The 183,942-nt window shown below is 58.1% G+C and carries 156 protein-coding genes, 3 pseudogenes and 1 riboswitch (1 of these 160 running past the window's edge); of the genes and pseudogenes, 108 read left to right on the top strand and 51 right to left on the bottom strand.

Annotated features, from left to right (window positions below; translation table 11 throughout):
- A partial coding sequence (locus tag GJT30_14890) for a chemotaxis protein CheW (protein MSM40899.1) occupies positions 1–435 on the top strand: 435 nt, incomplete at its 5' end.
- 122 nt (positions 436–557) lie between these two features.
- Here the strand turns inward: GJT30_14890 and GJT30_14885 are convergent.
- A complete protein-coding gene (locus GJT30_14885; GenBank protein ID MSM40898.1) occupies positions 558–788 on the bottom strand; it encodes a hypothetical protein in 231 nt (76 codons plus the stop codon).
- Between GJT30_14885 and GJT30_14880 the strand changes: the two genes are divergently transcribed.
- The 9 genes from GJT30_14880 (at position 787) to GJT30_14840 (ending at position 12,127) form a co-directional block, all read left to right on the top strand.
- Positions 787–2,955, top strand: a complete 2,169-nt coding sequence (locus GJT30_14880) for a PAS domain S-box protein (protein ID MSM40897.1) — start codon at positions 787–789, stop codon at positions 2,953–2,955. The two genes, GJT30_14885 and GJT30_14880, sit on opposite strands and share 2 nt — an antisense overlap.
- A gap of 707 nt (positions 2,956–3,662) precedes the next feature.
- Positions 3,663–4,526: a chemotaxis protein CheR gene (locus GJT30_14875; protein ID MSM40896.1), complete on the top strand. Its 864-nt coding sequence runs from the start codon at positions 3,663–3,665 to the stop codon at positions 4,524–4,526.
- A 193-nt stretch (positions 4,527–4,719) separates the two neighbouring features.
- Positions 4,720–5,787, top strand: coding sequence for a chemotaxis-specific protein-glutamate methyltransferase CheB (cheB, locus tag GJT30_14870; protein ID MSM40895.1), 1,068 nt, complete (start codon positions 4,720–4,722; stop codon positions 5,785–5,787).
- Between the two features lie 57 nt (positions 5,788–5,844).
- A complete protein-coding gene (locus GJT30_14865; protein MSM40894.1) occupies positions 5,845–7,086 on the top strand; it encodes an EAL domain-containing protein in 1,242 nt (413 codons plus the stop codon).
- A 123-nt stretch (positions 7,087–7,209) separates the two neighbouring features.
- Complete coding sequence (gene kdsB, locus GJT30_14860; protein MSM40893.1) at positions 7,210–7,968, top strand: 3-deoxy-manno-octulosonate cytidylyltransferase; 759 nt, start codon at positions 7,210–7,212, stop codon at positions 7,966–7,968.
- A 96-nt stretch (positions 7,969–8,064) separates the two neighbouring features.
- Positions 8,065–9,669, top strand: coding sequence for a CTP synthase (locus GJT30_14855; GenBank protein MSM40892.1), 1,605 nt, complete (start codon positions 8,065–8,067; stop codon positions 9,667–9,669).
- A gap of 11 nt (positions 9,670–9,680) precedes the next feature.
- Positions 9,681–10,508: a 3-deoxy-8-phosphooctulonate synthase gene (gene kdsA / locus GJT30_14850; protein ID MSM40891.1), complete on the top strand. Its 828-nt coding sequence runs from the start codon at positions 9,681–9,683 to the stop codon at positions 10,506–10,508.
- A 61-nt stretch (positions 10,509–10,569) separates the two neighbouring features.
- On the top strand, positions 10,570–11,535 hold the full coding sequence (locus GJT30_14845; GenBank protein ID MSM40890.1) for a KpsF/GutQ family sugar-phosphate isomerase: 966 nt from the start codon (positions 10,570–10,572) through the stop codon (positions 11,533–11,535).
- Positions 11,536–11,608: 73 nt separating this feature from the next.
- Positions 11,609–12,127 (top strand): HAD-IIIA family hydrolase, encoded by a 519-nt coding sequence (locus GJT30_14840; GenBank protein ID MSM40889.1) that lies wholly within the window; start codon positions 11,609–11,611, stop codon positions 12,125–12,127.
- An 81-nt stretch (positions 12,128–12,208) separates the two neighbouring features.
- Here the strand turns inward: GJT30_14840 and GJT30_14835 are convergent, their stop codons facing one another.
- Together GJT30_14835 and GJT30_14830 are read right to left on the bottom strand one after the other, a co-directional pair.
- A complete protein-coding gene (locus GJT30_14835; protein MSM40888.1) occupies positions 12,209–12,619 on the bottom strand; it encodes a response regulator in 411 nt (136 codons plus the stop codon).
- 113 nt (positions 12,620–12,732) lie between these two features.
- Positions 12,733–13,653, bottom strand: coding sequence for an NAD(P)H-binding protein (locus tag GJT30_14830; GenBank protein MSM40887.1), 921 nt, complete (start codon positions 13,651–13,653; stop codon positions 12,733–12,735).
- Between the two features lie 219 nt (positions 13,654–13,872).
- On the opposite strand from GJT30_14830, the gene lptC reads away from it, so the two are divergent.
- The 12 genes from lptC (at position 13,873) to GJT30_14770 (ending at position 23,835) form a co-directional block, all read left to right on the top strand.
- A complete protein-coding gene (gene lptC / locus GJT30_14825; protein MSM40886.1) occupies positions 13,873–14,448 on the top strand; it encodes an LPS export ABC transporter periplasmic protein LptC in 576 nt (191 codons plus the stop codon).
- Positions 14,445–14,963, top strand: coding sequence for a lipopolysaccharide transport periplasmic protein LptA (gene lptA, locus GJT30_14820; GenBank protein ID MSM40885.1), 519 nt, complete (start codon positions 14,445–14,447; stop codon positions 14,961–14,963). Before lptC ends, lptA begins: the two co-directional genes overlap by 4 nt.
- A complete protein-coding gene (lptB, locus tag GJT30_14815; protein MSM40884.1) occupies positions 14,944–15,684 on the top strand; it encodes an LPS export ABC transporter ATP-binding protein in 741 nt (246 codons plus the stop codon). Before lptA ends, lptB begins: the two co-directional genes overlap by 20 nt.
- An 11-nt stretch (positions 15,685–15,695) precedes the next feature.
- A complete protein-coding gene (rpoN, locus tag GJT30_14810; GenBank protein ID MSM40883.1) occupies positions 15,696–17,150 on the top strand; it encodes an RNA polymerase factor sigma-54 in 1,455 nt (484 codons plus the stop codon).
- A gap of 93 nt (positions 17,151–17,243) precedes the next feature.
- Positions 17,244–17,783, top strand: coding sequence for a ribosome-associated translation inhibitor RaiA (gene raiA, locus GJT30_14805; protein MSM40882.1), 540 nt, complete (start codon positions 17,244–17,246; stop codon positions 17,781–17,783).
- A gap of 40 nt (positions 17,784–17,823) precedes the next feature.
- Complete coding sequence (locus GJT30_14800; GenBank protein MSM40881.1) at positions 17,824–18,285, top strand: PTS sugar transporter subunit IIA; 462 nt, start codon at positions 17,824–17,826, stop codon at positions 18,283–18,285.
- On the top strand, positions 18,282–19,241 hold the full coding sequence (locus GJT30_14795; protein MSM40880.1) for an HPr kinase/phosphorylase: 960 nt from the start codon (positions 18,282–18,284) through the stop codon (positions 19,239–19,241). The genes GJT30_14800 and GJT30_14795 overlap by 4 nt, the downstream gene beginning before the upstream one ends.
- 1 nt (position 19,242) lies before the next feature.
- Positions 19,243–20,100, top strand: a complete 858-nt coding sequence (gene rapZ / locus GJT30_14790; protein ID MSM40879.1) for an RNase adapter RapZ — start codon at positions 19,243–19,245, stop codon at positions 20,098–20,100.
- Between the two features lie 4 nt (positions 20,101–20,104).
- Positions 20,105–20,497: a PTS sugar transporter gene (locus tag GJT30_14785; protein MSM40878.1), complete on the top strand. Its 393-nt coding sequence runs from the start codon at positions 20,105–20,107 to the stop codon at positions 20,495–20,497.
- A gap of 27 nt (positions 20,498–20,524) precedes the next feature.
- Positions 20,525–20,791 carry an HPr family phosphocarrier protein gene (locus tag GJT30_14780; protein MSM40877.1) on the top strand — a complete coding sequence of 89 codons (267 nt, stop codon included), beginning with the start codon at positions 20,525–20,527 and terminating at the stop codon, positions 20,789–20,791.
- Entirely contained in the window at positions 20,772–22,535 is a 1,764-nt protein-coding gene (gene ptsP, locus GJT30_14775; protein ID MSM40876.1) for a phosphoenolpyruvate--protein phosphotransferase, read from the top strand. The genes GJT30_14780 and ptsP overlap by 20 nt, the downstream gene beginning before the upstream one ends.
- A 130-nt stretch (positions 22,536–22,665) precedes the next feature.
- Positions 22,666–23,835 carry a methionine adenosyltransferase gene (locus GJT30_14770; protein ID MSM40875.1) on the top strand — a complete coding sequence of 390 codons (1,170 nt, stop codon included), beginning with the start codon at positions 22,666–22,668 and terminating at the stop codon, positions 23,833–23,835.
- A gap of 108 nt (positions 23,836–23,943) precedes the next feature.
- On the opposite strand, the gene GJT30_14765 is transcribed toward GJT30_14770, so the two are convergent.
- Complete coding sequence (locus GJT30_14765) at positions 23,944–24,663, bottom strand: response regulator (protein ID MSM40874.1); 720 nt, start codon at positions 24,661–24,663, stop codon at positions 23,944–23,946.
- 16 nt (positions 24,664–24,679) lie between these two features.
- Complete coding sequence (locus GJT30_14760; protein ID MSM40873.1) at positions 24,680–25,615, bottom strand: sensor histidine kinase; 936 nt, start codon at positions 25,613–25,615, stop codon at positions 24,680–24,682.
- A 169-nt stretch (positions 25,616–25,784) separates the two neighbouring features.
- On the opposite strand from GJT30_14760, the gene GJT30_14755 reads away from it, so the two are divergent.
- The 3 genes from GJT30_14755 (at position 25,785) to GJT30_14745 (ending at position 29,497) form a co-directional block, all read left to right on the top strand.
- Entirely contained in the window at positions 25,785–26,870 is a 1,086-nt protein-coding gene (locus GJT30_14755; GenBank protein ID MSM40872.1) for a nitronate monooxygenase, read from the top strand.
- Between the two features lie 200 nt (positions 26,871–27,070).
- Positions 27,071–27,985: a metalloregulator ArsR/SmtB family transcription factor gene (locus tag GJT30_14750; GenBank protein MSM40871.1), complete on the top strand. Its 915-nt coding sequence runs from the start codon at positions 27,071–27,073 to the stop codon at positions 27,983–27,985.
- Positions 27,986–28,102: 117 nt separating this feature from the next.
- Positions 28,103–29,497, top strand: coding sequence for an adenosylhomocysteinase (locus tag GJT30_14745; protein ID MSM40870.1), 1,395 nt, complete (start codon positions 28,103–28,105; stop codon positions 29,495–29,497).
- 100 nt (positions 29,498–29,597) lie between these two features.
- On the opposite strand, the gene GJT30_14740 is transcribed toward GJT30_14745, so the two are convergent.
- On the bottom strand, positions 29,598–29,759 hold the full coding sequence (locus GJT30_14740; protein ID MSM40869.1) for a hypothetical protein: 162 nt from the start codon (positions 29,757–29,759) through the stop codon (positions 29,598–29,600).
- Between the two features lie 230 nt (positions 29,760–29,989).
- On the opposite strand from GJT30_14740, the gene GJT30_14735 reads away from it, so the two are divergent.
- Entirely contained in the window at positions 29,990–30,472 is a 483-nt protein-coding gene (locus tag GJT30_14735) for a redoxin domain-containing protein (GenBank protein ID MSM40868.1), read from the top strand.
- 22 nt (positions 30,473–30,494) lie between these two features.
- On the top strand, positions 30,495–31,442 hold the full coding sequence (locus GJT30_14730; protein ID MSM40867.1) for a homocysteine S-methyltransferase family protein: 948 nt from the start codon (positions 30,495–30,497) through the stop codon (positions 31,440–31,442).
- Positions 31,443–31,620: 178 nt separating this feature from the next.
- Here GJT30_14730 and pfkA read toward each other — a convergent pair whose 3' ends face one another.
- The 3 genes from pfkA to glgP are packed head-to-tail and all read right to left on the bottom strand — an operon-like array spanning position 31,621 to position 36,445.
- Positions 31,621–32,580: a 6-phosphofructokinase gene (gene pfkA / locus GJT30_14725; protein MSM40866.1), complete on the bottom strand. Its 960-nt coding sequence runs from the start codon at positions 32,578–32,580 to the stop codon at positions 31,621–31,623.
- Positions 32,577–33,908, bottom strand: a complete 1,332-nt coding sequence (locus tag GJT30_14720; protein ID MSM40865.1) for an AAA family ATPase — start codon at positions 33,906–33,908, stop codon at positions 32,577–32,579. Before GJT30_14720 ends, pfkA begins: the two co-directional genes overlap by 4 nt.
- A 14-nt stretch (positions 33,909–33,922) precedes the next feature.
- The gene (gene glgP, locus GJT30_14715; GenBank protein ID MSM40864.1) at positions 33,923–36,445 is read right to left on the bottom strand and encodes a glycogen/starch/alpha-glucan family phosphorylase; all 2,523 of its coding nucleotides are present in this window, start codon (positions 36,443–36,445) and stop codon (positions 33,923–33,925) included.
- A 228-nt stretch (positions 36,446–36,673) separates the two neighbouring features.
- Here glgP and GJT30_14710 point away from each other — a divergent pair, with 228 nt between their 5' ends.
- The 6 genes from GJT30_14710 to GJT30_14685 all read left to right on the top strand — a co-directional run bounded on the left by GJT30_14710 (position 36,674) and on the right by GJT30_14685 (position 43,731).
- Entirely contained in the window at positions 36,674–37,531 is an 858-nt protein-coding gene (locus GJT30_14710) for an NAD(+) kinase (protein MSM40863.1), read from the top strand.
- A 26-nt stretch (positions 37,532–37,557) separates the two neighbouring features.
- Positions 37,558–39,228 carry a DNA repair protein RecN gene (gene recN / locus GJT30_14705; protein ID MSM40862.1) on the top strand — a complete coding sequence of 557 codons (1,671 nt, stop codon included), beginning with the start codon at positions 37,558–37,560 and terminating at the stop codon, positions 39,226–39,228.
- On the top strand, positions 39,218–39,667 hold the full coding sequence (locus GJT30_14700) for an N-acetyltransferase (protein ID MSM40861.1): 450 nt from the start codon (positions 39,218–39,220) through the stop codon (positions 39,665–39,667). Before recN ends, GJT30_14700 begins: the two co-directional genes overlap by 11 nt.
- A gap of 891 nt (positions 39,668–40,558) precedes the next feature.
- Complete coding sequence (locus GJT30_14695; protein ID MSM40860.1) at positions 40,559–41,332, top strand: helix-turn-helix domain-containing protein; 774 nt, start codon at positions 40,559–40,561, stop codon at positions 41,330–41,332.
- A gap of 113 nt (positions 41,333–41,445) precedes the next feature.
- Positions 41,446–41,754, top strand: a complete 309-nt coding sequence (locus GJT30_14690) for a DUF485 domain-containing protein (GenBank protein ID MSM40859.1) — start codon at positions 41,446–41,448, stop codon at positions 41,752–41,754.
- An 18-nt stretch (positions 41,755–41,772) separates the two neighbouring features.
- Positions 41,773–43,731 (top strand): sodium/solute symporter, encoded by a 1,959-nt coding sequence (locus GJT30_14685; protein MSM40858.1) that lies wholly within the window; start codon positions 41,773–41,775, stop codon positions 43,729–43,731.
- Between the two features lie 139 nt (positions 43,732–43,870).
- Here GJT30_14685 and GJT30_14680 read toward each other — a convergent pair whose 3' ends face one another.
- Together GJT30_14680 and GJT30_14675 are read right to left on the bottom strand one after the other, a co-directional pair.
- The gene (locus GJT30_14680) at positions 43,871–44,791 is read right to left on the bottom strand and encodes an FRG domain-containing protein (GenBank protein MSM40857.1); all 921 of its coding nucleotides are present in this window, start codon (positions 44,789–44,791) and stop codon (positions 43,871–43,873) included.
- A gap of 260 nt (positions 44,792–45,051) precedes the next feature.
- Positions 45,052–45,228 (bottom strand): annotated as a pseudogene (locus GJT30_14675) (SAM-dependent methyltransferase).
- Positions 45,229–45,373: 145 nt separating this feature from the next.
- Here GJT30_14675 and GJT30_14670 point away from each other — a divergent pair.
- Positions 45,374–45,664, top strand: a complete 291-nt coding sequence (locus tag GJT30_14670) for a type II toxin-antitoxin system RelE/ParE family toxin (protein MSM40856.1) — start codon at positions 45,374–45,376, stop codon at positions 45,662–45,664.
- A gap of 9 nt (positions 45,665–45,673) precedes the next feature.
- A complete protein-coding gene (locus GJT30_14665; GenBank protein MSM40855.1) occupies positions 45,674–45,967 on the top strand; it encodes a putative addiction module antidote protein in 294 nt (97 codons plus the stop codon).
- A gap of 308 nt (positions 45,968–46,275) precedes the next feature.
- Here GJT30_14665 and rsgA read toward each other — a convergent pair whose 3' ends face one another.
- Entirely contained in the window at positions 46,276–47,352 is a 1,077-nt protein-coding gene (gene rsgA, locus GJT30_14660) for a ribosome small subunit-dependent GTPase A (protein MSM40854.1), read from the bottom strand.
- Positions 47,343–48,947 carry a PASTA domain-containing protein gene (locus GJT30_14655; protein ID MSM40853.1) on the bottom strand — a complete coding sequence of 535 codons (1,605 nt, stop codon included), beginning with the start codon at positions 48,945–48,947 and terminating at the stop codon, positions 47,343–47,345. The genes rsgA and GJT30_14655 overlap by 10 nt, the downstream gene beginning before the upstream one ends.
- A gap of 264 nt (positions 48,948–49,211) precedes the next feature.
- Between GJT30_14655 and GJT30_14650 the strand changes: the two genes are divergently transcribed.
- The 6 genes from GJT30_14650 (at position 49,212) to GJT30_14625 (ending at position 53,779) form a co-directional block, all read left to right on the top strand.
- A complete protein-coding gene (locus tag GJT30_14650; GenBank protein MSM40852.1) occupies positions 49,212–50,549 on the top strand; it encodes a TldD/PmbA family protein in 1,338 nt (445 codons plus the stop codon).
- 122 nt (positions 50,550–50,671) lie between these two features.
- Positions 50,672–51,172 (top strand): NosL family protein, encoded by a 501-nt coding sequence (locus GJT30_14645; protein MSM40851.1) that lies wholly within the window; start codon positions 50,672–50,674, stop codon positions 51,170–51,172.
- Positions 51,173–51,180: 8 nt separating this feature from the next.
- Positions 51,181–51,654 carry a nitrous oxide reductase accessory protein NosL gene (locus GJT30_14640; GenBank protein ID MSM40850.1) on the top strand — a complete coding sequence of 158 codons (474 nt, stop codon included), beginning with the start codon at positions 51,181–51,183 and terminating at the stop codon, positions 51,652–51,654.
- Complete coding sequence (locus GJT30_14635; protein MSM40849.1) at positions 51,654–51,968, top strand: hypothetical protein; 315 nt, start codon at positions 51,654–51,656, stop codon at positions 51,966–51,968. The genes GJT30_14640 and GJT30_14635 overlap by 1 nt, the downstream gene beginning before the upstream one ends.
- Positions 51,961–53,088: an FtsX-like permease family protein gene (locus GJT30_14630; GenBank protein ID MSM40848.1), complete on the top strand. Its 1,128-nt coding sequence runs from the start codon at positions 51,961–51,963 to the stop codon at positions 53,086–53,088. The genes GJT30_14635 and GJT30_14630 overlap by 8 nt, the downstream gene beginning before the upstream one ends.
- 10 nt (positions 53,089–53,098) lie before the next feature.
- On the top strand, positions 53,099–53,779 hold the full coding sequence (locus GJT30_14625; protein MSM40847.1) for an ATP-binding cassette domain-containing protein: 681 nt from the start codon (positions 53,099–53,101) through the stop codon (positions 53,777–53,779).
- 32 nt (positions 53,780–53,811) lie between these two features.
- Here GJT30_14625 and GJT30_14620 read toward each other — a convergent pair whose 3' ends face one another.
- The 6 genes from GJT30_14620 to GJT30_14595 form a co-directional block, all read right to left on the bottom strand.
- Entirely contained in the window at positions 53,812–54,351 is a 540-nt protein-coding gene (locus GJT30_14620; protein ID MSM40846.1) for a redoxin domain-containing protein, read from the bottom strand.
- Between the two features lie 18 nt (positions 54,352–54,369).
- Positions 54,370–57,654 carry a CusA/CzcA family heavy metal efflux RND transporter gene (locus GJT30_14615; GenBank protein ID MSM40845.1) on the bottom strand — a complete coding sequence of 1,095 codons (3,285 nt, stop codon included), beginning with the start codon at positions 57,652–57,654 and terminating at the stop codon, positions 54,370–54,372.
- Entirely contained in the window at positions 57,647–59,389 is a 1,743-nt protein-coding gene (locus tag GJT30_14610) for an efflux RND transporter periplasmic adaptor subunit (GenBank protein MSM40844.1), read from the bottom strand. Before GJT30_14610 ends, GJT30_14615 begins: the two co-directional genes overlap by 8 nt.
- A complete protein-coding gene (locus GJT30_14605; protein MSM40843.1) occupies positions 59,386–60,102 on the bottom strand; it encodes a hypothetical protein in 717 nt (238 codons plus the stop codon). Before GJT30_14605 ends, GJT30_14610 begins: the two co-directional genes overlap by 4 nt.
- Positions 60,103–60,284: 182 nt before the next feature.
- A complete protein-coding gene (locus GJT30_14600; GenBank protein MSM40842.1) occupies positions 60,285–62,828 on the bottom strand; it encodes a multicopper oxidase domain-containing protein in 2,544 nt (847 codons plus the stop codon).
- Between the two features lie 124 nt (positions 62,829–62,952).
- Positions 62,953–63,678 (bottom strand): PEP-CTERM sorting domain-containing protein, encoded by a 726-nt coding sequence (locus GJT30_14595; GenBank protein ID MSM40841.1) that lies wholly within the window; start codon positions 63,676–63,678, stop codon positions 62,953–62,955.
- A 479-nt stretch (positions 63,679–64,157) separates the two neighbouring features.
- Between GJT30_14595 and ltaE the strand changes: the two genes are divergently transcribed.
- From ltaE to GJT30_14580, 3 genes are all read left to right on the top strand, one after another.
- Positions 64,158–65,204, top strand: a complete 1,047-nt coding sequence (gene ltaE, locus GJT30_14590; protein ID MSM40840.1) for a low-specificity L-threonine aldolase — start codon at positions 64,158–64,160, stop codon at positions 65,202–65,204.
- Positions 65,205–65,410: 206 nt separating this feature from the next.
- Positions 65,411–67,255 carry an ATP-dependent zinc metalloprotease FtsH gene (gene hflB, locus GJT30_14585; GenBank protein ID MSM40839.1) on the top strand — a complete coding sequence of 615 codons (1,845 nt, stop codon included), beginning with the start codon at positions 65,411–65,413 and terminating at the stop codon, positions 67,253–67,255.
- 140 nt (positions 67,256–67,395) lie between these two features.
- On the top strand, positions 67,396–67,833 hold the full coding sequence (locus tag GJT30_14580; protein ID MSM40838.1) for a hypothetical protein: 438 nt from the start codon (positions 67,396–67,398) through the stop codon (positions 67,831–67,833).
- 166 nt (positions 67,834–67,999) lie between these two features.
- Here GJT30_14580 and speA read toward each other — a convergent pair whose 3' ends face one another.
- The 4 genes from speA to GJT30_14560 form a co-directional block, all read right to left on the bottom strand.
- Positions 68,000–69,907 (bottom strand): arginine decarboxylase, encoded by a 1,908-nt coding sequence (speA, locus tag GJT30_14575; GenBank protein MSM40837.1) that lies wholly within the window; start codon positions 69,905–69,907, stop codon positions 68,000–68,002.
- Between the two features lie 357 nt (positions 69,908–70,264).
- On the bottom strand, positions 70,265–71,413 hold the full coding sequence (gene nspC, locus GJT30_14570) for a carboxynorspermidine decarboxylase (protein MSM40836.1): 1,149 nt from the start codon (positions 71,411–71,413) through the stop codon (positions 70,265–70,267).
- Positions 71,414–71,438: 25 nt separating this feature from the next.
- Positions 71,439–71,897, bottom strand: a complete 459-nt coding sequence (locus tag GJT30_14565) for a hypothetical protein (protein ID MSM40835.1) — start codon at positions 71,895–71,897, stop codon at positions 71,439–71,441.
- Positions 71,898–71,924: 27 nt separating this feature from the next.
- The gene (locus GJT30_14560) at positions 71,925–73,118 is read right to left on the bottom strand and encodes a saccharopine dehydrogenase family protein (GenBank protein ID MSM40834.1); all 1,194 of its coding nucleotides are present in this window, start codon (positions 73,116–73,118) and stop codon (positions 71,925–71,927) included.
- 196 nt (positions 73,119–73,314) lie between these two features.
- Between GJT30_14560 and proC the strand changes: the two genes are divergently transcribed.
- Together proC and GJT30_14550 are read left to right on the top strand one after the other, a co-directional pair.
- The gene (gene proC / locus GJT30_14555) at positions 73,315–74,130 is read left to right on the top strand and encodes a pyrroline-5-carboxylate reductase (protein ID MSM40833.1); all 816 of its coding nucleotides are present in this window, start codon (positions 73,315–73,317) and stop codon (positions 74,128–74,130) included.
- An 18-nt stretch (positions 74,131–74,148) separates the two neighbouring features.
- Complete coding sequence (locus GJT30_14550) at positions 74,149–74,337, top strand: hypothetical protein (protein ID MSM40832.1); 189 nt, start codon at positions 74,149–74,151, stop codon at positions 74,335–74,337.
- A gap of 3 nt (positions 74,338–74,340) precedes the next feature.
- Here the strand turns inward: GJT30_14550 and GJT30_14545 are convergent, their stop codons facing one another.
- Genes GJT30_14545 through GJT30_14535 form a run of 3 tightly spaced genes read right to left on the bottom strand, consistent with a single transcriptional unit; the run spans position 74,341 to position 78,064 of the window.
- Positions 74,341–75,132, bottom strand: a complete 792-nt coding sequence (locus tag GJT30_14545) for a polysaccharide deacetylase family protein (protein MSM40831.1) — start codon at positions 75,130–75,132, stop codon at positions 74,341–74,343.
- Positions 75,129–76,571, bottom strand: a complete 1,443-nt coding sequence (locus tag GJT30_14540; GenBank protein ID MSM40830.1) for an insulinase family protein — start codon at positions 76,569–76,571, stop codon at positions 75,129–75,131. Before GJT30_14540 ends, GJT30_14545 begins: the two co-directional genes overlap by 4 nt.
- Positions 76,568–78,064, bottom strand: a complete 1,497-nt coding sequence (locus GJT30_14535) for an insulinase family protein (GenBank protein MSM40829.1) — start codon at positions 78,062–78,064, stop codon at positions 76,568–76,570. The genes GJT30_14540 and GJT30_14535 overlap by 4 nt, the downstream gene beginning before the upstream one ends.
- 276 nt (positions 78,065–78,340) lie before the next feature.
- On the opposite strand from GJT30_14535, the gene GJT30_14530 reads away from it, so the two are divergent.
- The 33 genes from GJT30_14530 (at position 78,341) to GJT30_14370 (ending at position 113,437) form a co-directional block, all read left to right on the top strand.
- The gene (locus GJT30_14530; GenBank protein ID MSM40828.1) at positions 78,341–79,309 is read left to right on the top strand and encodes an octaprenyl diphosphate synthase; all 969 of its coding nucleotides are present in this window, start codon (positions 78,341–78,343) and stop codon (positions 79,307–79,309) included.
- Between the two features lie 160 nt (positions 79,310–79,469).
- Positions 79,470–79,712: a hypothetical protein gene (locus tag GJT30_14525; GenBank protein ID MSM40827.1), complete on the top strand. Its 243-nt coding sequence runs from the start codon at positions 79,470–79,472 to the stop codon at positions 79,710–79,712.
- 218 nt (positions 79,713–79,930) lie between these two features.
- The gene (locus tag GJT30_14520) at positions 79,931–80,449 is read left to right on the top strand and encodes a redoxin domain-containing protein (GenBank protein MSM40826.1); all 519 of its coding nucleotides are present in this window, start codon (positions 79,931–79,933) and stop codon (positions 80,447–80,449) included.
- A gap of 23 nt (positions 80,450–80,472) precedes the next feature.
- A complete protein-coding gene (locus tag GJT30_14515) occupies positions 80,473–81,198 on the top strand; it encodes a cytochrome c biogenesis protein CcdA (GenBank protein MSM40825.1) in 726 nt (241 codons plus the stop codon).
- A 5-nt stretch (positions 81,199–81,203) separates the two neighbouring features.
- A complete protein-coding gene (locus GJT30_14510) occupies positions 81,204–81,614 on the top strand; it encodes a VOC family protein (GenBank protein MSM40824.1) in 411 nt (136 codons plus the stop codon).
- Positions 81,615–82,012: 398 nt separating this feature from the next.
- Positions 82,013–82,789, top strand: coding sequence for a prepilin peptidase (locus GJT30_14505; protein ID MSM40823.1), 777 nt, complete (start codon positions 82,013–82,015; stop codon positions 82,787–82,789).
- A 7-nt stretch (positions 82,790–82,796) separates the two neighbouring features.
- A complete protein-coding gene (locus GJT30_14500; GenBank protein ID MSM40822.1) occupies positions 82,797–84,389 on the top strand; it encodes a HAMP domain-containing protein in 1,593 nt (530 codons plus the stop codon).
- On the top strand, positions 84,370–85,776 hold the full coding sequence (locus GJT30_14495; protein ID MSM40821.1) for a response regulator: 1,407 nt from the start codon (positions 84,370–84,372) through the stop codon (positions 85,774–85,776). The genes GJT30_14500 and GJT30_14495 overlap by 20 nt, the downstream gene beginning before the upstream one ends.
- A gap of 212 nt (positions 85,777–85,988) precedes the next feature.
- On the top strand, positions 85,989–86,798 hold the full coding sequence (locus GJT30_14490) for a thioredoxin fold domain-containing protein (GenBank protein MSM40820.1): 810 nt from the start codon (positions 85,989–85,991) through the stop codon (positions 86,796–86,798).
- Between the two features lie 16 nt (positions 86,799–86,814).
- Positions 86,815–87,111 carry a hypothetical protein gene (locus GJT30_14485; GenBank protein MSM40819.1) on the top strand — a complete coding sequence of 99 codons (297 nt, stop codon included), beginning with the start codon at positions 86,815–86,817 and terminating at the stop codon, positions 87,109–87,111.
- Positions 87,108–92,915, top strand: coding sequence for a pilus assembly protein PilY (locus GJT30_14480; protein MSM40818.1), 5,808 nt, complete (start codon positions 87,108–87,110; stop codon positions 92,913–92,915). The genes GJT30_14485 and GJT30_14480 overlap by 4 nt, the downstream gene beginning before the upstream one ends.
- 34 nt (positions 92,916–92,949) lie before the next feature.
- Positions 92,950–93,468: a prepilin-type N-terminal cleavage/methylation domain-containing protein gene (locus tag GJT30_14475; protein MSM40817.1), complete on the top strand. Its 519-nt coding sequence runs from the start codon at positions 92,950–92,952 to the stop codon at positions 93,466–93,468.
- A complete protein-coding gene (locus GJT30_14470) occupies positions 93,446–93,859 on the top strand; it encodes a prepilin-type N-terminal cleavage/methylation domain-containing protein (protein MSM40816.1) in 414 nt (137 codons plus the stop codon). The genes GJT30_14475 and GJT30_14470 overlap by 23 nt, the downstream gene beginning before the upstream one ends.
- Before the next feature lie 17 nt (positions 93,860–93,876).
- Complete coding sequence (locus tag GJT30_14465) at positions 93,877–95,121, top strand: prepilin-type N-terminal cleavage/methylation domain-containing protein (GenBank protein MSM40815.1); 1,245 nt, start codon at positions 93,877–93,879, stop codon at positions 95,119–95,121.
- A 10-nt stretch (positions 95,122–95,131) separates the two neighbouring features.
- Positions 95,132–95,752, top strand: coding sequence for a hypothetical protein (locus GJT30_14460; GenBank protein ID MSM40814.1), 621 nt, complete (start codon positions 95,132–95,134; stop codon positions 95,750–95,752).
- 290 nt (positions 95,753–96,042) lie between these two features.
- Entirely contained in the window at positions 96,043–96,243 is a 201-nt protein-coding gene (locus GJT30_14455; GenBank protein ID MSM40813.1) for a helix-turn-helix domain-containing protein, read from the top strand.
- A 21-nt stretch (positions 96,244–96,264) separates the two neighbouring features.
- Positions 96,265–97,323 (top strand): type IV pilus assembly protein PilM, encoded by a 1,059-nt coding sequence (gene pilM / locus GJT30_14450; GenBank protein ID MSM40812.1) that lies wholly within the window; start codon positions 96,265–96,267, stop codon positions 97,321–97,323.
- Positions 97,317–97,862: a fimbrial protein gene (locus GJT30_14445; GenBank protein MSM40811.1), complete on the top strand. Its 546-nt coding sequence runs from the start codon at positions 97,317–97,319 to the stop codon at positions 97,860–97,862. The genes pilM and GJT30_14445 overlap by 7 nt, the downstream gene beginning before the upstream one ends.
- A gap of 56 nt (positions 97,863–97,918) precedes the next feature.
- Positions 97,919–98,524, top strand: coding sequence for a type 4a pilus biogenesis protein PilO (gene pilO, locus GJT30_14440; protein ID MSM40810.1), 606 nt, complete (start codon positions 97,919–97,921; stop codon positions 98,522–98,524).
- Positions 98,505–99,116, top strand: coding sequence for a pilus assembly protein PilP (locus GJT30_14435; protein ID MSM40809.1), 612 nt, complete (start codon positions 98,505–98,507; stop codon positions 99,114–99,116). Before pilO ends, GJT30_14435 begins: the two co-directional genes overlap by 20 nt.
- The gene (pilQ, locus tag GJT30_14430) at positions 99,113–101,893 is read left to right on the top strand and encodes a type IV pilus secretin PilQ (protein MSM40808.1); all 2,781 of its coding nucleotides are present in this window, start codon (positions 99,113–99,115) and stop codon (positions 101,891–101,893) included. Before GJT30_14435 ends, pilQ begins: the two co-directional genes overlap by 4 nt.
- 92 nt (positions 101,894–101,985) lie before the next feature.
- Positions 101,986–103,167: a chorismate synthase gene (gene aroC, locus GJT30_14425; protein MSM40807.1), complete on the top strand. Its 1,182-nt coding sequence runs from the start codon at positions 101,986–101,988 to the stop codon at positions 103,165–103,167.
- Positions 103,167–103,679: an AAA family ATPase gene (locus tag GJT30_14420; protein ID MSM40806.1), complete on the top strand. Its 513-nt coding sequence runs from the start codon at positions 103,167–103,169 to the stop codon at positions 103,677–103,679. Before aroC ends, GJT30_14420 begins: the two co-directional genes overlap by 1 nt.
- A gap of 5 nt (positions 103,680–103,684) precedes the next feature.
- On the top strand, positions 103,685–104,791 hold the full coding sequence (locus GJT30_14415) for a 3-dehydroquinate synthase (GenBank protein ID MSM40805.1): 1,107 nt from the start codon (positions 103,685–103,687) through the stop codon (positions 104,789–104,791).
- 1 nt (position 104,792) lies between these two features.
- Positions 104,793–105,854 carry a hypothetical protein gene (locus GJT30_14410; GenBank protein ID MSM40804.1) on the top strand — a complete coding sequence of 354 codons (1,062 nt, stop codon included), beginning with the start codon at positions 104,793–104,795 and terminating at the stop codon, positions 105,852–105,854.
- Entirely contained in the window at positions 105,833–106,198 is a 366-nt protein-coding gene (locus GJT30_14405; protein MSM40803.1) for a roadblock/LC7 domain-containing protein, read from the top strand. The genes GJT30_14410 and GJT30_14405 overlap by 22 nt, the downstream gene beginning before the upstream one ends.
- Positions 106,199–106,206: 8 nt before the next feature.
- Positions 106,207–106,647 (top strand): type II 3-dehydroquinate dehydratase, encoded by a 441-nt coding sequence (gene aroQ, locus GJT30_14400; GenBank protein ID MSM40802.1) that lies wholly within the window; start codon positions 106,207–106,209, stop codon positions 106,645–106,647.
- A 13-nt stretch (positions 106,648–106,660) separates the two neighbouring features.
- Positions 106,661–107,728: a M24 family metallopeptidase gene (locus tag GJT30_14395; protein ID MSM40801.1), complete on the top strand. Its 1,068-nt coding sequence runs from the start codon at positions 106,661–106,663 to the stop codon at positions 107,726–107,728.
- 61 nt (positions 107,729–107,789) lie between these two features.
- Positions 107,790–108,251 carry an acetyl-CoA carboxylase biotin carboxyl carrier protein gene (gene accB, locus GJT30_14390; protein MSM40800.1) on the top strand — a complete coding sequence of 154 codons (462 nt, stop codon included), beginning with the start codon at positions 107,790–107,792 and terminating at the stop codon, positions 108,249–108,251.
- Between the two features lie 102 nt (positions 108,252–108,353).
- On the top strand, positions 108,354–109,694 hold the full coding sequence (accC, locus tag GJT30_14385) for an acetyl-CoA carboxylase biotin carboxylase subunit (protein ID MSM40799.1): 1,341 nt from the start codon (positions 108,354–108,356) through the stop codon (positions 109,692–109,694).
- A 4-nt stretch (positions 109,695–109,698) separates the two neighbouring features.
- Entirely contained in the window at positions 109,699–110,085 is a 387-nt protein-coding gene (gcvH, locus tag GJT30_14380) for a glycine cleavage system protein GcvH (GenBank protein ID MSM40798.1), read from the top strand.
- Between the two features lie 114 nt (positions 110,086–110,199).
- A complete protein-coding gene (locus GJT30_14375; protein ID MSM40797.1) occupies positions 110,200–111,033 on the top strand; it encodes a futalosine synthase in 834 nt (277 codons plus the stop codon).
- Positions 111,034–111,049: 16 nt separating this feature from the next.
- Complete coding sequence (locus GJT30_14370; protein MSM40796.1) at positions 111,050–113,437, top strand: EAL domain-containing protein; 2,388 nt, start codon at positions 111,050–111,052, stop codon at positions 113,435–113,437.
- Positions 113,438–113,446: 9 nt separating this feature from the next.
- Here the strand turns inward: GJT30_14370 and GJT30_14365 are convergent, their stop codons facing one another.
- Entirely contained in the window at positions 113,447–113,896 is a 450-nt protein-coding gene (locus GJT30_14365; protein MSM40795.1) for an NUDIX domain-containing protein, read from the bottom strand.
- Between the two features lie 101 nt (positions 113,897–113,997).
- Positions 113,998–114,288 carry a hypothetical protein gene (locus GJT30_14360; protein MSM40794.1) on the bottom strand — a complete coding sequence of 97 codons (291 nt, stop codon included), beginning with the start codon at positions 114,286–114,288 and terminating at the stop codon, positions 113,998–114,000.
- Between the two features lie 226 nt (positions 114,289–114,514).
- On the opposite strand from GJT30_14360, the gene GJT30_14355 reads away from it, so the two are divergent.
- The 3 genes from GJT30_14355 to nifS all read left to right on the top strand — a co-directional run bounded on the left by GJT30_14355 (position 114,515) and on the right by nifS (position 118,078).
- Entirely contained in the window at positions 114,515–115,936 is a 1,422-nt protein-coding gene (locus tag GJT30_14355) for a phosphoglucomutase/phosphomannomutase family protein (GenBank protein ID MSM40793.1), read from the top strand.
- Positions 115,937–116,054: 118 nt separating this feature from the next.
- Positions 116,055–116,912 carry a Fe-S cluster assembly protein NifU gene (gene nifU / locus GJT30_14350; GenBank protein MSM40792.1) on the top strand — a complete coding sequence of 286 codons (858 nt, stop codon included), beginning with the start codon at positions 116,055–116,057 and terminating at the stop codon, positions 116,910–116,912.
- A complete protein-coding gene (gene nifS / locus GJT30_14345; protein MSM40791.1) occupies positions 116,909–118,078 on the top strand; it encodes a cysteine desulfurase NifS in 1,170 nt (389 codons plus the stop codon). Before nifU ends, nifS begins: the two co-directional genes overlap by 4 nt.
- Before the next feature lie 110 nt (positions 118,079–118,188).
- On the opposite strand, the gene GJT30_14340 is transcribed toward nifS, so the two are convergent.
- The 15 genes and pseudogenes from GJT30_14340 to GJT30_14270 all read right to left on the bottom strand — a co-directional run bounded on the left by GJT30_14340 (position 118,189) and on the right by GJT30_14270 (position 139,664).
- Positions 118,189–122,976, bottom strand: a complete 4,788-nt coding sequence (locus GJT30_14340; protein MSM40790.1) for a CxxxxCH/CxxCH domain-containing protein — start codon at positions 122,974–122,976, stop codon at positions 118,189–118,191.
- Positions 122,977–123,006: 30 nt separating this feature from the next.
- Positions 123,007–123,543, bottom strand: a complete 537-nt coding sequence (locus GJT30_14335) for a hypothetical protein (protein ID MSM40789.1) — start codon at positions 123,541–123,543, stop codon at positions 123,007–123,009.
- 33 nt (positions 123,544–123,576) lie between these two features.
- Positions 123,577–126,345, bottom strand: coding sequence for a hypothetical protein (locus GJT30_14330; protein MSM40788.1), 2,769 nt, complete (start codon positions 126,343–126,345; stop codon positions 123,577–123,579).
- 44 nt (positions 126,346–126,389) lie between these two features.
- A complete protein-coding gene (locus tag GJT30_14325; GenBank protein ID MSM40787.1) occupies positions 126,390–127,397 on the bottom strand; it encodes a CxxxxCH/CxxCH domain-containing protein in 1,008 nt (335 codons plus the stop codon).
- A gap of 89 nt (positions 127,398–127,486) precedes the next feature.
- Positions 127,487–127,963 (bottom strand): cytochrome C, encoded by a 477-nt coding sequence (locus GJT30_14320; protein ID MSM40786.1) that lies wholly within the window; start codon positions 127,961–127,963, stop codon positions 127,487–127,489.
- The gene (locus GJT30_14315) at positions 127,960–129,255 is read right to left on the bottom strand and encodes a hypothetical protein (GenBank protein MSM40785.1); all 1,296 of its coding nucleotides are present in this window, start codon (positions 129,253–129,255) and stop codon (positions 127,960–127,962) included. The genes GJT30_14320 and GJT30_14315 overlap by 4 nt, the downstream gene beginning before the upstream one ends.
- A 192-nt stretch (positions 129,256–129,447) precedes the next feature.
- Positions 129,448–129,523, bottom strand: a riboswitch (cyclic di-GMP riboswitch).
- A gap of 96 nt (positions 129,524–129,619) precedes the next feature.
- Complete coding sequence (locus tag GJT30_14310; GenBank protein MSM40784.1) at positions 129,620–130,054, bottom strand: CBS domain-containing protein; 435 nt, start codon at positions 130,052–130,054, stop codon at positions 129,620–129,622.
- A gap of 39 nt (positions 130,055–130,093) precedes the next feature.
- A complete protein-coding gene (locus GJT30_14305; protein ID MSM40783.1) occupies positions 130,094–130,798 on the bottom strand; it encodes an ATP-binding cassette domain-containing protein in 705 nt (234 codons plus the stop codon).
- Positions 130,791–131,510, bottom strand: a complete 720-nt coding sequence (locus tag GJT30_14300) for an ATP-binding cassette domain-containing protein (protein MSM40782.1) — start codon at positions 131,508–131,510, stop codon at positions 130,791–130,793. Before GJT30_14300 ends, GJT30_14305 begins: the two co-directional genes overlap by 8 nt.
- Before the next feature lie 85 nt (positions 131,511–131,595).
- The gene (locus tag GJT30_14295) at positions 131,596–132,663 is read right to left on the bottom strand and encodes a branched-chain amino acid ABC transporter permease (protein ID MSM40781.1); all 1,068 of its coding nucleotides are present in this window, start codon (positions 132,661–132,663) and stop codon (positions 131,596–131,598) included.
- A gap of 14 nt (positions 132,664–132,677) precedes the next feature.
- Positions 132,678–133,142 (bottom strand): annotated as a pseudogene (locus tag GJT30_14290) (branched-chain amino acid ABC transporter permease).
- 699 nt (positions 133,143–133,841) lie between these two features.
- A pseudogene (locus tag GJT30_14285) lies at positions 133,842–134,222 on the bottom strand (branched-chain amino acid ABC transporter permease).
- 102 nt (positions 134,223–134,324) lie between these two features.
- Positions 134,325–135,479 carry an ABC transporter substrate-binding protein gene (locus tag GJT30_14280; GenBank protein ID MSM40780.1) on the bottom strand — a complete coding sequence of 385 codons (1,155 nt, stop codon included), beginning with the start codon at positions 135,477–135,479 and terminating at the stop codon, positions 134,325–134,327.
- A gap of 278 nt (positions 135,480–135,757) precedes the next feature.
- Entirely contained in the window at positions 135,758–137,131 is a 1,374-nt protein-coding gene (locus tag GJT30_14275; GenBank protein ID MSM40779.1) for a response regulator, read from the bottom strand.
- A complete protein-coding gene (locus tag GJT30_14270) occupies positions 137,109–139,664 on the bottom strand; it encodes a HAMP domain-containing protein (GenBank protein ID MSM40778.1) in 2,556 nt (851 codons plus the stop codon). The genes GJT30_14275 and GJT30_14270 overlap by 23 nt, the downstream gene beginning before the upstream one ends.
- Before the next feature lie 189 nt (positions 139,665–139,853).
- Here GJT30_14270 and GJT30_14265 point away from each other — a divergent pair, with 189 nt between their 5' ends.
- The 6 genes from GJT30_14265 (at position 139,854) to GJT30_14240 (ending at position 145,628) form a co-directional block, all read left to right on the top strand.
- A complete protein-coding gene (locus GJT30_14265) occupies positions 139,854–141,692 on the top strand; it encodes a 3-octaprenyl-4-hydroxybenzoate carboxy-lyase (GenBank protein ID MSM40777.1) in 1,839 nt (612 codons plus the stop codon).
- 47 nt (positions 141,693–141,739) lie between these two features.
- Positions 141,740–142,354, top strand: a complete 615-nt coding sequence (locus GJT30_14260) for a carbonic anhydrase (GenBank protein ID MSM40776.1) — start codon at positions 141,740–141,742, stop codon at positions 142,352–142,354.
- A gap of 57 nt (positions 142,355–142,411) precedes the next feature.
- Positions 142,412–142,906, top strand: coding sequence for a transcription elongation factor GreB (gene greB, locus GJT30_14255; protein ID MSM40775.1), 495 nt, complete (start codon positions 142,412–142,414; stop codon positions 142,904–142,906).
- A gap of 61 nt (positions 142,907–142,967) precedes the next feature.
- On the top strand, positions 142,968–144,335 hold the full coding sequence (locus GJT30_14250; protein MSM40774.1) for a hypothetical protein: 1,368 nt from the start codon (positions 142,968–142,970) through the stop codon (positions 144,333–144,335).
- Between the two features lie 9 nt (positions 144,336–144,344).
- Positions 144,345–144,890: a hypothetical protein gene (locus tag GJT30_14245; GenBank protein MSM40773.1), complete on the top strand. Its 546-nt coding sequence runs from the start codon at positions 144,345–144,347 to the stop codon at positions 144,888–144,890.
- 219 nt (positions 144,891–145,109) lie between these two features.
- The gene (locus GJT30_14240) at positions 145,110–145,628 is read left to right on the top strand and encodes a hypothetical protein (GenBank protein MSM40772.1); all 519 of its coding nucleotides are present in this window, start codon (positions 145,110–145,112) and stop codon (positions 145,626–145,628) included.
- Between the two features lie 301 nt (positions 145,629–145,929).
- On the opposite strand, the gene GJT30_14235 is transcribed toward GJT30_14240, so the two are convergent.
- The 5 genes from GJT30_14235 to GJT30_14215 all read right to left on the bottom strand — a co-directional run bounded on the left by GJT30_14235 (position 145,930) and on the right by GJT30_14215 (position 149,863).
- A complete protein-coding gene (locus GJT30_14235; GenBank protein ID MSM40771.1) occupies positions 145,930–146,325 on the bottom strand; it encodes a PIN domain-containing protein in 396 nt (131 codons plus the stop codon).
- Positions 146,318–146,527, bottom strand: coding sequence for a DUF2191 domain-containing protein (locus tag GJT30_14230; GenBank protein ID MSM40770.1), 210 nt, complete (start codon positions 146,525–146,527; stop codon positions 146,318–146,320). Before GJT30_14230 ends, GJT30_14235 begins: the two co-directional genes overlap by 8 nt.
- 249 nt (positions 146,528–146,776) lie before the next feature.
- Entirely contained in the window at positions 146,777–148,021 is a 1,245-nt protein-coding gene (locus tag GJT30_14225) for an MFS transporter (protein MSM40769.1), read from the bottom strand.
- 36 nt (positions 148,022–148,057) lie between these two features.
- The gene (locus GJT30_14220) at positions 148,058–149,443 is read right to left on the bottom strand and encodes a YchF/TatD family DNA exonuclease (GenBank protein ID MSM40768.1); all 1,386 of its coding nucleotides are present in this window, start codon (positions 149,441–149,443) and stop codon (positions 148,058–148,060) included.
- A gap of 33 nt (positions 149,444–149,476) precedes the next feature.
- The gene (locus GJT30_14215) at positions 149,477–149,863 is read right to left on the bottom strand and encodes a response regulator (protein ID MSM40767.1); all 387 of its coding nucleotides are present in this window, start codon (positions 149,861–149,863) and stop codon (positions 149,477–149,479) included.
- Between the two features lie 155 nt (positions 149,864–150,018).
- Between GJT30_14215 and dnaE the strand changes: the two genes are divergently transcribed.
- The 7 genes from dnaE to recD all read left to right on the top strand — a co-directional run bounded on the left by dnaE (position 150,019) and on the right by recD (position 165,804).
- Positions 150,019–153,492 carry a DNA polymerase III subunit alpha gene (gene dnaE, locus GJT30_14210; protein MSM40766.1) on the top strand — a complete coding sequence of 1,158 codons (3,474 nt, stop codon included), beginning with the start codon at positions 150,019–150,021 and terminating at the stop codon, positions 153,490–153,492.
- Positions 153,493–153,666: 174 nt separating this feature from the next.
- Positions 153,667–154,626 (top strand): acetyl-CoA carboxylase carboxyltransferase subunit alpha, encoded by a 960-nt coding sequence (locus GJT30_14205; GenBank protein MSM40765.1) that lies wholly within the window; start codon positions 153,667–153,669, stop codon positions 154,624–154,626.
- Positions 154,627–154,891: 265 nt separating this feature from the next.
- On the top strand, positions 154,892–155,719 hold the full coding sequence (locus tag GJT30_14200) for a pseudouridine synthase (protein MSM40764.1): 828 nt from the start codon (positions 154,892–154,894) through the stop codon (positions 155,717–155,719).
- Positions 155,720–155,895: 176 nt separating this feature from the next.
- Positions 155,896–156,792 (top strand): sel1 repeat family protein, encoded by an 897-nt coding sequence (locus GJT30_14195; GenBank protein ID MSM40763.1) that lies wholly within the window; start codon positions 155,896–155,898, stop codon positions 156,790–156,792.
- Positions 156,793–157,068: 276 nt separating this feature from the next.
- Positions 157,069–160,323: an exodeoxyribonuclease V subunit gamma gene (gene recC / locus GJT30_14190; GenBank protein MSM40762.1), complete on the top strand. Its 3,255-nt coding sequence runs from the start codon at positions 157,069–157,071 to the stop codon at positions 160,321–160,323.
- Complete coding sequence (recB, locus tag GJT30_14185; GenBank protein ID MSM40761.1) at positions 160,260–163,883, top strand: exodeoxyribonuclease V subunit beta; 3,624 nt, start codon at positions 160,260–160,262, stop codon at positions 163,881–163,883. The genes recC and recB overlap by 64 nt, the downstream gene beginning before the upstream one ends.
- Positions 163,873–165,804, top strand: coding sequence for an exodeoxyribonuclease V subunit alpha (recD, locus tag GJT30_14180; GenBank protein ID MSM40760.1), 1,932 nt, complete (start codon positions 163,873–163,875; stop codon positions 165,802–165,804). Before recB ends, recD begins: the two co-directional genes overlap by 11 nt.
- 114 nt (positions 165,805–165,918) lie before the next feature.
- On the opposite strand, the gene GJT30_14175 is transcribed toward recD, so the two are convergent.
- From GJT30_14175 to GJT30_14165, 3 genes are all read right to left on the bottom strand, one after another.
- On the bottom strand, positions 165,919–167,124 hold the full coding sequence (locus tag GJT30_14175; GenBank protein ID MSM40759.1) for a porin: 1,206 nt from the start codon (positions 167,122–167,124) through the stop codon (positions 165,919–165,921).
- 56 nt (positions 167,125–167,180) lie between these two features.
- Positions 167,181–168,554, bottom strand: coding sequence for a hypothetical protein (locus GJT30_14170; protein MSM40758.1), 1,374 nt, complete (start codon positions 168,552–168,554; stop codon positions 167,181–167,183).
- Positions 168,555–168,840: 286 nt separating this feature from the next.
- A complete protein-coding gene (locus tag GJT30_14165) occupies positions 168,841–169,989 on the bottom strand; it encodes a hypothetical protein (GenBank protein ID MSM40757.1) in 1,149 nt (382 codons plus the stop codon).
- A gap of 1,060 nt (positions 169,990–171,049) precedes the next feature.
- Here GJT30_14165 and GJT30_14160 point away from each other — a divergent pair.
- The 13 genes from GJT30_14160 to GJT30_14100 form a co-directional block, all read left to right on the top strand.
- A complete protein-coding gene (locus GJT30_14160) occupies positions 171,050–171,586 on the top strand; it encodes a chemotaxis protein CheX (GenBank protein ID MSM40756.1) in 537 nt (178 codons plus the stop codon).
- An 11-nt stretch (positions 171,587–171,597) separates the two neighbouring features.
- Positions 171,598–173,373, top strand: a complete 1,776-nt coding sequence (locus GJT30_14155; GenBank protein ID MSM40755.1) for a hypothetical protein — start codon at positions 171,598–171,600, stop codon at positions 173,371–173,373.
- 52 nt (positions 173,374–173,425) lie between these two features.
- Positions 173,426–173,881 (top strand): hypothetical protein, encoded by a 456-nt coding sequence (locus GJT30_14150; GenBank protein ID MSM40754.1) that lies wholly within the window; start codon positions 173,426–173,428, stop codon positions 173,879–173,881.
- A gap of 14 nt (positions 173,882–173,895) precedes the next feature.
- Complete coding sequence (locus tag GJT30_14145) at positions 173,896–174,210, top strand: hypothetical protein (protein MSM40753.1); 315 nt, start codon at positions 173,896–173,898, stop codon at positions 174,208–174,210.
- 18 nt (positions 174,211–174,228) lie between these two features.
- Positions 174,229–174,864 carry a hypothetical protein gene (locus tag GJT30_14140; protein MSM40752.1) on the top strand — a complete coding sequence of 212 codons (636 nt, stop codon included), beginning with the start codon at positions 174,229–174,231 and terminating at the stop codon, positions 174,862–174,864.
- A 359-nt stretch (positions 174,865–175,223) separates the two neighbouring features.
- Positions 175,224–175,364, top strand: coding sequence for a hypothetical protein (locus GJT30_14135; protein ID MSM40751.1), 141 nt, complete (start codon positions 175,224–175,226; stop codon positions 175,362–175,364).
- A gap of 156 nt (positions 175,365–175,520) precedes the next feature.
- Positions 175,521–176,258 (top strand): hypothetical protein, encoded by a 738-nt coding sequence (locus GJT30_14130; GenBank protein ID MSM40750.1) that lies wholly within the window; start codon positions 175,521–175,523, stop codon positions 176,256–176,258.
- 134 nt (positions 176,259–176,392) lie between these two features.
- Complete coding sequence (locus GJT30_14125; GenBank protein ID MSM40749.1) at positions 176,393–176,932, top strand: hypothetical protein; 540 nt, start codon at positions 176,393–176,395, stop codon at positions 176,930–176,932.
- 171 nt (positions 176,933–177,103) lie between these two features.
- A complete protein-coding gene (locus tag GJT30_14120; GenBank protein MSM40748.1) occupies positions 177,104–177,883 on the top strand; it encodes a hypothetical protein in 780 nt (259 codons plus the stop codon).
- A gap of 130 nt (positions 177,884–178,013) precedes the next feature.
- The gene (locus GJT30_14115) at positions 178,014–179,204 is read left to right on the top strand and encodes a molybdopterin-dependent oxidoreductase (GenBank protein MSM40747.1); all 1,191 of its coding nucleotides are present in this window, start codon (positions 178,014–178,016) and stop codon (positions 179,202–179,204) included.
- Between the two features lie 9 nt (positions 179,205–179,213).
- The gene (locus GJT30_14110) at positions 179,214–179,552 is read left to right on the top strand and encodes a cytochrome c (protein MSM40746.1); all 339 of its coding nucleotides are present in this window, start codon (positions 179,214–179,216) and stop codon (positions 179,550–179,552) included.
- Positions 179,549–180,043, top strand: a complete 495-nt coding sequence (locus GJT30_14105; protein MSM40745.1) for a cytochrome P460 — start codon at positions 179,549–179,551, stop codon at positions 180,041–180,043. Before GJT30_14110 ends, GJT30_14105 begins: the two co-directional genes overlap by 4 nt.
- Before the next feature lie 543 nt (positions 180,044–180,586).
- Positions 180,587–183,942, top strand: the start of a protein-coding gene (locus GJT30_14100; GenBank protein MSM40744.1) for a hypothetical protein. 5,476 nt of this gene lie beyond the right edge of the window; only the first 3,356 of its 8,832 coding nucleotides appear in the window; its start codon is at positions 180,587–180,589; its stop codon lies beyond the right edge, outside the window.

The raw sequence follows: 183,942 nt of genomic DNA, 5'->3' as shown, positions 1-183,942 counted from the left end.
TTTGCGGTTGATGTTGCCAAGGTTCGCGAGATCCTGGATTTCAGCACGGTGACAAAGGTGCCGCAGACGCCTGATTTCATGCGCGGGGTTATCAACCTGCGGGGGAGCGTGGTGCCGGTGGTTGACATGCGGCTGAAATTCGGGATGACGGCAACGGCGAAGACGGTGAACACCTGCATCATCGTAATGGAGATTATGCTGGATAACGAGACAGCCGTGGTGGGGGCTCTGGCCGATTCGGTGCAGGAAGTGCTGGAGCTGGAGCCGGAGAATATCGAGCCAGCGCCGCGGATCGGAACCAAGCTCAACACGGATTTCCTGGTGGGGATGGGGAAGCACAATGAGAGCTTCATCATGATCCTGAACATCGACAAGGTCTTTACCCTGGATGAGCTTTCGGCTGTCAAGGAGGGGGGGGAACAGCGAGCCGCATAAGGTCTGGGCAGATCAAAAACATATGGGTACATTGATCTGATGCGGTTCCACTGTTGACAAAAATAAATGGGTTCATTTCTGAGCAGAAGCTTCACAGTTGCCCACTGTGAAGCTTCTGTCGTTTAGGCCATGGCTTTCATGCCCGGAGAATTTGGACGGAAGTATCCTTTCATGTCGATTGACGCGGTATTTTGAAGGGTTGCCTGCAGTGTGTATCTGCGTACAATAGAAAAAGCGGTTTCTTTGATCATGGATTTGGTTTTCCCCGTAGTCAGGCCTGGCAAACAATAATCCTTGCCTTGCCCTGGCAGGGGCATGCGGATGCAGACAAACTGAAGATCTGAGGTTTTCATGGGTACAGACCTGTCTGATTTGATTCTCAGTGTAGCCACAGAAGGGTTTTGGGATTGGGACCTGAAGGCCGATATTGCCTACTTGAGCCCGCGTTATTGCGAACTGACCGGTTACTCTGCCGAAGAGACGGTTTTTGATAGCGCTTTTTTCAAGAGCATCATCCATCCTGATGATCGCGAGCAGGTTTTTGCCATCATGCAAGAGCACCTGCAGGGAGTGCGGGATATTTCGCTGATAGAGTATCGGATGGTAGCTCGGGATGGAAAGGTCAGGTGGATAGAAGGCAGAGGTAAAATTGTTGCCTATGATGAGGATGGCGCTCCGTGTCGCATGGTAGGGACTATCGTCGATGTTTCGGAGCGAAAGAAGAACGAAGAAGCCCTGCGTAAAGGTCAGGAAGAGTTGAGAGTGCTCTTCAAGATCCTTCCTGTCGGGATATCCATCGTGGATATGGACCGCAGAATCCTGGAGATGAATCCTGCCTTGGAGCGTATTCTCGGTATCGATATGGAGCAATTGGCCAGCGGAAACTACCTGGGGTGGCGGTATCTCCGCAGTGATGGAACGCCCATGCCGTATGATGAGATCCCGAGTGTTCGTGCAATCCGCGAGCAACGCGATGTGCTGGATGTGGAAATGGGCATCATCAAGGAGAACGGGGCTATCCGGTGGGTTTCGGTAAGTGCAGCACCGCTTGTCGGCTCGGGTGCAGTCATATCAACTGTTGATGTGACCGAACGCAAAATTCTTACAGAAAAGCTGCGTGAAAGCGAGGAGTTGTATCGCGGCATTTTTGCGGTCGAGTCCGATGCAATCCTGCTGGTCGAGGTTGAGACTGGCCGGGTCATCGATTCAAATACCGCGGCATTGCAGCTCTATGGCTACAGCCAGGAAGAGTTTATGCAACTGGAAGTGTCACGGTTGTCCGCAGAGTCCCGTAAAAGCCTGGAGGCAATAGCAGCACACACGACCCAGGTTTCTCTCCGTTGGCATTGCAGGAAAGATGGCACGGTCTTTCCGGTGGAGATATCCGGGAGCTATCTTGCATTTCGCGGACGGAACATCCATGTGGCTGCGATTCGGGATATTAGTGAGCGAATACATGCGGATGAAGAGATCCAGAAACTTTCAACGGCCATAGAACAGAGCCCCATGGCGATTGTCATCACCGATTTGGCAGGGAATATTGAATTCGTGAACCCTCGGTTTAGCGAATTGACCGGATACAGCCGCGAGGAAGCACTGTTTCAGAATCCTCGCATCCTGAAGTCGGGCATCACACCGGCAGATGTTTACACGGACCTGTGGAACACCGTTCAGAACGGTGGAGTGTGGCAGGGTGAATTTCAGAACAGGAAGAAGGACGGCACACTCTATTGGGAAAGTGCGACCATCACTCCCATCAGGAAGCCGGACGGGACCATATCGAACTATCTCGCGATCAAGGAAGATATCACAGAGCTGAAGCAGGCCAGATTGGAGATGCTGCAGTACCAGTCGAAGCTGCAGGACATGGCATCGGAATTGTTGCTCGCTGAAGAACGGGAGCGATGGCAGATTGCCAACATGCTTCACGACCAGATTGGCCAGACCCTGGCACTTTCCGTGATCAGGCTTGGTGAACTCAAGTCGCTGCTGGTCGGTTCTGGCAAGGCTGGGCAGATTGTCGATGAGTTGCGAAATCTCATCGGTGACGCGGTCTCTGCGACCCGCTCACTTACCTTCGAGATCAGTCCTCCTGCCCTCTATCAGATAGGGCTGGAGGCTGCCATTGCCTCTCTCGCCGAAACATACCGGACCAAACATGGGTTGTCAGTTGATTTTGTGGGGTGCACAGAACCGGTTACATTGCCATTGGAGGCGAATGTTCTGCTCTACCAGTCAATTCGGGAACTTCTGATGAACATCCTCAAGCATGCTGGGGCGAAGTGTGCACGCATAACATGCCGGACAACCGGGAACAGCTATTCGATTTCCCTTGAGGATGATGGCAAAGGCTTGCCGCCGTCAGTCCGTGATGGCAAAGCAGCCGGATATGGCATTTTCAGCATTCGGGAACGGTTGCAGCACCTAAATGGCTCGATGGTGACGGAGTCCGGGACACTAGGGGGGCTTCGGGTCATACTGACTGTTCCACGATGGGTTGAGGGGGATCACGGGGTGTAATCCCGCTTCCGGCAAAATCTTATGATTTATCCGGGTTTGTCTGCGCTTGGTGCGGAACTTCCTGCAGTAGCGTATTTTGCCCGTGCGACGACTTTGTCTGTCGCGATTCAAATGAAAAAATACTAAAGATGTCGGGTGGCGTGACGATGGAGAATTGTGCACATTCATGTGTTGAGGTAAATTTAGGCAGTCTAAAGCGTGAAAGCTGCCGGCAGTATTGCTGTTGTGGGAGGGTGTGCGGATTTGAACCCGACCAGGGAGAAGAAAATGGCGGCAGAGGAAGGATGCGTAGTTGCTGAGAACATGTGCGGGTTGAGCAACAGCAGGCCTTGTCCGTTGGTAATTGAGCCGGATCGGGAGTGCTATTGTGTTAACCCGGGGAGCAGCAGTCTGCAGCCGGCACTGTTCTACTGCCGTGAACACTACGAGGAATGCACCATATATATCCGGGTGCATGGCCATGCTGAATCAAAGAGGAAGAGAAAACGCCGATGAGTTTACAATGTTACTGAAGAGCGTCGCCCTGGGCGGCGTTTTTTTTTTGCACGTCTCGAAAATGGGTTAGGTGTAAGGATCATCTGCAGTCGCCAGTGCAGAAAAGGCCACGGCTTTCGTCTCAATTATCGATGTTGCATGCCGATAAAATAGATATGTAATCATGTCGAATAATTTATATCTCACGAATATTCTGGGGAGGATGCCGTACCATGGATGAAAGTCAAAATCTCCATGAACGCTCGACTTCGATGTCGAACAAGGATTTTCAGCGTCTCAGCCAGTTCATCTACAAACAATGTGGCATCAAGATGACTACGGCAAAAAAGACCATGCTTGAGGCGCGCTTGAACAAACGCCTGCGCATGCTGCAGATGTATTCCTTTACCGACTACTGCGATTATCTGTTCAGCCAGAGCGGCATGGAAAGCGAACTGGTGCAGATGATCGACGTGGTTACCACCAACAAGACCGACTTTTTCCGCGAACCCGATCATTTTGAATATCTGGTGCAACAGGTCATCCCGCAGTGGGAACGCCGGCATGGTAACCGGGGGCGCAAGCTCTCCGTCTGGAGTGCGGGTTGCTCGACAGGGGAGGAGCCATATACCCTGGCCATGATCTTGAGCGATTACGCCGAAGAGAATCCCGGGTTCGCCTTCAACATCCTGGCGACGGACATATCAACGAGGGTTCTGGAAAAGGCGCGGCAGGCCATTTACGAAGAGGATCGGGTTGATCCGGTTCCCATGGCCATGAAAAAGAAATATCTCCTCCGCAGCAAGGATCGGAGCAATCCCCTAGTTCGGGTTAACCCGACTTTGCGCGAGAAGATCCATTTCAGGCGCCTCAATTTCATGGACGACGAATTCGGGATGCGTGAACCTCTCGATATCATCTTCTGTCGTAATGTGATCATCTATTTCGACCGACCGACTCAGGAGCAGGTTCTCAATCATTTCTACCGCCTGATGGCGCCGGGAGCTTATATTTTCATGGGCCATTCCGAGACGTTGAATGGTCTCGACGTCCCGCTGGTTTCGGTACACCCCACGGTCTACCGAAAAGTGCAGTGACCTCTCGGCCTTGTTGCATTTCGCGGAGAGGGCTGGCATGGGAAGGAGTGAGAGGTGAAGGTTTTGCAGCGGGCTCTTTCCGAAACGGTCGGCGGTTCTTCGCCGGCTCCTTGACGAATGAGCACGGGTGTGTAAGTTGTATCGTACGTAGCTAAGCTTCCGGTTCCCAAGAGAACGTTGAGAGGTACGTGCTATGAAAAAACTGATCAGGGTTCTCGTTGTCGATGATTCAGCGGTCGTGCGCCAGACCCTGGCGGAAATCCTCAATTCTGATCCGCATATCGAGGTCATGGCTACTGCTTCGGACCCGTTTGTGGCTGCAGAGCGGATTCGCGAGGAAGTGCCTGACGTCATTACGCTTGATGTGGAGATGCCGCGCATGGACGGCATCACCTTCCTGCAGAAGATCATGAGCCAGCATCCCATTCCGGTGGTGATGTGTTCAAGTCTTACAGATCAGGGCTCCGAGACGGCCCTCAAGGCGTTGGAGTGTGGCGCAGTTGAGATCATTACCAAACCGCGGCTCGGAACCAAGCAGTTTCTGGAGGAATCCAGGGTAAGGATCTGCGATGCTGTGAGAGCTGCGGCACAAGCCAGGCTTTCCAGTGTGACTCGACGTCCTCGTGAGGTGCAGCCCAAATTGTCTGCAGATGTCATCCTGGAAAAGCCGACGAACCGGGCCATGATCCAGACGACCGAGAAGGTGGTCGTGGTGGGGGCCTCGACCGGAGGGACCGAAGCGCTCCGGGTCTTTCTGGAATCAATGCCTGCCGACTGTCCGGGGATCGTCATTGTGCAGCACATGCCCGAAGGTTTCACACGCACCTTTTCTCAACGTCTCGATAGCCTCTGCCGCCTGTCGGTAAAAGAGGCGGAGAACAACGATACGGTTGTCCGCGGCAGGGCCCTGATCGCTCCCGGCAACCAGCATCTGTTGTTGAAGCGCAGTGGCGCCCGCTATTATGTCGAGATAAAGGAAGGCCCGCTGGTATCCCGCCATCGCCCGTCAGTGGATGTGCTGTTTCGTTCGGCAGCGCGATATGCGGGGAAAAATGCCGTTGGTGTCATCATGACCGGCATGGGTGACGATGGTGCCAAGGGGATGCTGGAGATGAAGGAAGCTGGTGCTCTGAATATCGCCCAGGACGAAGCGACCTCGATAGTGTTCGGAATGCCGAATGAAGCGATCAAGCTGGGGGGGGTCGATTTCATCAAGCCCCTGGATGCCATTTCCCGCGAGGTGTTACGGATTTGTTCGTAGGGGTGGTGAGCGTTATGAAGCGCAGGATGTCTCCGACCTGTGGTTACGAGGCGCGGTATGGGTGAAGAAAAATTCTTTCTCGGACGACAACCGATCCTCGACCGCAGCCAGAACATCGTGGCATTCGAACTCCTCTTCCGCTCGGCGGAAAAGGCCTATGCCGATTTCACCAATCAGACCCATGCCAGCGCCAGCGTTATCCTCAATGCCTTGACCGATTTCGGGATCGATAATGTGGTCGGGCGCCATAAAGGTTTCTTCAACGTCAACACCGACATGCTGATGAGCGACACCCTCGAACTCCTGCCCAAGGATCATGTGGTCATCGAGCTCCTGGAAAATCTCGAGATCAACGAGCAGGTCATTACGCGCTGCAATGAACTCAAAGAGAAGGGTTTCACCCTGGCAGCGGACGACCACACCTATTCCCCGGAATACGAGCCTCTCTACAAGATCATCGATATCATCAAGGTGGACATCCTGGAACGGCCGCTCGACCAGTTGCCGGCCATGCTCGGGCAATTGGGGCGCTGGCGCTTCACCTTCCTGGCGGAGAAAGTGGAGACCCGCGAGCAGTACGATGCCTGTGCCGCCATGGGATTTGAACTCTTCCAGGGGTACTATTTCTCCCGGCCGGTTGTCCTTAAGCAGAACCGGATCGATGCCGGGCGTACCACCCTGCTGAAACTCCTCAATCAGTTGCAGTTGGAAGCCGAACTGGCGGATATAGAAAATTCATTCCGGGAGAGCCCGTACCTGATCTATGGACTCCTGCGGCTGGTCAATTCGGTGGCGTTCGGAGTCAGGGAGAAAGTCCGATCGGTACGTCATGCCATCATGGTCCTGGGACGGCAGCAGCTCAAGCGCTGGGTGGTGCTTGCACTTTATGCGGGCCAGGATGCCCCGGCCATGGGGAGCCCTCTTCTGGAGCTAGCTTCGGTCAGGGGCCGTCTCATGGAAGTTATGGTCAGACAGATGACCCTGTATACCAAAGACCGGGATAGTGGCGATCGGGCGTTCATCACCGGTGTCCTCTCCCTGGTCGATGTCCTTTTCAGTACCGCCCTGGAAGAGGTGATTTCCACCTTGAACCTGACTGAAGACATCCGAACCGCGCTGCTCTACCGCGAAGGGTTCCTGGGGACCCTCCTGCAGATCGCCGAATTGATGGAAAAAGCCGATTTCAATGCTGCCGAAGAGCTGCTCAGTCAGGTCCAGCTCTCAACGGGCCAGTTGGCCGAGGCGCAGCTCGAAACCATTGCCTGGTCCAAGGGCCTGGCGGAATATGCCCCGCGTTGATTACCTCCTTGACACACTTCCTCCTTTTAGTGTAGCTTTATTCGTCCCACCCCATGAAGGGACGGCCGCATAGAAACGCCCACAGGGCGCTTTCAGGCCACTCCACCGCAAGGTCCCAAGGTCATGAAGATCACTGCGGTTATCCCCGCCAGGTATTCCTCAACCAGGTTCGAAGGCAAGGCGCTTGCCGATATTCTTGGCAAGCCGATGGTACAGCATGTCTACGAAAGGACCATCCAGGCCAAACTGGTCGGGTCGGTGATCGTGGCAACCGATGACGAGCGCATCGCCTCTGCCGTAAGGTCTTTCGGGGGGCATGCGGAGATGACCTCCCGCGACCACGAAACCGGCACGGATCGCCTTGCCGAGGTTGCCGCGCGGCTTGATAGCGATATCATCGTCAATGTCCAGGGGGATGAGCCTCTCATCGAACCGGCCATGATCGATGAGGCCATTGCACCGCTCATAAAGGATCCGTCGATCGTCATGGGGACCCTGAAATCCAGGATCAAAAACCTGCACGATTTTCTTTCCCCCAATGTGGTCAAGGTGGTGACTGATTGGGAGGGGTATGCGCTCTATTTTTCCCGCTCTCCCGTGCCCAACTTCCGGGATAAGTGGAACGATCTGAAGGACGAGGTGTTTGCCTCGGGGAAACTGCTCTGTTACAAGCACGTCGGTCTGTACGTCTATTCGCGGGAATTCTTGCTCAGGTTTGCCAAGATGCCCCCCACGTTCCTGGAGCAGGCGGAAAAGCTGGAGCAGTTGCGGGTTCTGGAAAATGGATGCCGGATCAGGGTCGTGGAGACCGCCCATGAATCCATCGGGGTGGATACGCCGTCAGATCTTGACAAAGTGTTGGAGAGGTTGAAAAAGAACTGAATTGTTTCGATATTGGACCGCTTGCATGCCGAGGTGTTGCACTGAACGTGGAGTCAACAGGTCGGCACTAGAGCGGTTCAATGTTGAGGAGCTGCCATGAAGACCAAATTCATTTTTGTTACCGGAGGAGTGGTCTCCTCCATCGGCAAGGGGCTTGCTTCTGCATCGCTGGGAGCTCTTCTGGAGGCTCGTGGCCTTCGTGTGACCCTGCAGAAGCTCGATCCGTACATCAACGTCGATCCCGGAACCATGTCGCCGTTCCAGCACGGCGAGGTGTTCGTCACGGATGATGGCGCCGAGACTGATCTGGACCTCGGACATTACGAACGCTACACCTCAGCCAAGCTCTCCAAGAAGAGCAATTTCACCACCGGCCAGGTCTACTATTCAGTGATCGAGAAGGAGCGCCGGGGGGATTATCTCGGCGGCACCGTCCAGGTCATTCCCCACATTACCGACGAGATCAAGCACAAGATCATCGAGAATGCCAAGGGGCACGATGTGGCCATCGTCGAAGTAGGGGGGACCGTGGGCGACATCGAATCGCTCCCCTTCCTGGAGGCGATCCGCCAGTTTCGCCATGACCGGGGGGCGGGCAACACCCTCTATCTCCATGTAACCCTGGTCCCCTATATCCGGACTGCCGGCGAGCTGAAGTCGAAACCGACCCAGCATTCAGTGAAGGAGCTGCAGGAGATCGGCATCCAGCCCGATATCCTGATCTGCCGCTGCGAACAGGAACTCCCCAAGGAGTTGAAGGCCAAGATCGCCCTTTTCTGTAACGTGGACGAGAAGGCCGTCATTACCTCTGCCGATGCCGAGCACATCTATGCCGTGCCCCTGGCCCTGCACCGTGAAGGGCTCGATGAGCAGGTGGTGGACAAGCTCAATATCTGGACCAAATCGCCGGATCTCACTCCGTGGCAGGAGGTTGTGGAAAAGCTGCGCAACCCTGCCCATGGAGAGGTGCGGATTGCCATTGTCGGCAAGTACGTGAACCTGGCCGATTCCTACAAATCGCTCAACGAGGCGCTGGTACACGGCGGCATCGCCAACGACTGCCGGGTGCGTCTCACCTTTGTCGATGCGGAAAAGATCGAGCAGGAAGGGGTGGACGGTCTGCTGGACGATGCGGACGGCATTCTGGTTCCCGGCGGTTTCGGCGAACGGGGAACGGAAGGGAAGATCATGGCCATCGAATACGCCCGGACGCGGCGGGTCCCCTTTTTCGGGATCTGCCTGGGGATGCAGATGGCAGTGGTGGAGTTTGCCCGCAACGTCTGCGGGCTTACCGATGCCTTTTCCAGTGAATTCAAGGTAGATTGCGGCAATCCGGTCATTCACCTCATGGAGGAGCAGAAAGGGGTATCCCGAAAGGGCGGAACCATGCGTCTCGGTGCCTATCCCTGTTCGCTGGCCAAGGGGACCTTTGCCCAGAAGGCATACGGTGCTGCCGATATCCTGGAACGGCATCGCCATCGTTACGAATTCAACAACGCGTTCCGTGACCGTTTGACCGGCAACGGGTTGGTCCTGTCCGGCATCTATCCCGAGGTAGACCTGGTGGAGGTGGTGGAGATTGCCGACCATCCCTGGTTCCTCGGCTGTCAGTTCCACCCTGAATTCAAGTCCAAACCGCTCAATCCGCATCCGCTCTTCCGCGCCTTTATTGCAGCGGCGCTCTCGAACAGAAAGGGCTGAAGGGGAGATCAATGACCAGGGAAATCGTTACGGGAAATGTGCGGATGGGCGGCAATCGGCCGCTCGTTCTCATTGCAGGCCCTTGTGTGATCGAGAACGAGTTGAACACCCTCCGCACTGCAGAGCGGTTGATGACCATCTGCAATGCCGTCTCCATGCCGCTCGTGTTCAAGGCATCCTATGACAAGGCAAACCGGACGTCGGTGGGCTCATTTCGCGGTACCGGTCTGAAAGAGGGGCTGCGGATCCTGGCCAAGGTCAGGGAGTCGCTGGAGGTGCCGGTACTCTCCGATATCCACTCCATAGAGCAGATACCCGCTGCGGCCGAGGTGCTGGATGTGCTGCAGATCCCGGCATTTCTCTGCCGTCAGACCGACCTGCTGGTGGCTGCGGCAAAGACCGGCAGGGTGATCAATATCAAGAAAGGGCAGTTCCTCGCCCCCTGGGATATGGAGAACGTGGTGGGGAAGGCCCAGTCCACCGGCAATGAACAGATCGTCCTCACGGAACGCGGGGTCACCTTTGGTTACAACAACCTGGTGGTCGATATGCGGAGCCTGCCGATCATGCGGGGTACCGGCTGCCCGGTAGTCTTCGATGCCACCCACAGCGTGCAGCTTCCCGGCGGCCAGGGAGGTTCTTCCGGCGGCCAGCGGGAATTCGTGGAGTATCTTTCCCGCGCTGCCGTTGCCACGGGTGTCGACGGGGTTTTCATGGAGGTTCATGAGAATCCCGACAAGGCGCTCTGCGATGGTCCCAATTCACTGAAACTCGACGACCTTGCCGATCTCCTGAAGCAGTTGAAGGCGATCGACCATATCGTAAAGCATGAGAAATGATGCGTGCGGCAGGGACTGCCCGCGTTTTCCGCACTCTTAGGCAGGAATGACTGGATATACCATGATAGTTCAGGAAGCAAAACGGGTCATACAGGTTGAGGCCGACGCCCTCAAGGCACTGGCGGAACGGATAGACGGCGAGTTTGAACGGGCCGTCGAGATGATACTGTCGTCCCGGGGTCGGGTGGTTGTCTCCGGCATGGGGAAATCGGGGTTGGTCGGCCAGAAGATAGCTTCCACCATGGCGTCCACCGGGACCCCGGCATTTTTCCTCCACCCCGCCGAAGGGATTCATGGCGACCTGGGCATGATCATGAAGGGGGATGTGGTGATCGGTGTCTCCAACAGCGGCGAGACCGAGGAGCTCTTGCGCATCCTTCCGGTGATCAAGCGGTTGGGAGCCCGGCTCATCGCCATGACCGGCAACCCTGTATCGACCCTCGGGCGAGCCGGCGATATCGTCCTGGACATCTCCGTAAAAGAGGAGGCCTGCCCCCTGGGGCTGGCTCCCACTGCATCCACCACCGCCACCCTGGCCATGGGGGACGCTCTGGCAGTTGCTCTGCTCGTTCAGCGCGGATTCAGCGCCGAAGATTTCGCGCTGTTCCATCCCGGCGGTTCTCTGGGAAAAAAACTGCTCCTCACGGTGGCCGATTTCATGCACAGTGGCGATGCCATGCCTCTGGTCAGCGAAGAGACACCCATGCGCGAGGCGCTCTTCGTCATCACTGCCAAAAAACTGGGAGCATCGGGTGTCGTGGATGCCAAGGGGAGATTGGTGGGGGTCATTACCGATGGCGACCTGCGGCGTGCCCTGGAGCGGGGGAGCGACATCATCAATCAGCCGGCCGGCGCTCTCATGACCCGCAATCCCAAGCGCATCAAGGGTATGGAACTTGCCGCCAAGGCCCTGCAGCAGATGGAGGAGTTCTCCATTACCTCCCTTTTCGTCTTCGAAGACGACACCTCTGATATTCCGATCGGTATCATCCACCTGCACGATCTTCTCAAGGCAGGACTGGCCTGAGCAGCTTAATCCCATTCAAGGAGGACGGCCCTGATGCTGCCGCGTCGCGACAGATGCCCGGGCCTCTTTTCAGATGAACGATCGACTCAAGGAGATTAAACTTCTGCTGCTCGATGTGGACGGTGTGCTGACCGACGGCCGCATCATCTATGATGCCAACGGTGTCGAGTCCAAGTTCTTCAATGTCAAGGATGGCCACGGTATCAAGATGGTCCAGCGGGCAGGGATCGAGGTGGGGATCGTCTCGGGCCGCCAGTCCCAGGTGGTTGCCAACCGCGCAGCCGAACTGGGGATCGACCTGGTCTATCAGAAGGCCCTGGACAAGCTGACACCCTATCTGGAAATCCTCCGTCAGAAGGGGCTTACGGACGCAAACGTGGCATTTGTCGGCGACGATATCATCGACATCCCGGTCCTGCGCCGGGTCGGTTTCGCTGCCGCGCCTGCGGATGCGCTGGATTATGTGCAGGAAGAGGTCCATTTCGTGACGCGGAACAGGGGTGGCTGGGGGGCGGTTCGCGAGGTCTGCGACTTGCTCCTCAAGGGGATCGGCGCCTGGGAGAGCGTGACGGCGCGCTATTACGGCGGGTAAAGAAGAAAAGAACGGTTGTGACGCTGCAGACGGCACTCTCTGGTAGAGAACGAGAACGACTGGCTCCCGTTTGGAAGCAGGCTAGCTGCTCTGGCAGTGTTGTTCGATGATTCTCACGAGTTCCTTGCTGTCGATCGGTTTGGTGAGATATGCCCTCGCTCCCAGTTCAAAGCAACGCTCCACTTCCCGTTCAAGGCGTGAAGAGCTGACAACGATGACCGGGATATCATGGGTGCGCAGGTTTGAGTGGGCCACCTCAAGAAAGTCCAGTCCATCAACCAGGGGCATCCTGATGTCCAGAAGGATCAGGTCGGGTTTGTTTCGGACCTGAGCCCCGGGGTGTGTGGTTTCATCCCCGAACAGATACCGGAGCGCCTGTTCTCCCTCGTGGACGACACTGACGTTGTTCTGGTCGAGTTTGGACAGAATGCGGCGGGTGAGGAATTCGTCATCGGGGTTGTCTTCTATCAGGAGGATTTTCAACTCGTTCATCGCACGCCCCTCCGGGCTGACTCGTGCCGTAACCTGGCACGAATGGTGATCTGCTTTCCCCGCTACGGGGGTGGTTGCTACCTTGCCTGCTGCTGCAGGTACATACGCAGTCCTTACAGGTGGTTTCCTCCTTTGGCCGGTGGTGTCTGCCAATTATCGGGCCTGCAGGAGGGGAGCCCCTCTGCCAGCGTCGGATAGAGGAGCGCTATCCCCAGGTGTTCCAGCATCCGACGATTATCCATCCGCCTGCTTTCGCTGAAGTAGGAGTACAGGAGCGGCGGCATGAGTCGTGCCGCTTCTTCCCTGTTCACCTGGGGAGGACGGGGAATACCGAGAAGGTCTGCAACGGCATTGAAGTATTGGGTCATGGTTCCATGCTCGCCGTCGCTGACATTGATGATGTCGCCATCCACCCCCTTGGCGGCGGCAGCGATACAGACCCTGGCAAGATCCTCCGCATGAATGCGGTTCGTTGAAGGCGCTTCATGCGCATTGAGCAGTGGCGTGCCGTTCATCAGGTGCATCACCGGCAACCTGCCCGGACCATAGATACCGGTAACTCTCAGGATTATGACCGGGACCCGTTCCTTTTTCCCCCACTCCGCAAGAAACGTTTCTGCATCGAATCGGCGCTTTGCCCGCGAAGTCTGCGGGTTGGGTGGTGTCTCCTCGGTAACGGTCATTTCCCCGCAATCGCCATACACTCCGCTGGTACTGAGGTAAATGACCCGTGCCGGTTTCGCATCCGGTGAAATGGCGGCACACCAGTTTCTCAGCCGCGTATCCCTGAACCCACCGCCGGGCGGGGGGGCAAAATAATAGACGATTGCACCTGCAGTCGGCAGGTTGATGAGTGATTCCGGTTCATCCAGATTCCCCAGAACAGGAGATATTCCAGGCTGTTGTAAGCGATCGGCATTTTCGGCAGTGCGAACGAATCCGGATACGTGGCAGCCGGTGGCGAGCAGGTGTCTGGCCACGCGTATGCCGACATCGCCGCAACCGACGATGAAAACCTTTTCTGCAGAGTTCATGAGACCCTCGGGAAGGCAGTTGTGAAACTTCGCCATCATAGCGGATTTCTACAGGTTTTGGTAGGAAAAACATCCGGTGTGCTGAGCCCCGATTGTGTCATGCTGTCCGGATAACAGCGCAATATACTGTTGCTAGTTCAATCTCTGTGCCAATGTTACGCCAAGGGATGACAATCCGCTTTACAGTCCCACTGTCCGGTGTTATACTTCCGACGAATTATGCGGACAGCGGGTAAAATCAGGCTGCTTTTGGCACTGGTGATAATGGCGGCCATTATCGTGCTGGCGGTTGTTATTCATCGGCACCTTCCGGCGCGGAGGCAGCCAGCTTCAGCCCCCCTTTCGTCAGGACGATCAGCGGACCTGGCGCTGCAAGGAATCCGTTTTACCGAGACCCGTAACGGTAACACCAAATGGATACTTCTGGCCAACCGGGCTGATTATGATACGGAACAGAGCCTGGTGCATCTGGTTGGGGTAAAATTGAACCTGCTTGCCGGCGGGCCGGCCGGAGATATCCACCTGACCGCTGCACAGGCCGAATACAATAGTGCCACCAAGGATGTTCTGTTGCGTGGAGGGGTCAAGGCAACGAGCAGCTCAGGCATGGAATTCACCACTGCCAGCGTCCGTTTTCTTGCAGCGCAAGAACTGTTGACCACCGATGATTCGGTGAAATACTCCGACGGCAGTATCATGGTGGAAGGAAAAGGGATGGAATACCGGGTGGCAAGTGCCAGGCTGCGGGTAAAGAACGACGTGACGGCGCATGTCAATAATGGTATGCACCGGTGAAATGGCATAGCCTATTTCTGCAGATCGTGGTCCTGGTGTCGCTGCTCTGCCGTCCCGGTCATGCCGAGTCCCCGGCTCAGCCTGCAGTCCGTGGCGATAAACCGATCCAGATCAAGGCCGATGAGCTTTCCACGGACAATGCACAGAAAACGGCAACCTTTTCCGGCAATGTCACGGCCCGACAGGGCGACATCACCATTTACAGCGACCGGCTGATTGTCCATTATGGGACGAAAGAGCGGGAGGTCACCAAGGTGGAGGCGCTGGGCAAGGTACGGATCGTCCAGGGCAACCGGATTGGCCAGTCGGGTCGGGCGCTTTACGACAATCAGAGCGGCACCATCCTCCTAGAGGATAATCCCCGGGTGAACCAAGGTGAAGATATGGTGACCGGCAAGACGATCACCTTTTACGTTAATGAGCAGAAGAGCGTGGTAACCGGCGGTTCAGAGGGACGGGTTCAGGCAGTCATCCATCCCAAAGGTGCGGGAAGCAATGTCGGCACCAGCCCCTGAGCGAAAACTCTTTGCCCGCGGCCTCATGAAGAGTTTTGGCAACAGGGGTGTCGTAAAAGGGATTGGGCTCGAGGTCACCTCCGGTCAGGTGGTTGGTCTCCTGGGGCCGAACGGTGCCGGTAAAACCACCACATTCTACATGGTGGTGGGGCTCTGCCGTCCGGACAGCGGGCAGGTCCTGCTCGACGAAGAGGATCTGACTGCCATGCCGATGCACCAGCGGGCTCGCCGGGGAATCAGCTATCTCCCCCAGGAGCCTTCGGTCTTTCGCAAACTCACGGTGCGGCAGAATCTCCTGGCAGTTCTGGAGATGATGAATCTGTCGCGGGGGGAGCGCGAAGAGCGTACCGATACTCTCATGGCCGATCTCGGCATCAGTCACATTGCCCAGAGTTACGGTTACGCCCTATCGGGTGGCGAGAGGCGGCGAGTCGAGATTGCCAGGGCATTGGCAACCGGTCCGGCGTTCATCCTTCTGGACGAACCCTTTGCCGGCATCGACCCCATTGCCGTGATGGATATCCAGGGGATCATTGCCGACCTTCGGGGCAGAGGGATCGGTATCCTGATTTCGGATCACAATGTTCGTGAAACCCTTGGTGTGTGTGATGTCGCCTATATTGTCAACGCCGGTGAGGTGCTGGAGTTCGGCGACCCGCAGCAGATCGCAGAGAGTAAAAAGGCCCGCGAGATTTATCTCGGTGATTCCTTCAGACTGTAAAACGAGGCACTATGGCCATTGAGATGCGCCAACAGATGAAGATGGTTCAGCAACTGGTGATGACGCCCCAGTTGCAGCAGGCTATCAAGCTCCTCCAGCTTTCCCGGATTGAGCTCCAGGATGTGATCCGTCAGGAGCTGGAAGAAAACCCCGTGCTCGACGAATCCGCCGAACAGGAAGAGATCCGTGAGACAGATCAGTTCGAACTGCAGGAAAAGGAAGAGATCCCGGTAACGGGCGAGGCGGTTGAATTCAAGGAAGTGGCCGCCGGTGAAGAGACCATCAAGGAGATGGACTGGGATTCCTACCTTGAGGGCTACAACTACAGTGCCGGCGAGCAGTATTACGACGACGACGATGACCGCCCCTCCTATGAAAACATCCTCACCAAAAAAGGGACTCTCTCCGATCATCTGATCTGGCAACTCAATCTCAACCGGTTTACCGACGAAGAGCGCCTGATCGGCGTCGAGCTCATCGGCAATATCGATGAGGATGGCTATCTCCGCTCGCCGACTGCCGATATCGCGCAGATCTGCAACGTGGATGAAGAGGCTGTCGTCAGTGTACTGGCCCGGATTCAGGATTTCGACCCGGCCGGTGTTGCCGCCCGCGACCTGCGGGAATGCCTGCTCCTGCAGGTCCGTAACCTGGGGATGGACGGCAGTGTGGTGGAAGCGGTCCTGACCTCCCACCTCAAGGATCTCGAGAACCGCAAGTACAAGCAGATTGCCAAGGCAGTGGGTGTCGAGGTCAATGACATCCTGCTCGCCGCCAGGATCATTGCCGGCCTCGACCCCAAGCCGGGTCGTCTCTATGGCCAGGAAGAGGTACAGTACATCTCCCCTGACATCTTTGTCTCCAAGGTGGGGGAGGAATACGTGGTCCTGCTCAATGAAGAGGGGATGCCCAATCTCCGCATCAACCCGCTGTACAGCAACGAAACCAAGGCAGAGCGCAACCAGTCGGGCAAGGTCGAGGAGTACCTGAGCGAGAAGATGCGCTCGGCATTGTGGTTGATCAAGAGTATCCATCAACGGCAACGGACCATCTACAAGACCTCAAAGAGCATCGTCAAGTTCCAGCGTGAATTCCTGGACAAGGGGATCGCCTATCTCAAACCCTTGGTTCTGCGTGACGTTGCCGAGGATATCGGCATGCATGAGTCGACCATCAGCAGGGTCACCACCAACAAATACATGCAGACGCCCCAGGGGTTGTTCGAGTTGAAATACTTCTTCAATAGCGGCATTTCCACCACTGACGGTGATTTCATCGCCTCGGAGAGTGTCAAGAACAAGATCAAGGAGATCCTGGAAAACGAGGATCCGAAAAAGCCGTACAGCGATCAGAAACTTGCGGAACTGCTCTCCGCCCACCAGATCAACATAGCCCGTCGGACCGTGACCAAATACCGCGAGATGCTCCGGATCGGCTCATCATCGGAACGCAAGCGGCTCTTCTGAAACCGGCATTTCCGGCCCTGCGGGGATGCGGTTCAAGACCGCGGACCATTGTGGGCCGTCAGCACATGAACCATACATAGAGGAGGAATACTCATGCAGATTGCAACTACTTTCAGGCACATGGAACCGAGTGATGCGCTCAAAAGCTACGCCGAAGAAAAGCTCGAGCGGATCAAGAAATACATAGACGAGCCGATCGTGGCCCAAGTCTATCTGACCGTGGAAAAGATCCGTCACATCGTCGAGATATCCATCAATGCCAAAGGAGTGACCACCAAGGCCTCTGAGGCGACCAACGACATGTATGCAGCCATTGATGCGGTCATCGACAAAATCGAGCGGCAGCTCCGCCGTTACAAGGAGCGTCTCAAGGCGCACAAGCCTGCCGATGCCCCCGAGCGCCAGGTGCAGAAAAAGATCATCGGAGCCGAGGAACTTGAACAGAGCAAGGAGCCGGTGGTCATCAAGACTAAAACCGTTTCCATAAAGCCGATGTCGGTGGATGAGGCGGTCATGCAGATGGATCTCATGCACAAGGACTTTCTGGTTTTCACAGACGCGGGTTCCGACAGCATCAACGTTATCTATCGCCGCCGTGACGGCAACTATGGTCTGATTGAAACTGCACAATGACAACGGGCTTCGGCCTCTTCTCCTGAACCGGGGTTGACAGATGAAGGGTGCACTCGTGTTGAAGCCTGCTGACGTCATCATGGACCTGCAGGCCACGAAGGGAGAAGAGGCCCTTGCCGAACTTGCCGACAGGCTGGTGCAGGGATCTCCTGCAGTTTCCCGTGAAGTGCTGCTGCAACTGCTCCATGATCGCGAAGGACTGGGAAGTACCGGTATCGGTGACGGGATTGCCATTCCGCACTGCAAACTGCCTGAACTCAAAGAGCCGGTGCTGCTTTTTGGGCGCAGTTTCAACGGGGTTGATTTTCGAGCCATTGACGGCCGTCCCGTGCATCTTTTCTTTCTGCTGGCAGCCCCAGAGGGGGCTGCCGGCATCCATCTCAAGCTGCTTGCCCGGCTTTCCCGTCTCCTCAAGGACTCGGCTGTCCGTGAGAGGCTCATGACGGCCGGGACGCCGGATGAGATCACCGCAATTGTCGTAGAGCGGGACAGCATCGCGTGAGCACTATCAGCCTCTCCATAGAAGACCTTCTCAATGATGACGAATACGGGCTCGAGCTGCGCCTGATATCTGGTGAGCAAGGGCTTTGCCATCGTCTCTACAGCTCCCGCATTCAGAAGCCCGGACTCGCACTTACCGGCTATACCGAACATCTCCACCCCGATCGTCTCCAGGTGCTCGGCAATACCGAAATCTCATACATGCTGCAGATCCCCGAGCAGCACGCCCAGGACAACGTCGCCAAGCTCTGTTCGTTCCCCATATCCTGTTTTATCGTTACCAAGGGGCTCGAACCCCCGGAAATGCTCCGTCGCGAGACTGAAAAGGCCGGTATCCCGCTGCTGGTGACGCCGCGCCAGTCGTCGACCTTCATTTCGCTCATTACCAAGTTTTTGGAGGAGCGGCTGCTCCCCACGACCCATGTGCACGGGGTGCTGGTGGATGTGCTCGGGGTGGGGGTCCTGCTGCTGGGGAAAAGCGGTATCGGCAAGAGCGAATGCGCCCTCGACCTGGTCATCCGTGGCCATCGGCTGGTGGCCGATGACGTGGTCTTCATCAAGAAGAAGATGCCGGCTGCGCTGGTGGGCCAGGCTGCCGAAGCGATCCAGCACCACATGGAGATCAGGGGGCTCGGCATCATCAACATCAAGGACCTGTTCGGGGTTTCCTCCATTCGCGAGAAAAAAATTATCGACATGGTCCTGGAACTGGTGGAATGGAACCCGGCCCAGGAGTACGACCGCCTGGGCATCGACGAACAGGTGCACACCATCCTGGGGATCGGCCTGCCTCACCTGATCATCCCGGTTCGCCCCGGACGCAACCTGACCTCGATCATCGAGGTAGCTGCCCGGAACTATCTCCTCAAGGGGATGGGGTACCACTCGGCAAAGGAGTTTCACGAGAAGCTTCTCTCCCGGCTGGATGTGCGGCCCATTGGCGATGAGGTGGAGTGAGATGCGGATCGTCGTAATCACCGGTCTCTCCGGTTCGGGAAAGTCGACTGCCGTAAGGGCCCTTGAGGATGAAGGATTCTTCTGCATCGACAACCTGCCGGTTACGCTGATTCACACCTTTATCGAACTGGTTGACCGGTCCAAGGACCAGGTTCGCGACGTGGCCATGGTCATGGACATCCGCGGACGCGATTTTCTCAAGGGGGGTGAGGATGTCCTGCGGGAGGTCCAGCTCTCGGGGCACCGGCTTGAGGTCCTCTTTTTCGATACCACCGACGAAGTTCTGATCCGGCGCTTTTCCGAGACCCGCCGGCGTCATCCCGCCCTGGCTGGTGCTTCGGTTGCCGAAGCGATCCGTTACGAGCGGGAATGCCTGGCCGGACTCAGGCGTATTGCCACGCGGGTCTTCGATACCTCGGAGCTCAATGTCCATCAGCTGAAAGAGATGGTTCTCTCCTACATCCGGGGAGAAGAAGGGAACCGGCGACTGACCGTCCACCTCCAGTCCTTTGGCTACCGCTTCGGCATCCCCATGGATTCGGACCTGGTCGTCGACGTCCGTTTCCTGCCCAACCCCTTCTTTGTCGAGACGCTCAAGAAATTTTCCGGTCTCAACCGGAAGGTGAAGGGTTTCGTTCTGGAACAGCCGGTTACCAAAGAGTTTCTGGACAGGTACCGGGAGCTCCTGGATGTGCTCATCCCTGGGTACCAGCGGGAAGGGAAATCGTATCTGACCATCTCGGTCGGTTGTACCGGGGGCCGCCATCGGTCGGTTGCCATAGTAGAGGAGCTGAAATCCTATTTCAGCGGCAAAAACGTTGAACTGAAAATAACGCATCGCGATATGGAAAAGGGATGAGAACATGATCGGACTCGTATTGGTGACCCATGCAGGGCTTGCCCGCGAACTGCTGGCAGCTGCTGAGATGATTGTCGGTCCGGTTGAAATGGCCGAGACGGTTGGCATTCAGACTGGCGATCCGGTGGATAGCATCAGGACGGGCATAGATGAAGCCATCAGGAAGGTAAACAGCGAAGGGGTCATCATCATGACCGACATGTTCGGCGGGACACCGTCCAACATGAGTCTCTCCTTTCTGGAAGATAATCGGATCGAGGTCATGACCGGGGTCAATCTCCCCATGCTCATCAAATTCTTCAGTGATCGCGGCAAGGTGGGCATCTCCGAACTGGCGGCACAACTCAAGGCGTGTGGTCGGGAGAGCATCTCCGTGGCCGGCGACTACCTCAGGTAATCCACTTCAGGAGAACAGCCCTATACCATGCTGGAACAGCACTTCACCATCGTCAACAAACTCGGGCTGCATGCCCGTGCTTCTGCACTGTTCGTTAAGACTGCCATCCAGTTTTCATCCGAGGTGAAGGTGGCCCGGGAAGACGTGGAAGTGAACGGCAAGAGCATCATGGGGATCATGATGCTGGCCGCTGCCAAGGGGAGCGTGATTCGGCTTCATGTCGAGGGGGCCGACGAAGTCGCTGCAATGGCGGCTTTGGGGGAGCTGATCGAAAATGGATTCGGTGAGGAGTAACAACCGGGAGTTGCAGGGGGTAGGGGCGTCGCCCGGCGTTGCCATTGGCAGGGCCAGGCTCACTGACCGGAGCCGTGTGGCGGTGCATGAGGAATACCTCCAGCAGCCGGAAATCCCCTCTGAGATCGAGCGTTTCATGGCTGCCCTCGGCCAGGCACGGGGCGAGCTGCGGGCGCTCAAAGAGCAGATGGCCGGTCAGCACGGACCAGAGCACCTCTACGTTATCGATACCCACCTGATGATGCTCGATGACAGCATGCTGCAGCGCGAGACCGTCGCACTCATCGAGACGGAAGCGATCAACGCCGAATGGGCGCTGAAAAAGACCATCCTCAAATTCCGCGAATTCTTTGCCGCCATCGAAGACGACTATCTCCGCGAGCGGGGGAGCGACATCGAGATCGTCGGCGAGCGCGTTCTGCGCAAGCTGGTGGGGAAGATCCACGAACCGCTCACCGCCGTTCCCGAAATGGCCCTGGTTGTGGCTCACGACCTTTCGCCGGCAGACATCCTCCAGATCGACAAGAGCAAGGTGATCGGGTTCGTCACCGACCTGGGGGGGAAGACCTCCCATTCGGCCATCCTGGCCAGGGCGCTGGAGATCCCGGCAGTGGTGGGCCTGGAGCGGATTACCCAGGAGGTGGCCGACGGCGAGCACATGATCATCGACGGTTCTGCCGGCGTGGTGATCATCAATCCGGACGAAGCGACCTTCCGCGAGTACCTCAAGCGTAAACTGCACTACGAATACATCGAGCGGGAGCTGGCAAAACTCCGTGACCTGCCGGCAGTCACCCTTGACGGCTACCGAGTCTGCCTCAAGGGTAACATGGAGTTCATCGAGGAGATCGCCTCGCTGAAAGGACATGGCGGGGAAGGAATCGGCCTCTACCGTACCGAGATGCTCTTCATGGGGCGCGACCAGCTTCCCGACGAAGAGGAACAGTTTGCCTGCTATTCGGAAGTCGTCACGGCAATGGCGCCGCACCCGGTCACCATCCGCACCCTCGATGTAGGAGGGGACAAATTCGTCCCCGATCTCAATCTCGCCGACGAGCTCAACCCTGCCCTGGGCCTTCGGGCTATCCGGCTTTCCCTGCGCCAGCCAGAAACCTTCATGCCGCAGCTACGTGCCATCCTCCGCGCCAGCGCCCTGGGCAAGGTCAGGATCTTCTTCCCGATGATTTCCGGAGTGGGGGAGATCAGGCAGGCCAAGCAGCTCCTGGAGGCTGCCAAGCAGGAACTCCGTCAGACAGGGATCCCTTTTGACGAGGATATCGAGATCGGCATCATGATCGAGATCCCGTCGGCGGTGGTCATTGCCGACCTCTTGGCGCGCGAGGTCGATTTCTTCAGCGTCGGCACCAACGACCTGATCCAGTATTCGCTGGCAATAGACAGGACCAACGAGCATCTGGCGCATCTTTATGAACCGCTCCACCCCGCTGTCCTCCGCTCGTTGAAGCAGGTGGTCGACGCTGCCCATGCTGCCGGCATAGATGCCTGCATGTGCGGCGAGATGGCGGGCGAGCCGGATTATCTGCCCATTCTCCTTGGCCTCGGTTTCGACGAGCTCTCCATGAACGGCATTTCCATCCCGCGGGTGAAAAGGATCCTTCGCCGCTGTAACAGGACCGACGCGGAACAGCTCGTACAACGGGCCCTTTCCCTGAGTACTGCCGAAGAGATCGGAAGCTTCCTCAAGGCTGAAATCACGGCCCATTACGCGGACAGCTTCGACTGACCTCTCCTGCCTCCGGGCGGCACTACCGCACGTTTTCACCCTTGACAATCTCCCGCGATAAACGCTATAAAGTACAGTCTTTCCCAGACATTTCCCGTACAGTACACATAGCAAGGAGGAGTTCCACATGATGGAGATGGACGATTATATCTTTACGTCAGAATCGGTTTCCGAAGGGCACCCCGACAAGGTTGCCGACCAGGTTTCCGATGCGATCCTTGACGCAATCCTCTCCCAGGACCCCAAGTCCAGGGTAGCCTGCGAGACCCTGGTGACCACCGGCATGGCGGTCATTGCCGGCGAAATCACCACCTCCGCCGTGGTGGACTACCCGAAGGTGGTCCGCGAGACCATCAAGGAGATCGGTTACAACGACTCTGCCATGGGATTCGACTGGGAGACCTGCGCCGTCCTCGTTTCCATCGACAAGCAGTCGCCGGACATCTCCCAGGGGGTAACCGAGGGTGAGGGGCTCTTCAAGGAGCAGGGGGCCGGCGATCAGGGTCTGATGTTCGGCTATGCCTGTGACGAAACACCCGAACTGATGCCGATGACCATCCTCTTGTCGCACAAGCTGGTCAAGAAGCTGGCCGATGTGCGCAAGTCCGGTCTGCTGAATTTCCTCCGCCCCGATTCCAAGTCCCAGGTCTCCATCCAGTATCAGGACGGCAGGCCGGCCTATGTGGACACGGTGGTCATCTCGTCGCAGCACACCCCTGAAGTGACTTACGATGTCATCAAGGAAGGGATCATCGAAGAGGTGGTCAAGAAGGTCATCCCGGCCAACATGATCACCGATAAGACCCGTTACCTCATCAACCCGACCGGCCGTTTCGTTGTCGGCGGTCCCATGGGCGACTGCGGCCTCACCGGCCGCAAGATCATCGTGGACAGCTATGGCGGCCATGGCGCCCACGGCGGTGGCGCATTCTCCGGCAAGGACCCCTCCAAGGTCGACCGTTCCGCTGCCTACATGGGGCGTTACGTTGCCAAGAACCTGGTGGCATCCGGCATCTGCGAGAAGTGCGAGATCCAGGTCGCCTATGCCATCGGCGTTGCCGAGCCGGTCTCCATCCTGGTCGACACTGCAGGCACCGGCAAGATCCCGGCGAAACGGATTGCCGAGATCGTCCGCGAGGTGTTCGACATGCGCCCCCGCGCCATCATCGAGCAGCTGAACCTTTTGCGCCCCATCTACAAGAAGACCGCCGCCTACGGCCATTTTGGCCGCGAACTGCCGGAATTCACCTGGGAGCGGACCGACAAGGCAGCGATCATCAGGGAAAAGGCAGGCATCTGACAGACATTGAATCGCATCGCGTCATTCTGAACGGAAACGGCCGGAAGGGTTCCCCCCTCCGGCCGTTTCCGTTTCTGTCCGTACGCCTCACAGCCGGCTGTTTTTGTCTCATGTGTGACGGGTTACGGCGCTCCTGGTGAACCGGTACCCCACCCCCCGCACGGTCTGGAAAAAGACCGGATTTGCCGGGTCGGGCTCGAAATACTTGCGCAACCTGACAATGAAATTGTCAAGCGTCCTGGTTTCCGTGTCCGAACTGTAGCCCCAGACCCGCTCCAAAAGCTCCTTCCTGGTGACCGCTTCCCCTTCCTTCTGGAAGAAGAGGGAGAGCATCCGCACCTCCAGATCGGTGAGATCGATCTCTCCCTGTGCGGTGCGGGCATGGTAGGAGAGCAGGAACACCTCGTTATCGCCGAAACGGTAGGCCTCCTCGATCGGTTCGGGTCGGTACCAGGCCGAGCGGCGCAGCATCCCCTTCACCCGCAGCAGGAATTCCGAGAGCGAGAACGGCTTGGTCAGATAATCGTCGGCGCCGCTCTCCAGGCCGATGATCCGGTCTTCTTCGTCGGTCCGTGCGGTCAGGATCAGGATCGGCACGCGGGAATCCTGCCCCCTGATGGCCCGGCAGACGGCGAACCCGTCCATGCCCGGAAGCATGACGTCGAGGATGACCAGGGAGAAGCGGTCGAACCGCAGTCGCTCAAGGGCTTCTTCGCCGCTCTCCACGTGGCTCACGCGGAAATCGTCCTGCTCCAGGTTGAAGCAAATGCCGCGAGCCAGGTTGATCTCGTCTTCCACCAGCAGGATGTGTGGTTGTTCTTCGGCCATACGCCCCTCTTCGTTGCTAAGTCGCCAGCGGCAGGGAGATGGTAAACGTGCATCCCTTTCCCGGGCCGTCGCTTGCCGCGGCTATCTTGCCGCCGTGCTCGGAGACCACCGACTTGACGATGTAGAGTCCGAGCCCGGTGCCGCGGATATTCTCGCCGGGTCGGCGAACCCGGTAAAACATGCGGAAGATCTTGTGCAGGTGCTCGGTATCGAGCCCCATGCCGTTGTCCCTGAAACTCAGGACACACTGCCGTCCTTCGCGCTTGAGCGTGACCCTGATCTCGGGAGAGGCGGGAGAATAGAGGACTGCGTTCTCGAACAGGTTGCGGAGCGCCGTTTCCATGCCGTCCGTATCCACTGCCACCTTCAAACCCTCCTCCAGGTCGGTGATGAGGCTCCCCCCTTCGGGAAGCTTGGCCTGCTTCCGTTCCAGATAAGTGGCGACAAAGGCGGAGAAATCGATTACCGGGAACTGGGCAGGCCGACGGCGGTCCTCCAGGCGGGCCGCCATCAGCAGGTTGTTGATCAGGTTGTGCAGCCGGTCGGTATCCGACAGCATGGTGTCGAGAAAACGTTCCAGTTTGTCGGGAGGAGGGTTTCTGAGCCTGATGGTTTCCAGGTGCAGCTGGATGGAGGCGAGCGGCGACTTCAATTCATGGGTGACCTGGGAGATGAAGTTCTTCTGCTGCCGGTAGAGGTTGGACTGACGCCGCCAGACCATGAACAACACGTAGACGCCGGCCAGGATCACCACCAGCAGCACCAGGCCTTCGGCCAGCACTATCCAGTCGAGCCGTCCGGCCAGTTCGGGCCGGTAGCGTTCGGCCAGGTCGCGGAATTCCTTGTGGCGGCCGATGAACCAGTAGATCCAGAAGACCACCACCAGCACCCAGACCAGCTGGATACCGATAAAGGCGATAAGCGGATGAAAGAGTTTTTTTATCCAGCGCATGGGTTTTGTGTACCACCATCCCTGTCAATGTGCAAGGACGACTGCATGCAGCCCGTCTTGTGCGCACCCTGCATAGTGTAAACATATTTTACATTTCTATTACATCACTGTCTGCCCGGTTTCTGTTACCTTAAGACATGCCAGCAGCTATGGGGAAAGGGAGCAGACCATGCAGCCACTCAAGATCGGGAAACACGAAGTAAAATATCCAGTCATTCAGGGCGGCATGGGGGTCAGGATCTCCGGCGGTTCGCTGGCCGGCCACGTGGCGCGCTGCGGTGGCGTCGGCCTGGTGGCGGCAGCGGGGATCGCCCTGGGGAGCAACCGCTATGATGGAATCAATTATCTGCAGGCAGACCCGCAGGCCCTGAAGGACGAACTGGCCAAGGCCTATGAGATCGCGCCGGACGGCATCGTCGGCGTGAACGTCATGGTGGCCCTGTCCGACTTCGAGGCCCTTGTCAGGGCTTCCATCGAAGGGGGCGCCAAGGTGATCGTCTGCGGCGCCGGCCTCCCCTTGAGTCTGCCGGGGCTCACCGCCCATGCCCCCGATGTTGCGTTGGTTCCCATTGTTTCCTCGGTCAAGGCTGCCCAGCTGATCGCCAAGAAATGGGAAAAAGGGTTCGCGCGCCTGCCCGACGCCGTGGTTGTCGAAGATCCCGATACGGCCGGCGGCCACCTGGGAGAGAAGATGGAGAACATCGGTACCGGCCAGTACGACCAGTACGCCACGGTGCGCGGTGTGAGAGATTTTTTCATCGCTGAATACGGGGTGCATGTGCCGGTGATCGCTGCCGGTGGCGTCTGGGACCGGGCAGACCTGCTCCATGCCCTGGCCGAGGGGGCCGATGGCGTGCAGATGGCCAGCCGCTTCGTTGCCACCGAGGAGTGCGATGCCTCTCCCGAATTCAAGCAGGCATACCTGGACTGCCGCCAGGAGGATATCGGCCTGATCATGAGCCCGGCAGGACTGCCGGGGCGGGCCATCCTGCGCAACCAGGAGGAGATCGTCCTCTACGACCAGTTGAACCATACCTTCTGCGATAACGGCTGCCTGAAAAAGTGCTCCTACAAGGAGTCGGGCGAACGGTTCTGCATCGTCAAGTCGCTGGACCGGGCGCAGAAGGGCGATGTCGTTTCGGGCCTGGTCTTCTGCGGCACCAATGCCTGGAAGGCGGACCGGATCACCACCGTTCAGGAGATCTTTGACGAGCTGTTCGCCACCGGTGTTCAGGAAGAGGCCGAAGCGGCCTGATCTCCCGGCAGGGAGACTCCAGTAGATCCCCAACCTTTAACGAGGCGGCGAGCCATTCGCCGCCTCGTTTTGCATTCCGCATTGTCCCATCCCCCTGTCGTTACCCTCAAAATTTTTGCATGAAATCCGGTTGACCCTGCCAGTTGGATCTGGTATATCAAGAAAAGTTGATATAATTAAATCGTGAAACGTGATGTGCTATGCTCGATGTCCTCAAAGCCCTTGCCGACCCCTGCCGATTGCGTCTCGTGGCAGTGCTTTTGCGGGGCGAATTTACCGTCCAGGAGCTTACCGCCATCCTCGGCATGGGGCAGTCGCGGATCTCCCGGCACCTGAAGATCCTGACCGAGGCAGGGGTGCTGTCGGTGAAGCGCCAGGGGACCTGGAGCTACTACCGGGCCGGCGGAGAATCCTCTTTCTTTGCTGCCATCCGTAACGCCATCGAACAGGGGACAGGGTCGCTGCCCGAGCGGGGCAGGGACCTGGCTGCGGTCGCTTCGGTGCTTGAGGAGCGCCGCCGCAAAAGCCAGGAGTTTTTCGACCGCCATGCCCGCCAGTGGGACGACCTCGCCCGGACCCTGCTGCCGGTCCCCGAGTATCGGGAGCGGCTCCTGGCCCTGGTACCGGAGGGGGTAACCGTGGTGGAGATCGGTCTCGGCACTGGCGGCCTGCTGCCGGCCCTGGCTGCCAGAGCTAAGCGGGTTATCGGCGTCGACCACTCGCCAGCCATGCTGGAGGAGGCCAGGCGCAGGCTGGCAGCGGCGGGTCTCGGCGGGATCGAGCTCCGCCTGGGGGAGATGACCCATCTCCCTTTGCCGAATAACGCGGCAGAGTGCGCCGTGCTCAACATGGTGCTGCACCATGCAGCAGACCCGCAGGCGGTACTGGCCGAGATCAGACGCGTGCTCGCCCCCGGCGGCTCTTTGCTCCTGGTCGATCTTGCCCGGCATGAGCGGGAATGGGTGCGGGAGCAACTGGCCGACCAGTGGCTGGGGTTTGAGGAGGATGAACTTGCAGCATGGCTCTCGGCGGCCGGTTTTCCCCATGTCCGATGTGAGCGTATCGAAGGGATGAAGGGACACGAGGCTGTCCTGGTGGTAAGAGCGGCAGATTGAATTCTCGTTTTTGCTTGTTACCTGGAAAGTAGGGTGCAACCCGATCCGTCATTTACCGGTTTTCGGTCGAGGAGACAATGTCACGAAGGATCAACATCTAACAAAAAGGAGAAACACATGTCACAAGACTTTATCGTAGCAGACCTTTCCCTGGCCGAGTGGGGGAAAAAGGAGATCAGGATTGCCGAGACCGAGATGCCGGGGCTCATGGCCATTCGCGATGAGTATGCTGGCCAGCAGCCGCTGAAGGGCGCCCGCATCACCGGCTCACTGCACATGACCATCCAGACCGCCGTGCTGATCGAGACCCTAAAAGCCCTTGGTGCCGAGGTGCGCTGGGCATCCTGCAACATCTTCTCTACCCAGGACCATGCCGCGGCTGCCATTGCCGCCGGCGGCACCGCGGTCTTCGCCGTCAAGGGGGAGTCCCTTGAGCAGTACTGGGACTACACCCACCGGATCTTCGAGTGGCCCGACGGCGGCTTCTCCAACATGATCCTGGACGACGGCGGTGATGCGACGCTCTTGCTTCACCTCGGCACCAGGGCGGAAAAGGACAAGAGCGTCCTGAACAACCCCGGTTCGGAGGAGGAAACGATCCTCTTTGCCGCCATCCGGAAGAAGCTGGAGAGCGATCCCACCTGGTACTCGACCCGCATCGCCCAGATCAAGGGGGTGACCGAGGAGACTACTACCGGCGTGCACCGTCTCTACCAGATGCACGAGCGGGGGGATCTGGCTTTCCCGGCCATCAACGTCAACGATTCGGTGACCAAGTCCAAGTTCGACAATCTCTACGGCTGCCGCGAGTCGCTGGTGGACGGCATCAAGCGGGCTACCGACGTGATGGTGGCGGGCAAGGTCGCCCTGGTCTGCGGCTACGGCGATGTGGGGAAGGGCTCGGCCCAGGCGCTGCGTGCCCTGTCGGCCCAGGTCTGGGTGACCGAGATCGACCCGATCTGTGCCCTGCAGGCCGCCATGGAAGGGTACCGCGTCGTTACCATGGAGTACGCGGCCGACAAGGCCGACATCTTCGTTACCTGTACCGGCAACTACCACGTCATCACCCATGATCACCTGGTTCGGATGAAGGACCAGGCCATTGTCTGCAACATCGGTCATTTCGACAACGAGATCGACGTGGCGAGCATCGAGCAGTACCAGTGGGAGGAGATCAAGCCCCAGGTGGACCATGTGGTCATGCCGAGCGGCAACCGGATCATCCTATTGGCCAAGGGGCGGCTGGTGAACCTGGGGTGCGCCACCGGGCACCCCTCCTACGTCATGTCCTCATCGTTCGCCAACCAGACCATCGCCCAGATCGAGATCTTCTGCAATCCGGGCAGATACCCGGTCGGCGTCTATACCCTCCCCAAGCACCTGGACGAGAAGGTGGCGCGTCTGCAGCTGAAGAAACTGAATGCGGTGCTCTCCACCCTCACCAAAGAGCAGGCCGATTACATCGGCGTGCCGGTGGAAGGTCCGTACAAGGCTGAACACTACCGTTATTGAGCCGATCCACTGTCTGCCAATGAAAAAGCCGCCCTGCCGGGCGGCTTCAGTGCGAGTCAAAGGCCGGGGAGGGAGTTTCCCTTCCCCGGCGCTCCGCTTGTTATAAATCTTCTCCCTCGTCTCCTGCCATGCTGTCAACGTGGGTCATGTGACCACCCTTTTTGGCCCCCAGCCAGACACTGAGAAACATGACCGCCGACACCAGCATCGTCATCATCATACTGAACTTGATACCGTAAAATTCCCATCCTACGCTTGTCATGGTATTCACCTCCAATCAATGCTGTAGAAAATCTCGGGGACTCCTGGCTCAGTCCGCTTTTCTCTGTTCTCAGTATAGCACCGTCATGTAAAAATGTATGCGAAAAATTGCATATATGGTGAGTAATATGAAAGCGCTCTCAGACGAGCAATGCCGGTCTGGAGAAATTCATTGTCATCGGGCACGGGTGCTGTATCCTATCATCAGGACACTGCGAGGGGAGGTACGGTATGACGATCTACGATTTCACGGTGACCACCATCGACGGGCAGCCGCAGAGCCTTGGCGACTATCGCGGGCAGGTGCTGCTGATCGTCAATGTCGCCAGCAAGTGCGGCTTCACCCCCCAGTATGCCGGTCTGGAACGGCTGTTCCGGAGCTACCGGGAGCGGGGATTTGCGGTGCTCGGCTTCCCCTGCGACCAGTTCGGCCACCAGGAACCGGGGGACGAAGCAGAGATCAAGAGTTTCTGCTCCCTGACCTATGAGGTCAGTTTTCCCCTGTTTGCCAAGATCGAGGTGAACGGCGCCGGTGCGCACCCGCTCTACCGCTACCTGACGGCGGAGCGCAAAGGGCTGTTCGGCAGCGAGGCGATCAAGTGGAATTTCACCAAATTCCTGGTGAGCGGCAAGGGTGAGGTGCTGAAGCGCTACGCGCCGACTGATACGCCCGAGCGGATCGAAAAGGATCTGCCGGCGTTATTGGAAGGATAAACATGCCACAAAGGGAGCTACGATGAGCCGCATCCCGTTTCCGACATTTCTGGACCGGTTTCCCTGCATCCTCGGCGAGGGGGCAGTAATCGAGCGGCTGCGCCGCGATCCCGTGCTTGAACTCGATCCCTTGCTGGTAAATGCCGCCTTTCTCTATGATGGCCCGAAAGGGGCGGCACAGGAGGCCATCTGCCGCGAGTACCTGGAGATCGGCAAGCGAAGCGGGCTGCCGCTACTCCTCTCCACCCCGACCTGGCGGGCAAGCAGGGAACGGATCGAAGCTGCCGGCTATGCCGACCGGGACGTCAATGGCGACAACTTTCGCTTCCTTGCCGCGGTGCGGGACAGCTACGGTGACTATGGGGAAAAGATTGCGATCTGCGGCCTGATGAGCTGCCGCGGCAATGCCTACGCCCCGGAAGAGGCCCTGACCGTTACAGCGGCGCGGGAGTTTCACGCCTGGCAGGCAGACCGGCTGGCCGCAGCCGGGGTGGACTCTCTTCTTGCCGCCACCCTGCCTGCCCTCAGCGAGGCGCAGGGGCTCGCTGTCGCCATGGCCGCGACCGGCACGCCGTATCTCGTCAGTTTCGTCGTCCGCCCCGAAGGGACCCTCCTGGACGGCACCCCGCTGAAAGAGGCGATTGCGACTATCGATGCCGCGGTTTCGCCCCGGCCCCTGGCCTATCTGGTCAACTGCACCCATTCCACCATCTTCAGGGCAGCGCTTCTGCACGAGGCCAATGCATCGCCCCTGGTGCGGGAACGGATCATCGGCCTGTTGGCCAACACGGCCGCACTCACCCCCGAGGAGCTGGACGACTGTGCATGTCTTGTGGAGGAGGCGCCGGAGATCTTCGGCAAGGGAGTGGCAGCGCTTTACCGGGATCTCGGCATGAAGATCCTTGGTGGGTGCTGCGGCACCGACGGCCGTCATATCGGCTGCCTGGCGGACGAGCTGTGTCGGGCCTAGCAGGTTGTTGAAAACCAGCCATATCGCCGCCGTCCTCGAAAGCCGCCTTGTGCGGCGTAGCGCTGTTTATGCCCACGGGTACTACGCCTCCGCAGGGCTTTCTGCGGGTGCGACGATCTGACTGTTTTTGAACAACCTGAGTTTTTAGCTGCGCTGAAACTTCGTTTTCAGCAACCTGCTAGATGCCCAGGACCTCTGCCAGCCGCAATACCTCGTCCTGCGGGCGCTTTTCACCTTTTACCACGTCATCGATGGGGGTGGAGAGCACCGAATTGCAGGAAAGCCCGACCATGACGCCACGCTGGCCGTTTGCCAGGAATTCGACGGCGTTCTTTCCGAACCGGCTTGCCAGCAGCCGGTCGAAGACCGTCGGGGCACCGCCGCGCTGGTAGTGCCCGAGCACGGTGACGCGGGTCTCGAAGCCGATGGCGTCCTTGATGGTAGCGGCAATCTCGTCGCCGTGACCGGCCCCTTCCGCAAGGATGATGATGGCGTTGTCGCGCCCCTCTTCGTAGCGTGCCCGCAGCTGCTGGCAGATCTCGGCGAGGTCGGTCTCCCGTTCGGGCACCAGGGCATACTCCGCGCCGGAGGCAATGGCGGCGATGCTGGCAAGATAGCCTGAATTGCGCCCCATCACCTCGATGACAAAGGCGCGGGCATGGGAGCTGGCCGTATCCTTGATGCAGTCGACGGCGTAAATGATGTTGTTGAGGGCAGAGTCCACCCCCAGGGCCATGTCGGTGTAGGGGATGTCGTTGTCGATGCTGGCAGGAACGCCGACCACCGGCATGCCGAGGCGATGGAGGGCCTGGGCGCCCTTGAGCGAACCGTCACCGCCGATGACCACCAGGCCGTCGATCTTGAGATCGGCAAGGATTCCCATTGCTTTTTTCTGCCCCTCGGGGGTGCGGAACTCTTCTGAGCGGGCAGACTGAAGGAACGTGCCGCCACGGTGGAGGATGCCGGAGACCGCCTTGGTATCGAGGGGGATGCAGTCTCCCTTCATCAGCCCCAGATAACCCTTGCGAAATCCCACCACTTCCATGTTCATCCGGAGCGCCGTCCGGACTGCAGCCCGTATACAGGCGTTCATCCCCGAACAGTCGCCGCCGCTGGTCAAGATGCCGATCTTCTTCATTCGGTTTCTCCTTCACGCTGTTTCTGCAGTTGTCGCAGATATGCCATGCGTTCCTTGATGGTCTTTTCGTAGCCATGCCCCTGGGGGGCATAGAAGGTCCGCCCCTGCAGCTTTTCCGGTAGATACTCCTGGCTGGCGTACCCTTCGGCAAAGTCGTGGGCGTATTTGTACCCCTTGTGGTAACCGAGTTCCTTCATCAGCCTGGTGGGGGCGTTGCGGATCTGCAGCGGGACCGGCAGGGCGCCGCTCGCTCTCACCTCTGCAAGTGCCGCGTTGATCCCGGCATAGGAAGCGTTGGACTTGGGCGCGGTTGCTAGGTAGGTCGTTGCCTGGGCCATGATGATCCTCCCTTCGGGCATGCCGACCAGCTGGAATCCCTGCAGGGCCGACACCGCTACCTGGAGGGCGCGGGGATCGGCATTGCCGATATCCTCGCTGGCGAGAATGACCATCCTGCGGAGGATGAAGATCGGGTCCTCGCCCGCCTCGATCATCCGCGCCAGCCAGTAGAGAGCGGCATCAGGGTCGGAACCTCGCATCGACTTGATGAAGGCGGAGATGACGTTGTAATGCTCTTCGCCGGCCTGGTCATAGAGGAGTGCCTTTTTCTGCAACGCCTCCCTGGCGGTTTCCAGGACGATGTGGCCATCCCTGGCGAGCCGGGAAGCGGTCTCAAGGGTATTGAGGGCGATCCGGGCATCTCCTCCTGACTGCTGGGCGATGAAGGCGAGGGCGTCGTCGTCGCAGGCGAGGCCGAGCGAGCCGAGGCCGCGTTCGGCATCGGCGAGGGCGTGGCGGAGGATGCCGAGGGCGTCGTCGTCGCTCAGCGGGTTCAGGACCAGCACCTTGCAGCGGGAGAGGAGCGGTGCCACCACCTCGAAGGAGGGGTTTTCGGTGGTGGCGCCGATGATGGTGAAGATCCCTCTCTCCACGTAGGGGAGAAAGGCGTCCTGCTGGGCCTTGTTAAAGCGATGGATCTCGTCGACAAAGAGGATGGTCCGCTTGCCGTGGTACTTCCGCTCGTCCTCGGCCTCTTTCAGGACTTCGCGGATCTCCTTGACGCCGGTGAGGATGGCGGAGAAGAAGATGAAGTGAGCCTTGGTGGCGTTGGCGATGACCTGTGCCAGGGTGGTCTTGCCCGAACCGGGCGGTCCCCAGAGGATCAGCGAGGGAACCTGGTCGTCCTCGATCAGGCTGCGCAGCATCCTGCCCGGCCCCAGCAAATGCTCCTGCCCCACGTATTCGTCGAGGGCGCGGGGGCGCATCCGCTCGGCCAGCGGGGCGTTCTGTCGTGAATCTCGTGTTGCGGCGTCGGCAAAAAGGTCCATGGGAGTCGGGTGAACTAATGTTTTTCCAGGCAGATTCCTTCGTGGAGGCAATGCTGCACCGTTGCCTCCACCTCCAGGGTGGTGACGTCCCAGATCTCTTCGGCATACTCTGCTATGGTCCGGTCGCTGGAGAATTTGCCCATGCCGGCGCAGTTGAGGATCGACTGCCGTGCCCAGGCAGCCTGGTCGCGGTAGAGTTCGCTCACCCGCTCCTGGCAGGCGATGTAGGACTCATAGTCACACAGGACCATGTAGTAATCCCCCTGGTTGAGCAGGGTATCGACGATCGGCCGGAAGAGCTCCGGGGCCTGGGGGGAGAAAAACCCCTCGGCGATCATGTCCAGCACCTTTTTCAGTTCCGGGTTGTGGCTGTAATAGTCCCGCGGGTTGTAGCCGCGCCGGCGGATGGCCCCGACTTCGTCGGCGGTGAGCCCGAAGATGAACATGTTCTCCGGCCCGACCTCTTCCCGCATCTCGATGTTGGCACCGTCCAGGGTGCCGATGGTGAGGGCGCCGTTCAGGGCGAACTTCATGTTGCCGGTGCCGGACGCCTCGGTCCCGGCGGTGGAAATCTGCTGGGAGAGATCGGAGGCCGGGAAGATCTTCTCTGCCAGGGAGACGCTGTAATTGGCCAGGAACACCACCTTGAGCCGGTTGCGGACATCCGGGTCATCGTTCACCACATTGCCCACGGCATTGATCAGGTTGATGATCAGCTTGGCGATGAAATAGGAGGGGGCCGCCTTGCCGCTGAAGATGACGGTCCGGGGCACCACGTCCCGGTCGGGGTTCTCCTTGATCCGGTTGTACAGCGTAATGACATGAAGGACGTTCAGAAGCTGCCGCTTGTACTCGTGGATCCGTTTCACCTGGCAGTCGAAGAGGGAATCCACATCTACCGAGATCCGGTTGTGATGGGCGATGCACCTGGCCAGCTTTTCCTTGTTGGCCCGCTTCACCTGCTGCCAGCGTGCCACAAAGACCGGATCTTCGGCAAGAGGAACCAGGTTTTTCATCTCAAAAAGATCGGTGATCCACCCTTCGCCGATATATTCGCTGATCAGGGCGGAGAGGGGAGTATTGGACTTCTTCAGCCAGCGTCGCTGGGTGATGCCGTTGGTCTTGTTGTTGAACCGTTCAGGGTACATCTCGTAGAAATCCTTGAAGAGGGCGTTCTTCAGGATCTCGCTGTGCAGCGCCGCCACGCCGTTGACCGAGTGGCTGGCAACGATGCAGAGATGGGCCGTGCGGACCTTCCGTTCCCAGTTTTCCTCGATGATCGACATCCTTGCCGCGCGGTCGTTGTCGCCGGGGAAGCGTTTGCGCACCTCTTCCAGAAAGCGGTTGTTGATCTCGTAAATGATCATCAGGTGGCGCGGCAGGATCTGCTCGAAGAACCAGACCGGCCATTTTTCCAGGGCTTCGGGAAGGATGGTGTGGTTGGTGTAGGCGAAGATCTTGCTGGTGATATTCCAGGCATCGTCCCAGTCCAGTTTTTCCAGGTCGATGAGAACCCGCATCAATTCCGGCACTGCCAGCGACGGGTGGGTGTCGTTCAGCTGGATTGCCACCTTTTCCGGCAGGAGCTTCATGTCCTTGTGCATCTTCTTGAAGCGGTAGAGTACATCGTGGACCGTGGCCGAGGCAAGGAAGTATTCCTGCTTGAAGCGGAGTTCCTTTCCTTCAAGGACGTTGTCGGCCGGGTAGAGGACCTTGGAGATGTTTTCCGAGAGCATCTTCTTTTCCACGGCGCGGATGTAGTTCCCCTCGTTGAAGAACTTGAGATCGAATTCGCGGCTGGACTTGGCGCTCCAGAGCCGCATGGTGTTCACCGTGTTGTTCCGGTAGCCGGGGATCGGGGTGTCATAGGCCATGGCCATGACATCTTCGGTATCGACCCAGTTGTGGACCGTGCGTCCGTGACGATCGGTGGTGGTGATCACCTTGCCGTAGAATTTGACCGGATGGAGGTGCTCCTGGCGGTCCATTTCCCAGGGATTACGGTAGCGGAGCCAGTTGTCGGGGAGCTCCATCTGTGCGCCGTCCACGATCTTCTGGCGGAAGATGCCGTATTCGTAGCGGATGCCGTAGCCATAGGCCGGGATGCTCATGGTGGCCATGGAGTCGAGGAAACAGGCTGCCAGGCGTCCCAGGCCGCCGTTGCCGAGCCCGGCATCCTGCTCGTCGTCGATGATCTCTTCGAAATTGTACCCCAGCGAGGTCATGGCCTCCCGGAACTCGTCGTAGATCCCCAGGTTGATCAGGCTGTTCTCCAGGGTCCGCCCCATCAGGAATTCCATGGAGATGTAGTAGACCCGCTTCTGGTCGCTGTTGTAGTAGGCCTGCTGGGTGTCGAGCCAGCGTTCCACCATCCGGTCGCGTACCGCGTAGGCCAGGGCATTGTAGATGTCGTAGCGGCTTGCCGAATACTTGTCCTTGCCCAGGTTGTATTCCAGGTGTTCGAGAAAGGCCTTGATGACCAGCATCATGCTGTCCAGTTCGGCGGTCTCCATCTGTCCTTCAGGTAGGTAATCCATGCAGGCCCTCTGTGAGTTGGCGGTTTTCAATTGCGGAAGTCTGAATCATCACTCATTATAGCGGCAATCACCGGAATTTCCATTGGACAGAAAAAATGAACTGTGCTAGTTAGTTTCCGTCCGGAAAGGGTTCTTTTCCGCCCTGGCGGTGTCAAGCTTCGCGCAGTGCCTGCCGGGGCGAACAATTCAGTTGCTCTTCAGCCGCACCGCCACGATAGGAGCGCATCCATGAAACGGGTTGCCATTGTCGCCAAGATGCACGATCCGCGCTGCCAGGTGGTTGCCGGGGAGCTGGTAACCTGGCTGAAGGCGCGCGGGGTGCCGACGCTGGTGGAGGCCCACCTGGCCCATCATCTCGGCCTCCCCGACGGCATCGAGAAGGATGCCATAGCGGAACAGGCCGATCTGGTGGTCGTGCTGGGGGGGGACGGTACCCTCATTTCGGCAGCCCGCCTCATCGGCGGTCGCAACATCCCGATCCTGGGGGTCAACCTGGGGAGTCTCGGCTTCCTCACCGAGATCACCCTGGACGAGCTCTACCCGATCGTCGAAGACTGTCTGCAGGGAGAGTACAGCGTTTCGGAACGGATGATGCTCGACTCCACCGTGCTGCGTAGCGGCGAGGAGATCGCCCGCCATCAGGTGCTCAACGACATCGTCATCAACAAGGGGGCCCTGGCGCGGATCATCGACCTGGAGACCCTGGTCAACAGCCACCATCTCACCACCTTCAAGGCCGATGGTCTGATCATATCCACCCCCACCGGTTCCACCGGCTATTCGCTCTCCGCGGGCGGACCGATCATCCATCCTGCCATGAACTGCCTGGTGATCACCCCGATCTGCCCCCACACACTCACCAACCGGCCCATCGTGGTTGCCGACGACGCCCTGATCAACATCACCGTCAAGTCTCTGGAGGACGAGGATATATTTCTTACCCTCGACGGCCAGGTTGGGGTAGAATTGAAAAGCGGCGACATGATCATGGTCCGCCGGGCCCAGCACTGTTCGCGGCTGGTCAGTTCCAAGACCAGGGACTTTTTCGAGGTGTTGCGGACAAAGCTGAAATGGGGCGAACGGTAAAATTCCCTGCATATAATTGATTGCCTATGCTGACCGACCTGAACATCAAGAATATCGCCATCATCGACACCCTGCACGTGGCTTTCGGTCCGGGGCTCAATCTCCTCACCGGCGAGACCGGCGCCGGCAAGTCGATCATCGTCGATGCCGTGTCGCTCCTCATGGGGGGGCGTGCCAGCAGCGAGCTGATCCGGTCCGGTGCCGAAGAGGCAACGGTGGAGGCGGTGTTCGATCTTAACGGCCGGCCGGAGCTGCAGGCATTCCTTGCCGAAAACGGGATCGAAGGGGACGGCGAACTCCTGGTGAAACGGGTCGTGGCCAAGACCGGCAAGAACCGGATCTTTCTCAACGGCGGTCTGGCAACCCTCGGCGTCCTGACCGAGGTCGCCCGCCGCTGCATCAACATCTACGGCCAGCACGAGGCCCAGACCCTGCTGAAACCGGACAACCACCTGCTCCTCTTCGACGATTTCGCCGGATGCACCGCTCTCCGCCAGGAGTACGGGAACCTGTACGCCCGCTATCGCCAGACAGAGCGGGAACTGGCCGAGCTGGACGAGGGGGAGAGGGAACGGGAGCGGCGGATCGACCTGTTGAGCTTCCAGTCGACGGAGATCGCCGATGCCCGGCTGCAGGCCGGCGAAGAAGAGGAACTGGAGCGGGAGCGGCAGCTGTTAGTCCATGCCGAGCGCCTGATGGGCGCTGCCCAGGGGGCCTATGAACTGCTCTATGGCGGAGACGCGCCGCTTCTGGGGCTTTTGAAGGGGGCGGCATCCGGGATCGGCGATGTGACGGCGCTGGACCCCCGGCTTGCCCCGGTCAGGGAGTCCCTGGAAGGTGCCTATCTCCAGCTGGAGGACACGGCGCTGACGCTGCGTGACTATGCCGGCCGCATCGAGGCGGACCCTGCCCGACTGCAGCAGCTTGACGACCGGCTCGACCTCATCGGCAGGCTGCAAAAGAAATATGCACCGACCGTCGAGGAGCTTCTTGCTTTCAAAGAGGCGATCGACAACGAACTGGCCCAGCTCGGCTCCGTTGCTGCCGCACGGGGCGAGCTGGAGTCCCGGCTGGCGGAACTCGGCCGGTGCATGGCCGAGCAGGGGAAGCTGCTTTCCGCTGCCCGGCAAGAGGCGGCCGGCACCCTCGGCAAGGCAATGGCGCGAGAGATGGCGGATCTTGCCATGCCACATGCCATCTTTGCCGTATCGTTTGAAGAGCTGAACGAGCCGCGCTCGACGGGTCTGGAGCGGGTCGAGTTTCTCTTTTCCCCCAATCCGGGGGAGCCGCCACGACCCTTGGCCCGCATCGCCTCGGGTGGAGAGCTGTCACGGCTCATGCTGGCCTTGAAGCAGCTTCATCCCGAGAGCGACGTCCCGACCCTGGTCTTCGACGAGGTCGATACCGGCATCGGCGGGGCCACCTCGGCCCTGGTGGGGCAGAAGCTCAAGCGGGTTGCCGCGGGCCAGCAGGTCCTCTGCATCACCCATCTCCCCCAGGTTGCAGCCTTTGCCGACCGCCATTACCGTGTCGGCAAGGGACAGGACGAGGGGCGCACGGTCACCAGGGTAGCACTGCTCTCAGCCGAGCAACGGATCGCCGAGATAGCACGGATGCTCGGCGGAGTCACCATCACCGACACGACCCGAGAGCATGCACGGGAATTGATAGAGGAGGCACAGCGCCATGCTTCGTAAAGCACAGATCAAGGATGTCAAACCGATCCAGAAACTGCTCACCCATTTTGCCAGCAGGGGGGACATGCTCTCCCGCTCGCTTTCCGAACTCTACGAAGCGATCCGCGACTTTTTCGTCATCGAGGAGGATGGCCAGATACTCGGCACGGCGGCGCTGCATATCGTCTGGGACGATCTTGCCGAGGTCCGTTCCGTAGCTGTTGCGGAAGAGGCGGGAGGGAAGGGGATCGGCAGTCAGGTGGTGCAGGCGTGTATCGACGAGGCCCGCGCCCTGGGGCTGAAGCGGGTCTTCTGTCTCACCTACAAGCCGGATTTCTTTGCACGCTTTGGTTTCCGCATCGTGGACAAATCCGAACTCCCCCACAAGGTCTGGGGCGATTGCGTCAAGTGCGTCAAGTTTCCCGACTGCGACGAGATCGCCATGATCATGGATCTCTGACCCCGTATGTCCACCGTGTATCCTGACGGCGCCCACTTCCGCCTGCTCTCCTCCCCTTCACGAACCTTCCTGATGCGGCTACTATCCTGCCGTTCCATCGTGCCCCCCCACTTTTTCCCGCAATGAAATATCCCAGTATATGGAGAATTAACTGGATGATGCGACGTTGTTCAAATATTTTTGTCAATAATATTCGACGTGTTACGAACTGAAATTTTTTTTATATTTTATGTTGCGTACTAAATATAAAGTTGTTATATTTTCTTCACGCTGCTTCCCGGGTGATCACGCATTTCACTGCTCGGGCGATATTCACGCAGGTACTCGACGGGCTGGCCATGAACAGGAAAATACTCTACAGCTCCATCATTCTGGCTTCGTTTTTCCTGGTTTTCCTGGGGATGCGCAATCCGTTTCTCTCAGGGGGGGGGGCTCCAAAACAGCGTCCCCGCGCCGTACTAGAAAGCATATCGAAAAAGTCAGTTGAAGTCGTACAGCAGCTGCAGGTTGATTTTGTCCTCCCGCATCAGAGTCCCGTTCTCGTCAGAATCCAATGTGTCGGGTTCCTCTCCTCGATTGATGAGTTTTCCTTCTCGACGTTCACTCCCTCGCTGCAACACGCCTCCCGTGCCCCTCCCATTCCTTTTCCCCTGAGCGCCTGATCAATTTTCTCCTCGTTTTGCCTGTGACATAGGGGGACAGCTGCGGAGAATCTCTGCGGCTGTCCGTGGTAGTGTATCCCGACATCGGTTCGGTACGGACTCCCATTTACCAGGCGTTGCCAGGTTTTCCACCTGGACAGGAGAGGTGCATTGTTTTGGCATGATCTCGCGCTCTGCGGCTCTCAGACAGTTATATATCTGATGAAAAGCGAATTGATGAGGTCTGGCCATGATACGAAAAATCAACCCGGATTATTCCATACGTTCTATTGACGTCGTTTTCGACGTACTCGAATTGATACTCGCCTCGGAATCAGGGCACATTTCGCTGCCGCACCTCTGTTCTCAATTGCACATTTCCAGGAACAAGGCGTTTCGCCTGATGGCTACCCTTGAAATGCGAGGAATGGTCGAACGCGACCAGCTCAGCGGCACGTACCGGCTCGGGATCAGTGCTGTCGGTCTTTCCCAAAAAATTCTCAACAAATCCACAATCATCACCTATGCCCATCCCGTCATGGAAGAGCTGGCGAAAAAGCACGATGAAGCGGTCTACATGACCGTGCTGAAGGATGATGAGGTCATGTTCCTGGATATGGTCGACTGCAGGCAGAAAGTCAAGGCGGCACCTCTGGTCGGTCAGCGGTTCCCCTTCTTCAGTAACGCGGCTGGCAAGGCCATCAAGGCCCTGGAATGCAGAGACACGAATTCCAATGTCAAGCGGGGGAGGCGCAGAAAAGCTCCGTGCAATCTGCGGCTGCTCGAATCAGAGCTTGACGACATCCGGAAAAAGGGGGTCGCCGTAGACCGTAACGGCCTGGGAGATGGGATAATCAGCGTTGCCGTTGCGGTCAAGGACTATGCCGGCAAGGTGGTAGGCGCCATCACCATGCTGGCACCTTCATTCAGGATGCTCGCCGACCGGCTGGAAACCGAGATCATCCCCTCCTTGCAGGAAGGAGCTGAGATGCTTTCGGAACGATTCGGTTATGCCCGAGGATAACTGACTTCGTTTCACCATCATATACGAAAGGAGGGAGATTTCAGAATCGGGTTGAATTGCGGGAACGGGACGCCGCTTCTCGAACACATTTTCATGCGAAAGGAGTAACAGCCATGGCACAGAAGCAGTACGACTGGACAGCCATTGCCAAAAACCCGAAGTTCGTCGAGCTTCACAGAAAGAAATCCGCCTTTCTTTTCGGCTGGTGGATTTTCTCCACCGTGTACTACTTCCTCCTCCCCATCGGCGCGGCCTATGCGCCGGGGCTCTTCAAGATCAAGGTGATCGGGCCGGTCAACTTCGGCTACCTGTTCGCCCTCTCCCAGTTCTTCGTCTCCTGGGGACTGGCCATTTACTATGCCCACGTTGCCAACAAAGACTTCGACCGGCTGACTCGCGAGCTGGTGGACGAGCTCAAATAGGAAAGGAGGAAAGGACACATGAAAAAACTGTTCGTCGCATTGACCCTGGCCCTTTCCGTGGGCTCCGTCGCCTTTGCCGAGCCGGCCAAGGCCCCTGACACCACCAACGCTTCGGCCGTAACCGCGCCCGCAGCCACCACCCCGGCCGCACCCGCGGCCATGCAGCAGACCGCTACCCCGGCACCGGCAGCACCGGTCAAGACTGAAATCAAGGCCAACAAGGCCATCACCATTACCATGTTCGTGGCCATCGTTGCCATCACCATGGGGGTCGTTGTCTGGTCGGCCAAGAAGACCAAATCGGCAGCGGACTTCTATGCGGCCGGCGGCGGGATCACCGGCACCCAGAACGGCTGGGCCATCGCCGGCGACTACATGTCGGCAGCCTCGTTCCTGGGGATTTCCGGTCTGATCTCGCTTTACGGCTATGACGGCTTCATGTACTCGGTGGGGTGGCTGGTCGCCTACATCACCGTGCTCCTGATCATCGCCGAGCCCTGCCGCAACGCCGGCAAGTACACCCTGGGGGACATCCTTTCCTTCAGGACCGAGCCGAAGCCGGTGCGCGCCGTGGCCGCTCTCTCAACGGTTGTTGTCTCCACCTTCTACCTCACCGCCCAGATGGTCGGTGCCGGCAAGCTGATGCAGCTCCTGATCGGTGTCCCCTACAAGACCGCCATCATCGGCGTCGGCATCCTGATGGTCGGCTACGTCGTCTTCGGCGGCATGACCGCCACCACCTGGGTCCAGATCATCAAGGCCGGCCTGCTCATGTCCGGTGCAGCGCTCCTGTCGATTCTGGTTGCAGCAAAATCAGGATTTAACCCGATCCAGTTTTTCACCGACATCGCCACCAGCCCGAACATCATCGAGCACGTACAGAAGGTAGTCCTCAAAGACCCGCTGCCGGTGCCCGGTTTCGACTACGGCCAGCGCTTCCTTGAGCCGGGCCTCTTCCTGAAGGCACCGCTCGACCAGATCTCCCTCGGCATGGCCCTGGTGCTCGGCACCGCCGGCATGCCGCACATCCTGATGCGCTTCTTCACCGTGCCGACGGCCCAGGCCGCCCGCAAGTCGGTCATCATCGCCATGTTCATCATCGGTTCTTTCTATATCCTGACCACCCTGCTCGGCTTCGGCGCCGCCATCCACGTAACCCCGCAGGCGATCAGCGGAATCGGCAAAGGTGGTAACATGGCCGCCATGATGCTCGCCCAGAAAATGGGCGGCGACATCGCCCCGGTGATCGGCGACATCTTCCTCGCCTTCCTCTGCGCTGTTGCCTTCGCCACCATTCTGGCGGTGGTCTCCGGCCTGGTGCTGGCAGCCTCCGCAGCCATTGCCCATGACGTTTATGTCAATGTTTTCAAGGACGGCCATGCCGACCAGCACGAGCAGGTTATGGCTGCCCGCGTTACCTCCCTGTTCGTCGGTGCCGCCGGCATCATGATCGGCATCGCGGCAGAGAAATCCAACGTAGCCCACCTGGTGGCACTGGCTTTTGCCGTTGCCTCCTCCGGTAACCTGCCGGTCGTCTTCATGTCGCTGTTCTGGCGCAAGTTCAACACTGCCGGCGTCATCTCCGGCCTGGTAGTCGGAACTGTGGCCGCTATCGCTCTGGTGATGGTCTCCCCGAACATGACCTATCCGAAGAAGGTTGCTGCCGACGCCCAGAAGATATTCACTACCCTGGAGAAAAAACAAGCTGAAGGGACTGTGCTCAACGCTAAGCAGCTAAAAGATATGGAAAAAGCCAAGGCCGACTACGAGAAGAACAAGGACGGCAAATCCATGCTGGGCCTGGATGCACCGCTCTTCCCGTTGAAGAACCCGGGCATCATCTCCATTCCTCTTGGCTTCCTGGCCGCCATCATCGGCTGCCTGGCGTTCCCGAGCCGCAAGTCCGAAGAGATGTTCGACGAGATCTACGTCCGCCAGAACACCGGCATCGGCATGGCCAAGGCCATCGATCATTGATGTAACGACAAGGTAGTGTGATGAAATGAAGGGGAGGCCATGCCTCCCCTTTTTTTGTGTGGGTATGTACTGCAGGGATGTGATCCCGATGGGAACGTCGATCCGACGTGTTGTCGGCTCCGGTGTTTCGGTCCGAGGGTTATTTCATCCAGTAGGTCGCCCGCTCGGGGATGTCCCACAGTTCCCGTTCGATCAGCGAATCAGCGACCCCCTTGTAGCCCGGATAGATTGTTGCCGCGTTTATCCCTTCCTGGTTGAGCAACCGAAGCAGTTTCCTCGCCTCGGAACTGGGCAGCTTGAAGTGCCCCATTACCGGGTCCGCGCAACGCAGGGCTTTCCATTCCTTTTCAATGAGGATGTTCACCGGTTTGCAGTTCACCGGTTTGGGGAATGCGGTCCTGGTAAGCATTTCCGTTGTAAAGATGCCACCCTGGGCATGCAGGTTGGGATTCGAGGCATGGGGCGCCGTGACTATGTAAACGGACGTGTTTAAGCCGCCAGGAAATGCCGTGTTTGCTACCCAGTCGAGATTCAGGGCCCATACACTGAGGAATTGTGCGCTGGCCTTCTCGACAGCCTTCTTTGCCGCGAAATACGCCGCGACAAGCGGCTTGTCGCTCCAGTCCAACAGACGCGTGTGCACGCCGTAATGCTGTGCCAGGGCAAGGAGTGGCAGCAGTTCATCGATCGGCCATCCCTGACTCGTGATCTTCTTTTCGAGTTGTTGCCACCCTTTGGGTGTCCGGAGCAGGTTGCTGTCCACAGGCGCAAGAAGCCCCTGGGCGTCGATGGACCAGTAAAATTCGTGCAGCCTTCGGAACTCGGCTTCTATTTGCTCCTGGTTGGTCGGCTGGACCCCTTTCTTCGGGGCAAAGGTATAGCCGAGCTTTGCCGCAGGGGAACTGCGCAACGCGCTGGGGATGAGGGTAAAATCGTCGTTCCAGAGCCCCCGGAATACCCAGAACTGGCGGGTGCCCCGCCAGAGTTCATGTGTGGGCCTCAGTTTTTCCAGCATATCTTCTGCTGACGTGCAGGTGTAATGCTCTATGGCAGACGACATTTGCAGCTCCTCCGTAGGACCTTCTCATTTCATCGGATCTCATGTAATGGACGTGTCGATGGCCGGCAGGGAAGGTGAGACGCTGGGCCGCTGAAATGGTACGCGTCGTTTCATGGCCATTTCTCACCAGTCGGCAAAAACGGTTTGCCCTTGGGAGAAAAGTATAACCATTGCGGGAAGTTTTTCCACTTTTGGGGTGCACACGACGCTGCAGATCAGCGCAAGGGGGGGCAGCAGGCGTTGCGGTGGCCGCACCGGCTACCATAATCGCGTGCCCAGGTGCACAGCATCTCCCCCGAACCGCTGCCGAGGTCGAGCACTCGGGTCCCCGATTCCAGACGTAGCGCCGCTCCGAGAGTAGCAAGCTTTTCGGGTGTGAACGGGTTATGGATGCGGTGAGCACTTTCGGTGATAGTGAAGATCCGTGGAATGTCCATTTAGGGAAATCTCCAGATGGGTGTGAGTAGATTCGGTCTCGGCCTATGGGCTGAGGCTGGCCAGCCTTCGGCTGGTCTTGCCGATTGGGCTGTTCTTCTTGTCTTTTCATTTGACATGGTGTAGCCAGCAGGATACAGTTTGTCTATGGTTGAAATCCGCAAAACCGAACATTTTGCCAACTGGCTTGACAACCTACGCGATATCCAAGCCAAGGCTCGTGTCCTTGTCAGGATTGAACGACTTGCCTCCGGGAATGCAGGAGACGTTAAGCCGGTCGGGGAGGGTGTCTCGGAAATGCGAATCAACTACGGTCCGGGTTATCGAGTTTATTTTATCCAACGCGGCAGCGAATTGATCATCCTTTTGGCCGGTGGCGATAAAGGTAGCCAGTCTAAGGACATTAAATCAGCAATTCAGCTTGCACAGAATCTATAGGAGTTGAAAATGCCCAAAACAACAACCAGCCGATATGATGTTGCCGAACACCTCAGAACTCCGGAAGAAATGGCGGCCTATCTTGAAGCATCTTTCGAAGAGGCAAATGGCGATGCCGCTTTCATTGCCAAAGCCCTGGGCGACATAGCCCGTGCCAAGGGGATGTCTCAAGTGGCTCGTGATGCCGGTCTTTCTCGTGAAAGCCTCTATAAAGCCCTTTCAGGGGAGCGGGTTCCAGGATTTGATACGATTCTCAAAATTATTTCAGCGCTTGGCCTCAAACTGCATGCAGAAGCCAGGTAACGTCTTAACTACATATTGACCAGTTAGCAGTAGTTCCCAATATTGGCAACCAGCTCCTGGTATAAGGAATTAATTTCACATATAGGGGACACGATTTGTTCCTTATACCGGGAATTTTGACGTTATTTTGCACTTATCAAAAGCTACCGATATAGGTAATTCACTCCCTCTATCGGTAATCGATAAATCCCAAACCTCTCTGTTACCGGCGGCCTATCCTCAGCAGAATCCACTTCTCTTATTCCATAACTCCCGATTCTCCATCCTTTTACCCCGGATTCAGGTTCCAAGAGGATTTCATCCACCCGTCAATCCCGCGTCATCCCTTTCTTGACGGACTTGATGTACTTGCCGAAGTCACGATCCTTCTTTCTCTTCTCGGCGTGGGACATCTGGTAGAATGCAGCCTCTTCCTTAAGCTTGCAATAGTTCTCGTAGTGGTCCCGGTCGATCTCGCCGGCGCTCAGGGCTGCGTGGACGGCGCAGCCAGGTTCGCCGCTATGGCTGCAGTCCCGGTAGCGGCAGCGGGATGCGAGGTCGGTAATGTCGATGAAGCCGCCGTCGATGCCGTCTTCCGCATTGAGGATTCCGAACTCGCGCATGCCGGGGTTGTCGATGACCAGTGCACCGCTTTGGAGGAGGATCAGCTCCCGGCGGACGGTGGTGTGCCGCCCTTCGCCGGTGGCGCTGACGTCGTTTGTTTCGCACAGCTCCCGGCCGATCAGTTCGTTGATGATCGTGCTCTTGCCGACTCCCGACGAGCCGACAAAGCAATAGGTCTTGCCGGGCACCAATGTCTGCTTCAGGTCGTCGATCCCCTCTCTGGTGACGTTACTCAGGGTCAGTACCGGCGCGGTGACGCCGAGGGCACGAATCCGTGAAAGCTGGTCGGCTACTATGTCAGGCTCGACCAGGTCTGTCTTGGTCAATAGGACGCATGGCTCGGCGCCGCCGTCCCGCACCATGACCAGATAGCGCTCAAGCCGGTTCGGGTTGAAATCGAAGTGGCAGGACTGTACGATGATGACGTAATCGACGTTGGCCGCAATCATCTGGGCTTCCGTCGACCCGCCTGCCGCCTTGCGGCGCAGGCTCGTCCTGCGGTCGAGCAGGGCATGGATGAGCCCGAAGTCGTCGTCCGGGCTCTTCTCTACACAGACCCAGTCGCCGACGCAGGGGAGCTCTTCTGATTGCCGGTGACGGTAGAGGTAGCTGCCCGCCAGTTTTGCCCGGAATGCACCCGTGTCGTTCAGGAGCACCAGCTGGTCGCGGTCCACAGCTGCCACCCGCGCCAGCATCTCAATTGGCCTGCCTTCCCGTATCGACAGCGCTTCAAACCAGGGGTCCCACCCTAACTTTTCAAGGCCCATTTCCCTCATTCCCATCTGACAAAGCTGATCTTCATGATACCGGGGCTCGGCCCGACCTGTTCCCGCAGCTTGATGATGGCAATCTTGCCGCGACTGGTGCGGACGCAGAAAAAGCGGTTTTCCGGCAGTCTGTCCACCGGGAAGCGCTGGGTGGCGAAGTTTGCGGCGGCACAGACCTGGTAGTCGACCCGCTGGGTGGAGACTGCCATCGCAGCGCCGTTTTGCGGGGTCAGGTAGCGCTCCGTCGCCGTTTGTGCCTCGAACCAGAAGTCCGCATCGTTTTGTGTCACCCTTCCCGTATCCAGGTCGAACTGATAGGTCTGCCGAACATCCAGATTCCCCCTGGCAGCCACCTTGCGGGCAGGCTGTGCCGAATCCCCTGTCGCATCGCCCGGAGCAGGCGCTACGGCGACCAGCAGGTCCACCGCTGTCCCCCGCTGCGCCTGGGAGCCGCCCCTGATCTTCTGGTCGAGGACTGTTCCGGGGCGTGCCGCATCGGTGGGGCGCGTTTTTTCGGCACCCGGCCGAAGCCCTGCGGCCACCAGAACCTGTACCGCCCGTTCCAGGGGTTGGCGCACGACATTCGGTACCGTCACCAGCGCCGGTTCAGGCGACCGAACCGCAGTGACCAGGCGTACCGGCTTTCCCCGTGCAATCGTGCTGCCGGACCGCGGCGACTGCGAGATGACGGTCCCCGGCCTGGCTGTGGCGGATTCGCGTTCCTCGACGTCTCCCGCAACCAGCCCTGCCTTTTTCAAAATGGCGACGGCCCGGTCCAGGGTTTGCCCGGTGAGATTCGGCACGGTGACGACGCCGGGCCTGGCAGGTCCCGGCGCTGTTCCCGTCGCAGGATCTGCCGGCGTGCCGGTCTCCTTCGGGGTTGTAGCCGTTTCGGCTGCCGTGCCCTTTTCACCGGGTGGCGCAACGGTGGTGCCGGTTGGCTGCGATGTCGTCGTGGTCGTTTGTGCCGGTGGTCCCTTGAACACCCGGACAAAGGCATCGCGGAACGATTCTATGCTGGAAAGCAGCCCGGTCAGCGCTACGACCACTGCCGTGATCGAGCTGATCACCCAGTTGAGACGGAACTTCTGTTTTGGCAGAGCAGGTTTCGGTTCGGTCGTTTCCGGCTGGGGAGCAGCGGCTGTTGCTCCGTTCAGGATTCGTCCCAGGGTGCCTGTCAGTTGTGTCAGTTCCGCTTCCCAGTGGCTCTCGCCGATCTCGATCGGATTGCGGCGGGCCAGTTGTTTTAAGTCTTCCGGGAGGTTTGACTCGGCGGGCATGGCCGCGTTCTGCACCAGCACCGGAACCACCCTGATCTTGCGCCGCAGGGCCGTTCCTACCTCCAGGCGGACAATGTCCTGCGGGTCGTCCAGACAGCGCTTGCCGGCGGCATCGACGCACCCCAGCCACTTCCTGTCGATCACGACCAGGAGCACGGCGCACGAGCCGACGGTCCGGTCGACGGCCTCCGCAATATCCAGGCCCGGTTCGACTGCCGAGACATCAATGAAGACCCGGTTTCTGCCAAATTTCTCGCACAGCCGGTCATAGATCCGGCCGGCGTGGCCGGCACTCTCTTCCCTGCGGTAGCTGATCAAGATCGTGTCCATGATTAAGCCCCTGATCTGATTCGTAGTACATGAGAATTGTCCGATGGTGACTGTAAAAATATACTCACCGGCAGACAGTCTGTAAAATGATATTCCAAGAAAATTCTCATAATGCGACGAGGTGCATGCCGGATGTGCGGAATCGCCCCGGATAATGCGATTATCGCGCTGTAACAGTTGCCGGGTTGAGTATTGGGGAAAGACCGGCTATAGTCTAGTTTCTGGAAACGGCTCTTTTCCGGAAAACAGCGGCAGGAGGGTGTCATGGAACTGCACGAGATCGTCGAACGGATAGAATCGCTCCTCAAGGGGCGTGCTCTGGATGGCTGGGAGATCATGGCCGGGGCGTCGCGCAACCTCTCCATCGAGGTGAAGGATCAGACAGTGGATACCTTCCGCTGCTCCGCTCCGGTGGGGGTAAGCGTGCGGGTGCTCAAGGGGCAGGGGCTCGGGTTCTCCTACGCGACCAGCATGGACGAAAAGGACCTTTCCCGCATGATCGACAATGCCCTGGTGGGTGCGGCAACCCAGACCCCTGACGCATGCAACGGGCTCCCCCTTCCCCAGGAATACCCCGCATTGGCTGGGCTGTTCGACCCGGAGCTGGCAGCGGTTCCGGAAGAGGAAAAGATCGGCCGGGCCATGGCCCTGGAGCGCCTGACCCTGGCGGCCGACCCGCGCGTGAAGCGGGTCAGGAAGAGCAGCTACGGCGAAAACGCCTACAGCGTGGCGATCAGGAACTCGCTGGGGGTGAACGGAAGCTACCGCGGCACCTCGGTCTCTTCCAGCATCGCCGTGGTGGCCGAGGCCGAGGGAGACTCCCAGATGGGGTGGGACTTCGGGTTCAGCACCGCCTTTTCCGGGGTGAGCGTGGACGAGATCGCCGCCAGAGCCGCAGTGAAGGCCACCGGCCTCCTGGGTGCCCGGAAGATCCCCACCATGCGCTGCCCCGCGGTCATGGACAGCCATGTTGCCGGAGAGATCCTGGAGGTGCTGGCGCCGTCGTTTCTGGCCGAGAGCGTCCAGAAGGGGAAATCGCTTCTGGACGGCAAGCTGGGGCAACAGCTCTTTTCGCCGCTGCTCAGGATTCGCGACGACGGCACCCTGGCCGGGGGGATGGCTACCGCTCCGTTTGACGGCGAGGGGGTGCCGTGCCGCGACAACGTGGTCGTGGAGGAGGGGAGACTGCTGAGATTCCTCTACGACAGCTACTGCGGCTGCAAGGACGGCTGCGCATCGACCGGCAATGCGGTTCGCGGCGGGGCAAAGGGGCTGCCCCACATGGGGGTGACCAATTTCTTTATCGAGAATGGCACCACCCCTGCGGCGCAGCTGCTGGCAGGGATCAACAGAGGCATTCTCCTCACCGACGTGATCGGCATGCATACGGCCAATGCGATCTCCGGGGATTTCTCGGTCGGTGCTGCCGGGTTTCTCATCGAAAACGGCGTGGTGACGGTTCCGGTCAAGGGGATCGCCATCTCCGGCAACATCCAGGAACTGTTCAGGGCTGTCGAGGGGGTGGGGGACGATCTCCGCTTCTTCGGCACCGTTGCGTCCCCCTCCCTGTTGCTGGGCGCCCTCGACGTGAGTGGCGCATAGCAATATTGCTGGTATAGTAATATCCATATTACGATCAGCAACGGTGCCGCCGACGGCTCCGTGCCTACTACCCATGCTGTCGCCAGGGGAAACCCGCCGGTCAGACGGCGCAAGGAGATGCCATGAAACGGATGATGATGCTGGTGTTACTGCTGGGACTCGTTGCCTTTGGTGCAGGCGCTGCCTGGGCAGCTACCGTCGAACCGCCTGCCGACTGCGTTCACTGCGGCATGAATCGCACCACGTTCAGTCACAGCCGGATGCTCATCGAGTATGCCGACGGCACCAGTGTCGGGACCTGCAGCATCAACTGCGTCGCAGTCGACCTGGCCGCAAACCCCGGCAAGAAGGTGAAGGCGGTTAAAGTAGCGGATTACAACACCAAGGAACTCATCGACGCCAAGACCGCTACCTGGGTCATGGGGGGGAGCAAGAAGGGTGTCATGACCATGGAGCCCAAGTGGGCATTTGCCGCCAAGGCCGATGCGGAGAAGTTCGTCAAGGAGTTCGGCGGCACCATCGTTACCTATGACGCAGCGCTCAAGGCCGCGTCCAAGTCTCCCAAGCAGGGGAAAAAGAAGCCCGTCATGATGCCGCACGGGCATGAAGAGATGCACCATTGAGACGCCCGATCCCCTATCTTCTGACCATTTTGTGCGTGGTCCTGGTGGCGTCCCTGGGCTGGGCCACCCCGGCCAAAGGGCCGAAGAAGCCGGCCGGAGCCGATAAGTGCCCGGTCTGCGGGATGTTCGTAGCGAAATTCCCCGATTTTGCCGCCCAGATCCAGTACAACGACGGCAGCACGGTCTTTTTCGACGGGGCGAAGGACATGTTCAAATACCTGCAGAAACCGGCGGAATATCGCAAGGTTAAGCAGGGGGTGAACATGACGGGGTTGTTTGTCACCGACTACTACAGCCTTGTCCCGGTGGACGGCATTAGTGCCTGGTATGTTTCCGGCAGCGACGTCTACGGTCCCATGGGGCGTGAACTCGTCCCCTTTGCCAGGGAAAAGGATGCCCGCGAATTCATGAAGGATCACAAGGGGAAGCGTCTCCTCCGTTTCAGGGAGGTCACGCCCCAGGTGGTGAAGGATCTGGATTGATGACGATCCGTCCCGTTACCCGGTTCATGGCGCTCCTTGCCTGCCTGACCATTCTCCTGTCCCTGTTGCTCGTTTCCGGGCGGTGGCGCGTTGCCGCCGCCCGGAGCGAGGTCGACCGGATGGCGCTCCTTGCCGGGGATCTCCGGCTCACCGACCTCTGTCTCTTCACTGAGGCGAACTATACCCGTCATCCCTCCATGGCCGACCTTTCCACCCCATTCCAGAGCTCCCCCGGTGCTCTGGAACATTTCCCCTCCGGCTCGCTCCTGCAGCCTCCCCCTCATCTCACCGGAGGCGTTGTCAGACGTGATTGAACGACAGCGACATATCATCGATTTCACCCTGGCGGCGCTTGTGCGGCGCAAGGGGAAGAACGGCGCCCTGCTCTGCGTCTATATCCTGGTTGTCTTCCTCCTGGCGTCGGTGATGTTTTTCGCCCATGCACTCCGTCACGAGGCCCGGCTGATCCTACGCGACGCCCCGGAGATCATTGTCCAGCGCACGCTTACCGGTCGCCTGCAGCCGATTCCCCTTGCCTATGCCGAAAAGATCGCCGCTATCCGCGGTGTGATGTCGGTAACGCCGCGGCTCTGGGGGTACTACTATGATGGGAACTTCGGGGCCAACTATACCCTCATGGTCCCGGACCACGATGCCCCGGCACCGGGAGAGATCGCCATCGGCAGCGGCATTGCGCGGATGCGCAACCTCTTTGCGAACGATGCCGTAAGCTTCACCGGTTTTGACGGACAGCTCCTGAGCTACCAGGTGGCCAGGGTCCTCGACGAGCCGTCCCAGCTCCTCACGGCAGACCTGATCCTCATGTCCGAGGCGGACTATCGCGCCCTGTCCGGTATTCCCGCCGGCTTTGCCACCGATCTGGCCCTGACGGTGCGCAATCAGAACGAATTCACCACTATCGCGGAAAAGATCGTCCGGCTTCTGCCCGACTGCCGCCCCATCGTCCGGACCGAGATCGAGCGGACCTACGATGCGGTCTTCAGCTGGCGTTCCGGGCTGCTGCTGGTGATCTTCGCCGCCGGGGGGCTGGCCTTCATCATCTTTGCCTGGGACAAGGCAAGCGGCCTCTCTGCCGAGGAGCGCAAGGAGATCGGCATCCTCAAGGCGATCGGCTGGGAGACCTCGGACATTCTGCTGATGAAATTCTGGGAGGGGCAGGTCATCTCCCTGACCGCCTTCCTGGTCGGGACCATCCTGGCGTACCTCCACGTCTTCCATGCCTCCTCGGCCCTGTTTCTGCCGGTCCTCAAGGGGTGGTCCACGCTCTATCCCGAGTTCCGCCTCATCCCGTACATCGACTTGGGCCAGCTGGCGACCCTGTTCCTGTTCACCGTGCTCCCCTACACGGTGGCGACCATCATCCCCTCGTGGCAGGCGGCAACCGTCGACCCCGATGCGGTCATGCGCTCGTGAGGTGCCAACGATGATAGAGGTGGTCGAGGTTACCAAGGTCTTCAATCAGGGCAAGTCCAATGAATTCAAGGCGTTGCGGGAGGTTTCGCTGCAGGTGCGGCTGGGGGAAGTGACGGTGCTCAAGGGGCCGAGCGGCTCGGGCAAGACCACCCTGCTCAGCCTGCTCGGCTGCATGGCGCGTCCCACGGCCGGCCGCATCTTCCTTTCGGGCCGGGAGATCACCTCGCTGCCGGAGCGGTTCCTCACTGGCATCCGGCGGACCACCTTCGGCTTCATCTTCCAGCAGTTCAACCTGATCAAGGGGCTCTCGGTGCTGGACAACGTCATGGCACCGGCCTATCCCACCGACGAGCGGTTTGCGGCCCTCAACCGGCGCGCCCTCGACACCCTGGCCCTGTTCGACCTGCAGCAGAAGGCGGATGCCCGCATCGAGTGGCTTTCGGGGGGGGAGGCGCAGCGGGTCGCCATCGCCAGGGCGCTCATCAACAACCCGACCATTGTCGTTGCCGACGAGCCGACCGCCCACCTGGACACCAGGCTCTCCCACGAGTTCATGGCGATCATGGGGCGGCTCCGGGACGAGGGGAAGACCATCCTGATGGCGAGCCACGATCCGATCGTCTACGAGGCACAGCTGGTGGACCGGATCATCGAGATGCGCGACGGCCGGGTGACCGATCCCCGGCCCTGATCTGCCATTGGGGATGCGGATGCAGCGGCTTTTCAGAAAAGATTCTGGATGTAGCGGGTAAGAGTCTCGCGGCTGGCGGCACCTAACAGCTTGTGTTTGATGGTGCCGCTTCTGTCGATGAAAAAGGTTGCCGGCAGGCCGGTCAGGCCGAACCTGACCCAGACCGCGCGGTTTTTGTCCAGAAGCACCGGGTAGGAGACACCCGTCTGCTCGATGAACTCCTTCGCCTGTTCACGCGAATCCCCCACATTGACGGCAAAGATCTTCAGCCCCTTGCGGCTGTTGCTCCGATAGAGTGCATCCATGGCCGGCATCTCGTCCAGGCAGAAATGGCAGGCGGTGTTCCAGAAATGGATCACCATCGGAGAGCCGGCGCCCTCCTGAGGGAGGCTGTGCGTCCTGCCGGAGAGGTCTGGGAGCGAGAGGGAAGGGGGGGGCGACCCGACCCTGACGGTCGCCCTTTCGGCGGCAAGGGCGCTGCCGGCCAGGGTGAGCGGGCCGGCAGCGGTCAGCAGCATGGCTGCTGCGAGCATCAGGAAGCTGGAACGGGCGATGGGTCGGTTCAGGTGCATCGGGTTCTCCTCAAGCGGTTATGGCGCGGTTTGGACCGGCGACAGCCCCTCAGGGGGGGTGGTGCGTAGCGCACGGCCTTTCCAGAGTTCGTAGATCACGGGATAGACCAGCAGTTCCAGCAGGAACGAGGTGAAGATGCCGCCGATGAGCGGCGCCGCGATATGCTTCATCACGTCGGCTCCGGTTCCAGTGGCCCACATGATCGGCACCAGGCCGAGGAACATGGTGGCGGTGGTCATGAATTTGGGCCTGATCCGTTTCACTGCCCCTTCGATGATCGCCTCGCGAAGCTGGGCGCGGGTTTGCAGTCTCCCGCTCTTGCGGGCTTCTTCGTAGGCAAGGTCCAGGTAGAGCAGCATGAAGACCCCGGTCTCGGCATCGACGCCGAGCAGGGCGATCAGGCCGACCCAGACCCCGACGCTCAGGTGATAGCCGAGGAGCCAGAGGAGGAGGACGGCCCCCACCGCCGAGAACGGGACCGCCAGCATGACGATGGCCGTCTTCACTGCCGAGCGGGTGTTCAGGTAGAGCAGCCCGACGATGAGCAGGAGCGTTATCGGCACCACCATGGTCAGACGCTCTTTCACCCGCTCCATCGCCTCGTACTGGCCGCTCCAGGTCACCGCATACCCCGGCGGCAGCTCGATCTTCTTCAACAGCGGGGTCGCCTCGTCGATATACCCCTGCGGATCGCGGTCCGCCAGGTCGATGTAGACATAGCCGGTCAGCAGGCCATCTTCGTTGCGGATCATGGAGGGGCCGCTCGTGACGCTCACCTCGGCCAGTTCACCCAGCGGTACCTGCCGCTTTCCCCCTTCCACCGGTACCAGCACCTTCTTCAGGCCATTCAGGTCGGCGCGGAAATCCCTCTGATAGCGCACATTGACCGAGTATCGCTCCCGCCCCTGAAAGGCCGTGGTGACGTTGTCGCCGCCGATGGCGCTCTGCACTACCCCCTGGGCCTCATCCATGGAGAGACCGTAGCGGGCCAGCTCCTCACGGTTCCAGGTGATGTCCAGGAAATAGCCGCCGCCGGTCCGTTCGGCAAAGACGCTGCGGGTGCCCCGCACCGTGCGGAGCGTTGCCTCGACCTGGCTGCCGATTTCCTCCATCTCCAGGAGGTTTGCGCCGCTGATCTTCAGCCCCAGCGGGGTGCGGATGCCGGTGGTGAGCATGTCGATGCGCCCCTTGATCGGCATGGTCCAGGCATTGGAGAGGCCGGGGAGTTTCAGCGCCTCGTTCATCTGCTCGATCAGCGCGGCCGTTGAGATCCGGTCCGGGGTGATCCGGCGCAGGACCACCTTCAGCCACTCCGGCGCCCAGGCCGAATACCAGGTGTCCACGCTGCGCCACTGCTCCTTCGGCTTCAGGGTGATCACCGTTTCCAGCATGGAAAGGGGGGCAGGATCGGTGGAGGTCTCGGCCCGACCCGCCTTTCCCAGCACCTGGTCCACCTCGGGGAACTGCCTGATGATCCGGTCGGTCACCTGCAGCAGTTTCTGCGCCTCTCCCACCGAGATCCCCGGCATGGTGGTCGGCATGTAGAGCAGGCTCCCCTCGTCCAGTGGGGGCATGAACTCCGAGCCGAGCCGTAGGGCAAGCGGGGTGACGGCGACGATGCTGAGCAGCGCTCCCCCCAGGATCACCCATTTCTTTCGCAGGGCCCAGGCCGCGACTGGCTCGTAGGCGCGGATCAGGAGCCGGCTGAGCGGATGTTCCTGTTCGGGCTTGAAAGGGGCGGCGGTGAAGAGATTGAGCAGGCGGCTCAATGGCCGGGGCTTGAAGGAGAATTGACGGGTATGGGTCAGCATGACCCGCAGCGCCGGATCGAGGGTGATGGTCAGAAACGCGGCTACCACCATGGCGAGGGTCTTGGTATAGGCCAGCGGCTTGAAGAGCCGCCCTTCCTGGGCCTCCAGGGAGAAGATCGGCAGGAAGGAGACGGCGATCACCAGCAGGGCGAAGAAGCTGGGCCCTCCCACCTCCTTGATGGCGGAGAGGACGATGGAGCGCTGGTCTCCCACCCGTCCCCGCAGCTCCCAGGCTTCCAGCTTCTTGTGGGTCTGCTCCACCACCACGATGGCGGCATCCACCAGGGCGCCGATGGCGATGGCGATGCCCCCCAGCGACATGATGTTGGCATTGACCCCCATCAGCCGCAGCGGGATGAAGGAGATCAACACGGCAAAGGGGATGGTGATGGCCGGGATCAGGGCGCTGGGAGGATGCCAGAGGAAGACGAACACCACCAGCACCACCGTGATGATCACCTCCAGCAGGGTCGAGGTGAGGGTATCGATGGAGCGCCGGATCAGCTCGGAGCGGTCGTAGACCGGCACGATCTTCATGCCGGCGGGCAGCCCCGGCTCGATCTCCCGGATGCGCGCTTTGACCCGGTCGATCACCGTAAGGGCGTTTTCCCCCTGGCGCATGACCACGATTCCCGAAACCACGTCGCCGGTGCCGTTCAGGTCGGCCACGCCGCGGCGAATGTCGGGGCCGATGGTGACGCTGCCCAGGTCCTTCACCCGGATCGGCGTGCCACCCCCTTCGTTCACCGAGACGACGATATTGCCGAAATCCTCCAGGGTCCGGGCATACCCCCGGCCGCGCACCATGTATTCGGTGCCGCCGAATTCCAGGAGCCTGCCGCCTGTCTCGCTGTTGCCGGTCCGTACCGCCTCTGCCACCCGGTTGATGGAGATGCCGTACAGCTGGAGCCGGTTGGGGTCCACGTTCACCTGGTACTGCCGGGCATAGCCACCGATGGGGGCCACCTCGGCCACCCCCGGCACCGCCTTCAGGTAGTAGCGGAGATACCAGTCCTGATAGGAGCGGATATCGGCCAAGCTTTTCGTGCCGGTAGTGTCGACCAGGGCGTACTGGTAGACCCAGCCCAGCCCGGTAGCATCGGGACCGAGTTCGGTCCGTACCCCCTGTGGCAGGCGGGGAAGGACGGCGGAGAGATACTCCTGGGTCCGCGAACGGGCCCAGTAGATATCGGTCCCCTCCTCGAAGATGACATAGACAAAGGAATAGCCGAAGTCGGAGAAGCCCCGGACAGTCTTTACTTTGGGGGCGCCGAGCATGGCCGAGACAACGGGATAGGTGACCTGGTCCTCGATGATATCGGGGCTGCGATCCCAGCGTGAATAGATGATCACCTGGGTGTCGGAGAGATCGGGAATGGCGTCCATCGGGAGATGGCGTAGCGACCACCAGCCCCAGACCGCCGCGATGACCGCGATGATCAGGACAAGAAAGCGGTTATGGGCGCAGAACTCGATGACGCGATCAATCATGTGAATGCTCTGCTCCCTGCATGGGCGGCATGGGGGGTGGCTGTGGTGCGGGCTTCCCTGCAGGCATGGCCGGCATCGACTGCATGGGAGCAGCTTCTTTTCCCATCGGCATAGGCATCTGCATCGATTCCTGCATTGACCCCGTGTGTGTCATACCCTCATCTGCAGGCGACTTCGCCTTTTTCCCGGCAGCGGGCATGGTGCCCATACTACCCTTGTTGGCGGGCATCTCCATGGCGCCGTGGTCATGCCCTGCGCCATGCATGTCGTGCATCGGCGCTGCAGTCGGCTTGGCTCCCGGCGATCCGGTGGTGGAAGAGGGCTTGCCTCCCTTTTTCAGAAAATCCCTTTTGCAGGTGTCCGAACAGAAATAATAGGTGGTGCCGCCGGATTCCAGGAAGTTGCCGGCAGCGCGCGCCTTTGCCTCATCTACGTACATGCCGCAGGACGGGTCAAGGCTGGCCGGGCCGGTGATCCCCGATGCGGCCGTCTTCATCCGGCTTTCCGAGTCGATGAGGAAGGTGCCGGAGACCACAATCCGTTCGCCTGGTTTGAGCCCGGAAACGATCTCCACCCGGTTGCCGAAGCTCCGGCCGGTTTCCACCTCGCGCGGTTCGAAGAGACCGGCGCTCTTTTCGACAAAGACGGTCTTTTTCAGACCGGAGTCGAGCACCGCCTCGCTGGGAACCGCAAGCATTTCCGGTAGGGAAACCGGCAGCTCCACATCCACGAACATGTCCGGGCGGAGGATGTAGCCGGGGTTGTCCAGCTCCAGCCTCACCTTTAGCGTCCTGCTGGCGGCATCGAAGAGCGGCGGTACTTTTGAGACCCGTGCCGTAAAGGTCCGGTTCCTGCCCGGGAGCGAGACCGTCACCAGTCTGCCCGGTTTCATCTGATCGACCTCGGCGCCATAGGTATCGACCAGGATCCAGATCCGGGAGATATCGGCGATCCGGTACAGCTCCTTGCCCCGCTCGAAACGCTGCCCCGGCGATACGTTCCGGACGAGGACGAGCCCGTTGGCCGGCGAATCGATATCGATGTTCTCCGTGTACTTGCGGGTTTTGATCATCTCTGCGATCTGCCGGTCTCCCATTCCCAGGTTGCGCAGGGAATCCCGGTACTGTTTGAGGCTCAGGTTGAACTGCTGCATCTGGTCCTTCTGCTGCTGGTTGGCTGCGGGGCTCCCCCCCTGGACCCGGTCCATGGAGGTAAGAGCGTAGAGGAGTGCCTGGCCGGCGGAGAGGAATTCCGAACTGTAGAAGGTCGCCAGCACTTCGTTTTTGCGGACAAAACTGCCGGTGGTATTGCTGCCGACCGAGGTGATCCAGCCGTCGATGGTGGCATTGATGACGTATGTCCGCATTTCATCGACAGCGACACGCCCCGGTAGCCGCAACAGCTGGCTGCCGGCGCTCTTCTCCACTGTGGCCAACTTGACGCCGATGATCTGGAGTTTTTCCGGTGACACCCGGACCGTACCGGGAGGGAGAGCGGTGTCACTCTTACCGACGGTGCCGTCAGCGTAGACCGGTTCCAGCGGCATGCCGCAGTCGGGTGCGATCCCCGGCTTGTCCGAGGTGTAGGAGGGGTGCATCGGGTCCACATAGTGGAGGATCTTCCGGCCTGCAGCAGTGGAAGCCGTGCCGGAACTGCGATAGCTGATCCATGCCCCGGCCAGGAAGGAGACCCCCATCAGCAGCAGGATGACGAGGATGACCAGGCGTCTGTTCATGAATCTGTACCCTTGTCTATGGCAGGAGCGGTCCCGGTTGCGTCTGTTTTATCGGGTGTGGCCACCTCCCATACATGGAATTCGCCGTCAAAGGCCAGCCGGGCCCGGTGGTCGGTGTAGGTCGCCATCAGCCGGTTAACCAGGAGGAGGCAGTTCTCTGCCGAGGGCTGGTCGGGTGGGATGGAGAGAAAGGCGTCCACCACGGCCTTGAGGACGCCGCCGCAGTCGATCGGTTCTTCCAGGTAGTGAATCCCCTGAGCGATGAGGAGCGAGGCATCGAGGATGACATCGAGCGGGGGGAGCTGCTGTGCGGCCAGGACCTCCTCGGCAAGGGTGAGGCTTTCTCTGAGCTGTTTCCGGGCTTCCTTCGGCGACAGTTCAAGCTGCCAGTGGCCGATAAACCAGTCACAGGCGGCATTGAGGGCCGGGATGACCAGCAGGAAGAGGCGCTTGTTTTCCTGGGGGGCGAACTGGCTGGTTGCCGAGAAGACCGGGTGGACCTTTTCGCAGAAATAGGCGTGTCCCAGCTCGTGCAGATAGTCAAGGTCGCTGCTCTTGTTGTGCAGTTTGTCCGGCATCAGGATAATATGGGATTGGGTGCGGGGATAGGAGACCACGCGGATCACCGGCATCTCGTGGGGCTGTTCGAGGACCGGCCATTCAAGCTCGCTACGCACCTGTCTTATGAGGCTCTTCAAGGACTTCTTTTTCATCGTTTTCTCCGGAGTAGGATCTGTCTGCCTGTTGCCAGGGATAGAAAAAAGAGTAGAGATTCCTTCCCCGTTGTCAAGCTTTGCCATGCCTGCATGGGCAGATGAAAAAAGCCCCGGTGCCGAGGCGCCGGGGCTGGCAACTGCCATGAATGAGCAGGACGGAGGGGTAACCCCCGTCACGATCAGGTTGCGGTGATAGTCACCGATGATTTCAGCCCGGTGCTGTCGGTTACGGTGTAAGTGAGCTTGATCGGTGCTGCCGGCGCAATGACCAGTGTCGGCAGTGTCACGTCGAAGCCGGTTGCGGTGGTGACCGCAGCAGGGGCCGGGTAACCGGCATCGCTGGAGGTTGCTACGATAGAGGCGATGGTGCTGCCGGCCGCCAGGGTGACGGCAAAGCTGAGCAGCGGTGTAGCCGGTGCGCCGGTAACCGTGGCAGCGGCGGAGGTCGGCAGGATGTTCGGCCGTTGCGGGTTCACTCCGGTGATGACTAGCGGCCGCATCATGTCGTGTTCTTCGTGCTCCAGGATGTGGCAGTGGTACACGAACTCGTTGGCCTGCGGGATGACCGTTGCTGCCGCGCCCATGGGCCGGTCGCTGAACGGTACGGTGAACGGCACCGCTGACATGTCCCACTTGAAGATCACGGAGGTGACCTCGCCTGGGTTCATTCTGACGGTTTCTTTCCATCCCATCTCGTTTGGCTCTGGTCCGCGGGCGACACCGGTGGGGGTGAACCTGCCCGAAACCACCTTGAAGGGCTGGCGGGAAATGACCTGGCAGTCCTGCAGGTGGAAGTGGATCGGGTGGGTATCCGCGGTCAGGTTGAAAATTCGCCATACCTCGGTGGTGCCGGCGGCGATGACTTCCGTGGCCGGTGCCAGGTAGTCGAGGCCGAAGCCCTTGCCGACCAGGGCTGGTTTGGTGGTGCCAATAGTCTGACGCAGACGGCCGTAGACATCGAAGTCTTCGTTCAGGGTCAGGTCGCGTAACGGCGTGCCTGCCGGCACGGTCAACGGGCCACCTGCTACGGCTGCGGGTGTGGCGAGCGGTGGCGGATCCATTGGCGGCAGAGTCGGCAAGCCAACCTGCGGATCGACAACGGTACCTGCCTTCACCCGGAAACGGAGTATGTTTCTCGTGTCGATGGTCGATCCGAGCACGGCTGCTGGGGTTGCCGGGTTGCCGGCAAAGTAGTCGTTGCTGGGCGGACCGGCAGGGAATGGGCCTGGGGCGTCGTTGTAGAAGACGAACTCGGTGCCGGGCGCGTAAGCGCTGAAGTCGATAATGAAATCGGCACGCTCGGCGCAGCCGATGATCAGGTTACCGGTAAAGGTTGCCGGGTTGAAGGGGACAAAGCCTCCCGGGAAGACGACCGGAGCCTGGAGGTAGCCAGCTTCCGTGCCGATCTGGATGATCTGCGGCCCCGGCAGCGGTGCTGCGGCAACGGCGACGTTGGCGACATAGTCGTACTGGCTGGCAGGGGCAAGCGTCTTCGGATCGGTGACGACTTCGCAGTTCGGCTGTACCTGCAGCATGCTGATGTTGAGGAACCGCGCATTGCAGGCGTTGAGCAGCATGAAGCGGAAGCGGCGCGGTTCCACCTCGACCACCGGGGCGACCGTGCCGTTGCAGAGCATGGTGTCGCCGAAGAATTCCGGGATGCAGGATGGATTGGGAGGAGTCAGGTAACCACGCCCTTTTTTGAGTCTGAAGAGTTTCGGGTCGTAGATATGCTCGTACCAGAGGCTGCCGGGGGTCTGCGCCCGTGCCGGGGCAACCGTTGCCCAGGTGGGATCGGTGACCAGGGTGCCGTTTACCGGATCGCCGTTGACGAAGACCTTGTCCTGGTAGACCAGCGGGATGAGACTGGTGACCGGCGGGATGGAGGTGCCGAGCGCCTGCTCTTGGGCCAGGTCGAGGCAGAGATAGCCGGTCGCCACGCCGGCATAGGCATTGATACGGGTGATGCCGTGGGCATGGTCATGGTACCACATGAGCCGGGTGCTCTGGTCGTTGGTGTAGTAGTAGTCGGCCTGGCCAAGGACCATCGGATCGGCTGTGTCGAACAGGCTGCCCGGGCCGTTCTTGAAGCTGAGCCCGGTGCCGCCGGCATTGTTGGGAGTCCACCAGTCGAACGGGCCGCCGTCGCTGATCCAGGGGATGAAACCACCATGGAGGTGAACGGCAATCCTGTTCTGCGCAACACCGAGACCGGTACCGGGGATGGAATTGTCCACCGGGATAATGTGGGTTGCGGGGAGAGTGTTGGTCATGCGGATTCTGGTTGCCGTGCCGCGGGCTGCAATAATAGCTCCACCCAGATGACGCTTCACCGGGTTGTTGGTGTCATGGTAGCCCCAGAGGGTGGTCGGACCCATGTCGGGGTGCAACTGGTCGGTGAATTCGCTCGCCGTCACGTTGTACTTCAGGGTGTCAGCAAAGGCCGGGTCGGGAGTCCCGTCGAGAACCGGGATGCCGCCCGGATCGTTGGCATAGAATGCCGTGTTGGGTATCAGCCCCAGTACCATGGGGGGAAGCGCCAACCCACGCAGCAGGTAGGACCGGCTCTTCAGGAGCGCCGGGCTCTGGGCGATGGCTTGGGCATTGTTCGTTCCCAGCCAGCGAACCGGCATCGGCAGCATGGTTGCGCCAGCGGCCAGGGCACTGATCTGGAGGAACTTTCTTCGGGAGATTCCTTTTCCGTTCTGTTCGGATGCGGCCATGTCCTTATCTCCTCTCAAACTTAAAATATGAATCGCGTAGTCTTGTTGGTGAGATAAAAAGGATCATTTTTGTCTCATTCATCTATCCTACCCGAAATGGGTGGGTGGGATAGATAAAGATTCACTACTGTTTGCTGCTTCTAAACCTGCGTACCAGCCCGAATCCTGCAATCCCGATTCCGATAAGGGCAAATGTCGACGGTTCGGGAACTGCTGAATATGCCATTGTGTCGGCTCCGAGTATGAGCACGTCGCCAGTGGACATGAGAGCTTCGAATTCCGGAGTCAACATGTTTCCAGTGGCATTAGCCGGATCAAAATATGAATCAACAAAATACGTAAAAGGAGAGCTGTTCGTTTCCAGATTCAAAGCGGTGTTTACTGCAAAGGTCCAGAAGGCAGATACTCCGGAGAGCACGTCGCCTGCGGTGGAATCGTAAGCACCAAATTCCAGGATATTGCTGGTAGTGTCAAAAGACAGATACAGAGAATCGGTAAAGTTGCCGGCAAATTGGTTGTAGGCAATGGTATTCGCTGGCTCGGGGTATGCGTCAGGTCCGAGCGTAACGGAACCGGACAGACCGAGGATATAGGTGATGCCGCTTATGGATGTTTTGTCTACGGATGAGGATGCGTCTGACTGCAGAGTAATGTTGTAGGCCACCTCATTGAATACCGGATCACCGCCGTTCAGGTCTCCATACCCGTATCCACTCAGGGTATATGATGAGGGAATTGCCAGGGCTGTTGATGCCCAGAGACCACAGATGAGAAGGGCTATGGCAAGTACGGAACCGATGGAACGTTGTGTTTTCATGATGTTACCTCCTTGAAAGAAGTGGAGCTGCATCCGGCAGCTTCCTGAATTGAATCTTATTCCCTATGTGTCGTGGTGAAGCGATCTTCCATACAAAAAGAGTCCTGTTACCCACCTTAAGCAATTGCGGTGCCATCAGTAAAACGCTGTGTGAACTCGCTGATTTTCTTAAGTGCCAAATCCGTTACTACCTGTTTCATCGAGGATTATGCCATTAGAATGTAAAAATTCCCGACCGGGTGGATTGGATACAGCGTGAGGGATTTCATACGGTACTTGTCTGAGAATCATAAATATAACCAGATATAATTATTATGCTAAGAAGTATGTTTCCGCATGCAACGAGTGTAAATGGTGTATGCACATACCAAAAACAGCTTCATTTGTCGTGTAAACAATACCAACATTACGATATTGTAATTATGTTTTAATAAGTTTTCCGATTGTGGTATCCGGTGTATTGTGTTAGGTATTTCAGTGGGTTAACGTTTATTGCGGAGATGGCTGCACCGATGGGACGTGACGACCGAGGAGGGAATGTGGAGGAGATAATCGATTTGCGCAGCGACACCGTGACCCGGCCCTCTGCGGCAATGCGCCGGGCCATGGCAGAGGCCGAGGTGGGGGACGATGTCTATGCCGAGGACCCGACAGTCAACCGGCTGGAGAGGCAAGCTGCGGAGCTTTCAGGAATGGAGGCGGCCCTTTTCGTTGCCAGCGGTACCCAGGGGAACCTCCTGGCGCTGCTGTCCCATTGCGCCCGGGGAGATGAATATATTGCCGGGCAGACGGCCCACTGTTATCGCTGGGAAGGGGGAGGCGGCGCGGTATTCGGCGGTATCCAGCCGCAGCCGCTGGATTTCGAACCGGACGGCACCCTCGACCCGGACCGGATCGAGGCGGCGATCAAGCCGGACGACTGCCACTATGCGCGGACCAGGCTGGTCTGCCTGGAGAACACCCAGGCCGGCAAGGTGCTCCCGCTCGGTTATTTCCCCCGCCTGCGCGCATTGGCTGACCGTCACCGGCTCAGGCTCCACCTGGATGGTGCCCGGCTCTTCAATGCCGCGGTGAAGCTGGGGGTGCCGGTTGATGCGATCACCTGCCATCTGGATACGGTCAACATCTGCCTCTCCAAGGGGTTGGGTGCTCCCGTGGGTTCGGTCCTGTGCGGTGACCGCGAGGTGATCGCTACGGCACGCCGCTGGCGCAAGGTGGCCGGGGGAGGAATGCGCCAGGCCGGTATCCTGGCGGCTGCGGGAATCTTCGCCCTGGAGCGCAACGTGGCGCGCCTAGCCGATGACCATGTCCATGCGCGGCTTTTGGCTGAGGGGTTGGCCGGTATCGACGAACTGGAGGTCGACCCGGCAGAGGTCCAGACCAACATGCTCTTTGTGACCGTTGCCAAGGGGGACCCTGCGGAGCTGGAGCGTCACCTGCAGGAGCAGGGAATTATCATCCGCGCCGGTCGAACCCTGCGGATGGTCACCCACCTTGACGTGACAGAGCAAGGGATCGTGAGGGCGGTCAGGGAGTTCAAGGCGTTTTTCAGGCGATAGGCAGAACGCGGCTGCCTTTGCGGTTTAACCGTTTTGCGCCGGGAACTTCCTGGAGAGCTGCGATTGACAAGCCGAGAGTAGATTCAGGAAAGGGGGGAGCTGCAGGCAGCCCCCCTTTTCCAGTTTCGATCGCTGCAGAACCGTTGTAATGAGGCCAAGACCCGGTACACTGTGCAGTGAGAGCCCATCTGTTGGGAGGAGTTGTCATGAATCAGTCGATATGGAAACCCCTGATCATCTTTTTCGTCATGATTGCGGCCATGAACCTGCTCTATGCCGCGCTCGTCCAGCAGAAGGGGGCTGGTGAGATCAGTTACAGCCGCTTCCGCCAGGAACTGGCCCAGGACAACATCAAATCGGTTGCCATGAAAGGGCATTCGGTCAAGGGGGAATTCCGGCGAAAGATCACCGTGGAACTGACAGTGCAGGGGGGGACTGTGAAACGGGAGCTGACCGCATTCCTTACGGTGCTTCCCGCCATTGCCGATCCCACGCTCATGACCGACCTCTCTGCCCGCAATGTCGAGGTGACCGCCATCTCCACCGAGCCGTCACCGCTTCTCAATGCCCTCATCTATACCCTTCCCTGGATTCTCATCATTGCCATATGGTTCATCGGCATGCGCAGCGCCAAAGCGCAGGGACCCGGCTCGTTTCTGGGCGGGTTTGCCCGTTCCGGGGCACGGGTCTATCCGGTCGGCGAGCAGGTCAAGGTGACCTTCGACGATGTGGCGGGCATGGAGAGCAGCAAGCAGGAGTTGAAGGAGATCGTCGACTACCTGAAGGACCCGAAGCGGTTTCAGAGCCTGGGAGGGAAGGTCCCCAAGGGGGTCCTGCTGGTCGGGCCGCCGGGAACCGGCAAGACCCTGCTGGCGCGGGCAGTTGCCGGGGAGGCCGGGGTAGCCTTTTTCTCCATTTCCGCCTCCCAGTTCATCGAGATGTTTGTCGGCGTTGGCGCCAGCCGGGTGCGTGATCTCTTTGCCAGCGCCAAGAAGTCCGCACCGAGCATCATCTTCATCGACGAGCTCGATGCCGTGGGGCGGAGCCGCGGCGCCGGGTTCGGCGGCGGCCACGACGAGCGCGAACAGACCCTGAACCAACTCCTTTCCGAGATGGATGGATTCGATCAGCATGAGGAGGTCATTGTCCTTTCGGCGACCAACCGCCCCGATGTCCTCGATCCGGCGCTGCTCCGTCCCGGCCGCTTCGACCGGCATGTGGTGATCGAGCGTCCCGACTGGCGGGACCGGGAAAAGATCCTCCAGGTGCATGTCAGGAAGATCCCGCTCGACCCTGCCGTGGACCTGGCCATCATCGCCCGTGGAACGCCGGGAATGACCGGCGCCGACCTGGAAAACCTGGTCAATGAGGCAGCCATCACGGCTGCACGCGAGCAGGCCGAGAAGGTGACGCTGGACCACCTGGAGCGGGCCAAGGACAAGATCCTGATGGGGGGGGAACGGAAGATGGTCATCTCTCCCCTGGAGAAACGGATCACCGCCTACCACGAGGCAGGCCACACCTTGGTGGCAAAGTATCTTCCGGGCACCGATCCGATCCACAAGGTGACCATCATCCCACGCGGCATGGCCCTGGGGATTACCCAGCAGCTTCCCGAGGACGACCGTTACCACTATCCCAAAAGCTATCTGGAGAGCAGGCTGGCCGTGGCACTGGGGGGGCGGATGGCGGAGCGGCTGGTGTTCGGCGAGGTCTCTACCGGGGCCCAGAGCGACCTGAAGATGGTGACCGATCTGGCGGAGAAGATGGTCTGCCAGTGGGGGATGAGCGACAAGGTGGGGCCCATGACCTTCAGCCGGGGAGAGGAGCACCCGTTCCTGGGACGAAAGCTGGCGGAGGAGAAGAGTTTTTCCGAGGAGATGGCATGGCTGATCGATCAGGAGATTTCTGTCATCATCCGGCAGGCTGAGGAGAAGGCCGAGCAGCTCCTGGTGGCCAATCGGCCCAAGCTGGACCTTTTGGCGGCTGCGCTGCAGGAAGAGGAGACCCTGGACGGTGCTCGGGTCGAGCAGATTCTGGCAAAGGGCTGAAATGGCCGTAAAAACAGCGGGCAGACCTTCGGGGGAGCTGGTAACGGCAAAACAGACATTCGTATCGACTTTTGTGTCAACCTCCGGCCGTTTGTTGCGTTGTAAAATATATCAATTTGCAGAACGAAAGGAGATTGGCAATGATGCGATTATGGCAGAAGATGGCTCTGGTTGCGGTGTCGGTGGGTATGGCAGCGCTTTCCGTGGAAGCCTTTGCCCAGACAGCAGAACAGGATACTGCTCCGGTCGTGAAACGTGGAACGGGACGGATGGCGAGGGATACGGTGGCAAAGCGGCTCGGTCATCTGACCCGACGCCTCGGCCTCACTCCGGAGCAGCGCGCAGAGATCAAGCCGATCCTGGAAGCGGAAGCGGTTCAACTGAGGGCGATCCGCGCAGACGGTGGTCTGACAAGGGATGAGCGGCGACAGAAGATCCAGGCGCAGCATGATGCAACCTACGACAAGATCCATACGTTCCTGACCCCGGAACAGCAGCAGAAACACGATGCCCTGCGCGATGAATTCCGCGAACGGCGCCGTCCGACCTCGGCAAAACCTGCTCCGGCCGGACAGTAACGGCAACTCTCCCCTCCGGCCTTTTCCCACCTTCGTGATTCTGAAGGAATGAGGAGACTCGCTGCGGACCGATAAAAAAAGCCCCCGGCGTTCCAACAAGGAGCGCCGGGGGCTTTTTGGGTCTTGAGAGAGTGGCACGCAACGTGCCGCAATCGTTAATGCTCTGCTATTCACCCAGATAGGTGTAACCGAGCAGCGTCTTGTCCAGAAGTTCGAGGAAATGGCTGCTCTCCTCGATGGAGACCTTGCGCAGGGCCACGTTTTTCTCCAGGGTGTGGCGTACGTGCTTGAGGATCTCCGGTCCCTTATACTGGACGTATTTGAGGCTTTCCCAGGTGGCGTCGCCGTTGATGACCGTGTCGATCTGGTAGCCGGTCCGCTTGTTGAAGGTGACATGGACGGCGTTGGTGTCGCCGAACAGGTTGTGCATGTCCCCCAGGATCTCCTGGTAGGCTCCGATGAGGAAGAAGCCGATGAAGTAGGACTCCCCCTTGCGGATCTTGTGCAGCGGCAGGAACTTGGTCCGCCCCTGCTCGCCGACGAAACTGGTGATCTCGCCGTCCGAATCGCAGGTGATGTCGGCTATCGAGGCCATGACATCGGGTCGCTGGTTCAGCCGCTGGATCGGCACGATGGGGAAGAGCTGGTCGATGGCCCAGGAGTCGGGGATCGACTGGAAGAGGGAGAAGTTGGCAAAATAGGTCTGGCGCAGGCTCAGGTGGAAATTCTGCAGCTCCTCCGGGATCGGCCTGATCTTTTCCACGATGCTGTTGATCTTGCGCAGGATCTTGCTGTAGAGCCACTCGGCGATTGCCCGGTCGTTGAGGGTTAGGTAGCCCAGGTTGAAGAGGCTCACCGCTTCCTGGATGAGCTGTACCGTGTCGTGGTAGTCTTCGCGAAGGGAATAGCGGTCGATGCTCTTGTAGATGTCCAACAGTTTCTTGACCGTTGGGGCGAGCTTCTCGGCGCTGTTCAGCATCTCCTCGAAATCGGGCATGGTGTTGGAGGTGTTGGTGTCCAGCACGTTGGTGACCAGTACCGAGTAGTGGGCGACCGTTGCCCGGCCCGATTCGGAGATGATGTTGGGGCATTCCACCCCGGCATCTTCGCAGATGTTCTTGATTTGGTAGATGACGTCGTTGGCGTATTCCTCGATGGAGTAGTTGACGCTGGAGAAATAGCTGGACTTGGAGCCGTCGTAATCGACCCCCAGGCCGCCGCCGATATCCACGTATTCGATGCCGACGCCGAGCTTCTTCATCTCGGTGTAGATCCGGGTCCCTTCGATGAGGGCACTCTTGATCTTGTCGATCTTGGTGATCTGGCTGCCGATGTGGAAGTGGAGGAGCTTTACGCAGTCGATGAGACCGTGCTCCTCCAGCATGCCGATGGCGGCGATGATCTCGGACATGCGAAGGCCGAACTTGGCATCCTCGCCCCCCGAGGTGGCCCACTTGCCGGTCCCCTTGGAGGAGAGCTTGACGCGGATCCCCAGTTTCGGCATGATGCCGGTCTTCTTGGAGATGGCAATGATCTTTTCCAGCTCGAACATCTTCTCCACCACGATGGTGATGTCGTAGCCGATCTTGGTGGCGTAGAGGACCGTCTCGATGTATTCGGTGTCCTTGTAGCCGTTGCAGATGATCGGGATGCCGTTGCCGGTGGCAAAGGAGATGCCGATCACCAGTTCCGGCTTGGAACCGACCTCCAGGCCGATGTTGTAACGCTTGCCGTACTGGGCGATCGCCTCGACCACCTGGCGCTGCTGGTTCACCTTGACCGGGTAGAAGGTCTGGTAGCGGGCAGGGTAGTCGTTTTCCTGGATGGCGTTCTTGAACACGCGGTTGATGCTGGCAATCCGCCCCTGGAGGACGTCCATGAAGCGGAGGAGGATCGGGGGCTTGATCTTCCGTTTGATCAGGTCGTCGATGAGCGCCCGCAGGTCGATGGAGTGCTTGGAGGTCGGCGAGGGGTGGACGCAGACGTTCCCCTTCTTATTGATGGAGAAGAGGTCAGCCCCCCAGTTGTCCAGGTTGTAGATTTTGGCGGAATCATTAATCGACCATCGCTCCATATACTCTCCTAGGGCGGTGCCATATTCGCGCCCTGACGCCGCCGATTCGTCGGTCCGCTCCTCGGCGTAGCGCTGCTACGCCTGCGGCCGGCCCTCCTCATCGACGCCGTCATCATCGCGAATCTGTCACCGCTGTGGTGTCGTCTAAATCGTAAGCCTTGCTTTTTCCCCAGGGGCGGGAGATTTTGATTCGGTCTGCGACCTCGCCCTGCGGGCAGCCTTCGCTGTCCAATTTGCTTCGCAAATTGTGGCCAGATCGGCGTCGGCCCGCAGAAACCGTGCCGAAACGTAGCAGCGCTGCGTTGAGGCGGGGTTTCGAGGACACGGCGTCGAGATGGTCGGAAGATATCGCCCCCCCTAAGACAGCCTGCACTTGAAGTCTTCGTACCCAAAGCTTCGCACCACCTTCAACTCGCCGGTTTCTGGCTCATAGGTGCAGATGGATGGGTGCCGGATACCGTTGAAGGTGGTGGTCTTTACCATGGTGTAATGGGCCATATCCTCGAAGGCCAGCCGGTCGCCGGGCCTGAGCGGCCGGTCAAAGGACCAGTCGCCGATCACGTCGCCGGCCAGGCAGGAAGGGCCCCCCAGCCGGTAGGTGTGGGCCTTGACGCCGGGATCGCAACCTCCGGTGATTCCGGGCCGATAGGGCATCTCCAGGATGTCCGGCATGTGGCAGGTGGCGGAGACGTCCAGGATGGCGATCTCCATGCCGTTGTCCACCACGTCCAGTACCTCGGAAACCAGGATGCCGGTGCCGATGGCGATTGCCTCCCCAGGCTCCAGGTAGACTTCCACACCGTATTTGTCCCGGAAATGCTTCACCAACTCCACCAGTCCGTCGATGTCATATCCTTCCCGGGTAATGTGGTGCCCGCCCCCAAGGTTCAGCCATTTCATAGTGGGGAGAAACTCGCCGAACTTTTCCTCAAAGGCGCTGGCGGTCCGCTCCAGCGGCTCGAAGAGCTGTTCGCAGAGGGTGTGGAAATGGAGCCCCTCTACCCCTGTCAGCGACCTGCCGTCGAACTGCCGCCGGGGGATGCCGAGCCGCGACAGGGGCGCGCAGGGGTCGTAGATGGCGGTATGCCCCTCGGAGTGCTCCGGGTTCACCCTCAGTCCGATGGAAACGCCGCTTTTTTCCCAGAGCGGCCGGAAGCGCTCCAACTGGCCAAAGGAGTTGAAGACCAGGTGGTTGGATATCTCCAAAAGCTCGATGACGTCCCGTTCGCTGAAGGCGGCAGCGAACGAATGCACCTCGCCGCCGAACTCCTCCCGCCCGAGTCGTGCTTCCCACGGGCTGCTGGCGCAGACCCCCTGCAGGGTTTCGCGGATGATCGGGAAGACGCTCCACATGGCAAAGGCCTTGAGCGCCATCAGGATCTTTGCGCCGCTCCTTTTCTGCACTTCATCCAGGATCGCCAGGTTATGGCGCAGCCGTCCCAGGTCCACCACGTAGGCCGGGGAGGGGGCGAGCTCAAGGATTTTCGGGATGTCGATACCGGTCATGCGATCATCCTTGCTGAGCGAATCGCTACTTGTTGTGTCCCTTGCCGTGGCTCTTTCCCTTTCCTTTGCTTTTGCCGGGAGAGTTATATGCCGCCTCCGGACTACCGGTAAAGTGAAGGTTCCCGTTTTTCAAGGCATGGAATGCGGCGGAGCCGGGTTTTATCCCCAGTTCCTTGGCAATGGCGCCCCACCCTTTCTTCCGGTTCGGGGTATAGATCTCCACGACCCGTTCCGGCGCTGTTCCCGCCATCTTGCCGAGCTGAAAGACCATGAATGCATCGGCAGGCTCGCGCACCGTCTGGATGACGGACTGTACCTGCGCGACCGGCACTCCGAACTGGGTGCTGACTTTTGCCGAAAACCCCGGCAGATCGGCCCGGGCCTGAATGTTGATGCTGGCAAGGAAATCCTCGAGACCGCCGGCAAAGGCAGCAAGCGGAGAAAGCATGAACAGGATCTGACACAGCAGTATCAATCGTTTCATTATCATACCTCCTTGGTGTTGGAGACGTTACAGCTCCGGCCATTCGCCTTCGACCACCACCTCCGGCAGTCCCATGGGGCCGAGCTCCTTGAGGAAGACCTCCGGATCGAACTGCTCCATGTTCCAGACCCCTGCTGCGTGCCACTTGCCGGTCAGCATCATGATGGCGCCGACCACGGCCGGCACGCCGGTGGTGTAGCTGATGGCCTGGGACTGGACCTCCCGGTAGCAGGCCTCGTGGTCGCAGATGTTGTAGATGTAGACCTGTTTCCGCTTCCCGTCTTTGATACCACGGGCGATGACGCCGATGCAGGTCTTTCCCTTGGTCAGCGGCCCAAGGCTGCCGGGATCGGGCAGCAGCGCCTTCAGGAACTGGATCGGCACGATCTTCTGCCCCTGGAACTCAACCTCGTCGATGCGGGTCATGCCGACGTTCTGCAGCACCTCCAGGTGCTTGAGGTAGTTGTCGGAGAAGGTCATCCAGAACTGGGCCTTTTTGATGGTCGGGATATGCTTGACGATGGACTCCATCTCTTCGTGGTAGAGACGGTAGATGTTCATCGGCCCGATCCCTTCGGGGAAGTCGAAGACCCGCTTGGTGGCAAGGGGCGGGGACTCCTGGAATGCACCGTTTTCCCAGTGGCGGCAGGTGGCGGTCACCTCGCGGATGTTGATCTCAGGGTTGAAGTTGGTGGCAAAGGGCTGGCCGTGGGAGCCGGCGTTGGCATCGATGATATCGAGCTCCTCCACCACGTCCAGGTATTTCTTGGCTGCCAGAGCGGTGTAGACGTTGGTGACGCCCGGATCGAAGCCGGAGCCGAGGAGCGCCATGAGCCCCTTCTCCTTGAAGCGTTCCTGGTAGGCCCACTGCCAGGAATATTCGAACTTTGCCGTGTCCAGAGGCTCATAGTTGGCGGTGTCCAGGTAATCGACGCCAGTCTCCAGGCAGGCATCCATGATGTGCAGGTCCTGGTAGGGGAGCGCCACGTTGATGACGAGCCCGGGCTGGAGCTCTTTGATCAGGGCCACCAGTTCGGGCACGTTGTCGGCATCCACCCGGGCGGTTTTGATGCTGTTGCCGAGCTGGGCGGCAATGGCGTCGCACTTGGACCTGGTGCGGGACGCCAGGGTGATCTCACTGAAGATATCCCTGCGCTGTGCGCATTTGTGGGCAACAACCTGACCGACGCCGCCGGCGCCGATGATAAGGACTTTGCTCATATGCCAACCTCCGGTATTTGTGCTGGACCCTTCCCAATATTCCTTACCGATAATTCTGTCAAGTTAAAAGTTTAGCACCTTACTGCTGCCTGGAAAAGCGTGGGAGCGGTTACGGTGCAAAAGCTGTTGACTTGTCGAAAATGTTCTATACCCTTGGGCAGAAAGGGAACAAGGTCCATTGGGGAGGTGACACGGCATGCTGGACGGAAAGCAGATCGGATTTATCGGTGGCGGCAACATGGCAGAGGCTTTGATCCGCGGTTTGGTGCAGGGAGGGGTGGCTGCCGGCTCTCTGCGGGTTGCCGAACCGTTGCAGAGGCGCAGGGAGTATCTGGCTGACCGCTATCAGGTGGAGGTCAGCGAGAACAATGCGGCGGTCGTCGAACGATGCGATGTGCTGCTCATGGCGGTAAAGCCGCAGGTCGCTTCGGCAGCCCTGGGAGGGATCAGTGCACAGCTGACAGCCGAGAAGCTCCTCATTTCCATGATGGCCGGTGTGCCTTCTGCAGCCTTGGAAGCGGCATTTCTCCAGCCGGTCAGGGTGGTGCGGGTCATGCCCAATACGCCGGCACTGGTGCTGCAGGGAGCCACCGGCATAGCACCGGGAGCCCATGCGCTTGAGCAGGACTTGGCCGTAACCCAGGCCATCTTCGGCATGGTAGGAAAGTGTTGGGTGGTGGACGAGCGGCTGATCGATGCGGTTACCGGTCTGTCGGGGAGCGGGCCCGCCTATGTTCTGACCTTTATCGAGGCCCTGTCCGATGCAGGGGTGAAAAACGGGCTGCCGCGGGAGACCGCCTTTGGCCTGGCCCTGCAGACGGTACTCGGTACGGCATCTCTTTTGGCTGAAACCGGAGATCATCCTGCTGTCTTGCGCGAGAAGGTGACTTCCCCAGGAGGAACCACCATTGCCGGGCTCAAGGCCCTGGAGATCGGCAGCTTCCGCGGGACGGTGATGCAGGCCGTGGACGCTGCCACGGCCCGCTCGGTGGAGTTGGGCAAAAAGGCGTGAACATTTGGACGGTGAATCATGGGCGATGAAGTGGAGGCGAAAAAGCACCCCTGCCCGGATTGTCACTTCTGCCAGTGGTGCAGCGACGACCGGTGCCGGCTCTGCCTCGGTCAGGGATGTCCTGCCGGGAAGAAGCTCTCCCTGCAGGAGCAGATTGAGCTGTTCGAGTCGCTCAACCGCCCTGAAGCAGCCAGGGAGAAGCGGTAACCGTTAGTAAACGATGTTCCGTTTGGGCGCCGTACCGGCCAGGATCCGGGCAAATGCAGTGCCCTGGTCGGCATTGATGAGCAGATAGCGCGGCAGTTTCATGATCGAATCGTTTGCCCCGGCATGGCGCCGTTCTATGGTGAAACTGGCAATGTAGCCGGCAGCAGCAGCCCTGCCGAGCAGGTAGTCGTCATAGAGGCCAAAAGGCCAGGCCAGCATGTCAACCTTCCCCCCCAACTCCTTTTCCAGCTTGTCCTTCGATTTTTTCAACTGCGTATCCACCAGTTTCGCGTACTCTGCCGGCGGCAGTTTGCGCTTTTCCCGCTTGAAATTGGGGTGCCAGTAGGTGTGTGACTGGATGTCGAAAAGTCCTGATTTCTTCAGTTCGCGCAGCTGGTCCCAGGTCATGGCATAGCTGGCGTTGGAAATGGCCGAAGGGTAGACGAAGACCGTCACCGGTACCCGGTATTTCTTTACCAGCGGCAACATGTCGGCATAAACGGTCTTGTGTGCGTCATCCTCGACGATAACCACCGATTTTGCCGGCGGTGCCGGTGCCTTTTTCTGGTACCAGTCGATGAGCCGCCGCAGAGGGATGACGGTATAGCCGTTTTCCTTCAGGTATTTGAGGTGCGACTCAAATACCGGCGTGGTTATGGTCATACCGTCGGCAACGGTTGGACCGAAGCGGTGGTAGAGGAGGATCGGCACGCCCGGTTGCTGGACGGGTGGCTGGGCTGCAACCGGGGCAACGAGCAGGAAAAGGAGAGCAAGGGAGGCAAGGAATCGGGTCATTTCGGCGCAGCTCCGTTTCCGGCAACGTCGAGCTTGACCTCGGTGACCTGGCCGAAGATGGAGAGCGGCTGGTCGAATGACGACTCCCTCCCAACCACGCTCAGGACCATTGCGTTGGGGTGCAGGTATTTCCTGGAGACCCTGAGCACGTCCTCCTTGGTCACTTTGGCAATGTTGCTACGATAGTTTTCCAGATAACCCGGAGGGTAACCGTAGTATTCGAGGCGTGCCTGCTGGTTGACCACGGCGTCGGGCTTCACGAAGCCGAAGATAAAGGCGTTGACGATGGAGTCCTTGGCCAGTTCCAGTTCCTGGTCGGTAACCGGAGCTCTGGTCATGCCGGCGATGATGTCACGCATGAGGGTGATGGCCTTGGCAGTGGACTCGGACTTGGTCTCGGTTTCGGCGATGAAGGTGCCGATGAAGCGGCGTCCCACATCGAAACGGCTGTCTACGTTATAGGCGAGCCCCTGATTGGAACGGATCTCGGTGGTGAGCCGTGAGGTGAACCCTCCACCCAGGATGTAATCCATCACCCGGATGGCGTAGATGTCCGGATTGTCCTTGTTGACCCCGAGGTGCCCCATGCGGATCGCCGACTGGTTGATTTCCTTGCGGGCGAGAAGGACCTGGGGCCGAACCTCCGTTGCCGGGGTCGCTACCGTCGGCAGGGGTTCGTCCGATTTTTTCCAGCCGGCAAAGAGCGTCTCCAGTTTTTTGACGAGGTCTCCGGTGTTCACGTCGCCGGCCACTGCGAGGATGGTGCGGTCGGGATGGAAGTAGCGTTGGTGAAATGCCACCAGATCCTCCCTCTGGATGTTCCGGATTGTGTCGATTGTCGGATAACGCCCGAGCGGATGCCCGGCGTACAGCGCCTTGAAGAGCTCCCGATCGGCCACAGCCTTGGGGTTGTCATTCTGGCGTCGCAGGCCTTCGATGGTGCGGTTTTTGGCAAGGGTGACGCGGTCTTCCCTGAATGCGGGGTGCAGCATGACCTGGCTGAACATCTGCAAGGATTTATCCAGGTTTTTGGTGAGGGTGGAAAGGGAGACATTACCGACATCGCTGCCAATGCTGGCTTCGATGGCAGATGCCATGAATTCGAGCTCTGCGTCGAGCTTCTCCGGCGGGTAGTCGGTGGTGCCGCCGCTGCGCATGACTGCGCCGGTGAGGCCGGCCAGGCCGCATTTATCGGCGGGTTCGTAGATGCTGCCGGTATTGACGTAGGCGGTCATGCTGACGATGGGGAGTTCATGGTCTTCCAGGACGTAGAGCGTCATGCCGTTGGAAAGCTGGACCCGCTGACTCTTCGGGATCTCGAACGCAAGCGGCGGGAATGTCATGGTGCGGGGGTTTGCCTTTACCTGCTGGGCGACGCATGCCGTGAGCAGGAGAGCTGACAGGAAAAGTGCCGTAAGGAAATAGACAGTTCTGCTCATTGGGAGACCTCTTTCTTCGTGGTGATGAAGCCGACGGTCCGGTTCTCACGAACGAGATAGGTGCGGGCTACCCGCACCACATCCATGGGGGTGACGCTGGCGACCTTCTGGCGATGCTCGATGAGGTACCGCCAAGTCCCGGCTATTGCTTCATATTCGGTGAGGTTCCGGGCCAGCCCGCCATTGGAACCCATCTGCCGGAACTCTTCGAATTCGAGACGGTTGAGAATCTTCTGCAGGTCATGTTCGCTGACCTGTTCGGTCTTGAAGCGCTCAATCTCTTCGTAGATGGCCGCCTCGACCTCCTGTACCGTGTGCGGTGCGCGCGGGGTGGCGGCAATGACGAACAGGTTGGGGTAACGGCTGCCAGGGGCGGAGAATGAACCGACATCCGTGGCCAGCTGTTTCTCTACAACCAGTTTCTGGTAGAGGCGCGACGTCCGGCCATCGGCCATCAGCATGTCGATGACATCGAAGACATAATCATCCGGGCTGGGAAGTGTCGGCTTGTGAAAGCCTATGAGCACCTGCGGCTCGGCGTCTCCTTCTATTTCCACCCGTTTTTCACCGGCCTGCTTCGGTTCCTCGACTGCCACCGGCGGCACGGTCTTGCCGGGCGGGATGTCGGCAAAGTAACGTTCTACCAAGGCAATGGTCTTGGCCGGGTCGATGTCGCCGACAATGGCGATGATGGCGTTATTGGGGGCGTAATAGGCATGCAGGAATTTCTCGGCCTTGGTTCGGGAGAGATTCTCGATATCGGACATCCAGCCGATGGTCGGCTGTCCATTGGGGTGGGCAACGAATGCCGTTGCCAGGAAGGTTTCCCAGAGCCGGCCCGAAGGTTCGGCGTCATAGGAACGTCGGCGTTCCTCCATGACCACGTCCCGCTCGGTATAGAATTCCCGCAGCACTGCATTTTTCATCCGGTCCGACTCGATGGCGGCCCAGAGTTCCAGCTTGTTTGACGGCAGGGAGATCAGGTAGGTCGTACCGTCTTTGCTGGTGAAGGCGTTGTAGCTGACGCCGCCATTTTTTGCATAGATCTCGGCAAACTCTTCTTTGATGACATATTTACCCGCTTCTGTTTCGAGGTCTGCGAGCTGTTTCTTCAGTACACCCAGTTTTTGCTGGTCTGCCTTTTCGCGCAGGAGCTTTTCCGCCATCAGCGCTTCGGCAGTGGTTTCGATCCGGTCGAGCAGGGGTTTTTCAGCTGCATAATCCTTGGTCCCGAGTGTTTTGGTCCCCTTGAAGAGCATGTGTTCAAGGAGGTGGGCAATGCCGCGCTCATCGCTCCGTTCGTCCACACTGCCGACTTTGAAACGTATCCAAGCCGAGACGGTTGGCGAGGTGTGCCTCTCGACCATCAACAGCTTCATCCCGTTTGCAAGCATGTGTTCCTGGACCCGCTCGGCAAGGCCAGCGCCAAAAGCGGTTCCGCAAAGGAGAAGAGAGATCGTCACCGTCAGAATGTTCTGCATGAATCGGGTCATCAAAGCTACCTCGCGAGAATGTTGGGATAACGGGCTCAGCCCGACCGATTTTTAATCTTACAGAGTCTGTCGGGATTTTTCAAGGAGGGTGAATGGTGTATACATTTGAATATTCTAGTGATGTCCCACCGGTAATCCCCTCTCGGCGATGGTGATGAGCCCTCTCTATGCGCGAATTTTCCGGGCATGGTGGAGGGGAACTCGCGACCAGAAATGCTTTGACAAATCTTGCACCCTTCCTATAGTATTGCCGGAGCATTGAGCCGAGGATACGTCATGGAAACAGCGCTGGAACTCATCGGAGATGAACTTAAACAGGTAGAGCAGCAGTTCAAGAAAGATCTGGCATCGGATGTGCCGCTGATCCGCAAGGTCGGGGAGTATGTACTTGCAAGTGGCGGCAAGCGCATCCGCCCTGCGCTTCTGCTGCTGTCGGCAAAGCTGTGCGAGTATCGCGGCGACCGTCACGTCCCCCTGGCGAGTGTCATCGAGTTCATCCACACGGCAACCCTGCTCCATGACGATGTTGTCGACAATGCCAACATCCGCCGTGGCATCGCATCCGCCAATACCCTCTGGGGGAATGAGGCGTCGGTGCTGGTCGGGGATTTCCTTTTCTCCAAGTCATTTTCCCTCATGGTTGCCGATGGCGACCTCAATGTCCTGCGGGTTCTCTCCGGCGCCACCACCATGATCGCGGAAGGGGAGGTACTCCAGCTCGTCTGTACCAGCGACCTTTCCCTGACCGAGGAACGTTATATCGAAGTCGTCAAGTGCAAGACAGCCGTCCTGATTTCTGCGGCCTGCCAGGCCGGAGCCATACTTGGAAAGGTCTCTCCCGAACTGGAGCAGGACCTGAGCGAGTTCGGCATGCAACTCGGCATAGCTTTCCAGTTGATGGACGATGTGCTGGACTATGCCGCCAACCAGGCAGAATTCGGCAAGAGCATCGGTCACGATCTGGAGGAGGGGAAGATAACCCTTCCGCTTATTCATACCCTGCAACTCTGTACTGCCGACGAGCGGGAGCGGATCGGCGAAATCGTCACAGCCGAAGAGCTGTCCGACGATGATTTCCAGTTCGTCTTCGATGCGGTTCACCGTTACGGTGGCATCGAATTCACCGTGAACAGGGCCAGAGAATATACCAACCGGGCCAAACAAGCTCTTGAATCATTCTCTCCCTCCTCGGTAAAATCCGCTCTTGTGGAACTCTCCGATTACGTGGTTACCCGCCAGCGCTGACTTTCGCGAAATCCCCGCACGCTTGTGCTAAATAACTGCCATTCAAACGGCGTTTCCCTATAACTGTCGGGAAATTAACCTGTTATAGTTGGTTAGTATATTGCATGCATATGCACAAGGATATGAAATCTGTAAGTGCTCAGATTGTAGGTGAAATGTTATGAGAAACGGAAAACTGGTTCATGAAACGCACGTCAAGGTAGATGGAGAAAGCTTTCAGGTCTTGGTCTATTGCCGGGATGATGGACGGCATTTTGCCAAGACTCATCTGGGGGGAGAGGATATCATCATCAACGATGGAGTGACACTCGAAGATGTCCTCCATGTGCATGAGCAGGTTCTCCCGTTAGCCATCTCCACGCGCAGGATCCGCCAGCAGATCAAAGAAGAACTGTACCCCTGAAGGCTGCGCGTATCAGCGTTCACTCCTGCCGTGCCCGCATCGGGCATGGTAACCCTCCTGTATTGTCTCCAAAATATCCTTGCATTCCCGTAATATCTGACATAATAGAGTGTTGAGATCCTGTGCTCTGCATGCCGAAGTACACCTGCGTACCCTTGTATCGGCGCCAGCTATACCACACAGGAGCAACGAAAAGAACATTTGACGGGAGTATGCTGATGAAACGAATTGTACTGATGATCGTGCTGGCAGTCTGCGTTGCCTTGACTGGCTGTTCCAAAGGGGACAAGAGCCCGGACATGGAGGCAAAGGTAGGTGCTCCCGCACCCGAGTTCACCCTCAAAGACCTTTCAGGCAAGGATGTAAGTCTTGCCTCGTTGCGCGGGAAGGTGGTCATGCTCAATTTCTGGGCGACATGGTGTCCTCCCTGCAAGGAGGAAATCCCATCCATGATGAGGCTCAACCAGGCAATGTCTGGCAAGCCTTTTCAGATGCTGGCGGTTTCCATTGACGATGGCGGCAAGCCCGCAGTAGATGCCTTCTTTAAGGAGAACAGATTTTTGCTTCCGGCCTTGAACGATCCTGGCCAGAGCATCGGCAAGATGTACGGTGTTACCGGCGTTCCGGAAACCTTTGTCATCGATAAGAAGGGTGTTATACTGAAAAAATTCATCGGCGGCCTGGATTGGAGCGCTCCCGAGGTAATCAATTATTTCAACGAACTGACCACCCAGTAGCAGAGGACCGAATCGGAGCGTACATGGAATCCGGCAATATCAGCTTTATCGGGGCGTTCTTCGCAGGGCTTCTTTCGTTTCTCTCCCCCTGCGTCCTTCCCCTGATACCGTCATATATCACCTACATTACCGGTCTTTCCTTTGCCGATCTCCAGGAGGAGCATCCTGCCCACAAGGTCAGGCAGCAGACAATCATTCATTCGCTGCTGTTCATTGCGGGATTTACGATAGTCTTTGTGCTTCTCGGCGCGTCTGCCACCTTCATCGGCGGTTTTCTGCAAGAGCATATGGGTTTGATCAGAAAGGTCGGTGGGGTGCTCATTATCATCTTTGGCATCCATGTGACCGGGCTCGTGCCGATTCATGCGCTTCTGGGGGAAAAACGGGTCAGTATCCAACGCAAACCTGCCGGTTATCTGGGGAGTCTGTTGGTGGGGCTTGCCTTTGCCGCAGGTTGGACCCCCTGCATCGGACCGATCCTCGCCTCGATCCTCATGGTTGCCGCCACGGAAGACACGGTCTACCACGGCATAGCCCTGCTGTTGACCTATTCCATGGGGCTGGCTATCCCGTTTTTTCTCTCTGCGCTTGCCATGCACAAATTCCTCGTCCTGTTCAACCGGTTTAAAAAGCATATCCGGATCTTTGAGATCGTAACCGGTCTGTTCCTCATTGTCGTTGGTGTTATGATCTTTACCAACTACCTGACGGTTTTGGGACGATTCTCCTTAAAGATATTCGGGGGGTGAACCGGTTGAGCCGCCATGTACCGAAGGTTTCCATCCAGTTGACGGTTGCCAATCTTTCCACGACGGAAGCATTTTATGTCGGCATCCTTGAACTTCCCGTGCGTCGGGCCGTAACGGTATTGGGTGCTCCTGAGCATTTGGAGATGAAGTTGGACGGATGGGAATTGATATTCGTCGAGGAAGCCACGGTGCTGAAGGTCCATCCGGTCCTGGAAGAGCGATTTGCCATGTTTCCCAAGGGGGTAGGGGCAACACTGCATTTCAGGGTTACCGGGTTGGATGATATCTACCAGGCGCTGTTGGAGGAGGAGATGGAGATACTCTACCCTCTGGAAGAGCAGCCCTATGGTATCAAGGATCTCTGGTGCTTCGATCCCGATGGCTATATGGTGGTTCTGGAGGAATCGACTCGCTGATTCGTTCGACTGATCGTGTGTCAAAAAAGGGCCGTTCCAAATGGAACGGCCCTTTTCCGTTATGGTTCCTTCTTTTTTTTACCTCGGTCCCCGAGGTCGCAGGAATCGGACATTCAGGTCTGTACGCCAAGGCGTGGCAGAATATATTTTTGCAGCACCACCCAAAAGGCCAGAAAACCCAGCAGTAGCAATATGTCTTTCATAGAAGTGTCTCCTTATGGAAGAGACAGTAGCATATATTCCAAGAAATGAATATATATTTGCATCAAGCCAAACGAACCAGCCGGGCACCTTACCTCCTGTAGACTCGAATACCCTGGAAATTGCCGGATGTTCCGGTATACTGGGCGTTGCCTTACTGCAAACGTCATTCACCTGAGGGTCACGTGAGTTCTGTCCTGAGTATCCAGATCGTTGTGTTTCTGTTTGGTGCCGTTGTGGGATCATTTCTGAACGTTTGCATCAGCCGTCTTCCCCGGGGGGAGTCGGTGGTATTCCCGGCATCTCATTGCCCTCGGTGCGGTGGTGCCATTGCTTGGTATGACAACATCCCGATTCTGAGTTACGCCCTGCTCAGGGGGCGGTGCCGTTCCTGCCGGGAAAGGATCTCTGCCCAGTACCCACTGGTTGAACTGATCAATGGGCTGCTCACCCTGTTTCTCTTTCGCAGTTTTGGATCAACACCTGCCTTTCTCGTGCTTTTCTTTTTTTGCAGTGCGCTGGTGGTCATTACATTCATTGACCTGGAGCATCAGATCATCCCCGATGTGATCAGTATTCCTGGGATCGTGATCGGTTTCCTTTGTTCCTTTGTCATTCATGGGCATTCATGGCAGAACTCGTTGATCGGCATCATTGCCGGGGGGGGGAGTCTGCTTCTCGTTGCGTACGGCTATCAGTGGCTTACCGGCAAGGAAGGCATGGGTGGGGGCGACATCAAGCTGCTGGCAATGATGGGGGCGTTTCTCGGTTGGCGATCCGTCCCGTTCATCATCTTCAGTGCTTCGCTGGTGGGGTCTGTGATCGGTATTTCGCTCATGTTGGCCCGCGGCAGGGATGCCAAGCTTGCCATCCCCTTCGGACCGTTTCTTGCGTTCGGTGCTATCCTGTATATATTTTACGGGAATCGGATCATAACTTGGTATCTCAGCCTGGGAGCATTGCCCGGGGGATAGCGAACCCATGAAAATCTTTCGCTTAAGCCTCACTGTTACTATCCTGGCTGCCCTCGCATCCCTGCTGATCCTCACCTGGCTTCTCCTGAGTATCATTGCCTTCACAACAGCAGAGAAGGACCTGTACACCATGAAAGGTGAAGCCGGCAAGGCATTGCTGGCCATGGTTCTCCGTGCGGTCCCGGCTCCTCTGACCACTTCCGGGCGAAATCAATCCATGAGCCCCGATCTGGTCGGATCGCTGGCAGATGTCGAAGGCTTCAATGGATTTGTGCTGGTGGACCAGAACGGTTGTACGGTCTATTCATTAGCCGATCGAAGAGGATCAGACCCGCGACTCCGGCAAACTTTGCGGGATGGAAGCGATGCAACGGTCGTCGCCAGAGGCGGGACCGAGATTCTCTGTTATGCTCCGATGAATTTCCAGGGGAAAAGGGTCGGGGCAGCGCGACTTGCCCTGACGCTTTCCAGCGAGCACGAACGTCTTGCCAGGTCGCGACGGTTGTTCCATGCCTATTTCGCCATCGATTTTCTGATGCTGCTCGGCCTTGGCTATCTTTCGCTGCGGAGGATCGTTGTTGCTCCCATGCGACGGCTTCTGTCCGCCACACAGAGAATAGCCGCAGGCGATTACGGCTCCCAGGTGCATGTCCCCGGTAGTACGGAAATAGCAGAGCTTGCTGATTCGTTCAATGCGATGCTCGAGTCGCTGCGAACCAAACGGGATGAAGTCGACCGGCACGTCTGTTCTCTTGAGGAGGTGAATCGTCAACTTCAGGCGGCACGTGAAGAAACCCTCCGTTCGGAACGTTTGGCCTCAGTGGGGCTGCTTGCAGCGGGAACTGCCCACGAAATCGGCACCCCCCTGGCTGCGATCATCGGCTACGCAGGCATCCTCAGGGAAGAACTCGCCGGCGATCGGGAAAAATTGGATTATGCCGTGCGGATTGAGCAGGATGCAGGGCGAATCGATCGTATTGTCCGTGATCTATTGCATTATGCCAAACCAGCGCATGGCGAACGTCTGCATGTCCAGGTTGCAGGGCTTCTGGATGAAACAGTAGCGCTCTTGACTGGCCAGGGGGCTTTCAAGAGCATCACCACAACTGTCATAGCTGCGGCTGGTCTGCCGGAACTCTATCTCGATCGATTCCAGTTGCAGCAGGTGCTCATCAATCTGCTGATCAATGCCCGTGATGCCATGCCCCATGGCGGCCTCATTGAGGTACGGGCCAACTGTGCGGAAATGAACATCCAGCGCATGTCTGAAGCGTATTCAGGAGTCATCAGGGGCCGACGACGTGACGACTTCGGTGGAATCTTCAGTAGGTCGCTTCCAGGGGACGACGCTTCCCTCCCCTGCATCAGGATCGATATCCGCGATGCAGGGGAGGGGATATTCGCGGAGAATCTCGATCGGATCTTCGACCCTTTTTTCACTACCAAGGAGCCTGGAAAAGGTACCGGGCTCGGATTATCCATTGCCGCGCGGATCATTGATTCATTTGGCGGTCGGATTACCGTAAACAGCACCGTCGGAGAGGGGAGCTGCTTTACCGTCTGGCTTCCGGTGGTGGATGATGACCAGGACCAACGTTGAAGGAGGATGGGTGAAAGACCGGGAACGGAAACGGATACTGGTGGTTGATGACGAAGAAAATCTGCGGCACATGCTCAGGGTTATGCTGCAGAAGCTGGGTTATGCCATTGAACTTGCGTCCGATGGCGAAGAAGCTTTGCATCGGGTCATAAAGGATGCCTACGACTTTATCCTTTGTGATATCAAGATGCCGGTTGTCGATGGTGTGGAGTTCCTGCAACTGGCAACACAGTCCGGCACAACCTCGACCATTATCATGATGTCAGCCTACGGCACGGTGGATACGGCCATTGAATGCATGAAGCTTGGAGCTTACGACTACATTTCCAAGCCGTTCAAAAGTGACGAGATTGCTCTGGTGCTGAAGAAGGCCGAGGAACGGGAGCGTCTCAAAGAGGAAAACCGCCAGCTTCAGGAGGCGGTGAACAGGGAGTTCGGCATTTCGGGAATCGTGAGCAAGAATCCCGTCATGCTGAATATCTTTGCCCTGGTGAAAAAGGTTTGCGATTTCAAGACCACGGTTTTGATCCTCGGAGAGTCAGGGACAGGGAAAGAACTGATCGCCAAAGCCCTCCATTACAACAGCATTCGCCGCAAGGGGCCATTCGTCGGGGTCAACTGTGGCGCGATCCCGGAGAACCTGCTGGAAAGCGAGCTGTTCGGCCATGTAAAGGGAGCATTCACGGATGCTTCAGTGGATAAGGCCGGCTTGTTCGAACAGGCGGATGGTGGGACGCTTTTCCTGGACGAAATTGGTGAAATGCCGCTGGCTCTGCAGGTAAAGCTACTTCGAGTTCTGCAGGAAGAGGAGATCAGGCGGGTTGGTGCTGCCAATGCCCGCAAGATTGATGTTCGGGTTATCTCAGCCACGTCCCGTGATTTGGAGCAAGATGTTCTGAAAGGAAGGTTTCGAGAGGATCTCTTCTTTCGACTCAACGTCTTTGCCTTGACCCTGCCCCCCTTGCGTGAACGTTCCGAGGATGTTCCGTTTCTGGTCGACCATTTTCTCGACCGCTATGGGGAAAGGTTTGGCAAGGTTGGTGTCCGTTGCAGCCAGGCTGCATTACAGCTGCTCATGGATTATGCGTGGCCAGGGAATGTCCGCGAACTGGAGAATGTGATCGAACGCGGTCTTATTCTTTGTGAAGGAATGCTTCTTACCCCTGATGCGCTTCCGGAAAAGTTGCGCGGGGGTGTGCGCGGAAAGTTTGCAGATATGATTCCTGCTGATTGCCTCTCTCTCAAAAAGGCAGGAGAGTTGCTGGAACGGGATTTCATCCGCCGTGCTCTGGAAAAGACCGGAGGGAACAGGACCCATGCGGCAAAGTTACTTGAGATCAGTCACCGTGCCCTGCTTTATAAGATCAAGGAGTTTGGCATGGAATAGGGCTTAGTATGTAATATCTGCGAGGATTTCTGGTCGGTGCTATGAAAAATTTGCGATGTATGTTTGCCTTGCTGTGTGTGGTGTGTAAAATATGGTGTAATTACAATTGGTAATGGAGTTGTTTTATCTGGCACCGGGGTTGCTAAGCATCGCGTACGGTTGGATAAAATTAACTGCTCAATATCCCTCCTGAATGTGACGAAAGGAATAGTATGGTTCGGACTGGAATAGCAGCGGTGTTTTTTTTCGCGATTATGGTAGTGTCTGTATTCGCAATGCCCCATGAGGAATGTACTGACGGGAGTAATCGTTCCGGAAGTGATTGTAGCAGCTGCCATACCCTGACTATCGATGAAGCAAACAAATTACTCGCCGGGGTTGGCGAAGTAAAAGGGATCAAACAAGCAGTAGTTCGGGGGCTCTTTGAAGTCACTGTTGAGAATAAAGGGAAACAGGCGTTAGCCTATGTGGATTATGCCAAAAAGCACTTGTTGCCCGGCCCTATTTTTTCGCTGGAAACCAAGAAAATAGTCAATCAATCATCTGTTGAGCCTGAGGCCACGACGATCAAAACAAAGATCGACGTTGCATCCATTCCTCTATCAAATTCTATCCTGATTGGTAATCCTGAGGGGAAGAAGAAACTGTTTGTCTTCACGGATCCAGATTGTCCGTTCTGCAAAAAACTCCATTGGGAACTGGTGAAACTGGTTTACATGGAGCCTGATTTGGAAATTGTCGTGAAGATGTTTCCGTTGAAGATGCACCCAACTGCGTACGATAAGGCTCGAGTTATTCTCGGTGCGGGGACTTCCTATCTTTTGGATAAGGCATTTGCAGGAGAACAGCTCCCAACGCCTGGGGAGAAAGACTCGAAAGAACCTGTGGACGAGTCGATCAAACTTGGTGAGAAATTGGGAGTCAGAGTGACCCCTACCTTAATTCTCCCAGATGGCAGAATGATTTCCGGTTTCTATGAAGCGGGTAAGTTGCGTAGGTTGATCCAAGGAGAAGCTGAGTAAGGACGAGGAGAGGACCATGAGAGTTGTTATAATATTGTTTTTGTTGCTGGTTGTCGGTTTGCCTGTCCAGGCACGTTCAAAGCATTATTTTTTCAATGGGTTAGTGCGAAGCATATCTGATAGTAGCATCAATGTTGATGGAAGGGAATTCCCTCTAGCATATAAGATCCAGGTCCTGTCACAGACTCAGAACAAAGGTGCTTTTACCGAACACAAAGCACAGCTGAGTGATGTGTATCGTGGTCTCTCTGTGACCGTGCGGGTTGAGGGCGCATCGGTCAATCAGATCGTGATAGAGGAGTGGAAAAAATGAAAGCATTAAAAATTATTACAGTTTATGGACTGTTTCTGATCTTATGTGGCAATTTGATCATGTCGCACAGTGCTGATGCTGCGGTTATGAATGATTATTGTATTCAACCCCCGTTTATTGCTCAGAGCGTACCTCCACTGGTGATGTTTTCCACTGGCCGTGAGCACAAACTCTATTATGAGGCATACAATGATGCTGCCGATCTTGATGAAGACGGCAAACTGGAAATTACCTATAAGCATTCCGTTACCTATTATGGATATTTCGACCCCGATGTCTGCTATACCTATGACAATACAGGCACCGCTAATTTCGAGCCTATTGGGGCTGCAACCAACAAGTTTTGTGCCGCATCCCAATGGAGTGGCAATATCCTCAACTGGCTGACCATGTCGCGTATGGATGTGCTCCGCAAGGTGCTTTACGGAGGCCATCGCAGTACAGACAGTACAACAACCGTTCTTGAGCGGGTTAACGTCCCCCATGACGCCCATAGCTGGGGCAAGGAGGTCACAGGGCGACTTTGCTACAATGCCACTGCGACATTACCTTATACCAATATGTGCATGACCAGTGACGACTGCGCGTCAGGCTATACCTGCACGGACAAGTCGATCAATCTCATTGGTATCGGCCCTTCCGATGCCCCGGTGACCAGCACAACCACGACTGCCCCCTGGGATCAGGTAGGAAAAATTCTCGTTGCCCGCTATAACCACACCAACAGTTCCGCTGGAACTGACCATGCCAATCTGCTCAATTCATACCAACCGGGAAGCCTGCAGGCTGGATATCCAAAAACCATTACAGATTTTGATTCCACCGAAACCAATGGCAGGTATGACAATGGAAATTACCTGAATATTTTTGCTGTTACTGAATTTGATGCAACCGGGTTAACCGGAGATTGGCAATTTGCTGTAGATGGCGACGATGGTGTCGAATTGGAGATCGATGGGGCTGTTGTGGCAAGTTATTATGGTGCTCATGGTAGCTGTTATGCGTACAACAAAAAACCGAAGGCGGATAACACGGATTTTTGTTCTACAACCCAGCGTGCCACGATCACGCTGGGAGCCGGTTATCACAGGCTAATTGCCAGACATTCCGATGTGACTGGACAGGAAGGGGTACGAGTTTGGTACAAACTCCCAGGTTCTACTACGGCAACTGCATGGACAATCGTGGGGGCGGCAACTCTCACATTACGGGCACCTACTATCACGACAGGGAACCTCCCGAGTATTAAAACGACTGATTTCATTACTTCCGGGACACCGTCAGTGGGGACATTTGTTACTGGTACCGCCAAACAGCACCTTTTCTGCAGTACGTCGCTGAACCTCAATACTGCCCCCCTCTTGCGCAGGCTACAGAACCGATCGGAACGGATCTGGGACTGGGCATCTAAAGAGCGTCCGGTCTGCGATACATCCATGGCTGATGGAACTACCGTTTCACCTGAGGATTTTGAGGTCCGGGTCCAAGTCTGTAATGATTCCGATCCTCGGACAGACTATTTCAATAATTACTGCCGTAATTATGGCACGGTCGCTTCGCCGGAATGGAAGCCCTCAGGGTTGTTGCAAAAATTTGGTGAGCGGCTTGGCGGGAAAGTATGTTCGCGGGCTCTTGCCAAAACATGTAACTCTGACTCGCAGTGTGACTTGACAACCGAAGGGATTTGCATTGATCGGGCTACTATGTTTTTCGGTCTTATGACCGACACTTACACTAAAAATATGAGCGGAGGCATGCTCCGGAAAAATTTCAGCGGCATTGAGGATGAGACTCAAGTCAATGGTTATTTCCAGTCATCTGAAAGTACTCGCGGCAACCTTGTCCTCACCTTTGATCGGTTACATATCGTGGGTTACGATTACAGCAGCAATTCTTACCCAAACACCACCGACGGAGGGAATTGCGGCTGGATAACCACACGCTCCCTCCAGGAGGGTGAATGCCGTAACTGGGGAAATCCAATGGCCGAGCTTCTCTATGAGGGAGTTCGCTACATTGCAGGCAAGGGAGAGTCGACAGTGGCATTCACCGTTACGGCAACTGCCGATGCGGGCATTTCTCTGACAAAACCCGATTGGGGATATAAGAGCGGCAGCGACTCTTACCAACCTTATGAAATTTTCCCTTCCTGTGCGAAGCCGTTTATTTTGCTCCTTTCCGATATAAATACCAGTTATGACGGAGACCAACTCCCCGGAACAAGTTTCGCTTCGGTAAGTGAAGATACACGAGCCCCTCATCTGGGTATCGGCGACGTTTCGAGTGGTAGGTCGTTCATCAATTCACTTATGGATACTATCGGCACGGACGAAGGGATTACGGGGCATAACTGGTTTATTGGCGATAACGGAGTTGCGGCAGATAAAGATTTCATGTGTTCCTCAAAACTCATCAGCGATTTCAGCCTTGCCAATGGTATTTGCCCTGAAGAACCAACTAAAAAGGGGTCATATTATTCAGCTGCAGTCGCTTATTATGCCCATTCCTATCTATTCAATAAAGCTGCCAAGCCCAACATTAATACTTTCGTGGTCGCACTTTCTTCGCCAGTTGCTGACATTAAGGTCAAGGTGGGAGGTAAATATGTCACCTTGGTCCCCATTGGCAAGTCGGTAAGCGGGAGTTCAAGTGTCAAGACGTCTTGTTATGACAAATGCACGGTTACAACAGATACAAATGGAGCACATATAACCAATTGCGCTTCAGATGCATTTTGTCCTTCCAATCAAATCGTTGATTTTTATGTGGATGAAGTTACCTATGATTCAAGTAACAATGTCACACATGCACGCTTCAGAATCAATTTTGAGGATGTGGAGCAGGGCGCAGATCACGATATGGATGCCATAGTCCTTTACGAAATTACACCAGTTGGTACAGATAGGGTTGAAGTTCGTCTTAAATCAGAGTATGCAGCCGGATCTATTGACCAGGTTATGGGGTTCGTCGTAAGCGGGACAACAGAAGATGGAGCCTATCTTACGGTTCGGGATGCGGATGCTGTCGCTGACGGAGACACTCCGTCGACTATTGCTGATATGTCACTTGAGTGGTCCAAGACATTCACAGTGAGTTCGGTTGCGTCTGCTTCAAATTTCCTGAAAAGTCCTCTTTGGTATGCGGCCAAGTGGGGGGGGTTCCAGGACATCAATGGCAATGACAAACCTGACACGGCTGCAGAATGGGACAAGGATGGTGATGGCGAACCTGACAATTACTTCCTGGTGGTCAACCCTCTTATGCTGGAAACTCAGTTAAGAAAGGCGTTAGAGGCAATACTTGCCAGAGTCGCTTCCGGAACGGCGGCGTCAATTCTGAATAATAGTGAAGGAAGTGGAGCTAACCTAGTGCAGGCGGTTTTCTATCCAAAGAAGCAGTTCGACAACAATACCGAGGTCAACTGGATCGGCGAAATGCAGAATCTCTGGTATTTCCTCGACCCCAACCTGCAAAAGACGTCAATCCGTGAAGATACAGATCATAGCAATACCATGCATCTTAAAAACGACCATGTGGTTCAGTATTACTTCGATTCTTCGCAAAATCAGACCCTGGTTAAGCGTTTTCTTGACGCAAACGGTGATGGTGCTGCAGATGATACAACATCGCCGTTGGACACCGTGTCGCCGGATGATGTTAACAGTCTTTGGAAAGCTGGGAGCCTTCTCTGGTCGCGCGATCTGACCAGTTCACCTCGAACCATATATACAAGCTTCAATTCAACCTCGGGTAGCAGCATGCAGAATTTTAACGGTCTTCCCAATGATGCAACTACGTGGGATATTTTGCAGGTTCCTGCGGGGACTAATGCTGAGCGTGGTGCCGAGGCCACGAAGATCATCAATTATATCCATGGTACGGATCAGAGTGGGTACCGCAATCGTAAAGTTTCTATTCTGGGCTGTGGGTTGGGTACCTGCCTAAGGGAATGGAAGCTGGGTGATATTGTGTCATCGACGCCGAAACTGGTTTCCAATGTTAAATTGAATAACTATAACCTTAATCCTCCAACCGGCTATAACGATACGACGTACGAGTCGTTCACCAAGTCGACAACCTACCAGAACCGTGGAATGGTGTTGGTTGGCGGCAACGATGGTATGCTCCATGCTTTTAAGCTTGGTATACTCAAAGAGATTTCGGATCCGTATGCAAAGGCGAAGATAGTAGATGCTGACGGCAGCACGGCTACCACAAGTTCCAATTTAGGGAAAGAAGAATGGGCATTTATCCCCAAACAAGCTCTTCCCTATCTGAAATATTTGGCGGATCCCGAGTATTCCCATCTCTATTATGTTGACCGAACCTCTACCATTATCGATGCCAGTATAAGTAAACCTACTGGATGTGATTCTGCTTTGGATTATTCGGATTGTGCGAAGTCGGCATCGACGTGGAGAACCGTTCTCGTGGGCGGTATGGGTTTTGGTGGGGCTGCAAAACCAACTACCAATGCTTGTTCTGCTCCAGCAGCCTGTGTGAAAACACCTATTACCGGTGTCGGGTATTCCTCGTATTTTGCACTTGATGTGACTGATCCGGCTAACCCTTTATACATGTGGGATTTTTATGGAGACACCGGATCTCCGGGTACGCTTGGTTATTCTACAACCGGTCCGGCAATTGTGCGCATAAGCGCAAAGGTTAAGGACGTAGGAGGCAACGATACCGCAAATCCAGATCATTCCAAGAACGGCAAATGGTTTGCCGTATTTGCATCTGGGCCAACAGGACCAATTGATACGTCACTACATCAATTCAAGGGGGAATCGGATCAACAGCTCAGAATCTTTGTGGTCGATCTTGCCACAGGGGTACTGCTTAGGACTATCACCACTGATTTTGCAGGGAACGCTCTCCCGAGCAATGCCTTTGCCGGATCTCTCGCAACGAGTGTGATCGATGCTGACCGAAATAATGCTTCTTCATTAGGTTATTACAGTGACGATGCCGTATATATTGGGTATGTGCAGAAGGATACAACGACAAATACTTGGACGAAAGGCGGAGTATTGCGTCTGCAGACTAAAGAAAGCAGAAACCCGAATGACTGGGTTGTCAGTACCTTGATTAATGATGTCGGTCCTGTCACGACAGCTGTGACGAAGTTGCAAGATCGGAAGAACTACAATCTTTGGGTCTATTTTGGGACGGGTCGTTTTTTCTATAAGCAGGATGATTTTTCAACAACCCGTCAGCAACTCTATGGGGTTAAGGAACCCTGTTACTCTACTGCGAATCGGACTATGCTAACCGCTGTAGGCGGTGGCACTTATAATGATCTAGACAAAAACTGTACCGATGCAGCAACAGGGACACTGACAGACCAGACCGGAGATGCAACAACGAGTCCTTCTGCTACCATTACCGGCAGTTCCGCCGGATGGTTTGTTACCTTGGATCCGAAGGACAGTGTTTCGTTGACAGAGAGGGTTATTACCGATCCAATTGCTTCCAGTAGTGGGGCGGTATTTTTCACTACATTTAAGCCGAGTGCCGACATCTGTAAATTTGGTGGTGATTCGCTCGTATGGGCGTTGCGTTATGATACTGGCGGGGTTCCCCCTTCTGCTGCCATGCAGGGCAGGGCTCTTATGCAAGTTTCTACAGGGGCTTTTGCTGAAATATCACTTAAGGATGCCTTTAATAATCCGACAAATAAAGGGTATGACGGCAGACGACTTGCAACGGCAATTTCCGGTGTCCCGCCAACTGCTCAAGGATTGTCACTTCTTACTAACCCCAGACCAGTGAAACGACTATTGCACATGCAGGAGCGATGATCCGAATGCTTGGGAAGTGTATTGGTGAAAGTTTATGGTGAACTCGAATTGCCGTGCAAAAATGGCATACGCATATGGATCAATGCGGGGGTTTGCGCTCACCGAGCTCATCGTCGTGGTAGCCATCATCGGAATTCTTCTGACAATTGGCACAATGAATTTTCATTCATGGAATGTAAAGTCACAGATTGAGCGTGAAACAAGGGAACTCTATACCGATATCAACCGACTGCGTCTTGACGCAATCCATACGAAAAAACAACAGAGTATTGTTTTGGAACCGAACCAGTACGTATTGAAGAATTATAGCACCGAGAACGAGAATAAGTTTGCTGGACGAGTGATTGCATTTAGACCGGTAAAGTACCGTCTTTCTAAGCCGTCTGCAGATTTCTCTGGGGAGCACTATCTATTTGATACACGCGGCTTTGCGGACAGCGGAGCGACGATTGTCGTTAACCCGACCGGTTCAGGAGCTAGTTACGATTGTATTGTGCTCTCGATTGGGAGAGCAAATATGGGGAAAATGAATGGTGGAACCTGTGAGTATTGATCAAAAGGGTTTTACTCTCGTCGAATTTCTGGTAGCCATTGTCATTCTGACAGTAGGACTTCTAGGGTTGCTGCAGTCTGTGAACGTTTCAATACAGAGCAATATGACTTCCGATCTTAGGCAGGAAGCATCGGTCATTGCAGATGAAGAAATAGCTAAGGATCTTGCTAAGGGGAGTTCTCAGATCGGTTTTGATGCAATTTCGACAACCACGAAGAGTTACCTTGTACAGAGGAAAGTCCTAACTGGATTTCGTAATTTTTCAGTAACAAAGATCGGCAGTTCGGTATCAGTTAACTCAAAGCAGGTGGATGTCCAGGTCGCCTGGAGATACAAAGGTAATCGACACTCTTATGGTGGTTCTTCAGTCATCACCAGATCCCAACAGTGATGGGTAATGGGCATTGTATGCTAAAAGACCAGCACGGATTTTCTCTTGTAGAGTTAATTGTAACAATGGCGATATTCATCGTTGTCGTGATGATCTCCTCTGATTCCTTCAATCTTATTCTCAAACAATCGTCACGGTTGATGCATAGCGAAGAAAGCAATATCGAAGGGATGATTGGTCTTGAACAGTTACGTCATGATCTCCAACAAGCAGGGTTCGGCATTCCCTATGAGTTTCCCGCGACTGCTCCGGTATACGCAGAAGCAGCGAACACACCTGCCAGCACGTATAATGATGCTCCGAGCGGGATACCACGAGCGTTTTCTTCGGGGAATAACCTTGCCGGGATATCGGATTCCGGTAGTGAGACAGGCAATACTTATAATGTCGTCGATGGAACTGACTATCTCGTTATACGGGGATCTTCAGTAGGGAGAGGCAATACGCCTCAGCGATGGACATATATCAACTATTCCTCAGACTCCCCAAAACCGCACGTGTGGCCTTCTGCTGCGGAAAACATCAAGAATAATGCCTGGAGCATTGTTCTGAACCGTGTTTTTTCCAATGGGACCTATACCAACCGATTGGTCGTCGATGGTGCCATTGCTGATGTTACTGATAAGTTATATTTTGCAACAACATACAACCCTAATTTCCTGGGATCTAATAATTTTGCACCCAAAAGCCCGAATGAAGTCCACTTTGTCTACGGTATAGTAGATGGTGACGACCTCAGGATGCCCTTCAACCGTACCGACTATTTTGTCAGCAAGCCATCAAAAATCGGCAGTATGCCCAGTGCCTGTGCACCTAAAACCGGCATCCTGTACAAGACAACAGTTAACCATGGAGATGGAAAGCTCTCTTATATCCCTATAGTGGATTGTGTGGCCGACATGCAGGTAATTTATGGCTGGGACCTGAAAAATGGTGGGGTAGCTGGTACGGATGGTTTGATTGATACTTATTCGAACGCAGACGGTTCAGGTGTTTTGGGCGAGGCAACGGGTTCCGAAGTTACAACAGCTCTTGGTGACGCAGCAAGTATTCGAGCGAATCTGAAAGTAGTCAAAGTGTATCTGCTTGTCCAAAATGGACGTAAGGACCTGAATTATACTAGCCCGAGCCCCATCGCACTGGGGGACGTCGGAGAGTTGAGTCTCAGCAGGAATTATACACTTACGAGTGATATGCTGAATTACCGTTGGCGAGTTCAACGGATCATTGTCAGGCCTAAGAACTTGACCAGCAACCAGTGACAGGTAGAACATGAACCTTCAAAAGATAAAAGAAGAGAAAGGCATTGCTTTGGTGACAGCGTTGATGCTAACGCTGATCTCCTTGACCATGATATTGGCTCTGCTTTACATGATAACTGCAGGGGTTTCCTTATCAGGAGCTCAAAAAAGGTACAGAACATCTCTGGAAGCTTCCCATGGGGGGGCTGAAATTGTCTTGAAGGATGTCATCCCGACGATCATGAGGAACTACTCTAGCAGTACCTTGGTGACGCAGGTGCAAAATGACTTTTCCGGTGTGGGGCTACAGGTGACAGCTTCTCAGAAATGCCTGCAAGCTAAGTTAACGAAGCCTGCCAGCCAATGGCCTTCTGGATGTAGCCAGGCAAGTAATCCTAAACAAGGTCCGGATTTGACATTTAACTTACAGGCAAGCAGTGGTGATTCGTATCGGATATACACCAAAATCATAGATACCGTGAAGGGTAATACTGACATAAGTGGTTTACAACTTGAGGGCGCAGGTGTTGCTGAAAGTACTCCAGTGTTAACCCCTCAACATTTTCCTTATATTTATCGCATCGAAGTTCAGGGGGAACGTTCAACAACTTCTCAGGAGCAAGCAAATATATCCGCATTATATGCATATTAAAGCATTACAGTCGCTGGGCAATTTATTGTGAAAATTTGCATTAAAGAATGCTGCCAACGATCCGATAACAAACTTAACTCCCACCATAAATCCTTTTCTGACGACGCCCTGCCCTTTCCGTGATGTCAAGAAAAATTGTTGTTATTTGGCCGTAATCGCCTGTGCACAGTCGACAATTTCTATTAGTGTATGTTTAGGTGAAATATAATTGCATTTAATATCTTGACAATTTGTTTAATTTGGATAGATTTCAGGCATATTGATAATACTGACGGACAGTGGAATATGTCATGAAATTGAAGAACAATTTGAAAAGAATCCGAGAAGCTAAGTTGATTAGCAAGGCCGAACTTGCGAGGCAGGCGGGAGTTTCTCCAGTAACTATAGACCGAATCGAGCGGGGTATGGATTGCCGGTTGGAAACCAAGAGAAAGATTATCCTTGCCTTAGGCTTTTCTCTAGCAGACAGGGCAAAGGTCTTTGAGGATTAATACAGGGGAATGGGAACTCATATGTTATTCCAAAAGAAGAAAGATATCCTCGGAATAGACATTGGCTCCAGTGCAATCAAACTGGTTCAACTGAAGCAGCAAAAGGGCAGTTACTTGCTGCAAAACATTGGATTGGTGCCTTTGCCTGCTGAGGCTATTGTTGATAATGCGCTTATGGACAGTTCCTCAATTGTTGAAACAATAAAAAAGCTCATCAAGAGCCTTAACTTGAAAGATAAAGAAGTCGCTAGTTCAATATCAGGGAATTCTGTAATTATTAGAAAGATTTCTCTCCCTGTTATGCCACCAGAAGAGTTAGATGAACAGATACATTGGGAAGCAGAACAATATATTCCATTTGACATTAACGATGTGAACATAGATTTCCAGCTATTACCACAAGAAGATATCGATGCTACAAAAATGAATGTTCTGCTTGTTGCTAGCAAGAAAGATATTATCGATGATTATCTTACGGTGTTTAACGAATCAGGTCTCAAATTAGTCGTAATGGATGTAGATTCCTTTGCAGTGCAGAATGCTTTTGAGTTCAATTATGATGCCGACCCTGAAGATGTTTATGCCCTGATCAATATTGGCGCCAGTATGATGAATTTCAATATAGTCAAGGGAGGGGTCTCGTTGTTTACCCGTGATGTTCAAATGGGGGGGAATCTATACACTGAGGAGATCCAAAAATATTATAGCCTTGGCTCTGATGAGGCTGAAAGGATCAAATTGACGGGTGACTCTCCTGGAGAAGGGCAACTCACGGATGTTACAGGTAGAATTAATGATACATTAGCAATTGAAATTCGACGATCTTTAGATTTTTACAACTCAAATGCGGGAGAATTAGGTCGAATCACCAAAGTATTCTTGAGTGGTGGGTGTGCAAAGATGGCTATGCTGTCATCTACAGTTGGAGATCGACTTGGTCTTCCGGTCGAATTATTGAATCCCTTCCAAAAAATCAAATATAACGATAAAGAGTTTGACCCTGAATATCTCCAGGAAATTGGGCCTCTCATGACTGTTGCACTGGGGCTGGCAACAAGGAGGCACGGTGACAAATGGTAAGAATAAATCTACTCCCAGTTAGAGCATTAAAGAAAAAAGAGACTGCACAGCAACAAATATCTATATTTTTTCTTTCCATAATCGGGGTTGTTGTTTGTTGTGGTGCAGTGTATGCGGTTACACTTGCGAAATTAAGTACGACTAAAGAAGAAATTCGCAAATCTGAAATTGAGATGAAGACTCTTAAGGCAAAGATAGGCGAAATTAATAACATTAAGAAACTTCAAGCTGATGTGAAGAAAAAGCTTGATGTGCTTAACCAGCTTAGAAAAGAAAAAATAGGTCCTGCAAGCAGGTTGGCGCGGCTGAGTGATGCTGTGCCGGAAAAACTCTGGCTCACAAAATACAGTGAAAAAGAGGTATCTGTTTCAATGAGCGGAGTTGCATATAATGAGGAATTAATCGCAGAGTTTATGCGTAATTTGATGGCAACTGATGATTTTTCCTCTGTTGAATTGCAAGTGTCTGAACAATATGAAATTGCAGGGGTAAAGGCGAAAAAATTCGACTTGGCCTGTATGCTCAAGGTAAAAAAATAGGAGAAATGTTGTCTCATTTTCGAATGTAAGGAATAAAAGAGCATCGAGGATATTTCATGGACCCGAGCATTGAAAAGATACTGAAGCTCCCAACGAAACAGAAAGCCATTATCATGTTGCTTGTCGTGCTTCTGATGGGGGTGGGGTTCTTTTTTGGACTTGAACAACCAAAGTTGAAAGATTTACAGGTGCAGCAACAGAGTCTTGAAAAGCTCCGTGTCCAAGTTCAGGAAAGCAAACGAATTGCTGATCAGTTACCTAAGTATCGTATTGAATATGCTCAGTTACAACGTGAGCTTGAAAGTGTTCTTACAGAGCTTCCCAATCAAAAAGAAATCCCTTCACTCCTGACAAGTATAACCACTGTCGGTAAAACAGCAGGACTCGATTTCCTGCTGTTTAAGCCAAAGTCAGAGGTACCCAAAGATTTTTATGCCGCTGTACCGGTAGATATTTCGATATCAGGGACATTTTATGGGATTGCCAATTTTTTTGTCGCTGTTGGTAATTTGCCAAGAATTGTCAATATCAGCAATGTAACCTTCAGTGAGCTAAAATCCGACAAGGATAAGGGCCGTCAATTGATGCGGGTTAACTGTCTGGCAACAACCTACAGATTCCTGGACAAGAAAGAGATTAAGGATGACAAGAAGAAAAAGTAATTGCATCCCAAACATTCTCCTCCTGGTCGTTAGCCTCATTGCAGCTGGGTGTGCGAAGGATGAAAAGGCAAATCCTTCGCCTGCAGTTCAAGCACCGGCAAAATCGGCAACGTCCGCTTCTGCACCTGTTCAGGTGAGGCTCTCATCAACAAGGAACGATGCTGCTGCATCGGCTGTGCAGAAGCAAACATCATCGTTACGACATGTTTTGCCGCCTGAAACAATCCTTGATTTTTCGAAAAAGAAGGACCCATTTAAACCTTTTGTCTCTCAACCTACCATTGCAGTGAAGGCAGTTAATCGTAAATCAGCGGGAGATTCACTCCCTATCCAGAGCTATGATGTCAACAAGTTTCGTTTGGTTGGGATTATTGCTGGTTTGAAAGAAAACCGTGCATTGGTCATAGACCCACTAGGTAAAGGATATGTTGTAAAGGTTGGTATGTCGATTGGTAGCAATAGCGGGAAGATAGTACGCATTACCGCGTCTGCTGTTGATGTCCTTGAGCAGTTTCGCGACGATAATGGCATAACAAGGAAACATACTGTGCGGCTCACTTTGTCGCAAAAAGGTAAGGAGAGTGTCAGATGAAAATGCGTCCGTTCAGTTTGCTGCTGATAAAAGCGTTTACCGTAGTAATGCTTATAACGCTTTGTGGCAACTATGCCTTTGCAGCGGTCGGAGAAAGTGGAGCTGGGAATACAGCTACTGCAACACTGCAGTCCATAATCGTTTCTCCAGATGCTAATCAGGTTGAAATTTCTGCGGACAAAGCACTGACTTACACCTTTTACAAGACAGCTAATCCTGCCCGTGCCGTTATTGATCTTGCACAGACAGAGCCGGGTAATTTGTCGTCTCAGGATGTCAATGCAGGAACAATTAAACGAATTACTATTGCGAAGCATAGTTTTGGAGGGGGTTTTCTCACACGTGTTGAAATTCTTTTGAGTGTTGATGATGAGTTTTCTGTAAACCCGAATCCTATAGATGGCAATAAACTGCTGGTTGTATTTGGATCTCCGAAAACACCGGAAAAAGTAAACGTTGAAGCGAAGCCAACTCTGGCGCCAGAAACATCGAGTGCTCTGGCGACTGTTCCTGAACAGCCGGTTGCTGCCGTCCCCTCATCAACCGATGGAGTTCCCAAGGAACAACCAACCCCAGTTCAGCCTGTAGACGCACGCGAATCTGTAAAGCAAGAGGTGACGACACCTGCAGATGCAGCATCCGAACAACAACATGCAACGCCTGAGGCGGCGAAGACTTCACTTGAGCCATCACCTGTACAAAGGGTCCTCACTGCTGTTGAGTTACAAAAGGATGGGATAGAAATCAAGATTGCTGGAGGTGTCGATACATATAAAAGTTTCACGATTTCAAAGCCAGATCGTTTGATAATTGATATCTGGGGAGCCCGTTCAGCCCTGAAAAGTCAGTCTATTGATATCAATTCCATGGGTATTGCAAAGGCGAGGATCGGCACGACTCCTGAGAAAGCAAGAGTTGTTTTTGATGCTAAAAGGTCGTTACCTCCCTATCAAATTATTAAAGATGAGAACGGCCTTAGAGTTCAGTTTACTCAGAATCAGGATGGTCCAACTCCAATTGTGACGACCAAGGAGGTAGATACAGTCGCCGCGCCCCCCAAATCAGGACACAAAGGCCCTGCAACGATAGGCGCAATCGATTTTGAGGTGAAGGGTGATTCTTCGCTGATTATAGTTTCTATAAACGGAAATTGTTCTCCTGGGAAACCAATAAAAACAGCAAAAGGGTATACTCTTACGTTCAAGAATTGCCAACTCGCGCGAAAGTTGCAGCGGGCAATTGATACGAGCTCTTTTGCTTCAGTGGTCCAAGGAATCACGCCATATCAAATCAAAGGTAAGACAGGGAATGATGCCCGTCTGCTGGTCCGTCTTCGAGCGGAAGCGCCGTTTTCGGTTACTCAGGATGGCGAGCGTGTAATTTGGGAAATTCGAAATACTGATGTTGGTGATGTGAAAAATGTAAAACCTCTTCCGGAACTTTCGTCTTCCTTGCGTAATGGCAAAGAGGATACCGTTCAATCTGAACTTGCGAGTGAAGCTGGTCTGGATATCAAGCAATCGAACAAGGAAAAACAATATACAGCACAATTCACAGAAAAGAAGCACTATACTGGCAAGAAGGTTTCGCTCGAATTTTCTGATGCTGATGTAAGAAAAATATTCCAATTGATTGCTGAGGTAAGTAATTTAAACTTCCTTATTGCTGATGATGTGACCGGAACTATCAGTATCAAACTCGTAAATGTTCCATGGGATCAGGCACTCGACGTGATTCTTGAGTCAAAAGGCCTTGAGATGAAGCGCGAGGGGAATATCATTCAGATAAAGCCGAAAGGGAAATTCAAGTCGATAGAGCAGGAAGAATTGGAAGCTAAAAAGGTCCGTGAAAGGCTGCTGCCACTTACGACCGAGGTATTTGAAGTTAATTTTGCAAGTGTTGCCGATGTAGAGAAGCAGTTTGCTTCAATGAAGAGCGAGAGGGGAACTATTACACGAGATGAAAGAACAAATCGTGTCATCGTAAAGGATGTCCCCTCTGCCATAGACGAGATGCGCTTTCTGTTGAAGAATATTGATATGCCTGAAAAGCAGGTGCTCATAGAGGCACGCATCGTCGAGGCAACAACTACATTTAGTCGAGATCTCGGTGTTCAATGGGCTCTGCATGCAACCGATTCTTCAGCGAATGTCCTTAATGTCACCGAAGCAGATGCAGGTTGGGGAGGAGTTATTAGCTTGGCTCCGCCTACTTCTGGGTTCAATGCTGCTGATAAATACGGTGCGGGAGTGGGACTTTCTTTTGGTAAAATTGGTGCTGGTGTTCAATTGGACATGAGACTGTCTGCTGCAGCAACTGCAGGGCAAGTAAAGATTATCTCCTGTCCCAAAGTCGTGACTCTTAATAATAAGCAGGCCAAGATTTCACAAGGACAGGCGATTTACCTGCCATCAACATCTTCAGAGGGGACCAAGCAGGAAAAAGTCGATGCAACCCTGTCCTTGGAAGTAAAGCCACATATTACTCCAGACGGCAGTATCGTTATGACCATCACTGCAAAAAATGATTCTCCTGGTACTGCACCTGCCGGGGCTACAGCTGCAGTAAACAAAAAAGAAGCCACTACCGAACTGTTGGTTAAAAATGGTGAAACAACCGTAATTGGGGGCATTTACGTCGATAGTGATACAGAGTCGGATTCTGGCGTACCCTTCCTGATGGATATTCCGTTACTCGGCTGGATGTTTAAATCAAACTCAAAGCAAAAAACCAAAACGGAGTTGCTGATATTCATCACCCCCCGTATCGTAAGTTGACAGATTGCATTTTCATCAGTAATGTCTGTGCTTGTAGCAAATGCCAGGGTTCCCCTGGCATTTGTCTATTTAGATTGTCGAGGAGCTGAGTAATGATACGCTACTTAACCGCTGGAGAATCCCACGGGCCTCAACTGACTGCAATTATAGAAGGAATTCCCGCAGGCCTTTTCTTGGGCGAAGATGATATCAACGTAGATCTGGCACGGCGACAGTGTGGGTATGGCCGCGGCGGTAGAATGATGATCGAAAAGGATCGGGTTGAAATCCTTTCTGGCGTTCGATGGGGAAAGACAATCGGATCACCAATTACACTCAGTGTGAAGAATCGTGATTGGGATAACTGGCAGGAGAAGATGTCCCCACACGAGTGCTATCGGGATGAGTCCATAATGGTGACTAGGTCCCGGCCAGGTCATGCTGATCTTGCCGGTGCCATGAAGTATAACCATCATGATGTCCGCAACATCCTTGAGCGTTCGAGTGCGCGCGAGACAGCGATGCGGGTTGCAGTAGGGGCTGTGGCAAAGTCTCTACTGGGCTTTTTTGATATACGGGTCTGTGGGTTTGTCACCGAGTTGGGAGGTGTCTGCGCAGAGCGGCATGGTCTGTCACTGACAGCCATGCTGGGGAATGCATCCCGTTCAGAATTGTTTACCTATGACGCCGAAGCAGAGCAGAAGATGAAAGATGTCATCGATCAGGCCAAGGAGACTGGAGATACGGTCGGTGGAATCATTGAGGTCGTAGTGTCCGGTGTCCCGCCAGGGCTTGGCAGTCATGTGCAGTGGGATCGTAAGCTTGATGCACGTCTTGCGATGGCACTGATGAGCATTCAAGCTATCAAAGGGGTCGAGATAGGATCCGGTTTTGATACAGCCCGTAAGCCTGGCTCTTTGGTTCACGATGAGATTTTTTATGAATCCGCTCGCATTGCTGATGGTGCATCAAGCGGTTTCTACCGGCATACTAACAATGCCGGTGGCATCGAGGGTGGGATCAGCAATGGAGAGGAGATTATTGCACGTGCTGCCATGAAACCGATTCCCACGCTCTACAAGCCGCTGAGATCGGTGGATATCCTCACAAAAAAGCCGTTTGAGGCTACAGTGGAGCGATCTGATACCTGTGCCGTTCCTGCGGCTGCCGTGGTTGCTGAAGCAGTGGTTGCTGGAGAGATTGCCAACGCATTTCTGGAAAAATTCGGTGGGGACTCGCTTGAAGAGATTCAACGGAACTTCAACAGTTACATTGCGTATCTCCGTTCGTTCTGATGATCAGAATATATTTGACAGGATTCATGGGAACCGGCAAAACCACCGTGGGCGAGTTGCTTGCAGAAAATTTGGGTTGCCGGTTTGTCGATCTGGATGCGCTCATCGTTGAAGATGCCGGGAAAAGCATCTCTGATATCTTTGCCACTCTTGGTGAAGAGCGATTTCGTGATATGGAGTCTGCCATGCTGCATGCGCTTGATCAAACTGCGGCGTTGGTTGTAGCGACAGGTGGGGGGATCATACTTCGAGAGACGAACCGTTGCTTTATGCGCGATACGGGATATGTCATTAATCTTGCGGCTTCTCTTGAGACCATTGACGCACGGCTCACCGGGGACACAAGCCGTCCTCTGCTACGGGGAGATAGTCGTCATCAGCGCCTGAGGGCGCTCTTTATGCAACGGCAACATCTTTACGATGAATGTGATTTCAAGCTAGAAACTACCGGTAAGGCTCCTATGGAAATTGTGTCGATAATTTTACTGTGGCTAAAAAACAGGGGTGAATAGTTGCTATGGTAAATCCAGAATGTGTTGAAACTAATACCTTGATTGTTGCTTTGCAGGATAGAAGTTACAAGATAGAAATTGGAATCGGAAACCTTAAGGATTTGGGAACGGCCTGCACCCTCCTGGGGTTGGGCAAGAAGATGGCCATTATAACCAACCCCACCGTCGGTGGGTTTTATCTGAGTGAGGTTTCATCATCTCTGCGGACTGCTGGTTTTGATGTTTACAGCATAGAGGTGCCTGATGGGGAAAAATATAAGAATATCGACACACTAGCCAGTATATACGATGGGCTTGTTTCTTCTGGCATGGACCGTGGAGGGTGTATTGTGGCTCTCGGTGGTGGCGTGATTGGCGATATGGCAGGTTTTGCAGCTGCATCATTCCTGAGGGGAATCCCTTTCATTCAAGTACCTACTACCTTGCTGGCCCAGGTAGATAGTAGTGTTGGAGGCAAGACCGGCATCAATTTGGCCCATGGGAAAAATCTTGTCGGCGCATTTTATCAGCCGGCTCTGGTGATGATAGATGTTGCTACCCTTTCAACCCTTGCAGAACGGGAATTTCTGGGAGGGTTGGCAGAAATTGTCAAATACGGGGTAGTTTTGGACAGGGAGCTCTTTCTGTTTCTGGAAGAGCATGTGGAGCCGATCCTTCGACGTGATCAGTCAGTGTTGACGAAGCTGATAAGCCGTTGTTGCAGCATCAAGGCAGATGTGGTTGCTCGAGACGAGCGTGAGTCAGATATCCGTGCAGTTCTTAACTATGGCCATACGCTTGGGCATGCAGTGGAAACGTTGACCGGCTACCAGCAATATACTCATGGTGAAGCAGTGGCGATTGGAATGGTCGCTGCCGCGTCTTTTTCGGAGCTGTGTGGATTTGCATCGCAGGACGACACAGTCAGGATCAGAAATCTGATCCAGCGTCTCGATTTACCATCAGTACTGCCGGTCTTTACTGCTGCAGAATATATGTCTGCCCTGTTTCGGGATAAAAAGGTTCGAGATGGTGGCATTACATTCGTCTGTAATCGTGGTATAGGTGATTTCAGTTTCACAAAAGTAGTTGACCTTCACCCACTCCTGACCTCGTGTGGCATAGGAGAATGAGATGGAAAAGGATACGACATCTTTCTGGACCGAAATCAAGAAGTATGAAGATTCACTGGCCAAAGACCCGGCATCATACTGTTTCGCTCCACTTGCCGAACTCTACCGCCGCATCGGACTCGTTGATGATGCCATAGCCGTTGCACAAAAAGGGACAGGGTTGCACCCCGATTATGTGGGTGGGCATCTTGCTCTGGGCAGGGCGTATTTCGAAAAAGCGATGATCGCAGAGTCTCGTTCCGAACTTGAATATGTAGTCAAGTTTACGCCGGATAACCTTCTGGCACAAAAGCTGTTGAGCCAGGTCTATATAGAGTTGGGACAGACAACTCTCGCGCAGAGGGCTCTTGAGTCACTGCTCGAGGCAAACCCCGCGGACTCTGAGAGCAGAATTACCCTTGAATCACTGCAGAGCTCGTCTGCTTCAGAAGCGGGATATGATCGTGAAACTCCAGAAAAGATTTCCGACGGATGGCAATCGGGTAATGCAGACTACCGTATCGAGGTTGTATCGGCTGTTGAAGCTGAGGATGACGCCGAACTGGAATTGATCGAGGAGTTGTATGAAGAAGTTCCCGATGATGAGTTGACGGAAGTTTACGCTTCGACTGTCGATGAGCCTGCTGCGGAACATGCCGATTTCCAGGAAGGATCTTCCTCTGACCAGAACGAAGAGACGGTTCGCGAGGTACCGTTCAAAACGGCGACCATGGCCGAACTCTACGTTTCTCAAGGGCATCTGCAAGAGGCAATAAACATCTATTCTGAATTAACTGCTGAAGAGCCAATGAATGGCGGCTATGCGGCTCGGCTCTCTTTCCTGCAGGGAACTCTGGAGCCAGAAGCTGATGCTTCTTCGATACATGCAATTGGCAGCATGCACGATTCCTGTGAAAGCGTGACTGTACAAGCTGCTTCAGATGTTATCGTTGCTTGGGATCTGCCCGGTGCTGCTTCGGGAGAGACAGGTGCTGCTCCGGAAGAAGATGCAGCCATTGCAGGGCTGGAGGAATGGCTCGAAACAATCAGGAGGGTTCGGCAATGTCGTTCAGGGAGAGCTTAGAGAGCATAGTGGCGCAGATAGATGGCGCTATCGGAGCCGTGATCATGGGCTACGACGGGATAGCCATTGACGAGTATATCCGCGCCAATGAAGCACTAGATGTTCAGCTTCTGGCCGTTGAGTATGCCACGCTTCTCAAGGAAATCAAACGCACCGTTGACGTCCTGCAAACTGGCGCCATGGAGGAAGTATCCATCAGCACCGGGGAGGTCCGTATTGCCATTCGTGCCATCAGTGAGGAATTTTTTATTGTCCTGCTGCTGCAGGCAGACGGTAACTTTGGCAAGGGGCGCTACCTGCTCAGGCTCCATGCACCTCTATTGCGCGACGAGTTGCATCAGTGAGGCATCAGATGAAGATACTTGTTCTCCACGGCCCTAATCTCAACCTGCTGGGGACCCGGGAACCCGAACTGTACGGCCGCGAGACCCTGGCGGATGTGAACGCAGAATTACAGGTTCTTGCCGGTGAATTGGGCATGGAACTGACGACTTTTCAGTCAAATGCCGAGGGTTCCCTGGTCGATGCCATTCAAGATGCGAGGGGCGTTTTTGACGGAATCCTCATAAACCCTGCTGCCTATACGCATACCAGCATTGCCATTCGTGATGCGATTTCTGCCGTGCAGCTTCCGGTTGTTGAGGTGCATCTCTCCAACATCCATGCACGGGAAGAATTCCGCCGACACAGCTACGTGGCTCCGATTGCTGTCGGCCAAATCTCCGGGTTTGGTGTAAACAGTTATCTGTTGGGGCTTCGCGCCATTTTTAGCCATATTAAAAAGGGATTGTAATCGACTGATGATTGTGCTACAAGACAGAAACTTTTTCGCCAGGGAATGTCTGCAGCGTCATGCCCTTGATGTGCTGCTGGTGACAAGTCTCCCCAACATCCGTTATCTTGCGGGATTCACAGGCAGTGACGGAGTGCTTCTGGTTACGCCACGTGGCGGTTGGTTCCTGACTGATTCCCGGTATACAACCCAGGCTCAGAGTGAAGTCAATGGCTATGACGTGGTTGAATACCGCAACAAGCTGGACTCTATCGCCGAATTGGTGAGTGCGGCAGGCTGTCGAACCGTCGGTTTTGAGTCGACACAGGTGAGTGTTGCGCTTCGCGATGAGCTTGCCGGGAAACTTCCCGGCCTGGAACTGTTTCCGCTCAAGGACGATGTTGACAGCTTTCGCACGATCAAGGATGCCGCTGAGATTGCCCTTCTGGATACCTGTGCCGGTATCGCCTCACAGGCGCTGTGCGGTATTCTTGGACTCATACGACCGGGTGCCATAGAGCGGGACCTGTCGCTTGAACTGGAGATTGCCATGAAGCGAGGGGGGGCCGATGACAAGGCCTTCGATTTCATCGTGGCATCCGGCGAGCGGGGTGCACTTCCCCATGGCAGGGCAAGCGACCGGGCAATCCGGGCTGGTGAACTGGTCACCTTCGACTTCGGCGCACGTCTCAACGGCTACAATTCCGACGAGACGGTTACCGTAGCAGTGGGGGAGCCTGACAAGCGGTTGCGTACCATCTACGGAGTCGTCAAGGAGGCTCACGACCGGGCCATTGCAGCGGTGAAGCCGGGAGTCGCCCTTAAGGATCTGGATACGATAGCACGTTCGTTCATTGACGAGCAGGGTTACGGAAGTTACTTCGGGCATGGACTCGGGCATGGGGTTGGCCTGGAGGTCCATGAAAAGCCGGTTGTGTCGTTCAGAAGTGATGCTGTTGCGGAAGAAGGTATGGTCTTTACCATCGAGCCGGGGATATACATCCCCGGATTGGGTGGCGTGAGGCTGGAAGACACCGTGGTGGTGGAATCATCGGGTTGCCGATTACTTACCAAGGTTTCCAAGGAACTGCGGGTGTTGTAACCCGCGGATTTTCGTGTATATGCCAGGGGGATCATCCCTGACGTCTGAAAAGGAGAGAAAGATGGATATCAAAGATATTAAGACGTTGATAAAGATGGTAACCGAGACGGATATCACCGAGTTCGAGATGGAAAACCCCGAGGAGCGGATCAGGATCAAACGTGGGAGCGACACGGAAGTCGTGCATGTGCAGGCTCCCCAAGTCATGGCAGCTCCTCAGGCCGCTCCTGTGGCCGCTGTACCGCAAGTAGCGCCAATCGCCGCTGCCGCGCCTGTTGAAAAGGGGGATCCAATCACTTCCCCCATCGTCGGGACCTTCTACCGGGCACCTGCTCCCGATGCCCCCCCCTATGTGGAAGTCGGCCAGGTCGTGGAGAAGGGGCAGATCCTCTGCATCGTCGAAGCCATGAAATTGATGAACGAGATAGAGGCGGAATATCGCTGCAAGATCGTCAAGATTTGCAAGGAAAACGCTCAACCTGTCGAGTTCGGTGACAACCTCTTTCTTGTTGAGCGGGCCTAATACAGCCATAGAGCGCAGGAGAACGGATGGATAGAGAAGACAGATTATGCTTCTTCCATCGGTTCCCTGCGTTTTTTGCGCTCTGTTTCCAGGAGAAGACATATGTTCCATAAAGTACTCATTGCCAACCGTGGCGAGATCGCCTTGCGAGTCATCCGTGCCTGCCGTGAACTCGGCATTAAGACAGTTGCCGTCTATTCAACTGCGGACCGCGAATCTCTCCATGTCAGGCTTGCCGATGAGAGTGTCTGCATCGGCCCCCCTCCGAGTCTGCAAAGCTATCTCAACATCAATGCCATCATCAGTGCGGCAGAACTGACCGATGCCGAGGCGATCCATCCCGGCTACGGCTTCCTTTCTGAAAATGCCGCTTTTGCGGAGATCTGCGAGAATTGCGGCATCACCTTCATCGGGCCGACAGCAGAAAGCATGCGCATAATGGGGGACAAGATCAGTGCCCGCCAGGCTGTGATCAAGGAAGGGGTTCCCATCCTTCCCGGGACCAAGGAAGGGGTTCACGATGTCAATGAGGCGGTCAGGATTGCCAAGGAGATCGGTTTCCCGGTAATTATCAAGGCGACGGCAGGTGGCGGCGGCAGAGGGATGAAGATTGTCCATTCCCCGGCAACCCTTCCCAACGCCTTTGCCACTGCCCGCGCAGAGGCTCAGTCCGGATTCGGCAATCCTGAAGTCTATATCGAGAAATACTGCGAACGGCCTCGCCATGTGGAGATCCAGATCCTTGGCGATAAGCATGGCAACGTCATCCATCTTGGCGAGCGTGACTGTTCCATCCAGCGTCGCCACCAGAAACTCATCGAAGAGGCCCCCTCCGCCATAAGTACCCCCGAACTCCGCAAGACAATGGGGGAGGCTGCGGTTCGCGCTGCCAAGGCCGTGGGATACAACAGTGCAGGCACCATGGAATTCCTGGTGGACCAGGCGAACAATTTCTATTTCATGGAGATGAACACTCGTGTCCAGGTTGAGCATCCGGTCACCGAAATGGTTACCGGTGTCGATATCGTTCGTGAGCAGATCAGGTCGGCAGCAGGGCTCAAACTGCGCTATAAGCAGAGCGATATCAAGATCAACGGCCATTCCATAGAATGCCGCATTAATGCCGAGGATCCGGTCAAGTTCACGCCATGCCCCGGCAGGATTACCGGTTATCATCCTCCCGGAGGGCTGGGGGTTCGAGTCGATTCCTTTGTCTATGACAACTATTCGGTCGTACCGCATTACGATTCACTGATTGCAAAACTGATCGTCCATGCCGAAAATCGGCAGGATGCCATCCGCAGAATGGCCAGAGCTCTTGACGAATACATCATCGATGGTATAAAAACGACCATACCTTTTCACAAGCGGATAATGGCCAACAAGGATTTCATCGAAGGAAACATCGATACCAGTTTCCTTGAGCGTATTGTTTTGGAGTAATGTGATGGACTTCCCCGAAGAACTGAAATACAGCAAGGAACATCTCTGGGTCCGTATCGAAGGCAACAAGGCAGTCATCGGTATTACGGATTATGCACAGCACGAACTCGGAGGTATCACAGCGGTTGAACTTCCCGATGCCGGCTTTGAGCTCGAACAGGATGATTCGTTCGGCTCGATCGAAGCCCGCAAGACCGTTGCCGATCTGTATGCTCCTGTCAGCGGTCTGGTCCTGGCCTCGAACGAGGAGGTGCAGGATGCACCGGAGCTTGTCAATGACGACCCCTATGACGGCGGCTGGTTGGTTGAGGTGGAGCTCAACGACAAAGACGAGCTGAACCTGCTGATGAATGTTGAGGACTATCAGGATTACGTTGCCGAGAGTGAATGACACGACAGATTCATGGCCAATGAACAAGGCGAGCTTCCCTCGCCTTGTTTTTTTTCGGGGTCATGATATCTCTCGTGCCGTAACTGCAGTAAGAACCAGCAAGGCAGGGTACCGATGACCGTCAGGATTGGACAGATCGAGTATGCCAACTGTGTTCCGTTGTTCATGGCCTTCCGGGAATTGTGTCCGGATGCTCAATACAGCTATATCAGCGGTGTTCCTGCTGTTCTGAATGGCCTTCTCGCCCAGGGCGAGATAGATCTTTGCCCTTCATCCTCCATCGTCTACGGTAACGACCCCAACAGGTACTGGCTACTCCCCGATCTCTCCATCAGCGCCGTAGGGGAGGTGCAGAGTGTGCTCCTTTTTTCGAGAAAACCTCTCCAGGAACTGAACGGTGCCCGCATCGGGCTTACCAACGAGTCTGATACCTCGGTGGCGCTTCTCAAGATCATCCTCAACCGGTTTCATGGTTTTGCAAACGAGTACCAGCGTACCGGGTTACCGCTGACCGAGGCATTTTCCTTCTTTGATGCGCTGCTTCTGATCGGTGACATGGCGCTGAAGGAGAGTCTTGCCGGTGCGCACTGTCATGTCTACGATCTCGGAGCCATCTGGCAGCAGCAGACCGGTTTTCCCTTTGTCTTTGCTCTCTGGATTGTCAACCGGGCCGCGGTTGCCGGCAAACACGCAGAGGTGGCTCTTCTACTGCAGTCCCTCCTGAAGGCCAAAGAGCTATCGAAGCTGCGCCTTGAGCGCTATGCTGCAGAAGCGACGGGACTCGACTGGATGAGCGCGCAGCAGCGAGCAGCTTATTGGCGCATCATCTCATATGACCTGGATGAGCAGCAGCTTGCAGGGCTTTCCCTGTTTTACCGCCATGCCGCTGAACTCGGTATCATAGCAGAAGCACCGGAACTCTCATTTTTTTCGATTTACAGTCCCTGAGAGGATCGACTGTCGCATGACGAGCAGTGGTCAGAAAGAGCGCATAACATGGCATGATGCCTTGACCCACCGTTTCAGCGGCCAGCGCAACGGACGATCTTCCGTGGCCCTTACCGAAGATGCGGTCCGCAACTCCCTGGTTGCCCGGGTGCGCTGGTTGCTTCTATTTTTCATCGGCGGATATATCCTCTCCGCAGGGAGTGTGTTCCTGTTCAGCAGGTACGGCTTCTTTCTGTCGACAGAACAGAAAACGGTTCTCCTTCTCAGCGTCCTGTCAGTCATTTGCTACAATGCCCTCTACCAGTTCCGGTACGAAAAGCTCCGTTCCTTCCGGTTTGCCAATCATATCCAGATCCTTCTCGATATCCTTTTCGTGACTGCCATTATCCATGTCAGCGGTGGGGTGTCCAGTTGGTTCTGGGCCGTCTATCTGGTCGTGACCATTGAGGCGGCCTTTCTGCTCGACAAAAAGTCAGATGTCTGGTTTGTCGGTGCCTTTGGCGCCATTTTGTATGGCGCACTCCTGACCCTGGATTATGTCGGTGTCTTGAGGCACGTCCAGATGCCTTTTGTGGTAGAAGGGCTGCATAACGATTTCCTCTACATTGCGCTTCGCTGGCTCTGGGTGACGATCCTTAACGGAGTGAGCGCGGGAGTGACTACCTTTCTTATGGGGGTGATCAGGACCGAGTCGCGTCTGTTGAAGGAGAGCGAGGAACGACTGTTCAATTTCATTGATACGGCCAACGATCTGATTTTCAGCACGACCCCTGAGGGGAAGTTCATCTATGCAAACCGGGCCAGTCACCAGGCCCTTGCCTGCGGCAGTGATGAGCTGAATGCAAAAACAGTCAATGAACTGATTCACCCTGCCGGCAGGAAATCCTATGTCACTGGGATGGAACACGCCCTGAAATATGGCCGTTCCGAGATCATCGAAACAGCCGTCTTTTCCAGTGACGGCAGCAACGTGCCCCTTGAGGGAAGTCTTACCTGCAGCTACCATGATGGCCGACCCGCAGCTGTCTGGTGGATCTGCCGTGACATCACCGATAGAAAGCTCGCCCAGCAACAACTGTATCATCTGGCACATTACGACACGCTGACCGGGCTGCCCAACAGGATGCTGCTGTATGACCGTCTCAGGCAGGCCCGTGCCCATGCCCATCGGGAAGGGCTTTCCATGGCGATTCTGTTTCTCGACCTTGACCGGTTCAAGATCATAAACGATACCCTTGGCCATCCCGTCGGAGACAAGCTGCTCCAGTCAGTTGCCCGGCGGCTCTCGTCATGTGTCCGCGAGGTTGACACGGCAGCCCGCATTGGTGGTGACGAATTTCTCATCATACTGGTAAACATGCGCGATACAGGGGACGCCGAAAGGGTTGCAGTGAAGATTCTTGCAACGCTTGCAACCCCGCATATCATCGAAGAGCATGAACTGTTCGTCACTACCAGTATCGGTATCAGTGTCTATCCGTCCGATGACGAGGACCTGGACAATCTGATCAAGAAGGCCGATATCGCCATGTATGCTGCCAAGTCGGCAGGGAGCAACACCTATCAATTTTATGATGCGGCCATGGACGAAAACGCCCACAAGCGTTTCGTGCTGGAAAACAGCCTGCGAAAGGCCGTGGAGAACAAGGAGTTCCTTGTCTACTACCAGCCAAAGGTGGATATCCTCAGTGGAGAGATCACCGCCTTTGAAGCCCTGCTGCGGTGGGAGCATCCCGACCTGGGCTTGTTGTCTCCAGCGGAATTTATCCCGCTTGCCGAGGAAACCGGTCTGATCATTCCGATTGGGGAGTGGGTGCTTAAGGAGGCCTGTGCACAGAATGCCGCCTGGCAGCAGCAGGGGTTGAGGCAGATGGTCGTTGCCGTGAACCTGTCCGGATACCAGCTCCAGCAGCGGAATTTCATCGAGGTCGTTGCCGAGGCACTTGCCGAAACAGGCCTCTCTGCGAAACACCTGGAATTTGAGATCACTGAGACCGTGATCATGCAGAATCCCGATTTCACCATTGCGGTTCTCAATCAGTTGCGCGACATGGGGGTCCATATCTCCATCGACGATTTCGGCACCGGCTATTCATCCCTTTCCCACCTCAAGCGTTTTTCGGTCAATACGCTCAAGATAGACAAGACCTTTGTCCGCGAGGTAGAATCCAATTCCACCGACGCCGCCATTGCTACGGCCATCATTGCCATGGGAAACAGCCTGAACCTCCGGGTGATCGCCGAAGGGGTAGAAACCAAGGGGCAGTTCGATTTTCTGAAGGGTAAGCTCTGTGACGAGATGCAGGGCTATTATTTCAGCCGGCCCATGCCTCCGGAGAAGGTGCTGGAATTCATGCAGGGGAAGACCGTCAAGGGAGCCGACAGGGAAGTATTGCCGGAGTGATACTGTTGCCTAGTGGGAGGGTTTTTTCCTGCGGAGGTAATCTTCAATGATACGGGCATGATCGAAGCACAGTCGGGCGGGCAGGGAATCGATCGGGAACACCGTCAGGCTTGCGGCATCATCCGCCGCCTTGGGGATACCCTTCCCCTTGGCGATGTAAGCCGTCGTGATGGTGTGGTGGCGCGGATCACGGGCCGGGTCCGAATAGCAGCCCAGCAGTTGCAGGTCGACAATATCCAGCGAGGTTTCCTCCCGGGCTTCCCGCGTAGCTGCATGTTCCAGGGTTTCCCCATAGTCGACGAATCCACCCGGCAGTGCCCACCCCAACGGTTCGTTCCGTCGTTCGATCAGTACGATACCACCATCGATCTCGATGATGATGTCAACGGTAGGAATGGGATTCCGGTAGGATTTTACCGCCCCGCCGCAGTGGGGGCAGGTTAACGACTCATAGGCCATGTCAGCGTCACGATGAAGGGTTGTACCACGAAGGGGAAAAACTTTCAGTGGAGACAAAAAAGGGAGGCCAAAGCCTCCCTTTTTCCGAGTCGGCAGAACTGCTACTTCTTCTTGCTTCCTGCGGCCTTCTTGGATGCCTTGAGCGGGTTGATCTTGGTCTCTTCGCTCTTGATCTCGACTTTCACATGGGTGGCAAAGTTGCAGAGCCCCTCGGACCATTTCTTGCCCGGCGCGGGATACGCGCTGCAGACACGTCCGATCGAGCCTTCGACAATTCGCTCACATCCTTCGCAGTTCTCCACGACAACCTGGCAGCTGCCGCCAGAGAACACACACCCCTGGTTTCCCCAGAATGTACATTCGGTACCGCGAAGCACGGTTTGGCATTGCATTGGTCTTCCTCCTCTTCTTCTATATCCGCTGTTTCGTGCGTAAAATTCAATCTACCAATTTTCCGCGCTTTAAGTCAACTGTAAAAATCCCCGGCGATTTCGCCTAGCTGCAACTGTTTCCCTTGACTAGGGTGGGGGGGTATATTAATCTACTGTATGCACGGCCTTCTGCAGCGCCTGTACGCTCCGGATGCCCGTATTTATCAGTATCTTCAGGAGGGAAGCCATGACGCGGATTGCATTTGGCACATCGGGCTGGCGGGGCATTCTGTGCGAGGATTTTGTCTTTGAAAATGTCAGGGTAGTCACCCAGGCCATCGCGGATCATGTTATCAGCCAGGGGGAGCGGGAAAAAGGGCTGATCATCGGGTACGATTCCCGTTTCATGGGTGAGCGTTTTGCCCGCGAATCGGCCAGGGTCCTGGCTGGCGCCGGCATCAAGGTCCTGCTCTGCGACCGCGACACCCCGACTCCGGTCATCTCGTTCGAGATCCTGCGGCGCAAGGTGGCAGGTGCCATCAATTTCACCGCCAGTCACAACCCTCCTGAATACAATGGCATCAAGTTTTCTCCTGCCTGGGGCGGGCCTGCCTTGCCTGAAACCACCGGCGATATCGAGCGGCGTGCCAACGAGATGCTGGGGGAGATCTGCTATAAGGAGCGGCCGCTCGATCAGGCATTGCGCGAGGGGCTCCTGGAGGAGATCGACTGCAGGCCCGCCTATCTGGCCGACCTTGCCACAAAGATCGATTTCGACGCAGTCGGCCGGGTAGGGGGGATAGCCCTCAATCCGCTCTATGGAACGGCTCGCGGCTACCTCGATGCGCCGCTCCTTTCCCGCGGCGTTTCCTTCCGCCAGATCAACGACCAGCGCGATCCTTATTTCGGCGGCTTCCCACCTGAACCGGCGGAAAAAAACATCCAGGACTTCATCGGCCTGGTTAAAAGCGATCCCACCATCAGGCTCGGTCTTGCCACTGATGGCGACGCCGACCGTTTCGGTATCATCGATGACGACGGCAGCTATATCGAACCGAACTATATCATTGCCCTCTTGCTCGACTACCTGGTGCGGGTCCGCAGGATCAGCGGCGGCGTTGCACGCAGCGTTGCCACGTCCCACCTGATCGATGCCGTGGCGCGTCACCACAACATCGAAGTCTTCGAGACGCCGGTTGGATTCAAGTATATCGGCGAACTGATCAGCCAGGACAAGATCGTCATCGGCGGCGAAGAAAGCGCCGGTCTGACCATCAAGGGGCATGTACCCGAGAAGGACGGCATCCTGGCATGTTTCCTGGTCGCAGAAATGGTCGCGCACGAGGGGCAGCCGGTGAGGGTGCTGCTGGAGCGTCTCTATGAAAAGGTCGGGCGGTATCTGACCAAGCGGGAGAACATCCGTCTCTCCGCGGAGCTGGAAGCAGCATTCCCGGCAAAGATTGCCGCCACGCCGACCGAATTCGCCCATTTGAAGGTAAAGGAGAAGGTGACCCTGGACGGCAACAAGTTCATTCTCGAAGACGGAAGCTGGCTCCTGTTCCGTAAATCCGGCACCGAGCCGGTGGTGCGCCTCTATGGCGAATCGTCGTCGGAAGAACGTCTGCAGGCGATCATTGCTGCTGGCAAGGCATTCATCCAGCAGTCCTGAGAATCTGAGATTTGCAGCAGACAAGGACGCCGGAGACGTGAAAGAGGAGTTAAAAAGTCCTTTTTGCGTTTTCTGCGTCTTTGCGCTATACTGACCAAAAATTCACACTGGAGGGACCATGTGGGATTATACCGATAAGGTGAAGGAGCATTTTCTCAATCCGCGCAACGTGGGCGACATCCCCGAGGCCGATGCCATCGGCGAAGTCGGCAGTCTTGCCTGCGGCGATGCGTTGAAGCTTTTCCTCAAGCTCGACGACAAGAAGGAACGGATCGTCGACGCAAAATTTCAGACCTTTGGCTGCGGCAGTGCCATTGCCTCCTCTTCGGCCCTGACCGAGATGATCAAGGGGAAGACCCTGGACGAGGCGCTGGCAGTGACGAACAAGGAGATCGCCGACTTTCTCGGTGGCCTGCCCGAGGAGAAGATGCACTGTTCCGTCATGGGGCAGGAGGCGCTGGAAGTCGCCATTGCCAAGTATCGCGGCGGTCCGGTGCCGACCCATGGGCATGGGCACGACCATGAACAGGAAGGGGAGATCGTCTGCAAGTGTTTCGGCCTGACCGACGGCTTCCTGAAGAAGGTGATCGAACAGAACCGGCTGCATACGGCCGAGCAGGTTACCCATTTCACCAAGGCAGGCGGTGCCTGCGGTGGCTGCATCCCCCGGATCAAGGAGCTGATCGCCGAAGTCCTCGGCGAGGCTCAGGCCGCACCCCCCAAGAAGCCGGAGAAGCTTACCAACCTGCGCAAGATGCAGCTGATCCAGGAGGTGCTGGAGAACGAGATCCGGCCGCAGCTCTGGACCGACGGCGGTGACCTGGAACTGATCGACATTGCCGGCCCGACGGTGCAGATCGCCTTCCGTAAGGCCTGTGCCGGCTGCGCTTCATCGGGTTTCACCGCCAAATTCGTGGAGCAGAAGCTGCGCGACATGGTGAGCGACGATATTGTCGTCGAGGAGGTGGAGGGATGAAAGAGATCTATCTCGACAACAACGCCACCACCCGGGTCGATGACGCGGTCTTCGAGGAGATGCGCCCCTATTTCACCGAGCTGTACGGCAACCCCAGCTCCATGCATTTCTTCGGCGGGCAGGTGCAGAAAAAGGTCGACGAGGCCCGCGCGCGGGTGGCAACGCTGTTGGGCGCCCAGCCTGAGGAGATCATCTTCACCGCCTGCGGCACCGAAAGCGACAACACTGCCATCCGCTCGGCGCTGGAGGCATTTCCCAGCCGCCGGCACGTCATCACCAGCAGGGTCGAACATCCGGCGGTCCTCACCCTCTGCCGCAACCTCACCAAGCATGGCGTCCGGGTGACGGAACTGAACGTGGACAGCGCCGGCCGTCTCGACCTGGATGAGCTGAAGCGGGCCATAGACGACGACACCGCCATCGTTTCCATCATGCATGCCAACAACGAGACCGGCGTTGTCTTTCCCATCGAGGAGATTGCCGGGATCGTCAAGGAGCGGGGCGTCCTGTTCCATACCGATGCCGTGCAGTCGGTGGGGAAGATCCCCCTCAACATGGCGAAATCGCGCATCGACATGCTTTCGCTCTCCGGGCACAAGCTGCATGCCCCCAAGGGGATCGGGGCTCTCTACCTGCGGAAGGGGACGCCGTTCCGTCCTTTCCTGGTCGGCGGGCACCAGGAAAGGAACCGCCGTGCCGGCACCGAGGCAACGACTTCCATTATCGCCCTGGGCAAGGCCTGCCAGGTGGCCGGGGAATTCCTCCATGACGAGAACACCAGGGTAAAAGGGCTGTGCGACCGCCTGGAACGGGAGCTGATGGCGATCATTCCGGCAGCAAGGATCAATGGCGGCGGCGCCGAGCGGCTTCCCAACACCGTTTCCATCGCCTTCGAGTTTGTCGAAGGGGAGGCGATCCTGCTGCTCCTTTCCGAGAAGGGGATCTGCGCCTCTTCGGGGAGCGCCTGCACCTCCGGTTCCCTGGAGCCTTCGCACGTGCTGCGTGCCATGGGGGTGCCGTTCACCTGCGCCCATGGCTCCATCCGTTTTTCCCTCTCCCGCTTCACCACCGACGCCGAGATCGATGCGGTCATCCGCGAACTTCCTCCCATCATCCAGCGGCTGCGGGAGATTTCTCCCTTTGGCCGGGAGCTGCTCAAAAAGTAGTAGCTTTCGTCGACATGTCGGAAACAGAAAAGCCCCGCTGGTTTCAGCGGGGCTTTTCTGTTTAAAGAGCTCTATTCGGGGCGCAGCCAAGCTGCGCCCCTCAGGGGATATTACCAGTTTTCCTTCGTCCCTGCGGCGCTTGCCGTGGCATTGTGCTCGCCACAGTTTGTCCCGCAGTTGCTCTTGCCATAGGCACCGGTAGATTTCACGAATTCCGTCATGCCGGTAAAGGCTGTGCCATTGCCATCCGGAACATACCTGCGGGGTATGCCCGAACCGCCGGCACCAAAGACTCCCGCTCCGAGTATGGTTGCGTTTGCATCGGTAATGAAGCGGGTCACCTTGCCGCCGTGGGGAACACGGATATGGCAGCGGACGCATGCAACGCCATGGTCACCGCTTCTTTGCGTGTGGCCCGCACCGCCGGCGCTCCAGACATGGCAGCTCAGGCAGAAAACCTGACCTGAGTTCGGCAAGGTGGAGCTGCCGGTACCGTTTATGTAACCGGTGGAACTGCTGGTTCCGTTGCTTGCTGCCGAGGTGTAGGGCCAGTTGTTGTATTTGGTGCCGGTCGTGTTGGGGTTGAGCATCCACTTGACCGAAGAGCCGTGCGGGCCTTGAGATGCCGCTGAATCGGTGGCATGACAGTCGGAACAGGTCATGACCATGCCCGGAACCCAGCCGCCGGTCAGGGCACCTGCTGCGAGCTGATTTGCCGCCGAGAGGGCCGAGCCGATCGGGTGGCGCGATGCGTTGTTCGGGTTGAATTCCAGACCAAGGTCGGTCCATGCAGCGGCACCGCTTCCCCCCCAGGTGGCGACGTTGGTATTGGCGCCGGAGTGGCACTTGAAGCAGATCTGGTATTCGGCTTCCGTGGCAGTGGCATTGTCGTTGACAAAGGCTGAATAGCCATAGCTGCCGTTGGTCCAGTTGCTGGCGCCCGGCGTATAGCTGACAAACGAGGCGCCGAGCAGGACATTGGCCAGGGTCGTGCTCCCCGTGGCATGGGTGCCGGCCTGGGCAATGTGTGGGTTGTGGCAGTCAGCGCACTCTACATGCTTGTTGGCGCTGATGTAAGCCAGATTTTCATCCTGGATGGTCGGACGATGGATACCGACGTAGTTCTTCAGGTTGTGGCGATAGACCCTGGTGCTGGTTGAGAACGATTTGAAGGTATCCTCCGAGGTAGTGGACATGGCCTGCGAGCCGTACCAGTCCTTGCCGTTGGCGGCCTTCTTCGTTCCGGGCAGGCTGTCGGCTGCCTGGCTGTGACAGCGGAAGCAGAAGTTCTCTTCCTGGGCATCCTTGACCGGAGCGCCCATGGTGGCGGAGAGGCGGCGGTCGGCGCTGACGTGCAGGCCGAACTGGTTGGCCGATGTCTGGTAGAGGCTGGTCTCGCCGCTGGTGGCGTTGTGACACTTGACGCAGTTGGCATTGAACTTCGAGCCGTCGCTGAAGGCCGAGGAAGACGTGTAATTGTGCATCGAGGCGGTGTAGGTGACCCTGGGCACGGCCGCGTTGGTTGTCGTACCGTCGTCTTTTTGCCGGGATGAGGTAAGTGTCTTGGTTGCAATCGACTGATGACAGGTGAGGCAGAGCCCGCCGCTGGTCGCGTCAAAGTCGGTGTTGGTTGTGGCGGTAAGGCTGGACTGGGTGGGTACGGTAAACGGTGCCACCAGCAGGTTCCGACCCCGCTGGGAAACGGATGGATTGGACGGGTTGTAGATCGGGCTGAAGATATTGTGGTCCGCGTGGCAGCGCAGACAGCTGTCGGTGGAGTTATAGTCCAGGGTTGCCGGATTGACGACGTGGTGGTAGGAGGCAGTGTCGGTATTCATGGTATTCGCAAAGCCGCTGTGGCAAGGAGTGCAGTCGACTCCGCCGGCAGACTCGCCGCCGTCAAGCTGGCCGTTGATATGCTTGCTCAGGTCGTTGAAGGTTCGGTTGTTGTTCACGTGGTTGTGGCATCCGTTGCACAGGTCGGCCGTAACGGCGCCGTGACCGGAGGTATTCGGCGGGTTGCCATGGCACTTGCCGCAGTCGCTGCTGGCACCGGTAAGGAACGGTGAATTCCAGGTCGGCGTCACTCTGGTCGGTGTGGCGCCATCGGGGAGCGATGCGCCGTGGCAGTAAGTATTGGAGCAGGTCCCCGCGGAGTACGACGGGGTCAGGCCGTCGGTTTTTGCCAGGGTGCCGAAGCTCACCTCTGCGGGCGTGGCGCCGAAGTGGCCGGCGGCGTTGACGTCGTCGCTGATGAGCGCAATGGAGGTGGCATGGCATTCGGCGCAGCTGAAGGGGCGCGAATACTTGTAGGTGGTGGACGAGATATGGTTGAAGTGGGTGCCGGCCTTGCTGTCGGTGGCAGCGGTTGCCCCGCTCAGGGCATTCCAGGGAGTTGACCGGTAGCCGTGGCACTTGGCACAGCGAATCTTGCCGGTATTGGCTCCCCAGGTGGGATTCTGGGCACCGTGACAGTTACTGGTCGAACATGTGCCGTAGGCTGCCGTTGGGCTTGCAGCCGTGCCACCCGAATAGGTGGTTCCTGCTCCTGCTGCGGTGAAGGAGAAATCGATCTGGCGGTTCGCGTGGAGGAGCGTCCCGGTTCCTGCACCGCTGTGGCAGACCGAGCAGGCATAGCCGGCAGTCTGGGCATGCTGGATGTGGCTGCCGGTGGCGCCTGCATCGCTGGCCATGTTCACGTGGCAAGCACCGCAGGGGGCGGCTGCACCCCAGGTAACGGTCTTGTAGACCGGTGATGCGCCTTTAACGGTGCTGTGGCAGTAGACGCTCGAACAGGTGCCGTAGGCGGTGCCGGGGGCGAATGCGACAGTCTTGCTGTAGGGTGTTGCATTGCCGACGGCAATGCCGGTGAAGACGACGTTGATCTGTTTGTCCACGTGGGTCGTCGCCGTCACTGCGGATGCGGTATAGCCGGTGTTGTGGCAGAGAGAGCAACTGTACTGCTGGGTATTGGCATGGGTTTTATGGCTTCCCGAGGAGATGACGGCAAAGGTTGCCATGTTCTGGTGACAGCCGCCGCAGCCGTTGATGGTGCCGCCCCAGACCGGGGTGCGATAGGTTACGCTGCCGGTGCCGCCGACCCCCTGGGCATTGCTGTGACAGTAGAGGTTGGAGCAGACGAGCTGATTGCTGACAACGGTTTTTACCCCACCGGGGTTGATGGCATCGAAGTAGACGTCCTTGGTGCCGTTGACGTGCAACACCACGTCCTTGATGATCTTGCCCGGATTGACCGTGTTGGTGTGACACTTGGCGCAGTCGATGGCGCCTGCCAGGTGGGCGGAGTGGGAATTGGTGGTCATATTGGCAGCAGTGCTGCCGTGGCAGCTCGAACATTCGTTGGCAGTGCCGATGATCGAGCCTGCGCCTCCGCCCAGGGCCTGGGACCAGGAGGGAGCCACAACTGCGGTCAGGGTGCCGCCGCGCGGCGCACCGTTGGAGTGGCAATAGACATTGCTGCAGGTCATGGCCGTAGTGTCGTACTGCGGCTTGATCTGGCTGGTATAGATGGAGAGGATCGGTCCGGCCAGGATGAAGACATCCGTGAAGGTGCCGGTTATGTGGGTGTTCCCCCGGTGGCATTCCACGCATGCCTTCTGGTAGGGGATCGCGGCATGGGCAGGATGAGCGCCGGTCGATTCGTTGGTGAACGGAGAAGGTGTGCCGTTATAGACGGCATATCCACGCGGTCCGCCGGCGGTATTTCCCTGTGGCGGGTAGCCGTGACAGCTTGAGCACCCGCCCGCACCGACGCTGAACGATCCGGCGCCGCTGTTATGGCCATGGCAGGCGTTGCAGACGACAGGATCATTCGATTCGTGGTCGGTAGGATACCCGGTGCCGACCGGGACCACGTGGCAGACCTGGCAGATGCCGGTGCCGGCCGGGTTCTTGTAGTTTTTCCGGGTGACCGAGGTGAAGATCGCCTGGAACGGCCGCGCCGAGCGGCTCACCGAGGAATAGGTCAGTTGGCGGCGAACCAGCCAGACGTTCGGCGTGGTGCCGTCGCCGAGATCAACGTGCCCGCCGTGACAGTCGCCGCATTGGGCGTTCTGGTTCCTGGCGTTATGGGTCTTTTTGCCGATGTGGCAGTCGGTGCAGAGGTTGACGGTGTTGGCTGTGGCGCCGTGCAGCGAGGTGCGCAGGATGTAGCCGTCACCGGTTGAGAGGTTGAGGAAGTTCGCGGAGCCTTTCTGGGTGCCGGCCCGTGAATCGGTGTAGTGGACGCTGTGGCAGCTGCTGCAGAGAACCTTGCCGCCGGGGAGCGTCAGTCCGCTGCTGGTGGAGAAGGGTTTGAAAGCGGCAGGGCTTGCCGCCTGTATGGATGCGTAATCGACGGCGACCGGGTGAGTTCCCTGCATCTGGTCAACGGTATTGCGCTGGCGGTGGCAGTCCAGGCACATCTGGTCCTGGTCGTTCGCCATGCGCAGGAATGGTGGATAGGTATTGTCATGCTGGTTGTGGCAGCGGACGCAGGAGAGCTGGTAGTTGGTACGGGCGCGCAGGCTGCCCGTGGTCATCAGCGCCTGAACCGGCGGGAGTGCTCCTGCACGGGCATTGGTTTCCGGTCCCTGCCAGTTGTGCGAAGTCTGGTAAGGGGTTCCGGTCCTGGTGTTTGTGTAGGAACCGAAGGGATTGGCAAAATCGGCCGCGGTAAAGGGCATGCCGCCTGCTTTCGGGTCTCCCGGCCTATGGCAGTTGAGGCAGATGTTGCTGTAGCCCGTTCCGCCGAGGGTCCGGTGGGAGATGTGGCAACTGGCGCAGGAGTATCCGCTGCTGGCATCGTGGGGAGGGGAGACGGTGAGCCCCCACGCGGTTGCTGAGGCCATCAGGAAGAGGGCTCCGGCGATAAGTATGAAAGCGGCCGATCTGTTCATCGTGTGCTCCTGTATTTCACAGAGGTCGGATCAATTCGTTATGGAAATCGACAATTGCGGTTCGCTCAGGATCGTTGTGATATCCGGATTGACGTTGTTATATGTGCCGATGAAATTCAAGCTCCCTGCCGGGTTCAGGCTGGTGATGTCCGTTGCCTGCAGAGTCGAGGCATAGGTGCAGGTCAGGGTGAGGAATTTGCCGTAGTTGATCGTCGTCGGTGTGCCGGAGATATCCAAGGCCGCAATATGGACCTTTTTCGTCGGCGGGGTGGTGGGTAGAGAGGTATAGCTGGCAAGGATGCTTAACGAAGCACTGAGCCGGTTGGCGGTGGTAAGGGCGGTCACGGAGACTTCGTTGGTGGTGCCGGCTTTGAGGGGAACCGTGACGTTCTCCGGCAGGATCACGTCGAATTCCACGCCGCTCGGGCCTGCCACTGGCGTGGCATTGGTCGAGAAGGAGACGAACACCTGCTTGGTGCTGACCACCGGCGCGGAGGCGCCGCTGCCGCACCCCTGTGACATGAGCGCCATGGTGAGTATGCCAGCTATGGGAATGATCCGTTTCATGGTCTGTCCTTTGTAAAAGAGTCGTTGTGCATCTTACTGCCAGGCGATGCCGAGCACCCGTTGCAGGATCGCAACCACATCGGCGACGGTGATCCTGCCGTCGGGCCGCGGCAGTGCGGACACCAGCGGTGCCACGTCGCCGCGCAAGAGCTGGTCGCTGGTGGCGTGCTCGATGCGGGCTGCGATACGCAGTGCCCGGTAGGCATCGACGATGGTCGGTTCTCCCGCACCACCGGTGATCTTGCCGTTTCGCGAGCTGGTGCCGGTCGGGCCGATTGCGTAGATATTCAGCGGCGCCGATTCGGTGCCGGCCAGGGTGATGCTCCAGATGCCGCTGTTGGGGATGACGGTCGTGCCGACCTGTACGCCGGCGCTGTCGTTGATATAGACCGTTGAGCCGGGGGTACCGGTACCGGAGATCAGGGTCGACGATTGGCTGGTAAGCGACAGGTCCGGCCCCGAGATGGCATAGACCAGCGTCCGGGTGTTGGTCGTGGCATTTCCGGCTGCGTCGAAGACCGTAACCATAACTGCGTAGGGACCTTCGGCACCGAAGGTGAGCGGGATGGAGAAGGTGCCGGTACTGAGGTCCGCGGCCTGGGTGGTGCCGTTGACGGTCACGGTTATGCTGGAGCCGCTGGTGGTGCCGGTGATCGTGGCGGTCGAGCTGTTGACGAACCGGTCGGATACCGGGCCGTCGATGATGAGGGTCGGCTGTGCAGTCGCATCGACGAGCAGGATGGTCCGCTTGCCGTGGCTCGACAGGCTGCCCGACGTTACGGTCACGTCGACGGTGTAGAGGCCTATGCCGGCATCGAGGATCGGACTCGGGCTGGCTGTCCAGGTGGTGCCGCTCTGGCTGAAGGTGATGGGAGCAGTATTGCCGTCCGGCTTGTAAAGCGTGCCGGAAACGGTGCCGACCGGAGCGGTTGCGATGACGGGCAGTGTGGTGGCGGTGACGGCCGATCCGTCGGCAGGCGTCGTGATATCGAGGTTCGGCGCAGTGCCGTCATAGGCGATGGTGCGCGTTTCCGACACGCTGTTGCCGACCGTGTCGGTGACGCTGACCACCAGAGTGTTGCTCCCCGGCTGCAACTGGACCATGGTGTGGAACTGGCCGTTGACTACCGGTACCGGGGCCTGCTGCTGGCCGTTGAAGGTGAGAACCGCAGCGCTGATATCGCCGGTGTCGGTGATTCCGGAGACGTTGAGCAGTGGCGAGGCTGAAGTGCTGCCATTGGTCAGAGTCGAGACGGTCAGGGCGGGCGTAATGTTGTGGACGGTCACGAGTGCCGTAGCCACGGCGTTGGGAAGGCCGGAGGCGGTGGCAGTGACCGTCAGGATCGTATCGCCATTGGGCAGGTTCGAAACCGGCGTGCTCCAGGAGGTTCCGCTTTGCGTTACGCTGCCGACGCTTGCGGCTGTATCGGCGGTCACGGTGACGGTCGCGCCCGTGGCTACGGTACCCGACAGGGTGAGCGAGGTATTCCGGGTCGGCGAGGTGACGGCGTTGACCGTCAATGCCGGAGCAGTGGGGCTGTAGGTAACCGTCAGACTCTGGGTTGCCGACTGGTTGCCTGCCAGGTCCGTTCCCTTGACGGAGATGATATTGGCACCGCTGACCAGCCCGGAAACGGTGCAGGTCCAGGTTGTAGCGGTGGGGAAGGTGACCGGGCCGATCACGGCTGCGGTATTGGCGGTAACCGTAATGGTGGCGGTTTCGTTGACGGTGCCGGTGAGGGTAATGGACGACACGTTGGTGACGGTTGACGTGCCGGGCCGCGGCACGACCGTTACCAATGGCGGGACGGTGTCGGAACCGGCGGCGCCGCCGTCGATGCCGAAGATGGCCAGGTTCCCCTGGCCGTTGGCAACGAAGAGGCGGTTGGTGGTTGGTTCGAACAGGACATCGGCAGGGACGAACAGTTCGCCCTGCGACGCGTGTACGCCGTATCTGCCGATGATGAGCAGGAGCGCATTGTTCGCCGGATCGACTGTCTGGACGATACTCTGGAAGGAGTCGACGATAAAGATCCTGGAAAGCTGCGGTGTCGTGTCCCGCGTGTACTCGAACGAGATATTCTGGGGAGAACTCAGGTAGACCGTGGTATTGGCATAGGGGGGGCCGCTGTTGCCGGTGGGTGGCATCCCTGGGCTGCCGAGCACCTTCTGGAAGACACCGGCCGTGGAGAAGAACTGGATGCGGCTGTTGAGCGTGTCGGCAACCGCTACCTGGTTGGCGGCCTTTTCGTAGGCGATGCCCGTGGGAAGGCTGAACTGGCCGGTTGCGGTGCCGGTGGTGCCGAAGCGGCTGCGGTAGCTGTAGTTGGCATTAAAGACATGCACGCAGTCGTCCAGACTGTCGGTGACGAATATCGTGCCGTCGCTGGCCACGGCAATGCCGTTGGCCATCTTGAAGCCACCGGTGGGAGCCAGTTGGCGGGTTTCGGCAAAGCTGCCGTTGCGTGAGAGCAGGGCGACATAGGTCCCTTGGCTGACCAGCAGGTCATTGCCGGCCGTAAAAGCAATCCCCATGGGAGGTTTTGTCGTGCTGATGCGCGAGATCAGGTTTCCTGCAGGGGTGTACTGCATGATCCCCCGCGCCCGCGGGTCGGCGACATAGAGGTTGCCGGCACTATCGGCCACTACCCGTACCGGTGTGCTCAGCCCGGTGCTGATGGGGGTCTGGTTGGTGACGACAGGTGCGGTCGCCCCGAACGCAGCAGCGGCAACGAGTAGCGCCAGCAGCAGTGTGACCATGACGGATAGTATGCGGTTATGTTCCGTTATACGTTGTTTCATCCTCGTCAGCCTCCGGATGGTGCACAGCTCGTGTCTGTTACGCGTTACCAGGGTTTGGTTTCATGACAATGCCCAAAGACAAAGGTGTTTGCCGGTGGCGTCGTTCCGGGGGTGCAACTGCCGCCACTGTAAACGACCTCGGGCCGTATCGTCAGCGCCGGGGCGAGCTCCAGGCTGTGGGTGCTCAGGTTGCTGAAGTGGCTGTTGCCGCCGCTGGTGATGGACATGTTATGGCAGTCCCTACAGGGGATTGCGTAAGTTATGGCATGCAGGGTATGCTGGCCTGAATAGAAGCTGTTGTACGGTTTGGTGGCTGCCGGCAGGGCCGTGCCGTCGACGTGGCAGATGGAGCAGTCGGTGGATACGTTGATCCTGCCGGCGCTCCAGGCCGGGGTAGTCACTCCGCCGTGGCAACTGACGCCGCTGCAGGTGCCGTTGGTAGCGCGACTGGCGATGACGCCGTTCTCGTTATAGGTGCTGCGGAAGGCTACGGTGAGCTGGCTGCCGTGTGTCGCTGTGCCGCTGCCGCCGCCACTGTGGCAGATCGTGCAGGTGGTGGCGACATAAGCGAGATTCGTGTGCTTGGCGTGCAGCCCGGAGATATTGGGGTAGACCGCGCCGTTGGGCGGGTTACCGTGGCAACTGTTGCACTGGTTGAGAACCGGCACGGTTCCGGCCGGAAGCAGCAGGTGGCAGGAGGTGCACGACGGTGCGTTGCCGCTCCCTTGCAGGGTGGCGCCATGACAGGGGGCGCAGTCGTTGGTCTGGTTGGTGTTCAGCCGATGGCTCGGAAACGGCACCGGGTGGGGGCCCAGGTGGCAGTCCGAGCAGCCGATGCCGGTAATCCCCCCGGTAAGCTCCTGTCCGTGGCACTGGCGGCACTGGTCGGGATAGGTGGCATACCCTGCGCCGTGGCTGCTTAACCAGTCGCTGGGGTGCTGACCGACGGCATTCAGGGATGGAGCCGCGTCATTGGCCGTGCCGCAGGAGCAGAGCGCTGTACAGAAGGCTGCCAAGGTGAGCAGTTGAAAGAGGGGTCGATGTTGTTGCATTGAGTCACCTCAGGGTTTGTGGCGTATGGCTCGCAGCGGGTGGTCCGTCATGTCCCACGGGCCGGAAGCCACGGGCCAGGAGCTACGTGCTAGTGGCGATGGCATGTCACGCATTTTTCGTTGTTCGTTCGACCGTGGCAACGGTAACAGCTTGCCGGGTCGAGCCTCCCATCCACCTTGTGCCGGCTGAGATAGTCGCCGCGGTGGGGGAGATCACGATCGGGCCGATCGCCATGCAGGGTCGACGGCTTGACCTCCACATAGTTGGCATGGCACTCGTTACAGAACGATTCCTTGTGACAGATCGCGCAACTCCCGGCTTCACTGGCGGCTGCAAAGCGATGGTCCTTGACGAAGGTCGCTGTGTGGTCCAGAACGGCATAAGACTTCTGGGAATCCTTCATCGGCACTTCATGGCAGTCGGAACAGATCGGGCGACCCTGTGGCAGGGGCTCGGGGTGTCCCACAGGGGGCAGGGCCGGTTTCGGCGAAATATTCTGGCTGCAGGCGGTCAAAGCCACCAGTGCCAGCAGGGCGCACAGGCAGGCGATACCATGCTTCATCATTGCGGTGCTCCTTTTACCGTTGAATAGCTGAAGGTGAGGCGCACGAGCCCTTTGACCTGATCCTTGTAGTCAGGATTGGCACCGTAGCTCAGATCTCCGGAAAGATGCACAACCGGCGAGATCCGGTAACCGAGCGAGCCGCTCAGTTCATAGGCGTAGTCGGAGTCCGTGCCGTAGAACTGCTTGTCGTACAGATCGGTTATGAAGTCGACGCTGGCTGAATAGGCCCCTTTGACATACGAGGCAAAGGCACGGATTTCGTTATAGGAGGGGATGCTGCCGGTGCTGGAGGATGAGACCCTGCGGTAGCCGAAGCCGGGGTTGAGAGCCCCATCGAGCAGCGAAGCGCGGATCTCGCCGCCGAACTTGTCGGCGCTGCCGGTGACATCGCGTTTGAAATGCTTGTATTCGACAAAGATTTCTATCGGCTTGAAGGCGCTGTAGGTGAGGCTGCCGCCGTAACTCTTCATGTTGTCGTTGCTGGAGGAGTTGAAGGTGTTGAAGACCATGTTGGCAAAGGTGGTGAAGTCCTTGGCGCTGATGTCGCTGAAATCGGCGGCAACGGTGAGGCCGTGGCCGGGACGTATGTTCATCTGGTAGGAGTGCTCGGCAAAGTCTTCGGTGGTTGCGTTATAGCTGCTGCGGCCGGTGATGTCGACCATGCGGTGCGGGGCGATCCAGATATCGCCGCCGACCAGTTGCCGGTCAGCGCGGGCCATGGTGTCCAGGTAGGCATTCCTCTCGTGCAGACCGGAAAGCCCCACGTCGATGATGCCGCCATAGCGGAAACCGAGGCGGCCTCCGCCGATCAGGTCTCCCTTGGTGTTGCTGCTGCGGTCGAGTTTGACCGGAACACCGCCGAAGGCCGACAGGGTGAATCCCCGGGGAAGGATCAACTGGGCCTGGGCCCCGTCGACCTGCTCGTTGATGATCCCCTCGAAAACGAAGAAACGGCCAGCCTTGCCGATCAGGGCGGCGTTGGGGAAGCCTTTGCGATATTTGACGTAGCCATAGGTGAGGTTCGCGTCGGTTTTTTCATCCCCGGCGCTCTTGTCGGCCAGATCGGCCCGTCCCCATCCATAGAGATGGAACGACAAGCCCTTTGCGCCGACGTCGGTAGCGTCGATTCCCAAAAACTGGGTCGCAGGAGCAACTGTCTGCTTGGAAAAGCCGGGGGCGCTCCGCTCCTCTATCCTGAGCAGCGTGGTGCCGTCGACGTTCAGATCGGCTGCAAAGGCAAAACCCGGCAGCATGAGGGAGAGGAGTGGTGCCAAACCTGCCAGACGCTTCATAGAGCATGCTCCATCGTTAGAATATGCATCGGAAACAGTCTACAGTATACATACCTCTTGTCAATCCGTACGCGGGCATTCAGCGGGGGTTGAGGGGATAACGACCGTCCTGCGCCCATGCCGGAAGTACGTTGATTGGCTGTGCAGATATGAAAAAAGCCGGGTAGACGCTATCTATCGGACTATTGATAGTTCGGCAACCCGGCTGTCTCGGTGAGACCCGTAGGCTTTCCGTCCCACCCTCGCGGATGGTTGGGCAGTATCGCTATCGAAGGAATTTCTAATGAAGATACTTCATCAGGTCGTTCCTGTCAATGCATAAATTTGCGATTATTCATCTGGCCGGGCACTATAGCATCTTCCTTCACTCAGAGCAAGTCTGAGGATTTTTGCAGATGGCAATGAGCGCTTCGAGAATGTTGGTGGTGGTCAGGATCCCCACCAGGCGCTTGTCCGCGTCTACTACGCAGAGACCGTACAGTTTCCGGTCGTGGATGAGCTGGGCCGCATCGGTCAGATCCATGTCCGGTGTCACGGTGAAGGGGGTGGGGTTCATCGCCTCCTTGACCGGGGTCTTGGAAAGGAGGTAGTGGATTTCCCAGGTGTCCAGGGCCGTTGCCTTGCTGGGGGTGTACTCCTTGATCATCCGGTCGGTGATGAGACCGACAAAGGCGCCGTTGTGCATCACCGGCAGACGCCGGATCTCTTTTTCCTTCATCAGGTGTATTGCCTCGATGACGGAAGAGTCCGCTTCGATGGTGATGGGGTTGCGCGTCATCCATTTCTCGACTTTGGTCATACGTTCCTCCGGAATTGCCGGTCTGGGACCACCGGTCCGTTACATTCCCAAAAAGGCTTTCTTGACGTGATCGTCGTTCAGAAGCGCCTCGCCGGTGCCGGTCAGGACCACCCGTCCCGTTTCCAGGACATAGGCCCGGTGGGCGATACGCAGCGACTGGTAGACGTTCTGTTCCACCAAGAGGACCGTCACCCCCTGGCGGTTGATCTCCTGGATGATGTCGAAGATGAACTTGACCAGGAGCGGGGCGAGGCCGAGCGACGGCTCGTCCAGGAGCAGCACCTTGGGGTTGGCCATCAGCCCCCTGGCGATGGCGAGCATCTGCTGTTCCCCGCCTGACATGGTCCCCCCCAATTGCTTTTCGCGCTCCTTGAGGCGGGGAAACAGGCTGAAGACCTTGTCGATGTTGGCTTCGCGGTCGGGCCGGGCGCTCTTGATGAAAGAACCCATGCGCAGGTTCTCCACCACCGTCATCTCCGGGAAGATCTTGCGCCCCTCCGGCACGTGCACGATCCCCATCTCCACGACCTGGTGCGGTTCCAGTTTGGCAAGGTCGTTGTTATCGAAGGTGATGGAGCCCGATTCCCAGGCAACCAGGCGCGAGATGTTCTTGAGGGTGGTGGATTTGCCCGCGCCGTTGGCGCCGACCACGGTGACGATCTCCCCCTTGTGGACCTCCAGGTCGATGTCCCAGAGGACCTTCAGATCGCCGTAGCTGAAGTTGAGTTTGTCGAGCTTAAGCATGTGCCTCTCCCAGATATGCCGTGACTACGTCCGGATTGTTGACGATCTCCTCCGGCGTCCCTTCTGCCAGCTTTTCGCCGGAGTTCAACACCACGATCCGGTCGGAGATCCGCATGATCGCCTTCATGTCGTGTTCGATGACCATCTGGGTGATGCCGGTCTTCTTGATCTCCAGGATCAGCTGGATGATCTCGTCGCTTTCGGCAGGGTTCAGCCCTCCCATGACCTCGTCGAGCAGGAGCAGTTGTGGCTTGGTGGCCAGCACCCGCGCCACTTCCAGCTTTTTCCGCTCGCCGATGGGGAGCCCGCCCGCCGGGAAGTCAACCTTGTGCTCCAGCCGCACCACCCGGATCTGCTCCATGGCCATCTCCCGTGCGACCTTCAGGGAATTGGTCCGGCAGAGGGCGCCCACCATGACGTTGTCGACCACGGAGAGCTTGGCCAGGGGGCGCACCTTCTGCCAGGTGCGCACCATCCCCAGTTTGCAGACCTTGTCCGGTTGCAGTCCGTTCATCCGCATCCCTTTGAAGAGGACCTCTCCCTTGGTGGGGGGATAATAGCCGGTGATGCAGTTGAAGAGGGTGGTCTTACCGGCACCGTTGGGGCCGATAAGACCCATGATCATCCCCTCCTCCATCAGAAAGGAGACATCCGAGTTGGCGGCCAGGCCGCCGAAAAACTTGCTGACATGGTGTATTTCCAGAATTGGCATGTGGCGTGTTCCTTTGTAGGGGCGCCGCTTGCTGCGCCCATGGTCATACAGGGCGCAGCAAGCGGCGCCCCTACGCAATCCGGTTTTATTTCTTCTTTGCCGTCAGCTTCTTTACATAGCCCAGGACCCCGTCCGGCATGAAGAGGATGACAACCACCACCAGAATCCCGTAGATCAGGGCATGGGCGTGGGCCAGATGCTCCTTGAGGAAGATACCGAATCCCGACTCCTCGGCAACGCCCAACTTGAAAAAGACCTGGGCGATGAGGTTGCTGCGCAGCGCCTCGGAGAGCGGGACCAGCACCAGTGAGCCGATGACCGGCCCCCAGATAGTGCCGATGCCCCCGATGATGCAGATCAGGACGATCTGCACCGAGTTGTCGAGCGACAGGACCGTGGGCGGGTCGATGAAGCCGATGTAGATGGCGTAGAAGCTGCCGGCCAGCGAGGTGAAGACCGCCGAGATGGCCAGGGCGACGTTTTTGTAGATGGTGAGGTTGATCCCCAGGGAGTGGGCGGCATCCTGGTCCTCGCGGATCGCCTGGAAGTAGTAGCCGAGCTTGGAATTCTGCACCAGCCAGGTAACCAGGATCGTCAGCAGGGCCACGACCAGGCCGATGTAGTAGAAAGGCACCTTGGTCAGGAAGTCGGTAATGACGGTCCCCCCCAGCGTAAAGGGGGGGATTTCGGTTGCGAGGATACCTTCGGCGCCGTTGGTCAGATCCTTCAGGTTCATGGCCGTGAGCCGGAGGATCTCCGCCACGGCGATGGAGGCGAGGACAAAGTACGGTCCGCGCAGCCGGAAACAGATGGAGCCGATGATCAGGGAGACCACCAGGGCGACGACGATCCCTGCCAGCATGCCGTACCAGGGGGGGATCTGCCTGAACTGCATCAGGATCATGGTGGTGTAGGCCCCGGCGCCGAAATAGGCGGCATGGCCGACCGAGTACTGTCCGGTGTAGCCACCCAGGATGTTCCAGCTCTCCCCCATGATGGTGCTGAGGAAGAAGAGGATCATAATGTGCAGGGCATAGGGGCTTTCCACCGCCTTGGGGAACAGGAACAGGCCCGTCAGGATGACCAGCCAGAGTATGACCGCGACCGGGGAGATGCCCCTGGTGTTGCCCATGGAAACGTCGGTAAATTTCATTGCATGCAACCCCGCTACATTCTTGATTTGCCGAGCAGTCCGGACGGCTTGAAGAGAAGGACCAGCAGGAACAGGACGAACACGACCACATCCTTCCAGCCGGACGAGATGTAGACTGCGCTGACCGACTCGGCGATGCCGATGATGATGCCGCCGAGGGTGGCGCCGACGATGCTCCCCATCCCTCCCAGCACTGTGATGACAAAGGCCTTCAGGGTGAAGATGCTGCCGATCTGGGGGAAGATGTAGTAGGTCGGCGAGACCAGAGCCCCGGCAGTGCCCGCCAGGGAGGAGCCCATGCCGAAGGCGAGAATGGACATCCACTTGACGTTGATCCCCATCAGCTGGGCAGCCTCGCGGTCCTGGGCCGTGGCGCGGATCGCCTGGCCGGTATCGGTCTTCATCAGGAACCAGTAGAGGATCAGGGTGATGAAGGCGGTGATGACGAAAGAGATGGCCAGCGGGGTGGAGACGGAGATGCCGGCATCGCGCTTGTCTGCCTTGACTTTGAGCTTCGGGGTAAAGGAGGCCAATCCCTTGCCGAGGATGTCCCGCATCTCTGCCGGTGATTTTTTCGCATCGGGCACGGGCTCGGCTGTTGCGTCTTCCGCGGTCGGCTTTGCCGCCTGGGCCGCGGCGTATTTCTCGTAGGCAGCCGCAACGAGCCGCTCTGTCTCGCTGCCGGACTTCAACGCGGCTTCGTTGAACAGGGTGGCCGACCAGAGGTTGAGGAGGTCGTAATCGTCGGCCTGCAGCTCGTTGGCTGCCTGCAGGGCCGCATATGTCTTCTTGAACAGGGCGTCGGCATCCGCGCCGTGGGCTTTGGAAGCCCTGAAGGCGAGGACGGCGCTCCGGTTATAGGCGATGTCAAAGTCGTCGGGGGTGAGTGCCGCTGCGGCGTCCAGTTTTTCCTCTGCCTTTGCGGCCAGGGCATCCGCTTCTGCACCTTTCTTCAACCGGGCCTGGCCGGTCAGTGCCACGCCCCAGTTGTTGAGTGCCCGGTACTGATCGGGCTTCACTTTGAGAGCCTCTGCGTAGCGCGTGTCAGCCTTTGCGAGGAGGGGGATGGCGTCATCGGCCGGTGCGCCGAGCGCCTTGGCAACGAGATGGTTCCCCTTGTTGTAGAGCCGTTCGTATTTATCGGGATTTACCACCGACTGGAGGATCTGGATGCTGTCTGAGGAGTAGGAGGTGGAGAGAATCTTGTAATCCGAGGTGTAGATCAGCATCATGGTGTTGCTCATGATCAGCCCCATGCCGATGGTGAGCAGGATCTGGTTCTGGGGGAGGCTGCCGATCATCCGGTTGATGAACACCTTCTGTAGAAAGGCGCCGAACAGGAACATGAGCGGGATGGTAATGATGATCGAGACGAACGGGTCGATCCCCGTCAGGGTGAACAGGTTGTAGGTCAGGTACATGCCGACCATCAGCAGGTCGCCGTGGGCAAAGTTGATGACCCGCATCACGCCGAAGATGATGGTCAGGCCGATGCCGATGAGGGCATAGACCCCGCCGATCAGGACACCACTGATTACCGATTGCAGAAAAATGGTCATGAACTCTCTCCGATGAGAACTGGTGGCCAGGGGTCGCCGGCTGGCAGCCCTGAGTCGCTGGATCTGTCGTCTCCAGCGGCTCAGGGCGTGCGGCGATTGATGCTATTTCCAGCGCGGGAAGGGGAATACCGGCTTTTTGGAGGCGAACTTGATCGGGAAGACCGTCTCGAAGTTGCCGTTCTGGATCTGCAGGATCAGCATCTGGTGGCGGTTCTGGTTGTTGAACCCATCATAGTCCTCGAACTTCACCTCGCCCATGATCCCTTTCCAGCTCCCCGACCTGAGTCCGGCGCGAGTCTTTTCACGGTCGCCGCCATTGGCTGCGGCGGTTTCGCCCATGATGACCATTGCCTGGTAGGCGCAGGCGGCATGATAGGTCGGCTCCTTGCCGAACTTTGCCTTGTAGCGGTTGAAGAAGTCCTTGGCGCCGGGCCAGTTCACGTCGTCGGTCCACTGGGTGGTGGAAAAGACGTTGTTGGATATCGCCTTTTCCTTGGCGAACTGGACCGTGGTGAAGCCGGCGCCGCCGCCGAGGAATGCCTGTGGCTGGAGTCCGACCTCACGTGACTGGCGCATCAAAAGGATGGCGTCGGCCACGTAGGAGACCATGAAGACCAGGTCGGGCTTTTCGGCCTTGATCTTGGTCAGGGTGGAGCGGTAGTCGGGCGATCCCTTGGAGTAGGACTCGTCAGCAACGACCTTGATCCCTTTCTTGGCCACATAAGCTTTGGCAGTCTTAACCGTGGAGGTGCCGAAATCGGTGTTCTCGTAGATAAAGGCGATGGTCTTCGGCTTGCCCATGGCAAGGGCTGCGTCGATGAGCGACGAGGCGTACTGGTCGGCCGGTGCGTTCAGGCGGTAGACCCACTTGAAGCCCTGGCGGGTGATCTCTTCCTTGGCAGCTGCCGGGACGAGCAGGGGGACCTTGTACTTTTCGGCCAGCTTGGCAACGGCGTTGGCACATGCCGAGGTATAGGGGCCCACCACGCCGGCGACACCCTGGCCTGCCAGCTTCTCCATGGCGCTCATGGAGATCTGCGGCTTGCCGGTATCGTCCTCCTTGAGGAGTTCCACGTCGATCTTCTTCTTTTTCAGGTCTTCGATGGCAAGGGTGACCCCGTTGGTCAGGTTCTCGCCGATGGGGGCCTCGGGACCGGTGATGGAGTTGATGAAGCCGATCTTTACCTTTGCCGCCAGGGCTGCTCCTGGCAGGGCCAGGCAGAGTGCTGTTGCCAGGGCAACGATTCTTCTGTTCATGTGCTCCTCCTTTGGTGGGTTTTCTCTTAAGAATAGCAGGTTTCCGGTGGTCAACAACCCGGACAGGGAGGGAGGTTCCGCCCCTTATGAAAAAATGTTTTGAGCAATCATGATGCCAGATCACGGCAGTGCGGAAAGCCGTTGCATTCTCTGCCATTCGCGAAAACAGGGGGATGCGGGGGATGGGTCTGCACTATTCCGGTGGCGGAAATCCGCCAGTGGCGGTGGCGGATTTCCGCCATTTTTACATTGCGCAACAGTGTTCTGGGATAGGGTATTCAGAGACCGAGGCGGGCCATCCGGTAGCGAAGGGTGCCGCGGGGAATCCCGAGCAGTTGGGCCGCCTTGAGGACATTGCCGTCGCACTGGTCCAGGGCGGTTGAGATGAGCCGGTGTTCGTAGCGCGCCAGCGCCTCTTCCAGCCCGACGTGCGCCACCTGGCTCAGCTCGTCCGCTGCGCTGGCCTGCCGGGAGGTCTCCTCACCCTTGATCTCGGCCGGCAGATAGGCCGGGAGCAGCAACGGCCCCTGGTGGATGATGCAGATCTTTTCGATGACGTTTTTCAACTCGCGGATGTTGCCGGGCCAGGGGTAGGCCTCCAGCAGCTGGCGGGCCGCCGGGTCCATGTCGTGAAAGCCGCGGGAAAAGGCCTTGCTGTATTTGTCCAGGTAAAAGGCGGCAATGGCGGGGATGTCCTCGCGCCGCTCCCGCAGCGGCGGGATATGAATCGGGAAGACATTCAGCCGGTAGTAGAGATCCTCGCGGAACCGGCCGTCGCGGATCGCCTCCTTGAGATTGCGGTTGGTGGCGGAGATGACGCGCACATCCACCTCGATGTTCCTGGTCCCGCCGACGCGCCTGATCTGGCGGCTCTCCAGGACCCGGAGCAGCTTGGCCTGCATGGCCGGCTCCATCTCGCCAATCTCGTCGAGGAAGATGGTCCCCTTGTTGGCGGTCTCGAACAGCCCTGGCTTGCGGCTGGACGCATCGGTGAAGGCCCCCTTTTCGTGGCCGAAGAGCTCGCTCTCCAGGAGGTTGACCGGGATAGAGGCGCAGTTGATCTCGATGAACGGCGCCTCGCACCGGTCGGAGAGATGGTGGATCGCCTTGGCCACCAGCTCCTTGCCGGTGCCCGACTCGCCGGTGATGAGCACTGTGGCGCCGGCATAGCGGGCCACTTCGCGCGCCTGGCGGATGATCTCCTTCAGGGCGGCGCTCACCCCCACCATCGGCACCTTTTCGAAGAATTCCAGAGCACCCTGGCGGATGGCGCGGACCTCCCGTTTCAGGCTGGTGGTCTGCAGGGCGAGTTTGACGATGACCCGCAGCGCATCGGCCTTGAACGGCTTTTTCATGTAGTGGAAGGCACCCATCTTGAGGGCTGCCACGGCGCTTTCCACCGAGCCGAAGCCGGTGATGATGATGACCAGCAGTTCCGGATCGAGCTCCTTCAAGGATTTGAGCACGTCGATGCCGTTTTCCCGCCCCAGGTTCAGGTCGAGCAGCGCCAGGTCAATCTCTTCGCCCGCCACCAGCTCCTGGGCCGCGGTGCCGTCGGCAGCGGTGAGGACCTGGTAGCCATCCTCGGCCAGGATCCGCTGGACGTTCTCGCGGATGAACGACTCGTCGTCAATGATCAGGATCTTTTCCATGCTCTGTCCGTGGTCTCTCCCCTGTTGGCAGGATCTCTTCTCCGCCAAGGGGGAGGGAAATGGTGAAGAGGGTCCCCTTGCCGGGAACGCTCGTTACGTCGATGCTCCCGTGGTGGTCCTCGATGATCCGCTGGGCAATGGAGAGCCCCAGTCCGGTGCCGGCCGACTTGCGGCTGAAGAACGGCTCGAACAGGAGCGGGATGTCGTCGGCCGGAATCCCCGGACCGGTGTCGGCAACTGTGATGACGGCGTGCCGCTCCTTGCGGGCCGTGGCGATGACGATCCTCCCTCCTGCCGGCACCGCGTCCAGGGCGTTGGCGATCAGGTTCAGGAGCACCTGCTTCACCTGGTCCATGTCGAAGGAGAAGGGGGGGAGCGGTCCGGGGGTGCAGGAGAGCTCCACCCCCTGCTTCTCGCAGGCGCGCCGGAACAGGATGACGCTGTCCTGGACCGCCAGGTTCAGATCCGCCGTGGCGAACCGGGCCCGGGGTGGGGAAGCGTAGGTGAGCAGCGACGAGATCAGCCTCTCCACCCGTTCGATTTCTGCAAGCGCCTTGCCAACCATCGACTGGGTATCCGGATCGAGTCCGGGCCGGTCGTGGAGGTCGTCCAGAAGGAGCGTGATCCCGGTGAGGGGGTTGCGCACCTCGTGGGCGATGCCGGCCGACAGCTTGCCCAGCGAGGCGAACCGGTCCATGCGGGTCATTTCCTCGCGCATCCGCTCTTTTTCGGTTTCTTCCCGGATGGTGACCGTCACCCCCTGCGCTGCCCCGCTGCCGATGGGGAACATGCCGATGTCGAAGTGGCGCCGCCTCCCCTGGTCGATCAGGATCAGCGGCGTTCTGCCATAGCCGCTGCGGGTCTCAAGCACCGTGGCGAACCGCTTTGCCAGCGGTTCCCATTCCCGGAACAGGTCGGCGAAGAAGATGCCGGGAGAGGCATGAGGGGCGAGCAGCTCCATGCCGTAACGGTTGACCGAGAGGAGGATGCCCGAGGGGGAAAAGGAGAGGATGGCGCTGGAGATACTCCCCAGGATGCTCTCTTTGAAGTTCCTCTCCTCTATGATCTGCTGCCGGGAGCGCTCCAGCTCGGACAGGGTGTCCATCAGGCTGCTGTTGCGCCGTTCCAGCTCGTCGGCCATCCGGTTGAAGTCGGAGGCAAGCTCCCCCAGCTCGTCCTCTCCCGCAACCTCCACCCTGGTGCCGTGCCCCCCCTCGGCGAGCATGCGGGCCTGGCGGGTGAGCAGGGCCAGCGGCCGGGTGATGCTGCGGGAGAGGAGCCAGGCCGCTGCCAGGGTTAAAAGGGCGGTGGCGAACAGGATCAGGACGCTTTCCCCCACATGGCCGCGCAGCTGGCTGTCGATAATCTCCACAGCGGCCCTGGCAGGCTCATGGAACAGATCGGCCTGGAAGCCGATGGTCACCCCGCCGAAGATGCCGTAACGCCGATAGGGGCCGGTGGTATAGGGGATTGGGGCAAAGGCCATGACCTTTTTCGCTCCCCCCACATTGGTCACGTCCACGTAGCCGCTCTTGTGCTCGCGGACCTGGCGGGCCGCCACCGGGTAGTTGGGGTGGATGAAGCCGGCATGGTCCAGGTTGTAGGGGATGCGGCCCGCTGCGATATCCTCCTTGCTGGAGTTGGCGGTGTAGGGAGGGACCTGGCGCCCCGCGGCATCCACCCCCCGGATGTCCCAGAACTTGGGATGGGTGATCATCCACCCCTCGTCGTCGAACATGAAGGCGTAGTTGCCGCTGCGGTAGGAGGGGAAGACCGTCTCCCCGACCTTGCCGGGAAGGACGTGCTGGGTGAATTCCATCAGGTGGCGGTGGTCGAGGGAGAGGACCATGATCCCGCGAAGGTCGCCGCTTTTGGAGTAGAGCGGGGTGGAGAAACGGATGACGCCCCGGTATTCCTTGCCGCCGGCGGCCAGCTCGGGCTCGGTGGCGTTGCCGAGCTGCTCGGCCTTGCCGACGTGGAATCCAGTCAGGTGGGAGACCTGGATCTCACCCTGCTTGAGATTGATGGTGTCGGCAAAATAGCGCTCGCTTTTGAATTCGGTATTGGCCGGATCGGCCACATTCACCAGTTCGACGGGTGTGAGCCGGCGGCCGTGGCGGATCACGAACCGCTGCTCGCCCGTTCGGTCGACGATCTCCAGCGACCAGTAGCGGGGGATCGTCTCCCTGACCTCCTGCGGTCTGGTTGCGGTGCCGCCGCGGTACCAGATCTCGTCGTTGCGGCTGGCGTAGAAAGCGGCAAGCGACCCCTGAGAGTCGGCAAGGCTCGCTGCCAGCCGCAGGTCCGCCTCGCAGTCTTTCAGGTAGGCTGCCACGTTGGCGGCGATCTGGCGCGCCCGCATCTCCAGGTTCTCGGAGGCCTGCAGGTCCACCGACGCGGCGATCCGCTCGGCAAGCTCGTGGCTGGTGGTGCGCAGGTTGACGAAGAGGATGACCGAGGAGATAAAGAGCGGCACCAGGGAGATCAGCAGCATTGCCAGCAGCAGCTTTTTGAAGAGGGTGAGACGGTGCATGCCGATCCTTCTAGCCTGGGGGAGTCCGGTGCCCATCCGGAGTTTCCGGATGGAGAGCCTGCTAAACTGTAGACCAGAGACGGCGGAAATCAAGCGCCCTTGGCTGCGGCCGGGCAGACGGCGCTTTTTCGTTGACGCGCCCGAAGGAGTGGACTACATACAGTCAGCAACGGCAAGGAGGGGGAGCGGATGGGCTATCGAAATCTCCGGGAAACGGTTCGCGATCTGACGGCCACCGGCCAGCTGGTGACCATAGAGCGGGAAACCGACCCGTATCTCGAAGTGGGGGCGATCCAGCGCCGGGTCTACCGGGCCGGGGGGCCGGCGCTTTTGTTCACCAACGTGAAGGGGTGCGGCTTCCCCATGCTCGGCAACCTGTTCGGCACCCTGGAGCGGGCGCGTTACCTCTTTCGCGACTCCCTGGCAGCCATCGAGGCGCTGGTGGCGCTCAAGATCAACCCGGCAGAAGCGTTGAAGAATCCGGCCTCGCTGATGAAGGCGATCCCCGGCGCCTGGCATCTTCTGCCCCGCACCGTGGGGAGCGGGCCGGCCATTGCCAACCGGACCGCCATCGATAAACTGCCGCAGCTGGTTTCCTGGCAAAACGACGGCGGCCCCTTTGTCACGCTCCCCCAGGTCTATTCCGAGAGCCCGGCAAAGCCCGGCATCCGCGCCTCCAACCTGGGGATGTACCGGGTGCAGCTGTCGGGCAACGCCTACCGGACGAACCGGGAGGTCGGGCTCCACTACCAGATCCACCGCGGTCTCGGCGTCCACCATGCCGAGGCCCTGGAGCTGGGGAAGCCGCTCAAGGTCAATGTCTTCGTCGGCGGCCCGCCGTCGCTGACCGTGGCAGCGGTGATGCCGCTCCCCGAAGGGATGCCGGAACTTGCCTTTGCCGGGCTTCTGGGGGGGCACCGTCTCCCCGTGATCTGCCGGGAGGGTGAGCTGCCGATCCCGGCAGAGGCCGACTTCTGCATCTGCGGCACCGTCGACCTGCAGCGGACCCTGCCCGAAGGGCCGTTCGGCGATCATCTCGGCTACTACAGCCTGGTCCACGACTTCCCGGTGCTGCAGGTGGAAGAGGTCTATCACCGCGACGGCGCCATCTGGCCCTTCACCTCGGTCGGCCGCCCCCCCCAGGAGGACACGACCTTCGGCGCCTTTATCCACGAGCTGACCGGGCCGCTGATCCCGACGGTGATCTCCGGGGTGCGGGCCGTGCACGCGGTGGATGCCGCCGGGGTCCACCCGCTGCTCCTGGCCGTGGGGAGCGAGCGCTACCTTCCCTATGCCGAGGAGCGGGAACCGATGGAGCTTCTCACCATCGCCAACGCCATCCTCGGCCAGGGGCAGCTCTCCCTGGCAAAATACCTCTTCATCGCCGCCCACGAGGATGCCCCCCCCGATATCCACCATATCGACGAATTCCTCTGTCACTGCCTAGAGCGGGTCGACTGGCGCCGCGACCTTCATTTCCAGACCCGCACCACCATCGATACCCTGGATTATTCGGGACAGGGGCTCAACAAGGGTTCGAAGGTGGTGATCGCCGCTGCCGGGCCGAAACGGCGAGTCCTGCCGACGGAACTGCCGGCCGGTCTCCGCCTGCCCGACGGTTTCGGCAACCCCCGCGTCTGCCTCCCCGGCATCCTCGCCGTGCAGGGGCCGGCCTGCAGCGACTACCGGGAGTGCCTGACAGCCGACATGACCGGTTTCTGCGACTTCTTTGGCCCGGACGACCCGATTGCCGCTTTCCCTCTGGTGCTGGTGGTGGACGACAGCGAGTTCGTCAGCCGGACCCTCAACAATTTCCTCTGGGTCGCTTTCACCCGTTCCAATCCGGCCGCCGACCTCTACGGCATTGCCGCATCGGAGCAGTGCAGACACTGGGGGTGCGCCGGCCCGCTGGTTGTGGATGCCCGCGTGAAGCCGCACCATGCGCCGCCGCTTCTGGACGACCCGGCGATCGAGAAAAAAGTGGATGAACTGGGTGCGAAAGGAGAACCCCTGCATGGTATAATCTAGCCAGTCGATCAAGATTGCGCCACGGCAACGGGCACGGGGGGGATGCGATGATCAAGACGCTGCTGGACGGGAACAAGCGCTTCGTAACCGAGATCTTTGAAAAGGACAGCGAGCATTTCATGGTCCTGGCCAAGGAGCAGCGCCCCACGGTCCTCTGGATCGGCTGCTCCGATTCCCGGGTGCCGGTGAACACCATCACCCAGACCAAAGCCGGGGAGGTGTTCGTCCACCGGAACGTGGGGAACGTGGTCGCCACCAACGACTGGAACCTCTCTGCTGTGCTGGAATTCACCATCAACCATCTCCAGATCCCCGACATCGTCGTCTGCGGCCACTACGGGTGCGGCGGGATCAACGCCATGAACGAGGAGAGCCAGGACGACAAGTACATCCCGATCTGGCTGATCAACGCCTACCAGGCCAAGGAGCGGGTGGACGAGAAGCTGCGGGCGCTCCACATCGACATCGAGCCCGAGAAGCGGATGCAGCTGATCGTGGAGGAGAACGTGCGGCTCCAGCTCGAACACCTGCAGGAGTACCCGTTCATCAGGAAGGCGATGCGCGAGCAGAAGGTGAACATCCACGGCTGGATCTACGACATGTACACCGGCCGGATCAAGATCCTGCAGAAAAACGCCGTTGCCTGCCGGGATTCGGTCTGACGCGGTGCGTGCGGCGACAAATGGTAGTCTGAATTTTGTGTGTGCTGTGAGGTGACTGTGCCGGGCCAATCCAACTACATCACCCCCGAGGGGGTTAAACTGCTGCGCGACGAGCTGGACTATCTCTGGAAGGTGGAGCGCCCCATCACCACCCAGCGGGTTTCCGATGCGGCGGCCGAAGGGGACCGCTCCGAGAATGCGGAATACATCTACGGCAAGAAGCGACTGCGGGAGATCGACCGGAGGGTTCGCTTCCTGACCAAGCGGCTGGAGGTGTTGAAGGTGGTGGACAGCGTGCCGACCGACCAGCAGCGGGTCTATTTCGGCGCCTGGGTCACCGTGGAGAACGAGGAAGGGGAGGAGGCGACCTACCGGATCGTCGGCCCCGACGAGTTCGACCCGGCCAAAAGCGCCATCAGCATCGATTCCCCCGTGGCCAAGGCGCTTCTGGGAAAGCGGCTGGGCGAAGAGGTGACGGTCCGGCGGCCGGCCGGGACCACCAACCTGACCATCGTCGAGGTGAGCTACCGGCCAACGCCGGCCTACGAATAGCCGGAAACGGTTCTTTTCCGCCCTGGCGGCGTCAAGCCGGGACTGCTCACCAGGCAGACCGATGCCCAACGGCGTAGCCACTGACTTCAGCTACAACGCCAACAGCTGGCTCAGCGCCATCGAGTCCAAGCAGAACGCCGCCACCCTGGCAAGCAGCCAGTACGGCTTCGACAACGTCGGGAACATCACCCAAAGAACCACCGACTCCCAGACAACGAACTACGGCTACGACGGCACCTACCAGCTGACCAGCGCCGGCAGCGAAAGCTTCAGCTACGACAGGACCGGCAACCGGACCAACAGCGGCTACAGCCACAACGGCAACAACGAACTGCTGACAAGCGCCACGGCCAGCTACACCTACGACGAGAACGGCAACACGCTGACCAAAACCATAAACGGCCAGACCACGACCTACGGCTACGACGTCCGCAACCGGCTGGTCCAGGTAAGCCTGCCCGACGGCAGCACGGCAACCTACGCCTATGACCCGTTCGGCCGCCGGATCGGCAAAACGGTCAACGGCACCACCACCTGTTTCATCTACGCCGACGAAGGGCTGATCGGGGAATACGATGCTACGGGCGCCAACAAAAAGGCTTACGGCTGGCTACCGGACAGCATCTGGGGGACCAATCCCGTCTTCCAGGTAGAGAATGGGAATTACTATTACTACCACAACGACCACCTGGGCACGCCGCAGCGGCTGACGGACGAAGCGGGTACAGTCGTCTGGCAGGCCAGCTACAGCGCCTTCGGCCAGGCCACGGTAGACCCGGCCTCGACCGTTACCAACATCCTCCGCTTCCCTGGGCAGTATGCAGATGAAGAGACCGGGCTGCATTACAACTGGCACCGGTACTACGATCCGGAGGCGGGGCGGTATAGCCAGGTTGATCCGATTGGATTTAGTGCGGGGGATGAGAATCTGTATCGGTACGCCCAAAACAATGTAGTGAACTATTTTGACCCTGATGGTAATGCTAAGTTTGAAAGTCCAGATGAGTTGATGAAAGTAGGTGTAAAGACAGTTAATATCAAGCAATATCAACCTAGAGGTGATACTACTTACTGTAATGTGGGAGTAAGTTCTATAGAAAAAGAGGGTGGCAATTATGATTATGTAGGATTGAATGCTAATCAGATAGTTATGAAGTTGCAGAATAAAAGATATGCCAAAGAAATTAAGCCGGAAGAGGCTGTAGTTTATGCAAAAAAGGGAATTACTGTAATTGCTGGTGTAACCGCAAAAGGTCATGGCCATGTGGCAGTTGTAGCTCCAATGGATATGGGAAGAAGTGGTAGTTGGGGGAAGAATGTTCCGTATATATTCAATGTTGGGGCAGAAAATGGTGTTATGAAAACTTCGGAAGCTTTTTCGAGTAAAAATCAACCTAGATATTATGTTAGAATTCAAGATATTCAATAAGGGGCATTTGTGAAATATATTAAATTATTAATTTTGACTGTTTTTGTGTTAGTAGTAATAATTCTTGGTATTGTATTGTCAAGATGTATTGCAAAATATGATGTCAAAGACAAGAATCATATAGTATTGATTCAAGGTAAAATGTTATATCTTTACTCTGGAAGGACGTATAAAGAAATTAAGAGAGCCCCCATATTTTATGGTTGTGGATGGATAGATTCGAAAACAGTCTTTTATGTCTACCAACCAAATGGATATGCTGAGGCAATTGCCAAAGTGGCTATAGTTGATGTCACATCGTTCAGCACTAATATTATTGCCACCATTGGAGGGGCTGGGGAATCAAATTTTGACGGGAATCTAATGAATCATGCAATTGTGTTCAACAAATTTGATGGTGTATATGTCTTGAAAGCAGCAAGTGATAAGTATGTAATTAATAAACTAAATAGTGATGCAAATGTAGTAGGTGTTTTCTGGATAGATTCAGAGACAATAGGGTATCAACGATACACTCATAACAAAGGCGAATTTGTAAAAATAAAATATAGATAAGTCAGCTACAGGATCATATAATCTGCGATTTGTTTGTGCGGTGTACAAAACCACATACTGTCAAATGTTGGGAGCTGACTCTCACATATTGTTGAAAGATCGGTTAAAGTAATTTGAGTTGCTACGTTGCCAAGTCGTTTGTGTCTGACACCATTGGCATCGCCAGGGCTGAGAAGAACCATTTCCGGATGAAAACTAGCGGAAGAAATACCCAGCACCATGAACCGAAAAAACATCAACTACCTGAAAGCCGTGTTTACCCTGCTGCTTCTGATCTACGGTGTGGTCTGCGTCCGCAACGTGGACGAGGCGTCGCTGCTGGACAGGGTGGACCTGATTGCCCACGAGGCAGGCCACCTGCTGTTCGGCTATTTCGGTGAGTTCATGCTAGTCATCGGCGGCACCTTGGGGCAGTTGCTGGTGCCGGTGGGGATCGGCGCCTACTTCGTGGCGCGGCGAGAGTTCTTTTCGGCGACGGCTCTCCTCTTCTGGCTGGGGCAGAACTTTCTCAACATCTCGGTGTACGTAAAGGACGCCGCGGCCATGGAACTCCCCATGGTGAGCCTGGGCGGTGGCGACGTGATCCACGACTGGAACTGGCTGCTGCTGAAATTCAACATCCTTGCCTGGGACCAGACGATCGGCAACCTGGTGTACGGGGTCGGGGTGCTGCTGATCATCGTGTCGATTGCCGGCGGTTGCTACTTTTCCCGGGAACAAGTGGAGACGAACGGTTAGTTCCAGACCTCTGCATACTCTGATCTTCGGAGTCGTTCTGCTGCTTGCCCTGCTGCCGGCAGCGAGGGCGATTGGCCAGGAACGGCAGTTACAGGACGCCCGGCTGGAGCGTCAACTGCTCGCCAATGCCCGGAGGGTGAAATCAACAAATCAACTACGTCCCCCTAATGCCCCCGTCCCCCTAATGCCCCTAGACACGGTTAGAAAGTTGTTGTGACCCTTTTGATTTTTGCGTATTCCTTGACCTCAGCGGAAACGGCGACCACCAGACCCCCAGTCTGGTGCGCCAGGGGAACTCACTTCAACCAAGCGGATAAAGGGTAATCCCGGCTGGCTTGCCAAGCGACTCGAAGTGGCTGTCCAGAGTTGCTACCTGAACCTTGGCCGAGGCGGCGACCGTAGCGATGAAGCAGTCAGACAGACCGACGGTAATCCCTTTGCGCCGCTGCTTGCCCGACAATTTACCGGCGCTGGCCCATAATTCGGGTGTTTCGGGGATGAAAGCGAAGACCTTGATGAAGTCATCGAGAACGGCAATTTCCTTGTCGGTCTTCGCTCCCTGCATCAGTTCGGCAAGGATGATGCCGCAGCAGACGACCTGCTCGTCGTCGATAAGCTTCGTGACGATGTCGTGATACGGTTTGCGCCCGCGGAAAAACTCGATCCAGACCGAGGTGTCTACCAGTACCTTAGCCAAGGCGACTGTCTCCATGCCGCAGTTCATCGGCTGTGGCGGTAAATTCCATCTTTCCGGCCATCGCCTTGATCCTGGCCAGCTTGCGCAGTCGGATTTCGTCCTTGACGGCGGTGATGACAGCTTCGGTCTTGCTTCTGGCGCCGACGAGAGTCATCAGTTCGGTCAGCAGGTCCTGTGGAAGGGTGACAGTTGCGCGTGACATGGCTAACCTCCAAGAGTAGTTTGCACAAATAATGATACTTATATTGTGCTAAACTTCAACACAAAAATGAGCATAAATATGAATCGAGATCATACATGACTCCAGCCGCAATCGTACAAAAACTCTGGATTTCTGCAATATGCTGCGTGACGACGGCATCGATTGCCTACGGTTGCTACTTTTCCCGGGAACAAGAGGAGACGAACGGTTAGTTCCAGACCTCTGCATACACTGACCTTCGGATGACATTTACCGTTTCCCTCCCGCCATCCTGCTGCTTTCAGGGCGTCTGCGCAAGAGCCACATCCAGAACGGCCCCATCAGCCCGCCGATGCCGGCGGTGGCAAAGGCGATCCCCCATTCGCCGTTGATGCCGGGCCACGGCTCCCACCCTTTGTAGACATCCAGGGCCCAGCCGAAGACCGTCGGCGAGATCATTCCCATAGAATACCCCACCAGCGACTGTATCCCCATGGCTGCCCCCAGGTAGGCCGGCGCCACCAGCTCGGTCAGCCCGGTGGAGAAGACCGGCGACTCTGCCACCACCAGGTAGCCGTAGGCGATTCCCACCACCAGCGCCACCAGCGGATTGAGATTGATCAGCCAGCCGAAGAGGAACGAGATGGAGGTGCTCGCCAGCATGACGATGGTGATGGTGCCGGTGCGCCCCCAGCGGTCCGACAGGGTGCCGGTGATGGCGGTGGAAAAGGTGCCGACCCCGACGATGAGGGCGGCGGCTGTGGAGGCCCAGCCGGTCGCGCTCTCCCGCGCCATGCCGTTTCCCGCCAACAGCGCCACGAAGAAGGGGGCCACCCAGCTCCGCATGCTGTACATCTCCCACATGTGCGAGCCATAGCCGAGGATCATCAGGAATGCCGGACGGTTTTTCACCACCTCGGCCCGGAAGCCCCCGCTCGTCCCGGCAAAGGGCAGGGGACGGTAATCGTGGAATACCTTGCGGGCGATGAGAAGGCCGACAAAGACGCCGACTGAGCAGACGACAAAGGCGATCCGCCAGCCCGCCAGGGAGGTGACCGCGCCGGTGACCGCCAGGGAGAGCGAAGCGCCCAGCACCAGGGAACCGACATATATGCCGATGGCTCTCCCCCGTTCAGTGGGGGAGAAGCGCTCGGCCACCAGCTTGAGCCCCGGCATGTAGGTCCCCCCCATGCCGATGCCGGTGAGCGCCCGCAGGACCATGGCCGAGAGGTAATCGTGGGCATAGAAGGCGAAGAGGAGGTTGGCGATGCCGGACCAGAGGGCGGCGGTGAGGAAGATGTAGCGGGTGTTGAGCCGGTCAGTGAGGGTGCTGAGGATGACTCCGGAGAGGATGTAGCCGAGCTGGTAGACCGAGAAGATGGAGCCGGCCATGGTGTTGGAGATGTTCCATTCCTGCTTCAGGAGCGGGAGCACGGCAGAATAGTTGATGAAGACCAGCATGATGAAGATCTGCGAGCAGCAGAGCCGCAAGAGCCAGCGGGTGTCCGAATTCATCGTTTCGAGCCCGACACGGTAACGGCGTGCATGTTGTCAGCCGACCTCCGCGTACTCCCGCTCGCGGAAGACGACGCCGAGGGAGAGGGCGAGCCGGCGCACCGCTTCGATGTCGAGCTCCGGCACGGTGACGGCGGTTGCCACCACCTCGGGGATGTGGCGGGGCGCCTCGCGCAGGAAGTCGCAGATGGCCGTGAACCCGGCCGCATCGAAGGGGGTGTTGGTGAGACGGGCATAGGTGGCTGCGTCGGCGGCGTTGAGGCTGACGGAGACGGTATCCACCAGGCCTGCCAGCTCCGGCAGGATGTTGCGGCCATGGACCAGGTTGGCCTGGCCGTCGGTGTTGACCCGCACCTTTACCCCGCTCCGCTTCAGCTCGGCAGCTACCTTTTTCACCAGGTCGAGACGGATGAGCGGCTCGCCGTAGCCGCAGAAGACCACCTCGGCATAGCCGGACGGATCGCCGATGGCCGCCAGGACCTCCTGGCTGGTCGGCTCGCGGTCGAGCTTGAGGAAGTGCCCCTTGACGATGAAGTCGTCGAACTTGGGGCAGAAGGTGCAGCGGTTGGAGCAGCGGTTGGTGATGTTCAGGTAGAGGGAGTTGCGGATGGTATAGGCGATCTTTGCCTGCTGGATCGGCTCGCCGATCCTGAACAGGCTGCGGGTGTTCAAGCTGGTGATCCGGCCGACGTCGGCGAGCGACAGCCCTTTCAGCTCGGCCACCTTTTCGGCGGTGAGCCGCACATAGGCCGGTTCGTTCCGTTTCCCCCGGAACGGGACCGGCGAGAGGTAGGGGCAGTCGGTCTCGATGAGGATGCTTTCGATCTTGACCCCGCGCACGACATCGCGCAGCGCCTCGTTTGCCGGATAGGTGATGGTGCCGGGGAACGAGAGGTAGAAGCCCATGGCGATGCATTCCCTGGCCATGGCCAGGTCGCCGGAGAAGCAGTGCAGCACGCCGCCGGTCTCGCTCGCCCGTTCCTCTCGTAGGATGGTCATGACCCGTTCGTGGGCATCCCGGTCATGGACGATCACCGGCAGCTCCAGGTCGCGGGCCAGGCGGATGAAGCGGCGGAACACTTCTTCCTGGGCCGGCCGCGGCGAGCGGTCGCGGTAGAAGTCGAGCCCGATCTCGCCGATGGCGACTACCTTGGGGTTTTCCCGCACCAGGTCGGCCACGATGTCGTAGCATCGTTCGGTGACCCGGCCGGCGTCGTGGGGGTGGATGCCGACCGCGGCGTAGAGGTTGGGATAGCGCGCTGCCAGTTCGCAGGCGGCACGGCTCGATTCCAGGTCGGCGCCGACCACGATGATCTCGGCAACGCCGGCGTCTGCCGCACGCTGCAGCATCTCGGAAAAATCGGCGCTGAATTCGCGGCCGTCGATATGGGCATGACTGTCGATGAGGAGCGGGTTGTTCATATTTTTAATCCGGTTAAAAGGGTGATGGCGGTGCTAGGGCTGGTGCAGCAGGACCTGGAGGTGTTCGGGGAGGAACGGCTTGGCAATGGCACCCTGGAAGCCGAAATCTGCCGGGTTCTCCATGATCGGGTCATAGGGATTGCCGCAAGAGACATAGGCCGTGACCGCCGGGTCGATCTCGCGCAAAAGGACGATCACCTCCTGGCCTCCCATGCCGCCGGGGATGTTCAGGTCGAGGATGACGGCATGGTAGCTGCGACCCGCTTCGTGGGTCCGGCGAAAGAGCTCGATCGCCTCGTCCCCGGTCTCGGCCAGGTCCACCGAGAAGCCGAGCCGCTGCAGCATAAGGCCGGCAATGAAACGGACATCCTCGTCGTCGTCCATGACCAGGATGGCCCGCTGTGCGGATCTGTCGTCCATAGGTCTGTCCATCGGTGCTGATCGGCCCTCGGCAGGGGGGTCAGTATGGAATTGACACTCCCTCGGGTTCATGGCATAATCTGGCGCACATTTTAGCCATACTAAAAAGGGAGCGGCGCCTCGCAGCTCCCTTCACTTATATCCGATAGAGGCCCATGCAGCAAGCGGAATTCGTCCATCTCCATCTCCATACCCAGTACTCCCTGCTGGACGGCGCCATACGCCTTGGCGACCTGATGAGCACGGTGAAGGGGTTCGGCATGCCTGCCGTGGCGATCACCGACCACGGCAGCATGTTCGGGGCGATCGAGTTCTACCAGAAGTGTCTCGACAAGGGGATCAAGCCGATCATCGGCGCCGAGGTCTACGTGGCGCCCGGTTCCCGTTTCTCCAAGGAACAGGGGAGCAGTGCCGGCGAGTATTCGAGCTACCACCTCATCCTCCTCTGCCAGAACCTGCAGGGGTACAAAAACCTCTCTTATCTGGTATCCGCCGGTTTCAAGGAAGGGTTCTACTACAAGCCGCGGATCGACAAGGAACTTCTGACGGAACATGCCGAAGGGCTGATCGCCCTTTCCGCCTGCCTCAAGGGGGAGGTGGCGGTGCAGTGCACCCGCAACCGGATGGAGGATGCTGTTGCCACGGCGCGCTGGTACAGTGAGCTTTTCCCGGAGCGCTACTATATCGAACTGCAGGAGAACACGCTCCCCGAGCAGGCGGTCGCCAACCAGCGGCTGCTGGAGGTTGCGGGCGAGCTTTCCCTCCCCCTGGTCGCCACCAACGACTGCCATTACCTGAACCGCGAGGATGCCCGGGCCCACGAGGTCCTGCTCTGCATCCAGACCGGCAAGACCATGAACGACGAGAACCGGATGCGGTTTTCGGCCGACGAGTTCTACGTCAAGTCGCCGGAGGAGATGGCGGCTGCGTTCCAGTATGCGCCGGAGGCGGTGGCCAACACGGTCCGGATTGCCGGGCAATGCCACCTGGAACTGGATTTCAAGACCTATCATTTCCCCCGCTTCGAGCTGCCCGAAGGGAAAAGCCTGGACGAGGAGTTGGAGGAAGAGGCGCACAAGGGGCTCGATAACAGGCTGACGTCGATCCGGGCCAAGAACCCCGCATTTACCGACAACGACGAAGAGCTCTACCGGAACAGGCTACGCATCGAACTCGATTGTATCAAGCAGATGGGGTTCCCCGGCTATTTCCTCATCGTTGCCGACTTCATCAACTGGGCCAAGGACCAGGGGATACCGGTAGGTCCCGGCAGGGGATCGGCGGCCGGCTCGCTGGTTGCCTACGCCATCCGGATCACCGACCTCGACCCGATCCCCTACAACCTCCTGTTCGAGCGGTTCCTCAACCCGGAACGTATCTCCATGCCCGATATCGACGTCGACTTCTGCACCGACCGGCGCGAAGAGGTGATCCAGTACGTCACGGAAAAGTATGGCCGCGACAAGGTCTGCCAGATCATCACCTTCGGTACCATGGCGGCCCGGGGCGTCATCCGCGACGTCGGCCGGGCCCTGGACATGCCGTACGGCGACGTGGACCGGATCGCCAAGCTGATCCCCGAGGTCCTGAACATATCGCTGGACGAGGCCTTGAAGCAGGAGCCGAAGCTGGGCGAGCTTGCCGCGGCCGACCCGAAGGTGAAAGAGCTGCTCCGCGTCGCACTCTGCCTGGAGGGGCTTGCCCGCCATGCCTCCACCCATGCCGCCGGCGTGGTCGTGGCGCCGGACCGGCTCGAAGAGTTCTGCCCGGTCTACAAGGACCAGAAGACCGGCCTGATCAACACCCAGTACTCCATGAAGTACGTGGAAAAGATCGGGCTGGTGAAGTTCGACTTCCTCGGCTTGAAGAACCTGACGGTCATCGACAATGCGGTGAAACTGATCCGCCAGGGGCGCGACCCGAAGTTCGACATAACGCTGCTGCGCGACGACGACCGCGAGAGTTACGAACTGATCTCCGCCGGCAACACCACCGGCATCTTCCAGCTCGAATCCAGCGGCATGAAGGAGATGCTGGTCAAGCTGAAGCCCTCCTGCTTCGAGGACGTCATTGCCGCCTGCGCCCTCTACCGCCCCGGTCCGCTCGGTTCCGGCATGGTCGACGACTTCATCGACCGCAAGCATGGCAAGAAAAAGGTGGTCTACGACCTGCCGCAGCTGGAACCGATCCTGAAGGACACCTATGGCGTCATCGTCTACCAGGAGCAGGTCATGCAGATCGCCCGTACCCTGGGGGGGTACTCGCTCGGCGGCGCCGACCTCCTGCGCCGGGCAATGGGCAAGAAAGACCCCGCTGCCATGGCCAAGGAGAAGGGCAAGTTCCTGGAGGGGGCCAAGGAGCAGGGGGTCGACCTGAAGAAGGCCGAGGCGATCTTCGACCTGATGGCGAAGTTTGCCGAATACGGGTTCAACAAGTCGCACTCCGCAGCCTATGCCCTGATCGCCTACCAGACCGCCTATCTCAAGGCCCACTACCCGGTGGAGTTCATGGCGGCCCTTCTGACCGAAGACCGGGAAAAGACGGACAAGATCGTCAAGAACATCGGCGACTGCCGGGACATGGGGATCGAGGTCCTTCCACCCGACATCAACTCCTCCGAGCTCTCCTTCAAGGTCTTCGGGACTTCCATCCGCTTCGGCCTCGGCGCCATCAAGAACGTGGGGGAAGGGGCGATCGAGTCGATCCTGGAGGCGCGCAAGGCCGGACCGTTCAAGGATATCTTCGATTTCTGCGAGCGGGTCGACCTGCGCAGGGTCAACAAGCGGGTGCTGGAGGCCCTGGTAAAGAGCGGCGCCTTCGATTCCACCGGAGCGAACCGGGCTTCGCTGATGGCCGGCCTGGAGGATGCGGTTTCGCTCGGCCAGAGGATCCAGGAGGAACGGGAGAGTTCCCAGGTCTCCCTGTTCGGCGCCGAAGAGATCGTCAAGAGCAACGGCAACGGTCGGGGCAAGCTTCCCGACGTGGCTGAATGGAACGACAAGCTGAAGCTCGGGTTCGAGAAGGAATCGCTCGGCTTCTTCATCACCGGCCATCCGCTCGACCGCTACAGCCAGGACATGAAACGGTTCACCTCCGCCGACACCTCCTCCCTGGCCGAGATCGCCGACGGTAAGGATGTCCGGATCTGCGGCATCGTGGTTGCCCTCAAGGAGATGATCACCAAGAAGGGTGACCGGATGGGATTTGCCACCATCGAAGACCTGGTCGGGACGGTCGAGGTCGTCGTCTTCCCCGAGCCGTACGCGAAGGCGGCGGAACTGCTCAAGACCGACGAGCCGCTGGTGGTTTCCGGCACGGTCGATGTCGGCGAGAAGAGCATCAAGATCAAGGCGGCGGATATTGTACCGCTGCGAGAGCTTTCCGAGCGGGGCACCAGGCTGGTGCATGTCACCCTCCGGGCTCCCGGTCTCGATTCGGGGCAATTGGAGGGGCTCAAGGAGGTCCTGATGCGCCATAACGGTACATGCGCCTCCCTGCTGCACATAGAACGTCCAGGGAGCTTCCGGGCGACCATCCCGCTGGATGAACGGTTCAAAGTGGCGGCCAGCGACGACCTGGCCATGGACGTGGAGAAGCTGGTAGGCTACCGTGCCACCAGGTTCGAATAAATGGCTTCGCAAAAAGTCCATCTGCTGTGTTACGCTCGGCGTTCGTCGCTGCGACGTAGCCTCCGGCTACGACTCACTCCTCACTTCTCGCAAGCCTTGCAGCTGGAGCTTTTTGCTGTGCCATCGATTTACAGATATTATCAGACATATCGAGTTTAAAGGGGGATACCGAATATGGCATCGCAGAATTTCTATATGGATTTCGAAAAACCGCTGGTGGAGCTGGAGAAGAAGATCACCGAACTGAAGGAGATGTCCGGCGACTCCCTCGACCTTGCCACGGAGATCGGCAAGCTGGAGAAAAAGGCGGAAAAGGTCCGTTCGGAGATCTTTGCCAACCTCTCCCGCTGGCAAACGGCCCAGGTGGCACGCCACCCCAACCGTCCCTTTACCACGGACTACATCAAGCACATCTTCACCGATTTCATCGAACTGCACGGCGACCGTCTGTACGGTGACGACCATGCCATCGTGGCAGGCCTGGCTAAGCTCGACGGCGAGCCGGTGATGGTGATCGGCCACCAGAAGGGGCGCGACACCAAGGAAAAGGTCTACCGCAACTTCGGCATGCCGAACCCGGAAGGGTACCGCAAGGCGCTCCGCCTGATGGGGATGGCGCAGCAGTTCAACCTCCCGATCATCACCTTTGTCGATACCCCCGGCGCCTTCCCCGGCATCGGTGCCGAGGAGCGGGGCCAGGCCGAGGCCATCGCCCGCAACCTGCGCGAGATGGCCTGCCTGACAGTGCCGATCATCGTGGTGGTCACCGGCGAAGGAGGCTCGGGGGGCGCCTTGGCCATCGCAGTCGGCAACCGGGTGGTGATGCTGCAGTATTCGGTCTATGCGGTCATCTCCCCCGAGGGGTGCGCTGCCATTCTCTGGTCCGACGGCACCAAGGGGGCCCAGGCTGCCGAGGCGCTGAAGCTGACTGCCACCGACATCAAGGAGCTGGAGGTGATCGACGAGATCGTCCCGGAACCGGTCGGCGGGGCGCACCGCGACCACGAGGCCATGGCGAAAAACCTCCACGAGGCCATCTCCCGCCACCTGGCCGAACTGCGGAGCATGTCGGGCGAGCAGTTGGTGGAGGACCGCTACCAGAAGTTCCGCAAGATGTCCCGGTTTGTGGAGTAGGAACGCTTCGTTTCCGCACTGTCCGGGCGTTGAGGGTGTTGTTTTTGGTGAATCAGAAAAAAGCATTTAACCGCAGATGAACGCAGATACATCAAAGGATCAAATGCAGAACAACACCGCTGGTGAATGTCTTTAAGATTAAAAAGAGTTGTTTTTATCCGTAGTTATCCGCAGTTATCTGCGGTTGATTGCTGTTATTAGAGTGAAAGGCTGAAGGCGAACCGCTGGGGAGCGTCTTCGGCCTTTCGCTGTTTCTGGAGGATTCATGCAGGAGCGTTTGCAGAAGGTACTGGCCCAGGCGGGATTTGCCTCGCGCCGGGCAGCCGAGGGGATGATCATTGCAGGCAGGGTGGCGGTGAACGGCACGGTGGTGACGGAGCTGGGGACCAAGGTGGACCCGGACAGCGACGTGGTCACCCTGGACGGCAAGCTGGTGGCGGTGGAGAAGCAGCGGGTCTATGTTCTGCTCCACAAGCCGGCCGGCTATGTCACCACCCTGAGCGACCCCCAGGGGCGGCCGCTGGTGACCGACCTCCTGAAGGGGGTCTCCGAGCGGGTCTTCCCGGTGGGGCGGCTGGATTACAATACCGAGGGGCTGCTGCTCCTGACCAACGACGGCGCACTGGCCAACCGGCTGGCCCACCCCCGCTACGGCGTGGAGAAGGAATACCATGTCCGGGTTCGCGGCGAGGTGAGCGCTGGGCAATTGGCAGCCCTTGCCGGCGGCGTCGCGCTGGAAGAGGGGAAGACCGCGCCGGCGCAGGCCAGGGTGGTCAAGGGGAGCGACAACAACACCTGGCTCTCCCTGGTGATCCATGAAGGGCGCTACCGCCAGGTGCGCCGGATGTGCGAAGAGGTGGGGCTCACCGTGGTCCGGCTCAAGCGGGTCAGGTACGGTTTCCTTGAGATGGGGGGGCTGCGGCCGGGCGAATTCCGCCTGCTGACCGGGGACGAGGTGAAGCGTCTGGCAGGGAAGGGGGGCGAGCGCCCCCGAACGGCCGGAAAGACGGACCAGGCGCCTACGGAGGGACGGCCTACTCGTCATATGACGGGGAAATCACCTGTGAAAAAGCGACAGCCACGCACGAAGTAAAGGGGGTATCTGCCTGTAATATGGTATAGTTATGGCGATGGTACGCCGTATGCACTCTTTTTTATACACTTCCCGGTGCATCGTCATATAGCCGGCTCCTTGCGGAGCTGATCCGGTCTGGTATCATTCGTGATATCCCCTGGCGAGGGGGAAGTGCCCTGTGAGATTGTTCTGTTATGGTATCTCGTTACGAGAGGGGCTGCATGCGGACAAGGATCTTCCAGGCTGTCGTCGCCACCATTGCGCTGACCTGCTCGGCTCTGCCGGCCTTTGCCGACATCGATGCCGACGGCTCCGCCTATTCCCGCGAATTCTACGCCACACCCTCCAGCCCTGACAGTGCCGATGCCGGCAGCCGGACCCCCGGTTCCGCATCCATCGGCGCCATCATCAGCAGCGACTCCCCGAAAAACTACGGCTCGTGCATGAAGGCGGCCAAGCATGGCGACACGCAGGCCATGTACAACCTCGGTTACATGCATTTCAACGGCTTCGGCGTCCCGGTGGACAAGCTCCGGGCCGCGGCATGGTTCAGGAAAGCGGCGGTCCGCGGCCACCTGGAGGCCCAGAAGGCGCTCGGTTTCATGTATGCCAATGGCGACGGCGTTCCACAGGATTACCCCGAGGCCCTCACCTGGTTCCGGATGAGCGCCGAAAACGGCGATGCCGAGTCCCAGTTCAGCATCGGCAGTATCTATTACAATGGCTGGGGGGTGGCGGTCGACAAGGCGGAGTCGGCCCGCTGGTGCCGCAAGGCAGCCGAGCAGGGGGACTCCCGGGCCCAGTATATCCTCGGTTCCATGTATGCCCGGGGCGAAGGGGTGGCGCTCGACTATGCCGAGGCAGCCAGATGGCTCGCCCGGAGCGCCGGGCAGGGGAATCCCCAGGGGGAGCTGAGCCTGAGCCTCCTCTACTACAACGGCTGGGGAGTGCCTCAGGACCGGGACGAGGCCCTGAAGTGGTGCCTTTTGGCGGCCGAGCAGGGTGACGAACAGGCCAAGCTGGTCCTTGGTACCATGATCAGGCATAAATCGGTTCGCCAGACCCGGAGCGACAAGTTGGCAAACCGGTAGGCCGAACCCGCCCCAGGGCGAATCCCTTGCCGGGCATGAAGAGAGCCGCACGCAGACCGTGCGGCTTTTTTGTTGCTTTCCGACCGGGGCTCGCTTACCTTTGGTGCAGCCGCCGGAAGGGACGCGACATACTCTGTCGCACCCCTGGGATATATTTATTCCCATCCGGAAACACCGGATGACACTGCCAGATCGGAAACGAGGGATTTTTCGTCCTGGCACGGAATCCCGAAGATTGACACCGCCAGGGCGGAAAAGAACCGTTTCCCATACTGCATGCGAGGAACCATCACCCTTCATACCAGCAACCGGCTGGAACTGCTTGCCGACCGGCTCGCGGCCGAAATGGCGCGGCCGCTCTCCAACCCGCTCGCCCAGGAAGTGATCGTCGTCCAGAGCCGGGGGATGGAGCGCTGGCTGGCCATGGCCCTTGCCGAGCGGCTCGGGGTCTGGGCCAATTGCCGCTACCCCTTTCCCAATGCCCTGGCCTGGGAGGCCTTCCGCGCCGTCCTGCCGGAGATCCCGGAAGAGAACCCCCTTGCCCCGGAGCGGGTCTCCTGGCAGCTGATGGAGCTAATCCCCCCGCTTATCGGCGAACCTGCATTTTCCCCCCTTGCGCATTACCTCGCGGACGATCCCGGCGGACTCAAGCTGTATCAGCTCGCCTCCCAGGTGGCTGACCTGTTCGACCAGTACACCCTGTTCCGGCCGGACATGCTGGACGGCTGGGAAACGGGGCGCGACTGCGACCGCTGCCGCTGGCAGGCGATCCTCTGGCGCCTCCTGGTCGGCCGGGCGGGTGCGCGCCACCGCGGCTCCCTGCTGCGGGAGTTCTGCCGGACCATGACAGGGAGTACCCCTCTGCCGGCAGGCCTGCCGGAGCGGATCGCGGTGTTCGGCATCCCGGCGCTCCCCCAGTACCATACGGAGATCCTGGCGGCACTGGCCCGCAGGATCGAGGTCCACCTCTTTCTCCTCAACCCCTGCAGCGAACACTGGTTCCAGATCGTCTCCGAAGGGGAGAAATCCCGCCGCCTGGTCCGCACCGGCACTGTCGGCTCCGACGCCTACCTGGAATGCGGCAACCCGCTCCTGGCCTCGCTCGGGCGGCAGGGGAGGGATTTCTTCGACCTCCTCTACGACTCCGCGCCGCTGGACGAGGGAGAGGGGGGGAGCTTCGTGGCGCCCCGGAGCGATCGGCTGCTGCACCGGCTCCAGGGGGATATCCTCTCCCTGGTCGACGCTACGGAGCTACGGGGAGAGCGCCCGCAGATCGCCCCCGACGACCACTCTCTGCAGGTCCATTCCTGTCACAGCCCGCTACGGGAGATCGAGGTGCTGCACGACCGGCTGCTGGCGCTGTTCGAGGAGCATCCCGGTCTGACGCCGCGGGACGTGGTGGTGATGATCCCCCGGATCGACGAATATGCCCCCTACATCAGCGCCGTGTTCGGCGGCGGCGAAGAGCGGCGCAGCATCCCGTTTTCCATCGCCGACCGGAGCGTGACCGGCGCCGGCAGCCTGGTCCGGGCCTTTCTCACGCTCCTCGACCTGGCGGAGAGCCGTTGCGGGGCTTCCCAGGTCCTGGACCTTCTGGCGCACCCGGCGATCGCCCGCCGGTTCGGGCTGTCGAACGACGATCTGGCCACGGTCAGGCGCTGGGTGACGGAGAGCGGCATCCGCTGGGGGGTGGACGGCGAGGATCGCGGCCGGGAAGGGCTCCCCCCCTTTGGCGAAAACTCCTGGCGGGCCGGCCTGGAAAGGCTCCTGCTCGGCTATGCCCTGCCCGGCGACGGCCTGACCCTCTACCGGGATATCCTCCCCTATGACGACCTGGAGGGGAGCGAGGCCCGCCTGCTCGGGGGGCTGGTCGCCTTTACCGATGCGCTGTTCGGGCTGAAGGAGGCGTTTGCCCGCCCGCGCCGGCCGCAGGAATGGGCTGGCTACCTGCTCACGCTCCTGGATCGCTTCTTCAGTGTCGATGAGCGTCTGCTGGGGGAGCAGACCCAGCTCACCGCCGCCTGTGCCGACCTGGCGCGGGGCGAGGCCGCCGGTTTCACCGGGCTCCTCGGGCCGGCCGTGGTCCGGAGCTGGCTGAACCGGCAACTGGAGCGGGACAAGGGGCTGCACGGCTTCCTCGGCGGCGGGGTCACCTTCTGCGCCATGCTCCCCATGCGGAGCATCCCGTTCAGGGTGGTGGCCCTGGTGGGGATGAACGACGGTCTCTTCCCGCGCCAGAACCGCCCCCCCGGCTTCGACCTGATGGCAGCGGCGCCCCGTCGCGGCGACCGCTCCATCCGCGACGAGGACCGCTACCTCTTTCTCGAAGCGATCCTTTCGGCCCGCGACTGCCTCTATCTCGGCTATGTCGGGCAGAGCAGCCGTGACAACGCCATCCTGCCGCCGTCGGTGCTGGTGAGCGAACTGCTGGACTACGTGGAGCGATCCTCCATGATCGCCGGGGTGCCGGAGGCCGGGCAGAGGGAGGCGGTCCGGCAGCGGCTGGTGACGCGGCATCACCTCCACCCCTTCCACCCGGCCTACTTCCGGGAGGGTACGGGCAGGCTGCTCAGCTACTCGACGGAAAATTGCCGGGCAGCGCAGACCCGGCAACAGGGGGGGGAGCCGGCCGGTTTCCTCGACGGGCTGCCGCTTCCCCTGCCGGTCGACCTGCCGGAGACGATCCCCCTGGAGCGGCTGATCGCTTTCCTGCGGAGCCCGGCAGAGCATTTCCTGCGCAACCGCCTGGGAATCCGCCTGGAGCAGGTGGCTGCGCCGATGGAAGACCGCGAGCCCTTTGTCGTCGTCGGGCTGGACGATTACTTCCTTGCCAATGAGCTGGTGGAACAGCTGCTTTTAGGCAACGATCCCGCAAGGCTCGAACCGGTCTTTCGCGGCCGCGGTCTCCTCCCCCCCGGCGGGCAGGGGCGGATCGCCTTCGGCAAGCTCCGGGCACGGGCAGAGCAGTTTACCCGCCAGGTCGCACCGCTGGTGGCGCAGGAACCCCTTCATCCCCTTGATGCGGCACTCTCCGCTGGCGGCCATCTGCTCGCCGGGCGGATCGACGGTATTTGGCCTGCGGGTCTCGTCCGCTATCGCTGCGCCAGGCTGAAGGCGCGGGACCTGCTTTCGCTCTGGGTCGAGCACCTGGTGCTGAATGCGGCCGCGCCTCCGGGCTACCCGCTCCGGAGCAGGCTGGTGATGCGGGACGTAAGCCGCTCCTTTGCGCCGGTTCCCGATGCGGCCGGGCAGCTGGCAAAATTGACGGAACTCTATCTGCAGGGGCTCTGCGCGCCGCTCCCTTTCTTCCCCGAGACCTCCCTGGCGCTTTGTCACCATCCGGACCGGCCCGACAAGGCGGTTGCCATCTGGAGTGGCTCGTCCCACAGCCGGGGCGAAGGGGAAGCGCCGGCCTTTGACCGCTGCTTCGGCAGCAACGATCCGGCAGGGCTCTGCGCCTCCCCGGAATGCGGGGAGCTGGCCATGGCGATCTACGGGCCGCTGCTCGCCAGCCTGGAGGAGGGGGCGTGAGGGAACTGGATCTCTTCACCGACCTCCCGGACGGGGTCACCCTGATCGAGGCGGCAGCCGGCACCGGCAAGACCTACGCCATCGTCGCGCTCTACCTCAGGCTGGTGCTGGAGCGGGAGCTGCCGGTGGAGAGCATCCTGGTGGTCACCTTCACCGAGGCTGCCACCGAGGAGCTGCGCGACCGGGTGCGGCAACTCCTCTCCTTAGCCCTGGACGCCCTTTCCGGCCGGGAGACCGAGGACCGGTTCATTGCAGAACTGGTGCGGCGTTTACCCGACCATGAGCGGGCCGGGCAGCTCCTTACCCTGGCGCTCGCCTCCTTTGACGGCGCCGCCATCCATACCATCCACGGCTTCTGCGCCAGGGTGCTGCAGGAGAACGCCTTCGAGTGCGGCGCCCTGTTCGACACCGAACTGCTGGCCGACCAGGGACCGCTCATCCGGGAGCTGGCGGACGACTTCTGGCGGCGCCATTTCTATCCTGCCGACGAGCTGTTCGTGGCCCATGCCCTGCGGGGCGGCCTGACGGTCGATTCCCTGGCAACGGAGCTGCGCCGGGTCGTCGGGCGGAGCGGACTTTCGGTGATCCCGCAGCAGGAGCCGGTGGATACCGCGGATGCGCGTGCCGCCTGCTGCGATCTCTTCCGCCGCGCCGCCGGGGAGTGGACCGCGGCAGCCGGCGAGGTAACGGCCCTCCTGATGGAGAGCCCGTCCCTGAGCCGTACCGCCTACCGGCTCACCTCCGTCCCCGCTTGGGTCGCCGGCCTGGAGCGGTATTTTGCCGGCAGCGACCCCCTGGATATCCCGGACAAGCTGGAGAAATTCACCCCGGAAGGGCTTGCTGCCGGCTGCAAAAAGGGGCAGGCCCCGCCAGTACACCCGTTCTTCGATTGCTGCGAAGAGCTCCTGGCAACTGCCGGACGGCTTTCTGCCCAGTATGACCGCAACCTCCTGGCGCTCAGGGCGGGACTGCTCCGGAATGCACGGGAGGAACTCGGCCTGCGCAAGGTTCGGCGCAACCTCCGCTCCTACGATGACCTGCTCTCCTCCCTCCATGAGGCGGTCGTTGCCGGAGGCGGCGCCAGGGGGCTGGCCGAGCGGGTGAAGAGCCGCTATCGGGCGGTGCTGGTGGATGAGTTCCAGGATACCGATCCGCTGCAGTACGCCATCTTCGCCGGCCTCTTCGGCGACGGCGGTGTGCCGCTCCTCTTCATCGGCGATCCCAAGCAGGCGATCTACAGCTTCCGCGGGGCCGACCTCCATGCCTACCTGGCCGCGGCGCGCCGGGTGGCCACGGAGAACGGATTTACCCTGCTGCGCAACTGGCGCTCGTCCCCCGGCCTGCTCGATGCCGTCAATACGCTGTTCGGCGGGGCCCACCCCTTCCTCCTCCCCGAGATCGGTTACCGGCGGGTGACACCGGGGAGCGAGCGCCAGCAGCAGCACCTGTTCCCGGCCGACCCCCCCTTTGTGCTCTGGAACTACGGCTGCGCAGGGGACGGCCACCCGGCCAAGTCGGTTGCCGAGCAGATGATCGCCCGCGACGTGGCTGCCGAGGTGGCGCGGCTGATCCGGCTGGGGGGGAGCGGCGAGGCGATGTTGGCGGACCGGCCGCTGCGAGCCGGCGACATTGCCGTGCTGGTGCGGAAGAACTACCAGGGGCGGCTGGTGCAGCAGGCGCTGCAACGGGTGGGGGTGCCCAGCGTGCTGCACGGCACCGAGAGCCTGTTCAGCTCGGCCGAGGCCCTGGAGCTCTGGCGGGTGCTGTCGGCGATTGCCGGACCGGGCAACGAGCCGCGCCTGCGGGGGGCACTGGCCACCGACCTTCTCGGCTGGACCGCCGCCATGCTGGCAGTTGAGGACGAGGATTCGACCGCCTGGGCCGGCCTGCTGGAGCGGATTCGCGGTTACCACGACACTTGGGCGCTACAGGGGGTCATGGCCATGGCCACGGAGCTCCTGGCGGGCGAAGGGGTCCGTCCCCGGCTCCTGGCCCATTCTGACGGCGAACGACGGCTCACCAACATCCTCCACCTGCTGGAGCTTCTGCACCATGCCGAGCTGGAGGGGGAGCTGGGGTTGGAAGGCCTGGTCGCCTGGCTGGCGGAGCGGGTCGCCGAGCAGCCGGAGATCGACGAGTACCAGCTCCGCCTGGAAACGGACGAGAGCTGCGTCCAGCTGGTCACGGTGCACCGGAGCAAGGGGCTCGAATACCCGGTGGTCTTCTGCCCCTTTGCCTGGGAAGGGGTGCGCGACGAGGGGACCGCGCTCTTTCACGACAACGACCGGATGGTGCTCGATCTCGGTTCCACGCAGCTCGACGACCATCGGCTCCGTGCCAGGGAGGAACGGTTTGCCGAGGACCTGCGGCTCCTCTACGTGGCGGTCACCAGGGCCAAGGAGCGCTGTTACCTGATCTGGGGCGGATTCCGCGGTGCGGAGGAGTCGGCCCTGGCCTGGCTTCTCTTCCGGCCCGCCCCGGCCGGCGATGAGCCGCTCTCCGGCCAGGGGTCGATAGCGGAAAGCGCCACGGAACAGGAGACCCTATTGCTGCGGCTCGCTGCAGGGGCAGGGAGGGCGATTGCCCTGTGCGAACCCCCTGCCGGCGCGGTGCAGCTCCCCGCTGCCCCGCCTGAGGCCGGCACCCCCATGGCGGCGCGCGAATTCCACGGGGTGATCGACCGTTCCTGGCGGGTCACCAGCTTCACCGGCCTGGTTTCTGGCAAGCCCCACGCCATGGAGCTGCCGGACCGGGATGCGGCAGCTCCCGGCAGCGACCGGCCCGCGGAACGGCCGGCCCCGGCGTTTGACGATATCTTCTCCTTCCCCCGTGGCGCGGTTCCCGGCACCTGCCTCCATGCCGTGCTGGAGCGGGTCGACTTTGCCGCCTTCGATCAGGCAGAGGTGCGGCAGCTGGTCAGGGAGCAGCTTGCCCGTCATGGCCTCTCCACGGAGTGGGAGGTCGCGGTGGCCCGGATGATCGGGCAGGTGGTGCGCGCCCCCCTGGCGGCGGACCGGCCGGAGCTGCGCCTGGAGAGGCTGGGGCGGGGCGGGTGGCAGCCGGAGCTGGAATTCATGCTCCCCCTGGCGCCGCTGGAGAGCGGCGACCTGGCCCGGGTCTTTCGCAGTCACGGGAAAGACGGCCGCTTCCCCGACCTGCTCGACGAGCTCGGCTTCGGCCGGGTTCGGGGGATGCTGCGCGGGTTCATCGACCTGGTCTTCTGTCTGGATGGGCGTTATTTCCTCATCGACTGGAAGTCCAACTACCTGGGGGGGCAGCCTGCCGATTATTCCCCGGCGCGGCTTAACGAGGCGATGGAGCAGGAATACTACACCCTCCAGTATCACCTCTATGTCGTGGCCCTGCACCGCTGGCTCGAAAGCCGCATGGCCGGCTACGACTACGACCGCCATTTCGGCGGGGTCTTCTACCTCTTCCTGCGGGGGGTCGATGCTGCAACGCCCGGTCAGGGGGTCTTCTCTGCCCGGCCGGAGCGCGTGCTGGTCGAGGCGCTCTCCGCCTGCCTGACGGACCGGACGGAGGTGGGGCATGGCGGATAACGGGGTGCGGGAGGCCATCTCCCTTGAACTCGGCTCGCTCGACCGGGCCTTTGCCGGATTCGTCTGCCGGCTGGCAGGGGGGGGCTCCCGCTCGCTCTGGCTGGCCGCGGCCCTGGTAAGCAGGGCCACCGCCGACGGCAGCGTCTGCCTGGACCTGCAGGCTGTAGCCGGCGAGGCGGCAGAGGCTGCGGCGCGGCAGGCAGCCATCCCCGACAGTCTCCCCGACAACAGCAGACCCGGTCCCGAGGCTCAGGGAACGGGACAGCTGGCCTTTGACTGGAACGTTGCGAAGAAGGGGGAGCCGTGGCAGGATGCCGGGGAGTGGGGGGAGGAACTGCGGCGTTTCGCCGTGGTCGGGACGCCCGGAGAGACGGCACCGCTGGTGCTGGACCGGAGCAACCGGCTCTATCTCCACCGCTACTGGCGCTACGAAAAGGAACTGGCGGACCGGTTGCAGGAACGGGCCTTGACCGTGCATCCCGATTTCGACCCGGCAGGGCTCTGCCGCGGGCTCGATCTGCTCTTCCCGCCGCAACGGCCGGATACCGGCCCTGACTGGCAGCGTGTCGCCGCCTGGATGGCCGTCACCCGCTCCCTCGCGGTCATTGCCGGCGGACCGGGGACCGGCAAGACCACCACGGTGGTGAAGGTGCTGGCGCTCCTTTCGGAGCTCTCCGGCGACCGGCCGCTTCGGATCGCCCTGGCCGCCCCCACCGGCAAGGCGGCCGGCCGGCTCAAGGAGGCGGTCTCCCAGGCCCGGGAGCGGCTTCCCCTGGCAGCGGAGACCGCGGCGCGCATCCCTGCCGAGGCATCGACCATCCATCGCCTGCTCGGCGCCGTTCCCGGATCGGTCTCCTTCCGCCACCATGGCGGCAACCCGCTTCCCTTCGAGGTGGTGGTGGTGGACGAGGCCTCCATGGTCGACCTGCCGCTGATGGCCAGGCTGCTGGACGCCCTGGCGCCGGAGTGCCGGCTGATCCTGCTCGGCGACCGGGACCAGCTCGCCTCGGTGGAGGCGGGCGCGGTGCTCGGCGATATCTGCCATCCCGCTTTCCTGGAACGATTCTCTCCAGAGGCTGCCGCATCCGCCGCATCGGCTGGAATAACCCTGCCCGTAACGGTTGCGGCTGCGCCACCCCTGTGCGATGCGGTGGTGACGCTCAAGACCAGCCACCGCTTTGCCGCTGCCAGCGGGATCGCTGCCCTGAGCCGGCTGGTGAACGAAGGGGAGGGCGAGGCAGCGCTTGAGCTCATGCGTGCGGGTGGGCATGGCGACATCGGCTGGCGCGACCTGCCGCCTCCGGCCGGGCTGGCTGCACTCCTCAAGGAGCGGCTTGCAGAGGGCTATTGCGACTACCTGGCCGCCGTTGACCCGGCTGCCTGTCTGGAGCGGCTCTCCGCCTTCCGGCTCCTCTCCCCCTTCCGCCAGGGACCGTATGGTGTTGCAGCGCTGAACACGCTTGCCGAGCGAGCCCTGGGGCTTGCCGGCCGCCATGTTGCCGGGTCCCCCTGGTACGGCCACCGACCGCTCCTGGTGACCCGCAACGACCACCAGCTGCGCCTCTTCAACGGCGACATCGGCGTGATCGCCACCGGACCGGCCGGGGAGGGCGTGGCAGCCTGGTTTCCCGCTCCCGACGGCGGGGTGCGGCATCTCTCGCCGCTGCGGCTTCCGCCGCACGAGACGGTCTTTGCCATGACCGTCCACAAGAGCCAGGGGAGCGAGTTCGACACCCTGCTCCTGCTCCTCCCCCCCGGCGCTCCGGAGCTTCTCACCCGCGAGCTGGTCTACACCGCCATCACCCGCGCCAAGAGGAGGGTGGAGATCTGGGGCGATCCGGCAGCCTTCATCGCCGCGGTCTCCCGCCGGGTCAGCCGCAGCTCCGGCCTGCGCGAACGGCTTTGGGGCGAGGGAGGGTAAGATCCCCTGCCATACATGAAAAACGGCGCTTCCATCCGTGGATGAAAGCGCCGTTTTTTGTGCTGCGCTGTTGTGAGCCTGCCTGCCGTTGCAGACAGGTGCTGCTGCCGGTGACTAGAAAATCACCTGCAGTGCCGTTACGAACATGTTGAAGTCCTTGCTCTCGCTGTTTTCGACAGCGAAATCGGTCTTGGAGTATTCGAAGGTGAGCTTCAGGTTCTGGTCGCGGAAGTAGTAGTTGGCGCCCATGCCGTACCAGTCGATCTTCTGGTTGAAGGCATCGACGCCGTTCAGCTGCAGATTGGCAAAGGACCACTTCTCATAGCGGCCGAAGAACTGCAGCGGCAGGTTGGGGAGCATATAGCCGGCCTTCGCGTACCAGCCGTTCTTCTGGCCGTTGAGGCCGAAGGCGACCGGATCGGGGTTGGCTCCCTTGTAGGCGTCGCCGAAGTCCGCATCCTCATAGGCCATGGAGGCCGTGACCGTACCGATCGCTTCAACCGGGTACTCGAAGAAGATATCGGCGGTGTAGCCATGGTAGTTCTTTTCGCCGGTCTTGGCCACGGTGTCCGAATAGGCGACTCGCGGCTCATACTGATAGGCGCCGCCGATGGTCAGGACCTTTTTCTTGCCCAGGTAGGTCCCTTTGTAGCCGTAGTCCTTTTCCGGGTCGAGCAGGGAGATGTGGCCGCGCACGCCGTAGCGGTAGCTGGACTGGGGCTGCGGAGCTGAAGCGTCGGTTGCGGTGCGCCCTTCCATCACGTCTGCCCGGTACTGGAACATGCCGTCGAGGAAGTTGCCCCATACGGCCACGCCGGTGTCCCTGGTGCTCTCGTTGGCGCGGATGAACAGCGAGCGGTCCAGGGTGAGCGGGGTTTCGCAGGCATCCAGGTTTTCACGGGTGAAGTTGTACTTGAACTTGCCGGCCGTCACCTTGAAGGAGTCGTGGAAATTGAAACGGAGCGCCGCATCCAGGATGGTGAATTCCTTGTTTGCCCTGTTCTCGCTCACCTGGAAGGGGAGGGAGAGATTCTGGGAATCGACGTACTCGGTCTGGACGTAGAGGGTGAACATGTCGCCGTAGGCGCCCATCAGGGCCAGGCGGTTGCGGCGGAAGTTGAACGACATGGTCTCGCCGTTCTGGTCGGCTCCCGAGCCGTTGTCACGGACTGCCATCTGGAACTGTCCCTTGTAGTCGAGCTGGAGCATCCCCTCATCGTTGGGGCCGAACGTCATCTGGGGGCCGGCAAAGGCCGGGCCGCACCAGAGAGCCGTGCCGACGAGCAGGGTGCCGAGCATGACGGAGGTCGTACGTTTCATGATGTCTCCTTTATCTGGAATGGAATTAATGAACGATTTCAGGTTCTGCAGCTGCATCAGCATCCCGATGAGGAGCCGCCCGACGATCCGCCGGAGGAAGTAGTCGTTGTCGTGCCCGCATTGAAGTAGTTGACGTCGTCGTTCAGGATCTGGTTGGCGCGGGGGTCGGTGATGGAGGTGTACATGATGCTCGAAGCCGGATCGAGGGTCAGGGTGCCGGTCAGGGAGGAACCGGTGGTGCGGGGGAGCGTCGTGCCGCTGGTGTTGGTGTCGATGCGCCAGGCAGCGGTGGCACTGTTGGGAAGATTGGCCGTGGTATAGGCGCTCCACTGGTTCCAGGAGCCGTCATACATGGTGACCGGCCAGCCCATGACGCCGTCGAGGACAAAGAAGGGGACGGCGGCGCGCATGCCGGAGGCGCAGTAGACATAGGTCCGGCTCTTGGCGCTGGTGACCCCCATGGCGGTCAGGCGGGTCGTCAGGTCGGCAATCGACTTGAACCTGGTGGTTTTACCGGCAATGGCATCGCCGTACTGGGCGAAATCGTCGACAGTGGCGTTGGCCACGTAGGTGGTCGGAGCGCCGCCGCGGACGTCGAGGATGGAGACGCCCGTCGCTGCGGTGGTGACCGTGCCGAGGTTGATATCGTCAACCAGCTTGATCATCTGGCCGATGGAGTAGCGCAGGTCGGTCTGCATGGCTGCATTGCTACGAACGCTGTAGGTGGAGGCGGCCACGGTCGGGGCGACGGCGTCCAGGGTGTTGCCGGCGTCCTCCCAGGCATTGTCGCCGCCGTTCAGGACCTTCAGCCGCTCCTTGGGGAAGCCCCAATAGCGGAAGGTGAAATAGGCCCTGGCGATGTTCATCCAGCTCCCGTTTTTGCTGACTGAGAAAACGACGGTAGTGTTGCCATTGATGCCGGATTTCTTGATCAGGGTATCCATGGTGTTGCCGTCGAGGATCATGGTCGAGATGGGGGCGACCCCTTCCAGGCGCGTCATGGTCAGTTCGCCGCCGGAGTTCATCAGCAGCGAGCCGGGGATGTGGGAGGTCGCATAGGCGGCCGAGGTGGTGACCTCCAGGACAACGACCTTGTCACGGGTTGCCGTATCCTGGTTGTTGACCTTCCCCTCGTCCACCCACTGCTTGAGCGTGGCAGCCTCGATGAGGGCCGTGGGGGTCTGGGTCGTGGTGATGCCGGCATTGGGGTTGTCGTACCCGCTGGTTCCGCATCCCCACATTGCCAGCGCCAACAGCGCCAGCATGCCGAACAGTGTAGCCGTTACCGCTGTGTACCTTTTTTTCGGCCTTTCCAACATAGTGCCTCCTTCAGATGTGATCTTGCCTGTCTCGGCCTTCGTCCCGGAATGGTCGGAAGGGAGCGACAAGTGATGCATGTTCCCATAGCGGATTGGTGAGCAAAAGGCCATTAGGCCTACTGAATTAATATATTACAATTGCGTGAATCGGTGTCAAGCAGCTAATTTTTCGTAAAACGTTGTGAAACGGCGTTTTACAGGTCTTTTGCGCTGTAAGGCCTTGGTATGATAGGAAGTATGAGTGTTGTGACGTATAATGTCTTGTTTGTATACGTTTTGCGGGGAGGGGGGGTGGGGAATATCGGGGGAAGTTGCTCCTTTTTGACCGCTTGCATAGAAAAAGCCGGCAGGGATACGGAACCCCGGCCGGCTTTTCAGCTGCTCGAAACGGTGCCGCTTATTCGTCGTATTCGGGTACTGCCCAGTTGTGAATGTAGGCGATAATCTTCAGGGCATCGTCACTCGCTTTCGCAAAGCCCCGTGCGTTGAAACCCTGTGCATCCTGCTCGCCGAAGACCTTGCCCATGATGTTGACCCAGCCGACGGTGAAGCAGATCCCTCCCTGCGGGTAGGCATAGGGGCCGAGCAGGACCTGGGCGCGGGTCGTGCCGTGGCGGTGCTGTCGCTGGTAGGCGAAACCGGTGAAATTGAAATAATCGGTGCCGCTGGTGCCGTTGATGCCGAGGATGGAATTGAGGTAGACCACCAGGTCGATATTGACTGAACCGGTTTTGTCGCCGGCAGCGGCAATAAAAGCGGCTGCCAGTTGCAGGTCGCTTCCGTCGGGCGTTTCGGCGACCGCCGGGTCAGCCGGCAGCAGATGCGCCAGGGAGCCCAGATCGGCGGCGCTCCGGGTCAATCCCGTGAGGTAGCCGTTTTTCATCAGCTTCTGGTAGAGTGCCAGGTTTTCCCGGGGTGCATCGATGGCCTTTTCCTCACCGTCATTGATCAAAAGCAGCCGCCCGGACGGGTCGGTGGTTACCGTATCGGCGGCATTGATGGCATTGATCGCCTCGGTATAGGCCCGGTCGAGGAATGCCTGCGGAGCCCTGGCAGCATTGAGACGGCCGAAGTCAACCTCCTGGGTATATGCAGCGTAGGCATCGGGGATTTCACCTTCGATGTCCAGGGGGACCAGGTCGTTGAATTGCGGCAGGCTCCCCGCAATGGCAATCGGCTGCACAAAGCCGGTTGCGGAGACGTAATAACTGACCGGCACTCCATTTTCCCAGACCCATTGGTACAGGATCGGCGCGCCATTCTCGTCCCGGACGATGATGTAAAGATCGCCGTACAGGTCGCCCATGCTGATTCCCGGTTCGGTGTTACCGCTCCCCGGCTTGTTTTCACTCCCCTGAGTCCCTGCATAATCCGGTCGGTCAGAGTCTTCATCGACACTGGTCGTAGATGAACTCTGGGTCAGGGTTGATGCGCTACCACTTCCACTACCGCTGCCACTCCCGCTGCCATATCCGGACCAGCCGGGCGATGCAAATGCCACGATCAGCAGACTCATCATCCCCACAACACATTTCATTCTCAACATTGTCGTGCTCCTTTCTCTCCTGAGTAGTCTTCTTAATTCCACTTGAAAAAAATTCAGGACAGACCCTTTAGTATTAATAAATTCTTAGCAAAAAACATACCTTTGTTTAACGTATCAAAATTATTAGATAAATAAGGCTAGGGCAAAAGGTGTGTAATATAATCCGACAAAAGGGCTATGGCCTGAAGGCAGGCTGTTACTGCGCTCAGCAAGTGATGCGAATGCTAATTATTTGATTTGCAAGGAATATATGTGGCGAGATTACCATGTGTCTGCTGGCTTGTCTGGAAGGGAGTTTGGATGAGTGAGGTAAATACATTCTGTAACATAACAGGGCTTAGAAAATAAAACTATTGTAATACGGATAGTTGCATAACAATAATTCTATTAAATCTGAAAATTATCCCTGTCACACCCGATAATTCAGTAAAATCCGGCCTTTATATGAAAGTGTAAAATATTCTGACAATCTGCAATATTGTCTTTACAAAATAGACATATATAGCGCTGCATGCACAATCTGCTTGATATGACGGTACTAGCTCGCGGTATCGCAGTATTTTGCCGCTCGGTATGCCGTTGGTGCCGGTCCGGGAGAGTTTCAGGGAGAGCGGGACAGCTCAGGAAGGAGGTCACTCTAATTTTCCCTGGTTGCCCCGCTGTTTTTTTCGATGCCTGCCAACAGGCAGGAGAGCCCGTCCGGGTGCAGCATCGGCTTGGTGCCGTTCATGGCAGAACGGCACGTTTTCACATAACAGACACATACATGGCACACTGGCGGGCAAAGCCCAAGACAACATTCTCATTAAATATAAGCATCCAGCATAAATGAAATGACTGACTACATTAGAAAATGCAATTTTATGTGGTATAAGGAACCATGAAAATGATTACAGTAAAAGCGTAATAGAAACAGTGCATCTGTAGCTGTTATTGTCAATACGTGAAAATTGTAATAGTGTCATTGTTTTTTAAATAGTTATGTCGTGCATGGAGCCCACCACGACAGGGATATCTGTACTGCCAAACAGTTGTTATGTCGCCACGCAAGGAGGATTTCATGGCTCTCAACCAGGCTGTTATCGAATCGCTGGGATTTACCGAAGACGAACTGACCAGCCGCATGACCAGCAACATCCAGGAGGTGTTCAGCACCATGGTGGGGATGGACGACCTGCAGCACCTGCCGCGGCAGGATCATCCGCCAATCAGTTTCGAAAATTGCGTCACTGCCATGGTCGGCCTGGCAGGCACCTATAATGGCCTGGTCTGCCTGCATGCCCCCCTGAACCTGGCAATGGTCTTTACCTCAGGCATGCTGGGGATGGAAGTGAAGGAATTCGACGACGATGTGCGCGATGCAATCGGTGAGATCGCCAACATGGCTGCCGGGTCCTTGAAGCAGCATCTCTCCTGTGGCGGAGCCGACATCCGACTCTCCACCCCTTCGGTGGTGTCCGGCAAGGAATACTCCGTTGCTGCGGGGAATCCCGCGGATTCGTTCACGCTTCATTTTGCCGCCGAAGGAGAATCGTTTATGGTCAGTGCCACGCTGGAGAAGCAGGGGCATGCTGCCTGTGGGGCAGCGGTCGGGTAACCCGGCGCCACATGAATATCGGAGAAATCATGATCGGAAAACGTAGTGCAGCCGGTTCGCTCTGTCTGCTGCTTTTGTTTGCTCTTCAGGGCGGGCAGGCGGCCTGTGCCGTTGAACTGGATTATGCCGCGCCGCCGGCACAGGCATCAGCCGTAGCCATCAGTTGTGACCAGGCCAATACCGCGGTCGTCGATTATTTCGACCTGATCCGCGAAACAGGCAAGCATCAGCCCGATCTGGTGGAGGCCTTGCGCCGGTTTCCCAAGGGGGCCGATATCCACAACCATCTCTCCGGTACAATGATGCCGGAAGAGTACATCGCCCTGGGCAAAGCGGATGGCGACTGCTATGGGCCGGACCGCATCGCCCCGTCCATGTACACCATCGCCGCTGCCGGTCCATCCGGCGCCTGCACCGACGGCTTCAAGCCATTGGTACAGGCGGATGCCGCGGACCGGCAGAAGATTGTCCGGTCGCTTTCCATGTATCAGTTCGATTATCCCGATACCCAGGCGGGACACGACCAGTTTTTCGCTACCTTCGGCAGGTTTGGCGCGATCTCCGGCAGCCCCTGCAATACGGCACCGATGCTTGCCCGGTTGCTGCAGCAGGCGCACAAGGACACGGTGTCGTACGTGGAAACCATGCTCTCGTTTCAGTCCCAGGCAGTCAATACCCTCACCAACCTGTTGCGGCAGAAATATCCGGATAACGCCTCATTTGAAAAGGGCGACAACTATGCCGCCATGTACGATTTCCTGCTGAGCGTGGGGTTGAAGGACGCGGTAGCAGGGGCGCAGAACGACATCACCCTGTTCCGGAACAAGACCAATGCCCTTCTCCGGTGCGGAGCCGCAGGGAGAGACCCGGCCTGCGGCGTTTCGTACGCCTTCCTGGCTGCGGTGAACCGGAATGCGGCCAGAAAGGATGGCAGTCCCGACCTGGCCAAGATCTTCACCCAGACGGCATTTTCCATGCTGCTCGCCTCGACCGACAGCCGCGTGGCAGGGGTGAATCTCTTAAGCGGCGAGGATGCGACTGTCTCGATGCAGAGCTTTGCCACCCAGATGCAGATATTCGGGTACTTCCACAAGATACTGCCCAGTGCCAATATCGCCCTGCATGCGGGCGAGCTCACCCCCTGTTTCGTCGGGGTCGGCAATCCGGCCCTCAAGGACCACCTTGCCGGCTCCCTGCAGGCAGGGGCGAAGCGGATCGGCCATGGCGTTTCATTCGCCTTCCTGAGCGATACGGACAAAGCCGAGGTAGCCGGGCTGATGAGGAGCAAGAACGCCCTGGTGGAGATCATGTTCACCAGCAACGCCCAGATCCTGGGTGTGGCAGGGGATAACCATCCGTTTCGGCAGTATCGGAGCCTTGGCGTCCCGACCGCCTTTGCCACCGACGACGAAGGGGTCTCCCATGCCGATTACACCGGCGAATGGGTCTACGGATTCAAGAGATACGGCTTGACCCTCGCCGATCTGAAACGGCTGGCGCGCGAGAGCCTCCAGTACAGTTTTATCTCCGGGGATGCACTCTGGTTGGACCTGGCAGCGGAAAAAGCCGTGGATCAGTGCGCCGGTCTTCCCCTTGGCAGTCCCGATCCTCCCGAGCCATGCAGATCGTATCTTGACGGCAATGCCAAAGCCAGGGCGCAATGGGATTACGAGGCGCGACTCTCCGGCTACCTGCAGGCCAACGGGAAAAAGCTCGGGAAATATCTGGGGGGATCTGACAGGGATGCCGTCGCTCCGGGGTACCTGTCCCTGTCCGGGAACCGATGACCGATCATCTGACCAGAACGTCTGCTGACCCCGCCTACAGAGAGGAGAAGCCATGAAGCGAATGCGATTGCCAATGAAAGCCGGTGTTGTTGCCTGTTTCCTCGTGCTCTTGTCACTACTCTCGGCGGGGTGTGCGTTGCAGCTGGTGGCGCCCTACGATGCCAGGACCGAAGAGCTGATCTTTGCCGATGCGCAGCGGGTCGACCAGTTCTACTCCGAGCTGCAGGACACCCCTGAAGAGCGGCGCAGCTATGCGGTCTTTGCCGCGGAATACCGCGACATCGAGGGGGACCTCCGTTCCCTGGTGCTGCGGAACAAGGTCCGGAAGCTCAACGAGGACTCCACCGAGATTGCACAGAAGATCCTTGACCAGTGGCAGAAATGCCGGGAGCGGCACAAGAAGACGGATGCCTACAAGGACGCGATCGCCGAACTCGACCGGGACCGCTTCCGGAGGATGTTCGAATACGCGGCCAGGGCGGAAGGGGCAAAGAGGCCGACTGACTGAGAGGAGGGGAGACCATGGGCTTTGACATCAACACGGTTGCGAAGGATATGCTGTCCGCGGCGGAAGGCGTTTTCCGGGACGAATGGCCCAAGGTGAAGGAGGTCATGGAGCAGGTGCTGGCCGACGAGCAGGCTGCCCTGGAGAAGATCGCGCAGGCCTACATCTCCGGCGCCATCAACGAGGAAGAATTCAGGGATCAGCTGGAGAGCGAACGTGATGCCTTTGCCGCTGGCGGGGCAATGGTCAGGGTCTGCAGCAAGGTGACCATCCAAAAAGCGGTGAAAGCGGCGATGAAGGCGCTTGAACAGGCGGCGAAGGCGGCTCTGTAGGGGGGCGAGGAGGAAGGAATGCGGATGCCCCGGATATTTCCGATCATTTTCGTGCTGCTGGCGCTCACTGTCGACAGTGCCCCGGCCCTCGATCTGACCGGGCAGGACAGCGGCCGGAGCGTTACCGTTCCGGTGGGAGAGGTCGTCTCCATCACCCTGGGCGGCAATCCGACTACCGGCTATGCCTGGGAACTGACTGAAGTCGACCGGGCCGTGCTGGCACCCGATCCCGAGCCGGCCTATGTCGCCGATTCCGCGCTTTCCGGCGCAGGCGGGAAATACACCTTCCGCTTCAGTGCCCGAGCTGCCGGTTCAACGGCTGTCCAACTGGTCTATCGCCGCCCGTGGGAAAAGGGGCTGCCGCCACTGGAGCGCTTTGACCTGCAGGTCGTGGTCGTGGCCGAGTCGCGCACAACATCTGCCGTCTACCACTCCGCCGACGGGAAAACGGCCAGGGCCACCTTTGACCTGGACCGGGACCTGGTGAACGTCACCCTGCCGGACGGGCAGATGGTTACCCTGCCGGCGGCGCCCTCCGCCTCGGGCGCCCGCTACAGCAACGGCAACGAGACCTTCTGGGAACACCAGGGGGCTGCCCGGTTTTTCAAGGGGGACACGGTGATCTTCGAGGGGAGGGTGGAGCCGGTGGAGTGAAGGCGGTAATGGGTCAAGGGAGTATCGTAGTTTTTTGATAATGTGCATCATGGCATATGATATTCTCTCATGTTTTATGGGAGATGATGACACAGCGATGTTGGTTTCTTGTATAACAGCCGTCAATCATTGCTGCTTTGGGGAAACAGGCAGCAGCAATGTCAGAACTGCCGGTAATTGCCCTTGTAATATGTGACCATATGGTGTAGTACTCCTTGTAATTTCACTGTTTATGTAATGGGGTGAGGATGCGGGGGCGAAAGCAGCACTACCCGAAGGATTTATGGCCGCATCGGTCAGCGAGGAGCTGACCGGCGCGGCTTTTTTGCGTCCGGTCTTCCCGTCAGGGCACGAACGAGGTGCCCCACGGGTCTGCCCGACCCGACCGCAGCGGCAAACCCCGACCGGGAACCTTCCCATCCGACAGCTTCGACAAGCAGCTCATCGACCGTGTCCAGGCCGAGGCGGGGAAGAGAAAGATGCAGCAGTCGACGTTTTGAGGGGGATTCAACTTGGCAAGTTGGCGGACCCTGTGACCCTGACCCTGGCGTGATCCTTTCTGCAAATGTATATGCACGTTGTTAAGCAGATGAGCAATTTGGTCAAGGACTGAGTGAAGCAGATTCACTCCGGTGCAGGAGGTTTGTGAGGGGGCTATGGCTGATATTTTGACGTGGAACTTGGAAGAGCTGGGAAATCTTGCAACAAGGAAATATGGATTAGCGGCATCAACACGCCTCGCTGTATATCTCGAATCAGTCACAAAAAAAATCAACATAGCGGCGTATCATTCATTGGAATCACGGGAATTGCTGAAGGTGCTTTTTGAACATATTTCCGAGGACCAGTCATACGTCTACGGGTTCGAACTGATGTTCGGAATTATGACCGCGAACATTGACGAAGAAACGCGGGATAAATCCGCACAGTTTCATAACAATTCCTGGAAAGCTGAAGCGCACGTCGTTGCTTGCGCCTACTCAATCCATGCCATTATCGATATCATGGCCCAGGTAATCAACTGTGCTCTCGATTTAAAGATCGTTGTGAATGATGTCACGATAAACAAAGTGAGAAAAAACGTCGCGGAATACCATGATCTTTTCAATAAACTGGATGAGCTTCTGGACTATGACGAATACAAATACTTGCTGTCTTTCGTGAACAACCAGAAGCACATATTTTTCGTGCCAGTAAAATACACATTCAAGATGCAGATCGAAGAGGGAGAGAAAGCGCACGGCCTCAAGATACCTTCGTTCGAATACAGAGGCGAGCCTTATCCCGAGAAGTGGTCGGATGATTTTGTTACGACTGAATTTGTAAAATTGAAGGATAAGATAATCGAGATCGGTATTGAGGTGAACAATATACTTAAAGCTGAATTAGGATAGTTTATGGGTAAGGAAGGCGGTCTACCCTTGAAAGTGGGAAATTGAGATCGGTGTCCCAACGAGACCAGTGGCCCCGGTCGCGATAAACCTGCGCCGGGTCACCAGTGGAACCGTTATGCAAGAAAGGAATCATAATGCCTGAAAAGCATTGGATCGACTATGTGACCGCGGTTGGCGCAGTTGCTACGCCACTCTTGGTCCTATTATTAACCGGAATAGGCTGGACAATACGAAGGAACCAAGAACGACAGCATGATCTTGAAGATAAACTACGGGAAAAAAGGATCGAAATTTACAACCAGATCCTAGAGCCATTCATAATCCTTCTTACATCAGATATGGCCTGGCAGCATGACAAACAAAACAAAGGAAAAGATAAAAATGATGTCGCTTTAGGAAAACTGCTATCACTCGATTATAGGCGACAAGCGTTTAAACTTGCGCTTGTTGGCTCCGACGAAGTAGTCCAAGCTTATAATGACTTGATGCAGTTTTTCTTTTCTCAGGAGGAAAATCCTCAGGCTACTGAAGAACACCTAAAGTCGATGTTGTCATTGCTTGGGTCATTTCTTTTGCAAATTCGGAAAAGCATGGGAAACGAGACTTCAAAACTAACTAACTGGCAGATGCTTGAGTGGTTTATAACAGACGCGCGCAAACATGCAAAGTCATAACTTTCGGGTCTGCGGTCAATCGGCAGCACCTTATTAGGGGGGCCGGGGTCAGGGGGGCCGGGGTCATGCAAACATGCAAACGCATCGATATCACAATGAGTTCGCATCAGGACCTGTTTGTCGCGGTGAATATTTAGCTGTGAATAGGAGAAGTTCCGAAAGGGGGCTACTATGGAACGAATTCAGAAAGAACAAGCCGGTCGCGATACCGCAACAAGTGCAAGCCATGTGGCGCAAGGGCGACTCGCGCAGCCCCCGGCGCAAACGGGAATAGCCGCCCGCATCGACAACAGCCCCCGGATGATCGCTCAGCGCAGGCTGTTGCAAGGAATATTCGGCGGTGTCGCACAGCTCGGGGAGGCGCCGGGTGAGGTCCACCAAGCCAACGCCGGGTCCATGAGCAATCAGGCAAATACAATTCAATGTTACACATACGGGCCAAGCACGACGAGAACTGTCACCGTGACGGGGAAGGCGAATACGCGAACGTTCGAGGAATGCACCCATAATTCCGTTGAGTTTCTGGCCGGCGAGGTAATGCCTGCCACGGGCACGGCTACCAAAGCGCCTGCAGCGTGGGAGGGGTGGTTGACGAACAAGAAGGGTGGACACAACGCAACGCAGCTTCATGTCGTCAATAGGCGTTGGGGTGGACTGGGAGGCGCGGCGGACAAGAATATCGTACCCGGCACACCGGCCGAAAACAGTCACCACTTGCACGAAGCGGAAGTAAAGTTCGACGAATGCTTCGACGGTGCGAAGAAGGCGAAAAACAATTGCAAGTACGAGTGTTCAGTGACTCCGTCATATGGTCCGGCGGTAGATGTGAAGGGAGGGAACGTTGACTGTGGCGACCCAGCCGTAGTGGCGAAGATTACGAACGGCGGCGTTAGCAAATCTTACCCGGTTACGGTCGGCGCCGACGGTCTTACCTTCAAAGAAGGAAGCTGACAAAGAAGGGCAATGTCTCCAATTGCATCAGGCTGTCAAAGAGTTCACACTGCCGGAAATTGCGGTACACTTATCCTGATTTCGTCAGGTTACGGCTCTTGCGATGACTACCATGCCAAGGGGGCACGCCATGAAGTTCCAGGACCTTACCCGCAGGGATTTTCTGAAGACCGTCGGCATCACGACCGCCCTGGCAGCCACGGGGACCATTCCGCCGGTCCTGTACGCCGGGGAGCGAAGGCTGGTCGGTTACCCGGAGAAGGCCGACCTGCTCCTGCTCACGTCGCGTCCGCCGCAACTCGAAACCCCCCTTAGATATTTCAAGGAGCTGATTACCCCCAACGAGGCGATGTTCGTGCGCTGGCACCTCGCCAACATCCCCACCTCGGTCGATCTTGCTACCTGGCGCCTGAAGGTGCACGGGGCTGTCGAAAAGGAGCTCTCGCTCTCCCTCGATGACCTGAAAAAATTCGAAAAGGTCGGGTACACCGCGGTCATGCAGTGCGCCGGCAACGGCAGGAGTTTTTTCGAGCCGCCGGTATTCGGTGGCCAGTGGCTGAACGGCTCCATGGGGAATGCCGTCTGGGGCGGGGTGCGGCTCAGGGATCTCCTCCATGCCGCCGGACTCAGGCCGGGCGCGGTCGACGTGGTTTTTGCCGGGCTCGACAAGCCGCCGATCCCGTCGGTGCCACCCTTTGCCAAGGCCCTGCCGCTCGACAAGATGCTGGAGGACGACATCATCGTCGCCTACGAGATGAACGGCCAGGAGCTGCCGATGCTGAACGGTTTCCCGGTCCGGCTGGTCGTGCCGGGGTGGTATGCATCCTACTGGGTCAAGTCCCTCTCGGACATCGAGGTTCTGTCCCAGCCGTTTGAAGGCTTCTGGAAGAAGTCCGCCTACCGCATTCCCGACACCCCCTGCGGCTGCGTCGAGCCGGGCGCGACACCCGCGAAAACCATCCCCATCAACCGCATGACGACCCGCTCCCTGCTGATCGATCCTGAGGACGGCACCCGCCTGAAGGCGGGGCAGTCGGTCGAACTGATGGGGCTGGCCTTTTCCGGGGGGTACAGCGTCAAAGAGGTGCTCGTGTCGGTGGATGCCGGCGAGACCTGGCGCCCGGCCCGGCTCGGCAAAGACCTCGGCCGTTACTCCTGGATCCAGTGGCATTACCCCTGGCAGCCGCAGATGCCGGGGAGCCATGCGGTCATGGTCCGGGCGATCAACAGCATCGGCGAGTCGCAACCGCTGCAGAGCCTCTGGAATCCCAGCGGGTACCTCTGGAACAAGATCGAACAGCACCACTTCGTGGTCGTGTAGGGAGGGAGAATGAAACCGATTGCGGTCATGCTGATCATCGCCTGTTGTGCGGCATCTGCCGGCGCAGCGGAGAAGGGGCTGGTCATCGACGGTTCCAAGCGGAGCATCACGCTGCCGGCTCCGACGGTGACCCTGAAGAAAGGGAAGGGGATGGAGCTCACCCGGAGCTACTGTGCCATCTGCCACAGCCTCGATTACATCACCACCCAGCAGAAATTCCCGAAGGCCAGATGGCAGGCCGAGGTCGCCAAGATGGTCAAGGTCTATGGCGCGCCGATCAACGAAGAGAACGCCAGGATCATCGTCGACTACATCACCACTGCCTACGGAAAAGGAGATCGATCATGAAACGAGTCCTTGTCGCATTCCTCGCCCTGCTGTGCCTCCCGGTTGCCTCCTCCGCCGCCAGCGCGCCGGTCGCCCCCAGCGGGATCGCCCTGTTCGAGGATTACCAGACCTGGCAGGTCATCGCCCCTTCCTACCGCGAGGACAAGAAGCAGATCCGCGTCATCCTCGGCAATCCGATCGCCTACCAGGCAATGCGCGCCAAGGTCCGGCCGATGCCCGACGGCGCGGTGCTCGCCAAGATCGCCTGGACGATCAAAAAACACCCCAAATTCCCGGTTGCCACCGAACCGGATGCCTTCTACCAGGTCGAGTTCATGGTCAAGGATGCGGCCAAGTACCAGGCGACCGGCGGCTGGGGATTCGCCCGTTTCGTCGGGAACGGCCTGAAGCCGTACGGCAAGGACGCCGGTTTTGTCCAGGAGTGTTTTGGCTGCCATACGCCGGTGAAGGGGAACGATTACCTCTTTACCAGTTTTGCGCCTCTGCCGTAAGCAGCAGGGGAAGTTCGTCTTCATCCAGCAGAACAACCAGGTAAAACCGGGCAATACGATGCCAGCTTGAGTCTGAAACATATGTCATTACGTGCATGAAGATACATGATTATTTTTCATGATTCGTGGCATTGGATGACACAACGATACCGTCTTTTCTGGTAACTCCAGAGATACTTGCTGCTTTGCCATACATGGCTGCTGCAATGACATAACAGGCCATAATTGTCGTTGCAAAGAGGGAATATCTGGTGTAATAATCCTTGCTGTTTCACTGTCTATGTGATGAGGTAAGGATGCGAGGGCAAGACGCAATTCCCGGAGGATTCAGGGCCGCACCGGTCAGTTGAGAGCTGACCGGTGCGGCTTTTTTGTTGCGGTGGCCAGGCGACAGATTCTCTTTTCGCGAAAAAACAAATGTGCAATAGCAGACGGGATGCGGCACAGCAGGTGAGAGCGCTCGTTTTTTCCCCAGACGGCACATGTCCGGCTATCCCCGGAAAACCGTTTGGAAATTTTTCTTCGTAATAAAGGAGTCATGCAATGAGATGCGCCATGTGGACCGTCAGGGAGCAATCGGGGAGGATCAAGCACGGGGCTTTTTCTCCGCCCAGCGGCCTGAAATGGCTGATACTGGCGATCTTCATGGTCATGGCGGCAGTGGCGCCGGTCCTGGCCGAGAGCAGCATCGACGTGACCCCGCCGGTAACCACTGCCACCCCGGCTGGCGGCACGTACGGTAATCCGTATGTCTATCTATCCTGCTCCGACGGCACCGGCAGCGGTTGTGCCGCCACTTACTACTGCCTGGGTGCAGGCTGCACGCCTGTAACCGCTTTTTCGTACAGCATCCATATCACCAGCTCAACCGATCTCCGCTTCTATTCCATCGACCAGTCCGGAAACAGCGAACCGGTAAACACTGCCTCCTATACCATCGACGCGACCCCGCCCGAGACAACGGCAACGGTCGGCAGCGGCATTTATTCCTCCACTCAGAGCGTGAGCCTGGTGTGCAGCGACGGCACGGGCAGCGGTTGTTCGGTCACCTCCTACTGCCTCGGCAAAGGATGTTACCCATCTACCCGGTACACCGGGCCGATCAGCATCTCATCCTCCACGTACCTCAACTATTATTCGCTGGATGTCGCTCTAAACCGGGAGAGCACAAAGACCGAACGGTACACGATCCTCACCGCTCCGCCGGTCGGCATCTACGTACCTGCCGACCAGGCGACGATCCAGGCCGCCATCGACGGGGCCAACGACGGCGATACCGTCCTGGTGGCACCCGGCACCTACGTGGAAAACATCGACTTCAAGGGGAAGGCGATCACGGTTGCCAGTACCGGCGGGGCTGAGGTCACCATCATCGATGGCAACAAGGCAGGAGCGGTGGCTGCCTTTATTACGGGAGAAGCGCAAACCACCATCCTGGACGGATTCACCCTCAGGAACGGCTATGTAGGGCAGACATATCCAACCTATGGTCGTGGCGGAGGCATCTATATGTCCTCTGCCTCTCCCACGATCAGCAACAACAGGATCACTGCCAACACCGCGAGTGACGGCGGCGGCATTTACGTGACCAATGGCGCGCCACTCATTCGCAACAACGTCATAACCAGCAACAACAGCGGCTATGGAGGTGGCGGCATTTCTCTGTATGGGGCTGCGGGAGCCCAATTGATCGACAACACCATCTCCGGCAACAACGCATCGAACGGCTCCGGCGGGGGAATCTACTCAAACGGTTCCGGTAAATTTGTCATCCGGGGCAACAGGATCCTCGACAATACCACCACCTATAACGGCGGCGGAATCGCCATGGTAAACACCAGCAGCCCGGAGATCATCCAGAACCTGATCACCGGCAACAGCGCCGGCAGTGGCGGTGGCATCCACTGGTCGACCCCCACCAGTGCCCCTGGCATTGTTCTGGTGAACAACACCATTGCCGCCAACGACGCCGCACTGGGCGGGGGCATCTTTGCGGGCGGTTATGATGCCAATGCCCTGCTCATGAACAACATCGTCCTGGCCAAGCCCGGACAGGCAGCGCTGTACTGTGACAGTGCCTATGACAATCTCTCGCCGCAGTTGAAGAACAATCTGATCTTTACGCCCGACGGCAGCGCCTACTCCGGCATCTGCACCGACCAGAACAGCATCAACGGCAATATCACCGCCGATCCGCAACTCAGCAACGCAGCCCTGGGCTACTATGGGCTGCGCCCCGGCTCGCCGGCCATCGATGCAGGGGACAATCTGGCACCGTCTCTGCCGACAACGGATCTGGGGGGGCTGCCGCGGCTGGTGGACGGCACCGGCACCGGCACGGCCCTGGTCGACATGGGCGCCTACGAGTTCGATCCCGCCTACCCGATAGCGAGTCTGCAGGGAATCCCGACCGACTTTCTGGCCACCGACTCGCTCACCCTGACCGTCGGGGGCACCGGCGTGGTCTCCTACCGTTACGCATTGGACGGGGGGGCCTTTACCGGCACCGACGCCACGGTTGCCACCCCCATCACCCTGACCGGCCTGGCAAACGGCCTGCACAGCATCGTGGTCCTGGGGAAAAATGCCCAGGGCCTGGAACAACTCCTGCCATCGGCAACTGCCGTCACCTGGCTGGTGAACACCGAGACCACCGATCTGGTCTTCACATCCGGCGGCACGGCTCCATGGTTTATCCAGGCAGCTGTCAGCCGGGACGGCATCGCCTACCAGAGCGGCGCGGTTGCCAGCAACCAGTCGAGCTGGCTGGAGACCACGGTCACCGGTCCCGGTGCCATCCGGTTCTGGTGGCAGGTCTCCTCCCAGTCATATTACAGCCCGCTCACGTTCAGCATCGACGGGACCGCCCAGGCCAGCATCAGCGGCGAAGTGGCCTGGCAACAGAAGGCTTATGACATCCCTGCGGGTAGCCACACCCTGCGTTGGGAATATGCGGTCAGCGCGTTCCTCTATACGGGGGCCAATGCTGCCTGGCTGGACCAGATCGGCTTCGAGGCGGGAACCTCCATAGACATTACCCCGCCGGTCACCACTGCCACACCTGCCGGCGGCCCGTACAATGCCAGCCAGAGCGTGACCCTGACGACAAACGAACCAGCCACCATCTACTACACCACCGATGGCACCACTCCGACGACTGCATCCAGCCAGTACGGCACGCCGATCACCATCAGCACCCCCACCACCCTCAAGTTTTTTGCCGTCGATGGGGCCGGCAATATCGAGGCCGTGAAGAGCGCTGCCTACACCTTCGACACCACCCCCCCCACGACGACTGCCAGTTATGGCACCGGTGTCTATGGACCGATCACACCGTATCTGTACTGCAATGACGTGAGCGGGTGTGCTGCGACCTATTATTGCCTCGGGAGCGGCTGCACCCCGACGACGGTTTTCAGCGGTTTTGTCCCGATCTACTCTTCGACCGATCTCCGCTTTTATTCGGTCGACCGTGCCGGGAACAGCGAGCCGGTAAACACCGTCTCCTATACGATCGATCCCGATCCTCCGGTCACAACGCCCAGCGTCGTCGACGGCATCTATGCCGCTCCCCAGAGCGTGGCCCTTGCCTGCAGCGACGGTACGGGAACCGGTTGCTCCACAACCTACTACTGCCTTGGCCAAACCTGTTCCCCGAACACCCCGTATGCCGGACCGATCGACGTTTCCTCCTCTGCCTACCTCAGATATTACTCGCGGGACACGGTCTTAAACCAGGAACACCTGAAGACCGAGCGGTACACGATCCTCACCGCTTTGCCGGTCACCATCAACGTACCTGCCGACCAGTCGACGATCCAGGCGGCCATCGACGGGGCCAACGACGGCGACACCGTCCTGGTGGCACCCGGCACCTACGTGGAAAACATCGACTTCAA

It is taken from the genome of Geobacter sp. (genome assembly GCA_009684525.1).
In the GTDB taxonomy this organism is placed as follows: domain Bacteria; phylum Desulfobacterota; class Desulfuromonadia; order Geobacterales; family DSM-12255; genus Geoanaerobacter.
Note: the sequence above shows the minus strand (reverse complement) of the source record. Positions and strands in the feature narration are given on the sequence as shown.

Coding starts and splice junctions, on each gene's coding strand:
- kdsA (MSM40891.1), top strand. CDS start 9,681: ATGACCAGGGAAATCGTTACGGGAAATGTGCGGATGGGCGGCAATCGG.
- GJT30_14465 (MSM40815.1), top strand. CDS start 93,877: ATGCTAAAAGACCAGCACGGATTTTCTCTTGTAGAGTTAATTGTAACA.
- GJT30_14720 (MSM40865.1), bottom strand. CDS start 33,908: ATGGACCTTTTTGCCGACGCCGCAACACGAGATTCACGACAGAACGCC.
- GJT30_14600 (MSM40842.1), bottom strand. CDS start 62,828: ATGGCCGCATCCGAACAGAACGGAAAAGGAATCTCCCGAAGAAAGTTC.
- GJT30_14845 (MSM40890.1), top strand. CDS start 10,570: ATGATAGTTCAGGAAGCAAAACGGGTCATACAGGTTGAGGCCGACGCC.
- accB (MSM40800.1), top strand. CDS start 107,790: ATGGATATCAAAGATATTAAGACGTTGATAAAGATGGTAACCGAGACG.
- GJT30_14625 (MSM40847.1), top strand. CDS start 53,099: ATGATAGAGGTGGTCGAGGTTACCAAGGTCTTCAATCAGGGCAAGTCC.
- rapZ (MSM40879.1), top strand. CDS start 19,243: ATGCGGATCGTCGTAATCACCGGTCTCTCCGGTTCGGGAAAGTCGACT.
- GJT30_14175 (MSM40759.1), bottom strand. CDS start 167,124: ATGAAACGTACGACCTCCGTCATGCTCGGCACCCTGCTCGTCGGCACG.
- kdsB (MSM40893.1), top strand. CDS start 7,210: ATGAAGATCACTGCGGTTATCCCCGCCAGGTATTCCTCAACCAGGTTC.
- GJT30_14525 (MSM40827.1), top strand. CDS start 79,470: ATGAGAAACGGAAAACTGGTTCATGAAACGCACGTCAAGGTAGATGGA.
- GJT30_14480 (MSM40818.1), top strand. CDS start 87,108: ATGAAAGCATTAAAAATTATTACAGTTTATGGACTGTTTCTGATCTTA.
- GJT30_14580 (MSM40838.1), top strand. CDS start 67,396: ATGATGCGATTATGGCAGAAGATGGCTCTGGTTGCGGTGTCGGTGGGT.
- lptC (MSM40886.1), top strand. CDS start 13,873: ATGCGGACAGCGGGTAAAATCAGGCTGCTTTTGGCACTGGTGATAATG.
- GJT30_14700 (MSM40861.1), top strand. CDS start 39,218: ATGCTTCGTAAAGCACAGATCAAGGATGTCAAACCGATCCAGAAACTG.
- GJT30_14155 (MSM40755.1), top strand. CDS start 171,598: ATGAATATCGGAGAAATCATGATCGGAAAACGTAGTGCAGCCGGTTCG.
- GJT30_14605 (MSM40843.1), bottom strand. CDS start 60,102: ATGAAAAAGAAGTCCTTGAAGAGCCTCATAAGACAGGTGCGTAGCGAG.
- GJT30_14545 (MSM40831.1), bottom strand. CDS start 75,132: ATGACCCGATTCCTTGCCTCCCTTGCTCTCCTTTTCCTGCTCGTTGCC.
- GJT30_14205 (MSM40765.1), top strand. CDS start 153,667: ATGGCATCGCAGAATTTCTATATGGATTTCGAAAAACCGCTGGTGGAG.
- GJT30_14435 (MSM40809.1), top strand. CDS start 98,505: ATGACAAGAAGAAAAAGTAATTGCATCCCAAACATTCTCCTCCTGGTC.
- GJT30_14330 (MSM40788.1), bottom strand. CDS start 126,345: ATGAAACAACGTATAACGGAACATAACCGCATACTATCCGTCATGGTC.
- GJT30_14865 (MSM40894.1), top strand. CDS start 5,845: ATGGGTGAAGAAAAATTCTTTCTCGGACGACAACCGATCCTCGACCGC.
- cheB (MSM40895.1), top strand. CDS start 4,720: ATGAAAAAACTGATCAGGGTTCTCGTTGTCGATGATTCAGCGGTCGTG.
- GJT30_14355 (MSM40793.1), top strand. CDS start 114,515: ATGACGCGGATTGCATTTGGCACATCGGGCTGGCGGGGCATTCTGTGC.
- GJT30_14320 (MSM40786.1), bottom strand. CDS start 127,963: ATGATGAAGCATGGTATCGCCTGCCTGTGCGCCCTGCTGGCACTGGTG.
- recN (MSM40862.1), top strand. CDS start 37,558: ATGCTGACCGACCTGAACATCAAGAATATCGCCATCATCGACACCCTG.
- GJT30_14885 (MSM40898.1), bottom strand. CDS start 788: ATGAAAACCTCAGATCTTCAGTTTGTCTGCATCCGCATGCCCCTGCCA.
- GJT30_14620 (MSM40846.1), bottom strand. CDS start 54,351: ATGCACCTGAACCGACCCATCGCCCGTTCCAGCTTCCTGATGCTCGCA.
- GJT30_14145 (MSM40753.1), top strand. CDS start 173,896: ATGGGCTTTGACATCAACACGGTTGCGAAGGATATGCTGTCCGCGGCG.
- GJT30_14120 (MSM40748.1), top strand. CDS start 177,104: ATGGAACGAATTCAGAAAGAACAAGCCGGTCGCGATACCGCAACAAGT.
- GJT30_14530 (MSM40828.1), top strand. CDS start 78,341: ATGGAAACAGCGCTGGAACTCATCGGAGATGAACTTAAACAGGTAGAG.
- GJT30_14685 (MSM40858.1), top strand. CDS start 41,773: ATGAAAAAACTGTTCGTCGCATTGACCCTGGCCCTTTCCGTGGGCTCC.
- GJT30_14240 (MSM40772.1), top strand. CDS start 145,110: ATGAACCGAAAAAACATCAACTACCTGAAAGCCGTGTTTACCCTGCTG.
- GJT30_14470 (MSM40816.1), top strand. CDS start 93,446: ATGGTGGAACCTGTGAGTATTGATCAAAAGGGTTTTACTCTCGTCGAA.
- recB (MSM40761.1), top strand. CDS start 160,260: ATGCGGGGAGCTGGCCATGGCGATCTACGGGCCGCTGCTCGCCAGCCT.
- GJT30_14770 (MSM40875.1), top strand. CDS start 22,666: ATGGAGATGGACGATTATATCTTTACGTCAGAATCGGTTTCCGAAGGG.
- GJT30_14610 (MSM40844.1), bottom strand. CDS start 59,389: ATGAACAGACGCCTGGTCATCCTCGTCATCCTGCTGCTGATGGGGGTC.
- GJT30_14325 (MSM40787.1), bottom strand. CDS start 127,397: ATGCAACAACATCGACCCCTCTTTCAACTGCTCACCTTGGCAGCCTTC.
- aroQ (MSM40802.1), top strand. CDS start 106,207: ATGAAGATACTTGTTCTCCACGGCCCTAATCTCAACCTGCTGGGGACC.
- GJT30_14735 (MSM40868.1), top strand. CDS start 29,990: ATGACGATCTACGATTTCACGGTGACCACCATCGACGGGCAGCCGCAG.
- GJT30_14755 (MSM40872.1), top strand. CDS start 25,785: ATGCAGCCACTCAAGATCGGGAAACACGAAGTAAAATATCCAGTCATT.
- gcvH (MSM40798.1), top strand. CDS start 109,699: ATGGACTTCCCCGAAGAACTGAAATACAGCAAGGAACATCTCTGGGTC.
- GJT30_14730 (MSM40867.1), top strand. CDS start 30,495: ATGAGCCGCATCCCGTTTCCGACATTTCTGGACCGGTTTCCCTGCATC.
- GJT30_14405 (MSM40803.1), top strand. CDS start 105,833: ATGTCGTTCAGGGAGAGCTTAGAGAGCATAGTGGCGCAGATAGATGGC.
- nifS (MSM40791.1), top strand. CDS start 116,909: ATGAAAGAGATCTATCTCGACAACAACGCCACCACCCGGGTCGATGAC.
- GJT30_14665 (MSM40855.1), top strand. CDS start 45,674: ATGCCCAAAACAACAACCAGCCGATATGATGTTGCCGAACACCTCAGA.
- GJT30_14830 (MSM40887.1), bottom strand. CDS start 13,653: ATGAACTCTGCAGAAAAGGTTTTCATCGTCGGTTGCGGCGATGTCGGC.
- GJT30_14150 (MSM40754.1), top strand. CDS start 173,426: ATGAAGCGAATGCGATTGCCAATGAAAGCCGGTGTTGTTGCCTGTTTC.
- GJT30_14680 (MSM40857.1), bottom strand. CDS start 44,791: ATGTCGTCTGCCATAGAGCATTACACCTGCACGTCAGCAGAAGATATG.
- GJT30_14375 (MSM40797.1), top strand. CDS start 110,200: ATGACCGTCAGGATTGGACAGATCGAGTATGCCAACTGTGTTCCGTTG.
- GJT30_14105 (MSM40745.1), top strand. CDS start 179,549: ATGAAACGAGTCCTTGTCGCATTCCTCGCCCTGCTGTGCCTCCCGGTT.
- GJT30_14745 (MSM40870.1), top strand. CDS start 28,103: ATGTCACAAGACTTTATCGTAGCAGACCTTTCCCTGGCCGAGTGGGGG.
- GJT30_14490 (MSM40820.1), top strand. CDS start 85,989: ATGGTTCGGACTGGAATAGCAGCGGTGTTTTTTTTCGCGATTATGGTA.
- GJT30_14165 (MSM40757.1), bottom strand. CDS start 169,989: ATGTTGAGAATGAAATGTGTTGTGGGGATGATGAGTCTGCTGATCGTG.
- GJT30_14125 (MSM40749.1), top strand. CDS start 176,393: ATGCCTGAAAAGCATTGGATCGACTATGTGACCGCGGTTGGCGCAGTT.
- GJT30_14840 (MSM40889.1), top strand. CDS start 11,609: ATGAACGATCGACTCAAGGAGATTAAACTTCTGCTGCTCGATGTGGAC.
- GJT30_14215 (MSM40767.1), bottom strand. CDS start 149,863: ATGGACGACAGATCCGCACAGCGGGCCATCCTGGTCATGGACGACGAC.
- GJT30_14300 (MSM40782.1), bottom strand. CDS start 131,510: ATGCCAATTCTGGAAATACACCATGTCAGCAAGTTTTTCGGCGGCCTG.
- GJT30_14295 (MSM40781.1), bottom strand. CDS start 132,663: ATGAAATTTACCGACGTTTCCATGGGCAACACCAGGGGCATCTCCCCG.
- GJT30_14130 (MSM40750.1), top strand. CDS start 175,521: ATGGCTGATATTTTGACGTGGAACTTGGAAGAGCTGGGAAATCTTGCA.
- rsgA (MSM40854.1), bottom strand. CDS start 47,352: ATGGGAATGAGGGAAATGGGCCTTGAAAAGTTAGGGTGGGACCCCTGG.
- GJT30_14800 (MSM40881.1), top strand. CDS start 17,824: ATGAAGGGTGCACTCGTGTTGAAGCCTGCTGACGTCATCATGGACCTG.
- proC (MSM40833.1), top strand. CDS start 73,315: ATGCTGGACGGAAAGCAGATCGGATTTATCGGTGGCGGCAACATGGCA.
- GJT30_14615 (MSM40845.1), bottom strand. CDS start 57,654: ATGATTGATCGCGTCATCGAGTTCTGCGCCCATAACCGCTTTCTTGTC.
- GJT30_14140 (MSM40752.1), top strand. CDS start 174,229: ATGCGGATGCCCCGGATATTTCCGATCATTTTCGTGCTGCTGGCGCTC.
- GJT30_14540 (MSM40830.1), bottom strand. CDS start 76,571: ATGAGCAGAACTGTCTATTTCCTTACGGCACTTTTCCTGTCAGCTCTC.
- GJT30_14265 (MSM40777.1), top strand. CDS start 139,854: ATGGGCTATCGAAATCTCCGGGAAACGGTTCGCGATCTGACGGCCACC.
- GJT30_14655 (MSM40853.1), bottom strand. CDS start 48,947: ATGGACACGATCTTGATCAGCTACCGCAGGGAAGAGAGTGCCGGCCAC.
- GJT30_14560 (MSM40834.1), bottom strand. CDS start 73,118: ATGAGCAAAGTCCTTATCATCGGCGCCGGCGGCGTCGGTCAGGTTGTT.
- GJT30_14415 (MSM40805.1), top strand. CDS start 103,685: ATGGTAAATCCAGAATGTGTTGAAACTAATACCTTGATTGTTGCTTTG.
- raiA (MSM40882.1), top strand. CDS start 17,244: ATGCAGATTGCAACTACTTTCAGGCACATGGAACCGAGTGATGCGCTC.
- GJT30_14670 (MSM40856.1), top strand. CDS start 45,374: ATGGTTGAAATCCGCAAAACCGAACATTTTGCCAACTGGCTTGACAAC.
- glgP (MSM40864.1), bottom strand. CDS start 36,445: ATGGATTACCTACCTGAAGGACAGATGGAGACCGCCGAACTGGACAGC.
- GJT30_14110 (MSM40746.1), top strand. CDS start 179,214: ATGAAACCGATTGCGGTCATGCTGATCATCGCCTGTTGTGCGGCATCT.
- ltaE (MSM40840.1), top strand. CDS start 64,158: ATGGGACGTGACGACCGAGGAGGGAATGTGGAGGAGATAATCGATTTG.
- GJT30_14340 (MSM40790.1), bottom strand. CDS start 122,976: ATGAACAGATCGGCCGCTTTCATACTTATCGCCGGAGCCCTCTTCCTG.
- GJT30_14875 (MSM40896.1), top strand. CDS start 3,663: ATGGATGAAAGTCAAAATCTCCATGAACGCTCGACTTCGATGTCGAAC.
- GJT30_14200 (MSM40764.1), top strand. CDS start 154,892: ATGCAGGAGCGTTTGCAGAAGGTACTGGCCCAGGCGGGATTTGCCTCG.
- GJT30_14750 (MSM40871.1), top strand. CDS start 27,071: ATGCTCGATGTCCTCAAAGCCCTTGCCGACCCCTGCCGATTGCGTCTC.
- GJT30_14835 (MSM40888.1), bottom strand. CDS start 12,619: ATGAACGAGTTGAAAATCCTCCTGATAGAAGACAACCCCGATGACGAA.
- GJT30_14270 (MSM40778.1), bottom strand. CDS start 139,664: ATGCACCGTCTCACCCTCTTCAAAAAGCTGCTGCTGGCAATGCTGCTG.
- GJT30_14460 (MSM40814.1), top strand. CDS start 95,132: ATGAACCTTCAAAAGATAAAAGAAGAGAAAGGCATTGCTTTGGTGACA.
- GJT30_14420 (MSM40806.1), top strand. CDS start 103,167: ATGATCAGAATATATTTGACAGGATTCATGGGAACCGGCAAAACCACC.
- GJT30_14230 (MSM40770.1), bottom strand. CDS start 146,527: ATGTCACGCGCAACTGTCACCCTTCCACAGGACCTGCTGACCGAACTG.
- nspC (MSM40836.1), bottom strand. CDS start 71,413: ATGACCGGTATCGACATCCCGAAAATCCTTGAGCTCGCCCCCTCCCCG.
- hflB (MSM40839.1), top strand. CDS start 65,411: ATGAATCAGTCGATATGGAAACCCCTGATCATCTTTTTCGTCATGATT.
- aroC (MSM40807.1), top strand. CDS start 101,986: ATGATACGCTACTTAACCGCTGGAGAATCCCACGGGCCTCAACTGACT.
- lptB (MSM40884.1), top strand. CDS start 14,944: ATGTCGGCACCAGCCCCTGAGCGAAAACTCTTTGCCCGCGGCCTCATG.
- recD (MSM40760.1), top strand. CDS start 163,873: ATGGCGGATAACGGGGTGCGGGAGGCCATCTCCCTTGAACTCGGCTCG.
- GJT30_14160 (MSM40756.1), top strand. CDS start 171,050: ATGGCTCTCAACCAGGCTGTTATCGAATCGCTGGGATTTACCGAAGAC.
- accC (MSM40799.1), top strand. CDS start 108,354: ATGTTCCATAAAGTACTCATTGCCAACCGTGGCGAGATCGCCTTGCGA.
- GJT30_14115 (MSM40747.1), top strand. CDS start 178,014: ATGAAGTTCCAGGACCTTACCCGCAGGGATTTTCTGAAGACCGTCGGC.
- dnaE (MSM40766.1), top strand. CDS start 150,019: ATGCAGCAAGCGGAATTCGTCCATCTCCATCTCCATACCCAGTACTCC.
- GJT30_14500 (MSM40822.1), top strand. CDS start 82,797: ATGAAAATCTTTCGCTTAAGCCTCACTGTTACTATCCTGGCTGCCCTC.
- GJT30_14740 (MSM40869.1), bottom strand. CDS start 29,759: ATGACAAGCGTAGGATGGGAATTTTACGGTATCAAGTTCAGTATGATG.
- GJT30_14260 (MSM40776.1), top strand. CDS start 141,740: ATGATCAAGACGCTGCTGGACGGGAACAAGCGCTTCGTAACCGAGATC.
- GJT30_14650 (MSM40852.1), top strand. CDS start 49,212: ATGGAACTGCACGAGATCGTCGAACGGATAGAATCGCTCCTCAAGGGG.
- ptsP (MSM40876.1), top strand. CDS start 20,772: ATGGATTCGGTGAGGAGTAACAACCGGGAGTTGCAGGGGGTAGGGGCG.
- GJT30_14595 (MSM40841.1), bottom strand. CDS start 63,678: ATGCAGCTCCACTTCTTTCAAGGAGGTAACATCATGAAAACACAACGT.
- GJT30_14360 (MSM40794.1), bottom strand. CDS start 114,288: ATGCAATGCCAAACCGTGCTTCGCGGTACCGAATGTACATTCTGGGGA.
- GJT30_14310 (MSM40784.1), bottom strand. CDS start 130,054: ATGACCAAAGTCGAGAAATGGATGACGCGCAACCCCATCACCATCGAA.
- GJT30_14365 (MSM40795.1), bottom strand. CDS start 113,896: ATGGCCTATGAGTCGTTAACCTGCCCCCACTGCGGCGGGGCGGTAAAA.
- speA (MSM40837.1), bottom strand. CDS start 69,907: ATGGAGCGATGGTCGATTAATGATTCCGCCAAAATCTACAACCTGGAC.
- GJT30_14535 (MSM40829.1), bottom strand. CDS start 78,064: ATGACCCGATTCATGCAGAACATTCTGACGGTGACGATCTCTCTTCTC.
- GJT30_14780 (MSM40877.1), top strand. CDS start 20,525: ATGCTGGAACAGCACTTCACCATCGTCAACAAACTCGGGCTGCATGCC.
- GJT30_14695 (MSM40860.1), top strand. CDS start 40,559: ATGATACGAAAAATCAACCCGGATTATTCCATACGTTCTATTGACGTC.
- GJT30_14765 (MSM40874.1), bottom strand. CDS start 24,663: ATGGCCGAAGAACAACCACACATCCTGCTGGTGGAAGACGAGATCAAC.
- GJT30_14760 (MSM40873.1), bottom strand. CDS start 25,615: ATGCGCTGGATAAAAAAACTCTTTCATCCGCTTATCGCCTTTATCGGT.
- GJT30_14495 (MSM40821.1), top strand. CDS start 84,370: ATGACCAGGACCAACGTTGAAGGAGGATGGGTGAAAGACCGGGAACGG.
- GJT30_14690 (MSM40859.1), top strand. CDS start 41,446: ATGGCACAGAAGCAGTACGACTGGACAGCCATTGCCAAAAACCCGAAG.
- rpoN (MSM40883.1), top strand. CDS start 15,696: ATGGCCATTGAGATGCGCCAACAGATGAAGATGGTTCAGCAACTGGTG.
- recC (MSM40762.1), top strand. CDS start 157,069: ATGCGAGGAACCATCACCCTTCATACCAGCAACCGGCTGGAACTGCTT.
- GJT30_14565 (MSM40835.1), bottom strand. CDS start 71,897: ATGAAACGATTGATACTGCTGTGTCAGATCCTGTTCATGCTTTCTCCG.
- GJT30_14335 (MSM40789.1), bottom strand. CDS start 123,543: ATGAAACGGATCATTCCCATAGCTGGCATACTCACCATGGCGCTCATG.
- nifU (MSM40792.1), top strand. CDS start 116,055: ATGTGGGATTATACCGATAAGGTGAAGGAGCATTTTCTCAATCCGCGC.
- pilO (MSM40810.1), top strand. CDS start 97,919: ATGGACCCGAGCATTGAAAAGATACTGAAGCTCCCAACGAAACAGAAA.
- GJT30_14315 (MSM40785.1), bottom strand. CDS start 129,255: ATGAAGCGTCTGGCAGGTTTGGCACCACTCCTCTCCCTCATGCTGCCG.
- GJT30_14785 (MSM40878.1), top strand. CDS start 20,105: ATGATCGGACTCGTATTGGTGACCCATGCAGGGCTTGCCCGCGAACTG.
- GJT30_14220 (MSM40768.1), bottom strand. CDS start 149,443: ATGAACAACCCGCTCCTCATCGACAGTCATGCCCATATCGACGGCCGC.
- GJT30_14710 (MSM40863.1), top strand. CDS start 36,674: ATGAAACGGGTTGCCATTGTCGCCAAGATGCACGATCCGCGCTGCCAG.
- GJT30_14645 (MSM40851.1), top strand. CDS start 50,672: ATGAAACGGATGATGATGCTGGTGTTACTGCTGGGACTCGTTGCCTTT.
- pilQ (MSM40808.1), top strand. CDS start 99,113: ATGAAAATGCGTCCGTTCAGTTTGCTGCTGATAAAAGCGTTTACCGTA.
- GJT30_14485 (MSM40819.1), top strand. CDS start 86,815: ATGAGAGTTGTTATAATATTGTTTTTGTTGCTGGTTGTCGGTTTGCCT.
- GJT30_14515 (MSM40825.1), top strand. CDS start 80,473: ATGGAATCCGGCAATATCAGCTTTATCGGGGCGTTCTTCGCAGGGCTT.
- GJT30_14520 (MSM40826.1), top strand. CDS start 79,931: ATGAAACGAATTGTACTGATGATCGTGCTGGCAGTCTGCGTTGCCTTG.
- GJT30_14275 (MSM40779.1), bottom strand. CDS start 137,131: ATGGAAAAGATCCTGATCATTGACGACGAGTCGTTCATCCGCGAGAAC.
- GJT30_14880 (MSM40897.1), top strand. CDS start 787: ATGGGTACAGACCTGTCTGATTTGATTCTCAGTGTAGCCACAGAAGGG.
- pfkA (MSM40866.1), bottom strand. CDS start 32,580: ATGAAGAAGATCGGCATCTTGACCAGCGGCGGCGACTGTTCGGGGATG.
- GJT30_14250 (MSM40774.1), top strand. CDS start 142,968: ATGCCCAACGGCGTAGCCACTGACTTCAGCTACAACGCCAACAGCTGG.
- GJT30_14305 (MSM40783.1), bottom strand. CDS start 130,798: ATGCTTAAGCTCGACAAACTCAACTTCAGCTACGGCGATCTGAAGGTC.
- GJT30_14170 (MSM40758.1), bottom strand. CDS start 168,554: ATGGCCTTTTGCTCACCAATCCGCTATGGGAACATGCATCACTTGTCG.
- GJT30_14475 (MSM40817.1), top strand. CDS start 92,950: ATGGTGAACTCGAATTGCCGTGCAAAAATGGCATACGCATATGGATCA.
- GJT30_14370 (MSM40796.1), top strand. CDS start 111,050: ATGACGAGCAGTGGTCAGAAAGAGCGCATAACATGGCATGATGCCTTG.
- GJT30_14445 (MSM40811.1), top strand. CDS start 97,317: ATGGTAAGAATAAATCTACTCCCAGTTAGAGCATTAAAGAAAAAAGAG.
- GJT30_14855 (MSM40892.1), top strand. CDS start 8,065: ATGAAGACCAAATTCATTTTTGTTACCGGAGGAGTGGTCTCCTCCATC.
- GJT30_14455 (MSM40813.1), top strand. CDS start 96,043: ATGAAATTGAAGAACAATTTGAAAAGAATCCGAGAAGCTAAGTTGATT.
- GJT30_14410 (MSM40804.1), top strand. CDS start 104,793: ATGGAAAAGGATACGACATCTTTCTGGACCGAAATCAAGAAGTATGAA.
- GJT30_14550 (MSM40832.1), top strand. CDS start 74,149: ATGGGCGATGAAGTGGAGGCGAAAAAGCACCCCTGCCCGGATTGTCAC.
- GJT30_14195 (MSM40763.1), top strand. CDS start 155,896: ATGGTATCTCGTTACGAGAGGGGCTGCATGCGGACAAGGATCTTCCAG.
- pilM (MSM40812.1), top strand. CDS start 96,265: ATGTTATTCCAAAAGAAGAAAGATATCCTCGGAATAGACATTGGCTCC.
- GJT30_14280 (MSM40780.1), bottom strand. CDS start 135,479: ATGAACAGAAGAATCGTTGCCCTGGCAACAGCACTCTGCCTGGCCCTG.
- GJT30_14225 (MSM40769.1), bottom strand. CDS start 148,021: ATGAATTCGGACACCCGCTGGCTCTTGCGGCTCTGCTGCTCGCAGATC.
- GJT30_14635 (MSM40849.1), top strand. CDS start 51,654: ATGACGATCCGTCCCGTTACCCGGTTCATGGCGCTCCTTGCCTGCCTG.